The sequence below is a fragment of the Pseudomonas sp. GX19020 genome (genome assembly GCF_023371075.1).
Lineage (GTDB): Bacteria > Pseudomonadota > Alphaproteobacteria > Rhodobacterales > Rhodobacteraceae > Pseudogemmobacter.
The window spans coordinates 1-220301 of sequence record NZ_JAMCCR010000003.1 but is presented as its reverse complement, the minus strand read 5'-3'; the positions used below and the strand labels follow the sequence as shown (position 1 = coordinate 220301).

236 protein-coding genes and 1 pseudogene (1 of these 237 running past the window's edge) are annotated in these 220301 nt (G+C 63.6%); 129 read left to right on the top strand and 108 right to left on the bottom strand.

The features are described 5' to 3' along the window. A protein-coding gene (locus tag M3484_RS08375; RefSeq protein ID WP_249496519.1) for a DUF817 domain-containing protein crosses the window boundary here: on the top strand, positions 1-314 show its 3' end. It extends 634 nt beyond the left edge of the window; 314 of the gene's 948 nt are visible here — the last part of the coding sequence; its start codon lies off the left edge, out of view; it ends in the stop codon at positions 312-314. Here the strand turns inward: M3484_RS08375 and M3484_RS08370 are convergent. After that, positions 238-606 (bottom strand): hypothetical protein, encoded by a 369-nt coding sequence (locus M3484_RS08370; RefSeq protein ID WP_092895459.1) that lies wholly within the window; start codon positions 604-606, stop codon positions 238-240. The two genes, M3484_RS08375 and M3484_RS08370, sit on opposite strands and share 77 nt — an antisense overlap. Before the next feature lie 95 nt (positions 607-701). Here M3484_RS08370 and M3484_RS08365 point away from each other — a divergent pair, with 95 nt between their 5' ends. Further along, on the top strand, positions 702-1475 hold the full coding sequence (locus tag M3484_RS08365; protein WP_249496518.1) for an alpha/beta fold hydrolase: 774 nt from the start codon (positions 702-704) through the stop codon (positions 1473-1475). A 7-nt stretch (positions 1476-1482) separates the two neighbouring features. Here M3484_RS08365 and M3484_RS08360 read toward each other — a convergent pair whose 3' ends face one another. Next, entirely contained in the window at positions 1483-2343 is an 861-nt protein-coding gene (locus M3484_RS08360) for a CHAD domain-containing protein (protein ID WP_249496517.1), read from the bottom strand. A gap of 437 nt (positions 2344-2780) precedes the next feature. On the opposite strand from M3484_RS08360, the gene M3484_RS08355 reads away from it, so the two are divergent. Further along, positions 2781-3101: a hypothetical protein gene (locus tag M3484_RS08355; RefSeq protein WP_249496516.1), complete on the top strand. Its 321-nt coding sequence runs from the start codon at positions 2781-2783 to the stop codon at positions 3099-3101. A gap of 880 nt (positions 3102-3981) precedes the next feature. After that, positions 3982-4149, top strand: a complete 168-nt coding sequence (locus tag M3484_RS08350) for a hypothetical protein (RefSeq protein ID WP_249496515.1) — start codon at positions 3982-3984, stop codon at positions 4147-4149. Between the two features lie 370 nt (positions 4150-4519). Here the strand turns inward: M3484_RS08350 and M3484_RS08345 are convergent, their stop codons facing one another. Continuing rightward, on the bottom strand, positions 4520-5578 hold the full coding sequence (locus tag M3484_RS08345; RefSeq protein ID WP_216279306.1) for a LacI family transcriptional regulator: 1059 nt from the start codon (positions 5576-5578) through the stop codon (positions 4520-4522). 258 nt (positions 5579-5836) lie between these two features. Between M3484_RS08345 and M3484_RS08340 the strand changes: the two genes are divergently transcribed. From M3484_RS08340 to M3484_RS08305, 9 genes are all read left to right on the top strand, one after another. Beyond that, a complete protein-coding gene (locus M3484_RS08340; RefSeq protein ID WP_249496514.1) occupies positions 5837-7090 on the top strand; it encodes an ABC transporter substrate-binding protein in 1254 nt (417 codons plus the stop codon). Between the two features lie 140 nt (positions 7091-7230). Then, on the top strand, positions 7231-8127 hold the full coding sequence (locus M3484_RS08335) for a carbohydrate ABC transporter permease (protein ID WP_092895445.1): 897 nt from the start codon (positions 7231-7233) through the stop codon (positions 8125-8127). After that, the gene (locus M3484_RS08330) at positions 8124-9002 is read left to right on the top strand and encodes a carbohydrate ABC transporter permease (RefSeq protein WP_249496513.1); all 879 of its coding nucleotides are present in this window, start codon (positions 8124-8126) and stop codon (positions 9000-9002) included. Before M3484_RS08335 ends, M3484_RS08330 begins: the two co-directional genes overlap by 4 nt. A 4-nt stretch (positions 9003-9006) precedes the next feature. After that, entirely contained in the window at positions 9007-10119 is a 1113-nt protein-coding gene (locus tag M3484_RS08325) for an ABC transporter ATP-binding protein (RefSeq protein WP_249496512.1), read from the top strand. A 439-nt stretch (positions 10120-10558) separates the two neighbouring features. Then, on the top strand, positions 10559-10684 hold the full coding sequence (locus tag M3484_RS23615) for a hypothetical protein (protein ID WP_283258365.1): 126 nt from the start codon (positions 10559-10561) through the stop codon (positions 10682-10684). Between the two features lie 136 nt (positions 10685-10820). Beyond that, on the top strand, positions 10821-11162 hold the full coding sequence (locus tag M3484_RS08320; protein WP_249496511.1) for a GMC family oxidoreductase N-terminal domain-containing protein: 342 nt from the start codon (positions 10821-10823) through the stop codon (positions 11160-11162). A gap of 191 nt (positions 11163-11353) precedes the next feature. After that, the gene (locus tag M3484_RS08315; protein ID WP_249496510.1) at positions 11354-11545 is read left to right on the top strand and encodes a hypothetical protein; all 192 of its coding nucleotides are present in this window, start codon (positions 11354-11356) and stop codon (positions 11543-11545) included. Then, positions 11542-11862, top strand: coding sequence for a Dabb family protein (locus tag M3484_RS08310; protein WP_249496509.1), 321 nt, complete (start codon positions 11542-11544; stop codon positions 11860-11862). Before M3484_RS08315 ends, M3484_RS08310 begins: the two co-directional genes overlap by 4 nt. A 473-nt stretch (positions 11863-12335) precedes the next feature. Then, positions 12336-12752: a PaaI family thioesterase gene (locus M3484_RS08305; protein WP_249496508.1), complete on the top strand. Its 417-nt coding sequence runs from the start codon at positions 12336-12338 to the stop codon at positions 12750-12752. Positions 12753-12817: 65 nt separating this feature from the next. Here M3484_RS08305 and M3484_RS08300 read toward each other — a convergent pair whose 3' ends face one another. The 6 genes from M3484_RS08300 to M3484_RS08275 all read right to left on the bottom strand — a co-directional run bounded on the left by M3484_RS08300 (position 12818) and on the right by M3484_RS08275 (position 19328). Further along, the gene (locus tag M3484_RS08300; RefSeq protein ID WP_249496507.1) at positions 12818-13684 is read right to left on the bottom strand and encodes an energy transducer TonB family protein; all 867 of its coding nucleotides are present in this window, start codon (positions 13682-13684) and stop codon (positions 12818-12820) included. After that, a complete protein-coding gene (gene exbD / locus M3484_RS08295) occupies positions 13681-14136 on the bottom strand; it encodes a TonB system transport protein ExbD (RefSeq protein WP_092895429.1) in 456 nt (151 codons plus the stop codon). The genes M3484_RS08300 and exbD overlap by 4 nt, the downstream gene beginning before the upstream one ends. A gap of 3 nt (positions 14137-14139) precedes the next feature. Next, complete coding sequence (gene exbB, locus M3484_RS08290) at positions 14140-15195, bottom strand: tonB-system energizer ExbB (RefSeq protein WP_249496506.1); 1056 nt, start codon at positions 15193-15195, stop codon at positions 14140-14142. Between the two features lie 487 nt (positions 15196-15682). After that, the gene (locus M3484_RS08285) at positions 15683-16741 is read right to left on the bottom strand and encodes a DUF1513 domain-containing protein (RefSeq protein WP_249496505.1); all 1059 of its coding nucleotides are present in this window, start codon (positions 16739-16741) and stop codon (positions 15683-15685) included. Between the two features lie 5 nt (positions 16742-16746). Further along, positions 16747-17757, bottom strand: coding sequence for an imelysin family protein (locus M3484_RS08280; RefSeq protein ID WP_249496504.1), 1011 nt, complete (start codon positions 17755-17757; stop codon positions 16747-16749). Further along, entirely contained in the window at positions 17757-19328 is a 1572-nt protein-coding gene (locus M3484_RS08275) for a di-heme oxidoreductase family protein (RefSeq protein ID WP_249496503.1), read from the bottom strand. Before M3484_RS08275 ends, M3484_RS08280 begins: the two co-directional genes overlap by 1 nt. Before the next feature lie 366 nt (positions 19329-19694). Between M3484_RS08275 and M3484_RS08270 the strand changes: the two genes are divergently transcribed. After that, the gene (locus tag M3484_RS08270; protein WP_249496502.1) at positions 19695-20549 is read left to right on the top strand and encodes an alpha/beta hydrolase fold domain-containing protein; all 855 of its coding nucleotides are present in this window, start codon (positions 19695-19697) and stop codon (positions 20547-20549) included. A 37-nt stretch (positions 20550-20586) separates the two neighbouring features. Here the strand turns inward: M3484_RS08270 and M3484_RS08265 are convergent, their stop codons facing one another. Beyond that, positions 20587-20985 carry a MerR family transcriptional regulator gene (locus M3484_RS08265; protein ID WP_249496501.1) on the bottom strand — a complete coding sequence of 133 codons (399 nt, stop codon included), beginning with the start codon at positions 20983-20985 and terminating at the stop codon, positions 20587-20589. Positions 20986-21151: 166 nt separating this feature from the next. Between M3484_RS08265 and M3484_RS08260 the strand changes: the two genes are divergently transcribed. The 4 genes from M3484_RS08260 (at position 21152) to M3484_RS08245 (ending at position 24701) form a co-directional block, all read left to right on the top strand. Beyond that, on the top strand, positions 21152-21631 hold the full coding sequence (locus M3484_RS08260; RefSeq protein WP_249496500.1) for a PaaI family thioesterase: 480 nt from the start codon (positions 21152-21154) through the stop codon (positions 21629-21631). After that, complete coding sequence (locus M3484_RS08255) at positions 21628-22086, top strand: PaaI family thioesterase (protein ID WP_249496499.1); 459 nt, start codon at positions 21628-21630, stop codon at positions 22084-22086. Before M3484_RS08260 ends, M3484_RS08255 begins: the two co-directional genes overlap by 4 nt. A 108-nt stretch (positions 22087-22194) precedes the next feature. Further along, positions 22195-22650, top strand: coding sequence for a universal stress protein (locus M3484_RS08250; RefSeq protein WP_092895413.1), 456 nt, complete (start codon positions 22195-22197; stop codon positions 22648-22650). A 176-nt stretch (positions 22651-22826) separates the two neighbouring features. Continuing rightward, positions 22827-24701, top strand: coding sequence for a S1C family serine protease (locus tag M3484_RS08245; RefSeq protein ID WP_249496498.1), 1875 nt, complete (start codon positions 22827-22829; stop codon positions 24699-24701). A gap of 98 nt (positions 24702-24799) precedes the next feature. Here M3484_RS08245 and M3484_RS08240 read toward each other — a convergent pair whose 3' ends face one another. Beyond that, positions 24800-25357 (bottom strand): manganese efflux pump MntP, encoded by a 558-nt coding sequence (locus M3484_RS08240; RefSeq protein WP_092895409.1) that lies wholly within the window; start codon positions 25355-25357, stop codon positions 24800-24802. A gap of 354 nt (positions 25358-25711) precedes the next feature. Here M3484_RS08240 and M3484_RS08235 point away from each other — a divergent pair, with 354 nt between their 5' ends. The 6 genes from M3484_RS08235 (at position 25712) to M3484_RS08210 (ending at position 29403) form a co-directional block, all read left to right on the top strand. Then, positions 25712-26134, top strand: a complete 423-nt coding sequence (locus M3484_RS08235; RefSeq protein WP_249496497.1) for a diacylglycerol kinase — start codon at positions 25712-25714, stop codon at positions 26132-26134. Positions 26135-26283: 149 nt separating this feature from the next. Continuing rightward, positions 26284-26448: a hypothetical protein gene (locus tag M3484_RS08230; RefSeq protein ID WP_171909437.1), complete on the top strand. Its 165-nt coding sequence runs from the start codon at positions 26284-26286 to the stop codon at positions 26446-26448. A gap of 145 nt (positions 26449-26593) precedes the next feature. Next, positions 26594-27157, top strand: coding sequence for a NifU family protein (locus M3484_RS08225; RefSeq protein WP_092895405.1), 564 nt, complete (start codon positions 26594-26596; stop codon positions 27155-27157). Positions 27158-27178: 21 nt separating this feature from the next. Then, positions 27179-27913 carry a tRNA (adenosine(37)-N6)-threonylcarbamoyltransferase complex dimerization subunit type 1 TsaB gene (gene tsaB / locus M3484_RS08220; protein ID WP_249496496.1) on the top strand — a complete coding sequence of 245 codons (735 nt, stop codon included), beginning with the start codon at positions 27179-27181 and terminating at the stop codon, positions 27911-27913. 16 nt (positions 27914-27929) lie between these two features. After that, positions 27930-28364 carry a ribosomal protein S18-alanine N-acetyltransferase gene (gene rimI / locus M3484_RS08215; protein WP_249496495.1) on the top strand — a complete coding sequence of 145 codons (435 nt, stop codon included), beginning with the start codon at positions 27930-27932 and terminating at the stop codon, positions 28362-28364. Positions 28365-28557: 193 nt separating this feature from the next. Further along, on the top strand, positions 28558-29403 hold the full coding sequence (locus tag M3484_RS08210) for a BMP family ABC transporter substrate-binding protein (protein ID WP_249496494.1): 846 nt from the start codon (positions 28558-28560) through the stop codon (positions 29401-29403). Between the two features lie 202 nt (positions 29404-29605). Here M3484_RS08210 and M3484_RS08205 read toward each other — a convergent pair whose 3' ends face one another. The 3 genes from M3484_RS08205 to M3484_RS08195 form a co-directional block, all read right to left on the bottom strand. Continuing rightward, a complete protein-coding gene (locus M3484_RS08205) occupies positions 29606-30052 on the bottom strand; it encodes a hypothetical protein (RefSeq protein ID WP_249496493.1) in 447 nt (148 codons plus the stop codon). 346 nt (positions 30053-30398) lie between these two features. Continuing rightward, entirely contained in the window at positions 30399-30596 is a 198-nt protein-coding gene (locus tag M3484_RS08200; protein ID WP_249496492.1) for a hypothetical protein, read from the bottom strand. A gap of 117 nt (positions 30597-30713) precedes the next feature. Then, positions 30714-30932 (bottom strand): hypothetical protein, encoded by a 219-nt coding sequence (locus tag M3484_RS08195; protein WP_249496491.1) that lies wholly within the window; start codon positions 30930-30932, stop codon positions 30714-30716. Here M3484_RS08195 and M3484_RS08190 point away from each other — a divergent pair. The 4 genes and pseudogenes from M3484_RS08190 to M3484_RS08175 all read left to right on the top strand — a co-directional run bounded on the left by M3484_RS08190 (position 30931) and on the right by M3484_RS08175 (position 34103). Continuing rightward, the gene (locus tag M3484_RS08190) at positions 30931-31239 is read left to right on the top strand and encodes an ABC transporter permease subunit (protein WP_249496490.1); all 309 of its coding nucleotides are present in this window, start codon (positions 30931-30933) and stop codon (positions 31237-31239) included. The genes M3484_RS08195 and M3484_RS08190 overlap by 2 nt on opposite strands. Next, positions 31161-32105: pseudogene (locus M3484_RS08185) on the top strand (phosphorylase family protein). The gene M3484_RS08190 and the pseudogene M3484_RS08185 overlap by 79 nt, the downstream one beginning before the upstream one ends. Before the next feature lie 229 nt (positions 32106-32334). Beyond that, positions 32335-33255 (top strand): sulfite exporter TauE/SafE family protein, encoded by a 921-nt coding sequence (locus M3484_RS08180; RefSeq protein ID WP_092895389.1) that lies wholly within the window; start codon positions 32335-32337, stop codon positions 33253-33255. Further along, positions 33252-34103, top strand: a complete 852-nt coding sequence (locus M3484_RS08175) for a TIGR02186 family protein (protein WP_249496489.1) — start codon at positions 33252-33254, stop codon at positions 34101-34103. The genes M3484_RS08180 and M3484_RS08175 overlap by 4 nt, the downstream gene beginning before the upstream one ends. 3 nt (positions 34104-34106) lie before the next feature. Here M3484_RS08175 and M3484_RS08170 read toward each other — a convergent pair whose 3' ends face one another. Next, positions 34107-34592, bottom strand: coding sequence for a VOC family protein (locus M3484_RS08170; RefSeq protein ID WP_249496488.1), 486 nt, complete (start codon positions 34590-34592; stop codon positions 34107-34109). Positions 34593-34805: 213 nt separating this feature from the next. Between M3484_RS08170 and M3484_RS08165 the strand changes: the two genes are divergently transcribed. Then, positions 34806-35267, top strand: coding sequence for a hypothetical protein (locus M3484_RS08165; protein WP_092895383.1), 462 nt, complete (start codon positions 34806-34808; stop codon positions 35265-35267). A 97-nt stretch (positions 35268-35364) separates the two neighbouring features. Here M3484_RS08165 and M3484_RS08160 read toward each other — a convergent pair whose 3' ends face one another. Next, entirely contained in the window at positions 35365-35625 is a 261-nt protein-coding gene (locus tag M3484_RS08160) for an accessory factor UbiK family protein (RefSeq protein ID WP_092901214.1), read from the bottom strand. A 219-nt stretch (positions 35626-35844) separates the two neighbouring features. Here M3484_RS08160 and lgt point away from each other — a divergent pair, with 219 nt between their 5' ends. The 4 genes from lgt (at position 35845) to M3484_RS08140 (ending at position 39039) form a co-directional block, all read left to right on the top strand. Further along, the gene (gene lgt / locus M3484_RS08155; RefSeq protein WP_249496487.1) at positions 35845-36750 is read left to right on the top strand and encodes a prolipoprotein diacylglyceryl transferase; all 906 of its coding nucleotides are present in this window, start codon (positions 35845-35847) and stop codon (positions 36748-36750) included. Continuing rightward, positions 36705-37850 carry a class I SAM-dependent methyltransferase gene (locus tag M3484_RS08150; RefSeq protein WP_249496486.1) on the top strand — a complete coding sequence of 382 codons (1146 nt, stop codon included), beginning with the start codon at positions 36705-36707 and terminating at the stop codon, positions 37848-37850. Before lgt ends, M3484_RS08150 begins: the two co-directional genes overlap by 46 nt. Next, positions 37843-38601 carry a peptidoglycan editing factor PgeF gene (gene pgeF / locus M3484_RS08145; protein ID WP_249496485.1) on the top strand — a complete coding sequence of 253 codons (759 nt, stop codon included), beginning with the start codon at positions 37843-37845 and terminating at the stop codon, positions 38599-38601. The genes M3484_RS08150 and pgeF overlap by 8 nt, the downstream gene beginning before the upstream one ends. A 198-nt stretch (positions 38602-38799) precedes the next feature. Further along, positions 38800-39039: a hypothetical protein gene (locus M3484_RS08140; RefSeq protein WP_092895377.1), complete on the top strand. Its 240-nt coding sequence runs from the start codon at positions 38800-38802 to the stop codon at positions 39037-39039. Between the two features lie 674 nt (positions 39040-39713). On the opposite strand, the gene M3484_RS08135 is transcribed toward M3484_RS08140, so the two are convergent. After that, on the bottom strand, positions 39714-40214 hold the full coding sequence (locus M3484_RS08135; RefSeq protein ID WP_092895375.1) for an Lrp/AsnC family transcriptional regulator: 501 nt from the start codon (positions 40212-40214) through the stop codon (positions 39714-39716). 254 nt (positions 40215-40468) lie between these two features. Here M3484_RS08135 and trxB point away from each other — a divergent pair, with 254 nt between their 5' ends. From trxB to M3484_RS08120, 3 genes are all read left to right on the top strand, one after another. Then, a complete protein-coding gene (trxB, locus tag M3484_RS08130; protein ID WP_249496484.1) occupies positions 40469-41410 on the top strand; it encodes a thioredoxin-disulfide reductase in 942 nt (313 codons plus the stop codon). A gap of 166 nt (positions 41411-41576) precedes the next feature. Next, positions 41577-42683 (top strand): 2OG-Fe(II) oxygenase, encoded by a 1107-nt coding sequence (locus M3484_RS08125; RefSeq protein ID WP_249496483.1) that lies wholly within the window; start codon positions 41577-41579, stop codon positions 42681-42683. A 43-nt stretch (positions 42684-42726) separates the two neighbouring features. Further along, positions 42727-44433: a bifunctional sulfate adenylyltransferase/adenylylsulfate kinase gene (locus tag M3484_RS08120; RefSeq protein ID WP_249496482.1), complete on the top strand. Its 1707-nt coding sequence runs from the start codon at positions 42727-42729 to the stop codon at positions 44431-44433. A 137-nt stretch (positions 44434-44570) separates the two neighbouring features. Here M3484_RS08120 and M3484_RS08115 read toward each other — a convergent pair whose 3' ends face one another. Next, the gene (locus tag M3484_RS08115; protein ID WP_092895371.1) at positions 44571-44798 is read right to left on the bottom strand and encodes a DUF1150 family protein; all 228 of its coding nucleotides are present in this window, start codon (positions 44796-44798) and stop codon (positions 44571-44573) included. A gap of 4 nt (positions 44799-44802) precedes the next feature. Next, positions 44803-45225 (bottom strand): Hsp20 family protein, encoded by a 423-nt coding sequence (locus M3484_RS08110; protein ID WP_092895369.1) that lies wholly within the window; start codon positions 45223-45225, stop codon positions 44803-44805. A 224-nt stretch (positions 45226-45449) separates the two neighbouring features. Here M3484_RS08110 and M3484_RS08105 point away from each other — a divergent pair, with 224 nt between their 5' ends. Together M3484_RS08105 and M3484_RS08100 are read left to right on the top strand one after the other, a co-directional pair. Then, positions 45450-45668, top strand: a complete 219-nt coding sequence (locus M3484_RS08105; RefSeq protein WP_092901202.1) for a YdcH family protein — start codon at positions 45450-45452, stop codon at positions 45666-45668. Positions 45669-45760: 92 nt separating this feature from the next. After that, positions 45761-47002 (top strand): Hsp70 family protein, encoded by a 1242-nt coding sequence (locus M3484_RS08100; RefSeq protein ID WP_249496481.1) that lies wholly within the window; start codon positions 45761-45763, stop codon positions 47000-47002. Between the two features lie 55 nt (positions 47003-47057). Here the strand turns inward: M3484_RS08100 and M3484_RS08095 are convergent, their stop codons facing one another. The 4 genes from M3484_RS08095 to M3484_RS08080 all read right to left on the bottom strand — a co-directional run bounded on the left by M3484_RS08095 (position 47058) and on the right by M3484_RS08080 (position 51224). Further along, complete coding sequence (locus M3484_RS08095; protein WP_249496480.1) at positions 47058-47978, bottom strand: manganese-dependent inorganic pyrophosphatase; 921 nt, start codon at positions 47976-47978, stop codon at positions 47058-47060. A 220-nt stretch (positions 47979-48198) separates the two neighbouring features. Beyond that, positions 48199-48447, bottom strand: coding sequence for a hypothetical protein (locus tag M3484_RS08090; protein ID WP_092895364.1), 249 nt, complete (start codon positions 48445-48447; stop codon positions 48199-48201). A 123-nt stretch (positions 48448-48570) separates the two neighbouring features. Continuing rightward, positions 48571-50007: an NAD-dependent succinate-semialdehyde dehydrogenase gene (locus tag M3484_RS08085; RefSeq protein WP_249496479.1), complete on the bottom strand. Its 1437-nt coding sequence runs from the start codon at positions 50005-50007 to the stop codon at positions 48571-48573. Positions 50008-50213: 206 nt separating this feature from the next. Then, entirely contained in the window at positions 50214-51224 is a 1011-nt protein-coding gene (locus M3484_RS08080; protein WP_249496478.1) for a TraB/GumN family protein, read from the bottom strand. Positions 51225-51516: 292 nt separating this feature from the next. Here M3484_RS08080 and M3484_RS08075 point away from each other — a divergent pair, with 292 nt between their 5' ends. Beyond that, positions 51517-51804 carry a co-chaperone GroES gene (locus M3484_RS08075; RefSeq protein WP_092895358.1) on the top strand — a complete coding sequence of 96 codons (288 nt, stop codon included), beginning with the start codon at positions 51517-51519 and terminating at the stop codon, positions 51802-51804. Between the two features lie 89 nt (positions 51805-51893). Beyond that, positions 51894-53531 carry a chaperonin GroEL gene (gene groL, locus M3484_RS08070; protein ID WP_092895356.1) on the top strand — a complete coding sequence of 546 codons (1638 nt, stop codon included), beginning with the start codon at positions 51894-51896 and terminating at the stop codon, positions 53529-53531. A 105-nt stretch (positions 53532-53636) separates the two neighbouring features. Here groL and M3484_RS08065 read toward each other — a convergent pair whose 3' ends face one another. Next, entirely contained in the window at positions 53637-54140 is a 504-nt protein-coding gene (locus M3484_RS08065; protein ID WP_092895354.1) for a GreA/GreB family elongation factor, read from the bottom strand. Between the two features lie 108 nt (positions 54141-54248). On the opposite strand from M3484_RS08065, the gene M3484_RS08060 reads away from it, so the two are divergent. Then, positions 54249-54647, top strand: coding sequence for a low affinity iron permease family protein (locus tag M3484_RS08060; RefSeq protein WP_216279305.1), 399 nt, complete (start codon positions 54249-54251; stop codon positions 54645-54647). After that, positions 54641-55357: an esterase/lipase family protein gene (locus M3484_RS08055; protein ID WP_249496477.1), complete on the top strand. Its 717-nt coding sequence runs from the start codon at positions 54641-54643 to the stop codon at positions 55355-55357. The genes M3484_RS08060 and M3484_RS08055 overlap by 7 nt, the downstream gene beginning before the upstream one ends. A gap of 47 nt (positions 55358-55404) precedes the next feature. On the opposite strand, the gene M3484_RS08050 is transcribed toward M3484_RS08055, so the two are convergent. Together M3484_RS08050 and purE are read right to left on the bottom strand one after the other, a co-directional pair. After that, positions 55405-56481 (bottom strand): 5-(carboxyamino)imidazole ribonucleotide synthase, encoded by a 1077-nt coding sequence (locus tag M3484_RS08050; protein ID WP_249496476.1) that lies wholly within the window; start codon positions 56479-56481, stop codon positions 55405-55407. Further along, positions 56474-56968, bottom strand: a complete 495-nt coding sequence (gene purE / locus M3484_RS08045) for a 5-(carboxyamino)imidazole ribonucleotide mutase (protein ID WP_092895346.1) — start codon at positions 56966-56968, stop codon at positions 56474-56476. The genes M3484_RS08050 and purE overlap by 8 nt, the downstream gene beginning before the upstream one ends. Before the next feature lie 221 nt (positions 56969-57189). On the opposite strand from purE, the gene M3484_RS08040 reads away from it, so the two are divergent. The 5 genes from M3484_RS08040 to M3484_RS08020 all read left to right on the top strand — a co-directional run bounded on the left by M3484_RS08040 (position 57190) and on the right by M3484_RS08020 (position 61253). Further along, entirely contained in the window at positions 57190-58095 is a 906-nt protein-coding gene (locus M3484_RS08040; protein ID WP_249496475.1) for a TIGR01459 family HAD-type hydrolase, read from the top strand. Positions 58096-58240: 145 nt separating this feature from the next. Then, on the top strand, positions 58241-58693 hold the full coding sequence (locus tag M3484_RS08035) for a MaoC family dehydratase (protein ID WP_249496474.1): 453 nt from the start codon (positions 58241-58243) through the stop codon (positions 58691-58693). A 68-nt stretch (positions 58694-58761) separates the two neighbouring features. Continuing rightward, the gene (locus M3484_RS08030) at positions 58762-59685 is read left to right on the top strand and encodes a bifunctional riboflavin kinase/FAD synthetase (protein WP_249496473.1); all 924 of its coding nucleotides are present in this window, start codon (positions 58762-58764) and stop codon (positions 59683-59685) included. Between the two features lie 93 nt (positions 59686-59778). Beyond that, positions 59779-60231, top strand: coding sequence for a YcgN family cysteine cluster protein (locus M3484_RS08025; RefSeq protein ID WP_249496472.1), 453 nt, complete (start codon positions 59779-59781; stop codon positions 60229-60231). Continuing rightward, a complete protein-coding gene (locus M3484_RS08020; protein ID WP_249496471.1) occupies positions 60231-61253 on the top strand; it encodes a threonine aldolase family protein in 1023 nt (340 codons plus the stop codon). Before M3484_RS08025 ends, M3484_RS08020 begins: the two co-directional genes overlap by 1 nt. A 15-nt stretch (positions 61254-61268) precedes the next feature. On the opposite strand, the gene M3484_RS08015 is transcribed toward M3484_RS08020, so the two are convergent. Continuing rightward, the gene (locus M3484_RS08015; protein WP_249496470.1) at positions 61269-62099 is read right to left on the bottom strand and encodes an alpha/beta fold hydrolase; all 831 of its coding nucleotides are present in this window, start codon (positions 62097-62099) and stop codon (positions 61269-61271) included. Between the two features lie 188 nt (positions 62100-62287). Here M3484_RS08015 and M3484_RS08010 point away from each other — a divergent pair, with 188 nt between their 5' ends. Then, the gene (locus M3484_RS08010) at positions 62288-63298 is read left to right on the top strand and encodes a ribose-phosphate pyrophosphokinase (RefSeq protein ID WP_249496602.1); all 1011 of its coding nucleotides are present in this window, start codon (positions 62288-62290) and stop codon (positions 63296-63298) included. A gap of 119 nt (positions 63299-63417) precedes the next feature. Beyond that, entirely contained in the window at positions 63418-64494 is a 1077-nt protein-coding gene (locus M3484_RS08005) for a phosphatase PAP2 family protein (protein WP_249496469.1), read from the top strand. Positions 64495-64499: 5 nt separating this feature from the next. Here the strand turns inward: M3484_RS08005 and M3484_RS08000 are convergent, their stop codons facing one another. The 7 genes from M3484_RS08000 to M3484_RS07970 all read right to left on the bottom strand — a co-directional run bounded on the left by M3484_RS08000 (position 64500) and on the right by M3484_RS07970 (position 71064). Beyond that, the gene (locus M3484_RS08000) at positions 64500-64847 is read right to left on the bottom strand and encodes an H-type lectin domain-containing protein (RefSeq protein ID WP_249496468.1); all 348 of its coding nucleotides are present in this window, start codon (positions 64845-64847) and stop codon (positions 64500-64502) included. Between the two features lie 123 nt (positions 64848-64970). Continuing rightward, positions 64971-65372, bottom strand: coding sequence for a F0F1 ATP synthase subunit epsilon (locus M3484_RS07995; RefSeq protein WP_249496467.1), 402 nt, complete (start codon positions 65370-65372; stop codon positions 64971-64973). A gap of 9 nt (positions 65373-65381) precedes the next feature. Beyond that, positions 65382-66821 (bottom strand): F0F1 ATP synthase subunit beta, encoded by a 1440-nt coding sequence (gene atpD / locus M3484_RS07990; protein ID WP_092895327.1) that lies wholly within the window; start codon positions 66819-66821, stop codon positions 65382-65384. Between the two features lie 21 nt (positions 66822-66842). Next, on the bottom strand, positions 66843-67715 hold the full coding sequence (locus tag M3484_RS07985; protein ID WP_092895325.1) for a F0F1 ATP synthase subunit gamma: 873 nt from the start codon (positions 67713-67715) through the stop codon (positions 66843-66845). Between the two features lie 21 nt (positions 67716-67736). Further along, complete coding sequence (gene atpA, locus M3484_RS07980) at positions 67737-69278, bottom strand: F0F1 ATP synthase subunit alpha (protein ID WP_502942439.1); 1542 nt, start codon at positions 69276-69278, stop codon at positions 67737-67739. Then, positions 69275-69850 carry a F0F1 ATP synthase subunit delta gene (locus M3484_RS07975; protein WP_249496465.1) on the bottom strand — a complete coding sequence of 192 codons (576 nt, stop codon included), beginning with the start codon at positions 69848-69850 and terminating at the stop codon, positions 69275-69277. Before M3484_RS07975 ends, atpA begins: the two co-directional genes overlap by 4 nt. Before the next feature lie 359 nt (positions 69851-70209). Then, positions 70210-71064 (bottom strand): methyltransferase domain-containing protein, encoded by an 855-nt coding sequence (locus M3484_RS07970; RefSeq protein WP_249496464.1) that lies wholly within the window; start codon positions 71062-71064, stop codon positions 70210-70212. A gap of 112 nt (positions 71065-71176) precedes the next feature. On the opposite strand from M3484_RS07970, the gene gloB reads away from it, so the two are divergent. From gloB to M3484_RS07955, 3 genes are all read left to right on the top strand, one after another. Beyond that, positions 71177-71944: a hydroxyacylglutathione hydrolase gene (gene gloB / locus M3484_RS07965; protein WP_249496463.1), complete on the top strand. Its 768-nt coding sequence runs from the start codon at positions 71177-71179 to the stop codon at positions 71942-71944. 168 nt (positions 71945-72112) lie between these two features. Next, positions 72113-74431 carry an ATP-dependent Clp protease ATP-binding subunit ClpA gene (clpA, locus tag M3484_RS07960; protein WP_092895319.1) on the top strand — a complete coding sequence of 773 codons (2319 nt, stop codon included), beginning with the start codon at positions 72113-72115 and terminating at the stop codon, positions 74429-74431. Positions 74432-74872: 441 nt separating this feature from the next. Beyond that, entirely contained in the window at positions 74873-75301 is a 429-nt protein-coding gene (locus tag M3484_RS07955; protein WP_249496462.1) for a hypothetical protein, read from the top strand. A 459-nt stretch (positions 75302-75760) separates the two neighbouring features. On the opposite strand, the gene M3484_RS07950 is transcribed toward M3484_RS07955, so the two are convergent. The 3 genes from M3484_RS07950 to M3484_RS07940 form a co-directional block, all read right to left on the bottom strand. Further along, entirely contained in the window at positions 75761-77377 is a 1617-nt protein-coding gene (locus tag M3484_RS07950) for a peptidoglycan -binding protein (protein WP_249496461.1), read from the bottom strand. A 3-nt stretch (positions 77378-77380) separates the two neighbouring features. After that, complete coding sequence (locus tag M3484_RS07945; RefSeq protein ID WP_249496460.1) at positions 77381-78658, bottom strand: hypothetical protein; 1278 nt, start codon at positions 78656-78658, stop codon at positions 77381-77383. Between the two features lie 150 nt (positions 78659-78808). Beyond that, positions 78809-79366: a gamma-glutamylcyclotransferase gene (locus M3484_RS07940; RefSeq protein WP_092895313.1), complete on the bottom strand. Its 558-nt coding sequence runs from the start codon at positions 79364-79366 to the stop codon at positions 78809-78811. A gap of 64 nt (positions 79367-79430) precedes the next feature. Here M3484_RS07940 and M3484_RS07935 point away from each other — a divergent pair, with 64 nt between their 5' ends. Then, entirely contained in the window at positions 79431-80462 is a 1032-nt protein-coding gene (locus tag M3484_RS07935) for a DUF2125 domain-containing protein (protein ID WP_249496459.1), read from the top strand. A 46-nt stretch (positions 80463-80508) separates the two neighbouring features. Here M3484_RS07935 and M3484_RS07930 read toward each other — a convergent pair whose 3' ends face one another. The 7 genes from M3484_RS07930 to M3484_RS07900 all read right to left on the bottom strand — a co-directional run bounded on the left by M3484_RS07930 (position 80509) and on the right by M3484_RS07900 (position 87493). After that, positions 80509-81771 (bottom strand): extensin family protein, encoded by a 1263-nt coding sequence (locus tag M3484_RS07930; RefSeq protein ID WP_249496458.1) that lies wholly within the window; start codon positions 81769-81771, stop codon positions 80509-80511. A 49-nt stretch (positions 81772-81820) separates the two neighbouring features. Next, positions 81821-82846, bottom strand: a complete 1026-nt coding sequence (locus M3484_RS07925; protein ID WP_249496457.1) for a prephenate/arogenate dehydrogenase family protein — start codon at positions 82844-82846, stop codon at positions 81821-81823. After that, positions 82843-83928, bottom strand: coding sequence for a histidinol-phosphate transaminase (hisC, locus tag M3484_RS07920; RefSeq protein ID WP_249496456.1), 1086 nt, complete (start codon positions 83926-83928; stop codon positions 82843-82845). Before hisC ends, M3484_RS07925 begins: the two co-directional genes overlap by 4 nt. A gap of 64 nt (positions 83929-83992) precedes the next feature. Continuing rightward, positions 83993-84523 carry a TIGR00645 family protein gene (locus tag M3484_RS07915; protein ID WP_092895305.1) on the bottom strand — a complete coding sequence of 177 codons (531 nt, stop codon included), beginning with the start codon at positions 84521-84523 and terminating at the stop codon, positions 83993-83995. 222 nt (positions 84524-84745) lie between these two features. Further along, positions 84746-85366 (bottom strand): 30S ribosomal protein S4, encoded by a 621-nt coding sequence (gene rpsD, locus M3484_RS07910; RefSeq protein WP_092901189.1) that lies wholly within the window; start codon positions 85364-85366, stop codon positions 84746-84748. Between the two features lie 267 nt (positions 85367-85633). After that, positions 85634-86746, bottom strand: a complete 1113-nt coding sequence (locus M3484_RS07905; RefSeq protein WP_249496455.1) for a Hint domain-containing protein — start codon at positions 86744-86746, stop codon at positions 85634-85636. A 189-nt stretch (positions 86747-86935) separates the two neighbouring features. Then, positions 86936-87493 (bottom strand): YqgE/AlgH family protein, encoded by a 558-nt coding sequence (locus tag M3484_RS07900; protein WP_249496454.1) that lies wholly within the window; start codon positions 87491-87493, stop codon positions 86936-86938. Positions 87494-87709: 216 nt separating this feature from the next. On the opposite strand from M3484_RS07900, the gene M3484_RS07895 reads away from it, so the two are divergent. The 3 genes from M3484_RS07895 (at position 87710) to M3484_RS07885 (ending at position 90972) form a co-directional block, all read left to right on the top strand. Then, a complete protein-coding gene (locus M3484_RS07895; RefSeq protein ID WP_249496453.1) occupies positions 87710-88540 on the top strand; it encodes a protein-disulfide reductase DsbD domain-containing protein in 831 nt (276 codons plus the stop codon). A gap of 88 nt (positions 88541-88628) precedes the next feature. Beyond that, positions 88629-89171, top strand: a complete 543-nt coding sequence (locus M3484_RS07890) for a DUF3859 domain-containing protein (protein WP_249496452.1) — start codon at positions 88629-88631, stop codon at positions 89169-89171. 127 nt (positions 89172-89298) lie between these two features. Next, entirely contained in the window at positions 89299-90972 is a 1674-nt protein-coding gene (locus M3484_RS07885) for an acyl-CoA dehydrogenase family protein (RefSeq protein ID WP_249496451.1), read from the top strand. Positions 90973-91511: 539 nt separating this feature from the next. On the opposite strand, the gene M3484_RS07880 is transcribed toward M3484_RS07885, so the two are convergent. Then, positions 91512-91847, bottom strand: a complete 336-nt coding sequence (locus M3484_RS07880) for a DUF1491 family protein (RefSeq protein WP_092895293.1) — start codon at positions 91845-91847, stop codon at positions 91512-91514. Between the two features lie 88 nt (positions 91848-91935). Between M3484_RS07880 and M3484_RS07875 the strand changes: the two genes are divergently transcribed. Next, positions 91936-92130, top strand: a complete 195-nt coding sequence (locus M3484_RS07875) for a hypothetical protein (RefSeq protein ID WP_249496450.1) — start codon at positions 91936-91938, stop codon at positions 92128-92130. Between the two features lie 5 nt (positions 92131-92135). Here M3484_RS07875 and era read toward each other — a convergent pair whose 3' ends face one another. The 8 genes from era to folK form a co-directional block, all read right to left on the bottom strand. Next, positions 92136-93083 (bottom strand): GTPase Era, encoded by a 948-nt coding sequence (gene era / locus M3484_RS07870; protein WP_092895289.1) that lies wholly within the window; start codon positions 93081-93083, stop codon positions 92136-92138. After that, positions 93076-93765, bottom strand: coding sequence for a ribonuclease III (gene rnc / locus M3484_RS07865; RefSeq protein ID WP_092895287.1), 690 nt, complete (start codon positions 93763-93765; stop codon positions 93076-93078). The genes era and rnc overlap by 8 nt, the downstream gene beginning before the upstream one ends. Positions 93766-93769: 4 nt before the next feature. Next, positions 93770-94579: a signal peptidase I gene (gene lepB / locus M3484_RS07860; protein ID WP_249496449.1), complete on the bottom strand. Its 810-nt coding sequence runs from the start codon at positions 94577-94579 to the stop codon at positions 93770-93772. Positions 94580-94788: 209 nt separating this feature from the next. Beyond that, on the bottom strand, positions 94789-95190 hold the full coding sequence (gene acpS, locus M3484_RS07855) for a holo-ACP synthase (protein ID WP_092901186.1): 402 nt from the start codon (positions 95188-95190) through the stop codon (positions 94789-94791). A gap of 150 nt (positions 95191-95340) precedes the next feature. After that, the gene (locus M3484_RS07850; protein ID WP_249496448.1) at positions 95341-96093 is read right to left on the bottom strand and encodes a pyridoxine 5'-phosphate synthase; all 753 of its coding nucleotides are present in this window, start codon (positions 96091-96093) and stop codon (positions 95341-95343) included. A 152-nt stretch (positions 96094-96245) separates the two neighbouring features. Beyond that, positions 96246-98363 (bottom strand): RelA/SpoT family protein, encoded by a 2118-nt coding sequence (locus M3484_RS07845; protein WP_249496447.1) that lies wholly within the window; start codon positions 98361-98363, stop codon positions 96246-96248. A gap of 100 nt (positions 98364-98463) precedes the next feature. Then, on the bottom strand, positions 98464-98817 hold the full coding sequence (rpoZ, locus tag M3484_RS23955) for a DNA-directed RNA polymerase subunit omega (RefSeq protein ID WP_092895281.1): 354 nt from the start codon (positions 98815-98817) through the stop codon (positions 98464-98466). Between the two features lie 175 nt (positions 98818-98992). Beyond that, complete coding sequence (gene folK, locus M3484_RS07835) at positions 98993-99589, bottom strand: 2-amino-4-hydroxy-6-hydroxymethyldihydropteridine diphosphokinase (protein ID WP_249496446.1); 597 nt, start codon at positions 99587-99589, stop codon at positions 98993-98995. Between the two features lie 125 nt (positions 99590-99714). On the opposite strand from folK, the gene M3484_RS07830 reads away from it, so the two are divergent. From M3484_RS07830 to M3484_RS07810, 5 genes are all read left to right on the top strand, one after another. Continuing rightward, positions 99715-100290, top strand: a complete 576-nt coding sequence (locus M3484_RS07830; protein ID WP_092895277.1) for a LabA-like NYN domain-containing protein — start codon at positions 99715-99717, stop codon at positions 100288-100290. Positions 100291-100430: 140 nt separating this feature from the next. Continuing rightward, positions 100431-100892 carry a YqaA family protein gene (locus tag M3484_RS07825; protein WP_249496445.1) on the top strand — a complete coding sequence of 154 codons (462 nt, stop codon included), beginning with the start codon at positions 100431-100433 and terminating at the stop codon, positions 100890-100892. 122 nt (positions 100893-101014) lie between these two features. Then, entirely contained in the window at positions 101015-101971 is a 957-nt protein-coding gene (gene ispH, locus M3484_RS07820) for a 4-hydroxy-3-methylbut-2-enyl diphosphate reductase (RefSeq protein ID WP_283258363.1), read from the top strand. Positions 101972-102093: 122 nt separating this feature from the next. Next, entirely contained in the window at positions 102094-102573 is a 480-nt protein-coding gene (rnhA, locus tag M3484_RS07815; RefSeq protein WP_249496444.1) for a ribonuclease HI, read from the top strand. A 31-nt stretch (positions 102574-102604) separates the two neighbouring features. Further along, positions 102605-103117 (top strand): TetR/AcrR family transcriptional regulator, encoded by a 513-nt coding sequence (locus M3484_RS07810; protein ID WP_249496443.1) that lies wholly within the window; start codon positions 102605-102607, stop codon positions 103115-103117. 17 nt (positions 103118-103134) lie between these two features. On the opposite strand, the gene M3484_RS07805 is transcribed toward M3484_RS07810, so the two are convergent. Next, positions 103135-103368 (bottom strand): GlsB/YeaQ/YmgE family stress response membrane protein, encoded by a 234-nt coding sequence (locus M3484_RS07805; protein ID WP_249496442.1) that lies wholly within the window; start codon positions 103366-103368, stop codon positions 103135-103137. Positions 103369-103501: 133 nt separating this feature from the next. On the opposite strand from M3484_RS07805, the gene recO reads away from it, so the two are divergent. Beyond that, on the top strand, positions 103502-104305 hold the full coding sequence (gene recO, locus M3484_RS07800) for a DNA repair protein RecO (RefSeq protein ID WP_249496441.1): 804 nt from the start codon (positions 103502-103504) through the stop codon (positions 104303-104305). A gap of 66 nt (positions 104306-104371) precedes the next feature. After that, positions 104372-105601, top strand: coding sequence for an MFS transporter (locus M3484_RS07795; RefSeq protein ID WP_092901178.1), 1230 nt, complete (start codon positions 104372-104374; stop codon positions 105599-105601). Between the two features lie 89 nt (positions 105602-105690). Here the strand turns inward: M3484_RS07795 and fmt are convergent, their stop codons facing one another. The 3 genes from fmt to def (M3484_RS07780) are packed head-to-tail and all read right to left on the bottom strand — an operon-like array spanning position 105691 to position 107636. Next, positions 105691-106584, bottom strand: a complete 894-nt coding sequence (gene fmt, locus M3484_RS07790) for a methionyl-tRNA formyltransferase (protein ID WP_249496440.1) — start codon at positions 106582-106584, stop codon at positions 105691-105693. 10 nt (positions 106585-106594) lie between these two features. Then, complete coding sequence (def, locus tag M3484_RS07785; protein WP_249496439.1) at positions 106595-107098, bottom strand: peptide deformylase; 504 nt, start codon at positions 107096-107098, stop codon at positions 106595-106597. A gap of 16 nt (positions 107099-107114) precedes the next feature. Further along, on the bottom strand, positions 107115-107636 hold the full coding sequence (gene def, locus M3484_RS07780; RefSeq protein WP_249496438.1) for a peptide deformylase: 522 nt from the start codon (positions 107634-107636) through the stop codon (positions 107115-107117). Positions 107637-107782: 146 nt separating this feature from the next. On the opposite strand from def (M3484_RS07780), the gene M3484_RS07775 reads away from it, so the two are divergent. Next, positions 107783-108964, top strand: a complete 1182-nt coding sequence (locus M3484_RS07775; RefSeq protein ID WP_249496437.1) for a MalY/PatB family protein — start codon at positions 107783-107785, stop codon at positions 108962-108964. Beyond that, entirely contained in the window at positions 108961-109494 is a 534-nt protein-coding gene (locus M3484_RS07770; protein ID WP_249496436.1) for a L,D-transpeptidase family protein, read from the top strand. The genes M3484_RS07775 and M3484_RS07770 overlap by 4 nt, the downstream gene beginning before the upstream one ends. A 108-nt stretch (positions 109495-109602) precedes the next feature. Here the strand turns inward: M3484_RS07770 and M3484_RS07765 are convergent, their stop codons facing one another. Continuing rightward, complete coding sequence (locus M3484_RS07765) at positions 109603-109959, bottom strand: hypothetical protein (RefSeq protein ID WP_092895255.1); 357 nt, start codon at positions 109957-109959, stop codon at positions 109603-109605. Between the two features lie 204 nt (positions 109960-110163). On the opposite strand from M3484_RS07765, the gene cbiB reads away from it, so the two are divergent. The 4 genes from cbiB to M3484_RS07745 are packed head-to-tail and all read left to right on the top strand — an operon-like array spanning position 110164 to position 113762. Beyond that, positions 110164-111063 (top strand): adenosylcobinamide-phosphate synthase CbiB, encoded by a 900-nt coding sequence (cbiB, locus tag M3484_RS07760; protein WP_249496435.1) that lies wholly within the window; start codon positions 110164-110166, stop codon positions 111061-111063. A 10-nt stretch (positions 111064-111073) separates the two neighbouring features. Beyond that, positions 111074-112291 (top strand): lytic murein transglycosylase, encoded by a 1218-nt coding sequence (locus M3484_RS07755; protein WP_249496434.1) that lies wholly within the window; start codon positions 111074-111076, stop codon positions 112289-112291. Beyond that, positions 112288-113214 carry a glycosyltransferase family 2 protein gene (locus M3484_RS07750; RefSeq protein ID WP_249496433.1) on the top strand — a complete coding sequence of 309 codons (927 nt, stop codon included), beginning with the start codon at positions 112288-112290 and terminating at the stop codon, positions 113212-113214. Before M3484_RS07755 ends, M3484_RS07750 begins: the two co-directional genes overlap by 4 nt. Continuing rightward, the gene (locus M3484_RS07745) at positions 113211-113762 is read left to right on the top strand and encodes a hypothetical protein (RefSeq protein ID WP_249496432.1); all 552 of its coding nucleotides are present in this window, start codon (positions 113211-113213) and stop codon (positions 113760-113762) included. Before M3484_RS07750 ends, M3484_RS07745 begins: the two co-directional genes overlap by 4 nt. 17 nt (positions 113763-113779) lie before the next feature. Here the strand turns inward: M3484_RS07745 and M3484_RS07740 are convergent, their stop codons facing one another. Together M3484_RS07740 and M3484_RS07735 are read right to left on the bottom strand one after the other, a co-directional pair. Beyond that, complete coding sequence (locus M3484_RS07740; protein ID WP_249496431.1) at positions 113780-114124, bottom strand: hypothetical protein; 345 nt, start codon at positions 114122-114124, stop codon at positions 113780-113782. After that, positions 114124-117579, bottom strand: coding sequence for a chromosome segregation SMC family protein (locus M3484_RS07735; protein WP_249496430.1), 3456 nt, complete (start codon positions 117577-117579; stop codon positions 114124-114126). Before M3484_RS07735 ends, M3484_RS07740 begins: the two co-directional genes overlap by 1 nt. 246 nt (positions 117580-117825) lie before the next feature. Here M3484_RS07735 and M3484_RS07730 point away from each other — a divergent pair, with 246 nt between their 5' ends. From M3484_RS07730 to M3484_RS07720, 3 genes are read left to right on the top strand one after another with little or no spacing between them, the layout of a single operon-like run. Then, positions 117826-118218, top strand: a complete 393-nt coding sequence (locus tag M3484_RS07730) for a CidA/LrgA family protein (RefSeq protein ID WP_249496429.1) — start codon at positions 117826-117828, stop codon at positions 118216-118218. Further along, positions 118215-118922 carry an LrgB family protein gene (locus tag M3484_RS07725; RefSeq protein WP_249496428.1) on the top strand — a complete coding sequence of 236 codons (708 nt, stop codon included), beginning with the start codon at positions 118215-118217 and terminating at the stop codon, positions 118920-118922. Before M3484_RS07730 ends, M3484_RS07725 begins: the two co-directional genes overlap by 4 nt. 20 nt (positions 118923-118942) lie before the next feature. Next, positions 118943-119482: an NADPH-dependent FMN reductase gene (locus M3484_RS07720; protein ID WP_249496427.1), complete on the top strand. Its 540-nt coding sequence runs from the start codon at positions 118943-118945 to the stop codon at positions 119480-119482. Between the two features lie 99 nt (positions 119483-119581). On the opposite strand, the gene M3484_RS07715 is transcribed toward M3484_RS07720, so the two are convergent. The 7 genes from M3484_RS07715 to hspQ all read right to left on the bottom strand — a co-directional run bounded on the left by M3484_RS07715 (position 119582) and on the right by hspQ (position 126648). Further along, a complete protein-coding gene (locus M3484_RS07715; RefSeq protein WP_249496426.1) occupies positions 119582-121210 on the bottom strand; it encodes an FMN-binding glutamate synthase family protein in 1629 nt (542 codons plus the stop codon). A gap of 82 nt (positions 121211-121292) precedes the next feature. Continuing rightward, positions 121293-121958 (bottom strand): RluA family pseudouridine synthase, encoded by a 666-nt coding sequence (locus tag M3484_RS07710; RefSeq protein ID WP_092895235.1) that lies wholly within the window; start codon positions 121956-121958, stop codon positions 121293-121295. Next, positions 121955-122851: a homocysteine S-methyltransferase family protein gene (locus M3484_RS07705; protein WP_249496425.1), complete on the bottom strand. Its 897-nt coding sequence runs from the start codon at positions 122849-122851 to the stop codon at positions 121955-121957. The genes M3484_RS07710 and M3484_RS07705 overlap by 4 nt, the downstream gene beginning before the upstream one ends. A gap of 4 nt (positions 122852-122855) precedes the next feature. After that, positions 122856-123626 carry a GFA family protein gene (locus M3484_RS07700; RefSeq protein ID WP_249496424.1) on the bottom strand — a complete coding sequence of 257 codons (771 nt, stop codon included), beginning with the start codon at positions 123624-123626 and terminating at the stop codon, positions 122856-122858. Further along, positions 123626-124102 (bottom strand): free L-methionine (R)-S-oxide reductase MsrC, encoded by a 477-nt coding sequence (gene msrC / locus M3484_RS07695; RefSeq protein WP_249496423.1) that lies wholly within the window; start codon positions 124100-124102, stop codon positions 123626-123628. Before msrC ends, M3484_RS07700 begins: the two co-directional genes overlap by 1 nt. After that, positions 124080-125663 (bottom strand): gamma-glutamyltransferase family protein, encoded by a 1584-nt coding sequence (locus M3484_RS07690; protein ID WP_249496422.1) that lies wholly within the window; start codon positions 125661-125663, stop codon positions 124080-124082. Before M3484_RS07690 ends, msrC begins: the two co-directional genes overlap by 23 nt. Before the next feature lie 658 nt (positions 125664-126321). Beyond that, positions 126322-126648: a heat shock protein HspQ gene (gene hspQ / locus M3484_RS07685; RefSeq protein WP_092895227.1), complete on the bottom strand. Its 327-nt coding sequence runs from the start codon at positions 126646-126648 to the stop codon at positions 126322-126324. Between the two features lie 220 nt (positions 126649-126868). Here hspQ and M3484_RS07680 point away from each other — a divergent pair, with 220 nt between their 5' ends. Beyond that, on the top strand, positions 126869-127453 hold the full coding sequence (locus tag M3484_RS07680) for a transglycosylase SLT domain-containing protein (RefSeq protein WP_092895225.1): 585 nt from the start codon (positions 126869-126871) through the stop codon (positions 127451-127453). A 108-nt stretch (positions 127454-127561) separates the two neighbouring features. On the opposite strand, the gene M3484_RS07675 is transcribed toward M3484_RS07680, so the two are convergent. Continuing rightward, positions 127562-128176, bottom strand: a complete 615-nt coding sequence (locus tag M3484_RS07675) for a LolA family protein (protein ID WP_249496421.1) — start codon at positions 128174-128176, stop codon at positions 127562-127564. A gap of 571 nt (positions 128177-128747) precedes the next feature. Here M3484_RS07675 and M3484_RS07670 point away from each other — a divergent pair. Then, a complete protein-coding gene (locus tag M3484_RS07670) occupies positions 128748-129359 on the top strand; it encodes a class I SAM-dependent methyltransferase (protein ID WP_092895221.1) in 612 nt (203 codons plus the stop codon). 39 nt (positions 129360-129398) lie between these two features. Here the strand turns inward: M3484_RS07670 and M3484_RS07665 are convergent, their stop codons facing one another. Then, positions 129399-129800 carry a nuclear transport factor 2 family protein gene (locus M3484_RS07665; protein ID WP_249496420.1) on the bottom strand — a complete coding sequence of 134 codons (402 nt, stop codon included), beginning with the start codon at positions 129798-129800 and terminating at the stop codon, positions 129399-129401. Positions 129801-129905: 105 nt separating this feature from the next. Next, positions 129906-130763, bottom strand: coding sequence for an SDR family oxidoreductase (locus M3484_RS07660; RefSeq protein WP_249496419.1), 858 nt, complete (start codon positions 130761-130763; stop codon positions 129906-129908). A 99-nt stretch (positions 130764-130862) separates the two neighbouring features. Between M3484_RS07660 and M3484_RS07655 the strand changes: the two genes are divergently transcribed. Continuing rightward, entirely contained in the window at positions 130863-131288 is a 426-nt protein-coding gene (locus M3484_RS07655) for a winged helix-turn-helix transcriptional regulator (protein ID WP_249496418.1), read from the top strand. Positions 131289-131409: 121 nt separating this feature from the next. Here M3484_RS07655 and M3484_RS07650 read toward each other — a convergent pair whose 3' ends face one another. The 3 genes from M3484_RS07650 to M3484_RS07640 all read right to left on the bottom strand — a co-directional run bounded on the left by M3484_RS07650 (position 131410) and on the right by M3484_RS07640 (position 137433). Next, on the bottom strand, positions 131410-134745 hold the full coding sequence (locus M3484_RS07650; protein ID WP_249496417.1) for a DNA translocase FtsK: 3336 nt from the start codon (positions 134743-134745) through the stop codon (positions 131410-131412). Positions 134746-134775: 30 nt separating this feature from the next. Next, entirely contained in the window at positions 134776-135954 is a 1179-nt protein-coding gene (locus tag M3484_RS07645; RefSeq protein WP_092901165.1) for an aminotransferase class I/II-fold pyridoxal phosphate-dependent enzyme, read from the bottom strand. Between the two features lie 147 nt (positions 135955-136101). Further along, the gene (locus M3484_RS07640; protein ID WP_249496416.1) at positions 136102-137433 is read right to left on the bottom strand and encodes an amidase; all 1332 of its coding nucleotides are present in this window, start codon (positions 137431-137433) and stop codon (positions 136102-136104) included. A gap of 113 nt (positions 137434-137546) precedes the next feature. Here M3484_RS07640 and M3484_RS07635 point away from each other — a divergent pair, with 113 nt between their 5' ends. Next, complete coding sequence (locus tag M3484_RS07635; RefSeq protein ID WP_249496415.1) at positions 137547-138785, top strand: FAD-dependent monooxygenase; 1239 nt, start codon at positions 137547-137549, stop codon at positions 138783-138785. A 32-nt stretch (positions 138786-138817) separates the two neighbouring features. Here the strand turns inward: M3484_RS07635 and M3484_RS07630 are convergent, their stop codons facing one another. Then, a complete protein-coding gene (locus M3484_RS07630) occupies positions 138818-139465 on the bottom strand; it encodes a carbonic anhydrase (protein ID WP_092901157.1) in 648 nt (215 codons plus the stop codon). 238 nt (positions 139466-139703) lie between these two features. Between M3484_RS07630 and M3484_RS07625 the strand changes: the two genes are divergently transcribed. From M3484_RS07625 to M3484_RS07615, 3 genes are all read left to right on the top strand, one after another. Continuing rightward, on the top strand, positions 139704-140069 hold the full coding sequence (locus M3484_RS07625; RefSeq protein ID WP_249496414.1) for a hypothetical protein: 366 nt from the start codon (positions 139704-139706) through the stop codon (positions 140067-140069). Between the two features lie 156 nt (positions 140070-140225). Further along, positions 140226-141632: a leucyl aminopeptidase family protein gene (locus tag M3484_RS07620; protein ID WP_249496413.1), complete on the top strand. Its 1407-nt coding sequence runs from the start codon at positions 140226-140228 to the stop codon at positions 141630-141632. A gap of 15 nt (positions 141633-141647) precedes the next feature. Then, positions 141648-142466, top strand: coding sequence for a C40 family peptidase (locus tag M3484_RS07615; protein ID WP_249496412.1), 819 nt, complete (start codon positions 141648-141650; stop codon positions 142464-142466). Positions 142467-142580: 114 nt separating this feature from the next. Here M3484_RS07615 and M3484_RS07610 read toward each other — a convergent pair whose 3' ends face one another. Both M3484_RS07610 and M3484_RS07605 read right to left on the bottom strand, forming a co-directional pair. Beyond that, positions 142581-142922 (bottom strand): DUF2794 domain-containing protein, encoded by a 342-nt coding sequence (locus M3484_RS07610; protein WP_249496411.1) that lies wholly within the window; start codon positions 142920-142922, stop codon positions 142581-142583. A 123-nt stretch (positions 142923-143045) separates the two neighbouring features. Next, positions 143046-144074, bottom strand: coding sequence for an asparaginase (locus tag M3484_RS07605; RefSeq protein ID WP_249496410.1), 1029 nt, complete (start codon positions 144072-144074; stop codon positions 143046-143048). A 186-nt stretch (positions 144075-144260) separates the two neighbouring features. Here M3484_RS07605 and M3484_RS07600 point away from each other — a divergent pair, with 186 nt between their 5' ends. The 4 genes from M3484_RS07600 to M3484_RS07585 all read left to right on the top strand — a co-directional run bounded on the left by M3484_RS07600 (position 144261) and on the right by M3484_RS07585 (position 148946). Beyond that, a complete protein-coding gene (locus M3484_RS07600) occupies positions 144261-144782 on the top strand; it encodes an invasion associated locus B family protein (RefSeq protein WP_092901139.1) in 522 nt (173 codons plus the stop codon). Between the two features lie 202 nt (positions 144783-144984). Then, a complete protein-coding gene (gene rlmN / locus M3484_RS07595) occupies positions 144985-146133 on the top strand; it encodes a dual-specificity RNA methyltransferase RlmN (RefSeq protein WP_502942443.1) in 1149 nt (382 codons plus the stop codon). Between the two features lie 112 nt (positions 146134-146245). Next, positions 146246-147604: an esterase-like activity of phytase family protein gene (locus tag M3484_RS07590; protein ID WP_249496409.1), complete on the top strand. Its 1359-nt coding sequence runs from the start codon at positions 146246-146248 to the stop codon at positions 147602-147604. Positions 147605-147743: 139 nt separating this feature from the next. Further along, positions 147744-148946, top strand: coding sequence for a winged helix-turn-helix domain-containing protein (locus M3484_RS07585; protein WP_249496408.1), 1203 nt, complete (start codon positions 147744-147746; stop codon positions 148944-148946). 221 nt (positions 148947-149167) lie between these two features. Here the strand turns inward: M3484_RS07585 and M3484_RS07580 are convergent, their stop codons facing one another. Then, entirely contained in the window at positions 149168-151072 is a 1905-nt protein-coding gene (locus M3484_RS07580) for a methyl-accepting chemotaxis protein (protein WP_249496407.1), read from the bottom strand. Positions 151073-151264: 192 nt separating this feature from the next. On the opposite strand from M3484_RS07580, the gene zapE reads away from it, so the two are divergent. Beyond that, positions 151265-152371: a cell division protein ZapE gene (zapE, locus tag M3484_RS07575; protein ID WP_249496406.1), complete on the top strand. Its 1107-nt coding sequence runs from the start codon at positions 151265-151267 to the stop codon at positions 152369-152371. 40 nt (positions 152372-152411) lie between these two features. On the opposite strand, the gene M3484_RS07570 is transcribed toward zapE, so the two are convergent. From M3484_RS07570 to serB, 3 genes are read right to left on the bottom strand one after another with little or no spacing between them, the layout of a single operon-like run. Beyond that, positions 152412-153176 carry a TSUP family transporter gene (locus M3484_RS07570; protein ID WP_249496405.1) on the bottom strand — a complete coding sequence of 255 codons (765 nt, stop codon included), beginning with the start codon at positions 153174-153176 and terminating at the stop codon, positions 152412-152414. A 1-nt stretch (position 153177) separates the two neighbouring features. Then, a complete protein-coding gene (locus M3484_RS07565) occupies positions 153178-153657 on the bottom strand; it encodes a GNAT family N-acetyltransferase (RefSeq protein ID WP_249496404.1) in 480 nt (159 codons plus the stop codon). Beyond that, a complete protein-coding gene (gene serB / locus M3484_RS07560; RefSeq protein ID WP_249496403.1) occupies positions 153654-154529 on the bottom strand; it encodes a phosphoserine phosphatase SerB in 876 nt (291 codons plus the stop codon). Before serB ends, M3484_RS07565 begins: the two co-directional genes overlap by 4 nt. A gap of 215 nt (positions 154530-154744) precedes the next feature. Between serB and M3484_RS07555 the strand changes: the two genes are divergently transcribed. The 3 genes from M3484_RS07555 to M3484_RS07545 all read left to right on the top strand — a co-directional run bounded on the left by M3484_RS07555 (position 154745) and on the right by M3484_RS07545 (position 159520). Then, positions 154745-156742, top strand: coding sequence for an ethylmalonyl-CoA mutase (locus tag M3484_RS07555; RefSeq protein ID WP_249496402.1), 1998 nt, complete (start codon positions 154745-154747; stop codon positions 156740-156742). 308 nt (positions 156743-157050) lie between these two features. Then, the gene (gene gdhA / locus M3484_RS07550; RefSeq protein WP_249496599.1) at positions 157051-158403 is read left to right on the top strand and encodes an NADP-specific glutamate dehydrogenase; all 1353 of its coding nucleotides are present in this window, start codon (positions 157051-157053) and stop codon (positions 158401-158403) included. A 148-nt stretch (positions 158404-158551) separates the two neighbouring features. Further along, positions 158552-159520: an aldo/keto reductase gene (locus M3484_RS07545; protein WP_249496401.1), complete on the top strand. Its 969-nt coding sequence runs from the start codon at positions 158552-158554 to the stop codon at positions 159518-159520. A 362-nt stretch (positions 159521-159882) separates the two neighbouring features. Here M3484_RS07545 and M3484_RS07540 read toward each other — a convergent pair whose 3' ends face one another. From M3484_RS07540 to M3484_RS07480, 13 genes are all read right to left on the bottom strand, one after another. Continuing rightward, positions 159883-160662 carry a succinate dehydrogenase iron-sulfur subunit gene (locus M3484_RS07540; RefSeq protein WP_092901101.1) on the bottom strand — a complete coding sequence of 260 codons (780 nt, stop codon included), beginning with the start codon at positions 160660-160662 and terminating at the stop codon, positions 159883-159885. Between the two features lie 143 nt (positions 160663-160805). Next, on the bottom strand, positions 160806-161102 hold the full coding sequence (locus M3484_RS07535; RefSeq protein ID WP_249496400.1) for a hypothetical protein: 297 nt from the start codon (positions 161100-161102) through the stop codon (positions 160806-160808). Next, on the bottom strand, positions 161102-161419 hold the full coding sequence (locus tag M3484_RS07530; protein ID WP_249496399.1) for a hypothetical protein: 318 nt from the start codon (positions 161417-161419) through the stop codon (positions 161102-161104). Before M3484_RS07530 ends, M3484_RS07535 begins: the two co-directional genes overlap by 1 nt. Further along, positions 161416-161775, bottom strand: coding sequence for a hypothetical protein (locus tag M3484_RS07525; protein WP_143040530.1), 360 nt, complete (start codon positions 161773-161775; stop codon positions 161416-161418). Before M3484_RS07525 ends, M3484_RS07530 begins: the two co-directional genes overlap by 4 nt. Beyond that, entirely contained in the window at positions 161756-162223 is a 468-nt protein-coding gene (locus M3484_RS07520) for a hypothetical protein (protein ID WP_249496398.1), read from the bottom strand. Before M3484_RS07520 ends, M3484_RS07525 begins: the two co-directional genes overlap by 20 nt. Continuing rightward, on the bottom strand, positions 162223-164028 hold the full coding sequence (sdhA, locus tag M3484_RS07515; protein ID WP_249496397.1) for a succinate dehydrogenase flavoprotein subunit: 1806 nt from the start codon (positions 164026-164028) through the stop codon (positions 162223-162225). The genes M3484_RS07520 and sdhA overlap by 1 nt, the downstream gene beginning before the upstream one ends. A 53-nt stretch (positions 164029-164081) precedes the next feature. Next, complete coding sequence (sdhD, locus tag M3484_RS07510; protein WP_092901085.1) at positions 164082-164453, bottom strand: succinate dehydrogenase, hydrophobic membrane anchor protein; 372 nt, start codon at positions 164451-164453, stop codon at positions 164082-164084. 13 nt (positions 164454-164466) lie between these two features. Next, positions 164467-164856 (bottom strand): succinate dehydrogenase, cytochrome b556 subunit, encoded by a 390-nt coding sequence (sdhC, locus tag M3484_RS07505; protein ID WP_249496396.1) that lies wholly within the window; start codon positions 164854-164856, stop codon positions 164467-164469. Between the two features lie 322 nt (positions 164857-165178). After that, a complete protein-coding gene (locus M3484_RS07500) occupies positions 165179-165838 on the bottom strand; it encodes a TorF family putative porin (RefSeq protein ID WP_249496395.1) in 660 nt (219 codons plus the stop codon). A gap of 156 nt (positions 165839-165994) precedes the next feature. Beyond that, entirely contained in the window at positions 165995-167023 is a 1029-nt protein-coding gene (locus M3484_RS07495; protein ID WP_249496394.1) for a MaoC family dehydratase, read from the bottom strand. Positions 167024-167133: 110 nt separating this feature from the next. Continuing rightward, positions 167134-167337, bottom strand: coding sequence for a DUF1737 domain-containing protein (locus tag M3484_RS07490; RefSeq protein WP_092902193.1), 204 nt, complete (start codon positions 167335-167337; stop codon positions 167134-167136). A 4-nt stretch (positions 167338-167341) separates the two neighbouring features. Then, a complete protein-coding gene (locus tag M3484_RS07485; protein WP_249496393.1) occupies positions 167342-167890 on the bottom strand; it encodes an NnrU family protein in 549 nt (182 codons plus the stop codon). Positions 167891-167943: 53 nt separating this feature from the next. After that, a complete protein-coding gene (locus tag M3484_RS07480) occupies positions 167944-168840 on the bottom strand; it encodes an HpcH/HpaI aldolase/citrate lyase family protein (protein ID WP_249496392.1) in 897 nt (298 codons plus the stop codon). 263 nt (positions 168841-169103) lie between these two features. On the opposite strand from M3484_RS07480, the gene M3484_RS07475 reads away from it, so the two are divergent. Beyond that, complete coding sequence (locus tag M3484_RS07475; RefSeq protein WP_198836071.1) at positions 169104-169295, top strand: CsbD family protein; 192 nt, start codon at positions 169104-169106, stop codon at positions 169293-169295. 151 nt (positions 169296-169446) lie between these two features. Here M3484_RS07475 and M3484_RS07470 read toward each other — a convergent pair whose 3' ends face one another. Continuing rightward, entirely contained in the window at positions 169447-170151 is a 705-nt protein-coding gene (locus M3484_RS07470; protein ID WP_249496391.1) for a sulfite exporter TauE/SafE family protein, read from the bottom strand. Positions 170152-170313: 162 nt separating this feature from the next. Between M3484_RS07470 and mdh the strand changes: the two genes are divergently transcribed. The 17 genes from mdh (at position 170314) to lpdA (ending at position 186826) form a co-directional block, all read left to right on the top strand. After that, entirely contained in the window at positions 170314-171276 is a 963-nt protein-coding gene (mdh, locus tag M3484_RS07465; RefSeq protein WP_198836073.1) for a malate dehydrogenase, read from the top strand. Positions 171277-171385: 109 nt separating this feature from the next. Continuing rightward, positions 171386-172012, top strand: a complete 627-nt coding sequence (locus M3484_RS07460) for a trimeric intracellular cation channel family protein (RefSeq protein ID WP_249496390.1) — start codon at positions 171386-171388, stop codon at positions 172010-172012. 72 nt (positions 172013-172084) lie between these two features. Next, entirely contained in the window at positions 172085-172246 is a 162-nt protein-coding gene (locus M3484_RS07455; RefSeq protein WP_171909590.1) for a hypothetical protein, read from the top strand. Between the two features lie 88 nt (positions 172247-172334). Beyond that, positions 172335-173570: a peptidase T gene (pepT, locus tag M3484_RS07450; RefSeq protein ID WP_249496389.1), complete on the top strand. Its 1236-nt coding sequence runs from the start codon at positions 172335-172337 to the stop codon at positions 173568-173570. After that, the gene (locus M3484_RS07445) at positions 173567-174241 is read left to right on the top strand and encodes a class I SAM-dependent methyltransferase (RefSeq protein WP_249496388.1); all 675 of its coding nucleotides are present in this window, start codon (positions 173567-173569) and stop codon (positions 174239-174241) included. Before pepT ends, M3484_RS07445 begins: the two co-directional genes overlap by 4 nt. Positions 174242-174468: 227 nt before the next feature. Continuing rightward, positions 174469-175662: a hypothetical protein gene (locus M3484_RS07440; protein WP_249496387.1), complete on the top strand. Its 1194-nt coding sequence runs from the start codon at positions 174469-174471 to the stop codon at positions 175660-175662. A 230-nt stretch (positions 175663-175892) separates the two neighbouring features. Beyond that, the gene (sucC, locus tag M3484_RS07435; protein WP_092901045.1) at positions 175893-177086 is read left to right on the top strand and encodes an ADP-forming succinate--CoA ligase subunit beta; all 1194 of its coding nucleotides are present in this window, start codon (positions 175893-175895) and stop codon (positions 177084-177086) included. Between the two features lie 14 nt (positions 177087-177100). Then, positions 177101-177634 carry a hypothetical protein gene (locus tag M3484_RS07430; protein WP_249496386.1) on the top strand — a complete coding sequence of 178 codons (534 nt, stop codon included), beginning with the start codon at positions 177101-177103 and terminating at the stop codon, positions 177632-177634. 8 nt (positions 177635-177642) lie between these two features. Beyond that, positions 177643-178155 (top strand): hypothetical protein, encoded by a 513-nt coding sequence (locus M3484_RS07425; protein WP_249496385.1) that lies wholly within the window; start codon positions 177643-177645, stop codon positions 178153-178155. Between the two features lie 53 nt (positions 178156-178208). Then, complete coding sequence (locus M3484_RS07420) at positions 178209-178478, top strand: hypothetical protein (protein WP_092901036.1); 270 nt, start codon at positions 178209-178211, stop codon at positions 178476-178478. A gap of 97 nt (positions 178479-178575) precedes the next feature. Beyond that, positions 178576-179460 carry a succinate--CoA ligase subunit alpha gene (sucD, locus tag M3484_RS07415; RefSeq protein WP_092901033.1) on the top strand — a complete coding sequence of 295 codons (885 nt, stop codon included), beginning with the start codon at positions 178576-178578 and terminating at the stop codon, positions 179458-179460. Between the two features lie 5 nt (positions 179461-179465). Next, a complete protein-coding gene (locus tag M3484_RS07410; protein ID WP_092901030.1) occupies positions 179466-180155 on the top strand; it encodes a hypothetical protein in 690 nt (229 codons plus the stop codon). A gap of 52 nt (positions 180156-180207) precedes the next feature. Further along, a complete protein-coding gene (locus M3484_RS07405) occupies positions 180208-183171 on the top strand; it encodes a 2-oxoglutarate dehydrogenase E1 component (RefSeq protein WP_249496384.1) in 2964 nt (987 codons plus the stop codon). 83 nt (positions 183172-183254) lie between these two features. Further along, positions 183255-184475 (top strand): 2-oxoglutarate dehydrogenase complex dihydrolipoyllysine-residue succinyltransferase, encoded by a 1221-nt coding sequence (gene odhB, locus M3484_RS07400; protein ID WP_249496383.1) that lies wholly within the window; start codon positions 183255-183257, stop codon positions 184473-184475. A gap of 115 nt (positions 184476-184590) precedes the next feature. Further along, positions 184591-184809, top strand: a complete 219-nt coding sequence (locus M3484_RS07395; protein ID WP_092901024.1) for a hypothetical protein — start codon at positions 184591-184593, stop codon at positions 184807-184809. Continuing rightward, complete coding sequence (locus M3484_RS07390) at positions 184809-185213, top strand: MAPEG family protein (RefSeq protein WP_249496382.1); 405 nt, start codon at positions 184809-184811, stop codon at positions 185211-185213. Before M3484_RS07395 ends, M3484_RS07390 begins: the two co-directional genes overlap by 1 nt. 224 nt (positions 185214-185437) lie before the next feature. Further along, positions 185438-186826: a dihydrolipoyl dehydrogenase gene (gene lpdA, locus M3484_RS07385; protein WP_249496381.1), complete on the top strand. Its 1389-nt coding sequence runs from the start codon at positions 185438-185440 to the stop codon at positions 186824-186826. Positions 186827-186910: 84 nt separating this feature from the next. Here the strand turns inward: lpdA and M3484_RS07380 are convergent, their stop codons facing one another. From M3484_RS07380 to M3484_RS07365, 4 genes are all read right to left on the bottom strand, one after another. Further along, entirely contained in the window at positions 186911-187387 is a 477-nt protein-coding gene (locus M3484_RS07380) for a copper chaperone PCu(A)C (RefSeq protein WP_249496380.1), read from the bottom strand. 62 nt (positions 187388-187449) lie between these two features. After that, positions 187450-187803: a hypothetical protein gene (locus M3484_RS07375; protein WP_092901012.1), complete on the bottom strand. Its 354-nt coding sequence runs from the start codon at positions 187801-187803 to the stop codon at positions 187450-187452. 72 nt (positions 187804-187875) lie between these two features. Continuing rightward, positions 187876-188703, bottom strand: a complete 828-nt coding sequence (locus M3484_RS07370; protein WP_092901009.1) for a sulfite exporter TauE/SafE family protein — start codon at positions 188701-188703, stop codon at positions 187876-187878. A 78-nt stretch (positions 188704-188781) separates the two neighbouring features. Continuing rightward, positions 188782-189486: a fumarylacetoacetate hydrolase family protein gene (locus tag M3484_RS07365; RefSeq protein WP_249496379.1), complete on the bottom strand. Its 705-nt coding sequence runs from the start codon at positions 189484-189486 to the stop codon at positions 188782-188784. A 369-nt stretch (positions 189487-189855) separates the two neighbouring features. On the opposite strand from M3484_RS07365, the gene M3484_RS07360 reads away from it, so the two are divergent. The 8 genes from M3484_RS07360 to M3484_RS07325 all read left to right on the top strand — a co-directional run bounded on the left by M3484_RS07360 (position 189856) and on the right by M3484_RS07325 (position 198718). Further along, positions 189856-192069 carry an NADP-dependent isocitrate dehydrogenase gene (locus M3484_RS07360; protein WP_502942438.1) on the top strand — a complete coding sequence of 738 codons (2214 nt, stop codon included), beginning with the start codon at positions 189856-189858 and terminating at the stop codon, positions 192067-192069. A gap of 94 nt (positions 192070-192163) precedes the next feature. After that, the gene (locus tag M3484_RS07355; RefSeq protein ID WP_249496378.1) at positions 192164-192385 is read left to right on the top strand and encodes a hypothetical protein; all 222 of its coding nucleotides are present in this window, start codon (positions 192164-192166) and stop codon (positions 192383-192385) included. Between the two features lie 21 nt (positions 192386-192406). Next, the gene (locus tag M3484_RS07350) at positions 192407-193816 is read left to right on the top strand and encodes an FAD-binding oxidoreductase (protein ID WP_249496377.1); all 1410 of its coding nucleotides are present in this window, start codon (positions 192407-192409) and stop codon (positions 193814-193816) included. A gap of 104 nt (positions 193817-193920) precedes the next feature. Further along, the gene (gene phnC, locus M3484_RS07345; protein WP_092900997.1) at positions 193921-194739 is read left to right on the top strand and encodes a phosphonate ABC transporter ATP-binding protein; all 819 of its coding nucleotides are present in this window, start codon (positions 193921-193923) and stop codon (positions 194737-194739) included. Between the two features lie 60 nt (positions 194740-194799). Further along, entirely contained in the window at positions 194800-195696 is an 897-nt protein-coding gene (gene phnD / locus M3484_RS07340) for a phosphonate ABC transporter substrate-binding protein (RefSeq protein ID WP_092902191.1), read from the top strand. A gap of 66 nt (positions 195697-195762) precedes the next feature. Further along, positions 195763-196674 carry a phosphonate ABC transporter, permease protein PhnE gene (gene phnE, locus M3484_RS07335; RefSeq protein WP_249496376.1) on the top strand — a complete coding sequence of 304 codons (912 nt, stop codon included), beginning with the start codon at positions 195763-195765 and terminating at the stop codon, positions 196672-196674. Between the two features lie 3 nt (positions 196675-196677). After that, entirely contained in the window at positions 196678-198015 is a 1338-nt protein-coding gene (phnE, locus tag M3484_RS07330) for a phosphonate ABC transporter, permease protein PhnE (RefSeq protein ID WP_249496375.1), read from the top strand. A gap of 85 nt (positions 198016-198100) precedes the next feature. Further along, positions 198101-198718 (top strand): LbetaH domain-containing protein, encoded by a 618-nt coding sequence (locus M3484_RS07325; protein WP_092900989.1) that lies wholly within the window; start codon positions 198101-198103, stop codon positions 198716-198718. On the opposite strand, the gene phnF is transcribed toward M3484_RS07325, so the two are convergent. Further along, entirely contained in the window at positions 198715-199431 is a 717-nt protein-coding gene (gene phnF / locus M3484_RS07320; RefSeq protein ID WP_249496374.1) for a phosphonate metabolism transcriptional regulator PhnF, read from the bottom strand. The two genes, M3484_RS07325 and phnF, sit on opposite strands and share 4 nt — an antisense overlap. Before the next feature lie 114 nt (positions 199432-199545). Between phnF and phnG the strand changes: the two genes are divergently transcribed. The 7 genes from phnG (at position 199546) to phnN (ending at position 204713) form a co-directional block, all read left to right on the top strand. After that, the gene (phnG, locus tag M3484_RS07315; RefSeq protein ID WP_249496373.1) at positions 199546-200013 is read left to right on the top strand and encodes a phosphonate C-P lyase system protein PhnG; all 468 of its coding nucleotides are present in this window, start codon (positions 199546-199548) and stop codon (positions 200011-200013) included. Continuing rightward, positions 200010-200603, top strand: a complete 594-nt coding sequence (gene phnH / locus M3484_RS07310) for a phosphonate C-P lyase system protein PhnH (protein WP_249496372.1) — start codon at positions 200010-200012, stop codon at positions 200601-200603. The genes phnG and phnH overlap by 4 nt, the downstream gene beginning before the upstream one ends. Next, complete coding sequence (locus M3484_RS07305; RefSeq protein WP_249496371.1) at positions 200603-201688, top strand: carbon-phosphorus lyase complex subunit; 1086 nt, start codon at positions 200603-200605, stop codon at positions 201686-201688. Before phnH ends, M3484_RS07305 begins: the two co-directional genes overlap by 1 nt. A gap of 87 nt (positions 201689-201775) precedes the next feature. Beyond that, on the top strand, positions 201776-202648 hold the full coding sequence (locus M3484_RS07300; RefSeq protein ID WP_249496370.1) for an alpha-D-ribose 1-methylphosphonate 5-phosphate C-P-lyase PhnJ: 873 nt from the start codon (positions 201776-201778) through the stop codon (positions 202646-202648). Positions 202649-202662: 14 nt separating this feature from the next. Then, the gene (gene phnK, locus M3484_RS07295) at positions 202663-203445 is read left to right on the top strand and encodes a phosphonate C-P lyase system protein PhnK (RefSeq protein ID WP_092902189.1); all 783 of its coding nucleotides are present in this window, start codon (positions 202663-202665) and stop codon (positions 203443-203445) included. Positions 203446-203449: 4 nt separating this feature from the next. Then, entirely contained in the window at positions 203450-204145 is a 696-nt protein-coding gene (gene phnL, locus M3484_RS07290) for a phosphonate C-P lyase system protein PhnL (protein WP_249496369.1), read from the top strand. A 13-nt stretch (positions 204146-204158) separates the two neighbouring features. After that, positions 204159-204713 (top strand): phosphonate metabolism protein/1,5-bisphosphokinase (PRPP-forming) PhnN, encoded by a 555-nt coding sequence (gene phnN / locus M3484_RS07285; RefSeq protein ID WP_249496368.1) that lies wholly within the window; start codon positions 204159-204161, stop codon positions 204711-204713. Here phnN and M3484_RS07280 read toward each other — a convergent pair. After that, entirely contained in the window at positions 204695-205384 is a 690-nt protein-coding gene (locus tag M3484_RS07280; RefSeq protein WP_249496367.1) for a DUF1045 domain-containing protein, read from the bottom strand. The two genes, phnN and M3484_RS07280, sit on opposite strands and share 19 nt — an antisense overlap. Positions 205385-205531: 147 nt before the next feature. Between M3484_RS07280 and M3484_RS07275 the strand changes: the two genes are divergently transcribed. Continuing rightward, on the top strand, positions 205532-206671 hold the full coding sequence (locus tag M3484_RS07275) for an alpha-D-ribose 1-methylphosphonate 5-triphosphate diphosphatase (RefSeq protein ID WP_249496366.1): 1140 nt from the start codon (positions 205532-205534) through the stop codon (positions 206669-206671). A gap of 79 nt (positions 206672-206750) precedes the next feature. On the opposite strand, the gene M3484_RS07270 is transcribed toward M3484_RS07275, so the two are convergent. Further along, the gene (locus M3484_RS07270; RefSeq protein WP_249496365.1) at positions 206751-207452 is read right to left on the bottom strand and encodes an arylesterase; all 702 of its coding nucleotides are present in this window, start codon (positions 207450-207452) and stop codon (positions 206751-206753) included. On the opposite strand from M3484_RS07270, the gene M3484_RS07265 reads away from it, so the two are divergent. Then, entirely contained in the window at positions 207451-208152 is a 702-nt protein-coding gene (locus M3484_RS07265) for an ABC transporter ATP-binding protein (RefSeq protein WP_249496364.1), read from the top strand. The two genes, M3484_RS07270 and M3484_RS07265, sit on opposite strands and share 2 nt — an antisense overlap. Further along, positions 208149-210656 carry an ABC transporter permease gene (locus M3484_RS07260; protein ID WP_249496363.1) on the top strand — a complete coding sequence of 836 codons (2508 nt, stop codon included), beginning with the start codon at positions 208149-208151 and terminating at the stop codon, positions 210654-210656. Before M3484_RS07265 ends, M3484_RS07260 begins: the two co-directional genes overlap by 4 nt. On the opposite strand, the gene M3484_RS07255 is transcribed toward M3484_RS07260, so the two are convergent. Both M3484_RS07255 and M3484_RS07250 read right to left on the bottom strand, forming a co-directional pair. Next, the gene (locus M3484_RS07255; protein WP_249496362.1) at positions 210653-211387 is read right to left on the bottom strand and encodes a BUD32 family EKC/KEOPS complex subunit; all 735 of its coding nucleotides are present in this window, start codon (positions 211385-211387) and stop codon (positions 210653-210655) included. The genes M3484_RS07260 and M3484_RS07255 overlap by 4 nt on opposite strands. Next, positions 211384-211884, bottom strand: a complete 501-nt coding sequence (locus M3484_RS07250) for an ABZJ_00895 family protein (RefSeq protein WP_249496361.1) — start codon at positions 211882-211884, stop codon at positions 211384-211386. The genes M3484_RS07255 and M3484_RS07250 overlap by 4 nt, the downstream gene beginning before the upstream one ends. A gap of 218 nt (positions 211885-212102) precedes the next feature. Between M3484_RS07250 and hemE the strand changes: the two genes are divergently transcribed. The 3 genes from hemE to M3484_RS07235 all read left to right on the top strand — a co-directional run bounded on the left by hemE (position 212103) and on the right by M3484_RS07235 (position 214993). Beyond that, a complete protein-coding gene (hemE, locus tag M3484_RS07245) occupies positions 212103-213137 on the top strand; it encodes a uroporphyrinogen decarboxylase (protein ID WP_249496360.1) in 1035 nt (344 codons plus the stop codon). Continuing rightward, entirely contained in the window at positions 213134-214090 is a 957-nt protein-coding gene (locus M3484_RS07240; RefSeq protein WP_249496359.1) for an SdiA-regulated domain-containing protein, read from the top strand. Before hemE ends, M3484_RS07240 begins: the two co-directional genes overlap by 4 nt. Positions 214091-214156: 66 nt before the next feature. Next, complete coding sequence (locus M3484_RS07235; protein WP_249496358.1) at positions 214157-214993, top strand: hypothetical protein; 837 nt, start codon at positions 214157-214159, stop codon at positions 214991-214993. Here the strand turns inward: M3484_RS07235 and M3484_RS07230 are convergent. Together M3484_RS07230 and hemF are read right to left on the bottom strand one after the other, a co-directional pair. Then, complete coding sequence (locus tag M3484_RS07230; protein WP_249496357.1) at positions 214959-215312, bottom strand: hypothetical protein; 354 nt, start codon at positions 215310-215312, stop codon at positions 214959-214961. The two genes, M3484_RS07235 and M3484_RS07230, sit on opposite strands and share 35 nt — an antisense overlap. A gap of 3 nt (positions 215313-215315) precedes the next feature. Continuing rightward, positions 215316-216182, bottom strand: a complete 867-nt coding sequence (hemF, locus tag M3484_RS07225; protein WP_249496356.1) for an oxygen-dependent coproporphyrinogen oxidase — start codon at positions 216180-216182, stop codon at positions 215316-215318. Between the two features lie 131 nt (positions 216183-216313). Between hemF and M3484_RS07220 the strand changes: the two genes are divergently transcribed. Then, the gene (locus M3484_RS07220) at positions 216314-216718 is read left to right on the top strand and encodes a hypothetical protein (RefSeq protein ID WP_249496355.1); all 405 of its coding nucleotides are present in this window, start codon (positions 216314-216316) and stop codon (positions 216716-216718) included. Between the two features lie 85 nt (positions 216719-216803). Here the strand turns inward: M3484_RS07220 and M3484_RS07215 are convergent, their stop codons facing one another. Genes M3484_RS07215 through M3484_RS07205 form a run of 3 tightly spaced genes read right to left on the bottom strand, consistent with a single transcriptional unit; the run spans position 216804 to position 219170 of the window. After that, positions 216804-217931, bottom strand: coding sequence for a CaiB/BaiF CoA transferase family protein (locus tag M3484_RS07215; protein ID WP_249496354.1), 1128 nt, complete (start codon positions 217929-217931; stop codon positions 216804-216806). A 5-nt stretch (positions 217932-217936) separates the two neighbouring features. Beyond that, the gene (locus M3484_RS07210) at positions 217937-218602 is read right to left on the bottom strand and encodes a DsbA family protein (RefSeq protein WP_249496353.1); all 666 of its coding nucleotides are present in this window, start codon (positions 218600-218602) and stop codon (positions 217937-217939) included. A gap of 10 nt (positions 218603-218612) precedes the next feature. After that, on the bottom strand, positions 218613-219170 hold the full coding sequence (locus M3484_RS07205; protein WP_249496352.1) for a DUF721 domain-containing protein: 558 nt from the start codon (positions 219168-219170) through the stop codon (positions 218613-218615). A 196-nt stretch (positions 219171-219366) separates the two neighbouring features. On the opposite strand from M3484_RS07205, the gene M3484_RS07200 reads away from it, so the two are divergent. Further along, positions 219367-220301, top strand: a 935-nt coding sequence (locus M3484_RS07200) for an A/G-specific adenine glycosylase (RefSeq protein WP_249496351.1), incomplete at its 3' end; no start/stop codon positions are given.

The following is a 220301-nucleotide window of genomic DNA, read 5'->3' as shown; positions in this document are numbered from 1 at the left end:
CCCTGCCGGTTGCCGCCTTCCTGTCATCACTGGCGCTGTGGATCGCCGAGAATATCGGTACCCTGACCGGCACATGGCTTTATGCCGGGCAGCGGCCGGAGCATCTCGTCAGCTTTGCCAAGATCGGGTCCTGGTATCTGTTGCTCTATGTGGCCTTTGTGACGGTCTCGCTGGTCAGCCGCGAGGCGCTTTACCCGCCCTGGCGTCCGCTGCCCCGCGCCACAAACCGGGATGCGATCAGATCAGCCCGCGCCACAACAGAAAGCCCACAAACCCCGCTGCAACCACAATCAGCGAGAAGGCAATCGAGGTAAGCACACTGCCGCGCCCCCGGCGCCCCTCTCCCCGCGCCAGCGGCGAGAGGTAGCGCAGACAGATATCGTAATCTCGGGCGACAGAGCCCTCATCAATCTGCGCATGCAGTCTTGGATTTTGGGTCATATCCGCCGCCTGGGCGAGCGCCGCTGCCGATTTGCGAACGCGGCGCGGCAATCTGCGCCCGGCATGACGCAGCTTCTGATCGAAATCGCGCCCACGCGCGCCGACCCGCTCGACGAGCAGCTCTTCGACCCTGCCGGCCATCTGGCGGATGGTGACCGCGCTCATGATCTGTCCTCACAATCTGCGGAAACTATCCGTTTTACCGGCGGTTTTCGCAACAGCTCTGGTTCGGGACAATTCGTTTCGATATGGAAACGTTCATGCTTGCAACAGTCCATCACCCCGCTTCCGCCCCGGATGGCTCTGTGCCGCTCCTGATTGTGCATGGCCTGTTTGGCTCGGCGCGCAACTGGGGCGCGATTGCACGCCGGCTGGCCGACCGGCGCGATGTGGTGGCGGTGGACATGCGCAACCACGGCGAAAGCCCGCGCGCCGGCGTACAGGATTACCCGTCCATGGCAGGGGATCTTGCCGAAGTGATTGAAAGCCTTGGCGGCAAGGTCGATCTTCTGGGCCATTCGATGGGCGGCAAGGCGGCGATGCAGCTGGCGCTGACGCAGGGCGCACTGATCCGCCGCCTGATCGTCGCCGATATTGCGCCGGTCGCTTACACTCACGATCAAAGCCCGCATATCCACGCAATGCGGGGGCTGGATCTGACCGGCCTTACCTCACGCGGCGAGGCCGACCGGCGGCTCCAGGCGCTTGTCGGTGACCCGGCCTTGCGGGCGTTTTTCCTGCAATCTCTGGATCTCAAGGCGGCAGGCGGGCCGGTATGGCGGCTCAACCTCGATGTCCTCGAACGCGATATGCCAAAGATCATCGGCTGGCCGGGGACGGAAGGCCATTTCGACGGCCCGACCCTGTTCCTGACCGGCGCCGAGAGCCATTACGTTCGCCCCGAACATCGCGAAACGATCCGCGCGCTGTTTCCGCATGCGCGTTTCGCAAAGCTGCCCGGCGCCGGCCATTGGCTCCATGCCGAAAAGCCGCGTGAATTCGAAGAAACGGTCCGCGTCTTCCTGAACGCCTGACCCCGGGTCAGAGATCGGGTTCCGGATCTGCCGCAACCGGGGGCGCAACCGGCACCCAGAACGGCGGCATCGCGCTGAGCGCGGCCCAAAGCCCGGTTGCGCGTTTCAGCGCTGCCGTGACCTCTGTGCGCTCGCCCTCGCGCCCCTTTTGCCGCGCATTGGCGAGGTCATTCAGGAGGCCCAGCTCGTCCTGCAATTCCTGCATCCGGGCAAGGAACAGCTGCCAGCCTTCCGCCGGCCAGAAATCCTGAAAAAACTCGCCCAGATAGCGCAGGGTCTTAAGATCCTTGCGAAAATCATGCCGCGCGACCTCTTCCATCTTCGCGGGGTCATCGCCATGGCTGCGCGCGGCGCGCCAGGCATCCCCCATCACCAGCGCGGCGAGCAGGCGCACCGGCGCGGCCCGCACGATCTGACTGCGGCGGTTCTGTTTGAACAGCTCTTGCGAGCCGTAAAGCTTCAAAAGCCCAGGCGCGAAACCGACCGCCTTGCTGTCGCGCAACATCTTCCGGGTCTTGCGGCGGATCTCCAGCGTGCGGCGCCCGAGCGCTTCGCTGTTCCCGGGATGCGAGGCCAGGAAGACATCGGCATCGCGCACTTCGCCAAGCGCACGAAACAGCCGTTTTGCTGCTGACCGCACCTTCCCCGCCTGTTTGCGCCTGAGGATCGGCGCGAAAGCATCCAGCGCCGTCGTCAGCCGGCGCAGCGCGACACGGGCCTTATGCGGGCCGCTTTCGTCTTCGGTTTCCAGAAAAACCGCCAGTTGGCGGTCGAGCGCGGCACAGCAGCCGATGATCAGCTGGCCAAGGGCGTCCTCGCAGCTGGTATCCGGCGAGAGGACGGGCATGGGCGTTGCAGCTTCAGTCACATCAATCCCCAGGGGCATATGCCCGCCTTATATCCCGGCGATGAGGATCGCCTGCGTGAAGTTTTTGTAACAATGCCGCAAATCTGGGGGCGAGATCCGGCGCGTGGTCAGTACCTCGGCCGGGCGCGGCTGCGATTGTCCCGTGCGCCACGGAATCCCCCATGCCGATACCGACCTCGCCATAGCGCTCGCTGATCCCCGGACCGATGCGGTCTGTCTCTCGGCCACAAATGAAAGACATCGCGACAAGGCCATAGCGGTCGCTGATGCGGCAGAGATGGTCAGGGTGGCGCGCGCGGCCGGGGTCACTTTCGCCACCAACCACAATCTGTGCTGTTCGGGCAGCTATCGCGCCTTCCCGGCGCCTGGTTGCCTGAATTCCGTGCTGCGTGCCCCAGGTGCGCGCATGGGCAGGAGCGCCATCCGCCCGGGCACACATGCTGCACCTGAGCGCGGCTGGCGATAAGTCTCGCGTCCATTGGATCGACCGGCGCGCGCGGGACAGGCTGATCAAAGTGGCGCTGGGCACCTTTGTCAGCCGATCCGCGAAGGATGCGCGTGCCGCAAGCAGGCCGATTGTCCGCCGCGCCGATTTTGGCGACGAGATCTGGTTGCACTTTTCAAACATTTACCTCGATCTTCGCGGGCAGTGCACCACAAACTTCGACACAAATAGCAACCTTAGCTTTGAATTCGGGGTGCCTGTCCTGGCGGTCGGCAACAGGCGATCACAACCCGCAATAATGGCGGGCTGGTGATCGCCCAGGTTTCGCGGAGAGCCACTGCCGTGCCCATGCGCCCGTATGATATCTGCGTGCCGGGGTAACTGGTCGATCTGGTTGTGCTGGATGCGCATCTGCGCCTGACCACGGAAACCGATTCCGTCGCGGCGATTTCCGGCCAGACCCTGCGCTCCTGAGAGAGCTTTACCCGAGCCGAACACGGCATCGAAAAAGTCATCGCGCGCCGCGATGGATCTGAAGGGTGGCCATACCCCCAATCTCGGTTTCGACATTTCCGCCATGGTGCCGCGTATCCTGCTGGAAGAAGGTCAGCCTCAGGCAGTACCCCGGGCGAATGCAAAAGGTGCGGTGGGCGGCATGTCCCTGATCGGCTCCGGCTCCAACGCCCTTGGCTATGGCCCTTCATCGCAGCAAATCATCTATTTCCAGGGCGGGGGGCCGACATGTCGGTCCTGTCCTTCCCCGAGGTGGCAATGTCAGTGACAGACCCCGCCCGCGACATCCCCCCACGAGCAGAGGGCGGGTCCAAGTTGAGGAAAACACGAAACGCATGCCGCGGTTGCTCCCAGGCACCAGGCCGAGGGGATTGCAGCCAAGAGCGCGGTGCATCTGACCCGCAATCGGCCGATATTCCGGATCCGGCTCGACATTCCGGCAAAGCGACCTGTTTCAGCGCCGATATGCTGGCGCAACTTGTCACCCATCTCGACGCCATCGGGACAAGCGAGGCGCGCCTCTCGCTGGTCATCGCAACACCGGACAATGCTTCTGCTTGGGAACCAATATCACCGGCTGGGGCGGGCTCATCCTCCGGGACTTCGCCCGGCATTGGGTGTGAATTGGGCATGGGCATTTCGACTGACTGGTGCGACTGGCGCAGCCGACGATTGCCGTGATGGCGGAGCATGCCTTTGGCCGCGGGCTGGCGCTGAAGGCCGCCTGTGAGATCCGCGTGACAATGCTGGGTGCCATGATTGCCCTGCCGAAAAACGGCATCAGCATGGTGCCGGGCAGGCCGGAAACGCAGCAGTTCGCGAGACAGCTGTCGGAACCGGCCCTGTGAGAAATATCACTTTTCGGATGCCCTATGCTTCGGAGCTGCCATATAACCCGGAGCTAATTACAGAAATCGTACATAGCCCCGCACCGCCGCGCCCGATCTCGCCAGACAGACGATCCGCGCAGGTCGCGGCTGAAATCAGGGCGCATTGCGAGGCCCCGGGCTCTGCCGCAATCGCTGCCAGTGACGACGCGCGGAACAGTTCGAGTGCCACTCCCCCGCCCATGGCATCCTCGCCAGCCGCCACGCCAAAGGCGGACATGCCAAAACCGGGGCCGCGAAAACGGCCGCTATGGGCCAGAGGAATATCCCCAACCGAAATCGGTGGTCATGCCATCGGCCGTACGCGGGTGAACCGGGTGCGCTTATGCAGTCAGAAATCGACCAGCGGCTGATGCAGGACCTGAAGGCGTGACGGCTCCTCGCCTGCCATCGCGCGGAGCAGCATCTCGCCCATGCTGCGCCCTGCAAGGCGGAGGTCCTCCACCATCGTGTCGATCCGGGGCCGCATCAGATCGAAAATCGCCGAGGCGCGCTTGGCCACGACATCGATCTCGCGCCCGGGCACCAGCCCGCAATCGCTGATCGCGGCCAGGGCGGCCATGGCCGAGACCTCACCCACGCCGATAATGCCATCCGGGCGGTCTGGCTGCGACAGGCGCTGGCGCAGCCAGGCCATGGTCTCGGCCGCAGAAGTGTCGAGGCTGATCGCTTCGGGAATCTCGCAGCTGATGCCCGCCGCCTTTGCCGCCGCCACAGCCCCCCAGCGAAGATGCTGCGCGAAAGAGAAATTCGCCGGTGGCAGCACGATCATCAGGCGTTTGCGGCCCCGGGTGATCAGTCGCTCGACCGCAATGCGGGCAAAGGCCTCGTTGTCGTAATCGACCCAGGGGTGGGGGGTGGAAAACTCGGTGCGGCCATGGCTGACAAAGGGAAAGCCCTGTTCCAGCAGGTAGCGCACCCTCGGGTCAAAGGGTTCGGTCCGGTTGAAAATGACGCCATCGCCCAGCCGCGCCTCGACGATACGGCGGACCGAGGAAAGCCGGTCACTGCCAAGAATATCGGGGAAGATCGTCACGGAATAGCCGGTGCCGGCCAGCGCGTCAGACAGGCCGCCGATCAGTTCATGGGTAAAACCGAGGAATTCATGGTCGAGATTCAGCACCAGCTGCACCACCCGCGTGCGCCCGGTGCGCAGTCTTTGTGCCGCGCGGTCAGGCACATAGCCAAGCCGGTCTGCCGCTGCACGGACCAGATCACGCGTCGAGGCTTTGATCTGCGGATCCAGCGCCAGCGCCCGCGACACGGTGGTGACGGCCAGCCCGGTCTCGGCCGCAATGGTGCGCAGGGTCGGGCGCGCTTTTGCCCGGGCACCGGCGCGGCGCGGCAGCGGATCAGCAGGAATGGACGGGCGGTCGGTCAGGGGCTTCACTCCGGGGCGGGGCTGGGGCGGGCACGCCGCTGCGTGTTGCTGTGGCGTGAGCCCGGAGTATGACAAAAAAATGCAACGATACAACTGAAGAACTGAATCTGAGAAACTTCGCGCTATTTCCGCGCCATAGCACAAAATACGCTTATTTTTCTGCATTGCAGCAATAAGCAGGGGCAGAAAGAAACTATTGACGGACGGCCATATTGTAACGTTTCAATAATCTGTTCCCGCAAGGGGCTTAACATCTGGGAGGATGCGATGAGGAAGATGACAAAGGGGATGGTCTCGGCGCTGGCACTGACCTTCGGCCTCGCCTCAATGGCGGCGGCAGAAGATGTGGAAGTGCTGCACTGGTGGACCGCCGGCGGTGAGGCGGCGGCGCTGAACGTGCTGAAAGAGGATCTTGCCACGCAGGGCATCGGCTGGGTCGACATGCCGGTTGCCGGTGGCGGCGGCGAGGCGGCGATGACCGCGCTTTCGGCGCGTGTGACCGCAGGCGATCCGCCGACCGCGGTGCAGATGCTGGGCTTTGACATCACCGACTGGGCCGAACAGGGCGTGCTCGGCAATCTCGACGCGGTCGCCGGCCCCGAGGGCTGGGACAAGGTGATCCCGGCGGCGCTCCAGGCGTTTTCCAAATATGACGGCCACTGGATCGCGGCGCCGGTCAATGTGCATTCGACCAATTGGGTCTGGATCTCGAAAGCGGCGCTGGACAAGACCGGCCTGAGCGAGCCGACCAATTGGGATGAGCTGATCGCGGTTCTCGACAAGATGAAGGAAAACGGCATCACGCCTCTGGCCCATGGTGGCCAGCCCTGGCAGGATGCGACGATTTTCGACAGCCTCGTGTTGGCCCAGGGCACCGATTTCTACAAGGCGGCCTTTATCGACCTCGACCCCGAAGCGCTTGGCGGCGAGAAGATGGCGGCGGCGTTCGATCACCTGATCAAGCTGCGCAGCTATGTCGATGACAATTTCTCGGGCCGCGACTGGAACCTGGCGTCGGCCATGGTGATCAATGGCGAAGCGGGCATGCAGGTCATGGGCGACTGGGCCAAGGGCGAATTCCTGAAAGCCGGGCAAAAACCGGGCGAGGGCTTTATCTGCATCCGCTTCCCCGGCACGCAAGGCGCGGTGACCTTCAATGCCGACCAGTTCGCGATGTTCAAGGTAAAGGGCGAAGAAAAGGTCAAGGCACAGCTGGCGATGGCCTCGGCCATTGAAAGCCCGACCTTCCAGTCGGCCTTCAACGTGGTCAAGGGCTCGGTCCCGGCGCGCACCGATGTGCCGGATACCGATTTCGATGATTGCGGCAAGAAGGGCATCAGGGATCTCGCCGAAGCCAATACCAACAACACACTGTTTGGATCCATGGCACATGGCTATGGTGCGCCGGCTGCGGTGAAGAACGCGACCTATGACGTGATCACCGCCGTCTTCAATGGCGAATACGCCGATGGTGCCTCTGCCGCCACGGCCCTGAAAGACGCCGTCGCGGCCGCGCAGTAATCAGGCCCGCGTTTCGATCCCGGTGCGGGCGGACAACGCCCGCGCTACAAATTCCTGAACAGGAATTTGCACAAAAATTTACGTAAATTTTTGGCGCGCCCCTGGCGCGACCGCCCCGCAACCGGGGAAAGGGAGAGGAAATGGCATCTGCATCCGAGGCCGATTTCCGCACGAGATTGCAGGACTGGCTGCCGAAGCTGGTTCTCGCCCCATCCGTCGCGGTGACCTTGTTTTTCGTCTACGGCTTCATCCTCTTCACAGTGGTGTTGTCTTTCACCAATTCGAAAATGCTGCCGAGCTGGGATTTCGTCGGCTTTTCCAATTATGTCCGGCTGTTTTCACTGCCGCACTGGCATGTCGCGCTGAAAAACATCGCGATCTTCGCCACGCTTTACATCGTGATCTGCACGGCGATTGGCCTGATGCTGGCGATCTTTCTAGACCAGAAGATCCGGGGCGAAGGCGTTTTGCGCCCGATCTACCTCTACCCGATGGCGCTTTCCTTCATCGTCACCGGCACTGCCTGGAAATGGTTCCTCGACCCCGGCATCGGGCTGGAACATGTCATGCATCAATGGGGCTGGGAGAGCTTTTCCTTCACCTGGATCAAGTCGAACAGCATGGCGATCTATACGATCGTGATCGCGGCGGTCTGGCAGAGTTCGGGCTTTGTGATGGCGATGTTTCTGGCCGGCCTGCGCGGCATCGATAATGAGATCCTGAAAGCCGCACAGATCGACGGCGCCTCGAACTGGCAGCTTTACCGCCGCATCGTGATCCCGCTTCTGCGACCCGCATTTCTCTCCGCCTTCGTCATCCTCGCCCATCTCGCGATCAAGTCCTACGACCTCGTCATCGCCCTGACCGGCGGCGGCCCCGGCCGCGCCACCGAGATGCCGGCGACCTTCATGTATTCCTATACCTTCACCCGCAAAGAGATGGGGGTTGGCGCGTCTTCTGCCGTGATCATGCTGATGACCATAGCCGCGATCATGATCCCCTATCTCTATTCTGAACTGAAGGAGAAGAAGGAATGAGCGTCGCAACCCAGGACACCGCCGTCTCGACCGGGCGCATCACCCGCACCTTCATCTATCTGATCCTGCTCTTGTTCGCGCTGTTTTACCTGCTGCCGCTTTATGTGATGGGGATCAATTCGGTCAAACCGCTGTCGGAAATCACCGGCGGCAATATGATGTCGCTGCCAGAGGTGTGGACGCTGGATCCCTGGCGCTCGGCCTGGTCCACTGCCCAGATCGGCGTGCAGGCGACAGGGCTTAAACCCTACTTCCTGACCTCGATCCTGATGGTGGTGCCGGCGGTCGTGATCTCGACCATGCTCGGCGCTATCAATGGATATATCCTGACGAAATGGCGCTTCAGGGGCGATACGATCATCTTCGGGCTGATGCTGTTTTCCTGCTTCATCCCGTTCCAGATCGTGCTGATCCCGATGGCGCGGGTGCTGGGAATGCTGGGGCTGGCCGGTTCCGTCCAGGGCCTGATCCTCGTTCATGTCGTCTATGGCCTCGGCTTTTCGACGCTTTACTTCCGCAACTATTACGCCGCCTTCCCGACGGAACTGGTGCGCGCGGCGCAGATCGATGGCGCCGGGTTCTTCCGCATCTTCTGGCGCATCATGTTGCCGGTCTCGGGCCCCATCGCGGTGGTCTGCGTGATCTGGCAATTCACCAATATCTGGAATGACTTCCTGTTCGGGGCAAGTTTCGGCGGGACTTCCCAGCCGATGACCGTCGCGCTGAACAACCTCGTGCAAAGCTCGACCGGCGTGAAGGAATACAACGTCCATTTCGCCGCCGCGATCCTTGCCGCCATCCCCACCCTCATCGTCTATATCGTCGCAGGCCGCTATTTCGTGCGCGGTCTGATGGCGGGTTCTGTCAAAGGTTGATGCCATGGGCTTTCTCGACATCAGAAACGTCACCAAGAGCTACGGCGCCGTTAAGGTGCTGCACAGCGTCGACATTGAGGTGCAGGAAGGCGAGTTCCTCGTCCTCGTCGGCCCCTCGGGCTGCGGCAAGTCAACGCTCCTGAACATGATCGCCGGGCTGGAAAGCATCTCGGGCGGCGAGATCGCGATCAGGGACCGGGTGGTCAACGGGGTCCATCCCTCAAAGCGCAATATCGCGATGGTGTTCCAGTCTTACGCGCTCTACCCGAATATGACGGTCGGGCAGAACATCACCTTCGGGCTGGAGATGCACGGGACGCCAAAGCCCGAACGCGACCGCGCGCTGGCCGATGTGGCGAAACTCCTCCAGATCGACCATCTCGTCGACCGCAAGCCCGGCCAGCTTTCCGGCGGTCAGCGCCAGCGCGTCGCCATGGGCCGCGCCCTGGTGCGGGATCCGGATGTCTTCCTCTTTGACGAGCCACTGTCCAATCTCGACGCCAAACTGCGTGTCGATATGCGGACCGAGATCAAAAAGCTGCATCACAAACTGAAACGCACCATCGTCTATGTCACCCATGACCAGATCGAGGCGATGACGCTTTCGACCCGGATAGCGGTGATGAACAAGGGCTATGTGCAGCAGCTCGGCACGCCGAAAGAGATCTATGACAGCCCGGCAAACCTCTTTGTCGCGACCTTCATGGGCTCGCCCGCGATGAACATCATCCCGGCAAAACTGGCGGTGGACCAGGGCCGTGCCTGGGCCGAAATCACCGACTCCGCTGGCAAGCCACTGCGCCTTGGGTTTTCCTCGGGCAATTATGCGGCCTGGGACGGGCGCGATATCCTTCTTGGCATCCGCCCCGAGGCGATCACCGACCCGGAAGGTGCCGACCGCAATTCGCATAATGTGCAGCCCTTGCGCAATATGGTCACCGTGACCGAGCCCGCCGGTGCCGACACTTTCGTGACCATGACCCTTTCGGGCAAAGATGTGATTTCGCGGATGCGTGCGGATGCGGATGTCCACGGCCATCAGGCCTTTGACTTCGCGGTGAATATGGAAAAAGCAGTGGCCTTTGATCCGAAAACCGGAGACCGGATTCAGATATGAGCCCCGTCAGCATCATCATCAGAACCGGTATCGGCAGCGCGACACTCGCAAGGGCCCTGGCGCCTTCGGGGGTCCGGCTGCTGATCTTCGAACGGGCGGGGCTTTAAAGCACTGCGCCAAAAGCGCGTGACCCCGAGGCGATTTTTCGCCTCGGATGTTTCCGCCCCGGTGAGATGTGGACTGATGCGGCCGGGCCAGGTTCAACCCCGACAACTGTGATCACCCCGGCGGCAATTCCAAATTCTGCGGCACACTACTGATGCGCCAGCGCAAGGCCGATTTCGCGCCTTTGCGGCATATCAAGAGGCTGACACCCGGCTGGTCTTTTGCCTGTCAGAATTTGGAAGGTTACGGTTCCATGGCCGCCGCGCTCTGTCAGGTCAGGGGCGCGGCAGACCAAAAGCTATTTCGTGCTTCGCCCCCGAGGAGATCGGCGTGTTTGACCGCCCCCCTGCCGGTCTGCGAGGCTTGGTTGCGCGCCTGCGGCAAAAAGGGCATGCCCTTCAACCCCGATGTGACCGGCGAAGTCCAGGACGGGGTGGACTATCATCAGCTGAAGCAATGAAATATGCAGCGGTCTTCGACCCCGACCGCTTATCTGCGCCCGGCACAGGGGCGAACCAATCTCGCGTTGCGAACCGGGATTCAAATGCTGCGCCAGATGATCGGGCGCAGCCGCGCGGTGGGGGAGAGACCGCAACGTGGTCCTCAGTTCGGGCACCATTGGCTCACCCTGGCTGTTGTGGCTTTCCGGGATCGGCCCGGCCGGTCATCTGCAGCGCCTCGGGATCCAGGTCATGCCGGATCAGCCCGTTTTTGGCGCGGCTCTCCAGGGTCATCCTGCCCTGTTTGTCATCGCGGAATGCAACGGCCCGCATATCTATGACTGCGGTGCAGAACCGCTCTCGTCGGCCCGGGCCGGACCGCAATTCATCCTGACGCAACGCGACCCCGTCGCCTCGTCATTTTACAAGACCGGTGGCGCGCCCGCCCGTTGTTCCGTTCCATCTGGGCCTCGGCTCGGGGATCGAGAGATGGGTTGAGGCCATGCCCAATTGCGGCGTCACGCCGAATTCGGCCTTCCTGCGCGTGTGGCTCGGTAAGGCTGGTCTCGGCCGATCCGCTTAACGCGCCTCTGACAGACCCGTGCATCCGGCCCCCCTCTGACCGCCGGATATCGGTCGAGGAGCCGGAGGTCGCAGGCGACCAAGATTACTTTGACCATGCCTGCCGCATGGGTTCAGACCCGGAGGCGATCATCAACCCGCTGCCTGGCTTCGACGGGATCACGGCGCTCAGGGCGGTCAATGACACGGTGATGCCGCACGTGGTCTTATCAAACGACAATGCTGCCACCATCATGATCGCCGAGAAAGCCGCCGTCATGATTCTCGCCCCCCATGGACTGCAAGGAGCCACCGCATGATCCGCCATATCGTCCTGATCCGGTTTCGCGAGACTGTCAGCGAAGCAGAGATCGCCGCGCTGTTCGCCGGTTTGCATCCGATCCGCGACCAGGTCGCCGGGATCAGCGCGATCCATGCCGGGCGCTCGGAAAGCCCCGAACAGATCGAGCGCGGCTATCTGCATGGTTTCACCATCGACTTCGACACCTGGGCGGCGCTGGCCGCCTATCAGGCCCATCCCGATCACCGCGCCCTTGGCGCGCGGCTGGTCGCGGCGGCGGCTGGCGGACTTGCCGGCATCCTCGTATTCGACCTCGATTGCGGTGCAGGCGCATGATCCCCCTTCCGAGGACTGCCGGCGCGCTGCAGCGCTGAGCACGCAGGAGGCGGTCCTGAACGCCCAGGCAATCCTGACGGCGACAGGAGCGATTTCCGCGATTGGCGTCACGCCTGACATCTCTCACCGCGTTTACTGGCAGCCGGGTTTCATCATGCCCACGGCCGTTCATTCCGCGCGCAGCATTGCCCATTTTGCCTAAGCCTTCCGGCTTGCGGTTCAGCCCGGTCTTCTGGCAGAGCCAGTTTGTGCGCGACCAGACTCGCGAGGAGGTGCGCAGCGCCATAGCCGATCCAGGCTCTGTCCGTCACAATGCTCGGGCGGTCGAATGCAGGGCTTATCGGGCTGGTGATCCGGGTCTCAGGCGCGGGCTGAGGCCCCTTGCCCCTTCCGGGCGGCCATGCTGGTATCCCCCGCACCGGCAAAAGCGCCCGCATTGTCACAGATGCAGGCGCCGCACAGGATCCTGGATCATGACAGAGCTTAACCTGCCCCCCACCCCGCCAGAGGCCAGCGATATTTCCGCCTTTGCCGGGATGATCGGCCTGCGGGTGATCTCGGCCACGGCCACACGGGTCGAGGCCGAACTGACGGTGCGGCCGGATCTTCTGAACCGCAATGGCGTGCTGCATGGCGGCGCGATCATGGCGCTGGCGGATATCCTCGGCGGGCTTGGCACTGTCACCGCGATCCGCCCCGGTCAAAGCACCACCACCGTCGAGAGCAAGACGAATTTCTTCCGCCCTCTGGTACTGGGCGAGGTCGTGCACGCCATCTCTGAGCCGCTCCATCAGGGGCGGCGAACCCAGGTCTGGCAGACTTCGGTCCGGCGCGGCGATGGAAAGCTTGCGGCGCAGATCACCCAGACCCAGATGGTGCTGGAGCCCTGACAGCAGAACACCCGGAGCTTTGCTGCGCCGGGTGTTCTGCCTTGCAAGGCAAAGATGACGAGGTTCTACCGCCCCTCGAATTTAAAGGAATAGGTGCGACCAGCACCGGCGGGGGGCGGGTCAAACGGCGCCGACCGGCGGATGTGATCCAGTGCGACATCATCCAGCTTAGCAGAGCCTGAACTTCTGGAAATGCTCGCTTTGGCGAGGCTGCCATTATCCGCAATGGTGAAGGACACAACTGCCGTGCCGCGATCCCCCCCGGATTTCTTACGGGTGCGGTTCACCTTTTTCATCACCGAGGCGCCGTAATTTTTGGCTGCCGCCTGGCCGCTGCCTGCAGAGGAGGCAGCGGAGGCCTGCTGCTTTGACGCTTTGGTCTCCGCCCGCTCTTCGGTCGCTCTCTTCTTCGGCTTTTCCTTAGCAGGCTCTTTCGGCTTTTCGGCCTTTTTGACCTCTTTCGGCTTTTCTTCCTTCTTCGGCCTTTCCTTCGGCTTCGGCACTTCGACCACCGGTTTTGGCGGCGGTTCCTGGTCGACCTCGGGGGCCATATCCTCGACGATCTCCTGGATCTCAGGCGTCTCGTCCGGCACATCCGGGGCTTCGGTCAGCTCGGGCGTGTCGGGCGCGTCTTCCAGATCGGGCGTCAGCATCTCTTCCGACGCCATCTGATCGGTGACATCCGGGGTCGGCTCAGAGATCGCCTCGATCGCCTGGGCCGGGGGCAACATGACAAGAACCGCCTGCTCTTCCGCCCCGGCCGACATGCCGGCGCTGTCCCAGGTCATCGCCAGTGCACCAATGGCCGAAACCAGCAGTGCCGCGATCGAGGTCGAGGCCAGCCAGCCCATCGCCCGGCTCTTGCCCGCACCGACATGCGAGGGCAGAACGGGGCAGCGGGCCCGGGTGAAAGAGGGCAATTCCTGGGTCATGGCTGAGATCCTTCCGCAGGAGCGGCGGCAGCGGGGGCGCCTTCCAGCCCCACCAGCGCCACTTTCAGATAACCGGCATTCCGGAGTTCATCGAGAATTTCCATCGTTGCACCGTAAGGCAGATCCTTGTCGGCACGGAAAAAGATCGTGGTTTCGCGATTGCCGCCCGTTGCGGCATCCAGCACGGCCCCCAGAGTTCCTCCCGGCACCGGATCATTGCCCAAAGACAACACCCGGTCCAGCCCCAGAGACAGCCAGAGCGGCTCGTCCGGGCGTTCCGTCGGGGTCGAGGTGCTTCCCGGCAGATTGATCGGCACATCGACGGTCGACAGCGGCGCCGCCACCATGAAGACGATCAGCAGAACCAGCATAACGTCGATAAAAGGCGTGACGTTGATTTCCGAAACTTCGGCATCTTCGTCTTCTGATCCGCCACCAACAGAGGTCCCCATGGATCAGACCCTCGCGCTCAGGCGGTCAAGCGACCGGCTTTGCAGGCGGGCCGCAGCGGCGGCCACGTCATTCAGCTGCAACCGGTATTTTGCAAGTTTCCGCGACAGAACGTTATAGATCAGCACCGCCGGGATCGCCGCAGCAAGGCCGATGGCGGTCGCCAGCAGCGCTTCGGCGATGCCGGGCGCGACGACGGCAAGGTTCGTGGTGTTAGATTGCGCGATGGCGAGAAAGCTGTTCATGATCCCGAACACGGTGCCGAACAGCCCGACAAAGGGCGAAAGCGAGCCGATGGAGGCCAGGATCCCGGTGCCCGAGCGCAGCCGCGCAGCAGCGCCTGCCTCGATGCGGGACATCGCGGTATCTGTACGGTCGCGCGTGCCGGGGATCAGCGCGGGCTCGGCCTCGGCGAGGCGCAGTTCCTCATCCGCGGCGCGGATCATATCGACCGAGGGGCCTTTGCGGCCGGCCACCGCTTCGGCAACCGCGTGGAGGCTTGAGGCGCTGGCCAGCAGACGCGCGGTCTTGCGCATCGAGGCAAAGGCAAAGCCGAATTCAAACAATTTGTGGATCAGGATCACCAGCGCCACGAAAGCCGCAATCGCAAGACCAACCATCACCGCCTGCACGATGACATGCGCATCCCAGAAGAGCGATTCGAGCTCGACTGAATGCACCGGCAGCGCCGCCGCCGGGGCTGAAGCGGCTTCGGCCGGGCCTGCGGCGGGCTGAACCGCCTCACCGGTTGCAGCAGGGGTGGCGGGGTCAACGGCCGGGGTCGTGGTCGTTTCAGCGCCGGTTGCCGGCGTGACAGCCGGGCTCGCGGCACCGGTGTCCGGCGTCGCGATGGCACCGGTCTCTTCAGTCACGGGCGCAAGCGGGGCATCGGGCGCGGCATCAGGCACCACGGGCGGGGCCTCACTGCCTTCGATCACCGGCGCGGCGGATTGCTCCGGCGCCGCATCGGGCACAACCGGCGCCGTATTGTCCTGTGCGACAGCCATGCCACCGGAGAGGATCAGAAGGGAAAGAAGTGCCGCGCGCATCGGTTCAACCACTTGAAGTCTCATTTCGTGCAAAGGGGGACGGGTGAAGACGGCCTGCCCGACACAACCAAAGCATCATGCGAATTCCGCACAGCCTTTGCCACCATCGGTTTTTCAGCCACCCTGGCCGTGGATTTCAGAACCAGATCAATCTGGTCTCGCCCTGGAAAGATCATCCGAGAAATCCGTTCCACAATCGCCCTGACGGGCCCATGAAGTGCAAGTTCTGCAGCCTCAGACCCGAATTCCGAAAGGGAGATCCGAACCAGTCGGTTGCCTTGCCCCACCGGGCCGCCACCTGAATTCCACCTGTTCAGCCCGCTACCGTTTGGCTGGCACTCCGAGAGAGGGGCACTTGCGAGGCAGCAGATTCCGACCTGATCGGTCAGGAATGGCTTTAGGAATACCAGGTGGAATTGTCAAGTATATCCCCCCTCTGTGCCCCTGGCAGCCGGCGCTGTGCCGCGAAGATCGTCACAAAGCTGAAAACTCTGGCAAATCAGGCGACCGGAACCATGTGATTGTCCCATGAGGTGGCGCGGTGTCGCAGCGCGCGCAGGGGGGTACCGGCACCGCCAAGCGCCCAGATCCCGCCCCCGCCATCCGATGCGACGAATCCCTGTTCCAGCGCCGCAAGACCACAGATATCGGCCCGCCGATGCGTGGCAAGCGGTGTGCCATCTTCGCCAAACACCATCACCGCGCCCCCCCGGGGCGAGGAAATTGCAATCATCCCCTGATTGGCGGCGATCGATCCCGCATAGCCCTTCATGGTGTAGATCTCTTCGGGCGCGGCCTCAAACAGGGTGATCGCGTGGCCCGGCTCCCAGCGGGCCAAAAGCGGCACCGGATCAGACAGGTCACCCTGCCATTGCAACGCGACCGCAACGCCCTCGCCCACAAGTGCAAGATGGCGCAGAGAATTCTGATGCAGATCGGGCTCCAGCTCGGCAACCTCAAGGATCTCGCCCGAAGGTGAGAGCAGCGCCAGATTTGAGCGCATAGTGTCAAGGTTCAGCGTGGTGCGGTCAGAAGGGTCGGTCTGAATGCCACCATTCGCGACGATCAGCCGCCCGTCGGCGAGGCGTTTCATATCATGCGGGCCGATGCCGCCGGTCCGCCATTCGCCGATGCGGCGGTAAGTCTCCGTCTCCCAGATCCCGATCCGCCCTTCCGATCCCTCGGCCACGACTTCCGAGGTCATCAGGAGCGCCCCATCGGCGGAAAAAGCGCCATGGCCATTGAATTGCCGCCCTTCAGGCGGGGTCAGCCGGTGCCGGATGCCGCCGGTGAAACAGTCCAGCACGATGGCAAAGACACCGGGACGGCGGGCAAAAGCCACCGCTTCGGGCCGCGACGGATGCGCCGCCGCAGCATGTCCCCGCGCCGGCAAAGGGATGGAAAACAGGCTTTCGCCATCGGATCGCAGCCCGTGAAGAACATAATCCTCGCCCTCTTTCCCGGCGGAAAGCCAGGCCGGGCTGCCCACATCGGCCCAGCCAAGCCCGGGAAGCGACAGCGAGGCCAGCCCCGCCAGAAATCCGCGTCGCGTGGCCATTTCTGTCAGTCTCCGTCCTGCGAATTGAAGCCAAGCCCGACGCCCAGCGCCGGTGCCATCTCGGAAAGTGCGATGGCGCGGGCAGAGCGCACGAGGCGCTGCACCTCAAGGATCTTCTCGCGCCGTTCGGGATCGGAGACCCCCGCCAGCTCCGGCTCGTCCAGCTTGCCAGCCGCGACAATCGCCCGGTCCATCGCAGCGATTGTGCCGGCAGCATCGGGTTCAAGCGCAGCCGTCAGACGGCGGATGGCCTGCAATTCCAGAAGGATGTTGCGGGTTGCCCGTCCCGAGGCGCGGGCCTCGGCGCGTTCCGGGCGCGGCTTGTCTTCTTCGCCAAGCGGACGGCCAAGCCGTTGATCGGCAATGAATTCAAGCCCCCCCATCAGCTGGGTAAAGACCGCCTGAAGCGCCTCGTTCCGGGTGAAAAACCGGGTATTGCCATCACTGCCCGCGCGCAGCAGCAGCTGCGCAAAGCCCTGATCCCCGGTCCAGCCTGCATCCAGAACCGAAGCCAGCCGCGCGAGGTCTTTCACCGTGGCCCGGAGCAGCGGACAGGGGTCGGCCGCGGGCGGCTCGCCCGGGTATAACAGGCGCTCCAGCCCCGTAAGCCCGCGTGCCGCCACCGATTGTTTCGCGAAAAGCTCTGGCTCGAGACTCGCCGGGTCACCCAGCAAAAGCCCTCGTTGCGCCTTGGCGCCGAGGCCCTTCGGATCAGGCCAGAACCGGATCGCCAGCGCCGTGCCGCCTTCTTCCGAAGGGCCGAAATGCAGCCAGGACACCGCCATCCACGCGTCAAACGCCTTGTTGAACGCAGGTCGCAAGGTGGTCGGGTCACATTGGCCCCCGCTCTCGGCGAAATGGCTCTCGGTCTGTTCCTCAAGCGCGGTGGTCGCTTTGGCGAAAGTGGCAAAACCCGGCAGCATGACGGTATCGACCGCCTGGCTCAGATCGGCCAGAGCGGGGCCGGCGCCACAGATCAGGGCCAGAGCAAAACCGAAAGGGCGAAAACGCGACATCACAGGCTCTCCAGAAAGGCGATCAGGGCTTCACGGTCTTCGGTCGGCAGCGCAATCACGGCATCACGCTGCGCCTCGGCCTCGCCGCCATGCCAGAGCACGGCTTCGAGCAGCGAGCGCGCCCGGCCATCATGGAGGAAATTCGTATGGCCGGAAACCTGTTCGGTCAGCCCGATCCCCCAGAGCGGCGGCGTGCGCCATTCACGCCCGGTCGCGCGGCCCTCGGGGCGGTCATCGGCCAGCCCCTCGCCCATGTCATGCAGCAAAAGATCGGTATAGGGCCAGATCAGCTGAAAGCTTTGCTCGGGCTGATCCTTCAGGCGGCTGGTCACGAATTTCGGGTTGTGGCAGCCGATGCAGTTCAGCCCGTAAAACACCTCTTTGCCACGCAGGACCTGGGGGCTATCGATATTGCGGCGCTCGGGGACGGCGAGGTTGCGCGAATAGAAGGTCACAAGATCAAGGCTTTGCGCATCGACTTCAAGCCCGTCCCGCACGCCCGACTCCTGGCCATGCGGCGCCTCGCGGCAGGCGGTCTGCGCCGGTGTGCAATCCCCCCAGGGCTCGGGGACCAATGGCGTCGACAGACCCATATCGCCGGAAAACGCATCGGCGGATTGCTGACGGATGGTCGGCGTGCCGGCCTTGAGGCCAAAGCGCCCCAGCATCGGCACGTTGAATTCCTGCGAGGGCACGATCGAGATACGCCCCGAGATCCCGTCGCCATCAGCATCGTCAGGATCGGCCAGCGCAATGATATCGGCGGCCGGAATCGCCTCCAACAGCCCAAGGCCGATCATCTGCGGCGCGACACGGGGCGAGATCATCAGATCCTTGTGAAAAGCGCCAAAGCCAGGGTTCGAGATGGTGTAAGCGGGCTTTCGCAGCGACACGACCATGCCATCGGCCAGCGTCACCGGGGTCTCAGCCCAGGCAATATCCATCCGGCCCTCGGCCGGCAGACCGGGCACCGCGAAATCCTGCAGCTGCCCGCCATAGACGGGGTCAGGCAGCGTCGCGATCCATTCGGCAATCCCCATCGGCGCCTCGCCCCCCGGGACAGACAGGCGCAGAAACATCGAAACCCGCGCCTCTTCATCCGTGGCGGGCGGATGGCCACGCCCGTCTTTCAGATGGCAATCCTGACACCCCCGCGCATTGTAAAGCGGCCCCAGCCCGTCCGACGCCTTTGTCGAAGACGGCGCCGAGACCCAGGTCTTGCGAAACAGCGCATTGCCGAGCTTGAAATCCATCTCGCGCTCAAAGGGCATATTACCCGAGAGGATGGAAAACGCATCCGCATTGGGCCTGACGCGCACGGTCGCGGCGCCGCCCTGCATCAGTTCGAACCCTTCGGGTCTGGTGAAATCGGTGGTGGGCGCGATGACCCGGGCGATCCGGGCGGTTTCGGCTTTGGTGCGGGCAATCACCGGCAAATGCCGGTCGTCCAGATTTCTTTCGTCCTGCAGGTGGTCGCCCGGATCCGGCGCAGCCGCCTCCTGCGCGCGGGCGGGGGGGACGGCGGTCATCAGGAGGAGAATAAGGGCAGGCGCGAACCGGAGGCGTAACATGAGAAACTTCCCTGAGCCCTCCTTGCCTGATCCTTTTCCCCGAGTCTTTCAATCGGAAAAAACAGGCCAGCAGTGGGGCGCGAGCGCCTGTCGTGCCCTGGGCAGGCTCCGGTCGCGGGTCATCTCCCCGGCTCAGACCAGGGCGCAGGTTCTCCTGCGTCAGGGGCGCCCTGGCAGGCCAGACTTCGGCGGGCCGGGCCTCAGCAATCTGATGGCGTTCCATCGCACCACCGCGCTGCCCCTGTGACTGCACGGTTTTACATGCCCTGCCCTGCGGCAAAGTCAGACTGTTGAAAACGCGCGGGCGTGCTACGTTCCCGGTAACGCCTTCGGCACAGCCGTGCCAGGGGCCAGGAAAGGCAGATCATGGTGACACATTCTGATCCTGACTGGATCAACGGTCCGGTTGCGGCGCTGCGGGCCTGGCGGGATACGCGGCCAGATGTGCTTGCGCCGGTCCTGCCCGATGCCGTGACACTGCATGACCTCGCGCCGGAGGGGGGCTGCCCGGGCGGGCTGGTCTTCACGCCCCAGGCATCCGGCGCCGGGGTGGAGGCCGCGCCGATTGTCTATTTTCATGGCGGTGGCTTTATAACCGGCTCGCCCTGGACCCACCGCATCGTGACCGCCTGGATCGCACAGGAAACCGGCGCGCGCGTGATCTCGGTCGCCTGGCGCCTCGCGCCCGAACATCCGTTTCCCGCCCAGGCCCAGGATGCGGTTGCAAGCCTGCGGCGGCAGCTGACAGGCGCACGACAGCTGCGGCTGATGGGCGACAGCGCGGGCGGCCTGGTGGCGCTCTGGGCCTTTGCCGGGCTGGCAGCGGCGGAACGCGCCCGCATTGCCGATGTCACGCTGTTTTATCCGGGGGCCGGGCCGGGCATGCCGCCTGCTCCGGAAAACGCAGCACATGAGTCCGATGGGCTGGGGCCGAAATCGCTGGCCTCCTATCACCGCCACCTGGATCCGCAGGCGCTGATTGCCGGGGATCCACGCCATGACCCGCTGGCACCGGGCTTCCCCCGCCCTCCGGGCCTGACCATCCTGGGCGCAGGCATCGACCCGGTTTTGCGCGACGGCGAAGCCCTGGCACGCGCATTACAGGGCAGGCTGGTGCTGGCCGACGGGCTCGATCACGGCTTTCTGGGCGGGCTGCCCGCAGACCCCGCGCGCGACTGGTTGCGCAAGGCCCTCAGCCTCGCGGAGGGGGGCCGGGGGTGATGGGCCAGGGGACCATATCACCCGCCCCCTGCCCCTCTCAGTCTTCCGCATCTGCGCCTTCATCCCGCGCCATTTCCGCAACCGCCGTTTCGCGCAGGGCGTGCAGATCTGAAATGGTCCGGTCAAGCGCCTCGCGTTGCCGCGCCAGTTCCAGCAGCTGACGATCCGCCATGCCGAGCCAGGCCTCCAGCTGTGACCGCTCGCCCTTGTGACCATAGATCAGCAGCCATTGCCGGATCTCTTCCAGCGAAAAGCCGAACCGCCGCCCACGCAGGATCAGCTTCATCCGCGCCTCCTCGCGCGCTGTGTAAAACCGCGCGCGGCCCTCGCGTTCCGGGGCCAGCAATTCGATATATTCGTAATAGCGGAGCGTGCGCGGCGTGACGTCGAATTTCGCGCACATCTCCTTGAAACTGATCCGAATCTGATCCGGCATAAGGCCCTCCGCCCGGCAGATCGTAGGGTGCGCCGGGCCGAATTGGCAAGCCTTCCGCGGTCAGGGGCACGACGGCACCATGAGAATCACTGACGCTGCGTCATCCCGGGGCTGAACGCGCCGCCCGGCTCTTGCAACACCCGGCCAGAGCGGTTTGATACGAGCCATGCAAGAGACCGGCCCCCACACAGCTTCCGACACACTCGCCATCGCGCGCCGATTTATCGAGGCGCTGCCTCATGCAAGGGCGCTGAGGCTCCGGATGGAGGAGATCGGCGGCGGAATAGCGGTGATTTCGATGCCCTGGGACGCAGGGCTGATCGGCGATCCAGCCACCGGCGTCATCCATGGTGGCGCGGTTTCGGCGCTGATGGATACAGCATCGGGTGCGGCGGTAATGGCGCATCCGGCCGGGCCGCGCTCGACCGCGACGCTGGATCTGCGGATCGACTATATGCGCCCCGCAACACCGGGCCAGGCGATCCGCGCCCGCGCCGAATGCCACCATGTCACCCGTTCGGTCGCCTTCGTGCGCGTCACCGCCTGTGATGATGACAGCACGCGCCCGGTCGCCATGGCCACAGGCGCCTTTACCTTCGAACGGGGCGACGACGTGGCCCGCACCCTGCCGGATGACCCGCGATGACCAGTGAATATGCGCCTCTCCTTGAGACAATCGTGGCCCGGATCCCCTATCTGGGCTTTCTTGGCATCCGTTTCGACACTGCCGGGGCAGAGCTGACCGCCGTATTGCCTTACCGCGACGATCTGATCGGCAATCCGCTGATCCCGGCGCTGCATGGCGGGGTCACGGCGGCCTTTCTTGAGGTGACCGCGATCACCGGCCTTGTCTGGAACGCGCTGCACCAGGGCCGGATCCAGCCGGCTTCCCTTACCGCAGACACCCTGCCCGCTTTGCCGAAAACCATTGATATCACGGTGGATTACCTGCGCCCGGGCCAGCCGCGCGATGCCTTTGCCCGCGCCCGCATCAATCGCTCAGGACGCCGCTATGCCTCGGTCCATGTCGAAGCCTGGCAGGAGGACCCGCAGCGGCTTTTTGCCCAGGGCACCGGGCATTTCCTGATGCGCGAGGGCTGAGGCGCCCTCTGGCCTTCTCCCGGCTTTACCCGACAATCACGACAGAGACGCTTGCCATTTCCCCCGCTGCCGTTCCAGAATTGCCCTATCCAAGCAGGAGAATATCGGATGCGGAAATTCCTGGTTGTGCTGGATGACAGCCGCGAATGCCTCAATGCCATGCGATACGCGGCGCTCCGGGCCGCCCATACCGGTGGCGGTGTCACGATCCTTTCGATCATCCCGCCCGAGGAGTTCCAGCACTGGATGGGCGTTGCCGATCTGATGCGGGCCGAAGCGCGCGAGCGGATCGAGGCGCATTTCGAGGTCTTTGCCAAATGGATGCGCGACAAACAGGGCGTAACCCCTGAACTGGTGATCCGCGAAGGCGATGCCGTGACCGAGATCCTTGCCCAGATGCGCGAAGATCCGGAAACCGGCGTTCTGGTGCTGGGCGCAGGAACCGACAAATCCGGCCCGGGCCCGCTGGTCACCGCGATGAGCCGCAATTCGGGCAGCCTGCCGACCCCGATCACCATCGTGCCCGGCGACATGTCGAAAGAAACGCTTGAAAAAATCACCTGAGCGATTCGCGCGCCCTGCAGGCCTGAGGCACAGAACTGCCCCCGGAAACGCCGGCCCCTGCGCGATCACATCAGGAGATCATGACCGCGAAAGGTGCCGAAACGCCTTTGCTTCGCGCCGGTTTCAGGGCAGCATAGCGTGAAATACCCCTTCAGCCGTTGCCGGAGTGCTTTGCGATGCGCTTGCCCCTGATCTCCCTCCGGGCCCCGATCTCCCTCCGGTTTCTGCTGGTCGCGGCCCTTCTGCCGGTTCTGATGTTTGTGCACCTGCCGGGAATGGCGCGCGCGCAGTCCTGGCTGGAACAGCCCTTCGATGCGACAACCCTGAGCCGCGAAGACACCGCGACCCTCCAGGCCTCGCTGGCCTGGACCGGTGATTTCTTCGGCGTGATCGACGGGATCTGGACCCCTCAGTCCCAGGAGGCCTTTGTGAAATACGCGACCCGCACTGCAGGGCGCGAAACGGTGCCCCGGTTCAGCGATATCAAAGACCTCGTGATGTTTCTGGAAGATGAACGGGTCAGGAATGACTGGCAGCTGAACTATTCGCGCATCGCCAATACCTCTTACCTCTTCCCGTTCGGGCTGATCGAAGAGGTCAAAGATGCCAGAGAGATGGAATATCTCTCAAAGGACAAAAGCATCTCGCTGATCATCCGCGAAGGCAAACTGGCCGATGCGAAATCCGATCATGACTGGTTTCTCGGCAAGGCGCGGGCGGACACCAAGCCCTATCAGTTCTCCAATGACCAGACGATGATCAGCTGGGTCGATCTCGACAATAAGATGACCGCCTATATCCGCTCTGACCTGCATGACGGGCTGTGGAGCACGATGAATTTCGTGACCACGGAAGACGGATATTTCCGTGTCAATCTGCTGGCCGGGAGCACAGTGACCGGCAATGCCAGCGCGGCGTCCCTGATCTGGACCCCGGGCGGCGTGATTGACCAGGTGATCAACGGCACCGCAGCGGCTGCGCCGCCCACCGCAGCCGCTGCCGCCGCGCCGCGCGCCGAGGATCAGGTGGAGCGCCCGGGCAAATCTGCCGTGACCTCGCCAACCATGCCGGACTCAATCCCCGCGATGCCGCCCGAAGCCTCGCACCCGACCCCGCCGAAAGACATTCCGGGCGATCTGGTCGAAGATCTGCCGCCCGCAAGCGATGCGCCGGCCAGCGGGATCCTTGGTACCCCGGCGCCCGGAACCGCAACCGCCGATGCAGGGCCAGTCCCTGGCGGGCTGGGTACCCCGGCCCCGGCTCTGCCCGATGCGCCCGATCCCGGTACCGCCATTGCCTCCGGCCCGGCGGAACTGGGCACCGCACCCGGCGGCCCGGCGCCGATCCGTGCGCCCGAAGGACAGCCCGCCGCGCCTGCCGGTGGCCCAAAGGTCGCAGCCGTGGCCGAGACCCCGCGCCCCAAGATCGATGGCACGCTGAAAAGCTCGGGCACCGGATTCTATATCGCGCCGACAACGCTGGTCACCGCCGCCCATGTGATCGAGGGCTGTTCCGCCATCGGCATGGCCGACGGCACCGCGCTTGAAGTGCTGGCCGCCGATACCACGCTGGATGTGGCAGTGCTGGGCGGCGCGGTCGATACCGGTGCCTGGCTGAAGCTCTCGGCGCTGGAGGTTCCGAAACTGGGCGAGACGGTCACGACGCTCGGCTACCCCTATTCCACCAGCCTCGACCAGGGGCTGACGGTAACCTCGGGCAATGTCTCGGCTCTGCGCGGAGCGGATGGCTCGTCGAACCGGGTGATGATCTCGGCGCCGGTGCAGCCCGGCAATTCCGGCGGCCCGCTTCTGAACAAAAAGGGCGCGGTGATCGGGGTGGTGGTAAGCCGCGTCGATGACATCGCCATGCTCGAGGAAACCGGCACCCTGCCGCAGAATATGAATTTCGCGGTGCCATCCGGACCGCTCCTGACCTTCCTTGCCAGGGAGCGCATCTCGCGGCCGCAGGGCGAAGGCGTGCGCGGAGATCTGTCGGCAGAGCTGCCCGAGGCCTTTGCTGCCGCCGTGGTGCCGGTGCGGTGTTATCGCTGAGCCGCGAGGCTCAGCTACCCGGCGCAAAACGGGCCCCCGGGGCCCGTTTTTCATTTTGACAGACATCAGTTCAATCGCGGTGCCGGGGCGAGCAGCGCTCAGCCCGTCAGATGTTCAAAAAGGATCAGCCCGCCCATCGCGATCAGAGCAAGGCCGCCAAATGTCTCCATCACCCGGCCAAAGCTGCGGCCGAGCCAGCGACCGGCGAGGACGCCCGAGGCGCTCATCACCATCGTGGTGAAGCCGATGGCTGCGGCGATGACAAAGATATTCGCCTCCAGCAGCGCCAGCGACACGCCCACCGCCATCGCGTCAATCGAAGTACCGATGGCCGTAAGCACGGTCGCGCGCAGCCCAGGCGCCGGCGCCGCCTCATCTCTCGCGCGCGACAGCGCCTGGAACAGCATATGTGCGCCCACCGCCCCCAGAAGCGCGAAGGCAATCCAGTGATCCACTGCCTGAACCCAGGTGCTCGCCGCCATGCCAAGTCCCCAGCCGATCAGCGGGGTGACCATCTCGACCACGCCGAAAATCGCACCGGTCTTCACGGCGCGCATCAGCCCCGGCCGCTGTTCCCCTGCGCCGCGCCCGAGCGAGGCGATAAAAGCATCAACAGACATTGAAACGGCAAGAATGCCGATGGTGAAGGGGGACATGCGGGTCTCCTGTCCTTTGGAACCGGCAGCGTGACGCCGGGATTGTGAACGGGCCCGAAGCCCGGAGCACGGTCTTGCATGACCCGGCTGACCCGGGCCGGACGCACCACGCCCGGGCATCCCCAGGGGCGAGAGTGTTGATACGCCCCTGCCATCACCTGGCAGTCGCTACTCCCCGATGCGGGTCAGATAGGTGCGTCATGATAAAAAGTAAAGTAAAATCATTATGTTAAAATGAAACTCATTTGCATCTGGGCCACCGTAGCCGTCGCGGCGGGTGGACAATCCCGGGCATAAAAGCCAGCATCCGGCAAAAGCCCCGGGGCTCTAAGTCACATTGAAAGGCGACTGCCTATGACCAGCCAGCAGGTACCGCAGGGCGGCGCCATAAAGCCGCCGCACCAGAAACCATCGCGCAAAACGGGGGTGGCGCATCTTCTGGCGGCAGCGACCTATTCCGCCGCCGGGTTCCGCCGGCTTTTGCGCGAAAGTGCCTTTCGCCAGGAACTGACCATCGGGGTGATTGTGCTTGCCGGCCTCGCACTCTGGGGGGTGGACCTCGCCAGACTGCTCGGCTTTGCGATTTTCCTTCTGGTGCTGACAGCGGTCGAGGCGCTGAACACCGCGCTTGAGGTTCTGGTCGACCATCTTTCACCGGAGTGGTCTGAATTTGCTCGCGATGCCAAGGATCTGGGCTCGCTCGCGGTCGGGGCGACGCTGATTGCGACCGCGCTTTATCTTGTCTGGGTGGTGCTCGGTCAGACCGGCCTTATCTGAACCGGCCCCGCCTGAACCGATCTGGCGGCTGACGCTGGGGAAGACATGACGCAGATGCAACCCCGCCCTGCGGAAACGGCGGGTTTTCTGCAGCGCAGCATAGGCCTATATTTCCGGCGGGAGGCGACAATTACCAAAGGATGCACGACATGTCTGTGCAACGCCCCGTCGATATTCTGAAAGCGGTCCTCGTGCCGCAGGATCCGGCCCAGACCTATTATACCCCGCCCAGCCAGAAACCGGCCCCGGTGCAGCTTTCGCGCCTCAATGCGCTGGACGAGATGTATGCTTATTTCGGCTCGGACCGCGCCTGAAATATGCGCGGCCATGCGGGCGGTCCGGCACCGGGCACGCCCTCAGCGCCGCATTCCGCGCTCTGCAGGATTTTTACACGCGGGCGCGCAGTTGACTTGTGGTCCCGCCGGCCCCATATCCGGCTGATACAGTCGGAGAAGCACCATGTTCATCCAGACCGAATCCACTCCGAATCCGGCGACGCTGAAATTCCTGCCCGGCCTGACCGTGCTTGAACTGGGCACCGCGGATTTCCCCAATGCCGAAGCGGCGGCCAAATCGCCGCTGGCGCGGCGTATTTTTGCGGCGGGCGGCGTGACCGGGGTATTCCTCGGGTCTGATTTCGTGACCGTCACCAAGGCCGATCAGATCGAATGGCCCCATATCAAGCCGCAGATCCTTGGCGCGATCATGGAGCATTTCCAGTCCGGCCAGGCCGTGATCGACGGCGAAGGTCCGGGCGACGGCCATGCTGCCAATTTCGACAGCGCGGATGAGGGCATCGTAAGCCAGATCAAGGAATTGCTGGACACGCGCGTGCGCCCGGCAGTGGCCCAGGATGGCGGCGACATCACCTTCCACGGCTTTGACCGGGGCGTGGTCTATCTGCATATGCAGGGCGCCTGCGCCGGCTGCCCCTCTTCGACCCTCACCCTCAAAATGGGGATCGAGAACCTGCTGCGCCATTACATCCCGGAAGTCACCGAGGTCCGCCCGGTCGCGGCCTGATCCGCGTCCGGCATTTCCCAGATGGCTGAGGCGCGTTTTCCTCTGTTGGCTTTCGACACATCGGCCGCGCATTGCGCGGCCGCTCTGGTTACACCGCAGGGCCTCTTCACCCGCTTTGAACCGATGCAAAAGGGCCAGGCCGAGCGGCTGATGCCGATGCTCGAAGAGCTTCTCGCCGAGGCCGGCCTGCCCTGGGCGCATCTGGCCGCGCTGGCGGTGGGGGTTGGCCCGGGAAATTTCACCGGAATACGCATTGCGGTCGCCGCCGCGCGCGGGCTGGCGCTTGGGCTTGACCTGCCGCAGACCGGTGTCACCAGTTTCGAGATGATGCGCGACCCCGCCCATCCCCATTCGCATCCGGCCGAACTTGTGAGCCTCCCCGCCCCGCGCGGCGAGGCCTATGTCCAGCCTTTCCGCTATGGCGCAGCCCAGGCCGCACCCCGGCTGATCGACCCCGCCTGCCCGCCCGCCGACCTTGCGATGCCGGGGCGGATGCAGGTCACCGGCCACCGCGCCGATGAAATCGCAGCGCCTTTCGCGGGCCGCGCCCTCACCTGCGAGCTGGAGAATATTCCCGGCCGGCTGGCACAGGTTGCCGTGTGGAAATTCGCCTGTGGCCTGGCACAGAACGCGCGCCCGGCGCCGCTTTACGTGCGCCCTCCCGATGCAGCGCCACCCTCTGACCCGCCGCCGGTGATACTTGATGCCGACCGCCCGGAGACCACGGATCGCGCCCCCCTTGATGCGGATGTCTGAGGCCGGCGCACCGGATATGCCAGCCGCCCTGGCCGAAAGCCTCGCGCGGATCCATGCCGCCTCTTTCACCATGCCACGCCCCTGGAGCGCGGCGGAGATCGCGGGGCTTCTCATCCAACCACATGTCTTCCTTCTGACCGAAGCGCGGGAACAGGAGCCCGTGGGCTTCCTGATTGGCACTGCCATTGCGGGCGAGGCCGAGCTTCTGACGCTGACCGTCCATCCCCGGCACCGCCGTCAGGGTCTTGGCGAATGCCTCGTCGCGCGTTTTCTGGCCGAGGCCGGCGCCCGCAACGCAAGCTCGCAGTTTCTCGAGGTCGCAGCCGATAATGCCCCGGCCATCGCCCTTTACACCCGCGTCGGCTTCCACGAGGCCGGCCGCCGCCGGAACTATTACCACGGCCCCAGGGGAAACCACGTCGATGCGCTGGTTCTCGCACGCGGGGGATGACGCCCGCCACCAGGCGAGGGCCAGGTAACGGCCGGGAAAGCGCCAGGGCCAGGCCCCAGTACCGGGATGACGAAAATCAAGCGGCGCTCCGGTCGCACCGAAGAAAGCTCTTCGCAAAAAGCGCTGTTTAAGCCCAAAGAAAATCCGGAGAAAATCATGATCCTGGCAACCCGCCTTGCCCCATGAAACGGCAGTGACCGCGCCTGTTACCGGAATCGCCGCCAGCACCTCCCTGGCAGACCACGCGCTGATCTTCGATCTCGGCGGCAAATTCGACAAAAGCTTCACCGAGGCCGCCTGTAATGGCGCCGGGCGCCTGAAGACCGAAACCGGTCGCACCTGCCGGAACCTGGAGATGCGCGAAGAGACCCGGCGCGAACACTCGCTGCGCCGCATAGCCGAGAATGGCACCAATCAGGTGGGGGCGCGCATGCCAGATCAGATCGCCCGCGATTTCCCCGATACGAGAATCGTCACCATTGACGGCTGCGCCGATCCGGCGCTGAACCCGAATGTGCTCCCGATCAATTTCCGCGAGGAAGCGGGTTCGGATCTGACCGGAATGCTCGCGGCGCAGGCCTCGAAAACCGGAACGGTGGGCTTTGTCGGCGGCATGTATGTCGCGCTGATCCGGGCCTTCGGCTCTGGCTTTACTCAAGGGGCGAAGACGGTGAACCCGGATATCAAAATCGTCTCCCCTAAGACCGGCGATCCTCCGGATGCCTGGAACGACCCGGTCAAGGGCCCGAAAGCTCAGGGCGCCGATGTTATCTTCGCCGCCGCCGGTCAGACCGGGCCCGGCGTTTTGCAGGCCGCAGCGGATGAGGGCATTCTTTCGGTCGGCGTCGAATCGAACCAGTACCACCTTCGTCCCGGCCAGCTGCTGACTTCGATACGCGAGCGCGTCAAATTGGTGGTCTGCAATTCGTTCAGACAGAGCGAAGCGCTGGATCTGACACCGCAGCATCTGGGGATGAAGGAAGACCGTGTCGGCTATGCGCTGGACGACAACAACGCCGCGCTGATCTCTCTGAAATGAAGGCAAGCGTCGATGCCACAGCGGCGGCAATCATCGCGGACGAGCTGAAAATCCATGACTACCGCTCGGACAATACCTGCCCCGCGGCGCCAAAAACGGCCCACTGCTTCGCCGCTCGCTCGGGCCTGCCCGCGACAGCCTCGCCGCACTCGCGCGCGAATACGGGCTTGAGGTCCATGCCAAAGCGCTGGTCGAAGACCTCTCACTCAGCCATCAGCAGCGGGTCGATATCCTCAAAGCCCTCTGACGCAACGCCCAGATCCCGTTCCCCGATGAACCGACCGGCGCCTTCACCCTGGCACAGGCCGACCTTCCTTTCAGCATTCTCAAAGGGTTGCGCGACCAGCGCAAAGCCCTCCGCCTGATCACCCACAAGCTGCGCCATATCATAGACGTCACTTACACAGTCATGCGGCGCGACCGCCTTGTCGGCACGCTCCGCACCCCAGAGACACCCCGCCCGGCTCGCCGAGCTAATGGTCGGGCACAAAGTGCTGCTGGAAACCGCCAGGGTGCCGGCCCGGTCCTCCTCAGCGCCGTAAACATCACGCGCCAGGGTGAACACAAGGTCGAGCGGCTGAAATCCGTCAGCCTGATGCTGCGCGCCGGCGAGATCCCCGGCATCACAGGCGTGGCCGGCAACAGGCAATCGGAACTCATATCGATCCATAGCGACATGACCCGCCCCGGCGAAAAAATCTCCAGGCGCCTCACCCTGAAAAGCCGGAACCTGTTCCTCAGCGGTCGCGTCGCAGTTGGCAAAAGCCGGCGCGCCTGCGGGATCGGCCTGGGCGCGCGGCATTCTCACCGACAGTCAGGCGACCCGGCAGCCACATCCGAGAGCGATATCGGCTGACCTATGGCTGGTATTGCCCCTGCACGCCCCCCAGAGCAGACTCAGCCCGAACAAACAGCGGAGCCTCCCCTGATGCTGCCCCTGCCGAAATGGTCCGGGGGGCGCTGATGACCGCCTCCGGCTGAGGCCATACGCTGTTTTACACCACGAGATCCATCTTCACCGGCCTTGCTGCGACCGTGTTTTCATGCCGGGCTCTCTCTATCCCCTGGCCGCGCTGGACGCGTGCGCTGCGCGGCGCCTCGCTCGCAGCGCCAGCTTTTGGCGCCGCCTGGACCACGATCGCCGCCTGGCTCCAGGCGAAACGCGGCAGCCATATCGTGATCACCACGATCATGTTCAACTATATCACGGCCAGCTTAATCATGTTCATGCTGGTCGAAGTGCTGCGGCCCCATGGACACGCAATACCCGTCCGGCGCGCGCTTCCCGGCTGTGACCGCCCTGACAGGGTTCAACCGGATCCCCGGGCTTGACCTTCTTTTCCCGCGCGCGAGGTGTCTTCGGCCAGGGCGGGCGCATACCGCAACTGGCCGAAGACGCGCGGTTCAGCCCCGTGACCCTGCCCTTCAGCGATACACTGCGCGACCTCCCCGGCATCGGCCCCTTCTATGCCGAAGTCATCCCGGGCCATGCCGATCTCGTCTATCTCGCCGTTGACCTGATGGCTCATGTATCGCCCCCTTTACGGGCTCCGCCTGCGCGTGTTGGGCGAGAACCCGGCGGCCATCGATACCGCGGGCGTTGCGGTAATACTGCTGCGTTATTCGGCGCTGATGGTCACCGGCATCCCTTGCGGCCTTGCCGGCACTTACATGTCCGCCGCGCTTCGGGCCGGGTTCGGGCGCGGCATGACCGCCGGGCGCGGCTCTATCGCGCTGGCCGCACTGATCTTCGCGAAATGGCGCCCGGTCGCCGCCCTCTGGGCCTGCCTTCTCTTCGGCTTTTTCCAGGCCCTGCGCTGCGCCCCGATATCGTAACGGCACTCATCCTGACCTGCGTCCCCGGTCCGATCCTCGATGCCCTGCCCTACATCCTGACCGCCCTCGCGCGGGCTTTATCTGCAAAGCCACTCCGCCCGCGCCGGCGGCGAGCCCTATGTGCAAGAACGCTGAGCCTCTTTCATCTGTCCTTAAATATCCTCCGGGGGTCCGGGAGGCGAAGCGCCCCCGGCTTGCCCGACCATCACGGAACACCCGCCATGACCACTGCCACCGACTTCATCCGCGCCTGTTCAGGCGACGCCCCGATCCACTTCGGCCAGATCTTCGGCTCGGGCCTCGGCCATCTCGCCCATGCGGTTGATGGCCCCGCAATCCCCTATGCCGACCAGCCCGGCTTCCAGCATGTCTCCGTCTCGGGCCATAAGCCGCATCGCCATATTGGCACGCCGGAGGGTATCCGCGTCGCGGTCTTTGCGCGCGAGCATTGCGAAGAGAACGGCAACGCCGCCGCGATGCGCGCAGACCTGAATACCCTGCGCGATCCTGTCGCAAACGATCTGATCGTGACGAATGCCGCCAGCAGCCTGCGCCCCGAAATCCCGCCCGGGGATCAGATGCTCCTTTCCGATCACATCAACGACAATGGCCGCACTCCGCTGATCGGCGGCCGACCGATGCCCGTTTCATCCCCATGACCGAAGCCCATTCGCCCCGGCTCCGTGCGGCACTGCACAAAGCAGCCGGGGCGAATCGGTCCCGCTCAAAGAGGGGGCTGCTGCTTGTATTCCGGCCCCTCTTTCGAGACCCCGGCCGAGATCCGCATGCTCCGATCTCTCGGCAGTGATACGGTCGGCATGTCCACCATGCGCGAAGTGATCCTCTCGCGGTTTCTCGGCCCCTAGGTCGCGGCAATCTCACCCATCACCACCATGGCCGCAGGACTGTCGGATGAGGCTATCAGCCATGATCACACCAAGGCCATGGCCCCGACAGGTGCGGCAAAACTGGAACGGATCCTGCGCCGTTACCTTTGTGATCCCGCGTGAGGCGAAAGCCGGTTTGACTTCCTGGCGCAGGCGGGCAAACCTGCGCCAGGACTTCCCCTGCTGATCCGGCCTGGCCTCTTTTGCAATGCAGCTCTACCTCCCCATCGCCGAGGTCTCGGTCAATATTTTCCTGCTCTTCGGGATCGGCGGCATCGTGGGCTTTCTTTCGGGAATGTTCGGGGTTGGCGGCGGCTTTCTGATCACCCCCCTGTTGTTCTTCATCGGCGTGCCGCCTGCGGTGGCGGTGGCGACCGGCGCGAACCAGGTCGTGGCCTCTTCGGTCTCGGGTGTGCTGGCGCAGATGAAGCGCAAGGCGGTCGATTTCCGCATGGGAACCGTGCTGCTGGCGGGCGGTTTCATCGGCTCGGCCATCGGGATCTGGGTCTTTGCGCTGATGCAGTCACTGGGCCAGGTCGATCTGTTCGTGCAGATCTCTTATGTCGTTTTCCTTGGCTTCATCGGGGCGACGATGTTGCAGGAGAGCCTGCGCGCCCTCTTGCGCACCCGTGGCGGCAAAGTGCAGATCCGCCGCGCCCATACCCATTCCTGGGCGCATGGCCTGCCGTTCAAGATGAAATTCCGCGCCTCGGGGCTTTATATTTCGGTGATCCCGCCAATGGCGATCGGCGCTTTCACCGGCTTTCTGGCCGCGATCATGGGGGTGGGCGGTGGCTTCATCCTGGTGCCGGCGATGATTTACCTGTTGGGGATGCCCACCAAGGTCGTGATCGGCACTTCGCTTTTCCAGATCATCTTCGTCTCGGCCTTTACCACCATCATGCATTCGGTCACCTCGCAGACCGTCGATATGATGCTGGCGCTGGTGCTGATCCTTGGCGGCGTGATCGGGGCGCAGATCGGCAGCCGTGTCGGGGTCTATCTCAAGGCCGAACAGCTGCGGGTCCTTTTGTCGCTGCTCGTCGTTGCGGTGGCGCTCAGGATTGCGGTTGATCTGCTGCTCCGCCCGGTCGAGCTGTATTCGGTGATGCCCGGGGTGCTGCCATGAGGCGGCTTACCCTGATCGCCGCGCTGTTCCTCACAGGCCCCGCTTTGGCGCAGGACGCCGCGCCGGATGCCGTACAGGACGCCCCGACCGAGACAATCGTCTCGGGCCTGAGCCAGAACCGCGTCTCGATCACCGCGAATTTCGATGGCGACGAGATCCTCGTCTATGGCGCCGTCCGGCGCGACGCGCCGGCGCCTCAGGGACGGCTCGATGTGATCGTGACCGCCGAGGGCCCCTCGGGCCCGGTCACCGTCAGGCGCAAGGAACGCACCGCGGGCATCTGGATCAACCGCGACTCTGTCAATATTTCCAGCGCGCCCAGCTTCTACGCCGTGGCCACCACCGGCAAGCTCGACGAGATCCTGAGCGCCGAGGAGAACCGCAAACATGCGATCTCCATCGACCAGCTGGTGCATCTTGAAGCCGCCGATGCCGCGACCGAGGCCTGGGTCGCCCGGGGCGGCGACCCGGATACGATGCCGCTTTTCCCGATCCTGCTTGCCGAGGGCGAGTTCATCCGCTCGATGATCCGGGTGCGCACCAATGAGGGGCGCTACCGGATGCTGGAAAACCGTGTCCAGCTGTCAGAACAGACGCTGTTTCGCGCCGATCTCACATTGCCCTCGAACCTGACCGAAGGCGTCTACCGGGTGCGGATGTTCCTCTTGCGCGATGGCAAGGTCATCGCCAACCACGAACGCTGGATCCGGGTGCGCAAAGAGGGGCTGGAACGTATGGTCTTCAACCTCTCGCGCGAGCAGCCATTGTTTTACGGCCTGCTGTCGCTGGCGATTGCCGCCTTTGCCGGCTGGGCCGCTTCAGCCGCGACCCGGCTGATCCGGCGCTAGGGTTCAGTCAGCCTCCGCCAGCAGTTTCGCGGTATCGAGGCGGCGGGTGGTCATCATCAGCCCGCCCTTCTCGTCATGCGGCCAGTCGGCCTCGGGGCGGTCCCAGTAAAGTTCCACGCCATTGCCATCCGGGTCATCCAGATAAAGCGCCTGGCTCACCCCATGATCCGAAGCGCCGGTCAGCGGATAGCCCGCCTCGCTCAGGCGTTTGAGCGCATTGGCCAGCGCCTTGCGATCCGGATAGAGAAAGGCCGAATGGTAGAGACCCACCGTCCCCGGGCCCGGGCGCGTGCCGCCAAGCGATTCCCAGGTGTTCAGCCCGATATGGTGGTGATAGCCGCCTGCCGACAAGAATGCCGCCTGGGTGCCGTAACGTTGGGTGACTTCAAATCCCAGAACACCGGAGTAAAAACCAATCGCACGGTCAAGATCCGAGACCTTGAGATGCACATGGCCCACGCGGGTCGCGGGATGGATCGGGGCAGTCATGAGATCGCTCTCCCTTCTCACGAAATTGTTTCCCCTCTCAGATAGAGGTGCTCCGGCCCTGCTAAAACAGCGATTCCCGCACCGGATCTGTGCAGGGATCGCTGAATTGTGAAGAAAGACCGGCGGGCAAAGCCGGCGGGTCAGGAAACCCGCCCTGTTCGCATCCCCCGGCGCGGCGCAATAGTCAGATGGCAACTCTGTGAGGTTACCCAGATGAAACGCATCTTCCTGGCCGCCGCTGTCACACTCGGCCTTGGCGCAACGGCGGCGCTCGCCGATGGCAAAGTCTATATCACGCTGCCCGATATGTCGGGGATCGCGCAGGATCCGGTCGCGGCTGACCAGCTGCTTTCAGATATGCAAAACACCCTCGTCCTCAGCCAGAACTGCCCGGAGGCGAGCCTTTCGGATGAGGAACATTCGCTGCTGACCGACGGCTTTGATCTTTTGGCCTATGGCGAGCTGAAGCTGGATACCGACGGGATCATCGCGAAATACGAGACGCCGGCCTTTGATCTCCTGGACAACAGCACGCGCGCCTGCAGCGAAGAGCCAGAGCTGAAAGCGCGCACGATTGCGACGCTGATCAGGGCCGGCGGCGATCTGACACCGCTGCCCGATCAGGAAAAAGCCTATCTCGACTGGCGCGCGCTGATGGATCAGATCCGCCCCTGACGCCGCCTGCCCGAAACAACAAAGGCACCGGAGCGATCCGGTGCCTTTTACATTTCCCACACCTGACGGGAGGTACAGGCTCAGGGGGAATCCGGGGTTACTTCGCCTTTACGCCGCCCGATGCCGCCTCAAGCGCCGCGATCCGGGCCGAGAGCGCCTCATTCTCTTCGCGCGCCTTTTGCGCCATCAGCCGCACCGCGTCGAATTCCTCGCGGGTGACGAAGTCGCGCCCGGCCATCCAGCGGTCGACCATGCTTTTCATCGCGGTTTCGGCTTCGGTCCGCGCGCCCTGGGCCACGCCCATGGCATTGGTCATGAGCTGGCTCATATCGTCGAGGAATTTGTTGCGGCTCTGCATCTCGGCCATCCCTTGTCGTCAGCCCCGGGGGGTCCGGGTCGCTTTGACCCTATATGCGCGCCCGCACGCCTGTTCACAAGTGTTGAGGCCCCGGTTGCGGCGCGGCCCTTGCAGTTGACTTCATCCCCTGCCCGCAAGACAAGCGTCTCACGTAAAAGCGTCACATGACAAGCATCTCGGGCCAGGCGGTTGCGCCCCGGCCGCCAGCAGGAGCGCAGGATGATCCCTTTCCCGAATCTCTCCCCTGACATTTTTTCGGTCGAGCTGTTCGGCATGAGTTTCGCCCTGCGCTGGTATGCGGTCGCCTATATTGCCGGGCTGCTGCTGGGCTGGTTTCTGGTGACAAAGGCCGTGAAAACCGCGCGGCTCTGGGCGCCGGGCGCCGCGCCGATGACATCGGAACAGGTAGAGCGCCTGCTGACCTGGGTGATCCTTGGCGTGATCATCGGCGGGCGGCTGGGTTATGTGCTGTTCTACCAGCCCGGGCGCTATCTTGCGCCCGAGAATTTCATGGCCGATCCGATGGCGGCGCTCAGACTCTGGGATGGCGGCATGTCCTTCCATGGCGGGTTCCTGGGGGTCGCCGTTGCCGGGCTGATCTTTGCCCGGCGCGAAGGCCTCGCGCCGCTCTCGGTCGGGGATCTTTTCGCCTATGCCGTGACGCCGGGGCTGCTGTTCGGGCGGCTTGCGAATTTCATCAATGCCGAGCTCTGGGGCCGGCAGACCGATCTGCCCTGGGGCGTGATCTTCCCCGGCGAGGCGGCACAGAACTGCCCCGGCGTGATCACCCTTTGCGCGCGCCATCCAAGCCAGCTTTACGAGGCGGCGCTTGAAGGACTGCTCCTGGGCGCCCTTATTTTCTGGCTGGTCTGGAAACGCGGCTGGCTGCGCTTTCCGGGCCGGATCATGGGCGTGTTCATCGCGGGCTATGGGCTTGCGCGGTTCCTTGTCGAATTCGTCCGCCAGCCCGATGCGCAATTCGTCGGGCCAGACAATCTGCTGGGCCTTGCCTTCCATATCAACGGCTGGGGGCTGACCATGGGCCAGGCCTTGTCGCTGCCGATGATCCTGATCGGGCTGTGGTTTGCCCTGCGCAGATCCGGGGCGCAGACGGTCGCACCGTGACGCCGCTGGCAGAGCTGATCGCCGCCCGCATCCGCGCCAGCGGACCGGTCAGCCTTGCCGAATATATGGCCGACTGCCTCATGCATCCGCGTTTTGGCTATTACGCCACCCGCGACCCTTTCGGCCAGGCCGGAGACTTCACCACCGCCCCCGAAATCAGCCAGATGTTCGGAGAATTGCTGGGGCTGTGCCTCGCGCAATCCTGGCTGGATCAGGGCGCGCCTGCGCGCTTTACCCTGGCCGAATGCGGGCCGGGGCGCGGCACGCTTATGGCCGATGTCCTGCGCGCCACCGCCCGCGTGCCGGGGTTCCACGCCGCCGCCGATCTGGTGCTGGTCGAGGCCTCCGCGACCCTGCGCGGCATCCAGGCGAAGACCCTTGCCGGGCATCAGCCGCGCTGGCTGTCTCTGGTGCAGTATCTGCCCGAGGCGCCGCTGTTCCTTCTGGCCAATGAATTTTTCGACGCGCTGCCGATCCGCCAGTTCACCCGCCAAAGCGGCGGCTGGGCGGAAACCATGGTCGGCCTTTCGGATGAAGCGCTGACCCCCGGCCGCGCGCCGCCCGGCCCGCTGGCCGCGCTTGATCACCGTCAGGATATCGCCGAAGGCCGCATCGTCGAGATCTGCCCTGCCGCCGCTCCGATCATGGCTGAAATCTCGGGCCGCATCCGCCGCCATGGCGGGCTGGCGCTGATCGTCGATTACGGGGACTGGCAGAGCCTTGGCGATACATTCCAGGCCATGCGTGACCATGCCTATGTCGACCCTTTTGCCACACCCGGCGAGGCCGATCTGACCGCCCATGTCGATTTCGCGGCGCTGGCCCGGGCGGCTTTGCCCGCCGCAGCCTCCTATACGACCCAGGGCGCGCTTTTGACCGCGCTTGGCATCGGGGCCCGGGCTCAGCAACTTGCCGCCCATCCGATTGCTGCACGCAATGACCCGCTTGCCGCCGCACGCCGCTTGACCGATCCCGCAGAAATGGGGACCTTGTTCAAAGCCCTTGCCATCCATCCGGCCGGAACGCCGCCCCCTGCGGGATTTCCGATCGGGAACACCATGGACCAAAGCGCTGCCAGGGGAGGCAGAGACGATGCTTGAAATCATCACCTCCGGGGCGATCCCGCAGCGTCACGGCTTTTTTACCCGCAAGGGCGGCGCCTCTTCGGGGATCTTCGCCGGGCTGAATTGCGGCTTCGGCTCCACCGACCAGGCGGAAATCGTGGCGATCAACCGCGCCCGCGTGGCCGAGGCGATGGGGGTCGGGGCCGATGGGTTGCTCTCGGTGCATCAGGTCCATTCCGCCGAAGTGGTGACCGTGACCGCGCCACCCGGCGGCTCGGTCGAACGCCCGCGAGCCGATGCGATGGTGACCCGTCTGCCAGGCGTCGCGCTGTCGGTGCTGACCGCGGATTGCCAGCCGGTGCTGCTTTCCGACCCCGAGGGCGGCGTGATTGGCGCGGCCCATGCCGGCTGGCGCGGTGCCATGACTGGCGTGCTTGAGGCGACTGTTGACGCGATGGAGGCCATCGGGGCCAGCCGCACGCGGATCCGCGCGGTCATCGGCCCAACGATCAGTCAGGCGGCCTATGAGGTCACGGAAGATTTCCTGCAGAATTTCCTCACCGAGGACCCTGAGAATGGCCGCTTCTTCGCCAATGGCCAGAACGGGCGCTATCAGTTCGACCTGCCGGCCTATGGGTTGCACCGGCTGCGCGGCGCCGGAATCGGCCATGCCGAATGGGTACGGCACTGCACTTATGGCGACCCGGATCGCTTCTTTTCCTACCGCCGCACGACCCATGCCGGCGAGGCTGATTATGGCCGGCTGATCGCCTCTATCCGGCTTTGACCGGGCGGGCGACAGCAATCCGGAAACAATGCGCCCGATTTTGACGCATTTCGTCCCGCCTGGAAATGACCACAATTTCAGATCCATCGGCCAAAACAACGCCGCAATGTTCGGCGATTCTGCCTGCAAGACGCGATGAAACCCAGGGCATCAGACCCGGCCATCGATAAACCGAGCGCAGTATCGAGGAGACGCAGCATGGCAGGTAAAATGGTACAGCCGAAGTCCGAAACCACTAAAGCCAAGACACAACGCCGCTGGCTGCAAAGCGTGATTGCGGCCTCGGGCCAACCGCTTCCGGCCTTTCCCTGGATGCGCGCCGCAAAATCAGCCGTCGCGACTAAGCAGCCGGTTGAGGTGATCACCAGCGGCTCGTATCGCCTGACCACCCCCCTTTTTCGCCGCAATGGCCCTGCGGGTGGCATCGCGGCACGCTGACCTCGCGTTAAGCACGAATCGGGGCGGCAGGGGGGCGGTCAGAAACCGGCCAGAATGCCACCTGAAAGTCTGATTTGCGGCAGTTGCGGCGGTTCGACAGCAACGAATTCGAAACAATCCCAGGGATTCAGGCGGATTTTTTCGATCCCACACCGCTAACAACGGCAAATGTTTGACAATGGGGCTCAACCGACGCACGAATGGCGTCAGGTCAAAGTCCCTGACTATGATCCGGAGCGCGAAACGGTGCTGACCGCTTTGCTGTTCCAGATCTCTCCCGGTCGCCGCTCACGACACGGGAGACGTGGTGAGTAAGAACGGCCCCGGTGCTCCTCTGGCACAGAATACGGGGCCGTTTTTTCATTTCAGCGGACCAGTTCCCCTGACGCGGTCTAACCCGGCACTTGGTTCGCCCTCACTGCCAGGAGATCCCGGGGATCACGTCGCGCAGCAAAAACGCCGCGTCTCTTTCCTGTTTCGAAACACTTCCTGCCAGAGCCGGCTCAGATGACCGGCCCCTGCAGGCATACTCGCTGATATCACATCCGTAATGGCGCACTCATGACCAGACCGTATCGCCTCTGGCGATACTCATCCAACACGAATACCCGTCATCCGGTTCCCTGTGCGGCCGCGAAAATTATATCGGTCCGCAACAGCAGAACGGGGCCGTCTCAGGCATTGCGCGCCAGACGCGCCTCAAGCACCCCAAAGGGCACGCCGGGCTCGTCCTTGGCATTGCGGATCACCAGGCTGGTTTTGACATTGGCCACATTCGGCGCAGTCAGCAGTTCGGTCGTCAGGAAGGTCTGGAAAGTCGAGAGATCGGGCGAGACGCATTTCAGGATGAAATCAATCTCGCCGTTCAGCATATGGCACTCGCGCACCAGCGGCCAGGCGCGGCAGCGCTCTTCAAAGGCCGAGAGATCGCTTTCGGCCTGCGAGGACAGCCGCACCATGGCAAAGACCGCGACCTCGAACCCAAGCGCCCTTGCATCGATATCGGCATGATAGCCGCTGATATAGCCCTGTTCTTCAAGGGTGCGCACACGTCGCAGACAGGGCGGCGCAGAGATGCCCACCCGGCTCGCCAGCTCGACATTGGTCATCCGACCATCTGACTGCAGCTCCGCCAGGATCTGCCGGTCGGTTTCGTCAAGCTTGTGGCTCGCCATGGGTTACTCCTTAGTTCCGTCGCCTCAATAGGCTTTTGCCCGTTTTTGCGCAACAATGTTTCAATGATAACGCCACCAACACGCTCTGGATTGCGGGGCGCGCGCTGCATACCGGCAATTCGCTGCTGCGATTTCCGGGGGGCTTCCGGCCCGGTCCTGCCTTGTCTATATCCATCATGATCAGGCGCGGCCGGAACGGCGCGCGCCGAAAGCGACATCAGGCCGCCCCGACCGGGTGGCGGGGAAGGACCGACATGGCTGAGACGCGGCATACCAAAGTTCTGATCATCGGCTCGGGCCCGGCGGGCTATACGGCAGCGGTCTATGCCGCACGCGCCATGCTGCAGCCTTTGCTGATCCAGGGCCTGCAACCGGGCGGCCAGCTGACCATCACCACCGAAGTCGAGAACTGGCCCGGCCTGAAAACCGTCCAGGGCCCCAATCTGATGATCGAGATGGAAGAACATGCCCGCGAGATGGGCGCCGAGATCATCGCCGATTACATCACCTCGCTAGACCTGAAAAACCGCCCCTTCACCGCCGTTGCAGACAGCGGCACCACCTATACCGCCGATGCCGTGATCCTGGCGACGGGCGCGCAGGCGAAATGGCTGGGCCTGCCGTCAGAAGAGAAGTTCAAGGGCTTTGGCGTCTCGGCCTGTGCGACCTGTGATGGCTTTTTCTACCGGGGCAAAGAGGTCGCGGTGATCGGCGGCGGCAATACCGCCGTCGAAGAGGCGCTGTTCCTGACGAATTTCGCCTCGAAAGTGACGCTTATCCATCGCCGCGACAGTTTGCGCGCCGAAAAGATCCTGCAGGACCGGTTGTTCAGACATCCGAAGGTCGAGGTGATCTGGGACAGCGAAGTGACCGAGGTTCTGGGGGGCGAAAGCCCGCTGGGCGTCGAGGCGGTGCGGGTCTCGAACCTGAAAACCGGTGCCACGCATGACCTGCCGGTCGCGGGCTTTTTTGTCGCCATCGGCCATGCACCCTCGTCCGAACTGGTCGCAGATCAGCTGGAACTGCATCACGGCGGCTATGTGAAGGTCGAGCCGGGCACCACCCGCACCTCGATCCCCGGCGTCTTCGCGGCAGGAGACCTGACCGACCATGTCTACCGTCAGGCTGTGACTTCGGCCGGTATGGGCTGTATGGCGGCACTTGATGCCGAGCGCTGGCTGGCCGAACAGCCCTGACAACGCGTGACCTGAGCCGCGCCTGTCGCGTCCCCGATGCGACAGGCGCGGCTCAGGACAGGCCAGTTCAAATTTTTGTGATTTGGTCGCCCCGGTGGCTTCGGGCCAGACTGCCGGGGTTCACCCGCAGATTGTGCATAATCCCTTCGCTGACCAAAGGCCGCTTTTGCTTTCCTATATTCAGATCACTGCCGGTGAACCCGCGCCCTGGTTCACCCTGCCCTCTGCCGGATCACCGGCCTATGCCATCGATACCGCCGCCGGCCGCTACCTGCTTTTGTGCTTCTTCGGCAGCACTTCAAGCCCGCATTGCGCCTCCCGCCTCAAGGCTGTGCTGGCGCGGCAGGACCTCTTTGATGACAGCTTCGCGGCGTTTTTCGGGGTCAGTGCCGATCCGCGCGATCAGGACGGGCGTCTGCAAAACCGCCTGCCCGGCTACCGCTTTTTATGGGACACTGATCTGACCGCCGCAAAGCTCTATGGCGTCGCCCCGCGTGAGCCGGTCCAGACCGGAACCGGTCTGCGCTCGCTCTGGGCGCTGATGGATCCGACGATGCGAATGATTGCGACCGTGCCTTTTGAACAGGACGGATCGGATAGTCAGCGCATCCTTGGCATCCTGGAAAGCCAGCCCGCCCCCGACCGTTTTGCCGGAATGCGGCTTCAGGCCCCGATCCTGTGCCTGCCGCGCGTGTTTGAGCCCGATCTCTGCGAAAGCCTGATCGCCACCTATGAGGCCCGGGGCGGCGAGCTTTCGGGCACTATGCGGCAGGTGGGAGCCAGGACCGTAGGCATCAATGACCTGAAATTCAAAAGCCGCCGCGATTGCGACATCACCGATCAGGCGGTGATCGGGCGCATTCAGACGGCGATCAGCCGCCGCGTTCTTCCCGAGATCCGCAAGGTGCATCAGTTCATCGCCACCCGGATGGAGCGCTATATCGTCTCTTGCTATGATGCAGCCGAGGGAGGGCATTTCAGCCCACATCGCGACAATACCACCTCGGGGACGGCGCATCGGCGGTTTGCGATCTCGATCAATCTCAATTCCGATTTTGATGGCGGCGAGGTCAGCTTCCCCGAATATGGCCCCGACGGGCTGAAGGCACCGCCCGGGGGCGCGGTCGTGTTTTCCTGCTCGCTTTTGCACCGGGTCTCGCCGGTCACACGCGGGCGCCGCTATGCATTCTTGCCTTTCGTTTATGATGACGAGGCCGCCAAACTCCGCGAAGCTAATAAGGCAAGCATCGTCCCATCCCAGGCGCAGGGGTAAAACCTGACCGCGCCCGCAGATCGTCAAAGAAAGAAGGACCCAAATGTCGTCCCCCAATCTTGCCCCGATCCCCGAGCTTTACGTCTCTTACGATTCTGCGCAAAAACTTAAGCACGCGGCGGCGGCGCTGATGTCCTGGGATCTGAGCCCGCGCCAGACCTGTGACCTCGAGCTTTTAATGAATGGCGGTTTCTACCCGCTGAAAGGCTTTATGGGCCAGGCCGATTATGACAGCGTGGTCGAGACGATGCGCACCGCCGATGGCTCGCTGTTCCCGATGCCGATCACGCTGGATGTGTCCGAGAAATTCGCCGAAGAGGTCGAGCCGGGCCAGGACATCGCGCTGCGCGACCAGGAAGGTGTGATCCTTGCGATCCTTTCCGTGACCGATAAATGGGTGCCCGATAAGGCGAATGAGGCGGTAAAGGTCTTCGGCGCCAATGACCTCGCGCATCCGGCAGTGAACTATCTGCACAATATCGCAGGCGCGGTATGTCTGGGCGGCGCCATCACCGGCATCCAGCAACCGGTGCATTACGATTTCAAATCGCGCCGCGACACGCCGAACGAACTGCGCGCCTTCTTCCGCAAGATGGGCTGGCGCAAGATCGTCGCCTTCCAGACCCGCAACCCGCTGCACCGCGCCCACCAGGAGCTGACCTTCCGCGCCGCGCGCGAGGCACAGGCCAATCTGCTGATCCAGCCGGTTGTCGGCATGACCAGGCCGGGCGATGTCGACCATTTCACCCGCGTGCGCTGCTACGAGGCGGTGCTGGACAAATACCCGCAATCGACCACGCATCTGAGCCTCCTGAACCTCGCGATGCGCATGGCTGGCCCGCGTGAAGCGCTCTGGCATGCCATCATCCGCAAGAACCACGGCCTGACCCATTTCATCGTCGGGCGTGATCATGCCGGCCCGGGCAAAAACAGCCAGGGCAAGGATTTCTACGGCCCCTATGACGCCCAGGAACTGGTCGCCAGGCACCAGGCCGAAATCGGCATCGAAATGGTCGATTTCAAACAGATGGTCTATGTCCAGGAGAAATCCCAGTACTACCCCGTCGACGAAGTGCCGGAAGGTTCTACCGTCCTCGATATCTCGGGCACGGAACTGCGCCGCCGGTTGCGCGAAGGGCTGGAGATCCCCGACTGGTTCTCTTTCCCCGAAGTGGTCAAAGAACTGCGCCGCACCTCGCCGCCGCGTTCGAAACAGGGCTTCACGGTGTTCTTCACCGGCCTTTCCGGCTCGGGCAAATCGACCATCGCCAATGCGCTTATGGTCAAGCTGATGGAAATGGGCGGGCGCCCGGTGACGCTGCTGGACGGCGATGTGGTGCGCAAGCATCTCTCGTCCGAGCTCGGCTTCTCGAAAGAGCATCGCGACATCAATATCAAGCGCATCGGCTATGTCGCTTCGGAAATCACCAAGAATGGCGGCATCGCAATCTGCGCGCCCATCGCGCCCTATACTTCGACCCGCCGCGCAGTGCGCGAGATGATCGAGGCCTTCGGCGCCTTTATCGAGGTCCATGTCGCGACCCCGATCGAGGAATGCGAAAAGCGCGACCGCAAGGGCCTCTACAAGCTGGCGCGGGAAGGCAAGATCAGGGAATTCACCGGCATCTCCGACCCTTATGAGGCGCCGGAAACCCCCGAACTGCGCGTCAACACCGAAGGTGCCGAGGTCGATCATTGCGCACATCAGGTGATCCTGAAGCTCGAAGCCATGGGCCTGATCAGGGCCTGAGGCATCGCCCCGGAAACAGGAACGGCCGGAAAGGACATCCCTTTCCGGCCGTTTCCATGGCGCGTAACCGACAGCCGATCCTGCGGCCCCAATCGCCCTTTCAGGCCGATTGCCCGGTCAGTGAGGCGGTCGGCGCCTCAATGCACCGACATCGGCGCGAAATCATGTGCCCGCGCCAGGTTGAACGCCAATGCGCGATCCGCCACCAGCGCAAGGCGCTGACCATCCACCGCATGGACCGAATAGATCACACCCGCGTCACCGACCTGCTCGCGCACTTCCTCGGGCAGGTCTTCCACCGCGACCGGCCTGACATAGACGATGCGGCTCTTGCCCTCGGGAAATCCTTCAAACGGCGTATTCATCTTCTTACCCCTTTCTCTGCCCGATCCTGATCGTCTGCACGACGGTCTCCGGCACCTGGCGCCTGAGATCGACATGCAAGAGCCCATGCTCCATATGCGCACCCGCAACTTCCACCCCATCCGCCAGCACGAAACTGCGCTGAAAAGCGCGGGATGCGATGCCGCGGTGCAGGAAAACACGCTCCTGCCCGTTTTCCCCATCCGAGACCCGGCCGCGGATCACCAGCTGCCGGTCCTCGACAGTGATCGCAAGGTCCTCCTCACGAAATCCGGCCACCGCCAGCGTGATACGGTAAGCGTTCTCGGTCACGGCCTCGATATTATAGGGGGGATATCCTTCACCGCTTTTGGCAGTGCGTTCGACCAGCCGTTCAAGCTGTTCAAACCCCAGAAGGAACGGGTGTGCCCCGAAGCTTAGTTTCGTCATTCCCGGACTGTCCTTTTACAAAGCGACAATTCGCGGCGGCTGGCCCCATCATCGGCGACCTGCCCCGGTATTATGGAATATGGGGCGCGTCCTGTCCGGCTGCAAGGCCGGCAAATCACCGCCAACACGGGAAAATTTCCGCATTCCGCCGGGCAGTGCTTCTCCGAATCACCAATCCGCTCTATGATTCGGTGACAACCTTCAGCAAAGACCCGCGTCCAGCCATGAATGCCCCCTCTGAAATGAGCTTTGATGAGATGTTGCGCGTGAAACTCGGGGTTCTGCGCCGGGAACATCGTGACCTCGACGAGGCGATCTATGCGCTGGAACAGAACGGGCGTCCGGATATCCTGACGATCCGGCGGCTGAAAAAGCAAAAGCTGTCGCTGAAAGACCAGATCGCCACCATCGAAGACCGGCTGATCCCGGATATCATCGCCTGATCCGGCCGACCGATTTGCCCCCCCCTGCTTGCGGCGGTCCGGGCTTTGGGCTACGTCGCGCGCCCCATTCCCTTTCATGACGGGCGGCGATGATGCAGGCAGAGGTTCTCGCGGTTGATTTCGGCACCTCGAATACAGCGGTTGCGGTAACCGGACCCGATGGCCAGGTGCAGCGCATCGCCATTGAAGAGGGCAGCGACACCCTTCCCACCGCCGTCTTCTTCCCGCCGGGAGGCGGCGCGATGCGAATCGGCCGCGCGGCGGGAGAGGCGCTGATTGCGGGGGATGAAGGCCGCTATATGCGGGCGCTGAAATCGGTGCTGGGAACCCCCTTGCTGCATGAAACCCGGATGATCGGTGGCAAAAGACAAAGCCTTGCAAATATCATCACGGCCTTCCTGTCCGAGCTGCGTGCCCGCGTGGCCCAAAGCCTCGGTGCATGTCCGGACCGCGTGCTTTCGGGCCGTCCGGTGCATTTCCACACCAATGACCCCGGTCGCGACGCCCAGGCCCTTGCCGATCTGAATGGCTGTTACCGCGCCGCCGGCTTTACCGAAGTCGACTTCCTCGCCGAACCAGAAGCCGCCGCCTGGGCCTGCCAGCAGGAGATCGGCGATCAGACCGGACTGATCATTGATATCGGCGGCGGCACCTCGGATTTCACCGTCTTCCGCGCGGCAGGCGGACGGGTCGACATCCTTGCCAGCCACGGTATCCGGCTGGGCGGCACCGATTTCGACCACTCCGTCTCGCTCGCCCATGTCATGCCGCGTCTCGGCCAGGGGGGTGAGCTCAGGCGCGAAATGGGGCCGGGGCTTTTGCCGGTGCCGAATGCGATCTATTCCGATCTTGCGACCTGGGCGCGGATCCCCTTTCTCTATACGCCGGAAACCAGACGCGAAGTGACGTCAATGCTGCGCCTTGCAGTGGATCGCAAACGGCTGGAGCGACTTGCCACCGTGCTGGGCGAAGAACTCGGCCACGAACTGGCCTTCGCGGTCGAACGCGGCAAGATCGCGGCCAATAATGGCGAGGCAAAGCCCCGCATCGCGATGGGATTCGTCGAGCCGGGGCTGTCGGCGCCGATCTCCTTTGGCTCGCTGGATCTGGCGCTGCGCGATTACCGCATGGCGCTGGATCAGGCGATCCGCGAGACGCTGCGCCTGTCGGGGCTGCAGGCGGATCAGATCGGTGCGGTGATCCTTGTCGGCGGCTCAAGCCTGATGCGGCTGGTGAGCGACCTCGCGACAGAGATCCTGCCCGAGGCCCGTATCCACCGATCCGAGGCCTTTACCGCAGTGGTCGATGGCCTCGCGCTGGCCGCCGCCGCGTGAATGCGAAAGGGCGACCCGAAGGGCCGCCCTTTCATTTGCCAGAACACGCCCCGGCTCAGACCTTCAGCGACGGCAGGATCTGCTTCTTGCGGCTCATGATCCCGGGCAGAACGACCGTGTCGCCCTCGACTTTCGCACCGAACGAGGCTTCGGCAATGGTCTTCACCAGATCATTCGGCACCAGAAGCGTGGCTTCCTCTTTCAGAATGTCGATGATGAACAACAGAACCTGATCGGCGCCATCGGCCTCGGCCACCGCCGGCATCGAGGCCATCAGGCTGGCTTTACGGTCCAGCAGCACTTTCGGCGCGGTGGTTTCCAGCACCGAGACCCGCAACTCTTTGCCTCCGATATTGTATTCCTTGCTGTCCATCCGCAGCAGAACCTCATCCGAGAATTCGGAGACATCCGATTTCGCCTCGAACAACTGGCTGGCATATTCAGGGATCGAGATGCCGAGATCGGCGGCGAGTTTCTCAGCCACAGCCCTGTCATGCGGCGTGGTGGTCGGCGAGCGGAATTCGAGCGTGTCTGACAGAATACAGGACAGCATCGCGCCCCTGATCGCTTTCGGCGCGCGGGCCAGATCGTCACCGATCAGGTCATGCATCAGCGTGGCTGTGCAGGCGAGCGGGCGGATGGTGATGTCGATCGGCGCTTTGGTCTTCAGCCCCCCGACCAGCATATGGTGGTCGATGATCCCGATGATCGAGGCCTCATTGACCGAGGCCGGCAGCTCGGCCGGGTTATTGGTGTCGACGATCACAACCTCATCACCCGCCGCGACATCCGCGATGATCTCGGGCTTTGCGAGATCCCAGTGCTTCAGCACGAAAGCGGCTTCGGTATTCGGCTCGCCCAGCAGATACGGTTTCGCCGGGGCACCTTTGATCTCCGAGAGATACCAGGCCCAGATGATCGGCGAACCGGTGGAATCGGTATCGGGGGATTTGTGGCCAAAAACCTTGATCGTCATGTCAGATTCCTTGCGGGAGGAGCTCAGTTTCGCCGCGCCTTATAGGCAAGGTGAAGACTTTTGTCACCTGAGGCCGCTGCTCCTGCGACGATATGGAATCCGCGCGTCTCTGACAGGATGCGGAAGCCTCCGGCGGGGATATTTAGTGACAGATGAAAAGGGCTTTCTTCATCTGTCCTTAAATATCCCGGGGGTGCGGGGGCAGAGCCCCCGCTCTTTCTTACGACGGCCAGCCGCCTTTGCCGCGACAGCCATGTGGCGGCAGGGTTTTATCTCCGAATTCATCAAAGAGCCGGGCGCAGCCCCAGTCCTGAACGAAACCCGGCATATATTTGTGCAGATCGATCCCGACCTCGTCGAAAGGCGTATCCGCGCCGGTCCAGTTTTTCACCCAGGATACATATCTATAGCCAACCATTGCGACGGCCGCGAAAACTGCCACGACCAGAATCGTCAAAAACCGTTTCACTTGTAATTACCTCTCTCATTCCTGCGACATCCGCCGCCGCAGACAGCTTTGCCATATGACTGAGAGAGGCTCCAGAGATCACGATGATGACGCGCAAAATCGGCGGCTGCGGCCCGGACCGCGTCAGCCTTTGCGGGTCACGAAACGGGTTTCGAGATAGGCCTCAATCGCCTCTGATCCGCCCTCGGTGCCATAGCCGCTGTCCTTCATGCCGCCAAAGGGCGTTTCCGGCAGCGCGAGACCGAGATGGTTGATCGTCAGCATCCCCGCCTCGATCTCATTCCCGAGCCGCGTCGCGGTGGCCGTGTCCGAGGTATAGGCATAGGAGGCGAGGCCGAAGGGCAGCCGGTTTGCCTCGGCAATCGCCTCGTCGATGGTTGAGAAGCGGTTGATCACTGCCACCGGGCCGAAGGGTTCTTCATTCATGATCCGGGCCGACAGGGGGGCATCGGCCAGCACGGTCGGCTCGAAGAACCAGCCCTCATTGCCGATCCGGCGCCCGCCGGTGGTCAGGCGCGCGCCTTTTTCCACCGCATCATTGATCAGCGCCTCCAGCGCGGGAACCCGGCGTTCATTCGACAGGGGGCCCATTTCGGTGGCCGGATCCATGCCGTCACCAACCTTCAGCTTTGCCGCGTAATCGGTGAATTTCTCGGTAAAGGCCGCGTGGAGATCGTCATGAACGAGGAAACGGGTCGGCGAGACGCAGACCTGGCCCGCATTCCTGAACTTATGCATCGCGATCTGCGACACCGCGAGATCGAGATCGGCATCGCCCGCCACGATCACCGGCGCATGGCCGCCAAGCTCCATCGTCGCGCGCTTCATATGCAGCCCGGCCAGGGCCGCAAGCTGCTTGCCGACCGGGGTCGAGCCGGTGAAGCTGATCTTCCGGATCACCGGATGCGGGATCAGATATTCAGAAATCTCGGCCGGAATGCCGTAGACAAGGTTCACCACCCCTGTCGGCACACCGGCATCCTGGAAGACGCGGATCAGCTCGGACGGCGATGCCGGGGTTTCCTCGGGCGCTTTCACGATGATCGAACAGCCTGCCGCCAGCGCGGCCGAAAGCTTGCGCACCACCTGGTTGAGCGGGAAATTCCACGGCGTGAAAGCCGCCACCGGCCCGACCGGGCCTTTGACGGTGAATTGCAGCACATCGGGCGCGCGCGACGGAATCACCTGGCCATAGCTGCGCTGGCCCTCGCCCGCGAACCAGTCGATGACATCGGCGGCGCCGGCGATCTCGACCTTTGACTGCGCCAGCGGCTTGCCGTTTTCCAGCGTCATCAGCACGGCAATATCATCGGCGCGCTCGCGCAGAAGGCTGGCCGCCCTGCGCATCAGCTTGCCACGCTCAAAGGCGGCGGTGTCTTTCCAGATCCGGAACCCGCGCTCTGCCGCTGCCAGCGCCGCGTCGAGATCTTCGCGCGCGGCATGTGCCACGGTGCCGATCTGGCGGCCGGTTGCCGGGTTGATCACGGGAATCACCCGCCCCCCGGTTCCCGCGCGCCACTGGCCGTCGATGAAAAGGAGCGTTTCGGTATTGCGCGTCATGGCGACATCCTTCGGATCTGATCATCCCGCCCGGTCCGGGACTATGGCCCGGCCCCGGAGCGGTTTCCTCCCGGCGGCAGCCGGTGGGCCCGAGGCAAGAAATAGCGCCGTGACCGCCCGGCGTCGACCGGGCAAAGCCGGTATTCGCAGGATATCTTTGAGCCCTGCCCTAATCTGACGCCTGTTCTGGCAGAGAAAGCGGCGGATCAGGGCTGTGATACGGCCGCGGCCAGATCGAGTTCAGAAATCATCCAGCCATTTTCGGCCAGCAGGTTCAGCACACCTTCCTCGCCCGAGAGGTGCAGCGCGCCAAAGGCCACGACCAATGGCCCCTTTGCCGCCGCCGCCTCGATCACCGGGATCCAGGCGCGGTTGCGGCGGATCATCATCACATCCTCCATCACCGCCATCTCGGCATCGACCTGTTCTTTGGTATAGCCGGGCTGCTTATAGGCGAAGAGCCGGTTCAGCTCCCAGATCATCCGCGAATCTGCCTCGAAATAAAGGTCGGCCATCGTCACCGCCATATCTTCGGATTGCCCCTCCATCGCCAGCGAGGCCTCGACCATGGCAATCGACTGTTCCTCGCTGAGGCCGCCGAAGATCGTGAACAGTGTATCATAGGGCTCCAGTGCCCGGACCGGCACATTGGCTTCTTCCGCCGCGTCGATCAGCTGCGCGTCGAGCCCGTTTTTCAGATCGGGTTCGGCAATCATGCAGGACGGGATCGCCAGCACCACGGTGGCATACCAGGGCTGGAACTTGGCCGCGAATATCCCCGGAATACCGCGCGCCTCAAGCGCCTCGGAAAGCCGGCGCCAGGTGTCGCGCGGCAGGCGCTCCAGCAGGCTCGGCCCCTCGCTGATGAACATGAGCGAAGGGTTTTTGCCCATCGCCTGCATCAGCGCATTTTCCTCTTCGGGACCGGCCTCGACCAAAAGCCCGGCGGCCTCGCCGATACGCCCGATGAGCGCAGCCATAACCGACATATGTCGTGGGTCATCAATATGATAGGTGCCCACGATGGTCATCACCTGACCATCCTTTTCTGCCGTCCAGAAATTGCCGCGCGCAAAGGGGACGGCATCGGCGCGGGCGCGAATCTCTTTCAGATCGCCGGGCAGCATCTGGTCGACCAGATTGGTCCCGGCGCAATAGGCCGCAGCCTGCGAGACAAGCCCGAAAAGCGCAAAGGCTGCGGCGGCGAGATGTTTCATGACGGGCTCCGGCAAAATGGGCGGCAGATGGGCGCGGGCGGCGCGGATCGGGGCAGACTGCCATTTCAGCGCGGCAAGACCAAGGCAGGACGCGGGCAGTTCCCGCGAATGTTTGTACCAGTGTTTCCCGGGGCCGCCCGAACTGTCACGTCTGCGTGCATAAAACCCCGCATAAAAAGCCAGAGGAAGCGGTTGACAGGGGGGAGGCGTTTTCCTACCTGTTGTTCCGTTAGCACTCCCCCAGGGTGAGTGCTGATCAGATACAACCTGGCATACATGGGAGTGTTACCAGATGGCTTTCAAACCGCTGCATGACCGCGTTCTGGTCCGTCGCGTCCAGTCCGAGGAAAAAACCAAGGGCGGGCTGATCATCCCGGACACCGCAAAAGAAAAGCCCGCTGAGGGCGAGATCGTTTCGACCGGTGAAGGTGCCCGCAAGGATTCGGGCGAGCTGATCGCACCTTCCGTCAAAGCCGGCGACCGCGTGCTGTTCGGCAAATGGTCGGGCACCGAAGTCACCGTTGACGGTGAAGAACTGCTCATCATGAAAGAAAGCGACATCCTCGGCATCATCTCGTGATGACGGGCTGGCTCCGGCATCCGATCTGATTTCGGAACCGTGAGCCGCGCTTTCTTTTTCCTGAAACCTGCATCCAAGGAGACAGCATAATGGCTGCCAAGGACGTTAAATTCACCACCGACGCTCGTGACCGCATGCTGCGCGGCGTCAATGTTCTCGCTGACGCGGTCAAAGTGACGCTGGGCCCGAAAGGCCGCAACGTCGTGATCGAAAAGTCGTTCGGCGCTCCGCGCATCACCAAGGACGGTGTGTCGGTTGCAAAAGAGATCGAACTTTCGGACAAGTTCGAAAACATGGGCGCCCAGCTCGTCAAGGAAGTCGCTCAGCGCACCAATGACGAAGCAGGCGACGGCACCACCACCGCAACCGTGCTGGCGCAAGCCATCATCAAGGAAGGCCTGCGTTCGGTCGCAGCCGGCCTGAACCCGATGGATCTGAAGCGCGGTATCGACCTCGCGACCACCAAGGTCGTCGAAGCGATCAAAGCAGCTTCGCGCCCGGTCAAGGACTCGGACGAAGTCGCACAGGTCGGCACCATCTCGGCAAACGGCGAGGCCACCATCGGCCGCTTCATCGCTGACGCGATGCAGAAAGTCGGCAACGAAGGCGTGATCACCGTCGAAGAGAACAAAGGCCTGGAGACCTCGGTTGAGGTTGTCGAAGGCATGCAGTTCGACCGCGGCTACCTGTCGCCCTACTTCGTCACCAATGCTGACAAGATGATTGCGGATCTCGAAGACGCATACATCCTGCTGCACGAGAAAAAACTCTCGTCGCTGCAGCCGATGGTCCCGCTGCTGGAAGCAGTGATCCAGTCGCAAAAGCCGCTGATCATCATCGCGGAAGACGTCGAAGGCGAAGCACTCGCGACCCTCGTCGTGAACAAACTGCGCGGCGGTCTGAAAATCGCTGCTGTCAAAGCTCCGGGCTTCGGTGACCGTCGCAAGGCCATGCTGCAGGACATCGCGATCCTGACCGGCGGCCAGGTGATCTCGGACGATCTGGGCATGAAGCTGGAAAATGTCGGCATCGACATGCTCGGCCGCGCCAAGAAAGTCTCGATCAACAAAGACAACACCACCATCGTTGACGGTGCCGGCGAGAAAGCCGAGATCGAAGCCCGCGTGGCCCAGATCCGCACCCAGATCGAGGAAACCACCTCGGATTACGACAAAGAGAAACTGCAAGAGCGCGTGGCCAAACTGGCTGGCGGCGTTGCAGTGATCCGCGTCGGCGGTGCGACCGAAGTCGAAGTGAAAGAGCGCAAAGACCGCGTTGATGACGCGCTGAACGCAACCCGCGCAGCTGTGCAGGAAGGCGTGATCGTCGGCGGTGGCGTGGCTCTGGTTCAGGCGACCAAGGTTCTCGAAGGCCTGAAAGGCGCGAACTCGGATCAGGACGTGGGCGTCGGCATCATCCGCCGCGCGCTGGAAGCTCCGCTGCGTCAGATCTCGGAAAACTCGGGCGTTGACGGTGCAGTTGTTGCCGGCAAGATCCGCGAATCCTCCTCGACCTCGTTCGGCTTCAACGCTCAGACCGAAGAATATGGCGACATGTTCTCGTTCGGCGTGATCGACCCGGCGAAAGTGACCCGTACCGCTCTGGAGAATGCTGCTTCGGTCGCATCGCTCCTGATCACCACGGAAGCCATGATCGCTGACAAGCCGGCTGACAAAGCAGCTGCTCCGGCAATGCCGGGCGGCGGCATGGGCGGCATGGATTTCTGATCCATCCCTCTTGGGAAATACGGAAAGGGCGGCCCTCGGGCCGCCCTTTTCTTTACCGCTGACGCGGCGAATGCCTCCGACGGGAATATCTGAGCCAAAAGGAGGTCAGGGCCCTGAAGGGCGCCGGATTTCCAGGACCTCAAGGGTCAGATCGCCGGCGGGGCGCCTCCAGGTGACCTCATCACCCGCTCGCGCGCCGATCAGGGCGCGGGCAAGCGGCGAATGCGGGGCGATGCGGCCCTGCGCCGGGTCCGCCTCATCCTCGCCGGTGATCTCATAAAGGGTTTCGGCGCCGGCCTCATCCGCAACGCGGGCCTGGAGGCCAAAGGCCATCTCATCAGTGCTTTGGGCAGCCGGGTCGACCGGGATCGCCGAAGCGAGCCGCGCCTCGAGCCAGCGGATATCGCGCTCTGCCGCTGCTTCGGGCAGCTTGTCGAGCCGCTCTGCCCGCGCCCGCAATGCCGCAAGGTCGCGCAGCCGCGCGGCCAGACGCGCCTCCAGATCCGCCAGCCCGCGCAGGGTGACATAATTCGGGTGCTTTGAAAGCGGCAGCTCCGGCAGATCGGGCCGGTCCGCTCCGGCGTCTTCATTTACAAATGCGCGGCTCATCCTGTCCCCTCACCAACCGGGCAAGGCTCGTCCGGAATACGCATCTTGTCCAGAGCCGTCCTCTGCCCCAGATTGACCCGATCACCAGTTGCCCGGGGAATGATCACCATGAGCTACGCCACCATCGCCCGAAGCTGCGCCCGAACCTGTGGTCGCCCGGCCACGCTGCTGATGGCCGCCGGTTTCGTGCTGATCTGGGGCGTCACGGGGCCGTTTTTCGGCTGGTCAGACACCTGGCAGCTGGTCGCCAATACCGCGACCAGCATCATCACCTTCCTGATGGTCTTCCTGATCCAGAACAGCCAGGACCATGACACGGCGGCCATCCAGCTGAAGCTGGACGAGCTGATCCGGGCGACGCAGGGCGCCCATAACGCGCTGATGGATCTGGAAGAGCTCGACGAACGCGAGATCGCCGAATTCCGCCGCCGGTTTATCGCGCTTGCCCGCTCGGCGCGCGAGGGCCAGGCGCGGGGCGAGGGCGATACGGATTCGCCTGAATGCTGAGGCAAGGCAGCCTGCCCCGGCCGGCTTTGCGGCCTGATCCCGGCCGCGCGCGCCATGAGACAGTGGCCCTGATCCATGGCCTTGCCAGGTCACAGCGTTCGCTGCTGCCGATCGCGCTGCGGCTGAAGACGGCGGGATATGAGGTGGTGAATATCGCCTATCCCTCGACCAGGATGGCGGTTGCCGCGCTGCCCGCGCTTCTCGACCGCCAGTTGGGCGCGGCGCTGGCGATGGGGCGGCCACTTCATGCGGTCACCCATTCGATGGGGGGGATCCTGCTGCGCGACTGGCTCAGTCGCAACGCGCTGCCGCCGCCTGGCCGCGTCGTGATGCTGGCGCCGCCCAATCACGGATCGGAAATCGTTGACCGGCTCGGAGCGCTCGCGCCGTTTCGCTGGGTGAACGGGCCGGCGGGGCTTTCGCTCGGCACCGCTCCGGACAGCTGGCCGAACCGGCTGCCGCCTGCCAATTACCCGCTCGGGATCATTGCCGGAAGCCGCTCGGTCAGCCCCTGGTTCTCATCGCTGATCCCGGGCGAAGATGATGGCAAGGTCAGCGTCGCCAGCACCAGGCTTGAAGGCATGAGCGATCATATCACCCTTCCCGTCAGCCATACCTGGATGATGTTCGCACCCGGCGTCATCCGCCAGACCCTGCATTTCCTCGCCCATGGCCGGTTCGCCCGCGCGGCGCCCGCCTCTTTCCCGTGATCTGAACACTCCCGCCGGAGGTCCTCTGTAAGACCAGGAAAGATCGGTCAGCCCTTCACGACCCGGTTCACATGGCCCATCTTGCGCCCCAGACGCCAGGCGCCCTTGCCGTAAAGATGCACCGCCACACCGCTTTCACGCAAAAGCTCCGGCACGCGTTCGACATCGGCGCCGATCAGGTTCTCCATCACCACATCGCTGTAGCGGGTGCCATCCCCGAGGGGCAGCCCGGCCACCGCGCGGATATGCTGTTCGAACTGGTCCACCACACAGCCCTGCTGCGTCCAGTGGCCCGAATTATGCACCCGTGGCGCGATCTCGTTCACCAGCAGCCCTTCACGGGTGACAAACAGCTCCACCCCCATCACGCCGACATAATCCAGCGCATTGAGGATCCGCGCTGCGATCAGCACCGCATCGCTGCGCAGGGCCGGAGAGATGCGGGCCGGAACCGTCGTGGTCCGCAGGATGCCTTCACTGTGCACATTCTCGCCCGGGTCAAAGGCCGCGACCTGACCATCCGCGCCCCGCGCCGCGATCACCGAAATCTCGCGCTCGAAGGATACGAAACCTTCCAGCACCGAAGGCGCGCCCGCCATGCCCGCCCAGGCGGCGGCGAGATCGGTTTCCGGCGCCAGCCGCAGCTGCCCCTTGCCGTCATAGCCGAAGCGTGTGGTCTTGAGGATCGAAGGCACACCAAGGCGCGCGACGGCCCCGACCAGATCGGCATGGCTGTCGACCTGCGCGAAAGGCGCGGTTTTCAGGCCAAGGCCGGTCAGAAACTGCTTTTCGGTGATCCGGTCCTGGCTGATCGCCAGCGTCCGGCGATTGGGGCGGATCGGGCGCACCTCTTCGATCGCATCCAGCGCGGCGGTCGGCACATTCTCGAATTCATAGGTGACGACATCGACGCTTTCGGCGAAAGCCCGCAGCGCATCGAGATCCTCATAGGGCGCCGTGGTGACGCGGGCCGCCACATGCCCTGCCGGTGCCGCGCCCGGCTCGTAAATATGGGTGACATAGCCCAGCCGGCTCGCCGCGACCGAGAGCATCCGTCCCAGCTGGCCACCGCCCAGAATGCCGATTACAGCGCCGGGTTCCAGCGGCTTCAACGCGTCAGTCATCTTTCGGCTCCTCGGGGATAGAGGCGGAAAGGGCCGCCCGCCAGGCGTCAAGCCGCGCCGCAATACCCGCATCTGACACGGCAAGGATCCCCGCCGCCATCAGCCCGGCATTGGCCGCGCCTGCTGCGCCTATGGCCATGGTCGCGACCGGAAAGCCCTTCGGCATCTGAAGAATCGAATAAAGGCTGTCGACCCCCGAAAGCGCTTTCGTCTGCACCGGCACGCCGATCACCGGCACCCGGGTCTTGGACGCCATCATCCCCGGCAGATGCGCCGCGCCCCCTGCCCCTGCGATGATCACCTTCAGTCCGCGCGACACGGCAGACTTGCCGTAATCCCAGAGCCGGTCCGGCGTGCGATGGGCCGAGACGATCTTTGCCTCATAGGGGATCCCCAGCTCATCAAGGATCAGCGCGGCCTCTTTCATCGTGGCCCAGTCGGACTGAGACCCCATAATGATGCCGACAGTTACGGTGTCTTCCGGCATGACGCCCCCGTTTCAGCCCTGTGGGATCCGACCCTGTGGGTGCCGGCCCCGTGGTAGCCGGCCCTCTGCCGGTGTCTTTCGGTCCTATAGCGCATGTTCCGACAGGAGCAAGCGTAAGCCGCCGCTCCCGCCCTCAACGATGCCGCGGGCAGCATTGTGGCCTTTGCCATTCTGGCCTGGCTCGCCTATGCCTTGACCTGCCTTTTGAAAGGATGCGCTCCATGTCTCTGCCGCCCCGGACCACCCTGATCCCGTCTCTTGCCGAAGTGAGCGGCGGTTACGACGCGCTGTTCTGCGATCTCTGGGGCTGTGTGCATAATGGCGAAGTGGCCTTCCCGGCCGCAGTCGCAGCCCTGCAGGCCGCGCGGGCCAGCGGGGTGACGGTGCTGCTTCTGACCAATTCGCCGCGCCCCAAAGAGGCGGTGATCGCGCAGCTCGACCGGATCGGCGTGCCGCGCGATGCCTGGGACGAGATTGCGACCTCGGGCGATGCGGCGCAGTTCGGGCTCCTGACCGGCGCGGTCGGGCGGCGCGTGTTTCATATTGGCGCGGAAAAGGACATGTCCTTTTTCACCACCTTTGCCGCCGATCTTGCCGGACTGGCGGCGGTTGAGGCCCCGATTACCCTCGTGCCGCTGGCCGAGGCCGAGGGCATCGTCTGCACCGGTCTCAGGGATGACCTGACCGAGACACCCGCCAATTACCGGGCCGAGCTGCTGCTGGCGAAAACCAACGGGCTCAAAATGCTCTGTGCCAATCCCGATATCATTGTCGACTGGGGAGACCGGCGGATCTATTGCGCCGGTGCGCTGGCCCAGGCCTATGAGGAAATGGGCGGCGAGACGCTGTATTTCGGCAAGCCGCATCCGCCGATCTATGATCTGGCGCGCCGCCGGCTGGCTGCGCTGACCGGGCGCGATGACATGCGCATCCTCTGCATTGGCGACGGGCTGCCAACCGATATCCGGGGCGCCGGGGCCGAGGATCTGGACGCGCTGTTCATCACCGGCGGAATCCATGCCGAAGAATTCGGCTCCGATGCGCAGCATCCCGACCCGGCGCGGCTGAACGCCTGGCTCACGGAGCAGCAACAGGCGCCGCTTTTTGCGATTCCCGCATTGGCCTGAGCCCGCGCAAGGAATTGAGTTGGTAATTTAATTCCGTTTCAAGATGCGCAATCGTAAATTACTTGCGCCGCAGATTGCTCTGCGCCGCAGCATCTGCTAATCCTGTGGCTGACGGAAAGGATTCGTCCCCACAGGATCAGCCATGATGTTTGACCACAGCCATAATCAGCCGCGCGGCACGATCTGTATCGAGGATCTCGAAATCGGGATGCGCCGCAGCCTGACGAAACAGATCACCGACCGCGATATCGAACTGTTTGCCGAGGTCTCGACCGACCGCAACCCGGTGCACCTGGATGATTCTTATGCCCGGGACACGATTTTCCAGGGTCGCATCGCGCATGGCATGCTGACGGCGGGTCTCATCTCGGCGGTGATCGGCGAACAGCTTCCCGGCCATGGCACCGTCTATCTGGGCCAGAGCCTGAAGTTCATGGCCCCCGTCCGCCCGGGCGATATGGTGACCGCGGAAGTAACGGTCCTGGCGATTGATCACGCGAAACGGCGGGTTACCCTTGAAACCACCGCATCTGTCGGTAAAACAACGGTCCTGAAGGGTGAGGCCGTCGTTCTGGCGCCAAGCCGTAAATTCGACTGACCGGGCCTGACGCAGGACAATCTGAGGCCAGATGATCTGCGCCGTGGCCGAAACGCCTGCGGGGAAGAATGCAGATTCATCAGGACTGGCACTGGCTTGACGCATCGGGCCGTGGAACCTCCTGCGCCCTTGGCAATTTCGATGGCGTACATCTTGGGCATCAGGCGGTGATCGACCTGGCCCGGGGGCCGGCGCCTCTGGGCATCGTGACCTTCGAGCCGCATCCCCGCCAGTTCTTCCAGCGCGATGCGGGCCCGTTCCGGCTGATGAATGCCGAGGCGCGGGCGAACCGGCTGGCAAAGCTCGGGGTCGAACATCTGTTCCAGCTGCCCTTCAATGCAGGCCTCGCGGCACTGACGCCCGAGGAATTCGCGCATAAGGTGCTGGCCGAGGGCCTTGGTATCAGCCATGTGGTGATCGGCGAGGATTTCTGTTTCGGGAAGGGCCGCGCCGGCCGCGCCGAAGACATGAAACGGCTGGGCGAGAAATATGGCTTTACCACCACCATCGCGCCTTTGCTGAAACGGGGCGGGATCGGCATTTCTTCGACCGCGATCCGCGATGCGCTGAGCGAGGGGCGACCGGGCGATGCAGCGGCAATGCTGGGGCACCTGCACCGGATCGAGGGCGCGGTGATCCATGGCGAGAAACGGGGCCGCGAGCTGGGCTTCCCGACCGCGAATATGGATCTGACCGGGCTGCATCTGCCACGCTTCGGGGTCTATGCCGTCAGGGTCGATGTGCTTTCGGGCCCACAGGAAGGCAGCTATATGGGGGCCGCGAGCCTCGGTGTGCGGCCGATGTTCAACGGCGTGGCGCCGAATCTTGAAACCTATCTGCTGGATTTCAAAGGGGACCTTTACGGCCGCCACCTTTCGGTGGCGCTCGTGGAATTCCTGCGGCCCGAACTGAAATTCGACGGTTTGCCGGCCCTGATTGCCCAGATGAACCAGGACTGTGATCAGGCGCGGGCGGCGCTCGCTGCAGGCTGACGCCCCGGTTTCTGTGCAGAAACCGGCCCAAAAATCTGCAAAGATTTTTGCGCCCCCCTTTCCATTCGCGGTGAGCGGGATCAAATAGCGCCTATGTCCAGCCTGCGCCCCCGTTTCTGGGAAACCGTCCCGCTCACCAAGATGACGCCTGCCGAATGGGAGGCGCTTTGTGACGGCTGCGGCAAATGCTGCCTGAACAAGCTGGAATTCGAGGATACGGGCGAGCTGGTCTTTACCCGTGTCGCCTGCCGTTTGTTCGACAATGCGACCTGTCTGTGTTCGGATTACCCCAACCGCAAGAAACATGTGCCGGAATGCGTATTCCTGACGCCGAAAACGCTGGCGAAATCCGCGTATTGGATGCCCGAAACCTGCGCCTATAAGCGCCTTTATTATAACGAACCACTTCCCGACTGGCACCCGCTGGTCACAGGCGATCCGGACAGCACCCATACGCTCGGCCCGACGATCCGGGGGCAGACCGTATCCGAGCTGACGGTTCCCGAGGAAGACTGGGAAGATTATCTGCTCGACGAGGAAGAGTGATGCATTTCGCCTCTGACAATTGCTCCGGCGTGGCGCCGCAGATCATGGCGGCGATGGTTCGCGCCAATGAGGGCCAGGCGCCCGGATACGGCAATGACCCGCTGACATCGCGGCTGACCGCGCAGATCCGCGAGGTATTCGACGCGCCCGAGGCCGAAATTGCGCTGGTCCCGACCGGCACCGCCGCCAATGCGCTGTCCCTGGCGGTGCTTGCCGCGCCCTGGAGCGCGATTTTCGCGCATGAGCTGGCCCATATCACCCGGGACGAATGCGGCGCACCCGAGTTTTTCACCCATGGCGCCAAGCTGGTGCCGGTGCCCGGCGCGCATGGCCGCATGTCACCCGACGCCCTGCGGGCCGTGATCGCGGCCCATGGCACGGGCGGCGTGCACAGCGTTCAGCGCGGCGCGGTCTCGCTGACCAATGTCACCGAGGCCGGCACGGTTTATACCGCTGCCGAGACCGCGGCGCTTTGTGCCGTGGCGCGTGAATTCGGGTTGCCGGTGCATCTCGATGGCGCGCGCTTTGCCAATGCGGTGGTGGCGACAGGCGCCTCACCGGCCGATCTGAGCTGGCGCGCGGGTGTTGATATCCTCTCGCTGGGCGGCACCAAGAACGGCTGTATGGGGGTCGAGGCGGTGGTTCTGTTCAATCCGTCGCGCGCCTGGGAATTCCAGCTCAGACGCAAGCGCAGCGGGCATCTGCTGTCGAAACACCGCTTTCTGGCGGCCCAGATGTCGGCCTGGCTTGAGAATGGGCTCTGGCTCGACCTTGCAGCCCATGCCAACAGCATGGCGGCACGGCTTGCCGCAGGGCTTACTGCAAAGCCCGGCGTCTCGCTGCGGGGCCCTGTCGAGGCCAATCTGATGTTCACAACCTGGGAGAGCGGTCTGCACGACCGGCTCCGCACTGCCGGGGCGAGCTATTACTCTGAGGATGGCGCCGGTTACGAGGGCGCGCGGCTCGTCACCGGCTGGTCCACCACGCCGGACGATGTGGACCGGTTTCTCGCCCTGATCTGAAGAACTGACCGACCCTCAGCCGTCGGCCAGCAGCTCTTGCATTGCGCGTGCAATCGGCTCGGGATGGGTCAGTGGCAGCATATGGCCTGCCCCCCCGACCCGGATCCGTCGCGCACCCGGGATACGCGCCGCCAGCGTATCCAGGATTGCCGGCACGATGGCAGGGCTCTCGCTGCCCTCGGCGAGGAGGACCGGGATCTGCAAGGCCTCGAGCCGGCCCGGCGCGAGCATCCCCGCCGCATCCTCCATCAGGATCGGGTTCAGATTAAACACCAGATACATGCGATCTGCCATATAGCGGCGCTGACGTTCGGGCAGCGCGGCAAAGGGGATGCCACCGCCCCAGGCCCTGTGAAACAGCACCGCCGCCGCGTCGATATCCTGCGCGCCCAGATCAGTCACCCGCTCATGCGCCGTAAAGTTCTCAGCAAAAGCCTGCGTCCCCTTTGCCGCGGCGAAGAGCACCGGTTCGGCGAGGGTCAGACTGCGCACGAGGTCGGGACGCTCCAGCGCGAGGCGCAAAGCGACAGTGCCCCCGAAACTATGACCGATCAGGTCGACCGGCGCCCCGCCCCCGATTTCTGCCGCAAGCTCTGCCGCGATCGCGGTTGCGAGCCCGTGCAGATCCGCCCCGGGCGGCGCGCTTTGCCCATGCCCCGGCAGGTCGGGCGCCGTGACCGTCACCTGCGGCAAGAGCTGTGCCAGCCCCGCCCAGGCGCCGCCATGCGCGAGGCTGCAATGCAGCGCCAGCAGCGGGCGCGCCCCCGATCCGAAGCGCCGCACCGCCGTTTCATGGCCAGCGATTCTGTGCAGGATGGGGTCAGCGCGCCGGTCAGACAGGGTCATGGGATCCTCATTGCGGTCTCAGATGGGCCGTTCGCAGTTGCGAACATGCGTCATTTGGCATTTTCGTGACAGCATGGCCATATGCAGCCCCGGATTGCACGCCGCGCCCCTTTGCCCGGCCTTCCCTCGGTGCTATCCCGCGCGCATCCGATTCCGCTGCCCACACGGAGCCCCAGATCATGGCCGCCATCAACGAGCCGAAACTTATTTCCGGTAATGCCAACCTTCCGCTCGCGAAATCCATCGCGCGCCGCATGTCTATGCATCGCGGCATGTCGATCAGCCTGGTGGACGCCAGGGTCGAGCGCTTCAATGACCAGGAGATCTTTGTCGAAGTATTCGACAATGTGCGCGGCGAGGATATGTATGTCATCCAGCCGACCTCGAACCCGGCCAATGACAACCTGATGGAACTTCTGATCATGGTTGACGCGCTGCGCCGGTCTTCGGCGGCGCGGATCACCGCCGTGATTCCCTATTTCGGCTATGCCCGCCAGGACCGCCGCACCAAGGCGCGCACGCCGATCTCGGCCAAGCTGGTCTCGAACCTGATCCAGACCGCCGGCGTCGACCGCGTGCTGACACTTGATCTGCATGCCGCCCAGATCCAGGGCTTTTTCGACATCCCGGTCGACAACCTCTATGCCAGCCCGATTTTCTCGCTTGATATAGAGCATCACTTCAAAGGCCAGCTGGATGATGTGATGATCATCTCGCCCGATGTCGGCGGCGTGGCGCGCGCGCGTGAGATCGCAAAGCGCATCAATGCGCCGCTCGCCATTGTCGACAAGCGCCGGGAAAAGGCCGGCGAAGTCGCCGAGATGACAGTGATCGGAAATGTGAGCGGCAAGAAGTGCATCATCGTCGATGACATCTGCGACACCGCCGGCACCCTGTGCAAAGCGGCCGAAACACTGATCAATGCCGGCGCAACCGAGGTTCATGCCTATATCACCCATGGCGTCCTCTCGGGCCCGGCGGTCGAGCGGGTGACGAAGTCGGTGATGAAATCGCTGGTGATCACCGATTCCATCGCACCGACCGATGCCGTGCTGAACTGCCCGAATATCCGCATCGTGCCGACCGCACCGATGTTTGCCCAGGCTGTCCTGAACATCTGGGGCGGCATGTCGGTCTCGTCCCTGTTCGAGACCGAAACCCTGGTTCCGATCTATGAGGGCCTTTATCCGCGCAGCTGAGAGGCGAACGCTCCCGAGAACTGAAGCTGAAGGGCGAAAACGGCATACCCCGTTTTCGCCCTTTTCGCGACACAAAGGCGTGTGAGGTACTTGATTGTTCACCTCACGACAGGCCGGTTATGCAACATACAAGAATTTATTCTGAAGGAAAGTTCGCCCCGCTGGTTCTGCCCACCCTGCGCGAACATGGGCTGTTAGTCGCCCTGGTATCGATCTATGCCGCCATTGCGATCGGATTGTCCGAGATCTACGCGCCCGAACTGGACACCCAGGTCGGTCTGATCCTGTTCTGGAAGTTCCTCCTCCAGGTCCCAGGCATGATCTATCTCGTGCTGCTGTGGCGCTTTTTGCATATGCGCTGTGTGGTAAAGCCCGCTGATCAGAAGACCTGGTTCAAAGAGGATATACGGAAGGCCATTTCCGATCCGCAGCGTATCGTGACCGGCGCGATCAGCCTGATGATCGCCATTGCGATCATGGCCTCTTTCGCCCAGCTGAAGAAGATCATTCCGATCATCAATCCATTCTCCTGGGACCCGTATTTTGCCGATCTCGACCGCTTCCTGCATTTTGGCATCGATCCCGGCGTCGCACTGCATGCGGTCTTCGGGCATCCTCTGGTCGTGACCCTCTTCACCGGCTCCTATAACTTCTGGATGTTCCTGCTGTATTTCAGCCTGATCTTCACCTGTTTCAGCCTTGCCAGACCCCGCGACCGGATCCGCTATTTCATTGCCTTCATGTTCTGCTGGGGCTTTGGTGGTAACCTGATGGCCACCCTCTTCTCATCGGTCGGCCCGGCCTATTACGAGCGGTTCGGCTTTGGCGATGATTTCGTGCCGCTGATGCAACTGTTGCTGGAACATGCCAAGACCCAGCCGATCACAGTGCTGGAGCCGCAGGACGCCCTGTGGTGGTTCTACAGCGGCCCGGCCGGTCTGAACGGGATCTCGGCCTTCCCCTCAATGCATGTGGCCTCGACCGTGCTGATGACGCTTTACGCCTATCAGTACAGCCGCCTGCTGGGGCGCATCATGATCGGGTTCTCGGTGGTGATCATGATTGGCTCGGTGCTGCTGGCCTGGCATTATGCCGTGGATGGATATGCGGGTGCTCTCGTTGCAATCGCCTCCTGGTGGGCTGCCGGCGCGCTGATGCGCCGTTTCCCCCGCTGGGTACCGCAGGAGCAGCGCTGAGCGCGCTAGCCCACGTCCCATTGCTCATCATCCCGGATCTGGCCCATCGCGGTCCAGTCCGCTCTGACCCTGGCGATACGGCTGTCCCCCCAGGTGCGGAATACGATCTGAAAGCCGGTCTCTGTCACCTCTTCGGCTGCGATATGCGCGCGCAGATTGGTGCGGTTGTCCATGTCCCACATCGAGAGGCCGATCATCACGGCAGGAGGCGACAGATAAGCCTCGGTGAATGTCACTTGGTGACGTGAGTCCCGCTCTCCCTCGCCGACCCACATCCGTCCGCCATCGGCAAAATCCGAGAACAGGATCTTTGATCCCTGTTGAACCCCTATCGGTGTATTGAAGCGTTGCATGATCTGCCGAAAGTAGAATTAGCTGCCCGGACTATAAGCAAAGAACCGGTGAAAAAGAAAAGGCTCCTTCCGCAGAAGGAGCCTTTTCCTGTCTTTTTGCACTGCTCCGGAAGAGCAGGGTGCTTAGTGCTTCTGCACCGCGTCGCGCAAGGCTGCCACATCCGAGACGTTCTTCTCGGCCTGCGCCTTGTCTTCAGGCAACGCAGCATCGGCAAGCGAACGTGCCTCGGCGAGGATCTCGTCAAGGATCGTGCTGCTGGCTTCTTCCGCCGGGATTGCCCGTTCCGCCAGCACGGTCACGCCCGAGGGCGAGATATCCGCGAAGCCGCCGGTGACGATATAGGACTTGACGCCCTCCGAGGTCACCGCGCGCAGGATGCCGGGGCGCAGCGTGGTGATGGTGGGGCTGTGCCCCTCCATCGCCGTCATATCGCCGTCAGCGCCGGGGATCTGCACTTCGGTCGCCGGGACCGAGGCGAGACGCCGCTCGGGGCTTACAAGGTCGAATTGCAGATTGCCTGCCATGTCGCCCCCTTACGCCGCTGCCGCAGCGAGTTTGGCAGCCTTGGCTTTCACTTCTTCGATGCCGCCGACCATGTAGAAGGCCGCTTCCGGCAGGTGGTCATATTCGCCGGCCACAACCGCTTTGAACGAAGCGATGGTGTCTTCCAGCGGAACCTGCTTGCCGTCGGCGCCGGTGAAGACCTTTGCCACGTCGAAGGGCTGCGACAGGAAGCGCTCGATCTTACGGGCGCGGGCCACCGTCAGCTTGTCGTCTTCGCTGAGTTCGTCCATGCCGAGGATGGCGATGATGTCCTGCAGCGACTTGTACTTCTGCAGAACACGCTGGACGCTCGTCGCGACGTTGTAATGCTCTTCGCCGATGACCAGCGGGTCGAGCAGGCGCGAGGTCGAGCCGAGCGGGTCCACAGCCGGGTAGATGCCTTTTTCCGAGATCGAACGGTCAAGAACCGTGGTCGCGTCAAGGTGGGCAAACGAGGTTGCAGGTGCCGGGTCGGTAAGGTCGTCGGCCGGAACGTAGACGGCCTGCACCGAGGTGATCGAGCCGTTCTTGGTCGAGGTGATGCGTTCCTGCATCGCGCCCATATCGGTCGCCAGCGTCGGCTGGTAGCCCACAGCCGACGGGATACGGCCGAGCAGAGCCGACACTTCCGAACCGGCTTGCGTGAAGCGGAAGATGTTGTCGACGAAGAACAGAACGTCTGCGCCGGTCTCATCGCGGAACTGCTCAGCGATGGTCAGACCCGACAGAGCGATCCGCATACGCGCGCCCGGAGGCTCGTTCATCTGGCCGTAAACAAGGGCGATTTTCGACTTTTCCAGATCGTCCGGAACGATAACGCCCGATTCGATCATCTCGTGGTAAAGGTCGTTGCCTTCACGGGTCCGCTCGCCAACGCCTGCGAACACGGACACACCCGAGTGCACTTTCGCGATGTTGTTGATCAGTTCCATGATCAGAACGGTTTTGCCCACGCCTGCACCGCCGAAGAGGCCGATCTTGCCGCCTTTGGTGTAAGGTGCGAGCAGGTCGATCACCTTGATGCCGGTCACGAGGATCTCGGTCGCGGTCGATTGCTGTGCGAAATCCGGGGCAGGCGCGTGGATTGCGCGGCGGGCCTCGGTGGTGACCGGGCCTTTTTCGTCCACCGGCTCGCCGATGACGTTCAGGATGCGGCCCAGCGTCGCGTTGCCGACCGGAACCGAGATCGGCGCGCCGAGGTCTTTCACCGGGGCGCCACGCACGAGACCTTCGGTCGCGTCCATAGCCACGGCGCGAACGGTGTTCTCGCCAAGGTGCTGAGCCACTTCGAGAACCAGCGGTTTGCCGTTATTCTCGGTTTCGATTGCGTTCAGAATGGCGGGCAGAGCGCCCTCGAACTGAACGTCCACAACTGCGCCGATGACCTGGGTAACCTTACCCGTGGCGGCAGCTTTCGGTGCTTTTGCCATTGTTCAAATACTCCGGGTTCGTCAGAGCGCCTCAGCGCCCGAGATGATTTCGATAAGTTCCTTGGTGATCGCTGCCTGACGGCTCCGGTTGAACTGGATGGTCAGCTTGTTGATCATGTCGCCGGCGTTGCGGGTCGCGTTGTCCATTGCGGACATCCGCGCGCCCTGCTCGGAGGCGCCGTTTTCAAGGAGGGCGGTGAAGATCTGGGTCGCGATGTTGCGCGGCAGCAGGTCGGCGAGAATGGTCTCTTCCGAAGGCTCGTAATCATAGAGCGACGATGCCGCCCCTGCCTCGGATTCGAATTTCGCCGGGATGATCTGCTGCGCGGTCGGGATCTGGCTGATCACCGACTGGAAGCGCGAGAAGAACACCGTGACCACATCGGCTTCGCCATTGTCGAAATAGGCCGTCGCCTGACGCGCGATATCCGCCGCATTGGCATAGCCGACGCGTTTGACATCCGACAGGTCGATATGGCCGACAAAGGCATGGGCCCAGTCGCGCTTCAGCTGTTCGCGGCCTTTTTTGCCGACGGTGAGGATCTTCACCGTCTTGCCCTGAGCGGTCAGCTCCTGGGCATGGGTCCGCGCCAGTTTGGCGATGGACGAGTTGAACCCGCCGCACAGCCCGCGCTCTGCCGTCATCACCACCAGAAGGTGGGTCTGGTCTTTGCCAGAGCCGGCCAGAAGGCGCGGGGCGCCTTCCGATCCGGCCACGCCGGCGGCGAGCGAGGTCATCACCGCGCTCATCCGGTCAGCATAGGGGCGACCGGCTTCCGCTGCCTCCTGCGCACGGCGCAGTTTGGCAGCGGCGACCATTTGCATCGCCTTGGTGATCTTCCGCGTGTTCTTAACGCTGTTGATCCGGTTTTTAAGGTCCTTAAGGCTGGGCATCTGCCTTCTCCTTCAGGGCTCTTATGCGAAGTCTTTGGCGAATGCCGCGATAGCGTCTTTCAGCTTGGTCTCGTCTGCGCCTTTGATCTTCGGATCAGCCGTGGTCAGCCAGTCGAGGATCTCTTTCTTCGGGCCGCGCAGGTAAGCAAGCAGACCAGCCTCGAAACGACCAACGTCTTTCACGGCGACCTTGTCGAGGAAACCGGCGGTGCCCGCATAGATCACGGCGACGATTTCAGCATTGGTCAGCGGCGAATATTGCGGCTGCTTCATCAGCTCGGTCAGGCGCGCACCGCGGGCCAGGAGCTGCTGGGTCGACGCGTCGAGGTCGGAACCGAACTGAGCGAAAGCCGCCATCTCGCGGTACTGAGCGAGCGACAGTTTCACCGGGCCAGCCACGGTTTTCATCGAGTTGGTCTGAGCGGACGAACCCACGCGGGAAACCGACAGACCTGTGTTCACGGCCGGACGGATACCCTGGTAGAAGAGCTCGGTCTCAAGGAAGATCTGGCCGTCGGTGATCGAGATCACGTTGGTCGGGATGAAGGCCGACACGTCGCCGCCTTGCGTTTCAATGACCGGCAGCGCGGTCAGCGAGCCCGAACCGAAATCTTCGTTCAGTTTCGACGAACGCTCCAGCAGGCGGGAGTGCAGGTAGAACACGTCGCCCGGGTATGCTTCGCGGCCCGGCGGGCGGCGCAGCAGGAGCGACATCTGACGGTAAGCCACAGCTTGCTTGGAGAGATCATCATAGATGATCAGGGCATGGCGGCCATTGTCGCGGAAGAATTCTGCCATAGCGGTCGCCGAATAGGGCGCCAGGTATTGCAGCGGTGCCGGGTCCGAAGCGGTTGCGGCCACAACGATGGTGTAAGCCAGCGCGCCGGTCTCTTCGAGTTTCTTCACCAGCTGAGCCACGGTCGAACGCTTCTGACCGATAGCCACATAGATGCAGTAAAGCTTCTTCGACTCGTCGTCGCCAGCAGCCTCGTTATAGGACTTCTGGTTCAGAATGGTGTCGAGCGCCACAGCGGTTTTACCGGTCTGACGGTCGCCGATGATCAGTTCGCGCTGGCCACGGCCAACCGGGATCATGGCGTCGATCGCCTTGAGGCCGGTCGCCATCGGCTCATGCACCGATTTACGCGGAATGATGCCCGGGGCTTTGACGTCGGCCACGCGGCGCTCGGATGCCGCGATCGGGCCCTTACCGTCGATCGGGTTGCCGAGACCGTCAACGACACGGCCGAGCAGAGCGTTACCAGCCGGCACGTCCACGATGGACTTGGTGCGCTTGACGGTATCGCCTTCTTTGATGTCCTGGTCGGAACCGAAGATAACGACACCAACGTTGTCGACTTCGAGGTTCAGCGCCATGCCGCGGATGCCGCCGGGGAATTCGACCATCTCGCCGGCCTGGATATTGTCCAGCCCGTGAACGCGGGCGATACCGTCACCGACGGACAGCACGCGACCGATTTCGGTCACTTCGGCGTCTTTGCCAAAGTTCTTGATCTGCTCTTTCAGGATCGCAGAGATCTCAGCAGCCTGAATTCCCATCACCCAACCTCTTTCATAGCATTCTGCAGGGAAGCGAGCTTCGACTTGACCGACGTATCGATCATGGTCGAGCCCAGCTTGACGATAAGACCGCCGATGAGGCTTTCATCGACGGTTGCGTTCAGTTTGACGGTCTTGCCGACCTTGGCTTTCAGCGTGGCGGTCAGCTTGGTGACCTGCTCGGTGGTCAGAGCCACAGCCGAGGTCACTTCGGCGGTCACTTCGCCTTTTTCTTCCGCGATGCGCTCGCGCAGCACGGTCAGGAATTGCGGCAGCACGAAGAGGCGGCGCTTGTCGGCCATCAGACCCAGCGTATTCGCGGTCAGCGCATTGAGCTTCATCGCCTGCGCGACGACTGCAATGGCTTTCGCCTGGTCATCACGCGTTACCACCGGCGAGGCGATCATCGCGCCCAGATCCGGGGCTGCAGCAAGGGCGTCGGTCAGCGCTGCGGCATCGGCCTCAACGGCTTTCAGCGCGCCCCCTTCTTTCGCCAGATCGAAAAGCGCGGTGGCATATCGCGCGGCAATGCCCTGAGAGATCGAAGCTGATTCCGCCACGGTCGTCCTTCCCATCTATCCGGTCTCACCCTGCCCGACCACCGGCGTCGCCATCGTGCGTGCGCCATGGACAAAGGGAGACCTTTGTATCCGCTGTCGCGGGCGTCATTAACAGAGCATGACCAGCCCCGCAACCTTGTCAGTCGCGCTTTCGTGAGGGTTTCGGCCCCGATATCACGCCAGTCGGGCGCGGGGCGCAGGGCTGCGACTCTTTGTAGCGGGTCACTGCGCCTGATTGACGCATTCCCGCCCATTCGCCCACCCGTTCGGGCAGAATCACATCAGCGCCCGACAGTGGCAAATATCGGGTCAAAAGCCGGGGCACCAGGCGGCGCCGCAGGTGACCGGCAAAGCCTTCAGCCGCAGCGCCCCGTTCAGTCGCGGCCAGGCAGTTTTACGGCGGTCGGAGCGGCCTGGATCCTGCCCGTCACTGTCCTTCCGGTTAAGATCCCGCCGGTGGTGATATTGTTCAGCGCAGGCTCCGGCGGCGGCCCGCCCCGCACCCCTTCCAGCACCTTCAGAGGCCGCGTCACCACTGCCTTCAGCCCGCCCCGTGTCGGGGCATAGACCTGCTTGGTCGCCTCGACGATCAGGATCCCCCCGGACAGCCAGGGCAGGCGGCGGCCCATCCGTTCCCACAGATCGGCGGTCCTGAGCCAGAAGGGCGCCTGGCTTGGTGGCGCATGCAGCACGGTCGCGCTGCGTTCAGGCGTGAAGCCATGCAGCCGCAGCTGTGCCTCGAGCTGCGCGCCGGAATAGGGACGACCATAGCCAAAAGGCGTCCCGTCGCGCCGCGCCCAGAGACCCGAACGGTTTGGCACCACAAACACCACCCTCCCGCCAGGGCCAAGGACGCGATGCGCCTCTTCCAGCACCGATGGCGGCTGGTCCGATGTCTCCAGCCCATGCATCAGCACGAGGCGGTCGACAAACCCGGTCGATATGGGCCAGGCGGATTCCTCGCACAGGACCGAGACATTGGGCATTCCCGCAGGCCAGGGCATCACGCCCTGCTGGCCCGGCATCAGCCCGATCACCCGGCGCGCCTCTTCGAGCCAGGGGCGCAACAGCGGTACCGCAAAGCCAAAGCCCGCAACCGTCTGCCCCGCCATCTGCCCGGCGCCTGCCGGCCACATCCGCACGAGCTGATCCCGGATCGCACGCTGCGCCACCCGCCCAAGCTGGGTGCGGTAATAGAAATCTCTCAGATCCTGCACGTCGAGGTGCATTGCGGTTGCTGGCTCCCTCTGGTGAACTGAGGCGGATAAAGGTGAACTGAAGCAGATACTGGCCCCAGGGCGGTACAGGCCGCCCATCTTAACGGCAGGAAAAGGAAAAGCTATGGCTCTCGAACTGGTAACGATCCCCTGCCTCAAGGACAATTTCGCCTTCCTGCTGCATGATGCCGCCAGCGGAGACACCGCATTGATCGACGCCCCCGAGCCCGGCCCTGTTCTGGCCGCGCTGGCGGAACGCGGCTGGACCCTTGGTCAGATCCTTCTCACCCATCACGACTGGGACCATATCGACGGCGTGCCCGGCATTGTCGCGGCCACCGGCGCAAAGGTGCTGGGCGCCGCAAAGGATGTGCATCGCCTGCCGCCGCTCGACCGCGCCCTGACCGAAGGCGATCATATCCGGCTGGGCGGTGAAGAGGCGGTCGTGATCGAAACCCCCGGCCATACTCTGGGCCATGTCAGCTATCATTTCCCGGTTTCGGGATTTGTTTTCACCGCAGACACGCTGATGGCCGCGGGCTGCGGCCGCATATTTGAAGGCACAGCCCCCATGATGTGGCAAAGCCTGTCGAAACTCGCGGCTTTGCCACCCGAGACGCTTGTAGGCTCGGGGCATGATTATCTTGACAGCAATCTGCGCTTTGCCCTGACCCTTGAACCAGAGAATTCCGCACTTATCTCCCGTATCGAAGCTCTGGCCGGGCTGCGCCGCGAAGGTCGCCTGCCAATGCCCTCCACCCTTTCCGACGAGCTGGCCACCAATCCGTTTCTGCGCGCCCATCTGCCGCAGCTGAAACAGGCGGTGGGCCTGCCCGATGCCCCAGATGACGTGGTTTTCGCCGAAATCCGGGCGCGTAAGGACAGGTTCTGATCCGATTGCAGCGGGAGGTATCACATTCCTGCAATCCAAAGACAGAATTCGCGGGGGGGATCAGATTGCGCTTGAAGTACGCTGAATAAAACCGATCTTTAACTATATGAGGCCACGGTCGGAAAAGGACCTGAAAATCCCCCCGGCCCCGAGGAACAGGAGCAGGCAGTGCCGTCATTCTCGTCCACGCTCGAACAAGCCATTCATGGTGCGCTGGCTCTGGCCAATGCCCGCCGTCATGAACTGGCAACCCTTGAACATCTTTTGCTGGCCCTGATTGATGAACCCGACGCCGCCCGGGTGATGAAAGCCTGCTCGGTCGATCTGGATGAGCTGCGCAAGACGCTGACCGATTTCGTTGATGAGGATCTTTCGACCCTGGTCACCAGTGTCGAAGGGTCGGAAGCTGTGCCGACCGCCGCCTTCCAGCGCGTGATCCAGCGCGCGGCGATCCATGTGCAGTCTTCGGGCCGCACCGAAGTGACCGGCGCCAATGTGCTGGTCGCGATCTTTGCCGAACGTGAATCAAACGCGGCTTATTTCCTGCAGGAACAGGATATGACCCGTTATGATGCGGTGAATTTCATCGCGCATGGCGTGGCCAAGAACCCCGCCTTCGGCGAGGCGCGCCCGATCCAGGGCGCCGATGAGCCGCAGGAAACCCCGAAAGCCGAGGCTGGCGAGGCGAAAGAGTCGGCGCTGTCGAAATATTGCGTCGATCTGAACGTCAAAGCGCGCAAGGGCGAGGTCGATCCGCTGATCGGCCGCGAAGCCGAGGTCGAGCGCGCGATCCAGGTCCTGTGCCGCCGCCGCAAGAACAACCCGCTGCTGGTCGGTGACCCGGGCGTGGGTAAGACCGCAATCGCTGAAGGACTCGCCTGGAAAATCGTGCGCGGTGAGGTGCCGGAAGTGCTTTCGGGCGCCACTATCTTCTCGCTCGATATGGGCGCGCTGCTGGCCGGCACCCGCTATCGCGGCGATTTCGAGGAACGCCTGAAGGCGGTCGTCAAAGAGATGGAAGATCACCCCGACGGGATCCTCTTCATCGACGAGATCCATACGGTGATCGGCGCCGGTGCGACTTCGGGCGGCGCGATGGATGCCTCGAACCTGCTGAAACCTGCTTTGCAGGGCGGCAAACTGCGGACGATGGGCTCGACAACGTATAAGGAGTTCCGTCAGCATTTCGAGAAAGACCGCGCGCTGTCGCGGCGCTTCCAGAAAATCGACGTGAACGAGCCTTCGGTTCCCGACACCATCAAGATCCTGATGGGGCTGAAGCCGCATTTCGAAGAGCATCACGACCTGCGCTATACCAACGACGCGATCAAAACCGCGGTCGAGCTGGCGCATCGCTATATCAACGACCGCAAACTGCCGGATTCTGCGATCGACGTGATCGATGAAGCCGGGGCAGCACAGCATCTCGTGTCGGAATCGAAACGCCGCAAGCAGATCGGGACGAAAGAGATCGAAGCCGTGGTGGCCAAGATCGCCCGTATCCCGCCGAAAAACGTCTCGAAAGACGATGCAGAAGTGCTGCGCGATATGGAAAAGACGCTGAAGCGGCTGGTCTTCGGCCAGGACAAGGCGATTGAGGCGCTTTCGGCGTCGATCAAGCTGGCCCGCGCCGGTCTGCGCGAGCCTGAAAAACCCATCGGCAATTACCTCTTCACCGGTCCGACCGGCGTTGGCAAAACCGAAGTGGCAAAGCAGCTTGCGAATACGCTGGGGGTCGAACTCCTGCGCTTCGACATGTCGGAATATATGGAGAAACATGCCGTCTCCCGCCTGATCGGCGCGCCTCCGGGCTATGTCGGTTTCGACCAGGGCGGCATGCTGACCGATGGCGTCGACCAGCATCCGCATTGCGTGCTGCTGCTTGATGAGATCGAAAAGGCGCATCCGGATGTCTTCAACATCCTGTTGCAGGTGATGGATCACGGCAAGCTGACCGACCATAACGGCAGGGCAGTCGATTTCCGCAATGTGATCCTGATTATGACCTCGAATGCCGGCGCCTCGGACATGGCAAAGGCCGCCATCGGCTTTGGCCGCGAAAAGCGCACCGGCGAAGACACGGCGGCGGTGGAGCGCACCTTCACCCCCGAATTCCGCAACCGTCTCGATGCGGTCGTGGCCTTCGGCGCGCTGCCCAAAGAGGTGATCCTGCAGGTGGTCGAGAAATTCGTCCTCCAGCTGGAAGCGCAGCTTATCGACCGCGGCGTCCATATCGAACTGTCCTCCGAGGCTGCCGCATGGCTTGCCGATAAGGGCTATGACGACAAGATGGGCGCCCGCCCGCTGGGCCGCGTGATCCAGGAGCATATCAAAAAGCCGCTGGCCGAAGAGCTGCTGTTTGGTGATCTGCAAAAAGGCGGTGTGGTGAAAGTGGTTGTGAAAGACGGCGCCATTGAGCTGCAGATCCAGGAGCCGGTCAAACCCCGGATCACCGGATCGAAACCGCCGCTCCTGACGGCCGAATGACGTAAAAACCCCCGCCACAGGCGGGGGTTTTCGTCTGGCACACCGGCCCCGCCGTACGCTTCGCGAAACGGAGCGCGCCGCCCCTTCGGGATCCGTGCGGATCTGTTCCCTCACGGGCTGTTTTCACCGCAGGCGGCACTCTCCGGGATACCTGATGACGTGAAGCGCTTCGTCCAGAACAGGCGGCAACCTTGATGCGAGAGAACCTGCCACCCGATGCGGGGCCGCTCCCCCGCAGTCTGACCAGGCAGACTCTCTGCCACGCGGCGCCTTTATTCCTGTCGTCCGAAACACCGGACGAACCGCCCGCCTGGCCTGCCGCAGTCGGCGCGAGGCCCTGGCCGGAATGTTGCGGCACAGCAAGCGCCTCTGCTATCTCCGTAACTGCGTTTCAGAACCCGGCCAGAGGCCCACTAAACTCGTGCGGTCTGCCATATCGTGTTGAACCGCCGCAGCAAAGGCGGCGAGATGTTCTTCCTCGGGAAAGATCATCATTTCAATTACGACGCCGTCCGTGAAGCCATGGTCGAGGCGGCCGAGCGCCATGGGCTGCGCCTGGAGGCGACGCTCAGGCTGGACCGGGGTGTACTCACCCGTGCCGCCAGCAATGTCGAGATCCGCAAAGCCCTGGAGGAGGGCAGGGTACCGGTCGAGCTACATCGCGCCGGCGCCGACCATGACCGCGCCATTGCCGAGGTGGCGCGCAATGCCGCCATCTACCGCTATCTCGCCGCCGAAGCCTCGCGTTCGAACTTCCATGATGTTGCAGAAGCCCTGTCCCGGGCCGGGGATCTGCTTGCCCGGGGTGATCGTATCCAGTCAGATGGAGTGTTGTATATGAGCGATGAGGATGACCGCGTTTGCGGGTGATGGATCGGACTGATGCTGATCCCGACACGGCCATCGGTCAGAGAGATCTGGGGCCCCCTCCCGGTGCCGATGAATGAAGACAGGTTCGCTCCAAGGCGGGATCTGGCCGATATCGGACAGCAGCGTGGCTCAGCCAGAGAGGCGTAAGCTGTCCTGCGCGAACGCATACGCATGACAACAGTTGAACCACTGGTGCGCTCGCGCGGCGCGGCCCTGGCATTGCCTGCCTGCCGCTCTTCCTTAACGGCGAGGATCTGAAAGACGGGCACTTCCTGTCGTTCCTGCCACCCTGGATCAGGGCGGAAAGATCCGTTCTGCCTGCTCTCTCCCACCGGCCGCAAAATCGCGACAAAGCTGCGAATGATCCCTGATGCCATGGCCGACCGCCTCTGGCCCCGGGGCACACAGAAGCGAGGGGCAAGGCCAGGGCCACGGGTCTGCCCCTTTGCAGCACCCTTTTCAGCGCTCGGTCAGTTTCAGCTCGATACGCCGGTTTTGCGCCCGCGCCTGTTCGCTGTCACCGGGAACCACCGGTCGGAATTCGCCAAACCCCGCCGCCGCAAGATGGTCTGGCGGAAAGCCGAGATCGGTCTGCATGAACCGCACCACCGACAGAGCCCGCGCCTGGCTGAGTTCCCAGTTGTCGCGGAACGCCCCACCGCCGGAAAGCGGCACATTATCGGTATGGCCGTCAACGCGGATGATCCAGTCGATCCCGTCGGGGATCTGCTGGCGGATCTCGTTCAGGATCGCGACCACACCGGCGATCTGGCTGCGGCCTTCCGGGGACAGATCGGCCGAACCGGGGCGGAACAGCACTTCGGATGAGAATACAAAGCGGTCGCCGACCACCCGGACGCCCTCGCGGTCCGAGAGAAGCGTGGAAAGCTGGCCGAAGAATTCCGAGCGGAAGCGCTCCAGATCCTGGTTCGCCGCTTCGAGCCGAAGACGCTCTGCCGCTTCCAATTCGGCCCGGGCGCGCTGCTCGACCGCGACCTGAGCCAGCGCCGCATTCAGATCCTGGCCAAGCGATTCCAGCTGCAGTTGTGACGCCTCCCGCGCGGTTTCGGCATCATCCAACACCGCCCGAAGCGCGCCGAGCTGGCTGCGCAACTCTGCAAGCTGCTGGTTCAGCAGCTCCATTTCCTGCGCGGCTTTCAGGACCTTTTCCTGTTCCGCCAGCAAAGCCGTCTGCGCCGCCGACAGAACCGCCTCTTTTTCGCTTTGCGCTGCCGCACCGCTTGCAGCCGCAGTCCGGGCGGCGGCGAGCAGGGTCAGCGTCTCTTCCGCCCGCTTGCGTTCCGCTTCCAGCGCCAGCGTCATCGCGGTGAGTTCGGTCTGTGCCCCTTCCAGCCGCTGACGCAGGGCCGCAAGCGCCGCCGCATCGACAAGCGCCGCGGCTTCCCTCTCGCCGAGCTCGATCTTTGCTGCCTCAAGCGCTGCCTTATCCGCCGTCTCCGACGCCCTCATCTCTGCCAGCATCGCCTCAAGCGCCGCGCGCCGTGCCGCATCAAGACGCGCAGCTTCTGTCACGGCATCAACCTCGCTGCGCGCCGTCGCCAGCGCAAGGCGCATCGCATCCGCTTCGGTCGTCAGCCGGGCATGGTCTTCCTTCACTTCCGCTGCCTCTGCCGCGCTGGCGGTGGCCCTGGTCTCGGCGAGCGTTCTCGCGGCGATCAGGGCCGCGACCTGGGTCTCGAAATCGGTGATCCGCGCCGTTGCCGAAGCCAGCTCGCCCTCACGTGCCGCAAGATCGGCGCGCAGACCGGTGATCACGCCTGCCTGCCGCTCGCCCTGCGCAAGGGCCGAGGTCAATGAGGCCTGGAGACCGCCGACCTCGCCCTGCAATTCGCCCACCCGCCGCCGCTCCATCCCGAGCGCCTCGGACAGTGCCGAAACCTGCTGGTTCAGCGAGGAAAGTTCGCTGTCGCGGACGGTGATCTGTTCCTGGAGCACCGATTGCATGACGGTGAAAATGGTGAGAACGAACATCAGCACCATCAGAAGCGTCGTCACCGCATCGACGAAACCCGGCCAGATCAGACTGGAATCGCGACGATTTCGTGAGAGCGCCATGCCTCAGCTCCGCGCGGGGGGCAGAGGCTGACGGGCAAGCTGCCGCACCGCCAGCGTCAGCTGCGCGAGATCATGGCGCAGATCGGCAAGGGTCTCCTGCCGACCGGCGCTGATTTCCTCGAGAACCCGCAGCATCTGCACATCGATCGAGCGCAGTCGCATCCGGCTTTCGGGATCCTCGCCGGCAGGGCCGGTCTTTGACAGCGCCGCCAGAAGCCGCTCCTGTCCCTCGGCCATCCGGCGCAGAAGGGCCAGCGTCTCTTCGTCCGGGACATGCCGGGTTCGTTCTGCGGCCCGTTCTGCGGCCCGTTGCGCAGCCTGATCTTCCGCTTGCTGAGCCGCCGCCTGTTGCGCCGCGGCAAGCTGTGCCACGGCCAAAGACAATCCTTCCAGCCGCTGCTGCAGCCCCGCCCGCGCCTGATCGGCCTGGATGTAATGCGCCTGCATTCCCTCCATCTGCGTGGCCAGCTGGTCGAGCACCATCACAGCTGCCGACTGATCGCCACCACCCGCATCGCCTTCTGCAAGGCCGATCCGTGTGATCGAAGACAGCCATTCTTCCAGCTCGCGGTAAAACCGGTTCTGGCCATGGCCGGCGAAGAGTTCGAGAAGGCCGAGCACAAGCGAGCCACCAAGACCCAGCAGTGACGAGGAAAACGCGGTCCCCATGCCGCCCAGCTGGCCCTCAAGCCCCTGCATCAGTTTGCCGAAAATCGCGATGCCGCTTTCGCCTTCTTTGGGCGAAAGGCTGCGAATGGTTTCGACCACCGAAGGCACCGTGGTGGCCAGCCCCCAGAAGGTGCCGAGAAGCCCGAGGAACACCAGAAGGTTGATCAGATATCTGGTGATATCGCGCGCCTCGTCCACCCTTTGCGCAACAGAATCAAGGATCGACCGGCCCGAGCTGGATGAAATGGCAAGCCCCCGCCCGGTCCGTGATTTCAGAAGCGAGGCCAGCGGTGCCAGCAGCAACGGCGCCTGGGTCTCATCGACGCCAGGTGTCTCGCGGACAAAATTCTCGATCCAGCTGACCGATTGCGCAAGGATCCAGACCTGCCAGAAACAGGTGATCACCCCCAGGATGAAGACGAAAGCGATCATCCCGTTCAGCCAGGGATTGATCAGCATGATGTCTTCAAGACGTTTATGCATGAACCAGACGCCCACTGCCACCAGGGCGCAGACGATCAACATGGTCACAATGGCGCGGATCGGCTGGCTGAAGGTCGTGCCGACCGCCTCGCGCGACCGGGAACCCGGCGTTGCCTCGGGTCTTTGCATGAAGAACTGCCTGCCAGGTTGACTGCTTTTGTCAACCTTAGCAGGTTGCGCCGCGCTGCCAAATGAAATCCTGATGTCAGCCAGCAAGTGTTAAGCGCCAGAGCCTCCGGTGGTGACATCAGACGCAGGGGGCAGCTCCCCTGCCCTGCCTCATCCCGCGATGCGGCGCACCCTGTCCGAGAGCCAGTCAAGTTCGGGATCCGCAATGCCCAGCTCGGCCAGATGCTGCGTCGTCGACCAGAGATAGTCGCGGTTCGGACCGCGCCCGCCATGGGCCTGGGCGATGATCCCGGCCTGCTCTTCCAGCCCGAGGGCGCCGGTATATTGCACGTGATGCCGGTCGACGACATAGGCCAGCGCCCTGATCCCGCCCGCGGCAGTCTCCAGCTGTACCGAGACCTCGATATAGGCGGAGGAAACCAGCTCGCGCTCGCGCAAAGCGGCAAGCGTCGTGGCTTCCTCGCCCGGCTCGACGCGGAAGGCGAGGCCGTCGCAATGGCCCGCCGCATCCGCATCCAGGGCCAGCACGAGGCCCGGGTTCTCCTCGCTGCCGCGATGATGGATCGACCACATACAGAAACTGCGGCGCCAGCCACGCGCACGGGCCAGCCGACGTTCGGCCACCGGGAATTCCGGGTTCCAGATCAGCGAGCCATAGCCAAAGATCCAGAGCGGGTCGGCGGTGAGGACGGGGTCGGCTTCGGGCAAGGCTGGCTCTCCTGTGTCTCAACCTGTAAACACTGAAACGGGCTGTCAGGAAAAGGGGCAAGCAATGCGCTGGCTGATCGGAATTGGTGCGGTATTCCTTACACTCTGGTGCGGCTGGTGGTTTGCCGGGCGCTATGTGATCCTCAGTCAGACCGAACAGCTGATCGCGGATCAGCGCGCTTCGGGGGCAATGCTGGATCTGCCGGGCTTTGGCCTGACCGGGTTCCCAAGCCGCTTTGACCTTTCAACTGAGAGCATCGCTTACAGCGATCCTTCTGGCGTGATCCGCTATCAGGGCGGCGCGGCCTATGCCTATGCGATGACCTGGAAGCCCTGGCATCTGGTTTTCTGGCTGCCCGACAGTCAGGTGATCACCCTGGGAGATCAGGTGTTTCAGCTCGACGGCAGCAAACTTCATGCCAGCCTGCGCGCGGCGCCTGCGCTGGATCTGCCGCTGGCGCTGGCGGCATTCTCGGCCGAAACGCTGAACGTAACCCAGAATTCGGGCCTGTCGCTGGGTTTTGGCCCTTCGAGCCTGCGGATCGAGGCCGCAGACGCGCCGAACAGCTATCATCTCGGGGCGACCCTGACGGCGATCCGGCCGGATCCGACGTTCCTTGCCAGGCTGGCGGCGGTCGAGCTGCCCCAGGCACCTGAAAGCGCACTGCCCGCCCAGATCGACCGGTTCCACTTCAACACCATCGTCACCCTGACGGCGCCGCTCGACCGGCATGCCGGTGCGACAAATCCGCAGGTTGTGTCGGTCGGGATCACCGATATCTCGCTGACCTGGGGCGAGCTGCAGCTGGTGACTTCAGGCAATATCGCGCCCGACAGCGAGGGTTTTGCTGCCGGGACCGTCACGCTGACAGTCCGGGGATGGGAACAGCTGCCGCGCTTGCTGGTTGCGGCAGGCGTGATCGCGCCGAATATGGCCGGTTACCTGTCCAGCATGTTGCGGGGCATGGCACAGCAGAACGCGGAAACCCAGGAAGTCAGGATGGATCTGGTGCTGAAAGACGGGCTGATGAATTTCGGGCCGCTGCCGCTGGGTCCGGCGCCGAAACTTGGCGCCCTGCCTGCACCGCAGGGCTGAGGACCGGTCCCGCCTGAGAATTGGGGCGCCTGAAATTGCGGGCGCCTCAGCGGCAATAGGCGCCGTTGCGATGACTGGCGGTATCGAAATGCATATGGTCTTCGTGATAGCCGTCCGAGCCTGGGCCAAGCGTGGTGCCGAAGATGCCGCAGGCGCCCCTATGGGCCTTGCGCATCGTCTGATCAAACCCGCCCAGCACCCGCAGCACTTTGCCTGAAGCAAGCCGCAGGCCCGAGATATCCACCGCCTTGCCACGCCCGTGTTCAGAGACTTTGGCCCCTTTTTTGTTGTTCCGGGGGCGGCAGACATAGTGGCCGGCGATCTGCAATTCGGTGATCTGATTGCCATAGGCCGGTTGTGCGACACGCTCGACCCAGGTGTTCAGCGCTTTGGCTGTGCCACAGTCGACGGTCACCGCCATCGAAAGCCGGACGCCTGAAACCGAGGTGACCCGCACCCCGTCCGGCAGGCCGCAGCCCTGAACTTTCGAGGTGATCGGCGCGATTTTCTCGCCCTTGATCGCGGCGACGCCGCAAACCGAGCCTTTGACGGAGACCGGCTCTTTCGATTTCTTCTTGCCCCTGCCGGTGTCTTTCTCGGGAACCACCTTTGGCACTGTGGCCGATACGGGGATTGCCGCCGAGGCCAGGCCGATGATTTTGGCCGGCCGCTGCTTTGGCCGCTGCGAGGTCATAAGCCCTGCCGCATTCGCCTGTGCCACCGGGGAGGGCGCAGCAGTTTCAGGGGCAGGGGCGGATTTCGTCTGTGCCAGCTTTTCCACCGCCTTCGGGCGGGCTTTGGGGCGGGGACCGGGGGCCGGGGCCGCCGCAGGTGCGACCACCGCAGCCGTCTCGGGAACAGGTGACGGCGCTGTTTTTGCCGCCGGGGCGACGCTCGCCGGGCCTGGACTTGCAGCCGGTTGCGGCAGCGGCATCGACGCCGGCAGCATCTCTCCGATCAAGGGCAGATGCGGCGCGGCTTCGGCCATAACAGGCCCGGTGACTGGTCCAGTGTCCGGGCCTGTAACAGGCATAGCCACTTTGTTGGAGGAACTGAGCCGGATCACATCCAGCCGGGGATTGGCCGGCGGCGCCGGAACCACCGGCTTTGCCGCCGCCACAGCGGGCGCAGGCAGGCCCGGACCAATCAGCGCGGTGACAGGGGCGGATATCGTCGCGGGACCCGAAGGAGTGGAGGCTGCAAGCACAGGATTGGCCAGCGGGCGCGGCGAGCGCTTCATCGGCTCGGCAAGGGCCGGAGTCATCGCCAGCGGGAAAAGCAGCAAAAGGGCCGCAAACCTGGGCTTCATCATCGTCTCCCCTCCGAACGGAACCGTCCCTGCCCCCGCAAGATGGCGGTCAGGCTCCGGCCCTGTCCGGCGCGTCACTCTCCACCGGGCCAGCCTCGGTCAGACCGGCATCCGCCAAACCGGCCTCATCGCCCTTATGGCGCGCGGCCCGTCCAAAATCCGGAGCCGAAGTATCCTGACCTGCCTCGATGATGCCACGCCGGATTTCACGGGTGCGGGAGAAATAGGCATGAAGCTGCTCACCCTCGCCCATGCGGATCTGGCGCTGAAGCATGAACAGCTCTTCGGTGAAACGCCCGAGGATATCGAGCACCGCTTCCTTATTGGTCAGGAAGACATCGCGCCACATGGTCGGGTCCGAGGCCGCAATGCGGGTAAAGTCACGGAAACCGGAGGCGGAATATTTGATCACCTCTTCCTGGGTGACACGGCTGAGATGGTCCGCGACCCCCACCATGGTGAAGGCGATCAGATGCGGAGTATGCGAGACGACGGCCAGAACCAGATCATGGCGCTTCGGCTCCATCTCATCGACATTGGCGCCGATGGCTTCGAGCAGCGCCCGCAACCGGGCCAGCGGGCCGGGCGCCTGGCCTTCCAGCGGCGTCAGCAGCCACCAGCGGTTTTCAAACAGCGTCGCGAAACCGGATCGCGGCCCGGAATATTCGGTTCCCGCCAGCGGATGGCCGGGGATGAAATGCACGCCCGCAGGGATATGCGGCGCAACCGCCTCAATCACCGCCTCTTTGACCGAGCCGACATCGGTAACCATCGCGCCCGGTTTCAGATGCGGCGCGATCTCGGCCGCGATCTCGCCCATCACTCCCACCGGGACCGCAAGCACCACCAGATCGGCCCCCGCGACAGCCTCGGCCGCGCTGTCCGTCACCCGGTCGCAAAACAGCTCCAGCGCGATGGCACGGGTTTCTGCGGAACGGGCATAGCCGGTGATCTCGTCGCAAAGCCCTTTGGCCCGCAGCGCATGCGCCATGGAAGAGGCGATCAGCCCCAGCCCGATCAATGCAATGCGCGGAAAAGCGGCGCGCGAAGACCTGCCCGGCGCGCCTGCGCTCATTTCTGCGCCTTGAACTGGTTCACCGCATGGGCCACCCGGCGGCAGCTGGCCTCATCGCCAACGGTGATGCGCAGGCAATTGGGCAGTTTATAGCCCGAGACGCGGCGCACGATCAGGCCTTCCTTCTGCAGCCAGGCATCACAGGCCTCGGCCTCATCGCCGCTGGCGAATCGCGCAAGGATGAAATTCGCGGCAGAAACATCGGAGGGCACCCCCGCCTCGGCCAGGGCACCGGCAAGCCAGGTCCGCATCCGGGCATTTTCGCTGCGCGATTTTGCAACCCAGTCCTGATCGCGGACAGCGGCCTCGGCCGCCTCAAGCTGCGCGGTCGAAAGGTTAAAGGGCTGACGGATACGGTTAAGCACATCGATGATATGTTTCGGCCCATAGCCCCAGCCGACCCGCAACCCGCCAAGGCCGTAGATCTTCGAGAAGGTGCGGGTCATCACCACATTCGTGCGCGCTTCGATCAGCGCACGGCCACCGTCGAATTCCTCGACATATTCGGCATAGGCACCGTCAAGCACCAGGATCGCCCTTGCCGGAAGACCGGCTGCCAGCCGCGCGACCTCGGCCGGTGCGATCATCGTGCCGGTGGGATTGTTCGGATTTGCGATAAAAACCAGCTTGGTGCGCGGCCCGCATTCCCGCAGGATCGCATCCACATCGGTCATACGCTCGCGTTCCGGCACTTCGACCGGAGTGGCCCCGGCCGCAAGCGCGCAGATGCGGTACATGAGGAAACCATGCTCGGTAAAGATCACCTCATCGCGCGGGCCGGCATAGGCCTGGACCAGCAGATTGATGATCTCATCCGAGCCCGCGCCGCAGATGACCCGGCCGGCATCAATACCATGGACTTCGGCAATCGCGGTCCGCAGCGCCGCATGATCGGTCGAGGGATAGCGGTTCAGCGTATGCACCGCCCGCTGGAATGCGTCTTTGGCCCGGTCGGGCGCGCCGAAGGGATTCTCGTTCGACGAGAGCTTCACGGCATTTGCCACACCCGCAACCGAAGCCTTACCGCCCTCGTAAAGGGCGATATCAAGGATTCCCGGTTGCGGAATGATCGCTTCGGACATCTGTCCCTCCTGCTGTCGTCCGGGTTCTAGCCTCAGGCCGGACGCAAAGCCAGAGGCGAGATGCTTATTTCCGGCTGGAATAGGATTTGGCCTGGAACCAGTCCATCAGTGCCATGAGCACACCCGAGACCACGAAAGTCACATGGATGACGACCATCCAGTAAAGATCGGTCGGATTGAGCGGTTTGGCATCGCCGATTTCCATGAAACGCTTGAGCAGCGAGATCCCCGAAATCGCGACGATCGAGGCGATCAGCTTCATCTTGAGGCCGCCGAAATCGACCTTTCCCATCCAGCCGGGCCGGTCCTCGCTGTCGACATCCAGGCGCGAGACGAAATTCTCATAGCCGGAGAACATCACGATCAGCACCAGATTGGCGGCGAGGGTGAGGTCGATCAGGGTCAGCGCGACAAGGATGACGTCTTCTGAGTTCATCGTCATCAGTTTGGGGAAATAATAGACGATGTCGCGGCCGAAGATGAAGACCAGCATGATCAGGCTGACCACCAGGCCGAGATACATCGGCGCCATCAGCCACCGGCTGCCGAAAAGCGTCTTCTCGAAGGCCTTCTCGATGGGATTCGGGGCGGTCATTGGGCGGAAACTCCTGTTTGCATCCGGGTTTCTTAGCGGGGCTTTGCGTAAAGAGAAGCACAAAGAAACCGGCTGAGCGAACTGTCGCAAGCGCCCGGGGCGGGCGCCGCCCCCGCCCGCCGATCCTGCGGCTTCCACATTCGGGCAAAGACCGGAGACCGGGCAAATAAAGAAAGGCCGCACAGAAGCGCGGCCTTTCCGAAATCTTCGATCCTTGTGGGATCAGTTTTTCGCGTAATATTCGACGACCAGGTTCGGCTCCATGACGACCGGATAGGGCACGTCCGACAGGCTGGGGGTGCGGACCAGTTTCGCGGTCAGCTTCTGATTGTCGACTTCGATGTAATCCGGAACGTCACGCTCGCTCAGAGCGATGGCTTCGGCAATGATCGCGAGCTGGCGCGATTTTTCACGCACCGAGACCACATCGCCTTCACGCAGGCGGTAGGACGCGATGTTCACTGCCTTGCCGTTCACCAGCACATGGCCGTGGTTCACGAACTGACGCGCCGCGAAGATGGTCGGCACGAATTTCGCGCGGTAAACCAGCGCGTCGAGGCGACGCTCGAGCAGGCCAACGAGGTTCTCACCGGTATCGCCGGTGACGCGCTCGGCTTCACCATAGATGCGGCGGAACTGCTTTTCGGTCAGGTCGCCATAGTAGCCTTTCAGCTTCTGCTTGGCGCGCAGCTGGGTACCGAAGTCCGACAGCTTGCCCTTGCGGCGCTGGCCGTGCTGGCCGGGGCCGTATTCACGCTTATTGAGCGGCGACTTGGCGCGGCCCCAGATATTCTCGCCCATACGGCGGTCGATTTTATGCTTGGCAGCGGTCCGTTTGGTCACGCTGATCTCCTTCGGTTTTCGCCCGTTGCCGGGCCAGGGAAGGGCGTTGTCCTTTCCCCCTTTTCCTTTCGGATGCCTTGCGGCGGGGGCGACAGGGTCTTTCTTGCGAAAGCCACCAACACCAATGAAAAGCCCCGGGCGTTAACCCGGGAGCGTGGCGGGCTTATACATCCCGTGAGGGGGGAGTCAAGCGCAGGGCTTGCGCATTTTCAGCCCGCCGTCTTTCAGCTCCGTCTTTCGGCCTCGCATCTCGCAGAGGCTTGTCTCTCAGCCGCGCGCCTCATGGAGAAACAGCGCTGCTTCGGCTGGCGTCAGGCCGCGGCGGGCAAACCCGCCATAGCTCATCGGATCCTCTGCGACCCCCGGCAGCAGTGCACAAAGGCTGCGATAGTCATTGCTATCAAGCCCCGCCGGTTCAGCCTCACCGGGATGGAAACTGTCAGCGCCCAGACCATTGGCAAAGACGACCTCATGCCGGCCAAGCAAGATATGGTGGTAAGTCACTTCGCGCAACGCGAGATCTGCGCGAATACGGTGATCGTCGACCAGGTCGCTGGCTCTGACCAGCACCTCATCGCAATTAAACAGCGCCTGCGCCACGCGGCCCTGCATCAGGATCCGGTGCGACGGAGAGACCAGCAGATCGCCATCAGGCCGGCCTTCGCCAAAGCCCCCCTCTCCGAGCGCGCCATCGCAGATCCGGATCGGTCGCAGACGCGGCATGGCATGTAACCGTGCGCCCGACATATGGCGCTGCCCGGTCCAGATCACCTCTTGCGCGCCATTGTCGCGGGTGATCACCAGATCGCCGGGACGCAGGGCCTCAACCGCGACCTGGCCCGAGGGCGTCAGAATACGCGTGCCGCCCGTAAAACAGATCACGCCCCCCCTGGCGCGTGAGGTTTCCAGCGAAACACGGCTGCGCACCAGCCAGAGGTCACGATCCTTCGGCGGCATCGCACCCTCAAAGGCAAGCAACCAGCCTGCCGGATCGGCCGGCGACAGATCGCCCTGACCTTGCAACACGGTGGCCGTCCAGCACCTTACGCCATCGGTAACGACGAAGCACTGCCCCGCGAGGCTGGGCGCGTCTGACGCCTCGGCCCCATGCAGGGTGGCGCGCAGCGCCCGGACCGGTCCGGGCACTGACGGCATTCCCGTGAGCCGCCCGATCATGCGGGAGGCACGCTGCCTGATATCGGCCATCCCCAGGGCGTTTTCCAAAAGCAGGATATCTCGCGGCGCGTCCACACGCATCGCCTCACCCGACCAGCGCCATGAGACCCCGGCCGTCATCAGCGCCGGCAAGGCCGGTTGATCGCCATCTGCTTCTGTCTGTGCCCAGGAAATGACGAACGTAGCCCGTGAGCCCGTTGCCATACCTGTCTGCCTGCTCGTTCTTTTGTTTTATGGCAACAGGATAGCAGTGCGCGAATCGTCACGCTACAGAAATCTGACGGACAGTTTTGGGCAGAAAGGCCGCCGCTGCCCCGGTCGGGTGCGCGGCACCCGCAGCCGGATTCTGATGCGGCAGGGATCACCTACAGCAGAGTTCATACCCGGCCATAGTTACGCACGGCCCGCAACCGGCGAGAGTGTCAGCGGGTCTATCCCGTTCATCCGCATCGCCCGCCCCCATTTGCCGCCATCGACCGGGTCGAAGATCAGCTCTGGCCCGGCATCGGCAATGAGCCAGTCATTCCTCAGGATCTCGCTTTCCAGCTGCCCCGCGCCCCAGCCCGCATAACCAAGCGCCAGCAGCGCCTGCTCCGGCCCGGCACCGCGCGCCAGCGCCTCGAGAATATCGAGCGACACCGACAGCCGCAGGCCGCCCGGCAGCTCCATCACCGGGGTCTCGCCGCCCTGCCAGTCGGGCGAATGCAGCACGAAACCGCGCCCGCGCTCGACCGGCCCGCCCTGACGGACCGAGATGGGCCGGGCCGAAGCCGTAGGCGCAATGCCCAGATGTTTCAGCAGGTTGTTGAAATCCAGATCGGCCGAGGGCTTGTTGATGATCAGCCCCATCGCGCTTTCCGGCCCATGGGCGCAGATCAGCACGACTGAATGAGCAAAGCCGGGATCCTGCATCCCCGGCATGGCGATCAGAACCTTGCCTGCAAGTTCCATGGCACACCTCCGGTCTTAAGGATGGGGTGCAAAGCGCCACCGCTCAAGGGAAAGCACGGGTCAGGGCTGTAAATTCCGCAGGAGCGGGGCTGAGGGGGTCGGATCAAGCCGCACTTGTGGCATCCCGGTCGCCGACTGCGGCGCTTTGGCCACAGACACAAGCTCGTCGCCAGGTTGTGATTTCACACCGCCCGGCCGCAGCCTATTTTGGGCGCCATGACCAGGAAACTCTCATTCGCGCTTGCCGCCGCCTGCCTTGTCGCCCTGCCCTTTGCGGCCATGCCTTTTGCGGCTCTGGCGCGCGATACATCGCAGGACCAGGTTCTGAAGGCCTCGGTTCTTGATGGCTGGACCACGGCCCAGGGCACCCGCATGGCGGCGCTGCGGCTTGATCTCGCGCCTGGATGGAAGACCTATTGGCGCAGCCCCGGCTCGGCCGGCATCCCGCCGCAATTTGACTGGTCCGGGTCAGAGAATCTGAAATCGGTTCGCATCCACTGGCCCGCGCCAAGCGTGTTCCATACCAACGGGATGCAATCCATTGGTTATAAAGAGCAACTCGTTCTGCCGGTCGAACTTATTCCAAAAGATCCGACCCGCCCGATCCGGCTTGAGGTGTCCCTTGATATGGGCATCTGCCGCGACATCTGCCTGCCGGCTGAAGTCGAGCTGAATGCCGGGCTGATGATGCCCGGCAAGCGCGACCCGCTGATCGACGCGGCGCTGTCGCGACAGCCTAAGACCGGCAAAGAGGCTGGGCTCTCCTCCATCACCTGTGCGGTGGAGCCGATCTCGGACGGTCTGCGCCTGACCGCCACAATCGCCGTGCCCGTGCAGGGCAAAGCCGAGACCGTCGCCATCGAGACCGCGGACCAGACGATCTGGGTGTCGCAGGCGGTCAGCTCGCGCCAGGGCAAGGTGTTGACGGCCGTGGCCGATCTTGTGCCGACCACGGGTCAACCTTTCGCACTTGACCGCTCGGGTGTCACCGTGACCGTCATCTCCGACAGCGGCGCAGTCGAGCTGCGCGGCTGCCCCGGCGGCTAGAGGCCGGCCATATCCGACATCTGTGGCAAGGCATGGGCCGCAGTGACAGGGCTTGCGCCGGTTCTTTATGCGAGGTTCCTTTGCCAACATGATCCGTTTTCCGCGCCTCACCGCCCTTTTGTTTTCCGCGCTGCTCGTCCTCCCGTCGGGGCTGCGGGCCGACACCATTGCCGCGCCGCAGCTGTCAGACAGGGTTGCAGCGGTGGAATGGGGCATTTTCTGCGCCCTGAAGGCGATGGACCGCGCCCCTGCCCCCGACACGATTGCCGGCTGGCTGCATGTGCCGCGCGACCGGATCGAATTTCACTGGCCGGACGAAAATATCGTCCCCGCAAGTATCGGCCTTGCCTTCGGCATCCGCGTGATCGCTGCCCCGGGCGAGGTGACCGCCAATGCCGAGGCCCGGATTTATCGCCCCGGCCGAGCGAGGCCCGAGACCTGGGTCACCTCGATCACCGATTCGGGCGAGGTGAACAGCTTCTTCCGCTTTGATGAAGAGGAAGAGCTGATCCCGGGCATCTGGGCTTTCGAAGCCTGGGATCAGGGCACGCGGCTTTACCGCGTCGAATTCGAGGTCGTCCCCGCCGAGGCGCGCCCGGATATCGCGAATGCCTGTGGTGCAACCTCGTGACATATTTCACCACGACACTTTAGAACCCACTACGACCTCATAGAGAAATGATATTGCGCTGCGACTGCGAAGGCGCTAGGGATTCGGGCGAAACCGGACCTCATCTCAGCCAGTATCGGAGCCAGTCATGCCCCATGATGGTCAGCCCGCCACCCAGACCTCTGCCGCGATCCTGCTTCCCGATCTGAAGGCGCTGACCGCCGCGAGCCTGCCCGGGCTTGACCGGCTTTTCACCGACGCGCGCGAGGCCCTGCGGGCAAAGGTCAGCACCGGCGGCAAGATCAGCGCAGCCGCGCTCGAGACCCATCAATATGCCGCGCATGCGTTGTCCTGGCTGGCCACCTATGTCGAGGCGCTGCGCCAGCTGGATGCCTGGGCCGGGCGGCTGAGCGACCAGGGCCGCTTCGGCGAGATCGAGGCCCTGATCCTGCAGATCGGGTTTGGCGAATACCTGGCGCAAATCCGGGGCGGCATCCCGATGAGCCAGACAGAAATTGCGCGGCTCTCGGATCTGGGCCTGGACTATGAGCCGGGGGCCGAGGCGCTGATGCTCGCCGCTGAGGGCAATAGCCCGGCGGCGCGGGCGCGGCTGGTCACGCTGATGCGCGAAGACAAGGCGCGGGCGACCTTTGGTGCCTCGGGTCTTGATGACGAACTCGAGATGATCCGCGACCAGTTCCGCCGCTATGCCGATGAAAAGGTGATCCCGCGCGCCCATGACTGGCACCTGAAGGACGAGCTGATCCCGATGGAGGTGATCGCGGAACTGGCCGAAATGGGCGTGTTCGGCTTGACGATCCCTGAGGAATTCGGCGGCTTCGGCCTGTCGAAAGCCTCGATGGTGGTGGTCTCAGAAGAACTGTCGCGCGGCTATATCGGGGTCGGATCGCTGGGAACACGGTCTGAAATCGCGGCAGAGCTGATCCTTTGCGGCGGCACGCCGGACCAGAAAGCACAATGGCTGCCGAAACTGGCCAGCGGAGAGATCCTGCCGACCGCCGTGTTCACCGAACCGAATACCGGCTCGGATCTGGGATCCTTGCGCACCCGCGCCGTCCGGACGGATGAGGGTTGGGAGATCACCGGCAATAAGACCTGGATCACCCATGCCGCGCGCACCCATGTGATGACGCTGCTGGCGCGCACCGACCCCGACACCACCGACTGGCGCGGGCTGTCGATGTTTCTGGCCGAGAAGACGCCGGGCACCGATGAGGCCCCTTTCCCGACGCCCGGCATGACGGGCGGCGAGATCGAGGTGCTCGGCTATCGCGGCATGAAGGAATACGAGCTGGGCTTTGACGGGTTCAAAGTGAAGGCGGAAAACCTGCTGGGTGGCCAGCCCGGCCAGGGCTTCAAACAGCTGATGCAGACTTTTGAATCGGCGCGGATCCAGACCGGGGCGCGCGCGATCGGCGTGGCGCAATCGGCGCTGGAGACCGGGCTGCAATATGCCGAAGACCGTAAGCAATTCGGAAAATCTCTGGTTGAATTTCCGCGTGTTGGCGGCAAGCTCGCCATGATGGCGGTCGAGGTGATGATCGCGCGGCAGCTGACCTATTTCGCGGCCTGGCAAAAGGATCACGACAAGCGCTGTGACCTTGAGGCAGGGATGGCGAAACTTCTGGGTGCGCGCGTGGCCTGGTCCGCGGCGGATAACGCGCTGCAGATCCATGGCGGCAATGGCTTTGCGCTGGAATACCGCATCTCGCGGATCCTGTGTGACGCGCGGATCCTGAACATCTTTGAAGGGGCTGCGGAGATCCAGGCCCAGGTCATCGCGCGGCGCCTTCTGGACTAGAAACTTCTGGGGCCAGTGTCCGGGTGCGGTCTTCTGCCGGGCCTGTATGTGCGGCAGTTTTCAGAAGGGGCGGGCCGTGATTGTGATCGGCGAAGCAGGTCCATATCTGCGTCCCGAGCCGGATTGCCCGCAGCTGCTGTCTGGCTTTTCCGATCCGGATCCACTCGATCCTTTGCCCATGGAGGCGGCGGCTTCCCGCACCTCTTCGCCCTGTAGTCCTGCTGTTTTGTCATCATGGCGCATCTGGCGCGCGCTGTTTTATGGGCCAGGGTGATCGCGATCAGCAAGCGCGGTTCTCCGCCCAGGCGTGTAGTCTGGCGCCTGCCTTGCCTCATTCCCGCCCCAACGGGAGCCTGTAGCGAGGCACAGAGCGCGGGCTGGCTCACCCGAGGCCGGTCCGAACCATCGCCGACGCGACAGGGATCTGCACCACCGCATCGCGCCTGAATCCGTCTATGCAATTGCATATGTCCATCATGGCCTCCTGACCGCAAAATCAGCGGAGAGCGTGGCCACGAGACATGGGGCTATTCAGAGGGTCAGTCGCCGGCAAGGCCTGGTTCATCCAGCAATGTCCGCCCGGCGCGGTCCTCGATCTCGATGATCCAGAGGTCGGGGTCGCGGGCGCGGGCGCGGGTCAGCGCCGCATCGACATCACGTTCAGGACCGCTGGCATAGGTGATCCATTGGCGCCCGCCGCTCATCAGATCGGTGCGGCGTTCAAAGGCCTGAGCCTCCCCGTCCAGCGTGGCGAGTTTCACCATCACCGCCCCCGCCGTCGCATCCCCTTTGGCCGTCACATAGGCCGGGATATCCGCAAGATTAAGCCGGCGCAGATAGGCCTGGACCCAGAATTCGGCGGTGAGCCTGGTCATTTCGCGGGCCTTTCACAAACCCCTGCTGGCAGGATGCCTCTCCTGCCCTATATCCCTGTTAACAGGCCAGGCGGAGGGAGGCGAGAGAATGAAATACCGCGCACCGGGAGGGGCCGTGTTCGCCCTGATCACCGCAGCAATCGCAGCATTCGCCATGAAACGCGATCCAAAAGGGCTGGAGCAGGACCGGCTTCTCGACAGGTCATCGAAGGCCATCGGCATCGGTGGCGTGATCTGGCTGGCCTGGTCGGCGCTGAAACGCGGGTTCAGACGCGGCGCCTGAGACCCTCAGGCGTCACCGTCTTTGAATTCAAGCCCCATTTCGGAATAGCGCTCGGCCTCTTCCTGCCAGTTCGGCCGCACCTTGACCTGCAGGAACAGATGCACCTCGCGGTCGAGGAATTCCTTGATTTCGGCCCGCGCCGCCTGACCGATTGCTTTGATCGTCTCGCCGCGATTGCCGAGCACGATGCCCTTATGGCCATCGCGCGCCACATAGACGATCTGGTCGATCCGGGTGGAGCCGTCCTTGCGGTCCTCCCATTTCTCGGTCTCGACGGTCAGCTGATAGGGGAGTTCCTCATGCAGCCGAAGCGTCAGCTTTTCGCGCGTCATCTCGGCGGCGATCATCCGCAAGGGCAGATCGGCCAGCTGATCTTCGGGGTAGAACCAGGCGCCTTCGGGCAGCTCTGCCGCCAGCCATTCACGCAGATCCTGCACCCCATAGCCCTTTTCGGCCGAGATCATGAAGGTCTTCGCGAAAGGAAAGGCCCCGTTCATTTCTTCGGCGAGACCGAGGAGGCGTTCTGCCTTCACCTTGTCGATCTTGTTGATCGCCAGCGCCACGGGGCGATCCTTCGGAAGCTCGCCAGCCAGCCGTTCGATAATGGCCTTTGCGCCCTCGGTCAGCCCGCGATGTGCCTCGATCAGCAGAACCACGACATCGGCATCCGCCGCACCGCCCCAGGCGGCTTTCACCATGGCGCGGTCCAGCCGGCGGCGCGGACGGAAAAGGCCGGGCGTGTCGACAAAGACGATCTGGGTCTGGCCTTCCATGCAGACGCCGCGAATGCGGGTGCGCGTGGTCTGGACCTTATGCGTCACGATGGAGACCTTCGCGCCAACCATACGGTTGAGCAACGTCGATTTGCCGGCATTCGGCTCGCCGATCAGTGCGACAAAGCCGGCACGGGTGCCATCGGATTGGGGTTCGGTCACAGCCGGTATCTCAGTCATTTCCGGCCTCCAGCCGTTTCAGCAGCGCTGCTGCCGCAATTTGTTCCGCCGCGCGTTTCGAGCCGGCTTTCGCCACCTCTCCCGCACCATTGTCCAGCAAAACGCTGACCGTGAACAGCGGCTGATGATCAGGGCCAGAGCGGCCGGTCTCGGTATATTTCGGTGGCGCCATGCCGCGCGCCTGGGCCCATTCCTGCAGCGCCGATTTCGGATCGCGCGCATCGGGTTCAACCGCGCCGACCCGACCGCCCCAGAGCCGGAGCACGAGATCACGCGCCGCGTCGAACCCCGCATCCAGATAGACGGCGGCGATCAGCGCCTCGGTGGCATCGCCCAGCAAAGCCTCTTTGCGGCGCCCGCCCGAAAGCATCTCGGACCGGCCCAGCCGCAGCACATCGCCAAGCCCGATCTCGCGCGCGACCTCGGCGCAGGTTTCCTTGCGCACAAGTGCATTGAAACGCGGCGCAAGCTGGCCTTCGCTGGCGGCTTTATCGGCCGCAAGCAGCGCCTCGGACATCACAAGGCCCAGCACCCGGTCGCCCAGGAATTCCAGCCGCTGATTGTCTGGCCGAGTCGGCGTGGCAATCGAGGGATGCGTCACCGCCCGCACCAGCAGCTCGCCACGCGCAAATTCATGCCCGATGCGGGTCTGAAAAGCCCTGAGATCGGCAGACAGCCGCATGGGCTCAGTTGATCCCGAGGAAGAAGCGGTCGGCCCGCCAGGTCCAGAAATACCACAGGCTGGCGCCGGCAGAAGAGAAGACGATGCGATCCGCGCGGCCGATCAGATATTCTGCGGGCACCATGCCGATACCGCCCTGCAGGCCGGGCTGGAAGCGCGAATCCTGGCTGTTGTCGCGGTTATCGCCCATGAAGAAATAATGCCCTTCGGGAACGGTATAGACATTGGTGTTATCAGGCAGCCCTGCGGTATCCTTGATGTTGAGCACCGGATAGGACCGGGTCGCATCCCCATCGCCGGTCGGCAGCGTCTCGATCGAGCGCGATTTTTCGCAGATGCCATTAAGGCCGACCGCGCCATTCTCGCATTGCGGGTAGTTCTTCATCGGGCCCTGGGGGCCATAGATTTCGGTGAAGATCCCGTCCGGCACCTGCGGCACTTCGGTGCCGTTGAGCAGGACGCGGCCATCCTTCATCTGGACCCGGTCGCCCGGCAGACCGATCAGACGCTTGATATAATCATCGCCGGTATAGGGGTTGCGGAACACGACCACATCGCCACGCAGCGGATCAGAGCCGAGAATGCGGCCTTCAAAGGGGCAAAGACCGAAGGGGCAGGAATATTTGGAATAGCCGTAAGCCATTTTGTTGACGAAGAGGAAGTCACCCACGAGAAGCGAGCTCTTCATCGATTCCGACGGGATCCAGAAGGGCTGGAAGAACAGCGTCCGGAACAGCCCTGCGATCACCAATGCCCAGAAGACGGTTTTGATCGTCTCGACGATGCCGCCGCTCTCGCCCTTTGCCTTCGCCATCTTCACTAGCCTTCCGCGCTGTATCGGGCCGCTTCTTGCGCCGGGGGGGCGGACCTGTCAAGCCGCGCCCGGTTTTGCCGGGGTCAATTGCAGGTGTAGACGGTGGAAACGGGGGCCTGTGCGCCCGGCCTGCGCCTTGGGCGCGGCTATTTGGATCAGGAGGTAGACCTCTGTACCTTCCTCTGGATTTAGCTTTGCGCCATGACCGCTCAGCGCAGCGGCCGCGCCTCTATCACGACAAAGGCCTGCGCCCAGGGATGGTCATCGGTCAGTGTGACATGGATCAGCGCCTCATGGCCCGGCGGCGTCATCTGCGCCAGCCGTTCTGCCGCCCAGCCGGTCACCGCCATCACCGGCTGCCCGGTGGCAAGATTCGAGACCGCCATGTCTTTCCAGGAGATCCCCATCCTCAGCCCGGTGCCGAGCGCCTTGGAACAGGCCTCTTTAGCGGCCCAGCGTTTGGCATAGGTGGCCACGGTTTCGCGCCGCGCTTCGGCTTTTTGCTGTTCCCCGGTGGTAAAGACGCGGTTGCGAAAGCGGTCGCCGTGGCGTTCCAGCACCTGGCCGATGCGCTCGATATTGGCGAGGTCTGTGCCGATGCCAAGGATCATCATTGCCTCATTTCAGCATTACTGTGACGACGCGGGTTTCGGGCGCCCTGCGTCGGTGAAGCCAGTATCCCATGGTCGGCGCCCTGCGGCGAGATAGGCGATATGCAGCGGATAGCCGTTCCGGCAAGGCAAGCGCCCCGGCCCGTTCTGTCACCACTGACATGCGGCATCGATGCGGCGTCGCATTTCCTCGATCGCGGGGCCAAGGCCGATATAGACCGCCTCGCCGATCAGGAAATGGCCGATATGCACCTCGCGCAGTTCTGGGATCGCGGCAACGGGATCGATATTCTCATAGGTCAGGCCATGGGCCGCATGGGCCTCGAGCCCGAGCCCCGTCGCAAGCACTGCCGCCGCGTGGAGCGCGCAGATCTCGCGATCTGCCTCGTCCTGGCGCCCCTCGGCATGGGCGATGGAATAGGCGCCGGTATGGAACACCACGATCTGAGCCCCACTGCGCGCGGCGGCCTCGATCTCTGCACGCGCATGGCCGATCAGAAGTGCCGGCCGGGTTCCGGCGCTGCGCAAGGTGCTTATGGCCGCGCGCAGCCCCGGCTCATCGGCCAGAATATCGAGACAGATATCGGCCCGGCTCCCATCCGGCGCCTCAGCAACAAGGCAGCAGGAGGCGGGCCGCAAGCGCGTCAGCAGCCCGAGCATCGCGGGCGTCGGCGCGGCATTCAGATGCAGTGGGATACCAAGCCCGGCGGCCAGCGCTTCGATATCGCCCTCCGAAAGATCGCGGCGATCCGCGCGCAACCGCGCCGAGATGCCATCCGCGCCGGAGGCTTCGGCGAGCAGCGCGGCCCTCAGGGGATCGGGCCAGTCATTGCCGCGCGCATTGCGCAGCACCGCCACCTGATCGACACTGATGCTGAGCCTCAGCCTGTCGCGCGCTGCCATTACCCCTCCTGAACCCTGCCGTGAATTCGCACCCCGTCCGCCTGTGGTCTGATGCCCTGGCCCCGGGCCAGCAGCGCCGGCCCAATGGCCCGGCTGGCAATCTGCGGGAGGTTAAGAACTTTTTCGCCTGCCTGCAATGCGGCGCGATGGAGTCAGGGTTTTCGCGACAGATCGCGGTGGCGCGAGATCTGCGCCACATCGGTATCGGCCTCGAGCGCGGTCATCACCATATGGAGATGTTCGACATCCCGCAGATCGACCTCGGCCAGCAGGCGGAAGAAATCCGGTTTGCGGTCGGTGAATTTCAGATCCGAGATATTGGCCCGTTGTTCACCGATCAGGGTGCAGACCCGCCCCAGTACACCCGCATCGTTGGAGATCGTCAGCTCCAGCGTCACCGAATGGATCGGCGCGTGGCGGCCGGTCATCCATTGCAGATCGACCCAGCGTTCGGTCTGGCTTTCGAATTCCTCCAGCGCCGGGCAGTCGATGGCATGGGCCACAACCCCCTTGCCGCGATAGGTGATGCCGACGATCCGCTCGCCCGGCAGCGGCTGGCAGCAGGGGGCGCGGCGGAAAGCCTGGTCATCTTCCAGCCCGACCACAGGGCGCTGGCTGTCGACCTGTGGCTCGCGGGTGGTCACGAGTTCAGGATAGAGCACTTCGACAAGGCGGCGCGCGGTGATTTCGGCCGATCCCACGCGCGACAACAGCTCGCTGTCATCGGGATAGCCAAGCAGCTTTGCCGCCGTGCGGATCGCCTTTTCGCTGGCCTTCTTGCCAACATGTTCGAATGCCGCCCGTGCCAGTTCCTGGCCGAGTTTGACAAAGCGGCCACGGTCTTCTTCGCGCAAGGACCGCCGGATCGCCGCCTTGGCGCGGCCCGTGGTCACGATATCCACCCAGGTCGGTTGCGGGCGCTGGCCCTCGGCGGTGATGATCTCGACCGATTGCCCGTTTTTCAGCCGGGTCCAGAGCGGGACGCGGATGCCATCGACCTTGGCCGAAACGGTGGAATTGCCGATCCTGGTATGGATCGCATAGGCGTAATCGAGCGGCGTCGCCCCGCGCGGCAGCTGGATCACATCGCCCTTGGGTGTGAAGCAGAAGACCTGATCGGAATACATCTCGAGCTTGACGTTTTCGAGGAATTCGTCGTGGTCTTCCTCGTCCAGACGCTCGGTCATCTGGCTGATCCAGCTCGCGGGATCGACGGCAAAGGGGTTCCGGCCCAGCACGCCCTCGCGGTAGGACCAATGCGCGGCAACGCCGGATTCGGCGACCTCATGCATCTCGCGGGTGCGGATCTGCACTTCGACCTTAGAGGCCGCGCGCCCCGAGACCGTGGTATGGATCGAGCGGTAGCCGTTGGATTTCGGCTGGCTGATGTAATCCTTGAACCGCCCCGGCACCGCGCGCCAGCGCTGATGGATCACGCCAAGGATGCGGTAGCAATCGGTGACCGAGCCGCAGATCACCCGGAAGCCATAAATGTCAGAGAGTTGCGAAAAGGCGAGATCCTTCTCCTGCATCTTGCGCCAGATCGAATAGGGCTTTTTGGCGCGCCCGTAGACCATGGCCTCAAGCCCCTCGCGGTCAAGCTCGGTCCGGATATCGGCGGTGATCTTATGGACCACATCACCGGTTTTCTTCTGCAAGGTCACATAGCGGCGGATGATCGAATTGCGCGCATCGGGGTTGATGACGCGGAAGGAAAGATCCTCCAGCTCTTCGCGCATCCATTGCATGCCCATGCGGCCCGCCAGCGGCGCGAAGATTTCCATGGTCTCGCGGGCTTTTTGCACCTGCTTTTCGGGCTTCATCGACTTGATCGTGCGCATATTGTGCAGACGGTCGGCGAGCTTGACCAGAATCACCCGCAGATCCTTGGACATGGCCATGAAGAGCTTGCGGAAATTCTCGGCCTGTTTGCTTTCGGCAGAGGAAAGCTGAAGATTGGTCAGCTTGGTGACACCATCGACCAGTTCGGCGACATCGGGGCCGAACTGGTCGGCGATCTCGGTCCAGGTGGAGCGGGTGTCTTCGATCGTGTCATGCAACAGCGCGGTGACGATCGTGTCATCATCCAGCCGCATCTCAGTGAGAATGGCGGCGACGGCGACGGGATGGGTGAAATAGGGCTCGCCGGATTTGCGATACTGCCCCTCATGCATCCGGATGCCGTAAGCATAGGCGCGGCGGATCAGATCGGCATCAGAGCGCGGATTGTAGTTACGGACAAGGGCGATAAGGTCTTCTACGTCTATCATTACCGCCTCGCGCATCCGTCGCAGAAGGCCTGCGGGGCCGTGGCCCCGCCTGCTGCATCAGGACAGCTCAGGTTAGCTGCTCAGCCACCGCTTTTCAGACTCAGTTTTCGCCCTGGGCTTCCATGAGCGCGCGCAGCAGTTTTTCTTCCGACATATCGTCTTGCTGCGGACGGTCGATCTCGCCCGCCATCAGAAGCGCCATCTGGTCTTCTTCCGGCTCGTCAACCTCGATCTGGGTCTGGAACGATTCGATCATCCGCTCGCGCAGAACTTCGGCCGACTGGGTCTCGTCCGCGATCTCGCGCAGCGACACGACCGGGTTCTTGTCATTGTCGCGGTCAACAGTCAGCGGCGCGCCGGTGGCGATTTCACGCGCACGATGGGCCGCCAGCAGCACCAGCTCAAAGCGGTTCGGAACCTTGTCAACGCAATCTTCGACCGTCACACGGGCCATGGGTCAGTCACTCCAGGGTTCGGGCCCGGCATAACCCGGGCGCAGCACTGACCGTCTTCGGATGTTTGCCCACACAGGGACAGACACCTGAACGGGCCAGGCTCTCGGAAAAGGAACATTTAGGCGGATTTCGCCTTGCTGACAAGCGCTGTCAACAGGAAATCCCGATCACTTCTCACGTCACCGCGATCCGTTTCACCGCCTCCCGGTCTTCTTCCGGCAGGGCGGCCAGCATCTCGCGCACGGTCAGCCCCAGCAGAGGATGGCGCCAGTCGGGCAGGATCTCGGCCATGGGCACCAGAACAAAGGCACGATCCTGCATCCGCGGATGCGGCAGGATCAGCTGATCCGGCGCCCGCTGCGCCTGTTCGGCGGCAGAAAGATTGCGCCAGACGTCCTGGGTTTCCGCGTCTGGAAGAACCGAATCACCCCAGGCAATCAAATCAAGATCCAGCGTCCTCCCCCCCCATCTCTCCTGCCGTTCCCGCCCGAATTTCGCCTCAATTCGGTGCAAAATCGTCAAAATCATGGCCGGACTGGCCTGCACATCCACGTGAGTCAAAATGATTGCATTGACATAATCAGGCCCCGCCCCCCGGGGGAAACAGGGGGTACTCCAGAAGCTGCTTGCCCCTGAAATCGTTAACGCATCCTCGCTGATTGCGGTCAGGGCAGACCGGAGTGTTTCCACCGGAAACATGTCTGCGAATGGCAGGTTTGCGCCGAGCGCGATAATAACAGGGGTTGCAGGTTTGTCGCCGATCAATTTCATACCGTATCGTTTACCAGTCGCATCACGTCTCGAAAACACTTTTCAGTCCGCGCCGGATCGATTGATTCATCGGGGTTGGCTGGCGGCGTTTTCGATACTGCTGTGATTGTTCGAGGGGAATGAGAATGTTTTATAAAGACGAACGGCTCGCGCTGTTCATCGATGGATCGAATCTTTACGCGGCTGCAAAGGCGCTTGGCTTCGACATCGACTACAAGCTTCTGCGCATGGAGTTCATGCGCCGGGGCAAGCTGCTGCGAGCATTTTACTACACGGCACTTCTGGAAAACGAGGAATACTCGCCCATACGTCCGCTGGTGGACTGGCTGCACTATAACGGCTTTACCATGCGGACCAAGCCGGCGCGGGAATATACCGACAGCCAGGGCCGCCGGAAGGTGAAGGGCAATATGGATATCGAACTGGCGGTCGACGCGATGGAACTCGCGGCGCGGCTGGATCATATCGTGCTCTTCTCGGGTGACGGGGATTTCCGGCCGCTGGTCGAAAGCCTCCAGCGCCAGGGCGTCCGCGTCTCGGTCGTTTCGACCATCCGCAGCCAGCCTCCGATGATCTCGGATGAGCTGCGCCGTCAGGCTGACAATTTCATCGAGCTTGACGAACTGCGCGATGTGATCGGCCGGCCGCCGCGCGAGCCGCGCCCCGCTGATGGCGAAGAGGTCAGTGTCGGCGCAAGCTGAACCGCCATTCTGATCTGACCCGCCTGCGGCCCTGCCCTGTTTTCCCGACCTGAGCCCTCGGGGAAAATACCAGGAAAGCGCCGTCAGGCCGGGCATTTGGCACTTGCCACAGGGCGCGCTTCTCTCCAGGAGCGCGCCTTATGGATTTTCTGATGCCCCTTGGCCTGGTCGGCCTCGCGCTGGCGGCCTTTATCGCCGCCACGCCGCTGCCAATGAATTCCGAGCTGGTTTTCATTGCCCTGCAAGGCGCGGGGCATGATCCGGTTCTTCTGGTGCTGGTGGCGTCTGTCGCCAATATCCTCGGCTCCTGCGTCACCTATTGGTGCGGCCTGCAGGGCGAGCGCCTGCGCGGCAGCCGCTGGTTCCCCTTCACCGATCAGGGGCTGATCCGCGCCCGTGCCTGGTTCTCCCGCTGGGGATTGTGGTCCTTGCTGCTCAGCTGGGCACCCGGAGGTGATCTGATCGTGGCGCTGGCCGGGCTGATGCGGGTCAATCCCCTGCTGTTCCTCGCTTTGGTCACCATCGCGAAAGCCGCCCGCTATATGGTGCTCGCGCTGATCGGGGCCGGGGTGTTCGACAGCTTTTCCAGCGCTTTTCTCTGATGTTTTTCTGGCGGCTGAGCACCTGAGGGGAGTTGCAGCACTGGACCCGGAGACACTTTGACACTACCTCTCATCCAAGCCAGTCCGCCGACCATTCCGCTGCGCCATATCCGGAAATGCACATGACCACCCGCCCGCCATTGATGCTCTACCTCGCCGCGCCGCGCGGTTTCTGCGCCGGTGTCGACCGGGCGATCCAGATCGTCGAGATGGCGCTGCAGAAATGGGGGGCGCCGGTCTATGTCCGCCATGAGATCGTCCATAACCGCTATGTGGTCGACGGGCTGCGCGCGAAAGGCGCGGTTTTCGTCGAAGAGCTGAGTGAATGCCCCGATGACCGGCCGGTAGTGTTTTCTGCGCATGGCGTGCCGAAATCGGTGCCGGCAGAAGCAACAAGCCGCCAGATGATCGCGGTGGATGCCACCTGCCCGCTGGTCACCAAGGTCCATAGCGAGGCCGCGCGCCATCACGCCAATGGCCTCCAGCTGATCTATATCGGCCATGAAGGCCACCCCGAGACCGTCGGCACCATGGGCCAGCTGCCCCGGGGCGAGGTGCTGCTGGTCGAGACGCCCGAGGATGTGGCGACCCTGACCGTGCGCGACGAGACGAAGCTCGCCTTCGCCACCCAGACCACGCTTTCCGTCGATGACACGGCAGCGATTGTCGAAGCCTTGCGCGCCCGTTTCCCTGCCATCACCGGGCCCGGGCATGAGGATATCTGCTACGCCACCACCAACCGCCAGGCGGCGGTGAAGGCGATCGCGCCAAAGATCGATGCGCTGCTGGTCGTGGGCGCGCCGAATTCGTCGAACTCGAAACGCCTTGTCGAGGTTGGCCGCGCCGCCGGCTGTTCCTATGCGCAACTGGTGCAGCGTGCCGGCGATATCGACTGGCGTGCGCTGGAAGGGACGCGCGCGCTCGGCGTCACCGCCGGCGCCTCGGCGCCCGAAATCCTGATCAATGAAGTGATCGACGCTGTCCGTGACCGCTTTGACGTCACAGTCGAGATGGTCGAAACCGCCGTCGAGAATATCGAATTCAAGGTGCCGCGCATCCTGCGTGTGCCCGCAGCCTGACAACCGATCACAGAGGGCCTGAGCCCGGCGTGTCTGTTTAGGTCCGCCGCGGCTTCACGGTATCTCTGGCCGCGCCCGGCACCCCGCTTGCGCTAGAGCCCGCGCCGTGACATCACCCGCTTATGCCTGATCTTTTCGCCTATACCGACGGAGCCTGCTCCGGAAATCCTGGCCCCGGTGGCTGGGGCGCTTTGCTGATCGCACGCGATGGCGACACCGTGCTGAAAGAGCGTACGCTCTCTGGCGGCGAAGCGGATACCACCAATAACCGCATGGAACTGCTGGCGGCGATCCACGCGCTGGAAAGCCTGACCCGGCCCTCGACGCTGACCGTGGTCACCGACAGCGCCTATGTGAAAAACGGTGTGACCAGCTGGATCCATGGCTGGAAGCGGAATGGCTGGAAGACCGCTGATAAAAAGCCGGTGAAGAATGCCGATCTCTGGCAAAGGCTGGAACAGGCGCAGACCCGACATCAGGTGACCTGGCAATGGATCAAGGGCCATGCCGGCCATGCCGAGAATGAGCGCGCGGATGAACTGGCCCGTGCAGGTATGGCACCTTACAAAACCGCCGCAAAAGGGTCACAGGAAAGGGCTTGAATGCGCCCTCTGCCTCGCGCAGGCTGGGCCCATGCCACGCCGCAAGATCCTCTCTGACGCCGAAGTCCTGAAAGCGACCCGCCAGCTCTTTGCCACGGGGGGCGAAAAGGCGATCAGTTTCGGCAATCTGTCGCGCGCGACGGGTCTCGCGGCATCAACACTGGCGCAGCGCTTTGGCTCGGTCGAAAGGCTGCAGGGCGCGGCGGCACGAAATGGCTGGGAAGAAATCGGTGCCCGGCTTGAGGTCGCAGATCAGGCCAGCCAGGGCAAAGGGCCACAGGCGCTTCTGAAAGCGCTGGAGGATGGGCCTGAGGGTGGTTCAGTCCATATCGCCGGCCTCATCCTGCTGAGCCAGCGCGACCCCGCGGCCCTGGAGGCCGCCACAACCTGGCGCTGCCAGGTCGAGATGCAGCTGGCTTTGCGGATCGGCCAGGGTGAAAAGGCGCGTCAGGCGGCACAGATCCTGTTTGCCGCCTGGCAGGGGAAACTCGTCTGGGGGATCGGGGATCTGCGACTGAAAGATCTGGTGAAACGTCTCGGGTAAGGTCTGCCGCCCGCCCCTTACCGCATCCAAGTCTTCCAGGCCCAGATCAGCGCCATTGCCCCCAGAAATGCACCCAGAAATCCCGCAGCGGCGCCCAGCGACCAGATAAGAAACCGCAGCGCAAATCCACCGATCAGGGCCCCGAATACGCCGATCGCGATGGTGGTCGGCACATCCGTCTGCAACCGCATGACCCGTGTGGCCAGAAACCCGGCCGCAACCCCAATGATCAAAAGTCCGATGAACGGCACCCTTCCCTCCTCTGCTGTCCCTGAACATATGGGGGCGCCACGCGCCTGACGAAAGACTGTGCCCCTGATTTCCGGGGCAAGCCTCCGGCGGCGCCCTCTTGTCCCCGGACCGGCCACAGGCGAAACTCCGGCGATGATGGAATGGCATGATCAGGCTCTGGTTCTGGCGGCGCGGCCGCATGGCGAGACATCCGCCATTCTCACCGTTTTCGCGCGTGAACATGGCCGGTGTTCCGGGCTGGTCAGGGGCGGCGCGTCCCGGCGCCTCGCCGCGCATCTGCAACCCGGCAATGAGCTTGACCTGACATGGACCGCAAGGCTTGAGGACCAGCTGGGCAGTTTTCGTGTCGAACCGCTGCGCTCGCGTGCCGCGGTGCTGGCGGACCGGCTCGCGCTGGAAGGCCTCGGCGCGGTGACGGCGCTGTTGCAGCTCTGCCTGCCCGAGCGCGAGGCAAATGGCGCTTTGTGGCAGGAGACCCAGGATCTTCTGGATCAGATGACACGGACCGGACCGGTCAATGCCGGCTGGCCCGCATATTATCTTTTGTGGGAGCTCAGATTGCTGAGCGAGACCGGCTATGGCCTGGATCTGGGTTCCTGCGCGGTGACCGGCGCGACGGAGGGGCTGGCCTATGTCAGTCCGAGGACCGGCCGCGCGGTTTCGGCCCGGGGCGCGGGGGACTGGGCGGCGCGTCTCCTGCCGCTGCCGGCCTCGCTGGCGGCAGGCGGCATGCCGGGCGAAGCCGACATCCTGCCAGGCCTCGCGCTGACCGGGCATTTCCTGACGCGCGAACTGCTGAACGACAGGCCCCGGCCCGCCGATGACAAAGCGCCGCTTCATCCGGCCACCCTGCCCGCCGCGCGGGGCCGGCTCATTGACCTTCTGGCCCGCACAGAGACGGCGCGCCCGGATGCGGGGGCACCACCTGCCACCTGATGCCCGCGACACGCTCTGTCGCAAATGGTGCAGACCGGGCTTCTCTTTCGGAGTGTGGTCGGCAGCATGGGCCATTACGATCTTCCCCTTGCTCTCAAACACAGCCCGGTGCCGAAGGTTGAGCATTTCGCGTTGCTTGCCGGGCTTGAGGCCGCTGTTCGCGGTATGCTGGTCTCGGCCATGCCCCTGGCGGTCTATCAGAGCCTTGGCGATGCGCAGATGACCTCAGTCGCCTATCTGGCGGCGGGATTTGTCGCGCTGTTTTGCGGGTTGATGGTGCCGGCAGTGACCCGTTTCGTGCCGCGCCGCTGGACCTATACCGGAGGGGCCGCGCTTTATCTTGTCGGCACAGCGCTGGCGGTCAGTGGCACGCCGCTGACGATCTCGCTCGCGCTGATCTGCAATGCGATGGCGACCGCAACAGTGTTCATCTGTCTCAACGCCTATGTGCTGGATTATGTTGAGCGCACCCGGCTTGGACACAGTCAGGGGGTGCAGATGGCCTATGCCGCTATCCCTTGGGCGGTGGGGCCGGTGCTGGGGGTCTGGCTGCATCACCAATGGGCGCCGGCCCCCTTTCTGCTGTCGGGTTTTTTTGCGCTGGTGCTGATCGGGGTCTTCTGGTGGCTGAGGCTGGGCAATGGCCGCCAGATCTCGCGGGCGCGACGGCCGGCGGTCAACCCGCTGGGGTTTCTGTCGCGCTTTCTGGGCCAGCCGAGGCTGATCGCCGGCTGGACCTTCGCGGTGATGCGGTCCTGCGGCTGGTGGGTCTATATCGTCTATCTGCCGATCTATTGCGTCCAGTCGGGTCTGAGCGACAAGACCGGCGGCATCGTATTGTCGGTCTCGAACACGTTCCTGTTCCTGGCACCGGCCATCAACCGCGCGGCGCGCCGGTTCTCTGTGCGCCGCTCGGTGCGGCTGGCTTTTCTGGCGGGCGGTGGCCTGATGCTGGCGGCAGCGATGCTGTCGGTCCTGCCCTGGGTCGCGGTGGCACTGTGCCTCGCGGCAAGTTTTTGCTTTGTGACACTTGATGTGGTCGGCGGGCTGCCCTTTCTGATGTCGGTCAAACCCTCTGAGCGTACCGAAATGGCGGCCGTCTATGCCAGTTTCCGCGATGTATCGGGCATTCTGACGCCCGGGATCGCCTGGCTCATCCTGTTCTTCGCGCCGGTTCCGGGGATCTTTGTCGTGGCGGGTCTCGGCTTTCTTGGCTGCTGGTGGATCGCAGGCGCACTCCATCCGCGGCTGGGAGTGGAACGCCCCTCGCGCGGCGGTGGGGATCAAATTTCTTAAAAGAAATTTGCGCGGTTTTCGCTGCGAAAACCGGGCCCCTGATCACCCCCGGGCGCGCCTGCTTCTGCAGACAGCGGCTGGCCCCGCCCTTAAAGACGGGGCGGCAGAATGAGGCCTTTGAGCACCTCGGCGGCAGGCATCGGCCTCTTGCCCTCGCGCTGCGCTTCGGTCACGGCAATCGCCCCTTCACCACAGGCAATGGTGAAGCCGGACAGAACCTCGCCGGGTGCCCCCGCACCGGCTTCGAGCCGGGAGCGCAGCAGTTTCACCCGTTCCGCGCCTACCTGTGTCCAGGCGCCCGGAAAGGGCGAGAGACCACGGATCTGACGGTCGACCTCATAGCAGGCGCGAGTCCAGTCGATCTTTGCTTCGGCCTTGTCGATCTTCGCGGCGTAACTGACGCCCTCTTCGGGCTGGCGCATCGGCACGAGCCCGTCCAGCTGGTCAAGCGCCGCGATCATCGCAGCCGCGCCCATCGCGGACAGCCGGTCATGCAGATCGGAGGCCGTCTCCTCCGCGCCGATCCGGGTTTCCTCGCGCAACAGAACCGGGCCGGTATCAAGCCCCGCCTCCATCTGCATGATACAGATGCCGGTCGCCGCATCCCCCGCCATGATCGCGCGCTGGATCGGTGCCGCGCCGCGCCAGCGTGGCAAGAGCGAGGCATGGATGTTCAGACACCCCCGCACAGGCATGTCCAGCACCGCTTGGGGCAGGATCAGCCCGTAAGCCACCACCACCGCCACATCGGCCTGAAGTGCTGCAAACACGGCCTGATCTTCGGGCGCACGCAGCTTTTCGGGGGTATGGACCGTCAGCCCGAGCGCCTCGGCACGGGCATGGACCGGGGTTTTGCGCAGCTCTTTGCCGCGCCCGGCGGGCCGGGGCGGCTGCGACCAGACGCCGACAATCTCATGGCCCGCATGAAGCGCTTCGAGCACCGGCACCGAAAACTCCGGCGTGCCCATGAAAATCACCCGCATCCGCGTCTCCTCAGCCGCGTTTGCGGATCTTCTCCGCCTTCGCGATCAGCATTTTCCGTTTCAGGGGCGAAAGATGGTCGAAATACATCTTACCCGCCAGATGGTCGATCTGGTGCTGCGCCGATGTCGCCCAGAGATGCACGAAATCACGCTCTTCGATCTCGCCATCTGCATTCAGGAACCGGACCGTCACCGCACGCGGTCGCGTCACCTTAGCCGAAACCCCGGGAAGATTGGGCGAGGCCTCTTCATGGTCGCGCGGCTGCACCGAGGCATGGATCACCTCGGGGTTCGCCATCAACACCGCCTGGCCGCGCGCTTCGGAACAATCGACCACGGCAAGCCGCAAAGGCACCCCGATCTGCACGGCGGCAAGGCCGTAGCCCGGCATCGCCTCCATCGTATCGACCATATCGCGCCAGATGGCGCGGACCTCATCGGTGATCTCTGCCACATCCGCCGCCGGCGTCTTCAGCACCGGGTTCGGGTAAGGCACACAGGCACGAACCGCCATCAGTTTTTCTCCGGCATCAGACGTCCACCGATCGCGCGCGTTCGCGCTTCAGTTTCTCCATCTTGCGGGTGATCATCTGGCGCTTCAGCGGCCCGAGATAATCGATGAAGAGCCTGCCGTTCAGATGGTCGATCTCATGCTGGACGCAGGTGGCCCAGAGCCCGTCAAAGGTCCGTTCATCGGTTTTGCCATCCAGCCCGGTCCAGCGCACCGTGACCAGTGCCGGGCGCTTCACCTCGGCATATTGATCCGGAATCGAGAGGCAGCCTTCCTCATAGATGTTCTGATCTTCCGAGGTCCAGATGACCTCGGGGTTGATCAGCGCCATGGGCTCGGGCGTGCCCTCCTTGATGCAATCCATCACCAGAAGCCGCTTCATCACACCGATCTGCGGTGCGGCAAGGCCAACGCCCGGCGCATCATACATGGTTTCCAGCATGTCATCGGCCAGCCTGCGGATCTCGTCCGAGACCTCGGTCACGGGATCGCAGAGCTTTTTCAGGCGGGGATCGGGATGGATCAGGATGGAGCGCAACATGGGGGGGATTTAGGTCATCCCCGCCCATTCGCGCAAGGGATTCGCGCATATCTGCGTGAGGGTGGGCGCGGGCCGCCTGCCCCCGGCTTGATCCGGCCCCCGTCTGCGGCTAGCCATTTCGGGGTATTGTACAGAAAGACGCCCGCATGACCCGCTCCGATTTCGATACGCCCATCAACCGTTTCGGCTCCCATTGCGTGAAATGGGACATGATGGAGACGCTTTACGGCATCCCGCATGACCGGGGTCTCGCGATGTGGGTCGCGGATATGGAGTTCCGCCCGCCAGCCGCCGTGCAGACCGCGCTGCAAAACATGCTCGATCACGGGATTTACGGCTATTTCGGCGATGAACGCCCCTATCTCGAGGCGCTGACCTGGTGGATGGAAACCCGCCATGGCTGGAAGCCCGACCCTTCGCATATTTTCACCACCCATGGCCTGGTGAACGCGGTGGGCCTCTGCCTGCAGGCTTTCACGCAGCCCGGCGACGGCGTCGTTCTGATGACACCGGTCTATCACGCCTTCGCCCGCACCATCCGCGCCTCGGGGCGTGAGGTGGTGGAATGCGCGCTGAACAACAACGCAGGCCGCTATGAGCTGGATATCGCCGCCTGGGATGCGCAGCTGACCGGGCGCGAGACCATGCTGATCCTCTGCTCGCCGCATAACCCCGGCGGCCGGGTCTGGACCGCATCCGAGCTGCGCGAGATCGCGGATTTCGCCAGACGTCATGACCTGATCCTCGTTTCGGATGAGATCCATTTCGACCTGACCTATCCCGGTCAGCGCCATATCGTGATGCCGAATGCCGCACCCGACATCACCGACCGGCTGGTGATGCTGACCGCGACGACCAAGACTTTCAATATCGCGGGTGCCCATATCGGCAATGTCATCATCGCGGATGAGGGCCTGCGGCGGAAATTCGCGGCGGTCATGAGCGCCATCGGCATTTCACCGAATAGTTTCGGGATGCATATGGTCACCGCAGCCTGCTCGCCCGAGGGCGCCGCCTGGGTCGATGCGCTGATGACCTATCTCGACGGCAACCGGCAGCTTTTTGACGCGGCGGTCAATGCGATCCCCGGGCTGAAATCCATGCCCCTCGAGGCCACTTATCTCTCCTGGGTGGATTTCTCCGGCACCGGGCTGAGCAAAGCCGAGATGCTGGCACGGGTTGAAACCCAGGCCGCCATCGCGACCAATCACGGTGACAGTTTCGGCAAAGGCGGCGAGAGTTTCATCCGCTTCAATATCGCCGCGCCCCGGGCGCAGATCGAAGAGGCGATTGCGCGGCTGCAAGGCGTCTTTGCCGATCTGCAATGAGACGGCTGGCGCGGGTTTTCACGCTCCTCAGCCTCGGCGCGCTGGCGCTGGCGGCCTGGATGCTCTGGCAACCCGCGCCGCGCCCCGTCACACCGCCCGCACCGCTGACCGGCCAGATCGAGCGCATCGTGATCGAAAAAGCCGCAAGGCGAATGGCGCTGATCCAGGACGGGCGCGAGGTCCGCGTCTACCGCATCGCGCTTGGGTTCTCACCGACCGGCGATAAGATGCGCGAGGGCGATGGCCGCACACCGGAAGGTGAATTCCGCATCGACCGCCGCAATGAACAATCCGCCTATCACCTCTCACTCGGGCTCGATTACCCGCAGCCTGCCGACCGCGCCCGTGCACGGGCCGGGGGCTATTCGCCCGGCGGTGATATCATGATCCATGGTCAGCCGAATATGTTGCCCGATGACACGCTTATCGCAACTGACTGGACCGCAGGCTGCATCGCCATAAGCAATTCGGAAATGCGCGAAATCTGGGCGGCGACGCCTGTTGGAACCATGGTCGAGATCCGGCCGTGATGGCGCCTCTGGTCAGGTGCCGAAGCCTGAAGCGGGAATATTTCAGTCAGGAGGAATGCGATCTTCCTCCTGATCCCAATGCTTCGGGCGTTTGGGGCGCAGAACCCCTCAGGCGGACGGCAAATAGCCCGCCGGCCCCTCATCTTCGCGCCAGTAATCAAGTGCCGGGCGATTTGTCACCGGGGTCAGGCGCTTGAAGTCGCAGACCAGTTCGCCATCGACGATTTCCGTGGCAACGATCAGGCACTGAAACACATGGCGCGGGCCGTCATAAATGTCGACCAGCCCCCGCAGCCGCGCCGGCACCAGATCGGCATCAAGCGAAAAGCCGCCCTGCCAGAACCGCAGCACCGGGTAGACCAGCAGATCGCCAAGTTCGACCCGCATCCGCGATTTGCGCCTTTGCTGACGCTTGCGGGCGGCATCGAGATGATCGCGCAACTCCTTGGGCAGATATTCCAGCATGTCCGTCCCCTCCTGAGCCCAGCACAAACCCGAAAGCCCGTGAAATCAAGCCCCTCTCACCATGCCAGCACTTTACCACAAAAAGATGAAGCCTTCGTGGCGACAATGCCGCAGGCCGGGGACGCTCGATGCCCGCTTGCCCGCGGGGCCGATCCGGTTCACTTCCCTGTCAGATGATTCGCAACCACCAGCACGGGGTCCGGCATGGTTTTGGTTCTTGCCATGATTCTCGACGCCACCTTTGGCGAGCCCGCCTGGATCTGGCGCCACCTGCCGCATCCCGCGGTGCTGATGGGCCGGCTGATCGGCCTTGCAGACCGGCGGTTCAACGAAGGCACCGCGCGGCGGCTCAAGGGAGCGCTGGTGATGGCCGCCCTGGTCCTAGGCGCGGGTCTTGCGGGCTGGCTCATCGGCAGGCTGCCATATCACAGCGCGATCGAGACCGTGATCGCCGCCATTCTGATCGCGCAGCGCTCGCTGGTTGATCATGTGCGGGCGGTGGCCGACGGGCTGCGCCGCTCGCTGGACGAGGGCAAGCGGGCGGTTGCGATGATCGTCGGGCGCGACACCAGCGATATGCGCGAGCCTGACGTCGCCCGCGCCGCCATTGAATCGGCGGCCGAGAACCTCTCCGACGGGGTGATTGCGCCGGTTTTCTGGTTCCTTATCGCCGGTTTGCCGGGCATTCTGATCTACAAGATCACAAATACCGCCGATTCGATGATCGGCCATATGACACCGCGCCATCGCGAATTCGGCTGGGCCGCCGCGCGGTTTGATGACCTGCTGAACCTCATCCCCGCGCGGCTGACGTCTTTGTTACTCGCGCTGTCACATGGCTGGCTGGATCCGCGCCCGGTGCTGCGCGATGCGCCGCAGCATCGCAGCCCGAATGCCGGCTGGCCGGAATCCACCCTCGCGCCCATTCTGAATGTCGCACTTTCCGGCCCACGCAGCTATAATGGCGAAATGCGCTGGTATCCCTGGGTCTGGCCCGAGGGCCGCCGCGATGCCGGGCCCGAAGATATAGACGCCGCCTGCCGCGCGCTTTGGCGGGCCTGGGGGCTGATGCTGGCAATTGCCCTCATGGCCGCGCTCGTCTAGCTTCGCGCCCATGCTGAGACCCCTGATCATAGCCGCAATACTGGCCCCCTTTTCTGCCCGGGCAGAAACTCCGCCCGCCCTCCCCGAGGCCCCGGCATCTGAGGCAACAGCCGCAGTGCCCTGCGGTGGCAGCTTTCCCGGGTTCCTTGCGGGTCTGCGCGATGAAGCCCTGGCCGAGGGTCTTCCTGAGGCGGCCATAGAGGGCTGGCTTGCAGATGCCCGTGCCGAGCCCGAGGTTCTCAGAGCCGATCAGCGTCAGGGTGTGTTTCGCAAACCTTTCCTCGAATTCGCGCAGAGCCTGATCGGCGACAAGCGTCTGCCCGATGCCTTGCTCGCCTGGGACGCGCATCAGCCGCTTTTTGCGAAAGCCGAAAGCACCTATGGCATTCCGCCCGGGGTGATGCTGGCGATCTGGGGGTTTGAAACCGATTTCGGCCGCTTCCAGGGCAATTACAACACCCGCGCCGCGATCCTCACCCTCGCCTGGGATTGCCGGCGCCCCGAGATGTTTCGCCCCCAGGCCTTTGCCGCGATACAGCTTTTCGCGAATGGCGATCTGCCGCTCGACACGACAGGGGCCTGGGCAGGCGAAATCGGCATGGTGCAGATGCTGCCGAAGGATATTCTGGAACGCGGCATTGACGGCGATGGCGACGGACATGTGCGGTTGAAAACCTCGGTCCCGGATGCGCTGATGTCGGGCGCGAATATGCTGAAACACCACGGCTGGCGCGCGGGCGAGCCCTGGCTGACCGAGGTCGTGCTGCCCGAGACCTTCGACTGGGCGCTGAGCGGGCTGGACAAGGACCTGCCCGTCGCGCAATGGGCGGCGCTTGGCGTGGCGCCCCGGCGCGGCAATACGCTGCCGGCGGAACTTGAGGCCTCGCTTTTGCTGCCTCAGGGTCGCAAGGGCCCGGCTTTCCTGGTCTTTCCGAATTTCCAGGTCCTGCTGGAATGGAACAAAAGCCTGACCTATGTGACCACCGCCGCCTATTTCGCCACCCTGATCGAAGGGGCGGAGCCTGCGCTGAACATCTCGCCCGACCCGCTGCTGCCTGATGAGGATATGAGGGCCCTGCAGGAAAAGCTGCAGGCGCTTGGATATGATGTCGGCAAGATTGACGGGGTGCTCGGCGCAGGCACGCGGCGCGCGATCCAGGCGGAACAACAACGCCTCGGCCTGCCGGCGGATGCCTGGCCGACGCGGGAATTGCTGGATCTCCTGTGAAACAGACCGCCAGCTGGGCGCTGGTTGCCACGGTGAAAGCCCCCGAGGAGAAGATCCTCGCCTTTCTCGCCTGGCATCTGGATCTTGGCGCGGATCGGATCACGCTTTGCTTTGACGACCCTGACGACCCGGCGCTGGCGGCGATCGCGGCGCGGCGCCTTTCGCATGTGCGGCTGGTCGCCTGCGACGCGGGGCACTGGCAGGCGCTTGGCGGGCGACCCGACCGGCATCAGAACCGCCAGGCGAAGAATGCCGGGATGGTCTACCGCGCGGGCGGCAGTGACTGGCTCGGCCATATCGATGTCGACGAATTCATCTGGCCGGTGCGGCCGGTGGCCGAAGTGCTGGGCAGCCTGCCCGTCAAAGAGATTTTGTGCCGGATCGAACCTTTCGAGGCGCTGCATGAACCGGATCTTTCCGATGACATCTATACAGCCCGCGTCTTTCGCGGCGCGCTGAAACCGCGTCATAAGGGGCTGCGCGGGCCGGCTTTGGATGATTATGCCGAAATCCTGCCCGAAGCGATGCTGTCGCATTCGGCCGGCAAGGTGTTTTTCCGATCAGGCGTGCCGGGGCTGTCGCCGCGCCTTCATGGCGCGTTTATCGGCGGCGAGCGGCTGCCGGGGCCGGAGTTTCACCCCGGGCTGAAGCTTTTGCATTTCCACGCCCAGGACCGCGAGGACTGGCTTTCGGCCCTGCCCTTCCGCCTGACGCGCGGCGCCTATCAATACCGACCCGAAATGCAGGCCTGGCTGATGGCAGCCAGCCCCGATGAGATCGCGGATTTCTACCAGGTGACCCAGATGCCGGGTCGGGGGACAGATCTTCTGCGCAAAGCCGGGCGTCTGACCGAGGCACGGCTTGACCTGCGCGCCCGGGTCGCGAAACTGCCGGAAAGCGGATCGGAAGGGAGCGGGACATGACCCCGATGGAAAGCCTGATGGCGGCGGTCGGCCATGTGGCCGCTGCACCAAAAGAAGTGACGGTTGCACGGCAGCTGACCTTCCGCCCCGGGCGCAATCTGCGCGAACATCCGGACAGCCTGACCCTGACCGTGGCGGGCGGCATTCCCGGCGAGCGCTGGTCAAAAGAGCCCTGGCTCCGGCTGGAAAATGGCGCGCCCGACCCCGCGATCCAGGTCTCGATCCTGCCGGCGCGGGTGCATGATCTGGTGCGGCCCGACCCGGAAGCCGTAGTCCATCCGGGCGATCCGGTCGTCGCCGATCTCGACACATCCGAGGCCAATCTGCCGGTCGGCTCCCTGCTTGAGGCGGGGACGGCGGTGCTTCGGGTGTCGGACGTGTTCAATGATGGCTGTGTGAAATGGAAAGTACGCTATGGCGAAGATGCCATGGCCTGGGTGAACCTGCCCGAACATCGCGCGCTCAGGCTGCGCGGGATCCTGTGCTCGATCGAGCGCGACGGGGTTTTGCGCCAGGGGGATGCGATCCGTGTGATCTCACGCGGCTGACCGGGTCTGACGGGGGCCTACATCCCCTCGCCGCGCGCGCGTTGGGCGCGGCGGAAGCTGAGACAGGTCTGGACCATATCCTCAGCCGCTTTGGCCCAGATATCGAGATCGGCAGTGCTCTCTGCCCCCATGCGCAGCCGGGTCTCGCCACCGGCGAGATCGAGAAAGGCGCCCGGGTTCTGACTGTTCCACTGGGCCAGTGTTTTCGGGTCCAGCCGCACCGGCCAGAGGAGTGTCAGTATCCAGGCCCCGCCTTCAGGATCAGCGCGAAATTCGGGGCCGGAGGCCGAAAGCCGTGCCCAGATCGTGTCGCCATCGGCCTCGATGCCGGGAAAGCCTGCCTTTTCGAGAAGGGATTGCATCAGGCGACAAGAGCCTCGGCTTTGCGCAGATCGACCGAAACCAGCTGGCTGACGCCCTGTTCCTGCATGGTGACCCCGAAAAGCCGGTCCATCCGCGCCATAGTCACCGCATGGTGGGTGATGACGAGGAAGCGGGTCTCGGTACGGCGGGTCATCTCGTCCATCAGATCGCAGAAGCGGGTGACGTTCGCATCATCAAGCGGCGCGTCGACCTCGTCGAGCACGCAGATCGGCGCCGGGTTGGCCAGAAAGACCCCGAAAATCAGCGCAAGCGCGGTCAGCGTCTGTTCGCCCCCGGAGAGGAGCGACAGCGTCGCAAGGCGCTTGCCCGGCGGCTGGCACATGATTTCGAGCCCGGCTTCCAGCGGATCATCGGATTCGACCAGCACGAGGCGGGCCTCGCCGCCACCGAAAAGATGGGTGAAAAGCATCGAGAAATTGCTGTTGACCTGTTCGAATGCGGTCAGCAGGCGCTCGCGGCCTTCCTTGTTCAGCCCCTGAATTCCGGCGCGGAGCTTGCGGACAGCTTCTTCGAGATCGGTTTTCTCGGTTGCAAGCTGTTGATATTCGGCATCAATGGTTTTCGCATCCTCTTCGGCGCGCAGATTGACGGCACCAAGCGCCTCGCGCTGGCGCTTCAGACGCTGAACGTCCTGGTCGAGGCTCTCCGCATCCGGCATCTTCTCGGGATCGGTCTTCAGCGAGGCCAGCAACTCCTGCGGCGTGCGGTCTTCTTCTTCGGCAATACGCTCGGCGGCATGGGCCACGCCTTCGCGGGCGGCATCAAGACGCGCCTCGGCGCGGGCGCGGGTTTCGCGGGCCTCACCGGCAAGGCGCTCGGCGTCGCGTTCGGTGATCTGCGCTTCGCGCAGCGCGGTTTCGGCCGCTATCAATGCGCTGGCGGCCTCGCTGCGGCGGGCTTCGGCCTCAAGGATCGCATCGCTGAGCTCTTCGCGTCTGGCGGCGATTTCCTCGGGGACCTCACTGGCCTCGGCCAGCTCCTCCTCGGCCCCGGCGCGACGCTCGGTCAGCTCCTGGCTCCGCTTGCCGGCGGTCTCAAGCCGGTGGTTCCAGCCGGACAATTCCTTCTGCGCCTCCTGGCGGCGGCGCACCCGCGCCTCGCCCTCGCGGCGCAGCTCATCATGACCCGAGCGCCGGGTCATCATGGTGATGCGCGCAGCCTCGACCGTCATCCGCGTGGTCTCGACCGCCTCGCGGGCCTGGTCGAGATCGGGCAGACCGGCCATGGCGGTCTCGGCCTCGCGCAGCCGGGCGCGGGCGCCCATAGCGTCATCCTCATAGCGCGCGACCGAGATCCGCGCCGCCTCAAGCCGGCCGGTGGCAAGCGTGCGCTCGGCCTCGGATTTCGACAGCGCACGGTCGGCCTCGGCAAGGCGCTGATCGGCGGAACGGCGGGCCTCCCGCGCCATCTGATCGGCGCGGGCCAGGTCCTGGAGCCGGGTCTGCAGCACCTCATGCGCCTGAGCGGCGCCCTCGGCCCGGGCGCTCGCCTCTTCGAGATCCTGTTTCAGCCGTTGCAGCCGGTTCAGTTGCTGCAACCTGAGCGCCGCGGCTGAGGGCGCATCCTCGGCGCCCGAACGATAGCCGTCCCACCGCCAGAGATCCCCTTCGAGACTGACGAGACGCTGGCCCGGTTTCAGTTCCGCCTGCAGCCGGAATCCGTCTTCAGGGCTGACCACGCCGATCTGGCCCAGACGGCGCGCCAGCACTGCCGGCGCCTCGACGCGCGCGCCCAGAGCCGCCGCTCCCGCCGGCAGCGGCTGCGGTGTGACATAGGGATCAAGCAGGCCCCAGCCGGTGCGCTCTCCCACCGCGATTTCCGGCGCGCGCAGGTCATCCGACAAAGCCGCTCCAAGCGCCTTTTCATATCCCGGCTCGACCACCAGACGGTCCAGAAGCTGATGCCCGGCCTGGGCCTCCCGATCAACGAGTTTCGCCAGAGCCGCGCGTTCGGCACGCAGGGCATTGGCCTCGCCCTCGGCCCCCGAGCGCGCGGCGCGGGCCTCGGCCTCGCGCGATTGCGCCTCGGCGCGGGCCTCTTCGGCCAGTTCCAGTGCGGCCTCGGTCTGTTCCGTCAGCTCTGCCGCCGCCTCGCGCGCCTCTTCGGCGGCCTCGAAAGCCTCACCGGCCCCGGCCAGGGTTTCTTCGGCCCCCGCCACCGCATCGCGGGCGCGCAGCGCCTCGGCCTCGGCGCGATCGACCGCAGACCGGCTTTCCTGCACCAGCCGCGTGGCCGACTGATGCCGTGCCGCCAGCCGCGCCGAATCCTCGGTTGCCTCGGACATCAGCGTCTCGCGGTCGGTCAGGATCGCCCCCGCCTCGCGCGCCGCCTCGACCGCCTCGGCAAGGCGTTCGTCATGGCCCTCATGCGCCTTAACGATCTGGTCGATTTCCCATTGCAGCCGCTGGATTACCTCGCCCGCATCGCGGTTCAGCCCCGCCTCGCGCTCGATATCATTGCCAAGCTGGCCGATCCGGCCGCGCAACGTCTCGATCCGCGCCAGCGCCTGTCTCTCCTGATCGCCAAGCGCATCGCGTTGCAGCATGAGCCGCTGCAGGATCGCCGCCGCCACCGCCTCTTCTTCGCGCCGCGCGGGCAGCCCCTCTTCCGCCGCCTCACGGGCCTTGCTGCCGTCCCGCGCCGCCATCTCAGCACGGCCCTGAGCGATCAGCCGGTCGCGCAGCGCACCTTCCGCTTCGCCCCGCGCCAGATCCGCCTCACGCCAGCGCCGGTATAAAAGCATCCCTTCCGATTGCCGCAGATCATCGGAAATCTCGCGGTAGCGCGCGGCCTGGCGCGCCTGACGGGTCAGAACCGACAGCTGCTGCGCCAGCTGTTCCAGCACGTCATCGACCCGGGTCAGGTTCGTCTCGGTCCCCGCCAGCTTCAGCTCCGCCTCATGACGACGGGCATAAAGACCCGAGATCCCGGCCGCCTCTTCCAGCACCCGGCGCCGCGCTTTCGGCTTCGCATTGATCAGTTCGGAAATCTGGCCCTGCCGCACCAGCGCCGGGCTGTGCGACCCGGTCGAGGCATCGGCAAACAGCATCTGCACATCGCGTGCCCGCACATCCTTCGAATTCGCCTTATAGGCCGAGCCCGCATCGCGGGTGATACGCCGTACGATCTCGATCGTATCGCTGTCATTGAACCCCGAAGGTGCCAGCCGGTCGGCATTGTCGAGAACCAGCGACACTTCGGCAAAGTTACGTGCGCCCCTGGTCGCCGCGCCGTTGAAGATCACGTCATCCATGCCCGACCCGCGCATCGCGGTCGGGCGGTTCTCGCCCATCACCCAGCGAAGCGCTTCCAGCAGATTGGATTTGCCGCAGCCATTGGGCCCGACCACGCCTGTCAGACCCTCATGGATCACCAGATCCGTGGGGTCGACAAAGCTTTTGAAACCGTTGAGCCTGAGTTTACTGAAGCGCAAGCCGCGCCCTCACGAGTCGTTGTTCTGTTTTGGCCGGACATGCTCGGAATTTGAGCAGGCAAGGTCAATGCGAGTCGCGGCGATAAGCCGGATTTCCCGGGGTTATCCCCATAAAAGACGCGCGCCCGGGCCAAAGCGACAGGGCGATGCGCCGAAACATAGCAGCCCTGCCCATTTCGCCACTGGTTCCCGCCCCCGCAAAATCGCAGCATGGGAGGAGGCTCCTCAACCCCGGAAACAAGATCCATGGTCCCGCCCACCATCATTGCAATCCTCGCAATCCTCGCCTGCCAGCTGACCGGGGAAGTCATCTCCCAGGCCAGCCACCTGCCGATCCCGGGCCCGGTGCTCGGCATGGCACTGATGCTGGCCGGTCTGATCACCTCTGAGCGGCTGCGCGACGTCATCCGGCCAATGGCGGGGACAATCCTCGGCAATCTGCTTTTGCTCTTCGTGCCGGCAGGTGTGGGGGCGATGTTGCAGCTGGGCAGCCTTGGGGGGAATACATTGCCGCTTTTGCTCGCCATCGTCATCTCGGCGCTGGCGGCGATTGCGGTGGCAGCGCTGACCTTCGTGCTGGTGGCGCGGCTGACCGGAGATGTCAGCGGCAAAGAAGACAGCAAGGAGGGCATGCTGTGACCGATATCTGGACCTATCTCGCGCGCGATCCGCTTTTGTGGCTGTCGATGACGGTGGCGGCCTATGCTTTCGGGCTCGTGGTGTTCAATTACACCGGGCGGATGCCCGCCCTCAACCCGGCCATTGTCGCAATGGCGGCACTGTCGCTTGTGCTGCTGGCGACCGGCACCAGTTTCGAGACCTATTTCGAGGGCGCGCAATTCGTCCATTTCCTGCTGGGCCCGGCGACGGTCTGCCTTGCCCTGCCGCTTTACGATAATCTCGCCCGGGTGCGCCGCGCCGCGCTGCCGATCCTGACCGCATTGCTGGCGGGTTCGGTCACCGCGATCCTGACCGCGCTGCTGATTGCCCATGCTTTCGGCGTCGGGCCAGAGCTTCTTGCGGCCCTGGCGCCGAAATCCGCGACCGCCGCCGTGGCGCTTGGCATCGCCGAACAAAGCGGCGGCTCTCCCACGCAGGCGGCGCTGATGGTCTTCCTGACCGGGCTTTGCGGCGCGGCCTGTGCGACCCCCCTGCTGAATGCCCTGCGGATCCGCGACTGGCGCGCCCGCGGCTTTGCCACCGGCCTCGCGGCGCATGGATTCGGCACGGCGCGCGCCTTCCATGTCAACCCGACCGCCGGCGCCTTTGCCGGGCTCGGCATGGGGCTGAACGCGCTGATGACCGCGATCCTCGCCCCGCTCCTTTTGCGCCTTTTCGTCTGATCCCTGTTCCGGAGACCGATATGACCCGCCTCACCCTTCTCGGCATTGCCGGAGCCCTCCGCCAGGGATCGACCAACCGGATGCTCCTGCGGGAGGCCCGCGCGGCCTTCGGCCCGGCCCTCCAGCTCGAGGCCGACCTGAACCTGCCCCTTTATGACGGCGATCTCGAAAGCACTGAGGGCTACCCCGCCGGTGTCACCCGGCTTTACGACCAGATCGCCGAAGCGGATGCGGTGGTGATCTCGACCCCGGAATATAACAAGGCCCCGCCGGGAGTGCTGAAAAACGCCCTCGACTGGGTCAGCCGGATCAAAGGCAATCCCTGGGAAGACAAGCCCGTCGCCATCATTTCGGCCGCCGGTGGCCGGGGCGGCGGCGACCGGTCGCAATTCGCGCTGCGCCTGATGCTGACCCCGTTCCAGCCGCGCCTCCTGACAGGGCCCGAACTTCTCGTCGCAGACAGCTCGAACGCTTTCGACGAAGAAGGCCATCTCAAAGACCCGCGCTACCGGAAAGTCCTCGACCAGCTGATGGCCAAACTCCGTGCCGCCGCCAGCTGATTTCGTCTGTCCTGAAATATCCTCGGGGGGAGGAAGTGGCCAAAGCCGCTTCCCGGGGGGCAGACAGCCCCCCGCCTGACAGCAGACCCAGATCCCGGCTCAGCCCATCCGCGCGAATGTATCCGCCCTGGACAGCGCCCAGGCCTCGGCAAAAGCCGGGACCGCGCGCGGATCGGCCAGCAATTGCCCCGGCTCCAGCTGGTCGTAAAGCTCGGCAAAGGACCGCACCCGATCCGCATCGGCGCGGCGCAGGAAATGATGCGGCCGCAGTTCCGACGGATGAGACAGACCCGCCGCACCGACCAGTTCCGCCAGCGCATGCAATGTGCCGCGCTGGAACGAGGTCACCCGCGCCGCCTTATCCGGCACCACAATCGCCCGCGCCCGCGCCGGGTCCTGGGTCGCCACTCCGGTCGGGCAGGCGCCGGTATGGCAGCTCTGGGCCTGGATACAGCCGACCGCAAACATGAAGCCCCGCGCCGCATTGCACCAGTCGGCCCCCAGCGCCATCACGCGCGCCATATCAAAGGCCGAGACGATCTTGCCGCTCGCCCCGAGCCGGACCCGATCCCTCAGCCCCACGCCCAAAAGCGCATTATGGGCAAAGCTCAGCCCGTCGCGCAAAGGCGTCCCGATATGGTCCATGAATTCCATCGGAGCCGCACCGGTGCCGCCCTCTTTGCCGTCGATCACGATGAAATCGGGGGTAATCCCGGTTTCCAGCATCGCCTTGCAGATCGCCATGAATTCCCAGCGATGCCCGATACAAAGCTTGAACCCTGCCGGTTTCCCCCCCGACAGCTCCCGCATCCTCGCGATGAATTCCAGCAGCCCCACCGGTGTCGAAAAGGCCGAATGCGAGGGCGGCGAGATACAGTCCTGCCCCATCGGAATATGACGGATCGCCGCGATTTCGGGGGTGATTTTCGCGGCCGGCAACATGCCGCCATGACCGGGCTTGGCGCCCTGGCTCAGCTTCAGCTCAACCATCCGGATCTGTGGATCCGACGCCCCTTCGGCAAAGCGGACCGGATCGAATGTACCATCGCCGCCGCGCGCCCCGAAATAACCGGAGCCAAGCTCCCACACGAGATCGCCGCCGTTTTCGCGGTGATAGGGCGAGACACCCCCCTCGCCGGTATCATGGTAAAACCCGCCTGCTTTCGCGCCCTTGTTCAGCGCGAGGATCGCATTTGACGACAAAGAGCCATAGCTCATCGCCGAGATGTTCAGCAGGCTCGCCGAATATGGTTTTGCACAGCTGCCGCCAATCAGAACCCGCAATTCCTCATGCGTGACCGGTGGCTTTGGCGCCACCGAATGATGCAGCCATTCATATTGTTCTTTATAAACATTGTATTGCGTGCCGAAGGGCCGGGTCTCCAGCTCTTTCTTGGCGCGCTGGTAGACGATGGCGCGTTTGTCGCGGGCAAAGGGCGTGCCGTCCTTGTCATCTTCAAAGAAATACTGCCGGATCTCGGGGCGGATGCCCTCGAACAAAAAGCGCAGCCGCGCCGCCACGGGATAATTGCGCAAAACCGCATGCCGCTTTTGCGTGATATCACGCAGCCCGAGCAGCGCGAGGGTCAGCGCCACACCCGCCAGAGCCAGAAACACCCAGCGCCAGGACGGGACCAGAAATGACACCCCGATAAGCGGCAGGAAAAGGATCGCGGGCCAGGTCAGCAGGGCATAACGAAACTGAAACAGGGCTGGACTGGCGTTCATCGCTGGCTCCGAAAGCGTAACTGCCGCAGCATTAGCCACGGATTTTGACATAGAGTTAACAGAACAATTGTGCGGTCCCGTTTCAGAACGGAACCGGGGCGGCGAAATCCATCCAGGCGCCGGTGGCCGGATGGTGCAGGCCCAGCGTTTCCGCATGCAGCATCAGGCGCGGGGCCTCGCGGGCGGGACCGACAGCATAGATCGGGTCGCCGAGGATCGGATGGCCCAGTTCCAGCATATGCACCCTGAGCTGATGGCTGCGCCCGGTCCGGGGCCAGAGCCGCATCCGCGTCTCGCCGGGCGCGCGGGCAACCACTTCCCAATCGGTCTGGGCGGGGCGGCCGTCAGCGTGATTGACCATCTGGCGCGGACGGTTCGGCCAATCAGCCGAGAGCGGCAGGTCGATATGGCCTGCCTCACCGTCAACATCACCATAAACCCTTGCGATATATGACTTCTTCGCACGGCGCTTTTCGAATTCCTGACCCAGAAACCCCTGGGCGATCTTGGTGCGCGCAAAGATCATCACGCCCGATGTATCGCAGTCCAGCCGGTGCACCAGCAGCGCATCCCAGTATTCCGCCTGCAGCCGCGAGACGAGGCAATCCTCGCGCCCGGCAAGCTTGCCGGGCACCGATAAAAGCCCCGCAGGCTTATCAACGACCAGGATCTGCCGGTCCTCATAAAGAACCGACAGCGCCACATCCGGCGGGTCATAAACAAAGTCGGGAAGGGCGGAGGCGGTCACAGGATCTCGTGCCCCGCCGCGCGCAGGGCCCCGGCCAGGTGGCGGATATGGGCGGGGCCGACCTCGCAGCAGCCGCCGACGATGGTGGCGCCCTGGCCGATCCAGTCCAGCGCGAAGGCGGTGTATTTCTCCGGGCTCAGATCGTGACGATGGGTCAGTTCCTTCACTGTCGGCGCATTCTTCAGGAAATTGCCGGAAATATGCGTAAAGCCGTTGGCATAGGCGCCAAAGGGCAGACCAAAACCCCGGATCACATCCATCGCCGCCCCCATTGCCTCGGGGATCGAACAATTCGCCAGTACCGCAGCCGGACGGTATTTCGCGACCAGCACCTCCAGATCCGCCACTGCCTCGCCCGAGCGCAGTTTTGCCCCGTCATGATCGTCGACCGAAACCGAGAGCCAGACCGGGATCCCGCCCTCTGCCGCCCCGGCCAAAGCACCTTCGGCGAGGCCCAGCGAGGAAATCGTCTCCAGCAGGATCACATCACAATAGGGCGCCAGCAGCCGCACCTTTTCCGCGTAGGCAGCGCGCGAGTCCGCCACCGGCGGCGTCAGATCGGGGCGGTAGCTGGCGCCAAGCGGCCCCATTGACCCCGCGATCATGCCGCGCCCGGCCTCGGCGCGGGCCTCATGCGCTTCGGACAAAGCGCGGGCATGAAGCGCCTGGAACCAGGGCTCCAGCCCAAAACCCTGCAGCCGGTCGCGCAACACGGCATAGGTATTGGTGGTCGCAACCGAGGCCCCGGCCGCAAAGTAATCGGCATGGATCGCCTTCACGAGGCCAGGATGGTCGATCATCACCCGCGTCGCCCAGAGCGGCGTCGGCTCGTCCCCGGAGCGCGCGATCAGCTCCTGGCCCATACCGCCATCAAGCAGCGTGATCTTTGCCATTGTCTCAGGCCTCCTCTTCCCAGCCCTGCCATTGCGGCAGATTGTCGTCGGGCGTGTAATAATCCCCCGCCTCGGCCATGAAAATATGCCCGGTCAACCGGCCCCCGGTGGGGCGGTCAAAGGCGCCGGCCTCCATCGAAAAGCTGCCATCTTTGGCGCGAAACCACAAAGAAGATCCGCATTTCGGGCAGAAGCCACGCCGCCCGCCGCCCGGGGTTGCATATTCGCGGGTCTCGCGCGCGGTCCAGGTCACGTTGTCTTCTTCGGTCCAGAAACTGGCAGAGTAGTGGCCCGAAAGCTTGCGGCACTGGCTGCAATGGCAGGCGCCGACATCCCCCATCGGGCCCGCAACACTGAAGGTGTTCGCGCCGCAAAGACAGGCGCCGTGCAATTCCTCTGCCGGCTGCGGGGCGCAGGGCGGGCCCTCCGGCTCGTAATAATCGCCGCGATCTTCCTTATGGATATGGGCGATGGTCTTCAACCCGGTCGGCCCGTCAAGCGCCCCGGCAGCAAAGGAGATCCGCGCTTCCCCCGTCGGTTTCCAGAACAGGCTGGCGCCGCAATCCCGACAGAATCCGCGCTCTGCCGAAGGCGAGGAGCGATACCAGTCCAGCCCGCGGTCTTCGATCAGGTGAAAGCGTTCCAGCGGCACCGAGCTTGCCGACCAGTAATGGCCCGAAACCTTGCGGCACTGGCTGCAATGGCAGGCAACCACCCCGCGCAGCGGAGGATCGGCCTCGAACACCACAGAACCGCAATGGCAGGACCCACGCATTATTCTGCCCTTTCAAAAACTTGCGCCAGAAGCGGGATCAGCCAGTCTTCATCAGCCTGCGTAAAGGCCGCTGGCGTGTTGCTGTCGAGATCAAGCACCCCAAGAAGTCGCCCGGCCCCGTTCCGAACCGGGATTACCAGTTCAGACCGCGTCGAGGAGGCGCAGGCTATGTGATCGGGGAAGGCATCGACATCGGGAACATTCTGCACCTCGCCCGTGCGCGCCGCAGCCCCGCAAACGCCGCGCGAAAACGGGATCACAAGACAGCCATGACCGCCCTGATAGGGGCCGATCTTCAACAGCTCCGGCCCGGTCACGCGGTAGAAACCGGTCCAGTCCGACAGCGGATGGCGGGCATGGATCTCGCAGGCCAGCGTCGCCATCAGCGCCACGCTGTCTGTCTCGCCATGGGTCAGTGCAAGAATGTCTTTCGTCGCGGTCTCGTAATCCATCTCAATACCCCAAAGCGCAGCCATCTTTGCGCGGATCCGATCCGCCGGTCAGCACACCATCTTCGCCAATCACAATGGCCTGAGCACCGCCCAACGGGTGTTCAGGCGCGACGATCTTATGGCCCAGTTCCGCCAGCCGCGCGCGGGTGGCGTCGGAATAGCCGCGCTCGACCTCCAGCCCGTCCGGCCCTGCAAAAAGGCGCGGCGCGTCGATCGCCTGCTGCAGTTCCATTCCGTAATCTCTGAGATTGGTGATGAGGCGGGCATGGCCGGTTGGCTGATAGGCGCCCCCCATCACACCAAAAGGCATGGTCACACGCCCCTCGCGGCGCAGCATGCCGGGGATGATCGTATGCATCGGCCGCTTGCCCGGCCCGGCCTCGTTCGGATGACCCGGGGTCAGGCTGAAACCCGCGCCGCGGTTCTGAAAGTTGATGCCGAATTTCCGCGAGGCAAGGCCCGCGCCAAACCCCCAGAAAATCGAGTAGATCAGCGAGATCGCCATCCTGTCGCGATCCACCACCGAGAGGCAGATCGTGTCGCGATGCACCGCTTCGGACAGGCGCACAGGGTCGGCCATGGCGCGGTTCGGGTCGATCAGCCCGGCCAGACGCGCGGCAGCATCATCGTCGAGGAAAGTGGCAAGCCGCGCCGGATCCATATGCGCGGGATCGGCGATAAAGCGGTTCCTTGCATCATAGGCGAGCTTGGCCGCCTCGGTCTCGATATGCGCGCGCGCGGGCCCCAGCGGGTCCATTGCGGCGAGGTCGAAATGCGACAGGATCTTCAGAAGCAGAATCGCCGTCGCACCCTGGCCATTGGGCGGATGTTCGAGCAATTCAATGCCGGAATACTGGCCTGCGACCGGCTCCCCCCAGGTTGCACTGGTTGCGGCAAGGTCTGCCTCGGTATGGCTGCCGCCAAGCGCGTTCAGCGAGGCGATCATATCCTCTGCGACCTCGCCCTCATAGAACCCGGCGCGGCCTTCGCGGGCGATGCGGCGCATGACCTCGGCCTGGCCGGGGGCGCGGAAGATCTGGCCGGGGCGCGGGGCGCGGCCATCAATGCTGTAGAATTTCAGCGCATCGCCCCGGAGGATATTGATATCATCGGCCCAGTCAAACGCGGCGCGGGCCGCGACAGGGATACCGTCTTCTGCGTAACCAATTGCAGGGGCGAGGATTTCTTCCAGAGACAGGCGGCCATGCGCGGCATGCAGCCGGCAAAGCGCATCGACGCCGCCCGGCAGCGTGACCGGCTCGATTCCATGGGTCGGGACGGTGTCATGCCCTGCTGCGCGCAACTTTTCGGCGGAATATCCTGCCGGTGCGCGGCCCGATCCGTTCAATGCCAGCACGTCTTCCTGACCGGCAGGCTTGAGCAGGATGAACGCATCGCCGCCAAGGCCGCACATCTGCGGCTCGGCGATGTTTTGCACCATGGCTGCCGCGATGGCGGCATCGACCGCATTTCCGCCGGCCTGCAGGATTGCAATGGCGGTTTGCGAGGCCAGCGGATGCGATGTCGCCGCCATGCCGTTCAAAGCCAGAACTTCCGAGCGGCCGGGTGTTTCAAAATCGCGCATAGTCCCCCTCGTAACCTCCTGTCAGCCTGGTGGCTCCGGCGTCCCTGGCTTTCAGGCCCGGTTTCCGGATTTATGGCTGGCGGCACGGTGCCACAGCGATCCCGCCGGGGCCAGAGCAGAGGCCGCACACAGCAAGTTCGAAGCCGAATTTAGGGAAGGGTTGCGGCAAAGCCAATCCGCTGAAACAGCCGGATTGCGGGGGATGCAAGCGGCCACGGCGGAGGAACAGAGTAAGGTGTCGAGCCGCATGAGAAGATTGAACCCCGGTGCCGGAACTGGGTGGGGGCTGTTGATCCCGGCACCAGGGTGAAGCCTTATGCAGCTACACCTCAATCTATGGGTGCAGGACCTGGCAGTTTTAGGGGGAAATTGCGGCCAAACCGCGTCATTTCCACCCAGGCTAAAACAATACCCCGGCAAAACACCGATTGTTCGCAGCCCACGGTGGTATCCAGACGGTTGCTTCTGCCCCGCCTGGCATAAGCCACGTCGCTGATAATGGCGCGAATCAAGAACCAGCCGAAGCCCGGCCCGGCGCGCACCGAATCCGAAGATGATTGCAGCAGGTTATGGCAGCCGCTTGTCGCAATGGTCCGATCTCAGGGGAACAGGGCAGGAGACCCTCAGAGCCGGCTGCTCCTGCCGGACCGGGCCCGTTTCAGTTCAGCTGGAACTGCAGCGGATAGCGCCCATCCTCGAAATCGCCGAACAGATCGCAGAGATCAGGGTGGCCCACCGGCTCGCCGGTATCATCCGGAATCAGGTTTTGTTCCGAGACATAGGCGACGTAATAGCTCTGATCATTCTCGGCGAGGAGATGATAGAACGGCTGGTCCTTATCAGGCCGGCTTTCCTCGGGAATATTCTCATACCATTCATCGGTATTGGAGAACATCGCGTCCACGTCGAAAACCACACCGCGAAAGGTGTGTTTGCGGTGCATCAGCACCTGTCCGATATGATATTTGGCGTGTGTCTTAAGCATCAGTCACAGTCCCCCAAAAAGTTCCTAACGCCGGGAGCGCGCCCTTGTCCACCAGTGAGACCGAATCAAAGGGAAACAGTCTGTGGAATGTATCCTCACAGTTCGCTTTAAACGCGCACGTTTTTTGCTCGCGCAGAACTGAACAGAGGCCCCTGCCAACCGGTTTCCACCGGTTGCGGCTTGCGCTATAGTCGCAAAAAACAAGATGCACGAGGGGCAAATGAGCAGGTTTCTCCGTGCGGCGCTGTTGCTTTTATTGCTTGCCTCCTGCGGGGGCGGAAAAGCGAGCTTTACGGCGCCACGCGAACTCGACAATGCTTGCGCGATCATCCGCGAGCGGCCGCAATATATGCGGGCCATGCAGGCTACCGAACGGAAATGGGGCATCCCCGTCCATGTGCAGATGGCCTCGATCCACCAGGAATCGAAGTTCATCGGCAATGCGCAGACGCCGCATCGCTGGGCGCTCGGGGTGATTCCGATGGGGCGGCAAAGCACGGCCTATGGCTACAGCCAGGCGCTCAACGGCACCTGGGAGGAATATCTCAAAGACCAGGGCGGGAGGCGCAAACGCGACGATATCCGCGACGCGACCGATTTCATGGGCTGGTATATGGACGGCTCGGCCCGCCGGCTTGGCATTCCCAAAACCGATGCCGAGAACCAGTATCTCGCCTATCACGAGGGCCGCGCCGGCTATTCCCGGCAAAGCTATCTGGCCAAGCCCTGGCTGGTTGAAGTGGCCAGAAAGGTTGGCACTCGTGCGGAAATGTATCGCTCCCAGCTGGCGGATTGCCGCCGCTGAACCCGGTACCCGGGTCAGACACCGGGCTGGAGCAAGGCAAAAACACGAAAAGGCGGGCCATTGCCCGCCTTTTTCCATTCTGTAGCCGGCACCGCTGCGATAGGCGGATCAGCCCTTGCGCTTGCTCATTTCGACCGGGATCGAGAAGAGGCTGTCACCAAGCCTGCCGCCCTTCTTCATCTCGCCAAGGATCACCGTGGTCTGCTGCCCGAGATCATCGGTGATCACCCATTGCCGCAGCTCGGTCGGGCCGCCGGTAAAGACCAGCTCGATCGTGCCATATTCCGGATGTTCCGGGTCCTGTGCGGTCACCCTGGTCGAGGTTCCGTCCTCCTTATGGCCGATCACCGTCCGCGCCTTTCCCAGATCGATATTCTGCGCGAGGATAAGGTTCAGCGGCGTGCGGCGCAGCGGGTATTGCTCGGGCGCGGAGTTCGATTTGCCGTCAAAGATCGCGACATTGCCGCCGCTGGCAAGCACCAGAGACCGGTCGGGCGGCGCATATTGAAAGCGCACACGGCCGGGGCGACGGATGAACAGCTTGCCCGTCGAGACAGAGCCGTCGCCGTTGATCTGGGTGAAATCCGTCTCAACCGTGGTCAGGTCGTTCAGGTATTTCGACAGCGTGTTGAGGGAGATCTTGTCCGCAAGTGCGGGCCGACCGGCCATCACGACAGGCAGAGCAAGGGCGAGCGGGGCGAGAAGTGCGGTGCGACGATCCATGACAACAGTATAACCGCCCGCCCGGCTTGCGGAAATCCCTCTGCAACAATACTCGCGGCTTTGTGCCGGGGCTGTGAGCGGCGCGGCCTGAGAGAGGCATCGCGCCTTACCGGAACGGCAGCGCATGCATCACATTGCGCTGGCAGATAGCGTGGCGTGAGCAGCCGGCGGAAATGCGCCGCCCGATCCTGGATCACCGATACCTGGCCCGGGCGGCGGGCCAGCACCGGCACGCTGCTCAGCGGCGGCGGCGACGCGTCCTTTTCCCAATGCAAAGTGCAGCCTTATCTTGCGACCGGAAGGCCATCGCAGCGCAGGAACCGGATTTGATCCGCACTTTGCGCGAGAATTTCGGGCACCCAGTGCTTTATCAAAACCGGCGATCTTACGCCCTGATGCGACATATGGCGTAAAACCACACTTGACCTTGCTCAAGTCTCTGACAGAAATCGCGACTGTAAACCGGGCGTCAGGCCGGCGCGGATGATGGGGCGGCATCGGGCCTGCCTCAGCAGATCGCAGCGGCCGCCGCATATAACAAACCGGGCATGACCAACCAGGAGTCCTCCGCATGAAAGCCGCCGCCGTCACCGCCTCCTATAAACGCTGGGCGCCGGTCTATGATTCCGTCTTTGGGAAGCTGCTGCATGAGGGCCGCAACCGCGCTGCCGCTCATGCCACGGCGCGCGGTGGCGACGTGCTGGAGGTCGGGGTCGGCACTGGCCTCGCCCTGCCGCTTTACGGGCCGGGGGTCACAATCACCGGCATTGATTTTTCCGCCGAAATGCTCGCCCGCGCCGAAAGCAGGGTCGCAGAGCGTGGGCTGAGAAATGTCACGCTGCGGCAGATGGATGCTCAGGCGCTCGACTTCCCGGACGCGAGTTTCGATACGGTGTCGGCGATGCATGTGCTCTCGGTCGTGCCGGATCCCGAACGCGCTTTGTCAGAAATCGCCCGCGTCTGCCGTCCCGGCGCGCATGTGCTGATCACCAATCATTTCGCCGCCGAAAAAGGCGCGCTGAAAGTCGCCGAACGTCTGATCCAGCCGCTGCAGCATCATCTGGGCTGGCAGGCCGATTTCCCGATTGCCCGGGTGCTTGGGGATGCGCGCCTGAAACTGGTGGAACGCCGGCCGCTGCCGCCTATGGGTGTCATGACCTGGCTGGTGCTGGAGCGGGTGTGAGGCAGCCCCCCCGGGGGAGAAGGGGGGCCGCCCGGGCCGTCAGCTCACGACCAGGTAAGCGGCCGGATCCGCCGAAGTGGCGAATTCTTCCATCCTGCTGATCAGCCCATCGGTGACGGTGTAAACCTGCACCCATTTATTGGACAATTTTCCCTCGATCCCGTCCATGACATAGCTCTCCTCGCCCAGAACCACGACCTGGTCGCCCTGTTCGATAAAGGTCAGCGGGCGGAAATAGTCGATCTTCATCGCCGCAAAGCTGGTGCCGAAGAATTTGGCAGCGCCGCCTTTGCCCTCGAACCGGACCGAGGGCATTTTCTGCGATCCGTGATGGATCCAGAGCGTTTCCTGCGACACGGTGGCAAGGGCGCCGTCCAGGTCTTTCGCGTTGAAGGCGGTGAACATCCGGTCAACGACGGCGCGTGCAGTGGTCTGGGTCATGGCATCCTCTGTCCTGTCAAACTGGAAACGGGGGGTGGATCGGGAGCAGGCCCCCGATCCGGAAAACTGGTCACTCGTTACGGCACTGACTGGTCGGGGCGGACGTCAGGCAAAGACCGATGCAAGCATCTGATCCAACGATTTCGGCGCCCGTCCCAAAAGGATCTCAAGATCGCGCGACGCGATGTCATACTGGCCATCGCGGATATCCCTGATCGTGCCCAGCGTCAGCCAGATCACGAAATCCGGAATGCCGGCGGCGCGCATCCCGGCGGTCAACGCCTCTTCCGGGATGTCCTGATAACCGATTGCACGGCCAGTCAGCCGCGACAGGCCCGCTGCGATATCGCCATAGCTCCAGGCATCGCTGCCGGTGATGTTATAGGTCTTGCCCTCATGCCCCTCGCCCAGCAGAAGGTTCGCCGCCGCCTCGCCCATCTCGGCACGCAAAGCATAGGGCACCCGGCCCGCGCCGCCCGGCAGCGAAAGGCCATCGGTCAGCGCCTTTGGCCCGGCGATCTGCGCAATCGCCTCGGCATACATGCCGTTGCGCAGAAAGGTCCATTGCATCCCCGAGGCGCGGATCCGGTCCTCGGTCTCGAAATGGCTGGCCATCAGGTCGCGCACAGCCGAGGTCGCGATGTCACGGATCGCAAGACCGGTATAGACGATGTGACGGATCCCCGCGGCCCTTGCCGCTTCGACGACACGGCTCTGCTGCGCGCCACGATCCTGCGACATGGTCGAAATGAACAGAAAGCGACTGATCCCGGCAAAGGCCGGCCCGAGGCTTTCAGGGCTGTCGAAATCCCCCAGGCGCACCTCAATCCCCTGGTCGGCATAGATTTTTGCCTTTTCCGGGTCGCGTGCCAGAACAGCGAACGGCCCCTTCGCCTCGCGGCGCAGCAGCTGGGCCACAACTTCTTTACCAAGCTGGCCGGTTGAACCGCCGATCAGGATCATGACACACTCCCATTGCTGCCCCGCCGGTATAGGGGCCGCAAAAGGTCAAAGAACTATCAACTTGTATAGTGTTGTGCGGCGCATGTGAGGAGCCACGGGATGAACAGGATGATCCACCAGATGGAGCTGGAGCCGGAAGATAACGAGCTCTGCAAGAAGGCCTTTGTGATGGCGATCCGCGACGCCCTGAATGTGGTGAGCGGCAAGTGGAAACTGGCGATCATCTGCACTTTGCTGAGCGGCCCCAAAGGGTTCGCCGATATCGAGCGGCTGCTGGCGACGATCTCGCCCCGGATGCTCGCGCGCGAACTGCGCGAACTCGAGGTCAATGGCGCGATCACGCGGCCTGATCCCGCGCAGCACGGTCAGGCCAGACAGGGTGTGGCGCAAGCCGGCAGAGGCGGCAGATATCAGCTGACCCCCTCGGGCAGGGCACTGGAGAAGGTGGTGTTCATGCTGGCGGACTGGGGCAAGGAACACCGGGCACTGTCAGCCAGCACCCAGGCCACTGACCACGGGGCTTAACACTGCGCGCGTTTTACTGAGACAGGCGACCCCGTGAAAAAATCAGAACGCCGCGCAGGGTTGCGCGGCGTTCTGATCCGGATGGCCCGGGGCCCGTGTCTCTGGGCCCGTGTTTCGGGGATCAGGTCTCGGGAATCAGGATCTCGCGCTTGCCGACATGGTTTGCCGGGGTCACAACGCTGTTCTCTTCCATCTGCTCGACCAGACGCGCGGCCTTATTATAGCCAATGCCCAGTTTGCGCTGGATGTAAGAGGTCGAGCATTTGCGGTCCCGCGCGACAATCGCCACCGCCTGATCGTAAAGCGCATCCTCGCCATCTGTATTGCCACCAAGGCCCAGCACCTGGTCGATGTCAGACGCGCTGTCCTCATCCGGGCCTTCCACCACGCCCGACATATAAGACGGCGGGCCAAAGCTCTTGAGGTGGTTAACGATTTCCTCGACTTCCTCATCCGAGACGAAAGGCCCGTGGATCCGCGAGATGCGCTGGCCATTGCCCATGTAAAGCATGTCGCCCTGGCCCAGCAGCTGTTCGGCCCCCATCTCACCAAGGATCGTGCGGCTGTCGATTTTCGACGTCACCTGGAAGGAGATCCGGGTCGGGAAGTTCGCCTTGATCGTGCCGGTGATAACGTCAACCGAAGGCCGCTGCGTCGCCATGATCAGGTGGATACCAGAGGCCCGCGCCATCTGTGCCAGACGCTGGATACAGGCCTCGATCTCTTTGCCCGCGACCATCATCAGATCGGCCATCTCATCGACCACAACCACGATATAGGGGAAGGGCTGCGGCGCGAATTCATCGGTCTCGAAGACCGGATCGCCGGTCTCGTCGTCAAAGCCGGTCTGGATGGTGCGCTTGAACATCTCGCCTTTGGCCAGTGCCTCACGGACACGGCCGTTATAGCCCTCGATGTTGCGCACGCCCATTTTCGACATGCGGCGATAGCGTTCTTCCATCTCGCCCACGACCCATTTCAGCGCGACGACCGCCTTTTTCGGGTCGGTCACGACAGGGCTGAGCAGATGCGGGATGCCGTCATAGACCGACAGTTCCAGCATCTTCGGGTCGATCATGATCAGCCGGCATTCATCCGGCGTCAGCTTATACAGCAGCGACAGGATCATCGTATTGATCGCGACCGACTTACCTGAGCCCGTGGTCCCTGCAATCAGGAGGTGGGGCATCTTGGCCAGGTTCGCAACAATCGGGGCACCGCCGATGTCTTTGCCCAAAGCCAGCGGCAGGCGTTGCTGGCCGTCGCCAAACTCACGGCTGGCGAAGATCTCGCGCAGGAAGACCTTTTCGCGGTAAGCATTCGGCAGTTCGATCCCGATGACCGAGCGGCCCGGCACGGTCGAAACCCGTGCCGACAAAGCAGACATCGAGCGCGCGATGTCATCGGCCAGACCGATCACACGGCTGGCCTTCAGACCCGGCGCCGGCTCCAGCTCATACATCGTCACAACCGGGCCGGGGCGGACCGAGACGATCTCGCCCTTGACGCCGTAATCATCCAGCACCGATTCCAGCATCCGTGCGTTTTCTTCCAGCGCCTCATCGGAAAGCTGCTGGCCGGAAGTGCCCGAGGGCGCCGAGAGCAAGGCCAGCGGCGGCAGTTCGAAATCCTGATGCGTCTCGTCGAAACGGAGCGAGGGCTGCGCCTCGGCCTGGGCGCGGACCGACTGGGGAACCGGCTTTTTCACCGGCACCTGTACGATCGGGCGGCGATCCAGCACCGGCGCAAGGCGCGGCGCGGCCACCGGTGCCGGATCGTAATCGGGCTCATAATCCTCATCGGGCTGCCAGTCATCAACCGGTGTCTCATATGCCTGAGGTGCCGGCATCTGCGGCGCAGCCACGCGGCGCGCCATCAAAGGCGGCTCGGCACGGCCCGCGGCGGGCAGAACCGGTGCGATTGCAGGCGCCTCTTTTTCCCAGCTCTCCTCGCTCCAGGCGTCATCATCGCTGAATTCGTTACTGAATTCGTCCTGACCGTAAGCGCGATACTCTTCGGAATAGTCGTAGCCGTTTGCGGCCGCCTCATCCCAGGTCAGAGCATCGGTCTCTTCCATCTCATCGGCCTGGGCCAGCGCCTGGGCAGCGGTGAGCGGCGGCTCGGACATCTGCTGCAGGACGCGCGGTTCCTGCGGGATACGCGGGCGGGTATCGGCGATCAGCGGTGCGGGACGGCGCGGGCGCAGCATCGGCGGCTCTGCCCGGCGCGCGGCAATCGCAGCCTGCAACGGGGTCATCGGCGGCCCGGCAGGGACAGCCGCAGCACTTCCGGCAGCGCCGCGGGCCCGCGCCCGGATCGCATCGGAAATCCGCGCGCGGATACGGTCATCGCCAGGGGCGGCAATGTCATATTGCTCGGCCGGGGAATGCGGTTCGACCAGTTCGGGCTCGGGATCGACCACGCGGCGCATCCGGGCAAGGAAGCCCAGCTTTTCCTTCGGCATCTCCTGAACAGGCGCAACCGGCGCGGAATAACGCTGATCAGCGCGCAGGGTCGCAGGCGCGTTCCAGGCCGCACCCGCCGCCAGCGGAGCCGGTTCCGGATCGGCGATCAGCGCGGGTTCCGCCTGGGCAATATCAGCACGCGCAACATCGGCGCGGCGCACCACGGAATTGCGGCTCTGCATCGGCTGCGGCGCACCGTAAGCCGAACTTTGTGCGGCCTGGCGCGACTCGTTCCGGGGCTCGTGGCGCGGCTCATGGCGCGGCTCATGGCGCGGCGATACCGGCGCCTCTTTTGCCATCCGGCGGCGTTCCATCATATCGCCCGCCACATTGCGCGCCCGGTCAAGCGCGCCCGACGCCCCCTTGCCCATCAGTTGCATCAGCATCGAATAAATCATGACCGAGCCATGCATCAGCACGAGGCGGATCGTCACCAGCTCGCCCCGGCTGAAGCCGGTCACGAACAAAAGCGCCGCGATGAGGCCGAAAAAGCTGAGGAAAGACACCACGCGCAGCGAAAACTCAATCGAGCCGGGCACGATGCCGACCAGGGCACCGACCACGGTATCGCCGAAAAGCCCGCCATAACCGAAGGAATGCGGCCAGCCCACAGGCACGGTCAGGGTCGAAGCCCAGGCCGAAGCCAGCGCCACACCACCCGCCGCAAAGACGATGCGGCCGATCACCCGATCCGCGCCGCAATGCAGGATAAAGCGCCCGCCCCACAGGCCAAGGATCAGCGGGATCGACCAAGCGCCCTGCCCGATCAGGATCGTCAGGGTCGACGCCACAGCCGCCCCGAAACGTCCCAGAATATTGCGCGCCGGCTCCTGGGTGGAAACCATCCAGCCCGGATCCTCGGGCGAATAGCTCGACAGCATCAGCATCACCAGAAAAGCGGTCACGATCAGCGCGATGCCGATCAGCTCGCGGCCACGACGCTCCAGCATTGCCTGGGTGCCCTGATCGAGAAGGGGGTCTCGCTGTCTCATCTGAAAGCTCGCCATGCTTTAGCCGTCCCCTCAACCGAACAGGCAGTCACGAAGCTGAACCAGCCCGCGCCGCGTTTCTTCTTCGGGCGCAACAAGCGCCACCCTTACATAGCCCTTGCCCGGGTTCTCGCCCGCAACATCGCGCGAGAGATATTCCCCGGGCAGCACCCGCACCCCGGTCTGTTGCCAGAGCTTCAGCGTCGCCGCCTCGCCGTCCTGCACGGGCAGCCACAGGAACATGCCGCCATCGGGCAGCCGGAATCCCTGATGACCGGCGAACACCTCGGCGGCCATGCGGTATTTATTCTGGTAAAGCGCGAGGCTCGCAGCGACATGCGCCTCGTCGCGCCAGCAGGCCTCGGCCACCATCTGCAGGGGCAGCGGCAAAGGCGCGCCGGCAAAGGACCGCAACCGGCGGATCCGCGCCATAGACTCCGGCCCGGTCGCAACGAAACCCGAGCGCAGCCCGGGCATATTCGAACGCTTGGAAAGCGAATGGAAGACCGCGTATTTCTCGGGATCGGCACCCTTCTGACCGGCCACATCCAACAGACCCGGAGGCGGTGCCTCGCGCCAGATCTCGGAATAACATTCATCGGCGAAGAGGCGGAAATCGTGTTTCTCCGCAAGATCGAGCAGATCCGCGAGATAGTCACGCGGCGCCACTGCGCCCTGCGGATTGGCGGGCGAACAGATCCAGGCCACCACGGCGCGGTCCAGGACATCAGCCGGAAGCGCTGCATAATCGGGCAGAAAGCCGGTAGCGGCGGTGGCGGGCACATAGACCGGCTCGGCGCCCGCAGCCAGCGCGGCCACGGCGTAAACCTGGTAGAACGGGTTCGGCATCAACACGACCGGGCGCTTGCCACCCTTGACCTCGGGTGCCAGCGCGAGAGCCGCGTTGAACAGCCCTTCCCGCGTGCCGTTCAGCGCCATCAGCCGGTTTTCAGTAATTTCAACGCCGTAGCGACGCAGGATCCAGCCGGAAATCGCATCGAGCAGCCCGGGGGTTCCGTCATTCGGCGGGTAGACCGCAAATCCCCCGACATTCGCCGCAAGGATCCCGGCGACGAAATCGGGCATCGGATGCTTCGGCTCGCCGATGGACATGGCAATCGGTTCGCCGCCCGGAGCGTGCGCATCGAGAAGTTTCCGCAGTCGCGGAAACGCGTAATCCGGCAGGTTCGAAAACCGCTCAGGGAATGCCATAGACTGCCTCTGCCCAGGGTCGTTGATCGCCCCGTTTGACGGTCAGCATAACGCCCTATCCTGCGGCGGTCCAGAATTTATCAACCATCCCCAGGGGGTTAAGGGCATAGATTGTGGCTTTTATGCCCGTGAAACTGCCGGCACGGTTCAGCCCAATGCGCGCTCTGCCGCCGACCCTACCCTGAGAAGCCGGTCCTCGCCCATGGCGGTGCCAAGAAACTGAATGCCGCAAGAGGGTTGCGAGGTCGGCAGCGTGAGCGCGGCAAGCCCCATCAGATTGCCGATCCGCGTATTCCTGAGCGCCAGCAGGTTCTCGCCGATATAGTAATCGCGGTCGGTCTGCAGCCGTTCCGCATCGGGTGGCAGGATCGGCGCGGTGGGCGTCAGGATCGCGTCAAAACCCGCCATCCGGTCACGCCAGAGCGCGCGGATCTCCTCGAGCCGCCGCCAGGCCGCAACATACTCTGCCGCCGTGATTGCAGAACCCGACCGGAAACGCTCAAGGATCGGCGCATACATCTTGCCGGGCGCGGCCTCGATGGTCTCGCGCCAGATCCCCCAGGCCTCGCCGGTGAACAATATCCCCGAAAGCGCCATCGCCTCTTTCAGCTCCGGCAGGTCCACCCGCTCGACCCGCGCCCGCGCCCGGGTCAGCGACGCGCAGGCATCGTGGAAGCCTTTGGCGGGGGCCTCGCGCAGATCGTCCAGCGCCACCGTCTCCAGCACCGCAAAGCGCATGCCGGCGACCGCGCTGCCGGTCAGATCAGGGGCGCGCCGCCCTTCCAGCGCGGCAAGCAGCAGCGCGCAGTCCTCGACCGAATGGGCCAGCGGGCCGACCGTGTCGAACCGCTCGCATAAAGGCACCACGCCACGACCCGACAGCCGGCCCGGGCTGGTTTTCAGCCCTGTCAGATCATTCCAGGCCGCCGGGATCCGCACCGATCCGCCGGTATCCGACCCGATCGCCGCCGGCGCCAGCCCGAAAGCCACCGAGGCCGCCGCCCCCGAAGAAGAGCCCCCGGGCACGGCGCGTTCGTCATTCAGGCAGGGCGGTGTCGCGGTGACCGGGTTCAGTCCCAGGCCGGAAAAAGCCAGTTCCGACATATGGGTCTTGCCCAGACAGACCAGCCCGGAAAGCGTTGCCATTTCAAGGGTTTCCGCATCACGCTCCGGCACACGGCCACGCAGCAGCGCCGATCCGGCTTCGGTCGCTGTGCCGGCGCTGTCGAAATTATCCTTCCAGCTGACCGGAACCCCGTCGAGCGGTCCCTTGCGAAAACCGGTCCGCGCGCGGTCGGCGGCACCCACCGCCTCGGACCGCGCCCGCGCCTCGGTCGCGCGGGCATAGATGCGCTTTGACAGCGGGTGGTTCGCGATCTGCTCAAGGAAAGCCTCGGCCAGTTCGACCGGGTGGATCCGGCCATCGCCGATGCTGCGCCCGAGATCCGCCGCCGTCATATTGAACCAGATGCCGCTCATGTCGCCCGTCTCTCCGCCAGTCTCGCCACCATTCGCGCCGACGCTAGCGACATGTCGCGCGGGCGACAATCCCGCGCATGGACAAACCGCCGCGCCGGGTCTAGCCATGCCCTATGACGAAGCGGAACCAACACAGCGACGTGCTGATTGCGGGCGGCGGGCTGAACGGGCCGGCGCTGGCGCTGGCTTTGGCGCAAGGCGGGCTGTCGGTCACGGTGGTCGATCAGCGCCCGGCGCCTGCGCGCGCCGAGGTCGGGTTTGACGGTCGCGCCTATGCGCTGTCCATCGCCTCGAAACGGCTCCTGAGCGCAATCGGGATCTGGGATCAGGTCGCTGATAAATCGCAGCCGATCCACCGCATCAAAGCCAGCGACGGGCGGCCAGGCGAAGGCCCCGCGCCGTTTTTCCTGAATTTCGACGCGGATGAGATCGAAGAAGGGCCGATGGGCTTTATGCTTGAGGACCGCTTCCTCTATGCGGCCTTTCTCGATGCGATGCGCGAGACGCCGGGCGTCACGCTGATCTCGGGCGAGACGGTCACAGGCCAGTCGCCGGGCGCGGCGGGGGTGGGCGTGGCGCTTGGGTCGGGCGAGACCCTGGCGGCGCGGCTGCTCGTGGGCTGTGACGGGCGCGGCTCGGGCGTGGCGGCGCGTGCAGGCATCCGCCGGCTGGGCGCAGGCTACGGCCAGACCGCGCTGGTGACGGCGGTGCGCCACGAGATCCATCATCAGGGCTGCGCGCAGCAATTCTTCATGCCGGGCGGGCCTCTGGCGATCCTGCCTTTGGCGGGCGGCCATCATTCCTCGATCGTCTGGAGCGAGGAGAGCGGGCTTGCGGCCCGGATCGCCGCGCTGGATGACGAAGATTTCCTGACTGCGCTGAAGCCCCGCTTCGGCGGTTACCTGGGCGAGATCAGCCTTGCCGGCGCACGGTTCAGCTATCCGCTGTCGCTGTCGCTGGCCGAGCATTTCGTGTCGGACCGTGTGGCCCTGGTCGGCGACGCAGCCCATGGCGTCCATCCCGTGGCGGGCCAGGGGCTGAATCTTGGCCTGCGCGATGTGGCGGCCCTGGCCGAGGTGCTGATCATGGCCCAGCGCCGTGGCGAAGACATAGGCGGCGGTGTTGCGCTGGAAGAATATCAGCGCTGGCGCCGGTTTGATTCGACGCTGCTGGCGCTTGGCATGGATGCGGTGACGCGGCTTTTCTCGAACGATAATCCGATCCTGCGGCTGGGCCGCGATCTGGGGCTGGGAGCGGTCAATGCCGCGCCGGGCCTCAGACGCCGTTTCATCCGGCAGGCGGCGGGCCTGAGCGGCGAGCTTCCGAAACTGCTGACAGGCCGGCCCGTCTGAGGGACCCGTCTGAACAGCCGGTCAGAAATGGCTCAGACGGGAACGAACACGCCCTTTTCGGGATCAAACTGTTCCAGTTCGCCCTCACCGGTATTGTTCCACATGCCGTGCAGCGTCAGCATGTCATTCTCGACCGCGTTTTTCACGAAGGGGAAGGTCATCAGGTTCTCAAGGCTGACCAGCACCGCCTCTTTCTCAAGCGCGGGCAGGATCACATCTTCGGGCAGATGCGCGACTTTCTCGAAGCCAGGGCGCAGAATATCCATCCAGCGGCCGACAAAACTGGTCTTTTCTTCCAGTTCGGGCGCATGGCCGGTGCACATGTCATGGCAGCCCTTAACGCCACCGCAATTCGAATGGCCGACCACCAGGATATGCGCGACCTTCAGCGCAGTCACCGCATATTCCACCGCTGCCGAAGTGCCGTGATTCTTGCCATCGGGCGTATAGGGGGGCACGAGGCCCGCGATATTGCGGTGAATGAAGAACTCACCCTCATCCGCGCCGAAAATCGAGGTGACATGGACGCGGCTGTCGCAGCAGGAAATCACCATGGCGCGCGGATGCTGACCGCTTTCCGCAAGGCGGCGATACCACGCCCGGTTGTTCTGATAGCTGGTTGCACGCCAGCCGTGAAAGCGCTGGACAAGGTACTGCGGAAGAATGCGGGCCTGGATCATGGGCTTGCTCCTTGGTTGCTCTGAGTACTTCGCATTTGCAGAAATTGCGAGGGGCAAAATCGCCACAAAACCGATGCGAGCCCTGCAGGTTTAGCGAAGTCGAAAGCAAATCGCTGCAAAGATCTGTGTGGGTAATGGGAAATTTCCGCCAGGGCGGCGCGCGTTGTGATCGCTCTGGCGGTGGTTTTGGGGGTTTGGCCTGGTGGGGCCACGGGGTAAGGCAATGGGGACCATACAGATGCTGCATCCGCAGGAGCGGATCTTGCAGGATGGCGAAGTAATCGCGTCGATCTATCGCAGCCTCGGCACGGCTGCGGCCGATCAGGTCGTAAGCCGCGCACTGGGAGAGCTGGCGCTGGTGCTGGCGGGTCTGGCCAGTCAGATCCGCGATCACGAATTGCAAAGCGCCGACCGGCAGCTGCAAAAGCTCCGCGCCATGGCGGAAAACCTCGGCATGCAGAGCCTGGAACGCGCGGTATCGGATGCGCGCCTTTGTCTGAGGCGGGGCGATGGCACGGCTTTCGCCGCGGTCTGGGCGCGGATTTTGCGGATCGCGCGGCGCTCGCTCAACCCGGGTCCGGAATTCGCCGATGGATCGCTGTAGCCACTGCTGCGGGCCGGGAAAGGTCCCGGGATCACCTGTGTGTTCCCCTCGCGCGAGCGCCCCTTGCAGCCGGAAGCCCGCCAGGCCAGTCTCGCGCAATCACTGACCGCGCGCACCAGGCCCCGGCCTGGCGGCGACATAGAACCGGACCCGATCATGTCAGAGCAGACCAGAGCAGAGCCCCGTTTCCTCGAACCAGGCGCGGAGTCTCTGCCGCTCTATATCGTCACCCCTGCCGGCCTGCCGGAGTTCCTGGCCGGAGAAGGCGCCGAATTCGCGCCCTGGCTGAGGGCCAGCGGCTTTGAGGCGGCGGCGGGCGAGCTGCGGTTGCTCCCCGGCGGAGATGGCATCAGGGGCGCGGTTGCGGGGTTGGGCACAGACCGCGCCCGGGCCCGGCAGCGCTTTGTGCTGGCCAAAGCCGCAAGCGCACTGCCCGAGGGCACGATCTGGCATTTCGCAACCGATCTCGCCGCCGATCTCGCCTCAGAGGCGGCGCTCGGCTGGCTCCTGGCCTCCTACCGGTTCGACCGCTACCGCCCCGGCAAAGCCCCGGCGCGGCCTGCACAACTCGTGGTGCCCGCCGGCGTCAATGCGCGGCGGATCGAAGCAATGGCGGCGGGCGAATTCCTCACCCGTGATCTGATCAACACCCCTGCCCGCGATATGGGCCCCGACGAGCTGGAAAGCGCCTTCCTCGCGCTCGCCGCAGAATATGGTGCCACCACGCAGGTGATCCGGGGTGATGATCTGATCACGCAGAATTTCCCGCTGATTCATGCGGTTGGCCAGGCCAGCCCGCGCGCACCGCGCCTGCTTGACCTTCGCTGGGGCAGCACGGGCCCGCGCCTCACCCTGGTCGGCAAGGGTGTCTGTTTCGACACGGGCGGCCTCGATATCAAACCACCAAACGGCATGCTCCTGATGAAAAAGGACATGGGGGGTGCTGCCACCACCATGGGCCTTGCAAAGATGATCATGGCCCTGAACCTGCCGATCCGGCTGCGGCTGCTGGTGCCAGCGGTGGAAAACGTGATCGCGGGCAATGCCCAAAAGCCGAAAGACATCGTGACGAGCCGCAAGGGGCTGACGGTCGAGATCAATGACACCGATGCCGAAGGCCGCCTGGTGCTCGCCGATGCACTGGCCTTTGCGACCGAGGAAGAGACGGATGCGCTGATCACCATGGCGACGCTGACCGGCGCCGCGCGGATCGCGGTCGGCCCCGATCTCGCCCCCTATTGGGCGCAGGATGACGCAATGGCCGCAGCCCTGGAACGCGGCGCGAAATCCGGCTTCGACCCGGTCTGGCGGCTGCCCTTCCACGAGGCTTACGAGCCGGTGATCGAACCCGGGATTGCTGATCTCGACAATGCGCCCGGCTTCGGCTTTGCCGGGGCGATCACGGCGGCGCTTTTCCTGCGCCGTTTTGCCGATCACCCGCGCTATATGCATTTCGACATCTACGGCCATACTCCCTCTGACGCCCCGGCGCGGCCCAAAGGCGGCGCAGGCCAGGGCGCGCGCGCGATCCTGAACGCCCTTCCCGAAATCCTGGGTCTTTAAGGATGGGCCACTGACATGGACCGCCGGCTGACCCCGTTTTCCGGCCGGATCGGCCATATCTCGCTCCGGAACCGCATCGCGGATGTACCCCTGACCGAGGGCGAGCCGGCGCGGATCGCAACCCCGCTGGCGCCGCTTCTGGCCGCGCCGGCAGGGGCGATTGACCGGCAGCTGATCTTTGGCGATGAGGTCACGACGATCGACCGGCGGGAGGGCCATGTCTTCGTGATGGCCGTCAAAGACGGCTATTGTGGCTGGGTCGCGGAAACCAGCCTCACAACACCGCGCGCGGCCTCGCACCGCGTGCAAAGCCCGGCCACCCATCTTTACCCGGAGCCCCGCGTCCAGGCCCCGCCGCTGATGCCCCTCTGGCTGAATGCCCGCGTCACGGTGACCGGCGAAACCGGCGCCTGGGCAGAAACCCCAGATGGTTTTCTTCCGAAATCGCATCTCGCGGCCCTGGACCAGGTTGCGCCTGATCCGGTCACGGTCGCGCAATCCCTCCTCCACGCTCCCTATCTCTGGGGCGGCAATTCCGCCGCTGGAGTCGATTGTTCGGGCCTTGTGCAACTGGCCTTCCATGCCGCCGGCCTCGCCTGCCCGGGCGACAGCGATCTGCAGCAGAGCATCGGCCAGGCCATCCCCGACAGCGCCCCCCTGCAACGCGGCGACCTTTTGTTCTGGAAAGGCCATGTCGCGCTGATGGTCAGCCCGACCCGGCTGATCCACGCCAATGGGTATACGATGTCGGTGGCCTATGAAGACCTCACGGCCGCCATCGCCAGGATTCAGTCGCATTACGGGAGCGACCTCATCACCCGCCGCCGCCCCTGACGGCAGACCCGTCGGAACATTGCGCGGCGGCAATTTATCCCGGCAATAATATGCAAGGGTCCTGCGGGGCCGGCATCCATCCGGCAGCCAGGCTGAAATCGTTCCTCTCAGCCCTCAGCCGACGGGCCGGATCAGCTTGCGCTCCAGCACTCTGAGCACCTGCTCCAGCTCATGCCCGCGCCGCAGCACCTGGCCACCCTCACCAAGAACAGCATAGATCCCCTGTTTCAGCCGCAGCTTCGGGCGCTTCTCGATGCGGTAAAGCGGGGTCTCGGCGCTGCGACGGAAGACCGAGAAAACGGCCGCCTCCCGCCCATGCGAAATGCCGTAATCCCGCCATTCGCCGGCGGCCACCATCATCCCGTAAAGCCGCAGGATTACAGAGAGTTCCTGCCGCTGAAACGCGACGATCTCCGGCTCTTTACCACCCGCCGGAAAGGGAAGGGGCGCTTCCATGTTCATGCAACCAGTCTGCCCGCCGCTTTGCCACAAATCAAGCGCTGCGCGACACAGTCTGGTTACACTCCGGGTCCCACCCCTGTCTCAGGCCGTATCTCTGGCCCCGCCCGTTCGTCGGGTTCAGGCCAATCCGGCGGCGGCACGAACCTCACCGGTCACCAGCCCGCGCCAGTTCTTTTGCACCGGGTTGAGCCAGCGCGACACCTGCGGATCGCCCGCTTCCACCACGCCCAGCCGCACCAGCAGCGCAGCAATCGCGGCTTCAGAGGCGCGGTGATTGCCGTCGACGGCCTTGATCGCGATGCCGATGCCCCGTTCCGGCAGGATGCCGATAAACACCCCTTCGGCGCCGGTCTTCACCGCCGCGCGGCCACTCGCGGCTCGCATCAGCCCGGTACAGGCGCGGCCTTCGCCCGCGACCAGTTCGGGATGCGCCATCATCGCCTCGCGCAGCGCAACCATCGCCCCGGCCCTGGCGCCCTGCCCCGGTTTCGCATTGGCAAAACCGGCCATTGCGCGGCCAAGCCCTTCCAGGCTCAGCGCGAAATTCGGCGCCGAGCAGCCATCAATCCCCCAGCCCGAGATCTCCTCGCCCGCGACCTCAGAGGTCGCCTCGCGGATCGCACGCTGCAAAGGATGGTCGATCTCGTGATAATCGGGGCCCCAGCCCTGATGCTGCACCACGGTCAGGAAACCGCAATGTTTGCCCGAACAATTATTGTGCAGCTGGCAGGGCGCCTCTCCCTCGCGGATCAGCCGGTTGCGCTCCTCGCGGTCGGCGGGCTCATGCGCGCCACAGCGCAGATCCGGCTCGACAAGTCCCAGATCTTCCAGCCAGCGCCCGGTCTTTGACACATGCAGATGCGCGCCCTCATGGCTTGCGCAGGCCAGTGCCAGATGCTCGCTCCCCAGCCTGCGATCCGCTGCCGCACCGGTCTCGATCAAAGGCAGAGCCTGGATCATCTTGCACGACGAGCGGGGGAAAATCACCGCAGACGGGTTCCCCCATGCCTCGATGATCCCCTTGGCATCGCAGATCACCGCATGCCCCAGATGGGTGCTTTCCAGCACGCCACCGCGCCAGAGTTCCGCCAGCGGAGCCGCTCCGCTATCGACCCTGCGACCGTCACTTCCTGTTTTCCGCGCCATTCCGTCCCTCACAGATGTGCGATTTTCTGCGCAGAGGGCTTTTACCCCCTGCCATTTTTAAGTATTTCTGCAATATCGGGTTCAGAAAGCGCCTGCCAGATCAGAATGGCCCCTATCAGAACGGCCGCAAGACTGAGGCAAGGCGTAAACAGAGGCAAGAGACAGCTTGGAGGCTGCGTCAGACATATGACTATCGCCCTTCGTCGCGCCATTGGCGTCTGCGCAATCATCCTGGCCGCCCCCTTCGCGGCATCGGCTCAGGAATCGACCAATCTCGTCACGTCAATGACGGACTGGAACGTCTTTGTGGACGGCAACCCGAAAGAATGCTGGGGCGTCTCGAAACCGCGGGAATCCGTCAATACCAAGGATGGCCAGCCTGTTTCAGTGCGGCGTGGTGACGTTCTGCTTTTCGTGACCTATCGTCCGGGTGTCGCGCCGCAAGTGTCATTCACCGGTGGCTACCCCTTTGCCAGTGGCTCGACCGTGACGGTCGCCGTCGGCAGCTCGACCTTTAATCTGTTCTCGGATGGCGAATGGGCCTGGTCGGGTTCGGCCGAAGACGATGTCACCCTGATCCGCGCGCTGCGCGGCGGTGCCGATGCGGTAATCACGGCGCGTTCGGGCCGTGGCACCCAGACCCGCGACAAGTTCAGCCTGCGTGGCTTCTCGGCCGCAATGGATGACGCGGCGGCGCGCTGCAAATAAGCCGCTTCACCGGCAAATGTTCCGCGCTCCGCCCTTGGCGGGGCGCTTTCATTTTCGCCACTTTCATTTTCGGGGCCAATCGCATATAGCGCAGCCTGACAACAGCCAGATCGCCTGTAGCAAGGCTCTATCCTGAAGGATCTGCCAGATGAACGACCTCACCCCCGCCCGCGCGGTTGATGCCCCGATCACGCAAGATGTGATGACGATTCCGCGCAAACTGCCGGAGACCGACAAGGTCAATCTCGTCGGCCTGACCCGCGCCCAGCTGAAAGACGCGCTGATCGCCGCCGGCACGCCCGAGAAACAGGCGAAGATGCGGGTCGGCCAGGTCTGGCAATGGGTTTACTATTGGGGCGTGCGCGATTTCGCACTGATGACCAATCTCGCGAAAGACTACCGCGCGCTGCTGGCGGCGAAATTCGAGATTGCACTGCCCGAGATCGTGACGCGCCAGGTCTCGGCCGATGGCACCCGCAAATACCTTCTGCGCATCGCCGGTGGCCATGAGGTCGAGGCGGTCTATATTCCCGAGGAAGGCCGCGGCACGCTTTGTGTGTCGAGCCAGGTCGGCTGCACGCTGACCTGTTCCTTCTGCCATACCGGCACGCAGAAACTGGTGCGCAACCTGACGGCCGGCGAAATCGTCGGCCAGGTCATGCTGGCGCGCGACGACCTCGGCGAATGGCCCGAACCCGGCCAGGGCTCGACCGGCGAGCGGCTTTTGTCGAATATCGTGCTGATGGGCATGGGCGAGCCGCTCTATAATTTCGACTCCGTCCGTGACGCGATGCTGATCGTGCGCGATGATGAGGGCATCGCTTTGGGCCGCCGCCGCATCACGCTTTCGACCTCGGGCGTGGTGCCGGAGATTGCGCGCTGCGCCGAGGAAATTGGCTGCCAGCTGGCGATCAGCTTCCACGCCACCACGGATGAGGTGCGTGACAAGCTGGTGCCGATCAACAAGAAATGGAACCTCGCGACGCTGCTGGGCGCGCTGCGCGACTATCCGCGCCTGTCGAATTCGGAACGCATCACCTTTGAATATGTGATGCTCAAGGGCGTGAACGACTCCGACGCCGATGCGCGCCGGCTGGTGAAGCTGATCCAGGGCATCCCCGCCAAGATCAACCTGATCCCCTTCAATGAATGGCCGGGCTCGCCCTATGAGCGTTCGGACTGGGAACGGATCGAGGCTTTCGCCGATATCATCTACAAGGCCGGCTATGCCTCGCCGATCCGCACCCCGCGTGGCGAGGATATTATGGCGGCCTGTGGTCAGCTGAAATCTGCGACCGAACGCGCGCGCAAATCCCGCGCACAGATCGCAGCGGAAACCGCAGGCGCCTGAGAAATCCGAGATGGCTGCGATATTGCAACCGTAATGTCGCAGGGCTGAGACCTGACTGTCAGAAAGCGCCGCTACCTGTCCCGCCATGAAACGCGACGACAGGAGTTCGCCCATGCGCCCCGGCTTCACCCTTGCTTTGACCACTGCCCTGACCGGCCTCATCGCCCTGCCCGCCATGGCGGAAGAGAAGTTCCCCGTCAGTCTGGCCGGCCATGCTTTCCTGCCGGCCTTTACCATGGTGACCCCACCGGCCGACGCGCCACGTGACCTCTGGGTCTCGGGGAAGTTCACCGGCAAGACCCGCAATGAGGCGCCGATGAGCGTGATGGGGGATGTCGGCAAGGCCTATGGCGCGCATCCGACCGGCATTTCGCTGCCCTTCATCGGCCAGCCTGTGCAGGGCTTGTCGGGCTTTGCGATGAACCGCGCGGAAGATGGCAGCTGGTTCACGCTGACCGATAACGGGTTCGGCTCAAAGCTGAATTCCCCCGACGCGATGCTGATGTTCCACCGCCTGGCTCCCGATTTCACCTCTGGCAAGGTCGAACGGCTGGAGACGGTGTTCCTGAGGGATCCCGGCCATGTCGTCCCCTTCCGCATCGCGAATGAGGGCACGGAAAGCCGCTATCTGACCGGCGCGGATTTCGACCCGGAATCGATCCAGTACCTGAATGACGAGATCTGGATCGGCGAGGAATTCGGCCCCTTCATCCTGCGCGTCGGCCTCGATGGCGTGGTGAAATCGGTACATCAGACCATGTTGGACGGCGTGGCCCTGACCGGCCCCGACACGCCCGGCACCGTGGTTCCTGCGGTTCCCGGCACCGATTACCGCGTCCAGCGCTCGGGCGGCTATGAGGGTATGGGGCTGCAGCCCGGCAGCAATCTGCTGTGGGGTATGCTGGAAAAACCGCTGCTGATCGAAGGCGGCGAGATCGAGGGCGATTTCCTGCGCGTCTTCACCTTTGACACGGTCAAAGCCGACTGGACCGGCGACAGCTTCAAATTCCGCCTGGCAGAAGGCGCAAAAGCCATCGGCGATCTCAACTTCATCGACGAGACCCGCGCTTTGGTGATCGAGCGCGACAATGGTGAAGGCGACGCCGCGCTGGCCTGTGCCGAGGGCGCGACTGATATGGCCAGCTGCTACCCGCAGCCGGCACGGGTGAAGAATATCGTGCTGGTCGACACCGCCGCGATTGACGCGGATGGCTTCATCAGACGCATCGGCCATATCGACCTGATGGATATCCAGGATCCGGACGGCAAGGCACTGGCCGGGCTGAAACCGGCAGAGGGGCCGTTCACCTTCCCCTTCTTCACCATCGAGGATGTGGCGCGGGTGGATGAGACCCATATCCTGGTCGCCAATGACAACAATCTGCCCTTCTCGGGCGGGCGTGAGATCGGTCGCGCGGCGGATAACGAATTCATCCTGCTCTCGGTGCCGGAACTGCTTGCAGCTCGCTGAAGCCGTTTCGGCCCCGGGGCGTGCCCCCCCGGGGCCGGGCGCCTTGGGCGCTACATTCCTTCCAAAGGCCGGGCCCCTGCCCGGCCTTTGCCCCATGCGCGCCGCTTGACCTCTGGCTGCGGCCTGCTACGCCTGTGACATGTCGCAGCCCGTGATCTCCAATCAGACCGCCCGCCGGATCTTTCTTGACCGCCATGCGCTTGCCGAGGCACCAACCGGCCCGGCCACCGGCGCCGCCCTTGCGGCCCTGATCGACCGCATCGGCTTTGTCCAGATCGACAGCATCGCCACGGTCGGGCGGGCACATGACATGATCCTTTACGCGCGGCGACAAAGTTACCGGCCGGACGGGATGAAACCGCTGATCGAGCGTGACCGGCTCTTGTGGGAGCACTGGACCCATGACGCCTCGATCCTGCCGGTCTCGGTCTTCCCACATTGGCATCACCGTTTCGACGAGAACCGGCGGACATTGGTAAAGCGCTGGACCGGCTGGCAAAAACCCGGTTTCGAGGCCGAATTCGACCGGATCTTGCAACATGTTTCGGATCACGGGCCCGTCAGTTCTTCGGATTTCACCAAGGACACGCCGCGCGAAAAAGGCAGCTGGTGGGACTGGCATCCGTCCAAGGCGGCGCTGGAATATCTCTGGCAGTCGGGCGCATTGGCGATTGCCCGGCGCGATGCCTTTCGCAAGGTCTATGATCTGGCGGAACGGGTCATCCCTGCCGCGCTCCATCATCACAGGCCCGACCGGGAAGAAACCGTGGACTGGGCCTGTCGTTCGGCACTGGACAGGCTTGGCTTTGCGACCAGCGGCGAACTTGCAGCCTATTGGAAGGCCATCAGCCCGGCAGAGGCACAGAGCTGGTGCGCGGCGGCACTGCGCCGGGGCGAGATAGCAAAGGCGCAGATCGAGGGCTGGCAGGGGCAAAGCCGCGAGGTCTTGCTCTGGCCAGACACCCTGATCGAAAGGCCGCCCGAACCTCCGGGTAGGATCAGGATCCTGTCGCCCTTTGACCCTGCCCTGCGGGATCGCAAACGCGCAGAGTTCCTCTTTGGCTTCTTCTACCGCATTGAAATCTATGTCCCGGAAGAAAAGCGGCAGTACGGCTATTACGTCTTTCCGGTCCTGGAGGGTGACCGGATCATCGGCCGGATGGATGTGAAGGCCCATCGTTCCAACGGGTGCCTGCGGGTCGCGGGGTTCTGGCCTGAGGCCGGGATCCGGGTCGGAACCGGGCGGCAGGCGCGACTTCGTGCCGAAATGGAACGGCTCGCGCGGTTTGCCGGCTGTACGACGACAGAATGGTTGCCGGGCTGGGATCGCTCCGCGCTCTGACTGCCCATCTCGTTCCGGCATACGATCCCGCTCCGGTGACAGGTGACTTTGCAGAGCTTCGCAGCGATGGGCATTTCCTGGGGCAACAACTCTCCGACGACCTGATCCCGGTCATGGACCGTCAGCCGCCGCAGGGTTGGATGCCAATCGGCCGCCCCCCAAGAGCCTTGGCCCAGATGTCGTGGCATCCCCCGCCGGGACCTGCACGGGGCCACATCAGATCAGAAGTCTTCCCATTGCTGCGCGCTGTCATGGGTGCCGGTACGGGCGATCGGAATCGGCTGGAACCCTTCGGGCGTGCGGGCCGGGGTGGCAAGACGGATCTCCGGCGCCCGTTTCGCCGCCTCTTTGGCTGCGGGCACGACAAAGCGCAGCAGCGTTTCACTCAGTTTCTGCGCATCATTATGCAGCGCGTCAGAAGAGGTTGTGCTCTGCACCACGACAGCCGCATTGCGCTGCGTGACCTCGTCCAGCTGTTTCACGCCGGTATTGATTTCCGAAAGCCCAAGCGACTGCTCCCGCGCCGAAGCCGCGATATCTGCGATCAGCGTGGTCACCGAATGGATGCGTTCGATCATCCGGTTCAGCGCAGATCCTGTTTCATGCACGAGGGCAGAACCTGCCTCGACCTGCTCGGTCGACTGGCTGATCAGACGCTTGATCTCGCGCGCCGATTCGGAAGCACGCTGCGCCAGCGACCTGACTTCGGATGCGACCACGGCAAAGCCCTTGCCTGCCTCGCCCGCCCTTGCGGCCTCGACCCCGGCATTAAGCGCCAGAAGATTGGTCTGGAACGCGATATCGTCAATCACATCGGTGATACGGGTGATCTGGCGCGAGCTTTGTTCGATCTGCTCCATGGCGGTGATGGCGCGGTGAACAACCTGGCCGCTTTCCTCGGCCTGACGCCCGTTTTCGGCCATTTGCGTATCGGCATTGGCGGCGTTTTCGGCGGTCGACTGCACGCTTGCCGTCAGCTCATCCAACGCGGCGGCGGTCTCTTCCAGCGTCGCGGCCTGGGTTTCTGTCCGGTTCGACATATCCTGCGAGATCGTGTTGAACTCTGCCGCACCGCTGTCGATCGAGCCGGCAATCTGGCGGATCATCACCATGGTTTCGGCCAGCATATCGACCACACCATTGAAATTCTGTCGCAATTCTTCGTAACGGACCGGGAAGGGATCCTCTGGCGGATTGGAGATCGCCGCCGTCAGATCCAGCCCGGACAGCCGCGCCAGTGAATCCGACAGGTCCCGCACGACCCGGCTCTGCTCGGCCTCCCGACGGGTCGATTCCTCACTCATCGCTTCGGTCTCAACCACCGACCGGCGCCAGTCCTCAAAACCGCGGGCAAAGGTGCCGATCTCATCCTGACGGCTCAGCGCGGGCACCTCGACAGTGGAATCACCGCTGCGAATCCGCTCCAGCACCTGCGAAAGCGAGCCAAGCGGTCGCAGCAGCCCCCGATTGGCCAGAAACAGTATAAGGGCACCGATCAGAGAGGCGATGCCGACCCCGATGATCCCCTGGATCTCGGCAGAACGCAGATCTCCGCGCAAGACCGTCTCGGGCACGAAATTACACAGGATCCCGATTACCGCTCCGCTCAGATCGCGGATCGGGATCAGGTTGACCGAATAGGTTTCGCCGAAAAGCACCGCCGGGCCCATATAGCGCTCGCCCCGCAGGATATAGGGCCTGGCCGGGTGATCGAGGCCCAGCGGAGAGTCCACCCAGCGGCGCCCGGCCTCGTCAAAGATGCTGGTGGTCACCCGGAAAAAATCGCCGCGCGCATCATCCCAGCGGAGGATCGAGAAATGCGTGCCGGCGGTTTTTTTCGCCTCATCCACCATAGTGTGGTTGCTGAAGGTCGGGATCCCGTCCCAGACGGCGTCAGTCACGTTGCCGCTTGCATCAATCTGATAGCTGAGCCCCGAGAAAGTGTCCTGCGTGATCTCGGCGGTCATACGCGTGGCCATCAGGATCAGCGTCTGCAGTCTTTCCTCAACCACCTGCGAAACTTTGTGACTGGCGAGCCAGACGCCGAGCCCCCCCACAAGCAGGAACATGACAAGCGAAAGGCCGGTCAGCTTGGTGACGAGGCCGAGTGAACGCAGCCGATTCATTGGATAAACCCCCGGGGTCAGACATGTTGCCCCGGCAGAATCGAACAAGCGGGTATAGATTCGGTTAGTGGGATTGGGGGTAATTCGATTTGTTGCTATTATTCCCGGACCGGCATGCGCCCGCCAGCATTCCCCGGCCACCGACCGTGTCTGGTGCTTCCCGCCCCCGCGTCTCCCGGCTATAAAGCGCGGATGCGACAGACCCTTCCCGAGATTTACGAGGCCCGGGTGGCCGATGGCAGCCTGCGCCCCGACCCGGCGCAGCGTGACGTATTGCCCCTGCTCGAGAGCCTGCGCGACTGGCTCGAAAGCCATCCGCCGCGCAAAGGCGGCTTTCTGTCGGGCCTGTTCGGCAAGGCACCTCCGGCGGCACCGAAAGGGCTCTATCTGTGGGGCGGCGTCGGGCGTGGCAAGTCGATGCTGATGGATCTTTTCACCGAAATGACGGCGATCGAGGCAAAACGCCGCGTGCATTTCCACGCTTTCATGCAGGAGATCCATCACGGGATGCATGAGGCGCGCAAGACCGGCGTCGAGGATGCGCTGGCGCCGGTGGCGGCAAAGATCACGCGCGAGCTGCGGTTGCTGGCCTTTGACGAAATGCAGATCACCGATATCACCGATGCGATGATCGTGGGGCGGCTGTTCGAGAAATTCTTTGCGGCGGGCCTGGTGGTGGTGGTGACCTCGAACCGCCCGCCCGAGGATCTGTACAAGAACGGGCTGAACCGGCAGCTCTTCCTGCCGTTCATAGACATACTGCGCGAAAAGCTGGTGATCCATGAGATCGTCAGCGCCAATGATTATCGCCAGCACAGGCTGACCGGGGCACAGGTCTGGTTCCAGCCCGCCGGCAGCAATCACGGCCGGATCGATGCGATCTGGAACGACCTTACCGGCGGCGCGGCGGGCACGGCGCTGCGGCTGCCGGTCAATGGCCGCGAGGTCGAGCTGCCGCGATTTGCCAGCGGTGTCGGGCGTGCAGGCTTTTACGATCTTTGCGCCCGCCCGCTCGGGGCCGCAGATTTCCTTGCCATCGCCAGCGCCTGCCGGGTGCTGATTCTGGAAGATATCCCGCAGCTCTCGGCATCGAACTATAATGAGGCAAAGCGCTTCGTTACATTGGTGGATGCACTCTATGAGGCAAAGGTGCGGCTGATCGCCTCGGCAGCGGATGAGCCGGAGCGGCTTTACCTCGAAGGCACCGGCGCCTTTGAATTCGAACGTACCGCGAGCCGACTGCGCGAGATGCAGGACGCGACATGGGGCTCCGATCACAGGGATCCCGGTGCAGAATAAGGGGCTCCGGGTCCCCGTTCCGCCAGTATGACCCCGGGGGTCAGCCGTGGAATATCTGCCATATCAGACGCAATGCCATAGCGCCCGAGGTCACGACCAGCAGTGGGCGGATCAGCTGCGCCCCGATCCGCATGGCCAGCTTCGCCCCGATCCAGGCGCCGAGCGTCTGGGTCAGCGCCATACCCAGCCCCACCAGCCAGAGCACATTTCCCGAAGGTATGAACACCGCAAGCGAGCCAAGATTTGACGCGAAATTCAGGAGTTTGGTATGGGCGGTGGCCCGCAGCACCCCATATCCGGCCAGCAGCACGAAACCCATCATGAAGAAGCTGCCAGTTCCGGGGCCAAAGAACCCGTCATAGGCCGCGATGGCGGGCACGATGGTAAAGGCGAAAACCGCGGGCTTCATCCGCTGGACCCGATCCTGATCGCTCAGCCCTTTGCGAAAGGCAAAAAAGCCCGCCACCGCGATCAGCACGACCGGCATGATGATCCGCAGAAGATCGGCCGAAATCAGATGGGCCACCATTGCACCCGCTGCCGCCGCAAGGGCAGAAATCACCGCCATCGGCAGCTGTTCTGACAGGCGCACATGCCCCGCTTTGGCATAGGTCAGCGCGGCGGTGCCAGAGCCGAAGCTGCCTTGCAGCTTGTTGGTGGCCAGCGCCTCGATCGGCGAAACACCGGCCAGCAGCAAAGCGGGCACCGTGATCAGACCGCCGCCGCCGGCGATGGAATCGATCATCCCCGCCACAAAGGCCGCGAGCATCAGGAAAAGCGCCAGATCCGTCGCGATTTCAAACATGTCAGAGCCCGAGCCGCCGGCTCACCCGCCCGACAACCGCGCCGCTTTTCAGCGCCCAGCCCGGATCGGCACTGTAATCCACAAAGCCAAGCCGCGCATAATAGGCCAGCCCCGGGCGGTTATCGGCGCGGATCGTCGCATTCAGAACCGCCACCCCCGCCGCGCGGGCGGCAGCGCCCGTCGCCGCGAAAAGCGCCTGGCCAATGCCGCGTGCCTGAACATCCGACGCTACGAAGGTCCCGATCTCGGCCCAGCCCTCCGGCAGCGCCGGGTTGGGAGAGACGACCTGAAAGCCGATCACCCGGCCCCCGAGCTCGGCGACATGGCAGCAGATGCCATCTTCCGGTGCGATATAGCGCGCGAGGATATCGGCCTCCTCGCGCTCGTCCTCATAGGCGGTGGTACCGCCCTCGCGGATGATCTGGTTTTGCAATTCCGTCATCGCGGGTGCATCAGCGGGCAAGACGCGGCGGATAATCATGCCGCGAACTCTTCGCGCGCATAGCCCTGCAGATACAGCAGAGCCGTCAGATCCCCGTGATTGACCCGGATCTTCGCCTCGGCCTGGACCTTCGGCTTGGCATGAAGTGCGACCCCGGTCCCCGCGCGATGCAACATCGGCAGGTCATTGGCACCGTCGCCCACCGCGATCACCTGATCAGCGCCGATCCCGAGCCTGGCGGTGATTTCTTCCAGCGCCGTCACCTTGGCCTCTTTCCCGAGGATCGGATCCGCAACCATCCCGGTCAGCTTCCCATCCGCAACCAGCAGCGTATTGGCGCGGTTCTCATCAAAGCCGAGCCGTGCCGCAATGGCGGCAGTAAAGGCGGTAAACCCGCCCGAGACCAGCGCCGTATAAGCGCCCTGCGCCTTCATGGTGTTCAACAGCACTGTGCCGCCCGGCATCAGCGTGATCCGGTCCCGGATCACGCCCGCGATCACGCTTTCCGGCAGACCTTTCAACAGGCCCACGCGCTCGCGCAAGGCCGCCTCGAAATCCAGCTCGCCATTCATCGCCCGCGCAGTGATGCCCGCAACATGCGCGCCCACACCGGCCTCATCGGCCAGCTCGTCGATACATTCCTGGCGGATCATCGTGCTGTCCATATCGGCAATCAGCAGCTGTTTTTTCCGCCCCGCCCCGGGCTGAACCGCCAGATCCAGCTTCAGCGACTGGAGATCGTGCCAGACCTCATCCACGTTGTCCGGCACATTCGCCAAAGGGAACTCTGCCGCGACACCCGGATCCAGCCAGCGGGCATCGCCGCCACCCCAGGCATTGCGCAGGCTCTCGACCGTTTCGCGGTTCAGAATCGGGGTCTCGGGGCTGGTCAGCAAAGTGGCGATGAACATCTGGCCTCCGGGCGCGTCTGGGAACTCAGGCAGGGTTTCAGCCCGGGAATTACGCGCTTTCCGGGGCCAAAGCCAGCGCGCCGGAGTTCTTTTGCACCTGCATCGCAAGCGCCGCATTGCAGCGATTGACATTGTCATTAAATAATCCATACCTCTATTTGTGCGAAAGATTATTGCGCATTAATAAATTTCGGCGCGTGACAGGTGAGGCGACCATGACCGAAGCAAAAGCTCCCACGGAGACCATCACAGGCGCAAAGCCGGTGAAGGATAAGCCCTGGCTCTTTCGCACCTATGCCGGCCATTCGACCGCCAGCGCCTCGAACGAGCTCTATCGCGGCAACCTCGCCAAGGGGCAGACGGGTCTCTCGGTTGCCTTCGATCTGCCGACCCAGACCGGCTATGACAGCGATCATGAGCTTTCGCGCGGTGAGGTCGGCAAGGTCGGCGTGCCGGTCTGCCATCTGGGCGATATGCGCTCGCTGTTCAAAGATATCCCGCTGGAACAGATGAACACCTCGATGACGATCAATGCGACGGCGCCCTGGCTGCTCGCGCTGTATGTCGCCGTGGCCGAAGAACAGGGCGCGGATATTTCCCAGCTCCAGGGCACGGTTCAGAACGACATCATCAAGGAATATCTCTCGCGCGGCACCTATATCTGCCCACCAAAGCCAAGCCTGCGGCTGATCACCGATGTCGCCGCCTGGACGGGTAAGAACCTGCCAAAATGGAACCCGATGAATGTCTGTTCATACCATCTGCAAGAGGCCGGCGCGACGCCGGAACAGGAGCTGGCATTTGCCCTCGCGACCGCCTGCGCGGTGCTCGATGATCTGAAAGGAAAGGTCGCGGAAAAGGACTTCCCCAAGATGGTCGGGCGGATTTCCTTCTTCGTCAATGCGGGTATCCGCTTTGTGACCGAGATGTGCAAGATGCGCGCCTTTGTCGATCTCTGGACCGAAATCTGCCGCGACCGCTATGGCATAACTGACGAGAAATACTCGCGTTTCCGCTATGGAGTGCAGGTGAACAGCCTTGGCCTTACCGAACCGCAGCCGGAAAACAACGTCTACCGCATCCTGATCGAGATGCTGGCAGTGACCTTGTCGAAAAAGGCCCGGGCGCGGGCGGTGCAGCTGCCCGCCTGGAATGAGGCGCTTGGCCTGCCGCGCCCCTGGGATCAGCAATGGTCGCTCCGGATGCAGCAGATCCTGGCTTACGAAACCGACCTGCTGGAATATGACGATCTGTTTGACGAGAACCCCGCCATCGACCGCAAGGTCGAGGCGCTGAAACAGGGCGCGCGTGACGAGCTGGCGCAGATCGACGCCATGGGCGGCGCGGTCGCCTCGATCGAATATATGAAATCGCGGCTGGTCGAGGCCAATGCCGAACGCATCGGCCGGATCGAGACCCAGGAGACCATCGTCGTCGGTGTCAACCGCTGGCGCGAAACCGAACCCTCGCCCCTGACCACCGGTGATGGCGCGATCATGGTCATCGATGAAGCGGCCGAGGCCGATCAGCTTGACCGCCTGCGCGCCTGGCGCGAGGCCCGCGACGAGGCCCGCGTCCGCGAAGCCCTGGAAGAATTGCGCGAGGCAGCCGCCCAGGGCCGCAATATCATGCCGCCCTCGATCAAAGCGGCCAAAGCCGGCGCAACCACCGGCGAATGGGGCGAAACCGTCCGCAAAGCTTTTGGCCAGTATCGCGGGCCTACAGGTGTGTCGAAGAACCCCTCGAACCGCACCGAAGGGCTGGAGCCGATCCGCGAGGCGGTCTCGGCCGTCTCGGCCCGGCTGGGCCGGCAATTGTCCTTTCTTGTGGGCAAGCCCGGCCTCGACGGCCACTCGAACGGCGCCGAACAGATCGCCGCCCGCGCCCGCGATTGCGGCATGGAGATCCATTACGAAGGCATCCGCCTGACACCTGCCGAGATCGTCGCCGCCGCCGCCGACCAGGACGTGCATGTCGTCGGCCTCTCGATCCTTTCCGGCAGCCATATCCCGCTGATCTCCGATATGATGGAGCGGATGCGGGCGGCGGGCCTGACCGTCCCGGTTGTCGTGGGCGGCATCATCCCCGAGGATGACGCGGTTAAGCTGCGCGCCATGGGGGTCGCCGCCGTTTATACGCCGAAGGATTTCGAGCTGAACCGGATCATGATGGATATCGTGACCCTGGTGGACCCGGAGCCCGAGGCCGCGTGAGCATCTGCTTTTCCGCATTCGCGGCCCGGGGTCGCGCCCTGTTTTCCCGGTCTGCATGGGCGGTATAGCGAATTACCACCCCTGTCGGCCCGTCTCGCAGATTGATGATTGCCCCATCAGGTCAGTCAATTTGACCGAAATATCCGACACATTTTACGATATATGCGCCAATCATCACTCATAGTGCCGGTATTCTGGCAAATTTTCGGGCAGAATGCCGTATTGCCCTTATACCTGTCCTCAAACTGCTTTATTTCGCGCCAATGTGAATAATCTTCAGGCGAATCGGCGGAACAAGAATGCCTCATCTGGACGAGAGACTTGAATCCATCCTTGCCGAGGTGATCCGGCGCAACCAGGGCGAGCCCGAATTCCACCAGGCGGTGCGCGAGGTTCTCGAAAGCCTCGGTCGCGTGGTCGCCAAGCGCCCCGACCTTCTCGAAGACGCGCTGATCGAGCGTATTTGCGAACCAGAACGCCAGATCATTTTCCGCGTGCCGTGGATTGATGATGCGGGCCAGGTCCGCATCAACCGCGCCTTCCGCGTGCAATTCAATTCGGCGCTTGGCCCCTATAAGGGCGGCATCCGGTTCCACCCTTCGGTGAATGTCGGGATCATCAAGTTCCTCGGCTTTGAACAGACCTTCAAGAACGCGCTGACCGGCATGCCGATCGGCGGCGGCAAAGGCGGCTCGGATTTCGACCCCAAGGGCAAATCCGACCGTGAAATCATGCGCTTCTGCCAGTCGTTCATGCTCGAACTCCACCGCCATATCGGAGAATATACAGACGTTCCCGCAGGCGATATCGGCGTCGGCGGCCGCGAGATCGGCTATATGTTCGGCCAGTACAAGCGCCTGACGAACCGCTACGAGGCAGGCGTTCTGACCGGCAAGGCGCTGTTCTACGGCGGCTCGCGCGCCCGCACCGAGGCAACCGGCTACGGCAATACCTATTTCGTGCAATCGATGCTGGGGACCAAAGGCACCTCGTTCGACGGCAAGAAAGTGGTGATTTCCGGCTCCGGCAACGTGGCGATCTACAGCCATGAGAAGGTCACTTCGTTTGGCGGCAAGGTCATCGCGATGTCCGACAGCTCGGGCTATATCGTGGATGAGAACGGCATCGATCTCGACCTGATCCAGGAGATCAAAGAGGTGCGTCGCGCCCGGATCTCGGAATATCTGCGCATCAAGGGCGAGGGCAAAGGCGTCTGGTTCGTCAAGGCGGGCGAAGGCTCGATCTGGGACGTGCCCTGTGACGTGGCGATGCCTTCGGCCACGCAGAACGAGCTGACCGGCAAGGATGCAAAGGCTCTGGTGAAGAATGGCGTGATCGCGGTCGGCGAAGGCGCGAATATGCCCTCTACCCCGGATGCCGTACGGATCTTCCAGGATGCAGGCGTGCTCTTCGCTCCCGGCAAGGCGGCAAATGCTGGTGGCGTGGCCACTTCGGCGCTCGAAATGCAGCAAAATGCCAGCCGCGACAGCTGGACCTTTGATCAGACGGAAGCGCGTCTCGCAACGATCATGAAGAACATCCACGACACCTGCGCCGGTACGGCCGAAGAATTCGGCGCGCCGGGCGATTACGTGATGGGCGCGAATATCGCGGGCTTCGTGAAAGTGGCCGAAGCGATGCGGGCGCTCGGCGTCATCTGATCCTGGCCGGACGGCTTCCCGGATGTGTTAAAGCAAGGGGCGTGGCTGCGAGGCTGCGCCCCTTTTGCATGGCGGGTCGCTGTTCCGCCCTTGCATGAAGCGATTCGCTCCTGTTGTATGGCCACCCTCTCGTGACAGGAGCCTCCTCATGAAGACCCGTAAACTCGGCCGCCACGATGTCGGCGCCATTGGATTTGGCGCGATGTCCCTGGGCGGGATGTTTGGCGCGACCGATGAGGCAACCAGCCTCAGCGCGCTGGATGCCGCCTGGGAAGCCGGCATCACCCATTTCGACACCGCCAATATCTATGGCATGGGCATCTCGGAAACCATGATCGGCACATGGCTGAAGACGCGCGGACATTCCCCGGTGATCGCCACCAAAGCCGGAATCGTCGATGGCACCCCGCGCCGGATCGACAATTCCGAACCCTATCTGCGGAGCGAACTGGAGGCCTCGCTGAAGCGCCTGGGCCGCGATCACGTCGATCTCTTCTACATCCACCGCCGCGAGGCAGACCGCCCGCTGGAAGAGGTGATCGGCACCCTGTCGCGGCTGATTGAGGAGGGAAAGATCGGCGGCTACGGCCTCTCCGAGATTGCGCCCGCCACTCTGCGCCGCGCCCATGCGATCCATCCCTGTATGGCGGTGCAGAATGAATATTCGCTCTGGACCCGCCAGCCAGAGCTCGGCGTGATCCAGGCCTGCGCTGAACTTGGCACTACATTCGTGGCCTTTTCGCCACTGGCGCGCGGCATGCTGGGCGAGACCGCGCTGGCGCCGCCGACCGACGGATTCCGCGGGCGCAATCCACGCTTTACCGAACCGGCCTTCTCGCGCAATACAGCAAAGATTGAAAGCTTCCGCGCCTTTTGCCGCGAGAGAGGCTGGACCACATCCGCCACCGCCCTCGCCTGGACCTTGCAAAAAGGCGACCATATCCTGCCCATCCCCGGCACCCGCAGCGCCGCGCATCTCAAGCACTGGCTGGCAGCTGACGAGATCAGCTTCACGGCTGAAGACCGCGCCCGGATCGACCAGTTGCTTCCCGCAGGCTTTGCCGAAGGCGACCGCTACGGCGATCACCAGCTGGCAGGTGTCGAGCGTTACTGCTGACCGCGCCCTGGCCGAAGACAGGCATTCGGCGTTCGCCCCGGCCCGGCATCGGTCACAGCCCCGCAGGCCGCACAGCGGTAATGATCGGGACCAATATGGCGTTCAAGCCGCCAGCGACAGGCGCGGGTCAGGGTTGACCCGCGCCTGTAATACCACATCCCGAAAAAGAGCAAAGCAAGGCCAATGGGGAGAAACAGGATCATGGCGAAACAACTCCGGCACCTGTGCCCCTGGCCAGCCTGCGCCTCCGGCGGGGATATTTAAGGACAGATGAAAAACACGGCCTCTTTCATCTGTCTCTAAATATCCCGGGGGTGAGCGCGGCACGCGCGAGGGGGCTGGCCCCCTCTGCCCGGCCAGATTCAGACGGCGCGCTCGACCATCAGGTTCTTGATTTCCGCAATCGCCTTTGCCGGATTAAGCCCCTTCGGGCAGGTCTTGGCGCAGTTCATGATGGTATGGCAGCGATAAAGCTTGAACGGATCTTCCAGCCCGTCCAGCCGCTCGCCGGTGATCTCATCGCGGGAATCGACGATCCAGCGATAGGCATGCAGCAGCGCCGCCGGGCCGAGATATTTCTCGGAATTCCACCAATAGCTCGGGCACGACGTCGAGCAGGAGGCGCACATCACGCATTCATACAGCCCATCGAGCTTTTTGCGATCCTCGATCGACTGGCGCCATTCTTTCGCCGGCGTGTTCGAACGCGTCTCCAGCCAGGGCATGATCGAGGCATGCTGCGCGTAGAAATGCGTCAGATCCGGGATCAGGTCCTTGATCACCGACATATGCGGCAGCGGGTAAATCTTTACATCCCCCCTGATCTCATCAAGCCCATAGATACAGGCCAGATGGTTGCCACCATCGATATTCATCGCGCAGGAGCCACAGATCCCTTCGCGGCACGAGCGGCGGAAGGTCAGCGTCGGATCGATCTCGTTCTTGATCTTGATCAGCGCGTCCAGAACCATCGGACCGCATTTATCCATATCAAGATAATAGGTGTCGACCCGCGGGTTCTCGCCGGTATCAGGATCCCAGCGATAGATGCGGAAGGCCCGGGTGTTCTTCGCACCGGCGGGCTTTGGCCAGGTCTTGCCGGTACGGACCTTGGAGTTCTTGGGGAGCGAAAACTGGACCATGGCTGTTCCTCAGGCTCTGGCTTTGCGCTTGGCGCCGAAATGAAATCCGCAGGGCGCCACAGGGCGCCGGGCGATGAAAGTACCGGGCAGGCCGGCGCAGTTTCTGGTTGCGGGGCCCGGCCCCGGACGCGCCTGCATCCTGCCTATCCCCGCACCAGCATATGATAGGGGCGGCCTGGCGCCTGCCCCGATTTGGACATCACACAGGTCTCATAGACCACCGCCGGATCCCGGCGCATCAGCCAGTCAGACGAGATATTGAGTTCCAGATCGCCGCGCGGTCTGGTGCCCGAGGGGCCGGAGACGATGCCGATCCCCGCCGTCCCGGTCGGCCCCTTCGCCTCGCGCGCGGATTTGAGGCACAGTTCTTCGGCGCGATGAACCGAAACCGGGCCGCAGGCGGCAAGGAAGAGCAGAACAAGCGGGGCGAGGGGACGCATCAGCGCACCTGCGGGATGTTATGGGCGGCAAAGCAGCTTTGCGCGGCGGGGCGCAGCGCGATATTCCTGACATTTTCGCGGGTGAGGCTGCCGGCCTCGACACCGGTATCGCGCGCAAGTGCCCGGATCTCGGGCATTGACGCCGCGTTGAGAATGCACTCCGTCGCCTGACCGGCCGGGCCTGCTGGCAGGTCCCGCGACACCACCGGCAACACCACGCCATGCGCGATATTGCGGGTGGTCTTATCGGCCAGCGCCTGCGGGTCGCAGGCCGCAAGCAGCAGCATGGCGGGGATCAGCGCAAAACGGAGGATCACAGCGAGGCCCCCCCGACTTTCAGCAGATCCGTCGCGCTCAGCGACTGAATCAGGCATTGGGTCGCCTCGGGGCGGCTTGCGATGGTGCGCACCACCGGCCAGGCCTGGGTCGCGCCATTGGCACCAGCCGAGGCATATTGCGCCAGCTGCATGAGCTCCCCCGTCTGCGCATTGTTGATGACGCAATCGGTATAGGGCGAGACATTGACCCCCGGCAAATAATGGTTCGCCGCCCCGTTCACCGCAGTACGCGCCAGCGAGCGGGTGGTTTCCTGCATCATGCTCTCGCCGGCGACGCAGCCGGAAAGCGCGAGCGTGGCAATCGCCAACAGGGATTTAGTTCGCGATACAGGCATAGCCAGTCCCTCCGATCATGGTTTTCCGGCAGGTCTGATCCGGCCCGACCAGAGGTGCAACCGCTTGCACGCTTCCCCTTGACGGGGCCGCAGCTGTCGGCGCCCCGACAGAAACCGGGCCTGTGTTGCCCGGGCGCGTGTTGATCGTCGGAATGGCCTTGCCGGAGGCAGCACGATCGGCGGCCGATCCGGCTTTGACCCAGGTCGTACTGCCATTCGGGCCGTCTATCCGCTTCACCTCTGTCCCGGTCACGGCCGCCTGTTTGCGGACCTCGCGGTCAATGCAGTCGCGTGTTGCCGCATCCCGCGCGGCTTTCTGGCCCTCACCCGGATAGGCGTGGCCCGCAGCAAAAATACACGATGTCGCGGGATCACTATAGCCGCCGCCGCAGGCCGCAAGGCCCATGGTCATCAGCGAAGCAAGCAATACACCACCGCGAATACGCATCAGAATTTCCGTTCTGCCGGGGCAATCTTCTTCAGACTGATCCCGCCATCGGCCTCTGCCGTCAGCGGGTCAAGATGAACCGGACGATAGGAGAGCGTAACTTTGTTGCCGTCAACATGGGCGAGGCTGTGCTTGCGCCAGTTGGCGTCATCACGCGTCGGGTGATCCTCATGCGCATGGGCACCGCGGCTTTCTGTGCGGGCATGGGCGCCATAGATCGTCGCCAGCGCATTGGGCATCAGGTTCGTCAGCTCCAGCGTCTCCATCAGGTCGCTGTTCCAGATCATCGAACGGTCAGTGACCTTGATATCCGACATCTTGCCGGCGATTTCGGTCATCGCGACCTCGCCTTCGGCAAGGGTCTTTTCGGTGCGGAAGACGGCGGCATCGCGCTGCATGGTTTTCTGCATCTCGAGACGCAGATCGGCGGTCGCGATAGCACCATTGGCGTGACGCAGCGCGTCGAACCGCGCGAGCGCCTGGTCAACACTGGCTTTGTTCGTAGGCGGCACGGCGGATTTCGGGTCGACCACCTGGCCTGCGCGGATCGCGGCGGCACGACCAAAGACCACAAGATCGATCAGCGAGTTCGAGCCAAGACGGTTCGCGCCATGCACGCTTGCACAGCCCGCCTCTCCCACAGCCATCAGACCGGGGAAGATCGCATCGGGGTTCTCGGGCGTCGGGTTCAGCACCTCACCCCAGTAATTCGTCGGGATGCCGCCCATATTGTAGTGAACGGTCGGCAGAACCGGGATCGGTTCTTTGTTCAGATCGACCCCGGCGAAGATTTTCGCCGATTCCGAAATCCCCGGCAGCCGTTCATGCAGGGTCGCGGGCGGCAGGTGGTTCAGGTGGAGGAAGATGTGATCCTTGTCGGCGCCGACACCCCGGCCTTCGCGGATCTCCATCGTCATACAGCGCGAGACATAGTCGCGCGGCGCGAGATCTTTGTAATGGGGCGCATAACGCTCCATGAACCGCTCGCCATTCGAGTTGGTCAGATAGCCGCCCTCGCCGCGCGCGCCTTCGGTGATCAGACAGCCCGAGCCATAGATGCCGGTCGGGTGGAATTGCACGAATTCCATATCCTGAAGGGCGAGGCCGGCCCGCGCCACCATGCCGCCACCGTCGCCGGTGCAGGTATGGGCCGAGGTCGCCGAGAAATAGGCACGCCCGTAGCCGCCGGTCGCCAGCACCACCATCTTGGCGTTGAAGACATGCATGGTGCCGTCATCAAGCTTCCAGCACAGCACACCGGTGCAGCGCCCGTCGGTGATGATCAGATCAAGCGCGAAATATTCGATATAGAACTCGGCCTGTTCCTTCAGCGACCGGCCATAAAGCGTGTGCAGGATCGCGTGGCCGGTGCGGTCAGCGGCGGCACAGGTGCGCTGCACGGGCGGGCCTTCGCCGAATTCGGTCGTGTGACCGCCGAAGGGACGCTGATAGATCTTGCCCTCTTCCGTGCGGGAAAACGGCACGCCGTAATGTTCCAGCTCATAAACCGCCTTGGGGGCTTCGCGCGCGAGATATTCCATCGCATCGGTATCGCCCAGCCAGTCCGAGCCCTTGACGGTGTCATACATATGCCACTGCCAGTTATCGGGGCCCATATTGGCCAAAGACGCAGCGATCCCGCCCTGGGCCGCGACGGTGTGAGACCGCGTCGGGAAGACCTTGGTCACGCAGGCGGTGTGCAGCCCCTGCTCGGCCATGCCAAGCGTTGCGCGCAGGCCCGCGCCACCGGCACCGACAACCACGACGTCATATTCATGCGTCTCGTATTGGTATGCAGCCGTCATTTCCGTCTTTCCTTACCGCATCTCTTGCAGGGCAACCCCATCCGGGCAGCCGCTTACAGCGCCAGTTTAACCAGAGCGAAAAGCCCCACCACAATCAGCGCCCAGGCGAGGCCCGTCACCGCGACCAGCGCCAGTTTCGCCTTTGCGCCATGCACATAGTCAATGATCGCCTCTTCGGCCTCGGCCTTGCAATGCAGCGTCACCACGATCAGCGTCAGCCCGGTGATGATCGCAGGCCAGGGCCGCGAGAAATAGGCCAGGACACCTTCATGCGTGCGGCCAAGGCCATAGCCGAAGGTAAACACAAACAGCGGCACCAGCACGACCAGCAACACCGAGCTGATCAGCATATTCCAGTGATGATGGGTGCCGGCCCGGGCGGATCCAAGGCCATCAGCGGCTTTGCGGTCGGTGATGAAACGCATCTCTTGTCCTCCCTCAGACCACAAGCACGGTGACGATGGTCAGGATCGTGGCCCCGATGAACATCGACCAGCCCATGATCTCATTGGCCTTCACCTCGATGAAATAGCCCAGATCCCAGATCACGTGGCGCAGGCGGCCAAGCGCGTGATACCAGATCGCCCAGGCCGCCAGCGTCATGATGATATCGCCGATCACCGAGGTCAGGAGCCAGTTGACACAGTCAAAAGCCGCAGGCGAGGTCACCGCCGCCACCAGCCAGGCCACGACCAGAATGATCGTCCCCAGGGTCGCTATGCCGGTGATCCGCACCATGATCGAGGAAATCGAGGTCATCTGCGGCCGGTAATACGGGCCGATCATGAACGGAGAAAGAGGTCGCTGGACCTGTTTCGGTGCAGACATCGCTTGTCCCTTCGTCGCTGGCTTGCCCCGCACGGGACCCGGCCGGAGGCGGGTTTCGCGATGGAGCGCGCTTCGATATGCCAATCGTCATATCGCTTTTATCACCCAAGTCACCGGGGGCAATGCTGCAAACGCGTCCTGTTCCCGCTAACCCCACAAGTTTTTCGCGAGTTTGTGATCACGATTTTGAAAACCGTGATCACATCAGTGATCACGGGGAATAACCTGGTGTTTTATTCAGATATTATGGGCAAGCATTTAAGGGGGGCCGTCGTCGGCCCCCGCCGTCTCATCCTGCCATCTCTCGCTGCCGCGCCTGGTATCAGCGGGTCAGGAGCGTCGTATTCCAGGCCAGTTCCAGCCGGAAGTAATCGTCATAGGCCTCACCGTTATAGTAGCGCAGGCCAAGGCTGACCTCATCGCTGATCGCATAGGATCCGCCGATCTCCCATTCGGCATAAGTGCCGAAACCTTCGTCATTTTTGCCCCAGGAGACGTCAAAGCCAAAGCGGTCCCCCGCCGCCAGTGCCGCCGTCAGATAGGCGCTGCCATTGCCGCTCTCCGGCTGGGTGTAAAGCTCGGTGCCGATGGAGAATGTATCCGTCAGCGCATAGTCGAGAACGAGGCCCAGCTCGCCATAATCGGCATCATCCACATCCGGGTAGATGTAGTAATAATAGTTGGCATCATAGCTCAGCCGCCCGGCCTCGCCGCGATAGCCGACATAAAGATCGACCTCGTTGTAATCTTCCCAGTTGGTGACCTCGGCCCAGATCCCCGCATAAGCGCCACTGTAATCCAGTTCGAGATAGGCGTTCAGATCGGATTTCGACGGGCCGTCATCATTCTTGGTGTAATATTGCAGCGCGGTGCCGCTGTAGAGCGACAGATCCTGCGCGGCAGCTGCAGTGGTGAAAAGACACAGACAAAAACATGCGGCCCCTGCGAGTTTCCCCGGGCCATCAATAACGCGTTCCGACATCGTCATGACTCCTTGCTTGAGCTTGCCCTCACAGCCTGGAATCGCTTGCACCTTTCATGCAAGACTTGTTTTACAACCGTACAACAAGAAACTGAACAAGTGTATAACAGGGCACAGAAGCCCGGATTTCGGGCGGCTGTGCCACAGTCAATTGCGTCAGAGCGGCACCAGCGCCCAGTAATCCAGATCGAGCAACACCTCGGGCTGGTATTTGCCGTCCTCGCCTTTCAGTGCGAAAGGAGCCGCGCCCTGTTTTACGGCGACGAGACGCAGCCGGAGCGCCCCGACCCCCGGTGCAGGAGTTTCCGCCCGATCGAGCACCTCGGACCAGGCCCTGACCGTATCGCCCGAGAAACAGGGATTCGCATGGGCGCCGGCATTCAGCGCCACGATCATCTGGGCATTGGCGAGCCCGTTGAACGAAAGCGCCCGCGCCAGGCTGATCACATGCCCGCCATAGATCAGCCGCCGCCCGTCTTCACGATTGGTCGCATCGAAATGCACTTTCGCGGTATTCTGCCAGAGACGCGTCGCGAGCATATGCTCGGCCTCTTCGACAGTGACGCCGTCGACATGGTCGATCTTCTCGCCGACCGCGTAATCTCCCCAGCGATGCGGCTCGCCCGCCAGACCAAAATCGTAGCGGCTGAAATCAAGCCCGGCCGGCACCACCAATTCCGCGGCCGGCACCACCTTGCGCAAATCCGGGACCACCGGCTCGGGCGCAGGCACATCCCGCGCCTTTTTCACCATCACCCAGCGGACATAGTCCAGGACCACCTCGCCATGCTGGTTCTGCCCGCGCGTGCGCACATAGACCACGCCGGACTTGCCGTTGGAATTTTCCTTCAGCCCGATCACCTCGGATTCGGACCTGATCGTATCGCCCGGCCAGACCGGCAACAGCCAGCGCCCCTCGGCATAGCCCAGATTGGCCACCGCATTCAGCGAGATATCGGGCACCGTCTTGCCGAAGACCGTATGAAACGCGATCAGATCATCCAGCGGGCTCGCCGCCAGCCCCGAAGCCCGCGCAAATTCATCCGAGGAATAAAGCGCGCCCCGCGCCGGATAGAGCGCATGATAAAGCGCCCGCTCGCCCCCCGACACCGTACGCGGCACCGCATGGCGGATCACCTCGCCCATACGGTAATCCTCGAAAAACCGCCCCGGATTGGTCTTCATGCCTCTTCCCCCAATGCCGCAAGAAAGGCGCTAAGGCCCTTCTTCCTGACCAAAATACTGCGGGGAAGTCTGCCCGAGGCAGACGGGGGCAGTGCCCCCTTCCCCGGTCTCTATTGCTCGCCGAGCTTCAGATCCGGCGAATATTCCCCCGGCACCTCTTTGATCACCGCCTGGCCGCAGCGCATCACCCCGTTCGAGGCGTCAAACGCATAGCTCGGCTCGCCATAAAGCTCCCACCCTTTCGCCAGCGCGGCCGAAACCTTGTGGCAAAAGGCGGAAGTGTCATCGCCGGTCAGAAAGCGGTAAAGTCTCATCAGATCACCCGAATACAGCATAGCCGAGCGCGTAATGCGCCGCGGCAATCGCGCCATAGACCACCAGAGTGCCGAGAATGGCAATCACCTCCATGCGCGCAGGGCTTTTGCCGGGGCGGGGCTCCGGCCGCTGCCATGGCCCCGTCCGGTTGATCGCCAGCATCTGCAACAGCGCCCAGATCCCGATGCCGCCAAACAGCACGAAAGACGGCGTGTCGCCATTCACGAGGATATGCGCGAAGGTCCAGATCACCACGCCCCAGAGCATCGGATGCCGGATCATCCGCCCGGCTTTCGTCTTCATCCCCGCTGCTGCGAAGAGATAGACCGAGACCAGCATCAGGAGGTTGTTGATCCCGGTCGTCATCGGGTCACGACCCCAGTAAAACTCACCCTCCGCCGCGCGGTAGCCAAAGACCATCAGCGCCGTCGCGGTCAATGAGATCAGCCCCATCCCGGCCCTGCCACCAAGCCGGTCCCGAAGGCCCGGCGCGATCCGGCCCATTAGATGGGCGAGGCTCCACAAAAGCACTCCGAGGGTAAGGATGATCATGGCGCGGGCTCCGATTCGGCTGGCAATAAAAGGGTCAGGCAGGTTTCGCCCGATCAGCCGGCAAGCGCCAGCGCCCCGATCGCCGCAGCCCTGATTGCGGCATCCTTCTCCAAAAGCGCCCGCGCGGTCACGATATGCAGGTTCTCGACGATGCGGCCATCAACCACCGCAACACCGCCACCCGCGGCCATGACCTCATCAAAGGCCGCGATCTGGCGGCGGGCAAGATCAAGCTCGGCCTCTGACGGCGCGAAAGCGGCATTGGCGATGTCGAGCTGTGCCGGATGGATCAGCGTCTTGCCATCAAAGCCCATATCACGGCCCTGCTCGCATTCCGCCCGCAGGCCTTCGTCATCCCTGAACGCATTATAGACGCCATCGACGATGGTCAGCCCATAGGCGCGCGCGGCCAGCAGGCAAAGCCCCAGCCCCGCCTGCATCGGCAGACGGTCGGGGCGGAAACGGCTCCCGAGCTCTTTTGCCAGGTCATTGGTGCCCATGACCATGCCGCGCAATTGCGGATGCGCCGCAATCGCCGCCGCGTTCAGCATACCCGCACAAGTCTCCATCATCGCCCAGAGGCTGACACCCGGTGCGACGGCAGCCACCGCATCAAGATCGGCGGGCGTGCTCACTTTTGGCACCAGCAGCGCGTCGATCTTCGCCCCGGCCGCGATTGCGCGCGCCATAGCCGCCGCATCTTCGCGCCCCCATTCAGTGTCGAACCCGTTGATCCGCACGAGTTTCAGCCGGGTGCCATAGTCGGCCTCCGCCAGCACCCGCGCCAGCAGGTCGCGCGCGGCGGGCTTTTCCTCGGGCGCGACCGCATCCTCCAGATCGAAGATGATCGCGTCACAGGCCAGATCCCGCGCCTTTTCCAGCGCCCGCTCGCGCGAGGCAGGGATATAGAGAACCGAACGGCAGGGCTGAGCCGGCTGCAAGAGGGACATGGCGGGCCTCCATGGCAATAATCTTGCGTGTCAAAGCACAAAATTGGCACATTCAGCAAGCCATGAAATGCCGCATCGCAGAAACTATTTCTGCATCTTCAGATCTCCGGCACCGGTTTCTGCCACGGCCTTCTGTTCTCATGCCCTGGCGAAAACACGCCGCAGTGACCTTGTGTGAACCTGCTCCGGGGGAACCAGAGGCAGCGTCGCGTGTTTTCCCTGCACTGAGACGCTCAGGTTACACCCAGTCAAAGGAGTTCAGTATGAGCAGCACCGGTGACAAGATCAAAGGTCTCACCAATGAAGCGGTGGGAAATGTGAAACAGGCCGTGGGCAAGGCAACCGGCAATGACCGGCTGCGGGCCGAAGGTGCCGCCCAGGAATTGAAAGGCGAAGCGCAGCAGGCGCTTGGCAAGACGAAAGACGCAGTGAAGAAGGCGGTCGACAAGGCCTGACCTGACCTTGCGGACAGGCCCTGACTGATACGGGCTCCGATACGCGCAAAAACACAGGGTCGCCGTCTGGCGGCCCTGTTTTCGTTCCGGGCATCACATTTTGCAGCTCAGAAGATCCCGCGTGCGCCGTCCCAGAGCAGTTTCAGCGAGATCAGCAGCAGCGACAGGTCACGATGCGGAAAAAGGCTTTCGCCGGCAGTATTCTGACCAGCCATACCCCGACAAAGACCGAGGCCACAGCCGGCGCCATCAGCAGCGCAGAAATCCTGAGATTGGCCGGGTTCAGCTGGCCCAGCATCCCGTAGGGAATCAGCTTCACCGCATTGATCACCGCGAATCCGATGGTCGAGGTGCCGGCAAACACCGCCTTTTCCAGCCGCAGGGGCAGGGTATAGACCTGCCAGGGCGGCGCACCGGAATGGCTGACGAAACTGGTGAAACCGGTGATCAGCCCCCAGAACAGCCCTGGCCCCGGCTTTGGATCCCGCGGCGGGCCATCGGCCGGACGCCGCAGCAGCAGATTAAGGCTGAAGACAAGTCCGATGGCCCCGATCAGCGCTGTCACCGCCGCCTCCGGCACCAGCGAGGCCGTCAGCCCGCCAACCGCGACCCCCACAATCGCACCGGGCAGCAGATAAAGCAGCACCTTGCGGTCAAAGGCATGGCGATACGCCCAGAGCCCGAACATGTCCGAGACCACATAGACCGGCAGCAGAATCCCCGCCGCCAGCACCGGCGAGATCTGCAGCGCCATCACCGGCACCGCCAGAATCCCGATTGCCGGCAACCCGCCTTTTGACAGCCCGACCAGCGCTGCGGCCGTCACCGCAAGCAGCCAGAACCCAAGTTCTTCCATCCCGAAACCCCGTTACCGCTAACCCGACCGCTACTCCCGTGGCGTGGCAGACGGAAGCGTCGATTTTTCGGCATACAATGGCATACTGCAAATCGGAGCCGCTGGACAGATGCCCATTAAGGGACTACGCCTCCCGCGACCCCATCAACGGAGACCATCCCAATGGCACGACCCAGGATTGCCCTTATCGGTGCAGGCCAGATCGGCGGCACCCTCGCCCATCTCGTCGCCACCAAGGAACTCGGCGACGTCATCCTGTTCGACATCGCTGAAGGCACCCCCCAGGGCAAAGCACTTGATCTGGCACAATGCGGCCCGGTCGCTGGCTTTGACGTGGCGCTCAAAGGCGCGAATTCCTACGAAGATATTGCCGGCGCCGATGTCTGCATCGTGACCGCGGGCGTGCCGCGCAAGCCCGGCATGTCGCGCGATGACCTGCTGGGCATCAATCTCAAAGTCATGAAATCGGTCGGCGAAGGCATCGCCAAATACGCCCCGAACGCCTTCGTGATCTGCATCACCAATCCGCTTGACGCGATGGTCTGGGCTTTGCGCGAATTCTCGGGCCTGCCGCATGAGAAAGTCGTCGGCATGGCCGGCGTGCTTGATTCGGCGCGCTTCCGCCACTTCCTCTCGCTCGAATTCAACGTCTCGATGCGCGACGTTTCGGCCTTCGTGCTGGGCGGTCATGGCGACACGATGGTACCGCTGACCCGTTACTCGACCGTCGCGGGCATCCCGCTGCCGGATCTGGTCGCCATGGGCTGGACCACCCAGGAAAAGCTCGACGCCATCGTCCAGCGCACCCGTGACGGCGGCGCCGAAATCGTTGGCCTGCTGAAAACCGGATCGGCCTTCTACGCGCCCGCCACCTCGGCGATCGAAATGGCCGAAGCCTATCTGAAAGACCAGAAGCGCGTCCTCCCGGCCGCTGCCTTCGTCAAAGGCGCCTACGGGCTTGACGGGATCTATGTCGGCGTGCCGACCGTGATCGGCGCCGGCGGCATCGAGAAAGTGGTCGAGATCAAGCTGAACGCGGATGAGCAGGCGATGCTCGATAAATCCATCGACGCGGTCAAAGGTCTCGTGACCGCCTGCAAGGGAATCGATCCCTCGCTGAACTGAGGTTCTTCACCAGTGACTCCACCCGCGCGCGTCTCCTCATCGGGGCGCGCGCTTTTCTTTATGCGGGCATCAGGCCAGGATCACCGCCAGAGCAAAGGCGGAGACAGCGATGAACTGGATGGCGGCGGATTACGCCTCGCTTCTGTGGTGGCTCGATATGACCGGCACTTATGTCTTCGGCCTGTCCGGCGGCATGCTGGCCGTGCGCCGCCAGCTTGATCTCTTCGGCGTTATCGTGCTGGCCACGGCCGCCGCCACGGCGGGCGGCGCAATCCGCGATATGGCCATCGGCGACCAGCCGGCCGCGGTGCTGCGCGACCCGTCCTATCTCGTGGTGACGCTCATCGCGGGGCTGACGGCCTTCTTCTTCCACCGCCTGATCGAGCGTGCCTCGAAACCGGTGATGCTGCTGGACGCGCTTGGCCTTGGCACCTTCACGGTGGCAGGCACCCAGAAGGCCCTGATATTCGGCCTCCCCCCCGCAAGCGCCTGCATGATCGGCGTGCTGACCGCTGTCGGAGGCGGTGTGATTCGCGACCTTTTGGTGTCTGAGATCCCCCGCGTGCTGCGCGAGGATATCTACGCGGTCGCCGCCATTATCGGCGCGGGCCTCGTGATCCTTGGCGATCATCTCGGCTGGCCGCCTTTGATCACCACCGCCCTGGCCCTGACCGCCACCTTCGCGATCCGTGTCCTTTCGGTGTGGCTCGGCCTCAGGATCCCGCGCGCGCCCTGACCAGCTGCGACCTCGCCTCTTGCCCCGCCGCCCCCTTTGCGTCATGCCACATGAAACGACAAGGAGCCCGCCATGGACTATTCCAAATCCGGCAATCCCAAAAACGCCAAAGACACCCAGCATGCCCTGGACCTGCCCCGTCGCGGCGCCCCGAAAGACAAGGCCGCCGCCGAAAAGAAGGCTGCCCTGCTTGAGCGGATGAAATCCGCCGCCGCCGCCCGCAAAAAAACCTGAAATTTCATCTGTCCCTAAATATCCCGGGGGAGGCTGCCAGAGGCAGACGGGGGCAGCGCCCCCACCCGGCCAGAACCCAGGCACCCGCATGTCCAGCCTTATCACCGAGCTTGAACACCGCCTGACCCGCTACTGTGCCATCGACAGCCAGAGCGACCCGGCCAGCCCCTCGCAGCCCTCGACCGCCATCCAGCTGAACATGGCCCGGCTTCTTCAGACCGAACTCGCAGAGATCGGCGCAACCGATATCCGCGTCACCGAATATGGCGCCGTGCTGGCGACCATCCCGGCCACGGCCCCCGGCCCGGTGATTGCCTTCCTCGCCCATATGGACACCGCCCCCCAGTTCAACGCGACCGGGGTAAAACCGCGCGTCATCCGGGGCTATAATGGCGGCGAGATCACCTTCCCCGACAATCCGGCACTGATCCTCTCGCCCGAAACCTCGGCCGGCCTCGCCACTCGCCAGGGCCATGACATCGTCACCGCCTCGGGCACCACGCTGCTGGGCGCCGATGACAAGGCCGGCATCGCCATCATCATGGCCGCTGCCCGCCGCCTGATTGCGGACAGGCCCGCCCATCCCGAAATCCGCCTCACTTTCACCCCCGATGAAGAGATCGGCCGCGGCGTCGATCCGCGCCTGCCGAAAGACATCGGCGCTGATTTCGCCTTCACCTTCGATGGCGCCAATCCCGGCGAGATCGAATATGAAAGCTTCTCGGCCGATGGCGCCGAAGTCACGATCAAAGGCGTCTCGATCCATCCCGGCTGGGCCAAAGGCAAAATGGTCAATGCGATCCACCTTGCCGCAAAACTGATCTCTTTCCTGCCGCAAGCCACAATGCAGCCCGAAGTGACCGAAGGCCGCGAGGGCTTCATCCATGCGGTCGGGATGACCGGCGGCTCCTCGGAAATGGTGATCCATTTCATCCTGCGCGATTTCGAACGCGACGGGCTGACGGCCAAAGGCGAGATGCTGACCCGCGCCTGCGAGGCCCTCGCGCTGACCGAGCCCCGCGCGGAAGTCACCTGCAGAATCAGCCCGCAATACCGCAATATGCGCTACTGGCTCGAGACCGACATGACGCCTGTCGATCTCGCCCGCGCCGCCGCCCGCGATATCGGCCTTGATCCGGTCTCGGTCCCGATCCGGGGCGGCACCGATGGCTCAAGGCTGACCGAGCTTGGCCTGCCCTGCCCCAACCTCTTCACCGGAATGCAGGAAATCCACGGGCCGCGCGAATGGGTCAGCCTCCAGGACATGGCGCAGGCCGTCGCCCTGATGCAGGGCATCGCCACCCGCGCGGCCACAGGCACATGACCCTTGCCTCGCCCTATCTTAAGCCCGGTTTCTACGAGGATGCGCTGACGCGCGGCAAACACCGCGACATCGTCGGCGGCCGCTGGGAAGAAACCGCGCTGCATCAGATGCAGGTGATCCTTGATGAGGGGCTCACGCGGCAGGACCGTTTCCTCGATATCGGCTGCGGTTGCCTGCGGCTTGGTCATATGCTGGTGCCCTGGCTCGACCCCGGCCATTACTGGGGCACTGATGCCTCCCGCGCGCTGATGTTGCGCGGCCATACGGACGAGCTGACGCCCGAAGCCCGATCACGCCTGCCCGAAGAACACCTGATTGAGGACAGCGCCTTCTGCTTCCCGGGCCTGCCGGAAACCATCACCTTCGCGCTGTGCTGGGGCGTCTTTACCCATTTGCCCGCCGCCCCCCTGCTGCCTGCGCTGAAATCCCTGCGGCATAGCTTCCCCGCGCTGCGCAAGCTTATGCTGACCGTCTTCCTCGCACCCGATGATCATGCCGGCCCCTTCCGCCAGCGCGACGGCGTGGTAACCCATCCAAACCGCCCGCCCTGGCATCGCAGCAGCGCCGATATCGCAGCAGATGCTGAGGCGGCTGGTTTTTCGATCCGCTGGCGGGAAGACCTGTTGCCCCGCGGCCAGGCCCTCGCAGTGCTCGAACCCCGCCGCTCCTGACATCTGAGGAAGCCTCCGGCGGGGATATTTAAAGACAGATGAAATCGGCATGCGCGCTTCGCCTTTTCATCTGTCCTCAAATATCCCCGGGGTGAGCGGCATAGCCGCGAGGGGCCGGGCCCCCTCTCTTTACAACGTTGGGAATTCCGCACCCCGGGTGGCCTGCAGCACCTCTTGACCGCCCCCTCCCCCCTCCGCATCCTTTCCCCGCCATACCGGAGGGTCCCATGCGTCGTTTTCTTTGTGCCACCCTGCTTTCGCTGATGCCCGGCCTCGCCTTTGCCGGGCCACTCGATCTGTCGCATGAGATCCGCGACAAGGGGATCCAGGCCACGCAGTCCCGGCTTGCGGCGCTGAACGCGCCGACCGGGGAAGAGGCTTTTGCTCTGGCCGGGTTGCGCTTCCTCGGCGCGGTCGAACAGGCGCTGCAACTCCGGTGGCAGGTGGGGCTCGAGGCGGACTGGTCGGAGCTTCCGATCCTGCGCCTGCCGATCCCGCCCAATCCGGAGGCGCGCGAGATGCAGGGCCAGGACATCACCACCCTGATCGCCGGTGTCACCACGGGAATGGACGAGGCCCGTGCTGCCCTTGGCCAGGTCGGAAACCGCGATTTCGGGCTCGAGATCGATCTTGCCGATCTCTGGTTCGACATCAACGCGAATGGGCAGCGCGATCCCGGCGAAGCCATTGCGGATGTCGCGGTCGAGGCGCTTGGCCTGTGGGGCATGGCGCCCGAACCCGGCCAGATCGTCATCCGTTTCGACGGCTCCGATGCCGCCTGGCTCACGGCCTATACGCATCTGATTTCCGGGACGGCCACGGTCTTCCAGGCCTATGATCCCGGCCCGGCGACCGACCGCATCCTGCAATCGACCCGCGACATGCATGCGCTTTGGGGAGAGACCCCGCCGCCCAACGCCTGGGATATGATGTTTGGCAAGCAGGTCGACCGGGTCACGATCATCCTCCAGGCCCTGGCGCAGGAGCCGGATGCCGCCCTTGCCGCCAAAGCCCATGGCCATTTCCTCGCGATGATCGAGGAGAACCGCCGCTTCTGGTCGCTGGTCGAGGCTGAGACCGATAATGACCGCGAATGGATCCCGAATGAAAAGCAGGTCTCTGCGCTTGGGCTCCAGTTGCCGCCGGGCACCGGCGCACAATGGCAGGCGGTGCTGGCGGATGCCGAAAAGCTCCTGAAAGGCGAAATCCTGATGCCGCATTGGCGCTATGGGGCCGAGGCCGGGATCAGCCTGAAAAAGCTGTTCGAGGCGCCGCCGAAAGTGGATCTGATCGGGATGATCCAGGGCGAAGCTTTGCTGCCCTATGCTGAGAAAGGCGTGGTGATGTCGGGCCAGGCCTGGTCGGATTTTGAGCGGCTGATGCAGGGCGATGCCGTGCTTTTCGCGGTACTGTTCAACTGATGCCGCTAACACGAATCACGCGGCCTCCTGCTCTGTCACGCCCTTGATTCCTGCCAGTTGCAACAAATGTGATCACGGCTTAAAATCTGTGATCACAGCCAGAAAATTCGTGATCACAAAGCGCGGATTTTCGCCTTATATCCCGGATGCGGGGCGGATAGGATTGGCCAGGCCGGATGATCCGTGCCAGAACTGCGCCAGATCATCACCGAATACGGGAATACGGCCCCATGAACATCCACGAATATCAGGCCAAGGCACTTCTCCGGTCCTATGGCATCCCGGTTTCCGATGGGCGTGTCGTCCTGAAAGCGGAAGACGCCAAGACCGCCGCAGGCGAGCTGGACGGGCCGCTCTGGGTCGTGAAATCGCAGATCCATGCCGGCGGGCGCGGCAAGGGCAAATTCGTGGAGCCGGAAGCCGGCGACAAGGGCGGTGTGCGCCTGGCGAAATCGGTGGAAGAAGCCGCTGAATTCGCGCGTCAGATGCTGGGCCGCACGCTGGTCACGATCCAGACCGGCCCGGCCGGCAAACAGGTCAACCGCATCTATATCGAAGACGGTTCCGACATCGAGCGCGAGCTGTATCTTGCGCTGCTGATCGACCGCCAGACCTCGCGCATTTCGATCGTGGCCTCGACCGAAGGCGGCATGGATATCGAAGAGGTCGCCCATTCGACCCCGGAAAAAATTCACACCATCACCGTCGATCCGGCCACCGGGCTGCAGGATTTCCACGGCCGCCGCGTCGCCTTCGCGCTTGGCCTGAAGGGCGCCCAGGTCAAGCAGGCCGTCGGCATCGTGAAGAACCTCTATAAGCTCTTCATCGACAAAGACATGGATATGCTCGAGATCAACCCGCTGGTCGTGATGACCGACGGCAATCTCAAGCTGCTTGATGCCAAGATGGGCTTTGACGGCAATGCGATCTACCGCCATGCCGATATCGCCGCGCTGCGCGACGAATCCGAGGAAGATCCGAAAGAGCTTGAGGCGTCGAAATTCGACCTGAACTATATCGCGCTGGATGGCGAAATCGGCTGCATGGTGAATGGCGCAGGCCTTGCCATGGCGACGATGGACATCATCAAGCTTTACGGCGCGGAACCGGCGAACTTCCTCGATGTCGGCGGCGGCGCCACCAAAGAGAAAGTGACCGAGGCCTTCAAGATCATCACCTCGGATCCGAACGTCAAAGGCATCCTTGTGAATATCTTCGGTGGTATCATGCGCTGCGACATCATCGCCGAGGGCGTGATCGCGGCTGTGAAGGAAGTCGGGCTGAAAGTTCCGCTGGTAGTGCGTCTTGAAGGCACCAATGTCGATCTCGGCAAGAAGATCATCAATGACAGCGGTCTCAATGTGATCGCCGCCGATGATCTGTCGGATGCCGCAGAAAAGATCGTCAAGGCCGTCAAAGGCTGATCCCGATGCGCGTGATGGCCCGTAACCTTGCCCTTTGCGCCGCTGCCTGCGCCGGCGCCCCGGCTTTCGCCGGGGCCACGCTGGACGCATCGCTGGGCAAAATGGGCTCGGGCCATCCGGGCGGGGAACGCGATGCGGCCTATGCCGCCTGTATCCTCTATGGTCGCGACCAGACCAGGCTGATCGCCGGTTTCGACAAGGCGGGCTGGGAACGGCAGGACCATGAGGATGAGGGCAGCTGGTCTTACAACCCTCCGGGCCAGGCTGAGACACTCTGGGTGATGCTTTATGCGGATCACCCCTCTTGCAGCGTCGTGGATCTGACGACCGGCACCGGGGTCGCCGGCGCGCTTGTCGGGGAAATGCTTGCGGCTGATGCGTTCACCGTCACGCCCGGCGCGCCCGGAGCAGAGGGCGAATGCGGCAAGGACAGCGTGACTTCCGCCCTGCCCGGATCCCCTCTGACGCTTCAGGTGATCTCCGGCGAGGATTATTCCGACTGCAACTCGGACAGCGCGTCTGTCGTCATAATCGACCTGGAGGAATGAGCCCCGCCATGATCCGCTGTCTCCTCGCTTTCACACTGCTTCTCGCCCCGGTGGCCCGGCCTGCACTGGCCGAAAACACGACGCCCGCTGCGGCGCTCGCGACCTCTCAGGGCGAGGATCTTTTGCAGGCCGCCTATGCCACCTGCCTCTCGCTTGGCGGCGCCGGCAATCAGGCGACCGAGGCATTCCGGGCTGCGGGCTGGGATGTCGCAACCGATGACGAGGCCGGTTTCTCTGAAATCGCCGGGCCCGAAGAAATCTATGCCCTGACCTGGAGCGATGGCGGCTATTGCCTCGTGCAATCCGAAACCATCGGTTCTGACCGGGCGGCGGCGCTTTTGTCAGCGGTGATCGCAGCGGCGGGGCAGACGGCGGTGGAAGAAACAGGCGAAGACGGCTGTCTCTCGTTCGACCTGCAGGAGGATGGCCTGCGGGCCGAGGTCACCTCTTCGGGCAATGACCCCGTCTGTACGCCTGCGGATACCAGTGGCGTGAGTTTCATGTGGGCCCAGACCGAATAGCGGCCCTGCGGGTAAGGACCCGCAGAATGCGTTTACAGTAAGGAAGCAATCAGATGCGCATCAGACTGACCGTGCCTGCTCTCGTTCTTCTGTCCGCCCTTGCGGCGTGCAGCGGCGGTTACGCGACGCCGGAGAACGACCCCATCACCGTCTGCCAGGAGCAGGCCGAGATGGCAAAGGCTGGCCGTGTCGACGGGCGCGAGATCATCATCACCTGCCCGACCCGCGACAGCCGCACGGCCACAGGCAACAGCTATGATGCGAAATACCAAATGTATCAGGCGGGCAATGCCGCCATGATCGCGGTCGGCACCGCAAAGTAATCCCGGCCTCAGGCGGGTCGGGAAAAGGCGAAGAACATGCGTCATCCTGGCCCGTCCAGGCCGACATCTGCAAAAAGTTACCTTCAAGGAGGCCCGGATGGCCGTTCTGATCAACAATACCACCAAGGTCATCTGCCAGGGCATCACCGGCTCGCAGGGCACCTTCCACACCGAGCAGGCGATTGCCTATGGCACGAAAATGGTTGGCGGTGTGACCCCGGGCAAAGGTGGATCAAGCCATCTCGGCCTGCCGGTTTTCGACTCGGTGCATGATGCGGTCGAAAAGACCGGCGCCGATGCAACCGTGATCTATGTGCCGCCGCCCTTCGCAGCAGATTCGATCCTCGAGGCCATCGATGCCGAGATCCCGCTGATCGTCGCGATCACCGAGGGCATCCCGGTTCTCGACATGATGAAGGTCAAGCGCGCGCTGATTAATTCAAAATCGCGCCTGATCGGGCCGAACTGCCCCGGCGTCATGACGCCGTCGCAATGCAAAATCGGCATCATGCCCGGGAATATCTTCTCGGTCGGCTCGGTCGGTGTTGTTTCGCGTTCGGGCACGCTTACCTATGAAGCGGTGAAGCAGACCACCGATGTCGGCCTCGGCCAGTCTTCGGCTGTCGGCATCGGCGGCGACCCGATCAAGGGCACCGAGCATATTGACGTTTTGGAAATGTTCCTCGCGGATCCTGAGACCCATTCGATCATCATGATCGGCGAAATCGGCGGCTCTGCCGAGGAAGAGGCTGCGCAATTCCTGGCAGACGAGAAGAAAAAAGGCCGCTGGAAGCCGACCGCCGGCTTCATCGCGGGGCGCACCGCCCCTCCGGGCCGCCGCATGGGCCATGCCGGTGCCATCGTGGCAGGCGGCAAGGGCGATGCGGAATCGAAAATCGAAGCCATGCTGAGCGCAGGCATCGTGGTGGCAGACAGCCCCGCAACGCTGGGCGAAGCCGTGCTGAAAGCGATCAAGGGCTGAGTGACGTGGCCATCTGGCGACAGACCTTCCTGACACTGCCCGGGGTGGCGCTTTTCAGCGCCGCCCTTACGGCGTCTGATATCAGTGCCGCAGAAATTGCCTTTGGGGATATCGCACCTCTGGGCAAACCTTGCGTCATGATCAGCGACAGCGCCGAGGCCTATGCTGCCGCGCTGCGTCGGGAAGGCTGGTCAGATGCCGATGGGGACAATCGCGCCCGCGCGCAGCGGCAGATTATCGAAAAGATGCGCGTCTCGGCCTTCCTGAACGGTGCGTCCATGACCACGGATGCCTATGAAAAACTGTTCGGCGAGAACAGCGATCTGACGGGATTGGCCTTTCAGGGCGATCGCTTCCCTCCCTACTTCGAGGATGCTGTTTTTCTCATGCGCGGCGATGACGCCGCCGCGGTTTTCGTGACCGAAACGGCCGATACGGTTGCCGCCTCGTGCTTATTCGCGGGAACCGCAATTCAGGACATCTCAGACAGGCTTTCCCAGGCCGATGCGGGGCCAGGCCCGGCGCCCGCCTGGTCGGCTTTCATTCATGCTGTCGATGTTTTCATGCTCGATGAGAAAACCCCGGTTTTCTTTGACTGGAATGAACTGCCGCGCCCCGAGGGCGCAACCGCGACAGCGAAGGGCAATCTGACGCTGCTCGTATTCACCAGCTTTCCAAAACCCGCCGGGGCGTAGCTGTCATGCCCCGTTGTCACCCCTTGTTGTCCCTGGGATCGAGGATCCTGCCATGACCGACCAGTCTCCGACCGCTGCCTTCAACGCCTCGTCCTTCCTCGACGGGGCCAATGCCGATTATGTCGACCAGCTTCAGGCGCGTTATGCGGCTGACCCGAATTCGGTCGATGCCGCCTGGGCGGAATTCTTCCGCGCGCTTGGTGACAGCGAGGCCGATGCGAGAAAGGCCGCCGCCGGCCCGTCCTGGGCGCGCGCCGACTGGCCGCCGCAGCCGGTGGACGATCTGACCGCCGCGCTGACCGGCGAATGGCCGGCGCCTCAGGCGAAAGACGCGAAAGCAGCGGGATCAAAAATCGCGGCCAAAGCACAGGATCAGGGCGTCAATCTGACCGAGGCCCAGCTGCAACGCGCCGTGATCGACTCGATCCGCGCGCTGATGATCATCCGCGCCTACCGGATCCGCGGCCACCTCGCCGCCGATCTCGACCCGCTGAACATGCGCGATGAGAGCAACCATCCCGAGCTTGACCCGGCCTCTTACGGGTTCTCCGAGGCCGATCTCGACCGCCCGATCTTCCTCGATAACGTGCTCGGGCTGACCCATGCCTCGATGCGCCAGATCACCGACATCCTGAAACGCACCTATTGTGGCACTTTCGCGCTGCAATACATGCATATCTCGAACCCAGAGGAATCGGCCTGGCTGAAAGAGCGGATCGAGGGTTACGGCAAAGAAATCGCCTTCACCCGCGAGGGCCGCCGCGCCATCCTCAATAAGCTGGTCGAGGCCGAGGGCTACGAGAAATTCCTCCATGTGAAATATATGGGTACCAAGCGCTTCGGCCTTGATGGCGGCGAGGCGCTGATCCCCGCGATGGAGCAGATCATCAAGCGCGGTGGTCAGCTGGGTGTGAAAGACATCGTCATCGGCATGCCGCATCGGGGACGTCTGAACATTCTCGCCAATGTGCTGGCGAAGCCCTACCGCGCCATCTTCAACGAATTCCAGGGCGGCAGCTTCAAGCCAGAAGATGTCGACGGCTCGGGCGATGTGAAATATCACCTCGGCGCGTCTTCGGACCGGACGTTTGACGGCAACACCGTCCACCTCTCGCTGACCGCGAACCCCTCGCATCTGGAGGCCGTGAACCCGGTTGTCCTCGGCAAGGTCCGCGCCAAGCAAGACCAGCTGAATGATGTGGCCGAGCGGGTGGCCGTGCTGCCGATTCTGCTGCATGGCGACGCGGCTTTCGCGGGCCAGGGCGTGGTGGCGGAATGTCTGCAGCTTTCCGGCATTCGCGGTCACCGCACCGGCGGCTGTATCCATATCATTGTGAACAACCAGATCGGGTTTACCACGGCGCCGCATTTCTCGCGCACCTCGCCCTATCCGACCGATATCGCGCTGATGGTCGAGGCGCCGATCTTCCACGTCAACGGTGACGATCCCGAGGCCGTGGTCCATGCCGCCCGCATCGCGACCGAATTCCGCCAGAAGTTCCACAAGGACGTGGTTCTGGACATCTTCTGCTATCGCCGCTTTGGTCACAACGAAGGCGACGAGCCGATGTTCACCAACCCGGCGATGTATAAAAACATCCGCAAACAGAAGACCACCTTGCAGCTTTATACCGAGCGGCTGGTCAAAGACGGCCTCATCCCCGAGGGTGAGATCGAGGATATGAAAGCCGCCTTCCAGGCCCATCTGAATGAAGAGTTCGAGGCCGGTAAGGAATATAAGCCCAACAAGGCCGACTGGCTGGACGGGCGCTGGAAATCCATGAGCCGGCCAGGCGCCGACAATTACCAGCGCGGCGAGACCTGGATCAAACCGGAAACCTTCCAGGAGATCGGCACAGCGCTGACCCGCCTGCCCGAGGGCTTTGACGCCCATAAGACGATCACGCGCCTGTTCGAGGCCAAGAAGAAGATGTTCGAGACCGGCGAGGGCTTTGACTGGGCCACCGCCGAGGCGCTTGCCTTTGGCTCGCTCCAGGTCGAGGGCTTCCCGGTCCGGCTTTCGGGCCAGGATTGTACCCGCGGCACCTTCTCGCAGCGCCATTCCGGCATCGTCGATCAGACGACCGAAGAGCGCCACTATCCGCTGAACCATATTCGCGCTGGCCAGGCCCGCTATGAGGTCATCGACTCGATGCTCTCGGAATATGCGGTCCTGGGTTTTGAATATGGGTACTCGCTGTCAGAGCCGAACGCCCTGACGCTCTGGGAGGCGCAATTCGGCGATTTCGCCAATGGCGCGCAGATCATGTTCGACCAGTTCGTAAATTCGGGCGAATCGAAATGGCTGCGGATGTCGGGCCTTGTGGTGCTCTTGCCGCATGGGTTCGAGGGCCAGGGGCCGGAACACTCCTCCGCGCGTCTGGAACGCTTCCTCCAGCTTTCGGCCGAGGAAAACTGGATCGTCGCGAACTGCACCACGCCCGCGAACTATTTCCACATCCTGCGCCGCCAGCTGCATCGCGATTTCAGAAAGCCGCTGATCCTGATGACGCCGAAATCGCTGCTGCGTCACCCGATGGCGATCTCGAAGGCCGAAGATTTCACCGATGGCTCGACCTTCCACCGCGTCCTCTGGGATGACGCGCAGAAGGGCAATTCGGAAACGAAACTGCAGGCCGATGACAAGATCCGCCGCGTGGTGATCTCGTCGGGCAAGGTCTATTATGACCTGCTCGCGGAACGCGATGCGCGCGGTCTTGATGACGTCTATCTGCTGCGCCTGGAACAGATCTACCCGGTCCCGACCGTGGCCCTGCAGATCGAACTGGCACGTTTCGCCAATGCCGATTTCGTCTGGTGCCAGGAAGAGCCGAAGAACCAGGGCGCCTGGTCCTTTATCGAGCCGGAGCTGGAGCAGCTGCTGACCCGCGTGCGCGGCACCACGACCCGCGTGTCCTATGCGGGCCGCGTGGCCTCGGCCTCGCCCGCGACCGGTCTGGCCTCCCGCCACAAAGCCGAACAGACCGCTCTGGTCGCCGCCGCGCTTGCTGAATGAGTTTCCCCCCGCGCGGGCCGCGCGCGGGGAAATCGAAATCTGACTGATGCCCGCCAGACCCCGGGGGCTAAGGAGTTGAGAAGATGACTGACGTAATGGTCCCCGCACTCGGCGAATCCGTGTCCGAGGCAACCGTTTCCACCTGGTTCAAAAAGGTCGGTGACACGGTGGCCCAGGACGAGATGCTTTGCGAACTCGAAACCGACAAGGTTTCGGTCGAGGTGCCCTCGCCCGTCGCCGGCGTTCTGGTCGAGATCATCGCCCAGGAAGGTGAAACCGTCGCCGCCAATGCCCGCCTCGCCATCGTAAGCGAAGGCGCAGCCGGTGCCGCCCCCGCAGCACCTGCCGCCAAAGCCGAAGCCCCGAAAACCGCAGCTGCCGCAGTTGCGGGCAAGGATGTCGAAGATGCGCCCTCGGCCAAGAAAGCCATGGCCGAAGCCGGGCTCACCCGCGACCAGGTCCAGGCCTCCGGCAAGGATGGCCGCGTGATGAAAGAAGACGTGGCACGTGCCGTGGCCGGTGCCCCGGGGGCTGCGGCTGCCGCTGTCGCGCCAGCCCCGGCCCCCGCCGCGATCCCGCGCGCGCCTGTGCCCGCCGATGACGCCGCCCGTGAAGAGCGCGTCAAGATGACCCGCCTGCGCCAGACCATCGCGCGCCGCCTGAAAGACGCGCAGAACACCGCCGCCATGCTGACCACCTATAATGAGGTGGATATGTCGGGGATCATGCAGCTGCGGAACGAATACAAGGACCAGTTCGAGAAGAAACACGGCGTCAAGCTCGGCTTCATGTCCTTCTTCGTCAAGGCCTGCACCCATGCGCTGAAAGAAGTGCCCGAGGTCAATGCCGAGATCGACGGCACCGATGTCGTCTATAAAAACTATGTCCATATGGGCGTGGCGGTCGGGACGCCGACGGGTCTTGTCGTGCCGGTGGTGCGTGACGCCGATCAGATGGGCTTTGCCGCGATCGAGAAAAAGATCGCCGAGCTTGGCCTGCGGGCCCGCGACGGCAAGCTGACCATGGCAGAGATGCAGGGCGGCTCTTTCACCATCTCGAATGGCGGCGTCTATGGCTCGCTGATGTCCTCGCCGATCCTGAACCCGCCGCAATCCGGGATCCTCGGTATGCATAAGATCCAGGACCGCCCGGTCGTGGTCGGCGGCCAGATCGTGATCCGCCCGATGATGTATCTGGCGCTGAGCTATGATCACCGCATCGTCGACGGCAAAGGCGCCGTGACCTTCCTCGTCCGCGTCAAAGAGGCGCTGGAGGACCCGCGCCGTCTGCTGATGGATCTCTGATCCGGGCCAGGCTCCGCATAATCCTCTTGCGGCGGGCGGAACCGATCCCGGCTCTGCCCGCTATACCTGAGCACGTCCGGCACAACGCCGTCATTTTCGGGAATGGAGATCAAGAATGGAACAAGTCCTCGTCCGCACCGGCCTTGCGAGCTTTTCCGGGCATGACCCTGCCTTCGGTGATACCGGGCTGACCCAGTTGCAGATCTGGGCAGGCAATGATGGCAGCCGCCTTTTCCTGTTTTCGGTCAATGATCCCACCGCCGCCCGGGAATGGCTCAAGGCGCAACAGGCGCTTGGCCATGTCACCTCGGCAGAATTCATCAGGACAGCATGATGGCACCCGAACTCAGCGCCCTGACATGTGCCGTGCTGCTGCAGGTTGTGGCCATCGGTATTGCCGGGGCGCAGATGAACCGCGAACTCGGGCCGCGCTACAATGCCGGCCCGCGCGATCAGCCGGTGGACATGTCGCCGCTGCTGGGACGGTTGCGCCGCGCGGTCACAAACGGGTTCGAAGGGCTGGCGATGTTCGCGCCTGTGGTGCTCATCCTGGTGCTGGCGGGCAAGACCTCGCCGCTGACCGCCACCGCCGCCTGGATCTATATCGCCGCCCGCATCCTCTATATCCCGGCTTATGGGCTTGGCCTTGCGCCCTGGCGCTCGCTCATCTGGCTGGCCGGCCTGATTGCCACGCTTACGCTTGCCGGGGTCGCCCTGTTCGGCCCCGCCCCTTTGTGAAAGCGCATCCATGCAGGAAGTCGCCTCCCCGCCGTTCCTTTTTTTCTTCGGAAGCTCTGACCCGGTCTCGCTGATCGCCCTGCTGATCCAGATTCTGGCCTGACTTTCACCCGCCTACAAATATCTCCGGGGCGCGAGGATCGTTTGCGCCACCGGTTCAGGTAAACCGATGTTCGCCTGGGGCAGGCAGCCCCCGGCTTTCCGCCAGCACAAGGAAACCACCCATGGCAGATTTCGACGTTATCGTGATCGGCGGCGGCCCCGGCGGCTATGTGGCCGCGATCCATGCCGCACAACTTGGCCTGAAAACCGCCTGCGTCGAAGGGCGCGAGACCCTTGGCGGCACCTGCCTGAACATCGGCTGCATTCCGTCGAAAGCGCTGTTGAATGCCACCCACCAGCTGCACGAAGTTCATGAGAACTTTGAGAAAATGGGCCTGATGGGCGCCAATCCCAAAGTCGACTGGGAACGGATGCTGCGCTACAAGGATGACGTGGTGACCGGAAATACGAAGGGGATCGAATTCCTCTTCAAAAAGAACAAGGTGACCTGGCTGAAGGGCTGGGGCTCGATCCCTGCCGCCGGTCAGGTCAAGGTCGACGAGGAAACGCATAACGCGAAAAACATCATCATCGCCACCGGCTCGGTGCCCTCCGTTCTGCCGGGCATCACCATCGACGAACAGGTCATTGTCACCTCGACCGGCGCGCTTGCGCTACCGAAGATCCCGAAGAGCATGGTCGTGATCGGCGCCGGCGTCATCGGGCTGGAAATGGGCTCGGTCTATGCCCGTCTCGGCGCCGAAGTGACCGTGGTCGAATATCTCGACGCGATCACGCCCGGCATGGATGCCGAAGTTGCGAAAAGCTTCCAGAAGATCCTTACGAAACAAGGGTTCAAATTCGTACTCGGCGCCGCCGTCCAGGTGGTGGAGCGCACGAAGAAAGGCGCGAAAGTCGCCTGGAAACTGAAGAAGGACGATTCGGCCGGCGAGATCGAGGCCGATGTCGTCCTCGTCGCCACCGGGCGCAAACCCTTTACCGACGGGCTGGGCCTCGAAGCCCTTGGCGTCGAAATCCTGCCGCGCGGCCAGATCAAAGTCGATGACCACTGGCAGACCTCGGTCCCGGGCATCTATGCCATTGGCGACGCGGTGCCGGGCCCGATGCTCGCCCATAAAGCCGAGGATGAGGGCATGGCGGTCGCCGAGGTTATCGCCGGCAAGGCGGGCCATGTGAATTACGGCGTGATCCCCGGCGTGGTCTATTCTACCCCCGAAGTCGCCAGCGTTGGCAAAACCGAAGAACAGCTGAAAGAGGAAGGCCGCGCTTATAAAGTCGGAAAATTCCCTTTCATGGGCAATGCCCGCGCCAAGGCCGTGTTCCAGGCGGATGGTTTCGTCAAGCTGCTGGCCGATAAGGAAACCGACCGCATTCTCGGCTGCCATATCATCGGGCCGGGCGCCGGCGATCTGATCCATGAGGTTTGTGTCGCGATGGAATTCGGCGCCTCGGCGCAGGATCTGGCGCTGACCTGCCATGCCCACCCGACCTATTCGGAAGCCGTTCGCGAGGCGGCGCTGGCCTGCGGTCTTGGCGCGATCCACGCCTGACCCCTCACTTCTGCCCAGATGATAAAGGGCGGGTGCATGGCACCCGCCCTTTATCTTTTGTCCGGGCCGATCCGTGGCTTCCGGTCAGTGACCGGTATGATCCTCGGCCTCTTTCGGTTCGTCGATCGAGAATTCCACCTCGATCCGGCCAGCCCGTTCAAAGACGAGGGTGCCGGGAACCATTTCGCCTTTTTTCAGGCTCTGCTTCAGACCCATAAACATGATGTGATAGCCGCCGCGCTCCAGCGCGACGGTCTCACCGGCGGGGATTTCCAGCACCGGCACATGGTTCATCGTGGTGACGCCATTCGCATCCAGCTCTGTCACATGCAGTTCGGTCTTTTCGGCCAGATCGCTTTCGACCCCGATCAGCCGGTCGGGTTCGGTCCCGGTATTGGTGATCCTGAGAAAGCCCCCCGCAGTTTTCGCCACAGCGGGCGGGGTCGGGATATAGGGATGCCCGATTTCAAGATCGCCGCCCTTGAAGCCATGTGCGAAAGCCGCGCCCGAGACCAGGCCCGAGATCATGATTGCAGCCAGAGCCGCGCTGAAAATTTTCATCGTTCTGTTCCGTTTTCCATCAGAGAGGTAACCGGCATCTGCCGGTGGCAAGAAATCCGCTCTCAGATGGATGGGGGGCCGCGCGCCTCGGGGACCGACCAGGCGAACGCTGCGCGAATGGGGGCCGGAGGCACCGGCTCCAGCGCCAGAACAAAGCGATAGGTGATTTCTGACAGACCCGCCGGCGGCTCGGGCACCGTGGCCGTATCGCTCAGCCGGCACAGCGGACAGTCGCCCGGCGCGAAGATGCCATCGCCGCACAGCTCGTTGAGATTGCCGCCCGCCATGATGAAATTGCGCATGGCAAGATCATCTCCCGCCGGCACCTTATGCGCATAGGCTGTTACCGTCATGGCAAGAACCATGAGGCAGGCGGTCACCGCCCCGGTCAGCTTCTGGATAAGGTCCCGAGTCATCGGGCGGCAAGATGCCCGATCCGCAAGGGTCTGGCAATGCGGCAGCTTACCCCGGGGGGAAGGTTTCTGCCCTTACCAGCCAAGCGCCTTGCGCAGCATATTGGCCGCGACGAAGATCAGGAAGACCGCGAAAATGCGTTTCAGCGGCTTGGGGTCCATCGCATGGGCCAGTTTCACCCCATAGCTGGTGGTGACCATGGTGATGCCGATCACCACGACAAATGCGGGCAGGTTCACCGCGCCGAGCGTCAGCGGCGGGCGCGTGGCCGGGTCCAGCGGCATGAGCAGGAACCCGATCACCGACGGCACCGCGATGGTGATGCCAAAGCCCGAAGCCGTCGCCACCGCGCGGTGGATAGGCACCCCGTAAAGCGTCATCAGCGGCACGCCAAAGGATCCGCCGCCAATCCCCATCAGCACGGACAGAAAGCCCAGCACCGAGGATTGCACGGCACGCACCGGCCCGGTCGGCATCGTATCGGCGATGCGCCAGCTTTGCCTGCCAAAGGCCATGTAAAGCCCCACGACCATTCCCAGCACGCCGAAAATCGCCTGAAGCGCGTCTGACCGCATCTGGCTTGCTGCCAGCATTCCAAGGATCGCGCCGATCACAATCCCCGGCGCCCAGGTCTTCAGCACCTCCCAGTCGACAGCACCCTTGCGGTTATGCGCCATGACCGAACGGATCGAGGTGAAGATGATCGTCGCCAGCGAGGTCGCGAGGCAGACCTGCATGACCTGCGGCCCGCCATAGCCAAGCGCGGTGAAGACGTAAAAGAAGGCCGGCACCAGCACGATGCCGCCACCAACGCCCAGAAGCCCGGCAATAATCCCGGCAAGCGCGCCGACCACGAACAAAAGCGCCACCAGCGGCAACAGGGTTGCAAGATCGGGGATCACGGGCGCCTCCTCATGATTACGCGCCCTGCATAGGTCACTGCGCCGGCAGAGAAAAGCCCGTGCAGATCTTCGCGCCGTTCAGACAAGACGCAGCGTGAGATCCCCGATGCCGTCGATATGGGCCACCAGCAGATCACCGCGCCCGACCGCTCCGACACCTGCAGGGGTGCCGGTCATGATGATGTCGCCGGGGCGAAGGGTGAAGAACCGCGACAGCACGGCGATGATTTCCGGCACTTTCCAGATCATCTGGTTCAGATCGCCCTCCTGCCGGCGGTCGCCATTCACATCAAGCGTGATGGCGCCGGATACCGGGTGACCGACCAGGGACACTGGCACCAGCGGTCCGCAGGGCGCGGAGTTTTCGAAGCTTTTCGCGATCTCCCAGGGGCGGCCGAGTTTTTTTGCCTCGGACTGGAGGTCGCGGCGCGTCATGTCGAGGCCGATACCATAGCCCCAGACATGATCCGGCGCCGCGCTTTCAGGTATATCCCGCCCCCCTTTGGACAGTGCCACCACCAGCTCGACCTCGTGATGCAGATCGCTGGTCGCAGCGGGGTAAGGCATCGTATCCCCGGTCAGGATGCTGTCCGCACTTTTGAGGAAGAAGAACGGCGGCTCGCGATCCGGGTCATGGCCCATCTCGACGGCATGGGCGGCATAATTGCGCCCGATGCAGAAAATGCGCCCGACCGGAAAGCGCTCATCCGTTCCCAGGACCGGCAGTCCCGGCTGCGGCGGCGGTGTGATCACCCAACGGGCGGCTTCTTGTGTATCGGGCATCCGGGCGGGCTCCTCACAACCGTTTCAGCCATTTTCAGGCCCGGTCGGGATTTTCACAAGCCCCTCTGCGCCGCCTCTTGTGATCACATTCTGGCGCAAGGCCCCCACCGGTTATGGCAATCAGGCCCTCACGGGCCTTACCGGCCCCGCAAAACCGGCGAAAATACGGAAAAATCAGCCTTTGCTGCGGTTGCACAGTTGCACCGGCGGCAACTGTCGCCCAGAAGAGGCACAGAGTTGAATTGCCCCTTGCAGGGCAGCGCCGGCGCGGGTCGTCAGGGCTGCATCAAAGGCACGGGGCCCCGGCATTGACCGCCCCATTCAGCCCCGGGCGGATGACGTGAATCGCTAACGGAGGATCAGCCGACCATGGCCGACAAGGGAATGCCCGCAATCGTTTACACCAAAGTGGATGAGGCACCGGAACTCGCCTCATACTCGCTGCTGCCGATCGTCCAGCGTTTTGCGAAAGCGGCCGGGATCTCGGTTGCGACCCGTGACATTTCGCTGGCGGGCCGCATCATCTCGGCCTTCCCGGAACGTCTGACCGCGGCACAGAAACAGGCCGATGATCTTGCGGGTCTGGGCGAATGGGTGAAGACGCCCGAGGCCAATGTGATCAAGCTCCCGAATGTGTCGGCCTCGGTGCCGCAGCTGGTGGCGGCGATCAAGGAACTGCAGGGCCAGGGCTACGCCCTGCCGGATTACCCGGCGGAACCCGCGACGGCTGAGGAAAAAGAGATCCGCGCGCGCTACGATGCGATCAAGGGCTCGGCCGTGAACCCGGTGTTGCGCGAAGGAAATTCCGACCGCCGCGCCGCGAAAGCGGTGAAGAATTACGCCAAAGCGCATCCGCATTCGATGGGCAAATGGGCGGCGGACAGCAAAACCCGCGTGGCTGCGATGTCGGGCGGCGATTTCTTCTCGAACGAGACCTCGGTCACCCTGAGCGCTGCACAGGCCGGCCCCGTGAAGATCGAGCTCTCTGGCGCATCGGGCAAGGTCACGGTGCTGAAAGAAGGCGTCAGCCTGCCCGAAGGCACCGTGGTGGACGCGACCTTCATGTCGGCGAAAGCGCTGGATGCGTTTCTGGCGGATGAGATTGCGAAGACCAAAGCCGAAGGCATCCTGTTCTCGGTCCATCTGAAAGCCACGATGATGAAGGTGTCGGACCCGATCATCTTCGGCCATGTGGTGAAGGCCTGGCTGAAACCGGTTTACGAGAAACACCCGGACCTGGCCGATCTCGACGCGAATGGCGGGCTTGGCAGCCTGCTCGCACAGATCAGGGCGCTGCCGGATGGCGCGGCGATCCTCGCCGATATCGATGCGACCATGGCGGCGCGCCCGCCGCTTTACATGGTGAATTCGGATAAGGGCATCACCAACCTGCATGTGCCCTCGGATGTGATCATCGACGCCTCGATGCCGGCGCTTTTGCGCGCGGGCGGCAAGGGCTGGGGTCCGGATGGCAAAGAGGCAGATACGGTCTGCGTGATCCCGGATACGTCTTACGCCCCCGTCTATGATGAAAGCGTGAAATATTTCATCGAGACCGGCGCGCTGGATCCCGCGACCGCAGGCACGGTGCAGAATATCGGTCTGATGGCGCAAAAGGCCGAGGAATATGGCTCGCACCCGACCACCTTCGAAATCCCCGAGGATGGCACCGTCCGCGTCATCGCGGCGAATGGCGATGTGCTGCACGAGCATAAGGTGGAAAAGGGCGATATCTGGCGCCTGTGTTCGACCCGCAAAGCCGCGATCCTCGACTGGGTGCAGCTGGCCATCGACCGCCAGCGGCTCGAAGGCTGCCAGGCGATCTTCTGGCTGGATGAGGCCCGCGCCCATGACCGGGAACTGCTGGCCTATGTCCGCCCGATCCTGAAGGATAAAGGCGTCGAGGCGAAATTCCAGGTTCTGGCACCACGCGAGGCGACCCGGCTTTCGTTCGAGACCATCCGCGCGGGCAAGGATTCGATCGCAATCACCGGCAATGTGCTGCGTGACTATCTGACCGACCTCTTCCCGATCCTGGAACTGGGCACCTCAGCCAAGATGCTTTCCATCGTGAAACTGATGCAGGGCGGCGGCATGTTCGAGACCGGCGCCGGCGGTTCGGCCCCGAAACATGTGCAGCAGTTGATGGAGGAAAACCACCTCCGCTGGGACAGCCTCGGTGAATTCTGCGCACTTGGCGAAAGCCTCAGCTTCCTCGCGGAAGCGACCGGCAATGAGAAGGCGCGCGTCCTTGGCGCAGCCGTGGATCAGGCAACCCAGGGCATCCTGGACAATGACCGCAGCCCGGGCCGCAAGGCCGGCCAGCCCGACAATCGCGACAGCCATTTCTGGTTCGCGCTTTATTGGGCCGATGCGCTGGCGAAACAGAATTCCGACGCCGAACTGGCTGCGGAATTCGCCCCCATCGCGAAAGCCCTCTCCGAAGGCGAGGCCACCATCACCGCCGAACTGCGCGCTGATCGTGGCAAGCCGGTTGATCTTGGCGGCTATTATCATGGCGATGCCGCAAAAACCGCCGCTGTGATGCGCCCATCCAGGACGTTGAACGCAATCATCGACTGAGATCGCTGACGTCACCCGAAAACACCGCTGGCGCCCCATCCGGGTGCCAGCGGTTTTCTTTTGCACGCCGCCGACCGCCAGGGGCGGGGGCTGAATGGGGCTTTCATCCTTCGGGAGGCCGGGAAATTTTCTGAACGAAGGTGTCGTCACCGGCAGTGAGACCAACGTGGCGCTAAACGTCGTGAAACAGGCAACCGGCGGCACGGGCGCGGCGACCTTCCAGACCGGCACTACTCATGTTGCTGCTCCATACCGACGTCGTGATCTTCTGATCTTGCTTGATCCCGGTGGCGGCGGCGCGCAGATACTCCCCTGACGGAAATCAGGAGAAAGCCGGATGGACAGGGTGCTGACGGAATTGCAGGCCGCGATAGGCGCGGCCTATGTGCTGACCGGCGACGACATGCGCAAATATGCCGATGACTGGATGGGCCATTACCACGGCACACCGGTCGCGGTGCTACGGCCTGGCTCCACCGCAGAAGTGGCAGCCTGCCTGCGCGTGGCGGCAGAGGCCGGGGTGAGTGTGGTCCCGGTCGGCGGCAATACCGGCCTTGTCGGCGGCACGATGGCTGTGGGCGGCGTGATGATCAGCCTTGACCGGATGAACCGCATCCGCGAGTTGCGCGCGGGCGCGCGCCTCGTGATCGCCGAGGCCGGCGTTATCCTGCAAAAGATCCATGAGGCCGCCGAGGCCGAAGGGCTTTACTTCCCGCTCTGGTTCGGCGCGCGCGGCTCGGCGATGCTTGGCGGCGCGCTGTCGACCAATGCAGGCGGCTCGAACGTGCTGCGCTATGGCTCGACGCGCGGGCTTTGTCTCGGGATTGAGGTGGTGCTGGCTGATGGCCGGGTGCTGAACCTGATGAGCGAGCTGCATAAAGACAATTCCGGCTACGATCTGAAACAGCTGTTCATCGGCGCCGAGGGCACTCTGGGCATCATTACGGCCGCGGTGATGAAGCTGGTCCCGGCGCCCCGCGCCCATGCCACCGCCGTCGTGGCGGCAGACAGCCTGCCAAAGGCGCTTGGTTTGCTCAATCGGATGCAGGAGGCGACCGGCGGCCGCGTCGAGGCCTTTGAGCTGATGCCAGAGGATTATTCGCGCCAGCTGTCGAAAGCGCGCCCGGATCTCGGCCAGCCCTTCGCAACCATCCCGCCCGTGACGCTGCTGATCGAGGCCGCGACAACATCCGCCGAAGAGGCCGATCCGGGCCCTGATGGCCAGGTGCCCCTGATCGCAAAGCTGGAATCTGTCCTGGGCGCGATGCTCGAAGAGGGGCTGATCGAAGACGCCATCATCGCGCAATCCGAGGCGCAGCGCATGGCGATCTGGGCCCGGCGCGAGGCCGCCGCCGAAATCTGCCACGGTCTCCACCCGTTTGTGGATACCGATATCTGCCTGCCGGTGGACCGGGTGGACACTTTCCTGACCGGCATCGTTGCCCGGCTTGAAGCGATCTCACCCGGCGCGGGAACGATCACTGTCGGCCATCTGGGCGATGGCAATCTGCATTTCTCGGTCTATCCGGCGGCAGAGGGCCATGAGGATCAGGTGATGAACTGCATCGAGGACATGGTCGCAGAGCTCGGCGGCTCCTTCTCGGCCGAACATGGCATCGGTCTTTCGAAACTGGCCTCGATGCGGCGCAGAAAGGATCCGGTGGCGCTGGATGTGATGCGGGCGGTGAAATCGGCGCTGGATCCTTCAGGGCTGATGAACCCCGGCAAGGTCATTCCCGCAAGGTAAACGGGGGCCAAGGCCCGCCGCCGTTACGCAAGTTTCACATCGGAGAGAACCCGATGTCACAAAAGCCCAATAGGTCCGCCTGAGGAAATCAGAGGCGGACCCTCATGCTGGAAGTAAAATCCGTTACCCGGATGTTTGGCCAGAAAGCGGCCGTGGACAATGTCAGTTTCCGCATCGACGGCCCGGGTTTTGTGGGCATCATCGGGCGGTCGGGGGCGGGTAAATCCACCTTCCTCAGGATGATGAACCGCCTGCTGGACGCGTCTTCGGGCGAGATCCTGGTCGATGGTCGCAATGTGCTGGCGCTGAAGGGTCGCGAGGCCCGCGCCTGGCAAAGCCAGTGCGCGATGATCTTCCAGCAGTTCAATCTGGTGCCGCGCATGGATGTGGCTTCGAATGTGCTGCATGGCATCCTGAACCGCCGTTCGTCCTTGCAGACTTTGTTCAACATCTGGTCGCGAACCGATATCCTGAAAGCGCTGGAAATCCTCGACCGGCTCGGGATCCAGGAACAGGCCCCGAAACGCGCCGAAGCGCTGTCCGGCGGCCAGCAGCAACGCGTCGCGATTGCCCGCGCGCTGATGCAGGACCCGAAAATCATCCTCGCCGACGAACCCATCGCGTCTTTGGACCCGATGAACGCTCAGGTCGTGATGGATACGCTGAAAGCGATCAATGTCGAAGACGGCCGCATGGTGATCGCGAACCTGCACACGCTCGACACCGCCCGCCGTTACTGTGACCGGGTGATCGGGATGCGCGATGGCCGCGTGGTGTTTGACGGCACGCCTGACCAGCTTTCGACCGGCGTGGCGCGTGACATTTACGGCGCGGATGAAAGCTTCAACGAAGCTGCGACCTCGACCGCAATCCCGTCTGACACCGGCGCCGACCGCTCTTACGCCGACACGCTGATGTCGTAACCCATTCCCCGGACGCGCCCGCGTGCCGGGGTTTTTCTTTACCCCTCCATGGAGAAGACCATGAAAAAGATCGCACTGGCTCTGGCCGTGACCACCGCCCTGACCGGCATGGCGCAGGCCCAGGAAATCAAACAGTTCAACCTCGGCATCCTCGGCGGCGAGAACGCCCAGGACCGCATGACCTCGAACGAGTGCTACCGCGCCGCCATCGAAGAAGCGCTTGGCGTTCCGGTCAAGGTCTTCACCCCCGCCGATTATGACGGCGTGATCCAGGGCCTGCTCGGCGGCACCATCGACCTCGCCTGGATGGGCGCGAGCGGTTACGCCAAAGCCTATATCACCGACCCGGAATCGGTTGAGGCTGTTCTGACCAAGCAAAACATGGACGGATCGACCGGCTATTATTCGATCGCCTTTGCCCGCACCGATTCCGGCATCAAGACGCTCGAAGACGCCAAGGGCAAGAAATTCGCCTTTGCCGAGCCGAACTCGACCTCGGGCTACCTGGTCCCCGGCGCTGAAATGGTCGCGAAATTCGGCCCGCTGGAGCAGTATTTCTCGGAAGTCCGTTTCTCGGGCGGTCATGAGCAATCCATCGTCGGCGTCGCCAATGGCGATTTCGACGCCGCTGTCGCCTGGGCTGATGGCCTTGGCGAATGGGAAGACGGCTACAATTCGGGCGCCTTCCGCAAATCGGCCGATGCCGGCCTCGTCAATATGAACGACATCCAAGAAATCTGGCGCTCGGCCCTGATCCCCGAAGGCCCGATGGTCGTCCGCAAGGCCCTGCCCCAGGACGTCAAAGACAAGGTCATCAAGCTGACCGCCGACCTGCATGAGACCAACAAAGAATGCGCTTACGGCGTCGCCGCAGGCGAGGCGCTGGACTTCGTGCCGGTCACCCACGAGGCCTATATCGGCATCGTCGAAGCCCGCAAGCTGCAAGACAGCCAGTAATCTCACCTGATCCAAAGCCGGGCCTTCGCCAATCGAAGGCCCGGCCTCTTTTTACGCGGGGGCAGCATGGTCGATATCGCTTACGGGCCGGGAAACGGGTCTGGACCGGACCGAAAACCGGGCACCAGCCTGGACACAACCGAAGCCTATCTCGACATGGTCCGCCGCCGCCGTCTCTACAGCGGCATCATCCTCGCGCTGTTTGTCGCGCTGATGATCGCGGGCTTCCAGCTTGCCGAAAGCCGCAATGCGGGCGGGTTCATCAACGGCTTGCCGCAGATCTTCGCTTTCCCCTCCGAGGTGATTACCGAAGCCTGGGAGAAACGCGCCAATATCCCCGGCCTCTTCCTGCAATTCCTGCCATCGCTGATGGAAACTGTGAATATCGCCGCCGTCTCGACCCTGATCGGCGGCTTTACGGCGGCGCTGCTGGCGCTGCTGGCCACGCGCGGCCTCGCCCGCTGGCCGCGCCTGACGCCCTTGTTCCGCCGGATGATGGACCTGACGCGCTCGATCCCCGAAATCGTGATCGCCCTGATGCTGATCTTCATCCTCGGCGGCGGCCCGGTGCCCGCAATGATCGCAATCAGCCTGCATACCGCGGGGGCCCTGGGGAAGCTCTTCTCCGAAGTCGCTGAAAACGCCGATGTAAAACCGGTCGAGGGCCTGACCTCGGTCGGCGCGGGCTGGCTGCAACGGATGTGGCTCGGCGTCATTCCCCAGGTTGCGCCGAACTGGCTCAGCTACCTGATGCTGCGGTTCGAGATCAACGTCCGCGCCTCGGCAATCCTTGGTTTCGTCGGTTCCGGCGGCATCGGCTATGACCTGAAACTCGCCATGCAATGGGGCGCGGGGAAATATGACCAGGTGGTCGCGATTTTCCTTCTGCTGTTCCTCACCATCGTGCTGATCGACCAGGTCACCGATTTTTACCGCACCCGCCTCGTCCGGGGCGCGATCCAGAAGACGAGGGCCTGAGCCATGACCATCAGCCTGAATGTCCCGGCCACCCACACCACCGAATCCCTGATCGCCACATTCCGCAAACGGATGCGGATGTCTTTCATCGTCCCGGGGATCATCCTCGCCTATCTGACCTGGATCTTCTTTGCCTTCGACATCCCGGGCATCGCCGCGCGCGCCAAAACCGACAATGCCGCCATACTCCTGACCGATTTCTGGGCGCATAAAACCCATGTCACCCGCGACAATCGCAGCGGCGCGCTCTCAATCTCGAAGGATGGCGAAAACCGTGGTGCCTACCCACCCGGCCTGTTGCCCGACTGGGTCAGCGTCACCGATGGTGTCACCACCATCGACCTCGGCTCCGGCAATATCGTTACCTATGACGATCAGGGCGCGCGCTATGTTGTCCCCGGCTACGGCACCATAGACATCCGTCCCGCCGCCGACGGCCAGTCGCTCATCCTCGACGCGCCAGAGCCGCTGCCTTCCTGGATCAATGCCTCAGACCGGCTGATTACCGTCACCACCCCGGCGGGCCGCTTCAACTATTCGCGCTCCAAGGTCGAGACCTTCCGCTACCAGGCCGGCTGGGCGCTTTTCTTCTTCACCGCCGACAGCCCTTTCTTCCAGAAATCCCCCTGGGACCTCGCATCGCTGGCCTTCTCCGGTGACCGCATCGACCCGGCGCGGTCCAATATCAGCTATATGGCGTCAGAATTCTGGACCAACAAAATGTGGCACCATGGCGAGGTCGCCTGGGCCCTGTTCGAGACCCTGCTGATGGCCTTCATCGGCACCTTCCTCGCAGCCCTCGTGGCCCTGCCGCTGGCCTTCATGGCAGCGCGGAACTTCAACCCGCTGGGGCCGCTGCGCTTTGTGATGCGCCGCATCTTCGACTTCATCCGCGGCGTCGATGCGCTGATCTGGACCATTGTGCTGGCCCGCGCTTTCGGCCCCGGCCCGATGACCGGCGCCTTGGCGATCCTGATCACCGATACCGGCACATTCGGCAAACTTTACTCAGAAGCTCTTGAAAACATCGACGAAAAACAGGTCGAAGGCGTCCGCTCCACCGGCGCCACCACCCTGCAGCGCGCGCGGTTCGGCGTGCTGCCGCAGGTCACACCCGTCCTCATGTCGCAGGTGCTCTACCTCTTTGAGTCGAACACCCGCTCCGCCACCGTCATCGGCGCCATCACCGGCGGCGGCATCGGGCTCCTGCTCACGCAAGCCATCATCACCCAGAAAGACTGGGAGGACGTCGCCTATTACATGATCCTGATCGTGCTGATGGTCATGGCGCTCGACAGCCTCTCCGGCTGGATCCGCCGCAAACTGATCAAGGGCGAATAAGCCCTTTTCATCTGTCCTTAAATATCCCCGCCGGAGGCTCCCCCATCAGCCAACCGGCGGACCACTCCCCCGAAAGCCCCGGAAAATGCCCCGCCTCTCGCCGATTGCGCCCTTCCTGCACCCCAACACCCATATCGCCAATTCCACCTTCGGCGCTTACTGCGAGGTCGGCGAAGGCACCCGCGTGTTGAACTCAACCTTCGAAGATTACGCCTATGCCGAACGCCTTTCCGACATCGCAAATACCACGGTAGGCAAATTCGCCAATATCGCCGCCCTGACCAGGATCGGCCCGACCGACCACCCTTTCGCCAATGCGGCGCAACACCATTTCCTCTACCGCTCTTCCTGGTATTTTGACGATGCCGAAGATGACCCGGACTTCTTCGCCGCCCGCGCCGCCCGCCGCACGGTGCTCGGTCCCGATTGCTGGATCGGCCATGGCGCCATCATCAAACCCGAGATCACCCTCGGTGCCGGTGCCATCGTCGCTTCGGGCGCGGTGGTGACCAAAGACGTCCCCCCATTCGCCATCGTCGGCGGCAGCCCGGCCAGGCTGATCCGGATGCGCTTTTCCGACTCTGTGATCAACCGGCTCATGGCACTCGCCTGGTGGGACTGGGATCATTCCCGCCTGCGCGACGTCCTGCCCGACTTCCGCAAGCTCCCCGCCGAGGCTTTCCTTGAGAAATACGAGGGCTAAGCCCCTTCCGGCGTTACCGTCAGCGTCACCCGGTCCCCCGCGAACCAGGTGATGCCGAACTCGACCGGCACCCCCGCCCCGTCCACATTGACAGAAGTCGTGCGCAGAACCGGCGCGCCTTCGGGGATCCGCAGCGCCAGGGCCACCATTGTGCTGGCGGCCCTGGCCGAGAGCCGCGTTGAGGCGCGGGTGTAATCCGCCACCCCCACCGCCGCCAACGCGCGCGTGATAGAGCTTTCGCCCTCAAAAGCCGCCGCGAGACCGGGCAGGCGTGCCACCGGGAAGACCGAGCGGAACACCGCCAGCGGTTGCCCATCGGCCGAGGAAAGCCCCTCAACCACAAGCACCGCATCCGCCGTCGCCAGACCGAGCGCCTGCGCCTCCTTCGCATCCGAGGGCCGTGTCTCGCGCCGTGTCAGCTGTTTCGATGGCAGCCGCCCTCCCGATTCCATTGCCTGATGAAAGCGCACCCGCCGCCCGAGCGGGTAATCCGTGGGCCGTCCAAGCACAAAAACCCCGGCACCGCGCCGCGCATGGACCAGGCCGCGTTCCGCCAGATCGGCCAGCGCATGGCGCACGGTATGGCGGTTGACGCCAAACCGGACCGACAGCTCCGCTTCGCTTGGCAGCCGCGCGCCGATGGGAAAATGGCCCTGCGCGACTTCAGCCGCCAGTGTCCCGGCGATTCCCTTCCACAAAGCCGTGCGCGCCATTCCCTGCCCCCGTTACCGAAGTTTCGCAAAATATTCGCATTGACGTCACCTGTCGCCCGCCGCTTACTTGTATAGTTGTCTAGTAAAACAGACAAGTCAGAAAAGATGTCTGCTATGAATCACACCGGACCTTCCCCTGCCAAAGATCTCACCGGGGCGCGCCGCGCCTGGATGGGCACCCTCGCCCGCGCGCGGCCCGAGGCGCTTGCCGCGCTTTTGCCGATGCCGCTGCCCGACCATCACGACCTGCGCGCGCCCGAGACCGGCACGATGATGGTCCAGGGCCGCATCGGCGGCAGCGGCGCGCCGTTTTCGCTGGGCGAGGTCACCGTGACCCGCGCCACGCTGCATCTCCCGGATGGCACCACCGGCCATGCGCTGGTCCAGGGCCGCGACCGCGTCCATGCCCGCCATGCCGCCCTGGTCGATGCGCTGATGCAGACCGATGCGGCAGAGCGCATCCGTGCAACCATCCTCATGCCCCTGACCGAGGCCGAGGCCGCCCGCCGCAAGGCGCGCGCTGCCAAAGCCGCCGCCACCCGCGTCGAATTCTTCACCCTTGTACGCGGAGATGACAAATGAACGCGCCCGTCCAACCTGCCCCGGTCACGCCTTCGCTCGCCGGCGGTTTCGCCCATCCGGCGCATGACGCCGCCCGTGCTTTCCGTGCCGCGATGCAGGCCCTGGCCCGCCCCGGTCGCATTCAGATGATCACCGGCGCGCTGCCGCCCGCGCCGCTCTCGGTTGCAGCGGGGACGCTGGCGCTGGTGCTGATGGATCAGACGACGCCGGTCTGGCTCGCCCCTTCGCATGACAGTGCCGGGCTGCGCGCCTGGCTGACCTTTCACACCGGCGCGCCCTTCACCACGGCTGAGGCCGCGCATTTCGTGATCGGCAGCTGGGAGGCGCTGGCGCAGGTCTCGCGCTTTGCCACTGGCACGCCAGATTATCCCGACCGCGCCGCCACGCTGATCGTTGAAATGCCGGCGCTTGAGGCGCGCGGCGCCCGCCTGACCGGGCCGGGCATTCAGGACAGCGCCCGGCTTACCCTGCCGGAAATCGCCGCTTTCCAGGCCAATAACGCGCTGTACCCGCTGGGGTTTGACACTTTCCTGACCGCCGGGGACCAGATCGCCGGTCTGCCGCGCTCAACGAGGCTGGAGGATATCTGATGTATGTTGCCGTCAAAGGCGGAGAGCGCGCCATCGACAACGCCCATGCCTGGCTCGCCGAAGAACGCCGGGGCGACACGGGCATCGCCGAGCTGTCTATCGCGCAGATCCGCGAGCAGCTGAAACTCTCGGTCGACCGGGTGATGGCGGAGGGCTCGCTTTTCGACCCCGACCTCGCCGCGCTGGCGATCAAACAGGCGCGGGGCGATCTGATCGAGGCGATTTTCCTGATCCGCGCCTATCGCACTACCCTGCCGCGTTTTGGCGCCACGCTGCCGGTCGAGACCGCCACGATGGCGGTGATCCGGCGCGTCTCTGCCACGTTCCGCGATGTGCCGGGCGGCCAGATCCTCGGGCCGACCTTCGATTACACGCATCGCCTGCTGGATTTCGCGCTGGCTGCCGAAGGGATCACCCCGCCAGAAGCAGCGAGCGCCAGCCCGGAGCGGCTGGATGCGGTGCCGCATGTGATGGGCTTTCTGAACCGCGAAGGGCTGATCGAAGAGGCCGGCACCGGCGCCGACACGCCCCCCGATCTGACGCGCGAAGCGCTGGAACTGCCCGCGACCCGGGCGCTGCGTCTTCAGGCACTGGCGCGCGGCGATGAGGGGTTTCTCCTGTCGCTCGCCTATTCGACACAGCGCGGCTACGGCAATACCCATGCCTTTGTCGGCGAGCTGCGCATCGGCCAGGTCACCGTCGCGGCCGAGATCCCAGAGCTGGGTTTCAGCATCGAGATCGGCGAGATCGAGCTTTCGGAATGCGAGACGGTGAACCAGTTTGGCGGATCGAAAACCGAGCCGCCGCAATTCACCCGCGGCTATGGTCTGGTCTTTGGCCAGAGCGAGCGCAAATCGCTGTCGATGAGCCTTGTTGACCGGGCTTTGCGCTGGAAGGAACTGGGGGAAAGCCACAATCCGGCCCCGGCCCGCGATGAGGAATTCGTGCTGTCGCATTGCGACAATATCCAGGCCACCGGATTCCTCGAACATATCAAGCTGCCGCATTACGTCGATTTCCAGTCCGAGCTGGAGCTGATCCGCCGGCTGCGCAGCGCCGCCCTTTCCGCACAGGAGGAAGAATGATGCCCGTCCAGATCGCGCCGCCGCTCTGCTGATCACCCTTGCCGGCGCCCGCAACCCAGGCGGCGCCCGGCCTTCGGGAGCGCGAAAATGACCACCTCCAGCCCCCCCGTCGAGGCCGAAAGCTACAATTTTGCCTATCTCGACGAACAGACCAAACGCATGTTGCGCCGGGCCATTCTGAAAGCGCTGGCGGTGCCGGGCTATCAGGTGCCCTTTGCCAGCCGCGAGATGCCGATGCCTTATGGCTGGGGCACCGGCGGGGTCCAGGTCTCTGCCGCCTGTCTGGTGCCGGAGGACCGCCTGAAAGTGATCGACCAGGGTGCGGATGACACGACCAATGCCGTCTCGATCCGCAAGTTCTTTCAGCGCACGGCCGGGGTCGCGGTGACCGAAGCGACCACAGAGGCAACCCTGATCCAGACCCGCCACCGCATCCCGGAAACGCCGCTGACCGAGGATCAGATCCTGGTCTATCAGGTGCCGATCCCCGAACCCCTGCGCTTTCTGGAACCGCGCGAGACCGAGACGCGGCGGATGCATGCGCTGGAGGAATATGGCCTCATGCATGTCAAGCTTTACGAAGATATTGCCCGGCATGGCGAGATCACCAATTCCTATGCCTGGCCGGTGATGGCGCATGACCGCTATGTGATGACGCCTTCGCCTATCCCGAAATTCGACAATCCGAAGCTTTCGGACAGCCCCGCCGTGCAGCTTTTCGGGGCCGGGCGCGAGGCGCGGATCCATGCGCTGCCGCCTTACACAAAGGTGGTCAGCCTCGATTTCGAGGATCACCCGTTCGTTGCGTCAAAAGCGGATCATGAATGCGAGATCTGTGGATCGCGCGAGAGCTATCTGGACGAGGTGATCACCGATGACCAGGGCGGACGGATGTTCGTCTGTTCGGACACTGACTTCTGTAGCAGCCGCAGCGCGGCCCTGGAAACGGAGCGCAGCTGATGGATGGGGCTGAGATGAACATTTATGCAAAGGTGAAAGAGGCCGGGCCTTTGCTCTCGGTCAGGGGGCTGTCGAAATTCTACGGCAGCCGGATTGGCTGCGCCGATGTCTCCTTTGATCTGTTTCCCGGCGAGGTGCTGGGGATCGTCGGAGAGAGCGGGTCCGGCAAATCGACCCTGCTCTCCTGCCTCGCCGGGCATCAGGCGCCGGAGGAGGGGCGGATCCTGTTTGACGGGCGTGACATGATCACCATGGCAGAACCGGAGCGGCGGCGGCTCGCACGGAGTGAACAGGCCTTCGTGCATCAGAGCCCGCGGGACGGGCTGCGGATGGGCGTTTCCGCCGGTGGCAATATTGGTGAGCGGCTGATGGCCGTGGGCGGGCGGAATTACGGCGCCATCCGCGAGACGGCACTCGACTGGCTTGGCAGGGTCGAAATTGACGGGGCGCGGATCGACGACCGGCCCTCCGCCTTTTCGGGGGGCATGCAGCAAAGGTTGCAGATTGCGCGCAACCTCGTCACTGCGCCGCGTCTGGTCTTTATGGACGAGCCGACCGGTGGCCTTGACGTCTCGGTCCAGGCGCGGCTTCTGGATCTCTTGCGGGGTCTGGTGCGCGATCTCGGGCTGTCGGTGGTGCTGGTCACCCATGACCTTGCCGTGGTGCGGCTGCTGGCGCATCGGCTTATGGTGATGAAATCGGGCCATGTGGTTGAACAGGGCCTGACTGATCAGGTTCTTGATGATCCGCAACATGCCTATACCCAGCTTCTTGTTTCCTCGGTTTTGCAGGTCTGACCCCATGATTATGCTGAAAGACGTTTCAAAGACCTTTACGCTGCACAATCAGGGCGGCGGGCAGGATGGCGCCGTAATCCCGGTTATGGCCGGCGTCAGCCTCTCGGTCGCGCCCGGGGAATGCGTGGCGCTGACCGGGCGCTCGGGCGCCGGAAAATCCACGCTGATGCGGATGATCCACGGCAATTACCTTGCCGCTTCGGGTGCGATCCTCGTGGGGGGCCTTGATGTCGCTAAGGCCAGCCCGCGCGAGATCCTGGCATTGCGGCGCGAGGTGCTGGGCTATGTCAGCCAGTTCCTGCGCGTCGTGCCGCGTGTCCCGACGATCGATGTGGTGGCGGAACCGCTCCTGACCCTCGGCACTGCCGCAGACGAGGCCCGCGACCGGGCGGCGGCGCTGCTGTCGCGGCTGAACCTGCCCGAACGCCTCTGGTCGCTCTCGCCCACCACATTCTCGGGCGGCGAGCAGCAGCGGGTGAACATCGCGCGCGGCTTCATCCATCCCTACCCCGCGATGCTGCTGGACGAGCCGACCGCCAGCCTCGACGCCACCAATCGCGAGGTGGTGCTGGGGCTGATAGCCGAGGCCAAGGCGCGCGGCGCGGCGATCCTCGGGATCTTCCATGACGAAGAGGCCCGCGCCCGGGTCTGCGACCGGCTGCTGGATGTGACCGGCTTCACCCCGGGTCTGGCAGCATGAGGAGGCTCGCGCCATGACGGGACGGCTTTTCGCCATTGTCGGCCCCTCGGGGGCCGGGAAGGACACGCTGATCCAGGGCGCGCTGGCGGCGAGACCTGATCTTCATGTCATACGCCGCGTCATCACAAGGCCCACGGATGCCGGTGGCGAGGATTTCGAGGGCGTGACGGCTGCAGAATTTGAAGAGCGCCAGGCGGCGGGGGAATTCGCACTGGACTGGCAGGCACATGGGCTGTGCTACGGCATCCCGGCCGCCGCGCTGGCGCCGCTGGCGAATGGCGCGGATCTTCTGTTCAATGGCTCGCGCCAGGGGCTTGAACGCGCCGCCCTGCTTTGGCCGGGGCTGCGCGTGATCCATGTCACCGCACTGCCCCAGGTGCTGGCAGCGCGGCTGATGGCACGTGGACGCGAAAGCGCTCTGGACATCGCCGCGCGGGTCGCCCGCGCCGGGCAGCCCTGGCCCGAGGGGCTTTCGGGTGGCCTCAGCGTGATCACGGTGATGAACGATGCCAGCCCCGAGACCGGCATCGCCCGTTTCCTCGACGCGCTTCAGCCGGTCAGCGCATGACGCTCCAGCAGGTGAAACCGCCCCGCCGCATCCTCGCCAAAGAGGCACAGATCCTCGATGGCAAAGGGACGTGGCAGATCGGGGGCGAGCCAGGGATCCAGCCGCGCGGCCAGTTCAGCCGCCTCGGATTCCGGCAGGTTGTCAGAAAGCGTCAGATGGAAACGGAACTCCTCCATCACAAAAGGATAGCCCCAGGCCGACAGCAACTCACGCTGGCGCGGGGTCAACCTGTCGGGGCGGCGCTTTGCGATCTCTGCCTCGGTGAGGGGGGCACGCAAAGGGTCGAGATCCGTGACCACCCCGGCGCCCAGAGCCAGCAGCGCCGCCTCATCCCCCTGCGGCACCAGCGCAAGGAATCCCCCGATCCGGCGCAGCTCCAGCCCCCGCGTCCCGACCGGCGCCAGACGGCCGGCAAGGTCCGCGAGCGCCCCGGAAAGATCCGCACGCTCCAGACCTTCGGCCAGGCGGAACGGCGCCTTGATCGTGCCGTGAAAGCCATATTTGCGCGGGCTCATCGTCAGCTCGGCCTGGGGGCGTGGCAATCCTTCGGGCCCTGCGAAAGCGATCGGCAGCCCTGCCTCCGGATCCCAGCCGAGCCAGCCCGCCACCCTTGTCGCAAAGGCCCCCGGGCGCGGCGCGTAATAGACCGCATATCTCGTGAAATCGCTCATCGCCACCGTCCTCTCAGCCCGATCCCGCATCATCCTTCGGAACCAGTTTCGCCCTAACCGCCATCTGTCACACGGATGTGACATCACGGTGCCATTTGCAGCGCTCTCCCGCCTGCCGACCCTGCCTCCTGCCGAGAAAGCCCAGTCATGACCCAGACCATCCTCGCCAATGCCCGCATCCTTCTGGCCGATGAAATCGTCACCGGCAATATCGTGATCCGGGACGGGCTGATTGACGACATTGACACAGGCACAGCCCCGCAAGCCGCCGAAGATATGCAGGGCGATCTGGTGATGCCGGGCCTTGTGGAACTGCATACCGACAACCTGGAACGCCATCTCCAGCCCCGCCCCCGCGTCGACTGGCCCCATGCAAGTGCAATCATCGCCCATGATGCCGAACTGGCCTCGGTGGGCATCACAACCGTGTTCGATGCGCTGCGGGTGGGATCGATCTTTTCGTCAAACAATGCCGGTTACGGCGAATATGCAAGAGCGCTCGCGCATGAGATCATGGGCCTGCGCGAGATGGGCGCGCTGAAAATCAGCCACCGCCTGCATCTGCGCGCCGAGGTCTGCTCGGAAACCCTCATCGAGGAACTCGACAAATTCGGCACCGAGGACCGCATCGGCATCGTCAGCCTGATGGACCACACCCCGGGCCAGCGCCAGTTCCGCGACATCACGAAACTCCGCGACTATGTCATGGGCAAGCGCGGCATGTCCGAGACGCAATTCGCCGAGCATATCGCGAGCCAGCAGGCGCTCTCGGCCCGGGTGAGTGCCGCGCATGAAGAGGCCGCCGTCAAAGCCGCGCGCCGCTATGGCGCCGTGATCGCAAGCCATGACGACACGACCGAAGACCAGGTGGTGACCAGCCGCGAAAAGGGCGTGAGCTTTGCCGAATTCCCCACCACGGTCGAGGCTGCGCGCGCCTGCCGCGACCAGGGCATCCTTGTGATGATGGGGGCGCCGAACCTGATCCGGGGCGGCTCGCATTCGGGCAATGTCGCGGCGGCAGATCTGGCGCAGGCCGATCTTCTCGACATCCTGTCCTCGGATTACGTGCCCTCGTCGCTTTTGTCGGCTTCGCTGATGCTGGGTGATCTCTGGGGTGATCTGCCGCGCGGCATCCGCACCGTAACCAAAGCCCCGGCTGAGGCCGCACGCCTCACCGATCGCGGCGACATTGCCATCGGCAAACGCGCCGACCTGATCCGCGTCCACCGCGTTGGTGCCGCCGGGGCCATTCGCGGCACCTGGGTCGCAGGCCGGCGCGTCGGCTGATCACAGGTCCTCCACCAGACTTCCGGCGGGGCCTTTTCCCCTGACGAAATCCTCCCGCCGGAGGCTACTGGTCTGCCCGTTATTCCGCCCGGGCCGCAGCAATCAGCCGCATCACTTCTGCCCCCAGCCCTTCGACAATCAAGATCACCCCGGCCGCATTCGGATGGATCCCGTCAGGCTGCATCCAGGCATTCAGCGAAGCCGGGTCCGAGGGATCCGCCCCTGTCGCGATAAGCCCGGCAAAGAAATTATCCGCGAGCAGCGCGCCATATTCCGCCGCCAGCTCCGGATAGATCGCATCGAAATCACGCTTGTAATCCGGCCCCCAGTTCAGCGGCGCCTTCATCCCCACGATCAGGACCGGCAGGCCCCGCGCTTTCGCGGCCTCCATGATACCGGTCATATTGGCCCGCACCTCCGCAACCGGAATGCCACGCAGCATGTCATTGCCGCCCAGCGTCACAATCAGCGCATCCGCCTCGGGCCCGAGCGCCCAGTCAACCCGTGACAGCCCCCCCGCGGTGGTATCGCCCGACACGCCGGCATTCAGCACAATCGCCCCTGCCCCCTGACGGTCGAGCCAGGTCTGCAACTGCGGCACGAACCCCTCGCCCGCCGGCAGCCCGTAGCCCGCCGTCAGACTGTCACCAAGCGCCACAATCGTCACCGGCTCCGCCGCGAAAGCCGGCGAAACCACAAGACCCAACGCAAACGTGAGGTTGCGAACGCGCCGCGATGCGGCATATCCGGTCTGACCTATTCGTTTCAGGAAGTTGCGCATGACCGGGACCGTCCTTTCACTGACCGATATTGGCCTCACCCTTCAGGGCAATGCCGGGCCGGTGCCGATCCTGCGGGGCATCTCGCTCAAGGTCAACCAGGGGGAAACCCTGGCTCTGACCGGTCCTTCCGGCTCCGGCAAAAGCTCGCTTCTGATGCTGATGGGCGGGCTGGAGCGCGCAACGTCCGGCCAGGTCGAGGCGCTCGGCCAGGATCTCGGCCGCATGGACGAAGACCAGCTCGCGAAATTCCGGCGTGGCAATATGGGCGTCGTGTTCCAGTCCTTCCACCTGATCCCGAACATGACCGCGCTGGAAAACACCGCCCTGCCACTGGAGCTGGGCGGCGAGAAAAATGCCTTTGCCCGTGCGAAATCTGAACTGGAAGCCGTGGGTCTGGAGCACCGCATCGACCATTATCCGGCGCAGCTTTCCGGGGGCGAGCAGCAGCGCGTGGCGCTGGCCCGCGCCATCGTCGCCCGCCCGCCGATCCTGCTGGCCGATGAGCCGACCGGCAATCTTGACGGCGTGAATGGCCAGGCGATCATGGATCTGCTCTTCGCGCTGCGGGACCGGGACGGATCGACCCTGATCATGGTCACCCATGCGCCGGAGCTGGCCGAACGCTGCGACCGGGTGCTGCGGCTGATTGATGGCCAGATCGTGCCAGACCAGAGCGCGTCAGGCCAGGTGGTCGCATGAGCCTCGCCTTCCGTATAGCGGCCCGCGAACTCCGGGGCGGGCTCAGGGGGCTGCGCGTCTTCCTCATCTGCCTCGCACTTGGCGTGGCGGCGATTGCCGGCGTGGCGACGCTGCGGGCCTCGATCCAGGCCGGTCTGGCCGATCAGGGCTCGGTTCTCCTCGGCGGTGATGCCGAGATGCGCTTCACCTACCGGTTCGCGAGTGACAGCGAGCGCGCTTTCATGGCCACCCATGCCGCCCGCGTGTCGGAGATCGTCGATTTCCGTTCCATGGCGATCACGCCAGAGGACCAGGCGCTGACCCAGGTCAAGGCCATCGACACCGCCTGGCCGCTTTACGGCACAGTCACGCTCGACCCGGCGATCCCGCTGGACCAGGCGCTGGAAGGGCAGAATGGCCTCCCCGGTGCGGTGCTCGATCCTTTGCTGATCGAACGTCTCGGGCTTGAGATCGGCGGCACATTCAGCCTTGGCACCCAGAGCTTTGTTGTCATGGCCGCGCTGATCGACGAACCCGACACCGGCGCCGACAGTTTCTCGCTCGGGCCGCGCAGCATCGTCGCCACTCCGGCGCTGGCGACATCGGGTCTTCTCGCCCCCGGCACGCTGTATGAGACGAAATACCGCCTCGCCCTCGCACCGGGGATCGATCTTGAAACGCTTGAAAAGGCCGCAAAACAAGCCTTCCAGGAGTCGGGTATGCGCTGGACCGACAGCCGCCGCCCGGCCCCGGGGATCGAGCGCTTTATCGACCGGATGGGGTCTTTCCTTGTGCTGGTCGGGCTGGCCGGGCTGGCGGTCGGGGGGGTGGGCATTTCCGCCGCCGTCCGGGCCTGGCTTCAGGGCAAGGAAAAGACCATTGCGACGCTGAAGACCATCGGGGCCTCTTCGGGTCTGATCTTCTCGACCTATCTGATCCAGGTCGCGGTGCTGACGCTGGCCGGGATCGTGCTGGGGCTGATCATCGGGGCGGGCGTGCCACTCATGGCCGCGCCCTGGATCGAGGCTTCGCTGCCCTTCCCGGCAAAGGTTGGCGTGGCACCTGCCGCCCTTGGTGAGGCCGCGTTTTACGGCGCGCTGACGGCGCTGATCTTCACCCTTCTGCCATTGGCGCGGGCCGAGCGCATCCGGGCGGCGGCGCTTTATCGCGGCGGTGTCTCGGGCTGGCCGCGCAAGCGCTGGCTGGCACTGCTTGCCGTTCTGATCGTGCTTCTGGTCGTGGTGGCGGTCTTCACCTCGGGCATTCCCGAACTGGCACTTGGCACGGCCGGCGGGGTGCTGGCCGCGCTTGCCGTGCTGGCGCTGGCCGCCTGGGCCCTCAGACGGATCGCGCGGCGCCTGTCGCATAGCCGCATCGCGCAAGGCCGCCCCGGCCTGCGCGCGGCCCTGGCCGCGATTGGCGGCCCCGGATCCGAGGCACTGCCGGTGATCCTGTCGCTGGGTCTCGGGCTTTCGGTGCTGGCCGCTGTCGGGCAGATCGACGCCAATCTGCGCGCCGCCATTGACCGTGACCTGCCGACAAGGGCGCCGGCCTTCTTCTTTGTCGATATCCAGCCCGACCAGATCGGCCCCTTCATCGAGATGGCTCAAGCCGATACCGCCGTCAGCCAGTATGAAACCGCGCCGATGCTGCGAGGCGTGGTCACCGGGGTCAATGGCCGCCCCGCGCGCGAAGTGATCGGCGAGCATTGGATCATTCGCGGCGACCGCGGCGTCTCTTATGCCGCTGCGATGCCCGAGGGCACAAAGATCACCGCCGGCTCCTGGTGGCCCGAGGCCTATCAGGGCGCGCCGCAGATCAGCCTTTCGGCCCAGGTCGCGGAAGAGACCGGGCTGAAAATCGGCGATGAGATGACGGTCAATATTCTGGGCCGCGACATCACCGGCACCATCACCTCGCTGCGCGAAGTCGATTTCTCGAATGCGGGAATGGGCTTTGTGATCGTGATGAACGAAGCCGCTTTGCGCGGCGCACCGCACAGCCATATTGCCACGCTCTACGCGCCGCCCGAGGCCGAAGCGACCATCCTGCGCGAGGTCACCAAGGCCTGGCCGAACATCACCGCAATCCGCATCCGCGAGGCCGTGGACAGGGTGTCCGAGGCGCTTTCCGCCATCGCGACCGCCACGGCCTGGGCGGCGGCGGGAACACTCCTGACCGGCTTTGCGGTGCTGATCGGCACGGCGGCGGCAGGCGAGCGGCGCCGCGCCCGCGAGGCTGCGATCCTCAAGGTGCTCGGCGCCACCCGGGCGCGGATCATCGCGAGCTTCACGCTGCGCGCCGCGATTCTCGGGTTGGCGGCCGGACTTGTCGCGGTCGTCGCCGGCGCGATCTCGTCCTGGGCCGTGATGTATTTCGTGATGGAGAGCAGCTGGCGGTTCGAGCCGGTCCCGGCCGCACTGATCATCCTCGGTGGCGTGGCGGCGGTTTTGCTGGCGGGGCTGGTCTTTGCCGGACGAACGCTGGCGGTCAAACCGGCGCAGGTCTTGCGCGAAGACGGTTAATCACCCCGCCGGAATCCCGCCAGGCGTGCAAGCGTCAGCGGGATCGCGCGGAATTCGCGGCTGCGCGGTTTGAACCTGGTCACAAGGCGCGCCAGCGGCTTCAGCCAGCCCAGCCAGAAGGCCAGCCGCCCGGCGCGCGCCAGCGCATCTTCGGGCGCGTTGACGCGGTAAGCCTCAAGGGCGGCATCAAGGAAACGCGGGTCATCGGGCCAGCGCCCATAGCAGCTCTGGATGAAGATCACGATATCCAGCGCCTGCCAGAAACCACTGCGATGCGCGGCGGAAAAGCGTTCGAGATCAATGAAACGCGCGGTCGTGCCGTCCCAGCAGATATCGCGCGGCGCCGGGCGGCCATGCGACAGCCCGGCCCAGTGCAACAGCCCGAGCGCCCGCCCGGCAGCGGCAAAGGCGGCGCGCGTCCCAGGATCATCCGCCGCCTCTTCCACCAGGATCTGCAGCGTCGGACCGGCATCGGGGAGGAGGAAGTAATCCGTCCCTTCCATGGCGATCTCAGGCACCGGAATGCCCTTTTGCGCCAGGGTTTTCAGACCATTGCGTTCGGCCTCGAAAGCGCGGGACGGGTCACCCTTTTGCAGCCTGAGCCTCAGCGACAGGTGCTCCACCCGTTTCAGCCACCAGGTCCGGCCCCCTTCCGAGACCAGTCGCGTCACCCGGCGCGGAGGTTCCGCCAGAACCTGATCCACCTTATGCGACAGATCATCGCCGCTCATCGCCGGGTCTTCAGCGCGGCGAGTTTGGCCTGTTGTTTTTCCCAGCCATTGAGCCCCAGCCAGAAGCCGAACCGGACGACCAGAGTCAAAAGCACCAGCAGCACCGCGCCAACGATACTGCCGAACACCAGGTCATCGCGGCTGAAGCCGTTGCGGAAGGAAAGTTCGGGCCATGCCCCGCTGGAGGCGATGGCCCAGATCAGCGCGCCGTTCAGCGCAAGCGTCAGCAAAGTGGCCAGCAGCGCAATCCACCATTGCCGGCCAGAGGTGGGACGGCCCTCGCGCCTCGCCCAGAAGGAAGACATCGACATGGCGGCAATCATCGGGACCACCACCCCCATCGCGCTGTTTTGCGATGAGCTGGTCAGGAACTGGTCTGCCACCATCCAGATCACCGCGACGATCACGATCCCGAACAGCATGAAGGCAAGGTAGACCAGCAGCAAAACACTGGTGGAGACCCGCTTTTTCGGGGCAGCGAGGGGATCGGCAGACATAGCGCACCTTTGACTGAAATCTGCGGCACCATCGCTGATCCGGTGCGAAATGACAATCTCTGCGGCCCTTTGGCGGGTGGCGGCGGGCGTATCTGTAACAGGCGGAATTGAGGAGGAACGCGCGGCAGATGGACGCGCCAAGGGGCCTGGCGGGCGGATGGTCGCTTGACTTGTGGTCGCAGGCGGGGCACGGCGCTTGGGATAAGCCGGAGGTTGCCATGAGCGAGAAAAAGATCCTGCGCGCCCTGAGGGGAGAGGTTCAGCCGGTGCCGCCGGTCTGGATGATGCGCCAGGCAGGCCGTTACCTGCCGGAATATCGCGCGACCCGGGCCGAGGCCGGCGACTTTCTCCGGCTGTGCTACAATTCCGAGCTTGCGGCGGAAGTGACGCTGCAGCCGATCAGGCGCTATGGCTTCGATGCGGCGATCCTTTTTGCCGATATCCTGCTTTTGCCCCAGGCGCTCGGGCGAGCATTGTGGTTCGAAACCGGTGAAGGGCCACGGATGGAGACCACGACCTCGGCCGCCGAAGTGGCGGGGCTGCGCCCGGATGAAGCGATTCACGAGACCCTGGCCCCGGTCTATCAGACGCTGAGGATCCTCAAGCGCGAGCTGCCGGCGGAAACCACGCTGATTGGCTTTGCCGGGGCCCCTTGGACAGTCGCGACCTATATGATCGCGGGGCGCGGCAAAGAGGAACAGGCGGGCGCGCATCGCCTGAAACGCGAGGATCGCGCGACCTTTGAAGCGCTGATCGACCGGTTGACCGGTGCGACGATCGAATATCTCTCGGCCCAGGTCGAGGCCGGGGCCGAGGTGATCAAGCTGTTCGACAGCTGGGCCGGCAGCCTGAAAGGTCAGGATTTTCAGGATTTTGCCGTGAAACCGGCGGCGAAGATCATCGCCGCGCTGAAAGCCCGCCATCCCGGCCTGCCGGTGATTGCCTTCCCGCGCGAAGCGGGCGCGGGCTATATCGGTTTCGCAGGCGCGACCGGCGCCGATTGCGTCGCGGTGGACAATTCGGTCAGCCCGGAATGGGCGGCGGAACATGTGCAGAAAGAGATCTGCGTCCAGGGCAATCTGGCACCGCATCATCTGGTCACCGGCGGCGAAGATCTGATCCGCGAGACCCGCCATGTGGTGCGCGCCTTCTCGAAAGGCCCGCATATCTTCAATCTCGGCCATGGCATCACCCCTGATGCGGATCCCGATAATGTGCAGCGGATGATCGACGCCGTTCGGGAAGGGGGATGAGCCTAAGCACAGCCCTGCCCCTTGCCCGACGCAGGCGCCCTCTCCTTTGGGCGCTGGCGGCGCTTGTGCTGGCGGGCGGCGGCTTCTGGCTTTGGGCTTCAGGGCTTTTCGGGCTCGGGCTGCAATATCTGAACATGCGCCAGACCGCAGCCGACTGGCATGAAAAGGGGATATGGCTGCCCTATTACACTGCGCAGATCGAGGCGCAGCCGGTAGTGGGGGTTGACAGCAACCTCTCCGGCCTGACCTGGGCGCCCGAAAGCGACACGCTCTTTGCGGTGATCAACCGCCCGCCGGGGATAGCGGAACTGTCGAAAGATGGTGCACTTTTGCGGCTGATCCCGCTGATCGGCGCGGTGGATCCGGAGGGGATTTCGCATGTGGAGGGCACGGTCTTTGTCATTTCCGATGAGGCGCGGCAAAGCCTGAACTGGGTGGTGATCGGTCCGGAGGCCAGCGAGATCAATCTGGCAGGCTCACCAGAGCTGGTGTTGAACTACGGAACGTACCACAATATGGGCTTCGAGGGCGTCTCCTGGGACAGCGCGCGTGACGAGCTGTTCATCGCCCAGGAAATGCTGCCGATCCGGGTGCTGCGGGTCAGGGGCCTGACCGAAGCGATTGCCGGTGAGGGCTTTTCGATCAGCGTGACCGAATGGGCGCCCGGCGACCGCTTCGGCCATTTCACCACCGATCTTTCCTCGCTTTCGGCCCATGACGCGACCGGCAATCTGCTGCTTTTGTCGGATATGACCGGCGCGCTGGCCGAATATGCGCCGGATGGAAGCCCGGTCAGCGTGATGCCGCTCTGGTCCGGCTGGCATGGGCTGCGCGATGATGTCCCCCAGGCCGAAGGGCTGGCGGTTGATGCGCGGGGCGACATTTATATCGTATCCGAGCCGAACCTGTTCTATCGCTTCAGCCGCGATCCGGCACCCGTCTGGGCAGAGTGAGAGCGCTTGTCTTCCACCTGTGATCCGGCATAGCCTGGCAATCATTTCCTGATTGCAGAGCCTGATTTGACCACGTTTTTCAAAGACTTCTACGCCGACTGGCGCGACAAAACCGGCAGCGGCTATTTCACGCTGTTTTTCCTGAGCAGCCTTGTGTTGTGGAACTGGCGGGTAGTTCTGCTCCTGTTTGCCGGTGATCTGACGACAGCTGAAAAGCTCGAAAAGATTGACGCTGTAACGGGACCAATCCGTTCCTTTCTTTACCCCGCCTGCACCGCAATAGTCGTATGCCTTACATTTTCTGCAACACATGCAGTACTCAGCTTTCTGATTTCCAGAATCGAACTTTGGCGCAAATCGGTGCTAGCTCAGCGGAGTGCAAAAATCCGTTCAATACGCCACAACGCCGATGATGAGGTCGACGCAAGCATTCTGTTGTCGAAACGTATCTCGTTGGAGAAACGGGACAAGATTGCGGACAAAGAGCATTTATTGATTGAAAAAGAAGCCCAGTTGCGCAGCAGTATTGATACAGTGGAAGCCGAAACCAACGCCACAGCGCGAAGCACGGGCGCCACGAAACTGCTACAAGCACTCGAAACCGCAGGTGGCCAGGTTTCCATTACTTCCGAACACGATCTGATTACATCAATGCTCGGCGGGAACCTGGCCCTCACTCCAAATTCGCATCAGTTACGGATAGAATTGCAGGATGCCCTGGATAGTCTGGTCAGAAATCGGAAAGTTGCATTAAAAGGAGCACCAGAATCGGGAAGCTATTCAGCCAGCATCACAATTGAGGGATATTCGCACCTGGACCGCATCAAGAGTATCATGGCACGTAGAAATGATGCGCCAGTGGCTCCCCTCACCCCCGAAACCGCTCCCCCATCAGATCCCTGAGCGCCTCAATCGCCTCTTCGCCATTCTCGGTCGCGGCGGTGATTTGCACCACGATCTCACGCGCCATGAGGAATTTCGACGCTTTGGCCGGGTCGATCAGAATCGACAGCCCGCGCTCGGTGCGGGTCACGCTTTCGACCGCCTCTTCGGCGCCGAGGCTCTCATCGGACACCTCGAACCAGACCGGGCCGCCAAAGGCGTCGCGGCGGAACATGACATAGGGCTCCTCCTCATCCTCGCCCTCGACAAAGCCAATGAACAGCTGACCCTCATCCTCGACAACCGAGGCATAGAGGGCTTTGACGGTGATGTCAGACATGTTTCAGATCCATTTTGCCAGGGGTGGCAGGGACATAAGAACCGCATTGGCGTCATGACCGGTTTCGAGGCCGAATTTCGTGCCCCGGTCATAGACAAGGTTATATTCGGCATAAAGGCCGCGATGGACAAGCTGTGCCTCGCGCTCGGGTCCGGCGAAAGCCTCGGAAATATGGCGTTCGGTCACCGGCAGGAAGGCAGGCAGAAAAGCCTCGCCCACAGCGCGGGTAAAGGCAAAATCGGCCTCCCAGTCGCCGGTATTGAGGTCGTCATAGAAGATGCCGCCGACACCGCGCGCGCGACCACGATGCGGGATGAAGAAATACTCATCGGCCCAGGATTTGAATTTCGCGTAATAGCCCGGGTCATGAGCATCGCAGGCGGCCTGCAACACGCCATGGAAATGCGCGGTGTCCCCGGAATATTCCAGACAGGGATTCAGATCCGCGCCGCCACCGAACCACCAGGCATGCGGCGTCCAGAACATGCGGGTGTTCATATGTACCGCCGGGCAATGCGGGTTCTGCATATGGGCCACGAGGCTGATGCCGCTGGCCCAGAAGCGCGGATCCTGCTCCATCCCCGGCACACCACGCGCTGCCATCGCCTTTTGCGCCCGCGCGCCCAGTGACCCGTGGACCGCGGACCAGTTGACGCCGACCTTCTCGAATACCCTGCCGCCGCGCATCACGCTCATGATGCCGCCGCCGCCATCGTTTTCGCGGCTGGTGGGGGTGACCTCGAACCGGCCGGGCGCAAGATCGCCGGGTGCGCGATCCTCCAGATCCTCGAACGCCGCGACAATCCGGTCGCGCAGTGTACGGAACCAGTCCGAAGCCCGTATCTTGTATTCGGTCAGATCGTTGCCCATTGTCACATCCATCGTCTCGGCCAGCCTTTGCCTATCACCGCAAGCCAGAGCCTCCAACCCGTTTGGCCCCCGTCCCGGCTATGCCATGCTGGTCGCCAGCCGCTCCCCGCCAGACCCTCGCGAGTCGCATCATGAAAAAAACCGCCGCCTTTCTTATCCTCACCACTCTCGCCGCCTGCGGCACGCCGCAAGAACAATGTATCAGCCGCAATACGCGCGATCTGCGGACGGTGGAAAAGCTGATCGGCGAATCGCAGGGCAATCTGCAGCGCGGCTATGCGATTGAACGATACGAGGTCACGGTGCCCGACTGGCGGCCCTGTATCCGCTATATCCCCGGCACCAAAGAAGACCCGACGCCGCGCCCGGTCTCAACCACCTGCCGCAGCTGGGACACCGAGGTCCGCACCAGGCCGCGCTCAATCGACCTCGCGCTCGAGGCGAAAAAACTCTCGCAACTGCAGGTAAAACAGCGCGATCTGTCGCGCCAGGCGCAATCCGTGATCGCGCAATGCAAGGCGGCCTATCCCGAATAGGCTGCCTCTCTTCATCTGTCTGAAAATATCCCGGGGGGAGCGCCCTGAAAGGGCGCCGGGGGGCTGGCCCCCCGCCTGCTCCCCTTCAGCCGAAAATCTCGGCCTGATGCTGACCCAGACGCGGCGAGGGCACGCCGAGCGACAGCTCCGCCCCCGAGAAAGTCATCGGGCTGCGCACCCCTGGCACGCCGCCGGGTGCGATCTGCAGGGCGCGGGCAATGACCTGGGGGTCCGAGAAGACCTCGGCCATATCATTGATCGGGCCGGCAGGGACGCCATTGGCCTCGCAGGCGGCCAGCAGCTCTGCTTTGGTCATGGCGCGGGTCGCGGCAGACAGTCTGTCGGTCAGCCCGGCGCGATGCGTCACGCGGTCGGCATTGGTCACAAAGGCCGGATCATCAGCCAGGTCGCTCAGGCCAAGCAGCCCGCACAGCTTGCGGAACTGGCCGTCATTTCCGATCGCAAGGATCAGCCAGCCATCCGAGCAGTCAAACACCGCATAGGGCGCAAGATTCGGATGGGCATTGCCCATTTTCACCGGCGCCGTGCCGGTCGCGAGGTAATTCATCGCCTGATTGGCCATGATCGCGGTCGCCACATCCATCAGCGCCATATCGATATGCTGACCAGCACCCGTGCGGCCGCGCTGGATCAGCGCCGCCATGATCGCATTTGAAGCATAGATGCCGGTAAACACATCCGTCACCGCCACCCCGACCTTTTGCGGCTGGCCATCGGCGGGGCCTGTCACCGACATCAGCCCGGCCATGCCCTGGATGATGAAATCATAGCCCGCGCGATGCGCATAGGGCCCGGTCTGACCGAAACCGGTGATCGAACAATAGACCAGCCCCGGATTGATCTCTTGCAGGCTGGCATAATCCAGCCCGTATTTCGCAAGACCGCCGAGCTTGAAATTCTCGATCACGACATCGGCGGTCCGGATCAGCTCACGCACCCGCGCCTGATCTTCGGCGTTGCGGAAATCGGCAGTCACGCTTTTCTTGCCGCGATTGCAGCAGTGGAAATAGGCGGCCGAGGTCTCGCCCTCATGGGTGATGAAGGGGGGGCCCCAGCGGCGGGTATCATCGCCCTCCGGAGCCTCGACCTTGATCACTTCCGCGCCGAGATCGGCAAGGATCTGGCCCGCCCAGGGGCCAGCGAGAATCCGCGCCAGTTCGACGACGCGGATGCCTTCCAGCGGCGCGGACATCGGGATCAGCCCGCCAGTTTCGCGTCGATCAGGGATTTGAGATTGTCCCAGGCCCAGTTGTCGACTTTTTCACCATCCAGGATGACGGTTGGCGTGCCGGTCACTTTGTCAGCGGCCATATTCGCCTCGAACTGTTTCAGCATCTCTTCACCGAAAGCCTCATTCGCGGTGCAGGCATCCAGCTGCTCATTGGTGAGGCCCGCGGTCAGGCCGATGGTGCGCAATTTGTCCATCACCACGGTCGGGTCAGAGGAATCGAGCCATTTTGCCTGGGTCGAAAAGACGATGTCCGAGATGCCTTCATACCGCTTGTTGTCGTCGCAGCGCGCGATCATCCCGGCCCAGAATCCATAGCGGTCGAAATAGACCTCCCGCAGGGTGAAATGCACCTTGCCGGTATCAATATAGTCAGACTTCAGCTTCGGGTAGATCGTGTCGTGGAAATTGGCGCAATGCGGGCAGGTGAAGCTGGCATATTCCACGACTTTCACCTTCGCATCCGGGTCGCCCAGGGTGAAATCGCGCGGGGTGAGAGCGGCTGAGGCAGGCGCATCAGTGGCCGCTTCCGGAGCGGCCTCGCCTTCGGATGCGGTGGTCTCCTGCGCCCAGGCCGGCGCTGCGGCGAGCGTTGCAGCCATCGAAAGCAGCAGCCGGCGGTTGATCATGGTCATTGTCTCGTCCTCATTTCCTGTCTGGGCGGGATAATATGTTCTGCGCGAGCCGCTCAAGCGCTGCGCGAAGGCCGGGATCGCCGACGCCTTCGGTCTGCCGCGCGGCGGTGGCGGTGAGTTTTGCCTCGGCCTCCGGGTCAGGGCGTGGCACTGCGGGGGCATGGGTGAATTGCGCCTGGCCGTCGGCAAAGCCAGTGCTGGCGGTCTGGGTCAGATGAACGCGCGAAATGGCGTTATAGCCATAGACAGCGTTGACGCGCTCGCGGATCCGGTCAAGCTGCATGCCAATCATCGGCGCATGTGCGCCCTGGACGAGCAGCGTAAGCGTGGCACCCATGCCCGAGCCTTTACCGCCCGGGCTCGCGGCCGCATAGCCAATCTTCACCGGCCGCGTGATCTTTGCGACATCTTCTCCCACGGTCTCGGCCCAATGGGTCACCAGACGCGCCACCGCAAAGCCCCGCGCCTCTCCCGCGCCGCGCACCTGGTTCGAGACCAGCGAGAATGCCGGTTCGAACCCGCGCCGGCGGTGTTCTTTTGAGGGAAGACTGGCGGGCTTGCGCGCCATGGGGTCCTGTCTTTGCCAGATCGGTAGGGCCGTAAGAGCACGCGCAGATAAAGCGCGCAGAGACGGTTTCCCCGGCCAAATTCGCAGCCTATCTTAGAGCAAGCAGGCGCGGCGGAAAGCCCGGAAGCAATGCCGGCGGCATCGGAGGCCATAAATCTTGCGTGAAAGCGCTGTAAGAAATCAGCAGCCGGCCCGGATGCCTGGCGGGGAGACGGCCGATATAAGTGTGGCGCTGCTGGCCTGGTATGACCGCCATGCGCGCGAAATGCCCTGGCGGGTCGGCCCCGCCGCGCGGGCAGCGGGCCTGCGCCCTGATCCCTACCGGGTCTGGCTGTCAGAGGTGATGTTGCAGCAGACAACGGTGGCGGCGGTGCGGGGATATTTCCTGCGCTTCACCGCGCGCTGGCCGGATGTCGCAGCGCTGGCGGCAGCGCCGGATGAGGCGGTGATGGCGGAATGGGCCGGGCTCGGCTATTATGCACGGGCGCGCAACCTGTTGAAATGCGCCCGTGCCGTGGCGGCGCGGGGCGGCTTTCCAGAGAGCCGTGACGGGCTGCTGACGCTGCCCGGGATCGGCCCCTATACGGCGGCGGCAGTGGCGGCGATTGCTTTCGACGAGCCCGCCGTGGTCGTGGACGGCAATGTCGAGCGGGTGATGTCGCGGCTGTTCCAGGTGGAAACCCCGCTGCCGGCGGCAAAATCAGAGCTGACGGAACTGGCCGCGAGGCTCACGCCGGCCAGGCGGCCGGGCGATTATGCCCAGGCGGTGATGGACCTCGGTGCGACCATCTGCACCCCGAGATCCCCGGCCTGCGGGATCTGCCCGCTGATGCTGCCCTGCGCGGCCCGGGCCGCCGGAATCCAGGCCGCGCTGCCCCGCAAACTCGCGAAACCCGAAAAGCCCGTCCGGGAAGGCGTGGTCTGGCTTTTGCGCAGCCCGCAAGGATGGTTGCTGGAACGGCGCCCTGAAACCGGCCTCCTGGGCGGTATGATCGGCCTTCCCGGCGACGACTGGGACCAGCGCGCGACCAAAGCCCCGCGCAACGATAGTCCGGCCGAAGGCCGAGCGCGCCGGACAAAGTCCGGCGCGCTCGGTCCCCGGGGGGGCAGGGGGGGGGGGGGGGCCCCCCC

Excerpts from the sequence above, each read along its gene's own strand:
- M3484_RS08020 (WP_249496471.1), top strand. The coding sequence starts at position 60,231 with ATGCATTTCGCCTCTGACAATTGCTCCGGCGTGGCGCCGCAGATCATG.
- M3484_RS08325 (WP_249496512.1), top strand. The coding sequence starts at position 9,007 with ATGGGCTTTCTCGACATCAGAAACGTCACCAAGAGCTACGGCGCCGTT.
- M3484_RS07625 (WP_249496414.1), top strand. The coding sequence starts at position 139,704 with ATGCTGCATCCGCAGGAGCGGATCTTGCAGGATGGCGAAGTAATCGCG.
- M3484_RS07565 (WP_249496404.1), bottom strand. The coding sequence starts at position 153,657 with ATGATTATCCGCCGCGTCTTGCCCGCTGATGCACCCGCGATGACGGAA.
- M3484_RS07720 (WP_249496427.1), top strand. The coding sequence starts at position 118,943 with ATGACCCGCCTCACCCTTCTCGGCATTGCCGGAGCCCTCCGCCAGGGA.
- M3484_RS07405 (WP_249496384.1), top strand. The coding sequence starts at position 180,208 with ATGACCGACCAGTCTCCGACCGCTGCCTTCAACGCCTCGTCCTTCCTC.
- hemE (WP_249496360.1), top strand. The coding sequence starts at position 212,103 with ATGAGCGAGAAAAAGATCCTGCGCGCCCTGAGGGGAGAGGTTCAGCCG.
- folK (WP_249496446.1), bottom strand. The coding sequence starts at position 99,589 with ATGAAATTGATCGGCGACAAACCTGCAACCCCTGTTATTATCGCGCTC.
- M3484_RS07700 (WP_249496424.1), bottom strand. The coding sequence starts at position 123,626 with ATGCGTGGGTCCTGCCATTGCGGTTCTGTGGTGTTCGAGGCCGATCCT.
- M3484_RS07635 (WP_249496415.1), top strand. The coding sequence starts at position 137,547 with ATGACGAAGCGGAACCAACACAGCGACGTGCTGATTGCGGGCGGCGGG.
- M3484_RS08270 (WP_249496502.1), top strand. The coding sequence starts at position 19,695 with ATGGTGACACATTCTGATCCTGACTGGATCAACGGTCCGGTTGCGGCG.
- M3484_RS07555 (WP_249496402.1), top strand. The coding sequence starts at position 154,745 with ATGACCGAAGCAAAAGCTCCCACGGAGACCATCACAGGCGCAAAGCCG.
- M3484_RS08285 (WP_249496505.1), bottom strand. The coding sequence starts at position 16,741 with ATGGCCACGCGACGCGGATTTCTGGCGGGGCTGGCCTCGCTGTCGCTT.
- M3484_RS08040 (WP_249496475.1), top strand. The coding sequence starts at position 57,190 with ATGTCTCTGCCGCCCCGGACCACCCTGATCCCGTCTCTTGCCGAAGTG.
- M3484_RS08050 (WP_249496476.1), bottom strand. The coding sequence starts at position 56,481 with ATGACTGACGCGTTGAAGCCGCTGGAACCCGGCGCTGTAATCGGCATT.
- M3484_RS07280 (WP_249496367.1), bottom strand. The coding sequence starts at position 205,384 with ATGAGCGATTTCACGAGATATGCGGTCTATTACGCGCCGCGCCCGGGG.
- def (WP_249496438.1), bottom strand. The coding sequence starts at position 107,636 with ATGTTGCGCTCCATCCTGATCCATCCCGATCCCCGCCTGAAAAAGCTC.
- M3484_RS07445 (WP_249496388.1), top strand. The coding sequence starts at position 173,567 with ATGACCCTTGCCTCGCCCTATCTTAAGCCCGGTTTCTACGAGGATGCG.
- M3484_RS08300 (WP_249496507.1), bottom strand. The coding sequence starts at position 13,684 with ATGACCCAGGAATTGCCCTCTTTCACCCGGGCCCGCTGCCCCGTTCTG.
- M3484_RS08240 (WP_092895409.1), bottom strand. The coding sequence starts at position 25,357 with ATGTCCCCCTTCACCATCGGCATTCTTGCCGTTTCAATGTCTGTTGAT.
- M3484_RS08340 (WP_249496514.1), top strand. The coding sequence starts at position 5,837 with ATGAGGAAGATGACAAAGGGGATGGTCTCGGCGCTGGCACTGACCTTC.
- hemF (WP_249496356.1), bottom strand. The coding sequence starts at position 216,182 with ATGGGCAACGATCTGACCGAATACAAGATACGGGCTTCGGACTGGTTC.
- M3484_RS08225 (WP_092895405.1), top strand. The coding sequence starts at position 26,594 with ATGTTCATCCAGACCGAATCCACTCCGAATCCGGCGACGCTGAAATTC.
- M3484_RS07665 (WP_249496420.1), bottom strand. The coding sequence starts at position 129,800 with ATGACCCAGACCACTGCACGCGCCGTCGTTGACCGGATGTTCACCGCC.
- M3484_RS07480 (WP_249496392.1), bottom strand. The coding sequence starts at position 168,840 with ATGTCCCTCTTGCAGCCGGCTCAGCCCTGCCGTTCGGTTCTCTATATC.
- M3484_RS07380 (WP_249496380.1), bottom strand. The coding sequence starts at position 187,387 with ATGAAAATTTTCAGCGCGGCTCTGGCTGCAATCATGATCTCGGGCCTG.
- M3484_RS07350 (WP_249496377.1), top strand. The coding sequence starts at position 192,407 with ATGGACAGGGTGCTGACGGAATTGCAGGCCGCGATAGGCGCGGCCTAT.
- M3484_RS07375 (WP_092901012.1), bottom strand. The coding sequence starts at position 187,803 with ATGACTCGGGACCTTATCCAGAAGCTGACCGGGGCGGTGACCGCCTGC.
- serB (WP_249496403.1), bottom strand. The coding sequence starts at position 154,529 with ATGTTCATCGCCACTTTGCTGACCAGCCCCGAGACCCCGATTCTGAAC.
- M3484_RS08355 (WP_249496516.1), top strand. The coding sequence starts at position 2,781 with ATGCTGCACCTGAGCGCGGCTGGCGATAAGTCTCGCGTCCATTGGATC.
- M3484_RS08030 (WP_249496473.1), top strand. The coding sequence starts at position 58,762 with ATGCAGATTCATCAGGACTGGCACTGGCTTGACGCATCGGGCCGTGGA.
- M3484_RS07440 (WP_249496387.1), top strand. The coding sequence starts at position 174,469 with ATGCGTCGTTTTCTTTGTGCCACCCTGCTTTCGCTGATGCCCGGCCTC.
- M3484_RS07670 (WP_092895221.1), top strand. The coding sequence starts at position 128,748 with ATGAAAGCCGCCGCCGTCACCGCCTCCTATAAACGCTGGGCGCCGGTC.
- phnC (WP_092900997.1), top strand. The coding sequence starts at position 193,921 with ATGCTGGAAGTAAAATCCGTTACCCGGATGTTTGGCCAGAAAGCGGCC.
- M3484_RS07425 (WP_249496385.1), top strand. The coding sequence starts at position 177,643 with ATGATCCGCTGTCTCCTCGCTTTCACACTGCTTCTCGCCCCGGTGGCC.
- M3484_RS08275 (WP_249496503.1), bottom strand. The coding sequence starts at position 19,328 with ATGTTACGCCTCCGGTTCGCGCCTGCCCTTATTCTCCTCCTGATGACC.
- M3484_RS07675 (WP_249496421.1), bottom strand. The coding sequence starts at position 128,176 with ATGGATCGTCGCACCGCACTTCTCGCCCCGCTCGCCCTTGCTCTGCCT.
- M3484_RS07570 (WP_249496405.1), bottom strand. The coding sequence starts at position 153,176 with ATGTTTGAAATCGCGACGGATCTGGCGCTTTTCCTGATGCTCGCGGCC.
- M3484_RS07265 (WP_249496364.1), top strand. The coding sequence starts at position 207,451 with ATGACCGGGACCGTCCTTTCACTGACCGATATTGGCCTCACCCTTCAG.
- M3484_RS07300 (WP_249496370.1), top strand. The coding sequence starts at position 201,776 with ATGACCACCTCCAGCCCCCCCGTCGAGGCCGAAAGCTACAATTTTGCC.
- M3484_RS07890 (WP_249496452.1), top strand. The coding sequence starts at position 88,629 with ATGATCCGTTTTCCGCGCCTCACCGCCCTTTTGTTTTCCGCGCTGCTC.
- M3484_RS07275 (WP_249496366.1), top strand. The coding sequence starts at position 205,532 with ATGACCCAGACCATCCTCGCCAATGCCCGCATCCTTCTGGCCGATGAA.
- rnc (WP_092895287.1), bottom strand. The coding sequence starts at position 93,765 with ATGCGGCTGTCTGCCGATCTCAGGGCTTTTCAGACCCGCATCGGGCAT.
- M3484_RS07365 (WP_249496379.1), bottom strand. The coding sequence starts at position 189,486 with ATGCCCGATACACAAGAAGCCGCCCGTTGGGTGATCACACCGCCGCCG.
- M3484_RS07895 (WP_249496453.1), top strand. The coding sequence starts at position 87,710 with ATGACCAGGAAACTCTCATTCGCGCTTGCCGCCGCCTGCCTTGTCGCC.
- gloB (WP_249496463.1), top strand. The coding sequence starts at position 71,177 with ATGGCTCTCGAACTGGTAACGATCCCCTGCCTCAAGGACAATTTCGCC.
- M3484_RS08005 (WP_249496469.1), top strand. The coding sequence starts at position 63,418 with ATGCAACATACAAGAATTTATTCTGAAGGAAAGTTCGCCCCGCTGGTT.
- M3484_RS07325 (WP_092900989.1), top strand. The coding sequence starts at position 198,101 with ATGCCCCGCCTCTCGCCGATTGCGCCCTTCCTGCACCCCAACACCCAT.
- pepT (WP_249496389.1), top strand. The coding sequence starts at position 172,335 with ATGTCCAGCCTTATCACCGAGCTTGAACACCGCCTGACCCGCTACTGT.
- M3484_RS07205 (WP_249496352.1), bottom strand. The coding sequence starts at position 219,170 with ATGGCGCGCAAGCCCGCCAGTCTTCCCTCAAAAGAACACCGCCGGCGC.
- M3484_RS07535 (WP_249496400.1), bottom strand. The coding sequence starts at position 161,102 with ATGCGTCCCCTCGCCCCGCTTGTTCTGCTCTTCCTTGCCGCCTGCGGC.
- era (WP_092895289.1), bottom strand. The coding sequence starts at position 93,083 with ATGACTGAGATACCGGCTGTGACCGAACCCCAATCCGATGGCACCCGT.
- atpD (WP_092895327.1), bottom strand. The coding sequence starts at position 66,821 with ATGGCAAAAGCACCGAAAGCTGCCGCCACGGGTAAGGTTACCCAGGTC.
- M3484_RS08065 (WP_092895354.1), bottom strand. The coding sequence starts at position 54,140 with ATGAGCCGCGCATTTGTAAATGAAGACGCCGGAGCGGACCGGCCCGAT.
- M3484_RS07215 (WP_249496354.1), bottom strand. The coding sequence starts at position 217,931 with ATGTCCGCGCCGCTGGAAGGCATCCGCGTCGTCGAACTGGCGCGGATT.
- M3484_RS07930 (WP_249496458.1), bottom strand. The coding sequence starts at position 81,771 with ATGAAGCCCAGGTTTGCGGCCCTTTTGCTGCTTTTCCCGCTGGCGATG.
- M3484_RS08255 (WP_249496499.1), top strand. The coding sequence starts at position 21,628 with ATGACCAGTGAATATGCGCCTCTCCTTGAGACAATCGTGGCCCGGATC.
- cbiB (WP_249496435.1), top strand. The coding sequence starts at position 110,164 with ATGGTTTTGGTTCTTGCCATGATTCTCGACGCCACCTTTGGCGAGCCC.
- M3484_RS07540 (WP_092901101.1), bottom strand. The coding sequence starts at position 160,662 with ATGGTCCAGTTTTCGCTCCCCAAGAACTCCAAGGTCCGTACCGGCAAG.
- M3484_RS08235 (WP_249496497.1), top strand. The coding sequence starts at position 25,712 with ATGACCAGCCAGCAGGTACCGCAGGGCGGCGCCATAAAGCCGCCGCAC.
- M3484_RS07490 (WP_092902193.1), bottom strand. The coding sequence starts at position 167,337 with ATGAGACTTTACCGCTTTCTGACCGGCGATGACACTTCCGCCTTTTGC.
- hspQ (WP_092895227.1), bottom strand. The coding sequence starts at position 126,648 with ATGCTTAAGACACACGCCAAATATCATATCGGACAGGTGCTGATGCAC.
- ispH (WP_283258363.1), top strand. The coding sequence starts at position 101,015 with ATGACCACCCGCCCGCCATTGATGCTCTACCTCGCCGCGCCGCGCGGT.
- lepB (WP_249496449.1), bottom strand. The coding sequence starts at position 94,579 with ATGGCGAAGGCAAAGGGCGAGAGCGGCGGCATCGTCGAGACGATCAAA.
- sdhC (WP_249496396.1), bottom strand. The coding sequence starts at position 164,856 with ATGTCTGCACCGAAACAGGTCCAGCGACCTCTTTCTCCGTTCATGATC.
- rlmN (WP_502942443.1), top strand. The coding sequence starts at position 144,985 with ATGACGATTCCGCGCAAACTGCCGGAGACCGACAAGGTCAATCTCGTC.
- M3484_RS07525 (WP_143040530.1), bottom strand. The coding sequence starts at position 161,775 with ATGCCTGTATCGCGAACTAAATCCCTGTTGGCGATTGCCACGCTCGCG.
- M3484_RS08080 (WP_249496478.1), bottom strand. The coding sequence starts at position 51,224 with ATGAAACATCTCGCCGCCGCAGCCTTTGCGCTTTTCGGGCTTGTCTCG.
- M3484_RS08195 (WP_249496491.1), bottom strand. The coding sequence starts at position 30,932 with ATGAGCCATCAGGTCAACGGCGAGATAGACGAGATCGGCATGGCCCGG.
- M3484_RS08315 (WP_249496510.1), top strand. The coding sequence starts at position 11,354 with ATGGGTTCAGACCCGGAGGCGATCATCAACCCGCTGCCTGGCTTCGAC.
- M3484_RS08025 (WP_249496472.1), top strand. The coding sequence starts at position 59,779 with ATGTCCAGCCTGCGCCCCCGTTTCTGGGAAACCGTCCCGCTCACCAAG.
- M3484_RS07610 (WP_249496411.1), bottom strand. The coding sequence starts at position 142,922 with ATGGAAGCGCCCCTTCCCTTTCCGGCGGGTGGTAAAGAGCCGGAGATC.
- M3484_RS08330 (WP_249496513.1), top strand. The coding sequence starts at position 8,124 with ATGAGCGTCGCAACCCAGGACACCGCCGTCTCGACCGGGCGCATCACC.
- M3484_RS08245 (WP_249496498.1), top strand. The coding sequence starts at position 22,827 with ATGCGCTTGCCCCTGATCTCCCTCCGGGCCCCGATCTCCCTCCGGTTT.
- M3484_RS08305 (WP_249496508.1), top strand. The coding sequence starts at position 12,336 with ATGACAGAGCTTAACCTGCCCCCCACCCCGCCAGAGGCCAGCGATATT.
- def (WP_249496439.1), bottom strand. The coding sequence starts at position 107,098 with ATGGCGGTTCGTGCCTGTGTGCCTTACCCGAACCCGGTGCTGAAGACG.
- M3484_RS07500 (WP_249496395.1), bottom strand. The coding sequence starts at position 165,838 with ATGTCGGAACGCGTTATTGATGGCCCGGGGAAACTCGCAGGGGCCGCA.
- M3484_RS07590 (WP_249496409.1), top strand. The coding sequence starts at position 146,246 with ATGCGCCCCGGCTTCACCCTTGCTTTGACCACTGCCCTGACCGGCCTC.
- M3484_RS07795 (WP_092901178.1), top strand. The coding sequence starts at position 104,372 with ATGGGCCATTACGATCTTCCCCTTGCTCTCAAACACAGCCCGGTGCCG.
- M3484_RS07770 (WP_249496436.1), top strand. The coding sequence starts at position 108,961 with ATGAGACGGCTGGCGCGGGTTTTCACGCTCCTCAGCCTCGGCGCGCTG.
- M3484_RS08060 (WP_216279305.1), top strand. The coding sequence starts at position 54,249 with ATGAGCTACGCCACCATCGCCCGAAGCTGCGCCCGAACCTGTGGTCGC.
- rimI (WP_249496495.1), top strand. The coding sequence starts at position 27,930 with ATGCCAGCCGCCCTGGCCGAAAGCCTCGCGCGGATCCATGCCGCCTCT.
- M3484_RS07660 (WP_249496419.1), bottom strand. The coding sequence starts at position 130,763 with ATGATCCTGATCGGCGGTTCAACCGGCCAGCTTGGTAAAGAAGTTGTG.
- rpoZ (WP_092895281.1), bottom strand. The coding sequence starts at position 98,817 with ATGGCCCGTGTGACGGTCGAAGATTGCGTTGACAAGGTTCCGAACCGC.
- M3484_RS07745 (WP_249496432.1), top strand. The coding sequence starts at position 113,211 with ATGACCCCGATGGAAAGCCTGATGGCGGCGGTCGGCCATGTGGCCGCT.
- M3484_RS08230 (WP_171909437.1), top strand. The coding sequence starts at position 26,284 with ATGTCTGTGCAACGCCCCGTCGATATTCTGAAAGCGGTCCTCGTGCCG.
- M3484_RS07715 (WP_249496426.1), bottom strand. The coding sequence starts at position 121,210 with ATGAACGCCAGTCCAGCCCTGTTTCAGTTTCGTTATGCCCTGCTGACC.
- M3484_RS08105 (WP_092901202.1), top strand. The coding sequence starts at position 45,450 with ATGAATGCCCCCTCTGAAATGAGCTTTGATGAGATGTTGCGCGTGAAA.
- M3484_RS07825 (WP_249496445.1), top strand. The coding sequence starts at position 100,431 with ATGGATTTTCTGATGCCCCTTGGCCTGGTCGGCCTCGCGCTGGCGGCC.
- fmt (WP_249496440.1), bottom strand. The coding sequence starts at position 106,584 with ATGCGGGTGATTTTCATGGGCACGCCGGAGTTTTCGGTGCCGGTGCTC.
- M3484_RS07645 (WP_092901165.1), bottom strand. The coding sequence starts at position 135,954 with ATGGCATTCCCTGAGCGGTTTTCGAACCTGCCGGATTACGCGTTTCCG.
- M3484_RS07475 (WP_198836071.1), top strand. The coding sequence starts at position 169,104 with ATGAGCAGCACCGGTGACAAGATCAAAGGTCTCACCAATGAAGCGGTG.
- odhB (WP_249496383.1), top strand. The coding sequence starts at position 183,255 with ATGACTGACGTAATGGTCCCCGCACTCGGCGAATCCGTGTCCGAGGCA.
- M3484_RS07690 (WP_249496422.1), bottom strand. The coding sequence starts at position 125,663 with ATGCGCGATTTTGAAACACCCGGCCGCTCGGAAGTTCTGGCTTTGAAC.
- M3484_RS08280 (WP_249496504.1), bottom strand. The coding sequence starts at position 17,757 with ATGTCGCGTTTTCGCCCTTTCGGTTTTGCTCTGGCCCTGATCTGTGGC.
- M3484_RS07945 (WP_249496460.1), bottom strand. The coding sequence starts at position 78,658 with ATGCAAAGACCCGAGGCAACGCCGGGTTCCCGGTCGCGCGAGGCGGTC.
- M3484_RS07615 (WP_249496412.1), top strand. The coding sequence starts at position 141,648 with ATGGACCGCCGGCTGACCCCGTTTTCCGGCCGGATCGGCCATATCTCG.
- M3484_RS07630 (WP_092901157.1), bottom strand. The coding sequence starts at position 139,465 with ATGATCCAGGCCCGCATTCTTCCGCAGTACCTTGTCCAGCGCTTTCAC.
- M3484_RS07620 (WP_249496413.1), top strand. The coding sequence starts at position 140,226 with ATGTCAGAGCAGACCAGAGCAGAGCCCCGTTTCCTCGAACCAGGCGCG.
- M3484_RS07355 (WP_249496378.1), top strand. The coding sequence starts at position 192,164 with ATGGGGCTTTCATCCTTCGGGAGGCCGGGAAATTTTCTGAACGAAGGT.
- M3484_RS07520 (WP_249496398.1), bottom strand. The coding sequence starts at position 162,223 with ATGCGTATTCGCGGTGGTGTATTGCTTGCTTCGCTGATGACCATGGGC.
- phnE (WP_249496375.1), top strand. The coding sequence starts at position 196,678 with ATGACCATCAGCCTGAATGTCCCGGCCACCCACACCACCGAATCCCTG.
- M3484_RS08175 (WP_249496489.1), top strand. The coding sequence starts at position 33,252 with ATGAGGCGGCTTACCCTGATCGCCGCGCTGTTCCTCACAGGCCCCGCT.
- M3484_RS07390 (WP_249496382.1), top strand. The coding sequence starts at position 184,809 with ATGGCACCCGAACTCAGCGCCCTGACATGTGCCGTGCTGCTGCAGGTT.
- acpS (WP_092901186.1), bottom strand. The coding sequence starts at position 95,190 with ATGATCCTTGGCATCGGCACAGACCTCGCCAATATCGAGCGCATCGGC.
- M3484_RS07845 (WP_249496447.1), bottom strand. The coding sequence starts at position 98,363 with ATGATAGACGTAGAAGACCTTATCGCCCTTGTCCGTAACTACAATCCG.
- M3484_RS08170 (WP_249496488.1), bottom strand. The coding sequence starts at position 34,592 with ATGACTGCCCCGATCCATCCCGCGACCCGCGTGGGCCATGTGCATCTC.
- sdhA (WP_249496397.1), bottom strand. The coding sequence starts at position 164,028 with ATGACGGCTGCATACCAATACGAGACGCATGAATATGACGTCGTGGTT.
- lpdA (WP_249496381.1), top strand. The coding sequence starts at position 185,438 with ATGGCAGATTTCGACGTTATCGTGATCGGCGGCGGCCCCGGCGGCTAT.
- M3484_RS07905 (WP_249496455.1), bottom strand. The coding sequence starts at position 86,746 with ATGGCAACGGGCTCACGGGCTACGTTCGTCATTTCCTGGGCACAGACA.
- recO (WP_249496441.1), top strand. The coding sequence starts at position 103,502 with ATGATGGAATGGCATGATCAGGCTCTGGTTCTGGCGGCGCGGCCGCAT.
- M3484_RS07680 (WP_092895225.1), top strand. The coding sequence starts at position 126,869 with ATGAGCAGGTTTCTCCGTGCGGCGCTGTTGCTTTTATTGCTTGCCTCC.
- M3484_RS07740 (WP_249496431.1), bottom strand. The coding sequence starts at position 114,124 with ATGCAATCCCTTCTCGAAAAGGCAGGCTTTCCCGGCATCGAGGCCGAT.
- M3484_RS07935 (WP_249496459.1), top strand. The coding sequence starts at position 79,431 with ATGCGCTGGCTGATCGGAATTGGTGCGGTATTCCTTACACTCTGGTGC.
- M3484_RS08135 (WP_092895375.1), bottom strand. The coding sequence starts at position 40,214 with ATGGCGAGCCACAAGCTTGACGAAACCGACCGGCAGATCCTGGCGGAG.
- M3484_RS07650 (WP_249496417.1), bottom strand. The coding sequence starts at position 134,745 with ATGAGACAGCGAGACCCCCTTCTCGATCAGGGCACCCAGGCAATGCTG.
- M3484_RS08115 (WP_092895371.1), bottom strand. The coding sequence starts at position 44,798 with ATGAATACGCCGTTTGAAGGATTTCCCGAGGGCAAGAGCCGCATCGTC.
- sucD (WP_092901033.1), top strand. The coding sequence starts at position 178,576 with ATGGCCGTTCTGATCAACAATACCACCAAGGTCATCTGCCAGGGCATC.
- tsaB (WP_249496496.1), top strand. The coding sequence starts at position 27,179 with ATGGCTGAGGCGCGTTTTCCTCTGTTGGCTTTCGACACATCGGCCGCG.
- M3484_RS07305 (WP_249496371.1), top strand. The coding sequence starts at position 200,603 with ATGTATGTTGCCGTCAAAGGCGGAGAGCGCGCCATCGACAACGCCCAT.
- trxB (WP_249496484.1), top strand. The coding sequence starts at position 40,469 with ATGGCTGAGACGCGGCATACCAAAGTTCTGATCATCGGCTCGGGCCCG.
- M3484_RS07470 (WP_249496391.1), bottom strand. The coding sequence starts at position 170,151 with ATGGAAGAACTTGGGTTCTGGCTGCTTGCGGTGACGGCCGCAGCGCTG.
- M3484_RS07270 (WP_249496365.1), bottom strand. The coding sequence starts at position 207,452 with ATGCGCAACTTCCTGAAACGAATAGGTCAGACCGGATATGCCGCATCG.
- rnhA (WP_249496444.1), top strand. The coding sequence starts at position 102,094 with ATGCCTGATCTTTTCGCCTATACCGACGGAGCCTGCTCCGGAAATCCT.
- M3484_RS08350 (WP_249496515.1), top strand. The coding sequence starts at position 3,982 with ATGGCGGAGCATGCCTTTGGCCGCGGGCTGGCGCTGAAGGCCGCCTGT.
- M3484_RS07255 (WP_249496362.1), bottom strand. The coding sequence starts at position 211,387 with ATGAGCGGCGATGATCTGTCGCATAAGGTGGATCAGGTTCTGGCGGAA.
- M3484_RS07485 (WP_249496393.1), bottom strand. The coding sequence starts at position 167,890 with ATGATCATCCTTACCCTCGGAGTGCTTTTGTGGAGCCTCGCCCATCTA.
- lgt (WP_249496487.1), top strand. The coding sequence starts at position 35,845 with ATGATCCCTTTCCCGAATCTCTCCCCTGACATTTTTTCGGTCGAGCTG.
- phnG (WP_249496373.1), top strand. The coding sequence starts at position 199,546 with ATGAATCACACCGGACCTTCCCCTGCCAAAGATCTCACCGGGGCGCGC.
- sdhD (WP_092901085.1), bottom strand. The coding sequence starts at position 164,453 with ATGCGTTTCATCACCGACCGCAAAGCCGCTGATGGCCTTGGATCCGCC.
- M3484_RS07260 (WP_249496363.1), top strand. The coding sequence starts at position 208,149 with ATGAGCCTCGCCTTCCGTATAGCGGCCCGCGAACTCCGGGGCGGGCTC.
- phnL (WP_249496369.1), top strand. The coding sequence starts at position 203,450 with ATGATTATGCTGAAAGACGTTTCAAAGACCTTTACGCTGCACAATCAG.
- M3484_RS08190 (WP_249496490.1), top strand. The coding sequence starts at position 30,931 with ATGTATCGCCCCCTTTACGGGCTCCGCCTGCGCGTGTTGGGCGAGAAC.
- pgeF (WP_249496485.1), top strand. The coding sequence starts at position 37,843 with ATGCTTGAAATCATCACCTCCGGGGCGATCCCGCAGCGTCACGGCTTT.
- M3484_RS07975 (WP_249496465.1), bottom strand. The coding sequence starts at position 69,850 with ATGGGAAGGACGACCGTGGCGGAATCAGCTTCGATCTCTCAGGGCATT.
- M3484_RS08095 (WP_249496480.1), bottom strand. The coding sequence starts at position 47,978 with ATGACGATCAAGGTTTTTGGCCACAAATCCCCCGATACCGATTCCACC.
- M3484_RS08335 (WP_092895445.1), top strand. The coding sequence starts at position 7,231 with ATGGCATCTGCATCCGAGGCCGATTTCCGCACGAGATTGCAGGACTGG.
- M3484_RS07230 (WP_249496357.1), bottom strand. The coding sequence starts at position 215,312 with ATGTCTGACATCACCGTCAAAGCCCTCTATGCCTCGGTTGTCGAGGAT.
- M3484_RS08365 (WP_249496518.1), top strand. The coding sequence starts at position 702 with ATGCTTGCAACAGTCCATCACCCCGCTTCCGCCCCGGATGGCTCTGTG.
- M3484_RS07580 (WP_249496407.1), bottom strand. The coding sequence starts at position 151,072 with ATGAATCGGCTGCGTTCACTCGGCCTCGTCACCAAGCTGACCGGCCTT.
- M3484_RS07880 (WP_092895293.1), bottom strand. The coding sequence starts at position 91,847 with ATGACCAGGCTCACCGCCGAATTCTGGGTCCAGGCCTATCTGCGCCGG.
- M3484_RS07885 (WP_249496451.1), top strand. The coding sequence starts at position 89,299 with ATGCCCCATGATGGTCAGCCCGCCACCCAGACCTCTGCCGCGATCCTG.
- phnE (WP_249496376.1), top strand. The coding sequence starts at position 195,763 with ATGGTCGATATCGCTTACGGGCCGGGAAACGGGTCTGGACCGGACCGA.
- M3484_RS07925 (WP_249496457.1), bottom strand. The coding sequence starts at position 82,846 with ATGAGCGCAGGCGCGCCGGGCAGGTCTTCGCGCGCCGCTTTTCCGCGC.
- M3484_RS08140 (WP_092895377.1), top strand. The coding sequence starts at position 38,800 with ATGGCAGGTAAAATGGTACAGCCGAAGTCCGAAACCACTAAAGCCAAG.
- M3484_RS08075 (WP_092895358.1), top strand. The coding sequence starts at position 51,517 with ATGGCTTTCAAACCGCTGCATGACCGCGTTCTGGTCCGTCGCGTCCAG.
- M3484_RS07545 (WP_249496401.1), top strand. The coding sequence starts at position 158,552 with ATGAAGACCCGTAAACTCGGCCGCCACGATGTCGGCGCCATTGGATTT.
- M3484_RS07220 (WP_249496355.1), top strand. The coding sequence starts at position 216,314 with ATGAAAAAAACCGCCGCCTTTCTTATCCTCACCACTCTCGCCGCCTGC.
- M3484_RS07395 (WP_092901024.1), top strand. The coding sequence starts at position 184,591 with ATGGAACAAGTCCTCGTCCGCACCGGCCTTGCGAGCTTTTCCGGGCAT.
- M3484_RS08260 (WP_249496500.1), top strand. The coding sequence starts at position 21,152 with ATGCAAGAGACCGGCCCCCACACAGCTTCCGACACACTCGCCATCGCG.
- M3484_RS08165 (WP_092895383.1), top strand. The coding sequence starts at position 34,806 with ATGAAACGCATCTTCCTGGCCGCCGCTGTCACACTCGGCCTTGGCGCA.
- M3484_RS07460 (WP_249496390.1), top strand. The coding sequence starts at position 171,386 with ATGAACTGGATGGCGGCGGATTACGCCTCGCTTCTGTGGTGGCTCGAT.
- M3484_RS07605 (WP_249496410.1), bottom strand. The coding sequence starts at position 144,074 with ATGGCGCGGAAAACAGGAAGTGACGGTCGCAGGGTCGATAGCGGAGCG.
- M3484_RS07985 (WP_092895325.1), bottom strand. The coding sequence starts at position 67,715 with ATGCCCAGCCTTAAGGACCTTAAAAACCGGATCAACAGCGTTAAGAAC.
- M3484_RS07640 (WP_249496416.1), bottom strand. The coding sequence starts at position 137,433 with ATGAGCGGCATCTGGTTCAATATGACGGCGGCGGATCTCGGGCGCAGC.
- M3484_RS08015 (WP_249496470.1), bottom strand. The coding sequence starts at position 62,099 with ATGACCCTGTCTGACCGGCGCGCTGACCCCATCCTGCACAGAATCGCT.
- phnK (WP_092902189.1), top strand. The coding sequence starts at position 202,663 with ATGAACATTTATGCAAAGGTGAAAGAGGCCGGGCCTTTGCTCTCGGTC.
- M3484_RS08000 (WP_249496468.1), bottom strand. The coding sequence starts at position 64,847 with ATGCAACGCTTCAATACACCGATAGGGGTTCAACAGGGATCAAAGATC.
- phnH (WP_249496372.1), top strand. The coding sequence starts at position 200,010 with ATGAACGCGCCCGTCCAACCTGCCCCGGTCACGCCTTCGCTCGCCGGC.
- purE (WP_092895346.1), bottom strand. The coding sequence starts at position 56,968 with ATGCCGGAAGACACCGTAACTGTCGGCATCATTATGGGGTCTCAGTCC.
- zapE (WP_249496406.1), top strand. The coding sequence starts at position 151,265 with ATGCGACAGACCCTTCCCGAGATTTACGAGGCCCGGGTGGCCGATGGC.
- M3484_RS07850 (WP_249496448.1), bottom strand. The coding sequence starts at position 96,093 with ATGGCAGCGCGCGACAGGCTGAGGCTCAGCATCAGTGTCGATCAGGTG.
- phnD (WP_092902191.1), top strand. The coding sequence starts at position 194,800 with ATGAAAAAGATCGCACTGGCTCTGGCCGTGACCACCGCCCTGACCGGC.
- hisC (WP_249496456.1), bottom strand. The coding sequence starts at position 83,928 with ATGTCCGAAGCGATCATTCCGCAACCGGGAATCCTTGATATCGCCCTT.
- M3484_RS07600 (WP_092901139.1), top strand. The coding sequence starts at position 144,261 with ATGACTATCGCCCTTCGTCGCGCCATTGGCGTCTGCGCAATCATCCTG.
- M3484_RS07900 (WP_249496454.1), bottom strand. The coding sequence starts at position 87,493 with ATGGAACTTGCAGGCAAGGTTCTGATCGCCATGCCGGGGATGCAGGAT.
- M3484_RS07420 (WP_092901036.1), top strand. The coding sequence starts at position 178,209 with ATGCGCATCAGACTGACCGTGCCTGCTCTCGTTCTTCTGTCCGCCCTT.
- M3484_RS07655 (WP_249496418.1), top strand. The coding sequence starts at position 130,863 with ATGAACAGGATGATCCACCAGATGGAGCTGGAGCCGGAAGATAACGAG.
- M3484_RS07705 (WP_249496425.1), bottom strand. The coding sequence starts at position 122,851 with ATGGCAAAGATCACGCTGCTTGATGGCGGTATGGGCCAGGAGCTGATC.
- groL (WP_092895356.1), top strand. The coding sequence starts at position 51,894 with ATGGCTGCCAAGGACGTTAAATTCACCACCGACGCTCGTGACCGCATG.
- M3484_RS08180 (WP_092895389.1), top strand. The coding sequence starts at position 32,335 with ATGCAGCTCTACCTCCCCATCGCCGAGGTCTCGGTCAATATTTTCCTG.
- M3484_RS08200 (WP_249496492.1), bottom strand. The coding sequence starts at position 30,596 with ATGATCGTGGTGATCACGATATGGCTGCCGCGTTTCGCCTGGAGCCAG.
- M3484_RS07210 (WP_249496353.1), bottom strand. The coding sequence starts at position 218,602 with ATGACCATGATCAACCGCCGGCTGCTGCTTTCGATGGCTGCAACGCTC.
- M3484_RS07585 (WP_249496408.1), top strand. The coding sequence starts at position 147,744 with ATGTCGCAGCCCGTGATCTCCAATCAGACCGCCCGCCGGATCTTTCTT.
- exbD (WP_092895429.1), bottom strand. The coding sequence starts at position 14,136 with ATGGGGACCTCTGTTGGTGGCGGATCAGAAGACGAAGATGCCGAAGTT.
- M3484_RS07830 (WP_092895277.1), top strand. The coding sequence starts at position 99,715 with ATGTTTTATAAAGACGAACGGCTCGCGCTGTTCATCGATGGATCGAAT.
- mdh (WP_198836073.1), top strand. The coding sequence starts at position 170,314 with ATGGCACGACCCAGGATTGCCCTTATCGGTGCAGGCCAGATCGGCGGC.
- msrC (WP_249496423.1), bottom strand. The coding sequence starts at position 124,102 with ATGGCTGCGCTTTGGGGTATTGAGATGGATTACGAGACCGCGACGAAA.
- M3484_RS07875 (WP_249496450.1), top strand. The coding sequence starts at position 91,936 with ATGAAATACCGCGCACCGGGAGGGGCCGTGTTCGCCCTGATCACCGCA.
- M3484_RS07755 (WP_249496434.1), top strand. The coding sequence starts at position 111,074 with ATGCTGAGACCCCTGATCATAGCCGCAATACTGGCCCCCTTTTCTGCC.
- M3484_RS07360 (WP_502942438.1), top strand. The coding sequence starts at position 189,856 with ATGGCCGACAAGGGAATGCCCGCAATCGTTTACACCAAAGTGGATGAG.
- M3484_RS07495 (WP_249496394.1), bottom strand. The coding sequence starts at position 167,023 with ATGAAGACCAATCCGGGGCGGTTTTTCGAGGATTACCGTATGGGCGAG.
- M3484_RS07995 (WP_249496467.1), bottom strand. The coding sequence starts at position 65,372 with ATGGCAGGCAATCTGCAATTCGACCTTGTAAGCCCCGAGCGGCGTCTC.
- M3484_RS07240 (WP_249496359.1), top strand. The coding sequence starts at position 213,134 with ATGAGCCTAAGCACAGCCCTGCCCCTTGCCCGACGCAGGCGCCCTCTC.
- M3484_RS08035 (WP_249496474.1), top strand. The coding sequence starts at position 58,241 with ATGTTTGACCACAGCCATAATCAGCCGCGCGGCACGATCTGTATCGAG.
- M3484_RS08160 (WP_092901214.1), bottom strand. The coding sequence starts at position 35,625 with ATGCAGAGCCGCAACAAATTCCTCGACGATATGAGCCAGCTCATGACC.
- M3484_RS08250 (WP_092895413.1), top strand. The coding sequence starts at position 22,195 with ATGCGGAAATTCCTGGTTGTGCTGGATGACAGCCGCGAATGCCTCAAT.
- M3484_RS07810 (WP_249496443.1), top strand. The coding sequence starts at position 102,605 with ATGCCACGCCGCAAGATCCTCTCTGACGCCGAAGTCCTGAAAGCGACC.
- M3484_RS08370 (WP_092895459.1), bottom strand. The coding sequence starts at position 606 with ATGAGCGCGGTCACCATCCGCCAGATGGCCGGCAGGGTCGAAGAGCTG.
- M3484_RS08085 (WP_249496479.1), bottom strand. The coding sequence starts at position 50,007 with ATGACGCGCAATACCGAAACGCTCCTTTTCATCGACGGCCAGTGGCGC.
- M3484_RS08110 (WP_092895369.1), bottom strand. The coding sequence starts at position 45,225 with ATGACGAAACTAAGCTTCGGGGCACACCCGTTCCTTCTGGGGTTTGAA.
- M3484_RS08100 (WP_249496481.1), top strand. The coding sequence starts at position 45,761 with ATGCAGGCAGAGGTTCTCGCGGTTGATTTCGGCACCTCGAATACAGCG.
- M3484_RS07970 (WP_249496464.1), bottom strand. The coding sequence starts at position 71,064 with ATGCACCTCGACGTGCAGGATCTGAGAGATTTCTATTACCGCACCCAG.
- M3484_RS08055 (WP_249496477.1), top strand. The coding sequence starts at position 54,641 with ATGCTGAGGCAAGGCAGCCTGCCCCGGCCGGCTTTGCGGCCTGATCCC.
- M3484_RS08265 (WP_249496501.1), bottom strand. The coding sequence starts at position 20,985 with ATGCCGGATCAGATTCGGATCAGTTTCAAGGAGATGTGCGCGAAATTC.
- M3484_RS08120 (WP_249496482.1), top strand. The coding sequence starts at position 42,727 with ATGTCGTCCCCCAATCTTGCCCCGATCCCCGAGCTTTACGTCTCTTAC.
- M3484_RS07765 (WP_092895255.1), bottom strand. The coding sequence starts at position 109,959 with ATGCTGGAATATCTGCCCAAGGAGTTGCGCGATCATCTCGATGCCGCC.
- M3484_RS07915 (WP_092895305.1), bottom strand. The coding sequence starts at position 84,523 with ATGACCGCCCCGAATCCCATCGAGAAGGCCTTCGAGAAGACGCTTTTC.
- M3484_RS08310 (WP_249496509.1), top strand. The coding sequence starts at position 11,542 with ATGATCCGCCATATCGTCCTGATCCGGTTTCGCGAGACTGTCAGCGAA.
- phnF (WP_249496374.1), bottom strand. The coding sequence starts at position 199,431 with ATGGCGCGCACGGCTTTGTGGAAGGGAATCGCCGGGACACTGGCGGCT.
- sucC (WP_092901045.1), top strand. The coding sequence starts at position 175,893 with ATGAACATCCACGAATATCAGGCCAAGGCACTTCTCCGGTCCTATGGC.
- M3484_RS07455 (WP_171909590.1), top strand. The coding sequence starts at position 172,085 with ATGGACTATTCCAAATCCGGCAATCCCAAAAACGCCAAAGACACCCAG.
- M3484_RS07730 (WP_249496429.1), top strand. The coding sequence starts at position 117,826 with ATGGTCCCGCCCACCATCATTGCAATCCTCGCAATCCTCGCCTGCCAG.
- M3484_RS07250 (WP_249496361.1), bottom strand. The coding sequence starts at position 211,884 with ATGTCTGCCGATCCCCTCGCTGCCCCGAAAAAGCGGGTCTCCACCAGT.
- M3484_RS07950 (WP_249496461.1), bottom strand. The coding sequence starts at position 77,377 with ATGGCGCTCTCACGAAATCGTCGCGATTCCAGTCTGATCTGGCCGGGT.
- phnN (WP_249496368.1), top strand. The coding sequence starts at position 204,159 with ATGACGGGACGGCTTTTCGCCATTGTCGGCCCCTCGGGGGCCGGGAAG.
- M3484_RS07775 (WP_249496437.1), top strand. The coding sequence starts at position 107,783 with ATGACCCGCTCCGATTTCGATACGCCCATCAACCGTTTCGGCTCCCAT.
- M3484_RS07430 (WP_249496386.1), top strand. The coding sequence starts at position 177,101 with ATGGCCCGTAACCTTGCCCTTTGCGCCGCTGCCTGCGCCGGCGCCCCG.